General features: G+C 41.9%; 144 protein-coding genes, 4 pseudogenes and 2 riboswitches. Of the genes and pseudogenes, 64 read left to right on the top strand and 84 right to left on the bottom strand.

What is annotated here, in order from left to right; translation table 11 throughout:
* Window positions 1–512: 512 nt before the first annotated feature.
* From B5D06_RS09100 to B5D06_RS02215, 10 genes are all read left to right on the top strand, one after another.
* Complete coding sequence (locus tag B5D06_RS09100; protein WP_262502500.1) at window positions 513–644, top strand: hypothetical protein; 132 nt, start codon at window positions 513–515, stop codon at window positions 642–644.
* Between the two features lie 68 nt (window positions 645–712).
* Window positions 713–1,654, top strand: coding sequence for a toprim domain-containing protein (locus B5D06_RS02255; protein ID WP_078736399.1), 942 nt, complete (start codon window positions 713–715; stop codon window positions 1,652–1,654).
* 46 nt (window positions 1,655–1,700) lie between these two features.
* On the top strand, window positions 1,701–1,922 hold the full coding sequence (locus B5D06_RS02250) for a hypothetical protein (protein WP_227977413.1): 222 nt from the start codon (window positions 1,701–1,703) through the stop codon (window positions 1,920–1,922).
* A 63-nt stretch (window positions 1,923–1,985) separates the two neighbouring features.
* Entirely contained in the window at window positions 1,986–3,242 is a 1,257-nt protein-coding gene (gene mobV, locus B5D06_RS02245) for a MobV family relaxase (RefSeq protein ID WP_078736398.1), read from the top strand.
* Window positions 3,243–3,659: 417 nt separating this feature from the next.
* Window positions 3,660–4,574, top strand: a complete 915-nt coding sequence (locus B5D06_RS02240) for a ribonuclease Z (RefSeq protein WP_078736397.1) — start codon at window positions 3,660–3,662, stop codon at window positions 4,572–4,574.
* A 6-nt stretch (window positions 4,575–4,580) separates the two neighbouring features.
* A complete protein-coding gene (locus tag B5D06_RS02235; RefSeq protein ID WP_078736396.1) occupies window positions 4,581–5,345 on the top strand; it encodes a C40 family peptidase in 765 nt (254 codons plus the stop codon).
* Between the two features lie 151 nt (window positions 5,346–5,496).
* On the top strand, window positions 5,497–6,438 hold the full coding sequence (locus B5D06_RS02230) for a ribose-phosphate pyrophosphokinase (RefSeq protein ID WP_078736414.1): 942 nt from the start codon (window positions 5,497–5,499) through the stop codon (window positions 6,436–6,438).
* A 193-nt stretch (window positions 6,439–6,631) separates the two neighbouring features.
* The gene (locus B5D06_RS09150; RefSeq protein ID WP_078736395.1) at window positions 6,632–7,033 is read left to right on the top strand and encodes a VanZ family protein; all 402 of its coding nucleotides are present in this window, start codon (window positions 6,632–6,634) and stop codon (window positions 7,031–7,033) included.
* A gap of 13 nt (window positions 7,034–7,046) precedes the next feature.
* The gene (locus B5D06_RS02220; protein ID WP_078736394.1) at window positions 7,047–7,643 is read left to right on the top strand and encodes an NAD(P)H-dependent oxidoreductase; all 597 of its coding nucleotides are present in this window, start codon (window positions 7,047–7,049) and stop codon (window positions 7,641–7,643) included.
* Between the two features lie 57 nt (window positions 7,644–7,700).
* Complete coding sequence (locus B5D06_RS02215) at window positions 7,701–8,903, top strand: hypothetical protein (RefSeq protein WP_078736393.1); 1,203 nt, start codon at window positions 7,701–7,703, stop codon at window positions 8,901–8,903.
* A 152-nt stretch (window positions 8,904–9,055) separates the two neighbouring features.
* On the opposite strand, the gene B5D06_RS02210 is transcribed toward B5D06_RS02215, so the two are convergent.
* From B5D06_RS02210 to B5D06_RS09145, 4 genes and pseudogenes are all read right to left on the bottom strand, one after another.
* Window positions 9,056–9,322, bottom strand: a complete 267-nt coding sequence (locus B5D06_RS02210; RefSeq protein ID WP_078736392.1) for an HU family DNA-binding protein — start codon at window positions 9,320–9,322, stop codon at window positions 9,056–9,058.
* 354 nt (window positions 9,323–9,676) lie between these two features.
* On the bottom strand, window positions 9,677–10,420 hold the full coding sequence (locus B5D06_RS02205) for a lysophospholipid acyltransferase family protein (protein ID WP_078736391.1): 744 nt from the start codon (window positions 10,418–10,420) through the stop codon (window positions 9,677–9,679).
* 108 nt (window positions 10,421–10,528) lie between these two features.
* Window positions 10,529–11,575 (bottom strand): transcription antitermination factor NusB, encoded by a 1,047-nt coding sequence (nusB, locus tag B5D06_RS02200; protein WP_159442666.1) that lies wholly within the window; start codon window positions 11,573–11,575, stop codon window positions 10,529–10,531.
* Window positions 11,576–11,698: 123 nt separating this feature from the next.
* Window positions 11,699–12,074 (bottom strand): annotated as a pseudogene (locus B5D06_RS09145) (IS30 family transposase); the annotation flags it as partial.
* A 208-nt stretch (window positions 12,075–12,282) separates the two neighbouring features.
* Between B5D06_RS09145 and B5D06_RS02190 the strand changes: the two are divergent.
* Complete coding sequence (locus tag B5D06_RS02190; protein ID WP_078736413.1) at window positions 12,283–12,693, top strand: A1S_2505 family phage non-structural protein; 411 nt, start codon at window positions 12,283–12,285, stop codon at window positions 12,691–12,693.
* 186 nt (window positions 12,694–12,879) lie between these two features.
* Here B5D06_RS02190 and B5D06_RS02185 read toward each other — a convergent pair whose 3' ends face one another.
* The 4 genes from B5D06_RS02185 to topA all read right to left on the bottom strand — a co-directional run bounded on the left by B5D06_RS02185 (window position 12,880) and on the right by topA (window position 17,326).
* Complete coding sequence (locus B5D06_RS02185; RefSeq protein ID WP_078736388.1) at window positions 12,880–13,431, bottom strand: nitroreductase family protein; 552 nt, start codon at window positions 13,429–13,431, stop codon at window positions 12,880–12,882.
* Window positions 13,432–13,435: 4 nt separating this feature from the next.
* A complete protein-coding gene (locus B5D06_RS02180; RefSeq protein ID WP_078736387.1) occupies window positions 13,436–14,038 on the bottom strand; it encodes a riboflavin synthase in 603 nt (200 codons plus the stop codon).
* A 111-nt stretch (window positions 14,039–14,149) separates the two neighbouring features.
* Entirely contained in the window at window positions 14,150–14,917 is a 768-nt protein-coding gene (truA, locus tag B5D06_RS02175; RefSeq protein ID WP_078736386.1) for a tRNA pseudouridine(38-40) synthase TruA, read from the bottom strand.
* A gap of 30 nt (window positions 14,918–14,947) precedes the next feature.
* Window positions 14,948–17,326, bottom strand: coding sequence for a type I DNA topoisomerase (gene topA / locus B5D06_RS02170; protein ID WP_078736385.1), 2,379 nt, complete (start codon window positions 17,324–17,326; stop codon window positions 14,948–14,950).
* A gap of 233 nt (window positions 17,327–17,559) precedes the next feature.
* Here topA and B5D06_RS02165 point away from each other — a divergent pair, with 233 nt between their 5' ends.
* The 4 genes from B5D06_RS02165 to B5D06_RS02150 all read left to right on the top strand — a co-directional run bounded on the left by B5D06_RS02165 (window position 17,560) and on the right by B5D06_RS02150 (window position 25,941).
* Window positions 17,560–20,340: a TonB-dependent receptor gene (locus B5D06_RS02165; protein WP_078736384.1), complete on the top strand. Its 2,781-nt coding sequence runs from the start codon at window positions 17,560–17,562 to the stop codon at window positions 20,338–20,340.
* A 99-nt stretch (window positions 20,341–20,439) separates the two neighbouring features.
* Window positions 20,440–21,648, top strand: a complete 1,209-nt coding sequence (locus tag B5D06_RS02160) for a saccharopine dehydrogenase family protein (protein WP_078736383.1) — start codon at window positions 20,440–20,442, stop codon at window positions 21,646–21,648.
* A 99-nt stretch (window positions 21,649–21,747) separates the two neighbouring features.
* The gene (locus B5D06_RS02155) at window positions 21,748–23,436 is read left to right on the top strand and encodes a diphosphate--fructose-6-phosphate 1-phosphotransferase (protein ID WP_078736382.1); all 1,689 of its coding nucleotides are present in this window, start codon (window positions 21,748–21,750) and stop codon (window positions 23,434–23,436) included.
* Between the two features lie 1,050 nt (window positions 23,437–24,486).
* Window positions 24,487–25,941 carry a C69 family dipeptidase gene (locus tag B5D06_RS02150; protein ID WP_078736381.1) on the top strand — a complete coding sequence of 485 codons (1,455 nt, stop codon included), beginning with the start codon at window positions 24,487–24,489 and terminating at the stop codon, window positions 25,939–25,941.
* A 35-nt stretch (window positions 25,942–25,976) separates the two neighbouring features.
* Here B5D06_RS02150 and miaA (B5D06_RS02145) read toward each other — a convergent pair whose 3' ends face one another.
* From miaA (B5D06_RS02145) to thiS, 15 genes are all read right to left on the bottom strand, one after another.
* Window positions 25,977–26,933, bottom strand: coding sequence for a tRNA (adenosine(37)-N6)-dimethylallyltransferase MiaA (gene miaA, locus B5D06_RS02145; RefSeq protein ID WP_078736380.1), 957 nt, complete (start codon window positions 26,931–26,933; stop codon window positions 25,977–25,979).
* 30 nt (window positions 26,934–26,963) lie between these two features.
* The gene (locus tag B5D06_RS02140; RefSeq protein WP_078736379.1) at window positions 26,964–28,466 is read right to left on the bottom strand and encodes an IMP dehydrogenase; all 1,503 of its coding nucleotides are present in this window, start codon (window positions 28,464–28,466) and stop codon (window positions 26,964–26,966) included.
* A gap of 90 nt (window positions 28,467–28,556) precedes the next feature.
* The gene (locus B5D06_RS02135; protein ID WP_078736378.1) at window positions 28,557–29,024 is read right to left on the bottom strand and encodes a DUF4293 domain-containing protein; all 468 of its coding nucleotides are present in this window, start codon (window positions 29,022–29,024) and stop codon (window positions 28,557–28,559) included.
* A gap of 36 nt (window positions 29,025–29,060) precedes the next feature.
* The gene (locus B5D06_RS02130) at window positions 29,061–29,393 is read right to left on the bottom strand and encodes a DNA-directed RNA polymerase subunit omega (RefSeq protein ID WP_078736377.1); all 333 of its coding nucleotides are present in this window, start codon (window positions 29,391–29,393) and stop codon (window positions 29,061–29,063) included.
* A gap of 62 nt (window positions 29,394–29,455) precedes the next feature.
* Window positions 29,456–30,280: an outer membrane protein assembly factor BamD gene (locus tag B5D06_RS02125; RefSeq protein WP_078736376.1), complete on the bottom strand. Its 825-nt coding sequence runs from the start codon at window positions 30,278–30,280 to the stop codon at window positions 29,456–29,458.
* A 118-nt stretch (window positions 30,281–30,398) separates the two neighbouring features.
* A complete protein-coding gene (gene fmt, locus B5D06_RS02120; RefSeq protein WP_078736375.1) occupies window positions 30,399–31,388 on the bottom strand; it encodes a methionyl-tRNA formyltransferase in 990 nt (329 codons plus the stop codon).
* Between the two features lie 12 nt (window positions 31,389–31,400).
* Window positions 31,401–33,200: a chloride channel protein gene (locus B5D06_RS02115; RefSeq protein WP_078736374.1), complete on the bottom strand. Its 1,800-nt coding sequence runs from the start codon at window positions 33,198–33,200 to the stop codon at window positions 31,401–31,403.
* Entirely contained in the window at window positions 33,200–34,603 is a 1,404-nt protein-coding gene (locus tag B5D06_RS02110; protein WP_078736373.1) for a sugar transferase, read from the bottom strand. The genes B5D06_RS02115 and B5D06_RS02110 overlap by 1 nt, the downstream gene beginning before the upstream one ends.
* On the bottom strand, window positions 34,600–35,193 hold the full coding sequence (locus tag B5D06_RS02105; protein WP_078736372.1) for an L-threonylcarbamoyladenylate synthase: 594 nt from the start codon (window positions 35,191–35,193) through the stop codon (window positions 34,600–34,602). The genes B5D06_RS02110 and B5D06_RS02105 overlap by 4 nt, the downstream gene beginning before the upstream one ends.
* Before the next feature lie 166 nt (window positions 35,194–35,359).
* Window positions 35,360–36,520 carry a dicarboxylate/amino acid:cation symporter gene (locus tag B5D06_RS02100; protein ID WP_078736371.1) on the bottom strand — a complete coding sequence of 387 codons (1,161 nt, stop codon included), beginning with the start codon at window positions 36,518–36,520 and terminating at the stop codon, window positions 35,360–35,362.
* A 29-nt stretch (window positions 36,521–36,549) separates the two neighbouring features.
* Window positions 36,550–37,659 (bottom strand): 2-iminoacetate synthase ThiH, encoded by a 1,110-nt coding sequence (thiH, locus tag B5D06_RS02095; protein ID WP_078736370.1) that lies wholly within the window; start codon window positions 37,657–37,659, stop codon window positions 36,550–36,552.
* A gap of 36 nt (window positions 37,660–37,695) precedes the next feature.
* Window positions 37,696–38,466 (bottom strand): thiazole synthase, encoded by a 771-nt coding sequence (locus B5D06_RS02090; RefSeq protein ID WP_078736369.1) that lies wholly within the window; start codon window positions 38,464–38,466, stop codon window positions 37,696–37,698.
* Between the two features lie 11 nt (window positions 38,467–38,477).
* Window positions 38,478–40,478 (bottom strand): thiamine phosphate synthase, encoded by a 2,001-nt coding sequence (locus B5D06_RS02085; RefSeq protein WP_078736368.1) that lies wholly within the window; start codon window positions 40,476–40,478, stop codon window positions 38,478–38,480.
* 20 nt (window positions 40,479–40,498) lie between these two features.
* On the bottom strand, window positions 40,499–42,271 hold the full coding sequence (gene thiC / locus B5D06_RS02080) for a phosphomethylpyrimidine synthase ThiC (RefSeq protein WP_078736367.1): 1,773 nt from the start codon (window positions 42,269–42,271) through the stop codon (window positions 40,499–40,501).
* 67 nt (window positions 42,272–42,338) lie between these two features.
* Window positions 42,339–42,539 (bottom strand): sulfur carrier protein ThiS, encoded by a 201-nt coding sequence (gene thiS / locus B5D06_RS02075; RefSeq protein ID WP_078736366.1) that lies wholly within the window; start codon window positions 42,537–42,539, stop codon window positions 42,339–42,341.
* 110 nt (window positions 42,540–42,649) lie between these two features.
* A riboswitch (TPP riboswitch) is annotated at window positions 42,650–42,761 on the bottom strand.
* A 305-nt stretch (window positions 42,762–43,066) separates the two neighbouring features.
* On the opposite strand from thiS, the gene B5D06_RS02070 reads away from it, so the two are divergent.
* The gene (locus tag B5D06_RS02070; RefSeq protein WP_078736412.1) at window positions 43,067–44,023 is read left to right on the top strand and encodes an ROK family protein; all 957 of its coding nucleotides are present in this window, start codon (window positions 43,067–43,069) and stop codon (window positions 44,021–44,023) included.
* 37 nt (window positions 44,024–44,060) lie between these two features.
* Window positions 44,061–44,831 carry an SDR family oxidoreductase gene (locus B5D06_RS02065; protein ID WP_078736411.1) on the top strand — a complete coding sequence of 257 codons (771 nt, stop codon included), beginning with the start codon at window positions 44,061–44,063 and terminating at the stop codon, window positions 44,829–44,831.
* A 195-nt stretch (window positions 44,832–45,026) separates the two neighbouring features.
* Here B5D06_RS02065 and B5D06_RS02060 read toward each other — a convergent pair whose 3' ends face one another.
* The 4 genes from B5D06_RS02060 to B5D06_RS02045 form a co-directional block, all read right to left on the bottom strand.
* A complete protein-coding gene (locus B5D06_RS02060) occupies window positions 45,027–46,358 on the bottom strand; it encodes a T9SS type B sorting domain-containing protein (protein ID WP_078736365.1) in 1,332 nt (443 codons plus the stop codon).
* Window positions 46,359–46,388: 30 nt separating this feature from the next.
* Window positions 46,389–46,889 (bottom strand): threonine/serine exporter family protein, encoded by a 501-nt coding sequence (locus B5D06_RS02055; RefSeq protein WP_317041730.1) that lies wholly within the window; start codon window positions 46,887–46,889, stop codon window positions 46,389–46,391.
* 18 nt (window positions 46,890–46,907) lie between these two features.
* The gene (locus tag B5D06_RS02050; RefSeq protein ID WP_078736363.1) at window positions 46,908–47,681 is read right to left on the bottom strand and encodes a threonine/serine exporter family protein; all 774 of its coding nucleotides are present in this window, start codon (window positions 47,679–47,681) and stop codon (window positions 46,908–46,910) included.
* Between the two features lie 70 nt (window positions 47,682–47,751).
* Window positions 47,752–48,837 (bottom strand): LptF/LptG family permease, encoded by a 1,086-nt coding sequence (locus B5D06_RS02045; RefSeq protein WP_078736362.1) that lies wholly within the window; start codon window positions 48,835–48,837, stop codon window positions 47,752–47,754.
* A 1,085-nt stretch (window positions 48,838–49,922) separates the two neighbouring features.
* Here B5D06_RS02045 and B5D06_RS02040 point away from each other — a divergent pair.
* The 13 genes from B5D06_RS02040 (at window position 49,923) to B5D06_RS01980 (ending at window position 62,526) form a co-directional block, all read left to right on the top strand.
* Window positions 49,923–50,408, top strand: coding sequence for a helix-turn-helix transcriptional regulator (locus B5D06_RS02040; RefSeq protein ID WP_078736361.1), 486 nt, complete (start codon window positions 49,923–49,925; stop codon window positions 50,406–50,408).
* Between the two features lie 57 nt (window positions 50,409–50,465).
* Complete coding sequence (locus tag B5D06_RS02035) at window positions 50,466–51,248, top strand: dihydroorotate dehydrogenase electron transfer subunit (RefSeq protein WP_078736360.1); 783 nt, start codon at window positions 50,466–50,468, stop codon at window positions 51,246–51,248.
* Window positions 51,239–52,159 (top strand): dihydroorotate dehydrogenase, encoded by a 921-nt coding sequence (locus tag B5D06_RS02030; RefSeq protein WP_078736359.1) that lies wholly within the window; start codon window positions 51,239–51,241, stop codon window positions 52,157–52,159. Before B5D06_RS02035 ends, B5D06_RS02030 begins: the two co-directional genes overlap by 10 nt.
* A gap of 164 nt (window positions 52,160–52,323) precedes the next feature.
* Window positions 52,324–53,319 (top strand): AAA family ATPase, encoded by a 996-nt coding sequence (locus tag B5D06_RS02025; RefSeq protein WP_078736358.1) that lies wholly within the window; start codon window positions 52,324–52,326, stop codon window positions 53,317–53,319.
* Window positions 53,320–53,352: 33 nt separating this feature from the next.
* Complete coding sequence (locus B5D06_RS02020; RefSeq protein WP_078736357.1) at window positions 53,353–54,234, top strand: DUF58 domain-containing protein; 882 nt, start codon at window positions 53,353–53,355, stop codon at window positions 54,232–54,234.
* 4 nt (window positions 54,235–54,238) lie between these two features.
* Entirely contained in the window at window positions 54,239–55,216 is a 978-nt protein-coding gene (locus B5D06_RS02015) for a hypothetical protein (protein ID WP_078736356.1), read from the top strand.
* Window positions 55,213–56,190 (top strand): vWA domain-containing protein, encoded by a 978-nt coding sequence (locus B5D06_RS02010; protein ID WP_078736355.1) that lies wholly within the window; start codon window positions 55,213–55,215, stop codon window positions 56,188–56,190. Before B5D06_RS02015 ends, B5D06_RS02010 begins: the two co-directional genes overlap by 4 nt.
* An 18-nt stretch (window positions 56,191–56,208) precedes the next feature.
* Window positions 56,209–57,225, top strand: a complete 1,017-nt coding sequence (locus B5D06_RS02005; protein WP_078736354.1) for a VWA domain-containing protein — start codon at window positions 56,209–56,211, stop codon at window positions 57,223–57,225.
* Complete coding sequence (locus B5D06_RS02000; RefSeq protein ID WP_078736353.1) at window positions 57,225–57,911, top strand: tetratricopeptide repeat protein; 687 nt, start codon at window positions 57,225–57,227, stop codon at window positions 57,909–57,911. The genes B5D06_RS02005 and B5D06_RS02000 overlap by 1 nt, the downstream gene beginning before the upstream one ends.
* Before the next feature lie 38 nt (window positions 57,912–57,949).
* Window positions 57,950–59,758 carry a BatD family protein gene (locus B5D06_RS01995; protein WP_143742571.1) on the top strand — a complete coding sequence of 603 codons (1,809 nt, stop codon included), beginning with the start codon at window positions 57,950–57,952 and terminating at the stop codon, window positions 59,756–59,758.
* Window positions 59,755–60,537, top strand: coding sequence for a tetratricopeptide repeat protein (locus B5D06_RS01990; protein ID WP_078736351.1), 783 nt, complete (start codon window positions 59,755–59,757; stop codon window positions 60,535–60,537). Before B5D06_RS01995 ends, B5D06_RS01990 begins: the two co-directional genes overlap by 4 nt.
* 7 nt (window positions 60,538–60,544) lie before the next feature.
* The gene (locus B5D06_RS01985; protein WP_078736350.1) at window positions 60,545–61,252 is read left to right on the top strand and encodes a phosphatase PAP2 family protein; all 708 of its coding nucleotides are present in this window, start codon (window positions 60,545–60,547) and stop codon (window positions 61,250–61,252) included.
* Between the two features lie 110 nt (window positions 61,253–61,362).
* Window positions 61,363–62,526: a glycerate kinase gene (locus tag B5D06_RS01980; protein WP_078736349.1), complete on the top strand. Its 1,164-nt coding sequence runs from the start codon at window positions 61,363–61,365 to the stop codon at window positions 62,524–62,526.
* A 90-nt stretch (window positions 62,527–62,616) separates the two neighbouring features.
* Here the strand turns inward: B5D06_RS01980 and metK are convergent, their stop codons facing one another.
* Window positions 62,617–63,909 carry a methionine adenosyltransferase gene (gene metK / locus B5D06_RS01975; protein WP_078736348.1) on the bottom strand — a complete coding sequence of 431 codons (1,293 nt, stop codon included), beginning with the start codon at window positions 63,907–63,909 and terminating at the stop codon, window positions 62,617–62,619.
* Between the two features lie 736 nt (window positions 63,910–64,645).
* On the opposite strand from metK, the gene aspS reads away from it, so the two are divergent.
* The 14 genes from aspS (at window position 64,646) to B5D06_RS01905 (ending at window position 82,058) form a co-directional block, all read left to right on the top strand.
* Window positions 64,646–66,400: an aspartate--tRNA ligase gene (gene aspS, locus B5D06_RS01970; RefSeq protein ID WP_078736410.1), complete on the top strand. Its 1,755-nt coding sequence runs from the start codon at window positions 64,646–64,648 to the stop codon at window positions 66,398–66,400.
* Between the two features lie 10 nt (window positions 66,401–66,410).
* Window positions 66,411–67,508 (top strand): Nif3-like dinuclear metal center hexameric protein, encoded by a 1,098-nt coding sequence (locus tag B5D06_RS01965; protein ID WP_078736347.1) that lies wholly within the window; start codon window positions 66,411–66,413, stop codon window positions 67,506–67,508.
* A 10-nt stretch (window positions 67,509–67,518) separates the two neighbouring features.
* Window positions 67,519–68,286, top strand: a complete 768-nt coding sequence (locus tag B5D06_RS01960) for a zinc ribbon domain-containing protein (RefSeq protein ID WP_078736346.1) — start codon at window positions 67,519–67,521, stop codon at window positions 68,284–68,286.
* 104 nt (window positions 68,287–68,390) lie between these two features.
* Window positions 68,391–69,782, top strand: a complete 1,392-nt coding sequence (gene tilS / locus B5D06_RS01955) for a tRNA lysidine(34) synthetase TilS (RefSeq protein ID WP_078736345.1) — start codon at window positions 68,391–68,393, stop codon at window positions 69,780–69,782.
* Window positions 69,783–69,878: 96 nt separating this feature from the next.
* The gene (locus B5D06_RS01950; protein WP_078736344.1) at window positions 69,879–70,952 is read left to right on the top strand and encodes a DUF4837 family protein; all 1,074 of its coding nucleotides are present in this window, start codon (window positions 69,879–69,881) and stop codon (window positions 70,950–70,952) included.
* A 16-nt stretch (window positions 70,953–70,968) separates the two neighbouring features.
* On the top strand, window positions 70,969–72,078 hold the full coding sequence (gene pdxA / locus B5D06_RS01945; RefSeq protein WP_078736343.1) for a 4-hydroxythreonine-4-phosphate dehydrogenase PdxA: 1,110 nt from the start codon (window positions 70,969–70,971) through the stop codon (window positions 72,076–72,078).
* A 13-nt stretch (window positions 72,079–72,091) separates the two neighbouring features.
* Window positions 72,092–75,337, top strand: coding sequence for a UvrD-helicase domain-containing protein (locus tag B5D06_RS01940; protein ID WP_078736342.1), 3,246 nt, complete (start codon window positions 72,092–72,094; stop codon window positions 75,335–75,337).
* A 59-nt stretch (window positions 75,338–75,396) separates the two neighbouring features.
* On the top strand, window positions 75,397–76,752 hold the full coding sequence (locus B5D06_RS01935; RefSeq protein ID WP_078736341.1) for a dipeptidase: 1,356 nt from the start codon (window positions 75,397–75,399) through the stop codon (window positions 76,750–76,752).
* A gap of 4 nt (window positions 76,753–76,756) precedes the next feature.
* Entirely contained in the window at window positions 76,757–78,037 is a 1,281-nt protein-coding gene (locus tag B5D06_RS01930) for an amidohydrolase (RefSeq protein ID WP_078736340.1), read from the top strand.
* Window positions 78,038–78,047: 10 nt separating this feature from the next.
* Entirely contained in the window at window positions 78,048–78,860 is an 813-nt protein-coding gene (locus tag B5D06_RS01925; RefSeq protein WP_394364843.1) for a purine nucleoside phosphorylase I, inosine and guanosine-specific, read from the top strand.
* Window positions 78,861–78,884: 24 nt separating this feature from the next.
* Window positions 78,885–79,598: a DNA alkylation repair protein gene (locus B5D06_RS01920; RefSeq protein WP_078736338.1), complete on the top strand. Its 714-nt coding sequence runs from the start codon at window positions 78,885–78,887 to the stop codon at window positions 79,596–79,598.
* 71 nt (window positions 79,599–79,669) lie between these two features.
* Window positions 79,670–80,029, top strand: coding sequence for a single-stranded DNA-binding protein (locus tag B5D06_RS01915; protein ID WP_159442664.1), 360 nt, complete (start codon window positions 79,670–79,672; stop codon window positions 80,027–80,029).
* 20 nt (window positions 80,030–80,049) lie between these two features.
* The gene (gldE, locus tag B5D06_RS01910; RefSeq protein ID WP_078736336.1) at window positions 80,050–81,399 is read left to right on the top strand and encodes a gliding motility-associated protein GldE; all 1,350 of its coding nucleotides are present in this window, start codon (window positions 80,050–80,052) and stop codon (window positions 81,397–81,399) included.
* Window positions 81,400–81,410: 11 nt separating this feature from the next.
* Complete coding sequence (locus B5D06_RS01905) at window positions 81,411–82,058, top strand: 4'-phosphopantetheinyl transferase family protein (RefSeq protein ID WP_078736335.1); 648 nt, start codon at window positions 81,411–81,413, stop codon at window positions 82,056–82,058.
* Here B5D06_RS01905 and B5D06_RS01900 read toward each other — a convergent pair.
* From B5D06_RS01900 to B5D06_RS01800, 20 genes are all read right to left on the bottom strand, one after another.
* A complete protein-coding gene (locus B5D06_RS01900; RefSeq protein WP_078736334.1) occupies window positions 82,000–84,366 on the bottom strand; it encodes an ATP-dependent helicase in 2,367 nt (788 codons plus the stop codon). The two genes, B5D06_RS01905 and B5D06_RS01900, sit on opposite strands and share 59 nt — an antisense overlap.
* A 401-nt stretch (window positions 84,367–84,767) precedes the next feature.
* Window positions 84,768–85,895, bottom strand: a complete 1,128-nt coding sequence (gene tgt / locus B5D06_RS01895; protein ID WP_078736333.1) for a tRNA guanosine(34) transglycosylase Tgt — start codon at window positions 85,893–85,895, stop codon at window positions 84,768–84,770.
* Window positions 85,896–85,940: 45 nt separating this feature from the next.
* Window positions 85,941–86,120 carry a hypothetical protein gene (locus B5D06_RS01890; protein ID WP_078736332.1) on the bottom strand — a complete coding sequence of 60 codons (180 nt, stop codon included), beginning with the start codon at window positions 86,118–86,120 and terminating at the stop codon, window positions 85,941–85,943.
* A 22-nt stretch (window positions 86,121–86,142) separates the two neighbouring features.
* Window positions 86,143–86,781, bottom strand: a complete 639-nt coding sequence (gene nadD / locus B5D06_RS01885) for a nicotinate (nicotinamide) nucleotide adenylyltransferase (RefSeq protein ID WP_234989540.1) — start codon at window positions 86,779–86,781, stop codon at window positions 86,143–86,145.
* A gap of 1 nt (window position 86,782) precedes the next feature.
* Window positions 86,783–87,964 (bottom strand): nicotinate phosphoribosyltransferase, encoded by a 1,182-nt coding sequence (gene pncB / locus B5D06_RS01880; protein WP_078736331.1) that lies wholly within the window; start codon window positions 87,962–87,964, stop codon window positions 86,783–86,785.
* Window positions 87,965–87,978: 14 nt separating this feature from the next.
* On the bottom strand, window positions 87,979–89,688 hold the full coding sequence (locus B5D06_RS01875) for a hypothetical protein (protein WP_078736330.1): 1,710 nt from the start codon (window positions 89,686–89,688) through the stop codon (window positions 87,979–87,981).
* A 39-nt stretch (window positions 89,689–89,727) separates the two neighbouring features.
* Window positions 89,728–91,026: an L-cysteine desulfidase family protein gene (locus B5D06_RS01870; RefSeq protein ID WP_078736329.1), complete on the bottom strand. Its 1,299-nt coding sequence runs from the start codon at window positions 91,024–91,026 to the stop codon at window positions 89,728–89,730.
* A gap of 45 nt (window positions 91,027–91,071) precedes the next feature.
* Window positions 91,072–92,160 (bottom strand): GDP-L-fucose synthase family protein, encoded by a 1,089-nt coding sequence (locus B5D06_RS01865; RefSeq protein ID WP_078736328.1) that lies wholly within the window; start codon window positions 92,158–92,160, stop codon window positions 91,072–91,074.
* A 21-nt stretch (window positions 92,161–92,181) separates the two neighbouring features.
* Entirely contained in the window at window positions 92,182–93,342 is a 1,161-nt protein-coding gene (gene gmd / locus B5D06_RS01860; protein WP_078736327.1) for a GDP-mannose 4,6-dehydratase, read from the bottom strand.
* Window positions 93,335–93,889, bottom strand: a complete 555-nt coding sequence (locus tag B5D06_RS01855) for an FHA domain-containing protein (protein ID WP_143742568.1) — start codon at window positions 93,887–93,889, stop codon at window positions 93,335–93,337. The genes gmd and B5D06_RS01855 overlap by 8 nt, the downstream gene beginning before the upstream one ends.
* A 113-nt stretch (window positions 93,890–94,002) precedes the next feature.
* Window positions 94,003–94,623: a dephospho-CoA kinase gene (gene coaE / locus B5D06_RS01850; protein ID WP_078736325.1), complete on the bottom strand. Its 621-nt coding sequence runs from the start codon at window positions 94,621–94,623 to the stop codon at window positions 94,003–94,005.
* An 11-nt stretch (window positions 94,624–94,634) separates the two neighbouring features.
* A complete protein-coding gene (locus B5D06_RS01845) occupies window positions 94,635–95,660 on the bottom strand; it encodes a CdaR family protein (protein WP_078736324.1) in 1,026 nt (341 codons plus the stop codon).
* Window positions 95,661–95,744: 84 nt separating this feature from the next.
* The gene (yajC, locus tag B5D06_RS01840; RefSeq protein ID WP_078736323.1) at window positions 95,745–96,074 is read right to left on the bottom strand and encodes a preprotein translocase subunit YajC; all 330 of its coding nucleotides are present in this window, start codon (window positions 96,072–96,074) and stop codon (window positions 95,745–95,747) included.
* A 172-nt stretch (window positions 96,075–96,246) separates the two neighbouring features.
* Window positions 96,247–96,765, bottom strand: a complete 519-nt coding sequence (locus B5D06_RS01835; RefSeq protein ID WP_078736322.1) for an isoprenylcysteine carboxyl methyltransferase family protein — start codon at window positions 96,763–96,765, stop codon at window positions 96,247–96,249.
* A 321-nt stretch (window positions 96,766–97,086) separates the two neighbouring features.
* Window positions 97,087–99,153 carry a dipeptidyl-peptidase Dpp5 gene (locus tag B5D06_RS01830; RefSeq protein ID WP_078736321.1) on the bottom strand — a complete coding sequence of 689 codons (2,067 nt, stop codon included), beginning with the start codon at window positions 99,151–99,153 and terminating at the stop codon, window positions 97,087–97,089.
* Window positions 99,154–99,155: 2 nt separating this feature from the next.
* Window positions 99,156–100,772 (bottom strand): ABC-F family ATP-binding cassette domain-containing protein, encoded by a 1,617-nt coding sequence (locus tag B5D06_RS01825; RefSeq protein ID WP_078736320.1) that lies wholly within the window; start codon window positions 100,770–100,772, stop codon window positions 99,156–99,158.
* Window positions 100,773–100,801: 29 nt separating this feature from the next.
* Window positions 100,802–101,731: a magnesium transporter CorA family protein gene (locus B5D06_RS01820; protein WP_078736319.1), complete on the bottom strand. Its 930-nt coding sequence runs from the start codon at window positions 101,729–101,731 to the stop codon at window positions 100,802–100,804.
* Between the two features lie 539 nt (window positions 101,732–102,270).
* Window positions 102,271–102,909 carry a 3,4-dihydroxy-2-butanone-4-phosphate synthase gene (ribB, locus tag B5D06_RS01815; RefSeq protein WP_078736318.1) on the bottom strand — a complete coding sequence of 213 codons (639 nt, stop codon included), beginning with the start codon at window positions 102,907–102,909 and terminating at the stop codon, window positions 102,271–102,273.
* A gap of 119 nt (window positions 102,910–103,028) precedes the next feature.
* Window positions 103,029–103,155, bottom strand: a riboswitch (FMN riboswitch).
* 297 nt (window positions 103,156–103,452) lie between these two features.
* The gene (locus tag B5D06_RS01810) at window positions 103,453–104,223 is read right to left on the bottom strand and encodes a DNA alkylation repair protein (RefSeq protein ID WP_078736317.1); all 771 of its coding nucleotides are present in this window, start codon (window positions 104,221–104,223) and stop codon (window positions 103,453–103,455) included.
* Window positions 104,224–104,480: 257 nt separating this feature from the next.
* Window positions 104,481–105,272 (bottom strand): TrmH family RNA methyltransferase, encoded by a 792-nt coding sequence (locus tag B5D06_RS01800; RefSeq protein WP_078736315.1) that lies wholly within the window; start codon window positions 105,270–105,272, stop codon window positions 104,481–104,483.
* A gap of 634 nt (window positions 105,273–105,906) precedes the next feature.
* Here B5D06_RS01800 and B5D06_RS01790 point away from each other — a divergent pair.
* The 5 genes from B5D06_RS01790 (at window position 105,907) to B5D06_RS01770 (ending at window position 113,024) form a co-directional block, all read left to right on the top strand.
* Window positions 105,907–107,439, top strand: a complete 1,533-nt coding sequence (locus B5D06_RS01790; RefSeq protein ID WP_078736313.1) for a LysM peptidoglycan-binding domain-containing protein — start codon at window positions 105,907–105,909, stop codon at window positions 107,437–107,439.
* Window positions 107,440–107,472: 33 nt separating this feature from the next.
* The gene (locus B5D06_RS01785; protein ID WP_078736312.1) at window positions 107,473–108,150 is read left to right on the top strand and encodes a porin family protein; all 678 of its coding nucleotides are present in this window, start codon (window positions 107,473–107,475) and stop codon (window positions 108,148–108,150) included.
* A gap of 46 nt (window positions 108,151–108,196) precedes the next feature.
* The gene (locus tag B5D06_RS01780) at window positions 108,197–110,011 is read left to right on the top strand and encodes an AMP-dependent synthetase/ligase (protein WP_184227864.1); all 1,815 of its coding nucleotides are present in this window, start codon (window positions 108,197–108,199) and stop codon (window positions 110,009–110,011) included.
* Window positions 110,012–110,067: 56 nt separating this feature from the next.
* Window positions 110,068–111,184 (top strand): peptide chain release factor 2 gene (prfB, locus tag B5D06_RS01775; protein WP_143742565.1). Its coding sequence is split into 2 segments (ribosomal slippage): window positions 110,068–110,130 and window positions 110,132–111,184, totalling 1,116 coding nucleotides; the frame shifts between segments, so codons are not numbered across the junction.
* A 13-nt stretch (window positions 111,185–111,197) separates the two neighbouring features.
* Window positions 111,198–113,024, top strand: coding sequence for a DNA topoisomerase 3 (locus tag B5D06_RS01770; RefSeq protein ID WP_078736311.1), 1,827 nt, complete (start codon window positions 111,198–111,200; stop codon window positions 113,022–113,024).
* A 67-nt stretch (window positions 113,025–113,091) separates the two neighbouring features.
* Here B5D06_RS01770 and B5D06_RS01765 read toward each other — a convergent pair whose 3' ends face one another.
* The 30 genes and pseudogenes from B5D06_RS01765 to B5D06_RS01620 form a co-directional block, all read right to left on the bottom strand.
* The gene (locus B5D06_RS01765) at window positions 113,092–114,084 is read right to left on the bottom strand and encodes a GNAT family N-acetyltransferase (protein ID WP_078736310.1); all 993 of its coding nucleotides are present in this window, start codon (window positions 114,082–114,084) and stop codon (window positions 113,092–113,094) included.
* 14 nt (window positions 114,085–114,098) lie between these two features.
* Entirely contained in the window at window positions 114,099–115,001 is a 903-nt protein-coding gene (locus tag B5D06_RS01760; RefSeq protein ID WP_078736309.1) for a DUF2156 domain-containing protein, read from the bottom strand.
* Between the two features lie 3 nt (window positions 115,002–115,004).
* Entirely contained in the window at window positions 115,005–115,436 is a 432-nt protein-coding gene (locus tag B5D06_RS01755; RefSeq protein WP_078736308.1) for a SufE family protein, read from the bottom strand.
* Between the two features lie 2 nt (window positions 115,437–115,438).
* The gene (locus B5D06_RS01750; protein WP_078736307.1) at window positions 115,439–116,452 is read right to left on the bottom strand and encodes a M28 family peptidase; all 1,014 of its coding nucleotides are present in this window, start codon (window positions 116,450–116,452) and stop codon (window positions 115,439–115,441) included.
* A 174-nt stretch (window positions 116,453–116,626) separates the two neighbouring features.
* On the bottom strand, window positions 116,627–117,133 hold the full coding sequence (gene tpx / locus B5D06_RS01745) for a thiol peroxidase (RefSeq protein WP_078736407.1): 507 nt from the start codon (window positions 117,131–117,133) through the stop codon (window positions 116,627–116,629).
* A 74-nt stretch (window positions 117,134–117,207) separates the two neighbouring features.
* The gene (locus B5D06_RS01740) at window positions 117,208–117,696 is read right to left on the bottom strand and encodes a thioredoxin family protein (protein ID WP_078736306.1); all 489 of its coding nucleotides are present in this window, start codon (window positions 117,694–117,696) and stop codon (window positions 117,208–117,210) included.
* An 85-nt stretch (window positions 117,697–117,781) separates the two neighbouring features.
* Window positions 117,782–118,447: a proline and serine-rich protein 1 family protein gene (locus B5D06_RS01735; protein ID WP_078736305.1), complete on the bottom strand. Its 666-nt coding sequence runs from the start codon at window positions 118,445–118,447 to the stop codon at window positions 117,782–117,784.
* Between the two features lie 38 nt (window positions 118,448–118,485).
* Window positions 118,486–119,619, bottom strand: coding sequence for a radical SAM family heme chaperone HemW (gene hemW, locus B5D06_RS01730; RefSeq protein WP_078736304.1), 1,134 nt, complete (start codon window positions 119,617–119,619; stop codon window positions 118,486–118,488).
* Between the two features lie 15 nt (window positions 119,620–119,634).
* Window positions 119,635–121,059, bottom strand: a complete 1,425-nt coding sequence (locus B5D06_RS01725; protein WP_159442663.1) for a glycoside hydrolase family 10-like protein — start codon at window positions 121,057–121,059, stop codon at window positions 119,635–119,637.
* Window positions 121,060–121,208: 149 nt separating this feature from the next.
* Window positions 121,209–122,057 (bottom strand): pantoate--beta-alanine ligase, encoded by an 849-nt coding sequence (gene panC, locus B5D06_RS01720; RefSeq protein WP_078736302.1) that lies wholly within the window; start codon window positions 122,055–122,057, stop codon window positions 121,209–121,211.
* A gap of 5 nt (window positions 122,058–122,062) precedes the next feature.
* Entirely contained in the window at window positions 122,063–122,275 is a 213-nt protein-coding gene (locus B5D06_RS01715; RefSeq protein ID WP_078736301.1) for a heavy-metal-associated domain-containing protein, read from the bottom strand.
* Between the two features lie 24 nt (window positions 122,276–122,299).
* Window positions 122,300–123,517 (bottom strand): S-adenosylmethionine:tRNA ribosyltransferase-isomerase, encoded by a 1,218-nt coding sequence (locus tag B5D06_RS01710; protein WP_078736406.1) that lies wholly within the window; start codon window positions 123,515–123,517, stop codon window positions 122,300–122,302.
* 588 nt (window positions 123,518–124,105) lie between these two features.
* Window positions 124,106–125,011, bottom strand: a complete 906-nt coding sequence (miaA, locus tag B5D06_RS01705; RefSeq protein ID WP_078736300.1) for a tRNA (adenosine(37)-N6)-dimethylallyltransferase MiaA — start codon at window positions 125,009–125,011, stop codon at window positions 124,106–124,108.
* A 105-nt stretch (window positions 125,012–125,116) separates the two neighbouring features.
* The gene (locus B5D06_RS01700) at window positions 125,117–125,632 is read right to left on the bottom strand and encodes a hypothetical protein (protein WP_078736299.1); all 516 of its coding nucleotides are present in this window, start codon (window positions 125,630–125,632) and stop codon (window positions 125,117–125,119) included.
* A 22-nt stretch (window positions 125,633–125,654) separates the two neighbouring features.
* The gene (gene folE, locus B5D06_RS01695; RefSeq protein WP_143742576.1) at window positions 125,655–126,212 is read right to left on the bottom strand and encodes a GTP cyclohydrolase I FolE; all 558 of its coding nucleotides are present in this window, start codon (window positions 126,210–126,212) and stop codon (window positions 125,655–125,657) included.
* A gap of 45 nt (window positions 126,213–126,257) precedes the next feature.
* Window positions 126,258–126,773: an SPOR domain-containing protein gene (locus tag B5D06_RS01690; RefSeq protein WP_078736297.1), complete on the bottom strand. Its 516-nt coding sequence runs from the start codon at window positions 126,771–126,773 to the stop codon at window positions 126,258–126,260.
* Window positions 126,774–126,859: 86 nt separating this feature from the next.
* Complete coding sequence (gene tpiA / locus B5D06_RS01685; protein WP_078736296.1) at window positions 126,860–127,621, bottom strand: triose-phosphate isomerase; 762 nt, start codon at window positions 127,619–127,621, stop codon at window positions 126,860–126,862.
* 7 nt (window positions 127,622–127,628) lie between these two features.
* On the bottom strand, window positions 127,629–128,915 hold the full coding sequence (locus tag B5D06_RS01680) for a BT_3928 family protein (protein ID WP_078736295.1): 1,287 nt from the start codon (window positions 128,913–128,915) through the stop codon (window positions 127,629–127,631).
* Entirely contained in the window at window positions 128,912–129,460 is a 549-nt protein-coding gene (locus B5D06_RS01675) for a DUF1599 domain-containing protein (protein ID WP_078736294.1), read from the bottom strand. The genes B5D06_RS01680 and B5D06_RS01675 overlap by 4 nt, the downstream gene beginning before the upstream one ends.
* A 39-nt stretch (window positions 129,461–129,499) precedes the next feature.
* Window positions 129,500–131,980 (bottom strand): endopeptidase La, encoded by a 2,481-nt coding sequence (gene lon, locus B5D06_RS01670; RefSeq protein ID WP_078736293.1) that lies wholly within the window; start codon window positions 131,978–131,980, stop codon window positions 129,500–129,502.
* A 247-nt stretch (window positions 131,981–132,227) separates the two neighbouring features.
* Window positions 132,228–132,553, bottom strand: a pseudogene (locus B5D06_RS01665) (ISAs1-like element ISPg6 family transposase); the annotation flags it as partial.
* 99 nt (window positions 132,554–132,652) lie between these two features.
* Window positions 132,653–133,054 carry an SRPBCC family protein gene (locus B5D06_RS01660; RefSeq protein ID WP_078736405.1) on the bottom strand — a complete coding sequence of 134 codons (402 nt, stop codon included), beginning with the start codon at window positions 133,052–133,054 and terminating at the stop codon, window positions 132,653–132,655.
* Window positions 133,055–133,168: 114 nt separating this feature from the next.
* Window positions 133,169–133,768 (bottom strand): annotated as a pseudogene (locus B5D06_RS01655) (ATP-binding protein); the annotation flags it as partial.
* A gap of 43 nt (window positions 133,769–133,811) precedes the next feature.
* Entirely contained in the window at window positions 133,812–135,809 is a 1,998-nt protein-coding gene (locus B5D06_RS01650) for an AAA family ATPase (RefSeq protein WP_078736292.1), read from the bottom strand.
* Between the two features lie 338 nt (window positions 135,810–136,147).
* Window positions 136,148–136,870 carry a hypothetical protein gene (locus B5D06_RS01645; protein WP_184227868.1) on the bottom strand — a complete coding sequence of 241 codons (723 nt, stop codon included), beginning with the start codon at window positions 136,868–136,870 and terminating at the stop codon, window positions 136,148–136,150.
* Between the two features lie 25 nt (window positions 136,871–136,895).
* Window positions 136,896–137,837, bottom strand: a complete 942-nt coding sequence (locus tag B5D06_RS01640; RefSeq protein WP_078736291.1) for a relaxase/mobilization nuclease domain-containing protein — start codon at window positions 137,835–137,837, stop codon at window positions 136,896–136,898.
* Window positions 137,827–138,189 (bottom strand): MobC family plasmid mobilization relaxosome protein, encoded by a 363-nt coding sequence (locus B5D06_RS01635; RefSeq protein WP_039417173.1) that lies wholly within the window; start codon window positions 138,187–138,189, stop codon window positions 137,827–137,829. Before B5D06_RS01635 ends, B5D06_RS01640 begins: the two co-directional genes overlap by 11 nt.
* Window positions 138,190–138,317: 128 nt before the next feature.
* A complete protein-coding gene (locus B5D06_RS01630) occupies window positions 138,318–139,208 on the bottom strand; it encodes a toprim domain-containing protein (RefSeq protein ID WP_234989538.1) in 891 nt (296 codons plus the stop codon).
* 228 nt (window positions 139,209–139,436) lie between these two features.
* Window positions 139,437–140,642 (bottom strand): virulence-associated E family protein, encoded by a 1,206-nt coding sequence (locus tag B5D06_RS01625; protein WP_394364842.1) that lies wholly within the window; start codon window positions 140,640–140,642, stop codon window positions 139,437–139,439.
* Window positions 140,643–140,655: 13 nt separating this feature from the next.
* Window positions 140,656–141,012: a helix-turn-helix domain-containing protein gene (locus tag B5D06_RS01620; protein WP_078736290.1), complete on the bottom strand. Its 357-nt coding sequence runs from the start codon at window positions 141,010–141,012 to the stop codon at window positions 140,656–140,658.
* 410 nt (window positions 141,013–141,422) lie between these two features.
* Between B5D06_RS01620 and B5D06_RS01615 the strand changes: the two genes are divergently transcribed.
* The gene (locus B5D06_RS01615; protein ID WP_078736289.1) at window positions 141,423–141,893 is read left to right on the top strand and encodes an HU family DNA-binding protein; all 471 of its coding nucleotides are present in this window, start codon (window positions 141,423–141,425) and stop codon (window positions 141,891–141,893) included.
* 82 nt (window positions 141,894–141,975) lie between these two features.
* Here B5D06_RS01615 and B5D06_RS09035 read toward each other — a convergent pair whose 3' ends face one another.
* The 4 genes from B5D06_RS09035 to dnaK form a co-directional block, all read right to left on the bottom strand.
* Window positions 141,976–142,599: a mobilization protein gene (locus tag B5D06_RS09035; protein ID WP_234989537.1), complete on the bottom strand. Its 624-nt coding sequence runs from the start codon at window positions 142,597–142,599 to the stop codon at window positions 141,976–141,978.
* A gap of 95 nt (window positions 142,600–142,694) precedes the next feature.
* Window positions 142,695–143,957 (bottom strand): site-specific integrase, encoded by a 1,263-nt coding sequence (locus B5D06_RS01605; protein WP_078736288.1) that lies wholly within the window; start codon window positions 143,955–143,957, stop codon window positions 142,695–142,697.
* A 12-nt stretch (window positions 143,958–143,969) separates the two neighbouring features.
* Window positions 143,970–144,524 carry a helix-turn-helix domain-containing protein gene (locus B5D06_RS01600; protein ID WP_078736287.1) on the bottom strand — a complete coding sequence of 185 codons (555 nt, stop codon included), beginning with the start codon at window positions 144,522–144,524 and terminating at the stop codon, window positions 143,970–143,972.
* Window positions 144,525–144,734: 210 nt separating this feature from the next.
* Entirely contained in the window at window positions 144,735–146,639 is a 1,905-nt protein-coding gene (gene dnaK, locus B5D06_RS01595) for a molecular chaperone DnaK (protein WP_078736286.1), read from the bottom strand.
* Between the two features lie 881 nt (window positions 146,640–147,520).
* Here dnaK and B5D06_RS01590 point away from each other — a divergent pair.
* The 6 genes from B5D06_RS01590 to B5D06_RS01565 all read left to right on the top strand — a co-directional run bounded on the left by B5D06_RS01590 (window position 147,521) and on the right by B5D06_RS01565 (window position 154,790).
* Entirely contained in the window at window positions 147,521–148,606 is a 1,086-nt protein-coding gene (locus tag B5D06_RS01590; protein WP_078736285.1) for a mannose-1-phosphate guanylyltransferase, read from the top strand.
* A gap of 51 nt (window positions 148,607–148,657) precedes the next feature.
* Window positions 148,658–149,962, top strand: coding sequence for a DUF2851 family protein (locus B5D06_RS01585; RefSeq protein WP_078736284.1), 1,305 nt, complete (start codon window positions 148,658–148,660; stop codon window positions 149,960–149,962).
* Between the two features lie 176 nt (window positions 149,963–150,138).
* Window positions 150,139–151,644 carry a hypothetical protein gene (locus B5D06_RS01580; RefSeq protein ID WP_078736283.1) on the top strand — a complete coding sequence of 502 codons (1,506 nt, stop codon included), beginning with the start codon at window positions 150,139–150,141 and terminating at the stop codon, window positions 151,642–151,644.
* Window positions 151,645–151,650: 6 nt separating this feature from the next.
* The gene (mnmD, locus tag B5D06_RS01575; RefSeq protein ID WP_078736282.1) at window positions 151,651–152,340 is read left to right on the top strand and encodes a tRNA (5-methylaminomethyl-2-thiouridine)(34)-methyltransferase MnmC2; all 690 of its coding nucleotides are present in this window, start codon (window positions 151,651–151,653) and stop codon (window positions 152,338–152,340) included.
* A gap of 55 nt (window positions 152,341–152,395) precedes the next feature.
* The gene (xseB, locus tag B5D06_RS01570; RefSeq protein WP_078736281.1) at window positions 152,396–152,638 is read left to right on the top strand and encodes an exodeoxyribonuclease VII small subunit; all 243 of its coding nucleotides are present in this window, start codon (window positions 152,396–152,398) and stop codon (window positions 152,636–152,638) included.
* A 22-nt stretch (window positions 152,639–152,660) separates the two neighbouring features.
* Window positions 152,661–154,790, top strand: coding sequence for a M3 family metallopeptidase (locus B5D06_RS01565; RefSeq protein WP_234989536.1), 2,130 nt, complete (start codon window positions 152,661–152,663; stop codon window positions 154,788–154,790).
* Between the two features lie 227 nt (window positions 154,791–155,017).
* On the opposite strand, the gene htpG is transcribed toward B5D06_RS01565, so the two are convergent.
* Window positions 155,018–157,072 (bottom strand): molecular chaperone HtpG, encoded by a 2,055-nt coding sequence (gene htpG, locus B5D06_RS01560; protein ID WP_078736280.1) that lies wholly within the window; start codon window positions 157,070–157,072, stop codon window positions 155,018–155,020.
* A 29-nt stretch (window positions 157,073–157,101) separates the two neighbouring features.
* Window positions 157,102–159,300 (bottom strand): ATP-dependent Clp protease ATP-binding subunit, encoded by a 2,199-nt coding sequence (locus B5D06_RS01555; protein WP_078736279.1) that lies wholly within the window; start codon window positions 159,298–159,300, stop codon window positions 157,102–157,104.
* A 786-nt stretch (window positions 159,301–160,086) separates the two neighbouring features.
* Between B5D06_RS01555 and rimP the strand changes: the two genes are divergently transcribed.
* From rimP to B5D06_RS01515, 8 genes and pseudogenes are all read left to right on the top strand, one after another.
* Complete coding sequence (rimP, locus tag B5D06_RS01550) at window positions 160,087–160,554, top strand: ribosome assembly cofactor RimP (protein ID WP_078736278.1); 468 nt, start codon at window positions 160,087–160,089, stop codon at window positions 160,552–160,554.
* Window positions 160,555–160,603: 49 nt separating this feature from the next.
* A complete protein-coding gene (nusA, locus tag B5D06_RS01545; protein WP_078736277.1) occupies window positions 160,604–161,956 on the top strand; it encodes a transcription termination factor NusA in 1,353 nt (450 codons plus the stop codon).
* 85 nt (window positions 161,957–162,041) lie between these two features.
* Window positions 162,042–164,888, top strand: a complete 2,847-nt coding sequence (gene infB, locus B5D06_RS01540) for a translation initiation factor IF-2 (protein ID WP_078736276.1) — start codon at window positions 162,042–162,044, stop codon at window positions 164,886–164,888.
* A gap of 100 nt (window positions 164,889–164,988) precedes the next feature.
* Window positions 164,989–165,582: a CvpA family protein gene (locus B5D06_RS01535; RefSeq protein ID WP_078736275.1), complete on the top strand. Its 594-nt coding sequence runs from the start codon at window positions 164,989–164,991 to the stop codon at window positions 165,580–165,582.
* Window positions 165,539–167,014: a Fe-S cluster assembly protein SufB gene (sufB, locus tag B5D06_RS01530; protein ID WP_078736274.1), complete on the top strand. Its 1,476-nt coding sequence runs from the start codon at window positions 165,539–165,541 to the stop codon at window positions 167,012–167,014. The genes B5D06_RS01535 and sufB overlap by 44 nt, the downstream gene beginning before the upstream one ends.
* Before the next feature lie 39 nt (window positions 167,015–167,053).
* Window positions 167,054–167,815 carry a Fe-S cluster assembly ATPase SufC gene (gene sufC, locus B5D06_RS01525; protein ID WP_078736273.1) on the top strand — a complete coding sequence of 254 codons (762 nt, stop codon included), beginning with the start codon at window positions 167,054–167,056 and terminating at the stop codon, window positions 167,813–167,815.
* Between the two features lie 6 nt (window positions 167,816–167,821).
* Complete coding sequence (gene sufD, locus B5D06_RS01520; protein WP_078736272.1) at window positions 167,822–169,186, top strand: Fe-S cluster assembly protein SufD; 1,365 nt, start codon at window positions 167,822–167,824, stop codon at window positions 169,184–169,186.
* 316 nt (window positions 169,187–169,502) lie between these two features.
* A pseudogene (locus B5D06_RS01515) lies at window positions 169,503–169,733 on the top strand (IS256 family transposase); the annotation flags it as partial.

The raw sequence follows: 169,733 nt of genomic DNA, 5'->3' as shown, positions 1-169,733 counted from the left end.
AGCGAAATCCTTGTCCCAAGAACCGATGAAATCAAGGGAAACAGCAGGAAATCGCAGGCAAATGTACAAGCACAAACCGCCTGTTTCACCCCCTTTTCTCTAAGTGCGTACTTGTGGCTTCGATATGATGTGAAATGTCCACACGACACAACGGGAAAAAGATACCGAGCGACCGTGAGATTGCTCGGTATCTTTTCTTTGATTACTCGGCATCTTTTGGATGCTCTCTCACCAATGATAATTCTCGCTTGCCTATCCCTCGAAGAAAAAGGGTGCAGACGTTGGCAATCCGATGAAGTCGTTTGCAGAGCCGTTCTCCTCTCTGTTCTCTTCTTTTGAGCCTTTTCGTTCTGTTTTCTCCCATTTTTACTACTCATTTTCGGAGCATTTCTCTGTACCTCGAAGCAACAGACACACCAGCCTTGGGACTCTGTGTTCGCCTCTGTAACTTGGTTTCAGCATCCGTTTTCGGATGAAAGTTCAAAATCAAGCAAACAGAAGAAGTACGAACAATGAAAAGAAACAAGCAAACGAGAAATGCCATAGATACTTTCTTCTTTCACTGTGAAAGGGTATATACGGTGAAAGGGAAAAAGCAGGGAATGGCTTTTTGTTTTGCGTGCGACAAGGTGCGTCCTCCGTGAGCCGACAGCCTTTCCCTTTCACCGTTTGAATCACCTTTTTATCCACACAGTAATCATCGAATCAACTTATGAAATCAAGATATTACGATTTACAACATATCAAAGAGATACCGATAGGCGACTACCTGCACGCCTGTGGTATTGAACCTGCCAAACGGTACAACGGCTATGCTCTTTATCACGCACCTTACCGAGAAGACCCCAACGCCAGCCTGAAAGTGGACTTTCGGCAAAACTTGTGGCACGACTACGGCACAGGTCAAGGCGGAAGTATCATAGACCTTGTGATGCGTATGCAAGGGTGTAGTGCTTATGAAGCGATGAAGCATCTTGCTGGAAAGCGAGAGACAATCGTTGCACCCTCTTCCTTTCATCGTGAAGATCACATAGAGCACAGAAGAGATGAGCAGAGAGCAAATAATAGAAGGCATATTCTTTCCATCAGCGATGAGTTGCCCTCACATCTGCAACGCTATCTTCGAGAGGTTCGCAAGATAGATCTTGCAGTGGCAAGTGGGTATCTCCGTCACATCCACTACGAGGTAGGAGGACGAGAATACTCCGCCATCGGATTTCCCAATCGTTCTGGTGGATATGAGCTTCGGGATGACAACGCATTCAAGGGAACTATTGCTCCAAAGGATATATCTGTGATTGCAGGACGAGAGGACATCGCCCCTCTCTGCATCTTTGAAGGCTTTATGGATTTCCTTTCCCTTCTTACGATAAACGGAAAAGAAACGGCGCCTTGCCTTGTATTGAACTCGGTCAGCAACATTTCACGAGCCATCGCCTATCTCTACGAGAACGGCATCGACTTCGTTCGGGCATTCCTCGACAACGATGAAGCAGGACGAAAAGCCCTACATTCTTTACAATCGGCAGGTATCAACGTGGAGGATATGAGCCGACACTATTCCCGATACAAAGACCTCAATGAGTACCACGTTGCCCAAAGAACAGGGCAAAAACAGGTGATACCACCTCGTAAACGAGGACTTAGACGATAAGGCAAAAGAGAGCAAACAACATTATTCTATCATCAGGTATTCAAAGATGCAGGAAATAAAATGTATGCGAATAAACGGCTTTGTTTCGATAGCTACGGCAGTTCCTCAGAACAGCAAGTTTGCAGAGCCAAACTTAGAAACAAAGCGTGCAGGCATTCACAGAATGCAACGTAACAAGAAAGAAGTACGAGCAGGGCGGAGCGGACATTTCAAGAAATGCCATAGCTCATTAGGGTATTTTCTTCACGCTGCACTCCGTTATCGCTAAAAATACCCTCCTGAGCCAAGGGAGTCCGCCCCTTTGGATACCCCTTAAAACAAACTTCAAACAATGGGCTACGCCGTATTACATATAGACAAGGCGAGAAGCAACGACTCGGGAAATACCGCTCATATAGCGCGGACATATACCCCGAGTAATGTCGATCCTTCTCGCACACACCTGAACAGGGAATTGGTGCAATTCCCTGCAAATGTGACCAACCGTAGCGAAGCGATAGAGCATCGCATCGCCACAGCCGGTATCTACCGAAAGGTAGCAAAGAACCAAGTCAAAGCCCTGTGCTTTATTCTGTCGAGTTCTCCTGAGGACATGGCTCGTATAGAGCAGGAAGGACGCCTGTACGAGTGGTGTGATGAATCGATGGATTGGCTTCGCTCCACTTTCGGGGCGGACAACGTGGTCGCTGCCACGCTACACGCAGATGAGGAAACGCCCCATATTCACGCCACGGTCGTCCCCATTGTTACGGGTGAAAGACGGAAAGCCAAGGAGGAAGCCGAGAACGGCAAGCGGAAGTATAAGACGAAGAAGAGCAAGGTACGGCTTTGTGCCGATGATGTGCTTACGCCAAAGAAACTGGAGCAGTATCAGACGGACTATGCCAAGCGAGTGCAACGGTTCGGGTTGGAACGGGGCGTACACGGCTCGGTAGCCAAGCACCGCACCACGATGGAGTATTACAAGGAAATTCTCAAAGCCACGAAAGAGAAGGAAGCTCAAAAGGCGGAACTCACAGCCAAGATAAAGGAGCTGGAGAAGCAGGCAGGCAAGCTCCGAATGAAAGGCACGCTGTACTCCCTCTTTGGGAACCCCGAACTCGACAAGGCAGAGAAGCGTATTGCAGACTTGGAGCAAGAGGCCGAACGGCAACGATATCTTTCTCAAAAGGAGAAGAATGAAATCCGAAAGGAGGTGGTACTCTTGCAGGACACGGTCAAGGGAAGAGACAGAGCCATTGCCGAATTGAAAGAAACCGTGCAGGTTTATGAGGAAGAGCGGAATTGGGTAAAACGTTTTTTCAATGGCTTCTATCAATTGCTGAACATTCGTCTGATGCTCCGAAAGATGGATTTCTCTGACGACAGAATAGCGGAGATGTATCGCACGGAAACTCCCCAGCGAGGAACGGCTAAAACCTATTCGGGGCTGTACAAGAGAGAGTTTACGGAAGAGGATAGCGAAATCCGTATCATCAAGGATGAGAAGAAACGACCGCTCCTCACCATCAACGGACTTCCCATAACTGATTGGTGCGAGCAGAAATGGAAACAACTCATCAATCGCAACCGCTCGCAACGGCTGTAATTGCTTTTTTCTTTCACTGACAAGAAGAAAAACAAGAAAAGACGCTCACTTTCCCTCGCAAATATGTACCTTTGCAAGTAGTAAAAGTGAGCGTTCTTTGGCTATTCAAAACAATGTGCCTCAATGCACTCCGCTCATTTCTAAATCGTTACCTGTGCATCTACTCCAAAACGGTAACACTCTATTATCCAACGAGATAGTTCGCTGACGAAAAATCCTGGTGGAAAAAAATCACGCTGTATATAGAACATGTTCTATTCGTATATAAGAAAAATAAACTCCTTAGATAGATTTTGCTTCCGAATGTCCATGAAATTTGTTGATGTACATTTGCAACAACGTTGCACTTGATACTGGAATCTGCAAATAATGGTGTAACCGATAGATTTTATAGCTTAAGTATTATCTTTGCGCAGGATGGAGAATTTTGATTTACACATATTGGGTTGTGGTTCGGCTCTTCCAACAATGAGGCATAATCCTACATCTCAGGCATTGCAACTCAGAGGTAAAACTTATCTCATAGATTGCGGTGAGGGTACTCAGCTCTCCATTCGTCGCGCCCAACTTCAGTTCTCCAAAATCCACAGTATTTACATCTCCCATCTTCATGGCGATCACTGTTTCGGACTGCCAGGATTACTCTCCACGATGTCTCTGTTAGGACGTGCATCTACACTCCCCATCTACGGACCATGGGGGATAAAGGACTATGTGCAAGAGATAAAGCAACGCTTTTTGGCAGATTCCTCTTTCGAGATAGAGGTGCGAGAGTGTGACTGTCGCATCCATACCTTGGTTCATGAAGACAGTTCTCTACGTGTTTTTTCCATTCCTTTAAGCCATCGTATCCCTACGATAGGATATCTTTTTGAGGAGAAGTGTGCCGAGTTGCATCTCGATAAGCCTTCGGTCGATTTCTATAAAGTGCCTATTGCTTACTACCAACATCTTTTGGCAGGAGAAGATTACGTTACCGAGGAGGGAGAGCAGATTCCCAACCATCGCCTAACGAAAAAGGGGCGTTCGCCTCGTCGTTATGCTTTTTGCTCAGATACGAAATACCATCCTCCAATCATTGATTGCGTTAGAGGGGTAGATCTTTTATATCATGAGGCAACTTTTGGAGATGAGCTTTCCGAACGTGCCGAAGCTACCGCCCATAGCACTTCACGACAAGCGGCTGTAATAGCTCGTGAGGCCGAGGTGAAAAGATTGCTGATAGGGCATTACTCCAGTAGATACGAATCTTATGACACCCTCCTACAACAAGCGAGAGAGGAGTTCCCCAATACAGAAGCTGCCTTTGAAGGGCTTTGCATAAAAATATGAATAGCTATGACAAATACAGCAAATACCACTAAACATCGATTCTTTCATCTTTTATCGATACTTTTTTTAGTATTCACTTTTTCTCTTTCGAGTTGTAGGGTACAACAGGCAAAAGCTTCGCGTTCTTCTTACTTCTCTGCAGGAGAAGGGGTATATACTTCATCGGGCATTTATCTTCCCTCTCCTGACTGCAAGGCGTACACTTATCATAGTATCCCCCCCTCAGGTTCGATAATAGATGATGCAATAGCATTGGGGAAAAAGTTTTTGGGCAAACCCTATCGTTATAGGGGGCCGTTTGCTTGGCCTATGGATTGCTCGGGGTATGTGCGTTACATATTCTCCTGCTTTGGTATCCATATGTCTGGCTCTTCGCACGATTTAGCCCAAATCATAAACCGAATAGATACCCCCCGTCCTGGCGATTTGCTCTTTTTCAAGGGGCGCAACAAGAGAAGTAGTCGAGTGGGGCATGTGGCTCTGGTTATTGAAGTAAAAGGGAATAGCATCACCATGATACATAGTACAAACAGTAGGGGAGTAGTGATAGAAAAGCTGGAGGCGAGTCCCTATTTTTCATCTCGTTTTCTCTTTGCAGGGCGTATACCTCAACTTAGAAGTACCATAGAGGCCTTGGAGAAATTGAATGGAAAGTCTCCTTTCGATTTAATAGCGATTGCTCCTCTTTTCCCACAAGGGCATACATTTCCCGCTGTACTAAGTACACCTTTGAGATTGCCCACTCTTGAGAGAGTTGCGAGTCAAAGTTAATAAAGAGATTTATCGAAAGATTAAATAAAGAGCTTTTTCTCAAACAGGCTTCTCGGTTTCAATAGGAAAAGTTACTTTTGCAGGAGCAAATAGATTACTCACTTTCTGATAGGAATATAATAGGAGATTTACTTTATAATACTCATAAATGATGGAGAACGAAAAATCTTATTCCGTTTTTGCAGGGACAAAATCGAAATATCTCGCAGAGAAGATATGTAAAAGCCTTGGATGTCCATTGGGGCGTATGACCACTCAGCATTTTGCCGATGGAGAGTTTGCCGTTTCTTACGAAGAAACCATCAGAGGAAAAGATATATTTTTGGTACAATCTACCTTTCCCTCGGCGGACAATATTATGGAGCTTCTCCTCATGATAGATGCAGCTAAAAGAGCATCAGCACACTATATTACAGCTGTTATTCCCTATTTTGGTTGGGCTCGTCAAGATAGAAAGGATAAACCTCGTGTATCTATCGCTGCTAAATTGATGGCAGATTTATTAAGCACTGCAGGGGTAACTCGACTTATTACGATGGACCTCCACGCAGATCAAATACAGGGATTCTTCGATGTGCCTGTAGATCATCTTTATGCCTCCTCTGTATTTATGGATTACATCAAAGAGAATTTCTCTCTCGATAAACTGGTAATCGCAACCCCAGACGTGGGGGGCACGAAGAGAGCAAGTAGTTATGCTCGACACCTTGGAGTACCTATGGTTATTTGCCACAAGACCCGCTTAAAAGCCAATGAAGTGGCAGAGATGCGTCTTATCGGTAACGTAGAGGGTAAAGACGTGCTTCTCATTGACGATATCGTAGATACGGCTGGCACAATCACGAAAGCGGCAGAGTTGATGATTAAGGAGGGAGCTCGCAGTGTACGCGCTTTGGCAAGCCATCCTGTAATGAGTGATCCTGCTACGGAGAACATAGAGAAGTCTTCTCTTACAGAAATGATTTTTACAGACTCGATTCCTTACAACAAAACTTCATCAAAGGTAAAAGTACTTTCAGTGGCAGATCTTTTCGCATTGGCGATTAAACGAGTATCAAGCCACGAGTCTATAAGTTCTCTCTATACTCTTTAGTTTTATATCCTTATAAAGAAGAGGATATTTCCATCTATAGATTGTAATTTCCGCATTCGGAAAAAACTACTCAAAGGAATTGTAGAGAGTATTATCCTCTACAGTTCCTTTCTCTTTTTCAGAATATTGGTTCTACTATAGAGTTTTTTCATCCTAAAAACATACGAGAAATACGATCCAATAACAGGCAATAATGAATTTTATTCTCCGATATATTAGGAACTATTATCTCACGATCATCTATACGTTGATGGTGTTGTTTCTTTGTTTGATGCCCTCCTCGGGTATGCAAGTAGATGTCAAAATCTCAGATAAGGTAGTACATTTCTTGATGTTTTTCGTACTTACTCTATTGTTGTGGGGAGAGTACACATTCCATTACATATACAAAAGAAGGGAGAATAAAATACGCTGGAATGGGCAACTATTATACCCCCTCTCTATAGGAATATTGACCGAACTTTTACAGCACTATGCCACTTCTTACAGAACGGGAGATTTTTACGATCTCTTGGCAGATATAGGGGGCACTTTATCCGCCTTCTTGATAGGATATATAATTTGCCATTACATAAAAAAGGACATACAAAAATAAAAACCGTTACGATATGAAGACGTTTCTTCCTTTTCTACAAAAACGCTATACAACTAAATCTTATGATCCTTCTTATTGCTTAGATACAGAGATGATAGAAGAACTTTTAGAGATATTACGCTTATCTCCCTCTTCGATTAATTCACAGCCGTGGCATTTTACGGTAGTGGAGTCAGAGACTATAAAGCAAGAGTTGGCAAAAGTGTCTCAACACAATACCGAGAAGGTACTAAACTGTAGTCATTTGATCGTGTTCTCCATTTATAATAAAATGGCAGATTTTGAGGCAGATAGAGTAAATGGACTTACCGTAGAGGCCTATTACAGAGAGCGACTGGCTCCTTTGGGTGAGGAGGCTGTAAAGAACTGGATGTCTCGTCAAGCTTATATCTCTTTAGGAGTGCTTTTGAGTGCATGTGCTTATATGGATATAGACTCCACCCCCATGGAGGGAATAGATAAAGAGGCATATACAGAGATTTTAGGGAATGATAAATTCAGTGTCCTTTTTGCCGTAGCATTGGGTAAGAGAGACAAAGAGGATAAAAATCAGTTGGAGTTTACTCCTAAGAAGAGAAAAGACTTGTCAGAGCTTTCCTCTCTATTATAGTACATAGTCTGTCGTGTAGTTCTGAAAGTGATGTGCATCTTTAATTGACCGATCTCTATGATACGAGTTTATGTCGCCTTAAATAAGCGTGATGTCTTTATTCTTTTAGCTTTTTTGCTACTCATTTTCATTGGGTATCTCTTTTTTAGAAGTCAGAAAACTTCTGGAGATTTTGAAATTACAGATGAATTGGGGGGAAATCTTTTTCCCTCCTCAATTATATCACTTGCCACTACAGACGAACTTATAATAACCCCCTCACATACGACCTATGTAGGTAATCCCAAAGCGGGTATCAGCATCAAAATGGAGGCGAGAAGAAACAATGCCCAAATTCGTATTGAAATAGCCGAAACTCCTTTTTCGTACCACTCTGTTTCTGAATTTGTCCTACCTCAAAAAGGACTTACCTACACTATTTATCCCGAAATAGTGTGGAAGTACGATGTTTTAAGAGGAACCCAGCAACCAACACCTATGAGTATCGTGGCGACGGTGATTACAGACAATTTAGCCTCGACGCTTAAAGTGCGCACTTTTTCGATGAGAAGTATTAACGAGTGTATGTACGGCTATTACAGAATAAATGAAAAACGCCAACGCCAGTTTGTTAATACTCCCATCTTCTTTGCCGCTTATGTAAATGAGGATAGTCCTCTGATCGATAAAGTGCTTAGAGAGGCATTAAATACACGTATCGTAAACCGCTTTTCGGGCTATCAAAGTGATTCTTCTGCTGTGGTACGGCAGGTATATGCTCTCTGGAATGTATTGCAAAGGCGTCAGTTTCGCTATAGCTCTATCTCTAATAGTAGTTTAGGAAGTAATGTGGTATATGCCCAAAGGGTAAGGTCGTTAGAAGATGCACTTTCTACATCTCAAATCAATTGTGTAGATGGCTCTGTACTTTTTGCCTCTCTCTTGAGGGCTATTAATATAGATCCTATTTTGGTATTAAAACCAGGGCATATGTTTGTCGGTTTTTATACGGATAAACGCCATGAAAACAAACTCTTTTTGGAAACCTCTATGATAGGAAACATCGACTTTGACGATTATTTTCCCGACGAAGCCATAGACTCTCTTGTTACTGGAAAGTCTCAAAATGAGATGTCAAAGATTACTTTTCACAAGTCGATACAATATGCCTCCAGTAAGTATGCTGCGGATAGCTTGATGATAATGGAAGAGCAACCTGGGTATATGTTTCTGGAACTATCCGATAAGGTGCGTAGTAAAATACAGTCGATTGGGAGATAACCTTTAAGGCTTTGTCTACCGTCTCCTTTTCGAGACATGAGCTCTGTATATTTTCTTTCTCATCATAAAGAAGAGACTCCTTGATATTTACCAAGGAGCCTCTTTTTTTGTTTAGCGAAAATCTTTCCCTAAATCAGTGTTTCTGCAAGAAATTAGTCCAAAGACAATTCTGTGCCTGGTTTGAACTTGACGCTCTTGCGTGCAGGAATTTTGATAGCTTTCTTGGTTTGAGGATTGATACCTGTACGAGCTTGACGTTCTGTTACAGAGAATGTACCAAAACCTAAGATTGCAACTTTTTCTCCCTTTTGCATTTGCTCCTTAACTACTTCTGCGTAAGCAGCAACAACTTTCTGAGCTTCTACTTTTGTGATACCCGCTTTTTCTGCGATAGCAGCAATAAATTCTGTTTTATTCATATTACAAGTCTTTTATGTTTAGATAATTCTTTGTCAATAGTTTATTTGCTCTTTTTACTCTCAAAAAACACATCCATAAATATGGAAACATATAGAGCTCAACTCCTTGTCCCCAAAAGTAGTCATATTTCTAAAAATAACAACAATTATTTTGATATGAAACGTAAAAAGGTCAATCTTTCTTAGATATTTAGTCTTCTAAGCTCGTTTAGAAGGGCTTTTGGCTCTCTTTTAGACTATCGATCAATCTTTTTGTGAGGTTTTTGAGGAAGAAACTTTTCTGAGCAAAAGAAATATCCAATGGTAAATAGAAAGCAGGGTAGAGAATAAGTTCTTCCCTCCCGTAATGAAATATTAAGAAGGCTGTAAAGAAGATGAGATAATTTCGTGTACTTTTTGAACGGTACCAAGCATATTTTGAGGGAACGGTTCCTCTTTATCGATCTCAACGGGAGGGTGTATCGTTAATTTTAGTCGAGTGGGGCGAACAAAGAAAGTACCTCGAGGTAAAGCTTTAAAGGCTCCGTTTATCGTTACGGGTATGATAGGCACATTCAATTCATACGCCATCATAAACCCTCCTTTTTTGAAGCGGCGCATCTTTCCATCTTTAGTTCTACTACCCTCTGGGAATATAAATATAGAAGTGCCCTCTGAGAGAACTTTTCTTGCAGAGCTCATCGTCCCTTTTATAGAAGAGGGCGTTTTTTCGTCAACAAATATGAACCCTGCCATGGCACATGCCTTTCCCATAAAGGGCACCGATCTGAGTTCTTGCTTCATAACCCATCTAAAAGGGATGGAAAGGTAGCCATACATCATGAGGATATCAAAGGCACCCTGATGATTGGCCATAACTACAAAAGGGCCAGATTTGTAGGGGATGTTTTCCCTCCCTTCTACTTTAATGGGGCATAGAAAGAGAGTTAAGCCGATGCGCGACCATAGAGTGCCTGGCCAATAGCCTGCCCATTTTTGAAAGCCAAGATAACAAGCTACTACCGTGACAGAAGAAAGAATAATAGTAGAAATGATAAAAAGAGGGCAAGCCACCAACCAATAGTATATAGCGTATAAAAAGCGTCCCAGAACTTTCATGTTATAACTAAATAAATCTTCTTCAATGAGGTACGGGCTATCCCCAAAAGAATTGAGTGCCAGTGGAGTTACTTGACACTTTCGTCCGATCGAGATATATGCTCAAGTTTATATTTTCGTTACGCGTCCCTCTTTTTTGAGTTGTTTCAAAGCGGAGTCCAATACTCCATTCACGAATTTACCGCTATCGGAGGTAGAGTAAATCTTGGCAAGTTCGATGTATTCGTTCAACGTTACCGTAGCAGGAATGTTTGAGAAGGTGAGTAACTCGGCCAATGCCATCTGCAAGATAATCATATCGACGTCGGTAACTCTATCCATCTCCCAGTTGTGTAGGTTGGCATCAATGATACCTTTTAACTCCTCTGCATGGAGCACGGTGGCACGCATAAGGGCAAGGGGAAGAGTGGCATCTTCTTCATCCTTAAAGAGCGGTAAGAGAGTCTCATCAAGAGGGGTGTCTTCAGATGCTTTACGCAGGGTTTTTACGGCAAATTCTTTCTCTATCTCTACGGCAGAGATAGAGAGGCGATTGGCTTTGTACCCTTCGCTTTTCAAAAGAGAGTGTACCACCTCCTCTACGGTTTCTATGTCTGGCTTCTCTTCCACTTCTATTTTCTCTACTGTAGCATAGGGGCTATCCCAGTATATAGAGGTAGATTCCAGAAACTCATCCAAAAGCGAATTCTTAAAGGTATAAGTATTCAATGCCGATATCCAAAAACGAACATCGGTTTGGAAGTTGTCTTCTTCATTTTGACAGTAAGAGCGGTAGAGCTCACTGCTTTCTATCTCGTCGAGTAATAATCCCAAAAGGCGAGTATCCGTACTCCAGATATTTCCTTTTTCCTGAATGTGTTTAGCAATTTCTTCACTGGCCGAGATATGAGCCGCAAGACGGTTATTTACCAAACGCATATTGGGGGAGGCCTCCTCTTTACTTTTGAAGAACTTGTTTTTGCGTCGTTCCAGACGCTCTGCATGCAGGCGAGTAAGAGTAGGTATCAGATCTATAAGGTATAGGTATAAGTCGTGGGTTTTGCCAATAGATAGGGTAAGTTGTACTTCGGCTTGTTGTAGCTTTTTTCCCTCCGTATGGTAATAGGAAAATAGCTCTTGGAGCACACGAATGCGAATGAGCGTACGGTTGATCATCTTTGATATAATATAATCTCTACAAGGTCTTCCACCAGAAAACCTTGGGACTGCAAAGTTAATAGTTTTATCATGATAAACCACTCTTTCCATTCTTCTCTTTTGTGAGTGCAGATTCCAGTCTCAAGAGCAGCGTTTTTGCAAATATATATCAAGCAGTTCTATAGGGGATTGAAAGTTTATCTTTTTTCTGGGTCTGTTGTTTAGCAGGCTCTGTATTGTTTTGATTTGTAGTTTCGATATTTCGGAGAAAGAGGTTCCTTTCGGGATATATTGTCTGATTTGTTTGTTTAGATGTTCTATGTGAGGTTTGTCCGTTGAACAATAAGGCTTTGCAAAAAAAAACAGAATTTTGAGTGCTCTTTCGATAGAAGAAAAAGCCATAAATTCAGTACCATTGTCCGTTGTGATGGAATGTAGCACCCCCCATTCTCTTGAAATAATTTAGTTTTTGATTGACCACTCTGGCCAACGCCTTGGCATTCATATAAATGCCTTTATGTACTGTGGTGGTGATCGGCTCTACACTCGAAATCTTATGGGAGATACTGCGTAAAGTTATGACCTATGGAAACTTTAGTTATGACCTGTGCAAACTTCAGTTATGACCTGTGCAAACTTTACTTATTATACGAGGGAACTTTGTTTGAGTTTCCTTTATATTTGTTCCCATGAAAGTTTTCAAATCTTTATAGTGTATGGAAAGGATAAAAAAGCAAATAACTCCAGATAATATCAAAACACTTTCCGAGGGCGAAATCTTTGTCTTTGGAAGCAATCTTCATGGTCAACATGTGGGAGGAGCAGCTCGCAGGGCGCATAGTCAGTTTGGTGCGGAGTGGGGTGTTGGCGATGGTCCTACGGGAAGATGTTACGCTATTCCCACTATGCACGGTGGGGTAGAGGATATCAAACCCTATGTCGATAGGTTTTGCCAGTATGTGCAGGAGCATCCCGAAAAATATTTTTGGGTAACTCGTATCGGTTGTGGCATAGCAGGCTTTAAGGATCGTGAAATGGCCCCTCTTTTTGCCAAGTGCTGGTCGCTGGAAAATGTAGCCCTCCCATCAGAATGGATTGCTATACTTACTCCTTTTCAAGAGGTGGAGCAGGGATGACTGGGCAAGGTAAAATCTCCCCTCTCCTCTTATTGATTTTTATCTTCTGATTGTGTGGAGAGAGAGAATCCGCCCCCATGAGATATTCCTAATTGTCGTATAAAACAAATTACCCTCAGAGGCTGTATATTGTACGTCTCTGAGGGTAAGAGTTTAAGTGCGACCGCCTTTTACGCAGTCATAAGCTCACCATTTTTCGAAGTGGAGCAGTTGGTTCTTGGGTTTTCTTTTCTTAGTCCGAACGGGATCTAATGAATAGCCAAGTACAATATCCAAGAAGACTTTCTTGTTTTTGGGAATACCCAATACTTCGGCTATAGCACCTCCATTGAGCCATCCTATAATGCAACTGCCAATCCCCTCGGCTGCTGCTGCGAGGGTAATGTAGGCGGCGAATATCCCTAAATCGTTTTGTACATAGTCTACGCCACGTACTTTTGAACCTAATCTGGCAAGTATAAAGGGAGGGTCGGCTACAAGTATGAGGTGCACAGGAGCTTGTTCGATAAACTTATTCTGTCCTAAGGAGCCTTTGCGAGCTGCTTTTGCTACTTCTTTTACTCGTTCTGGGTCTGTTACCACGATCGTTTGCCAGGGTTGCTCGTTACAAGCCGAGGGAGCCAATAAAGAGTTTTCCAAGATGCGGGTAAGGATTTCGTTGGGAATAGGTCGGTTGGCATCGAAGCGACGATCGCTCTGTCGCTGAGCAAATAGTTTGTAGAGCTCCTGTACGTCCATAGCTTTAGTCGAAATTCTTTAGTTTAGCCAAGTATTTACCTATGATGTCGAACTCAAGGTTAACGATGGACCCCTCTTCAATACGGCAAAAGTTGGTATGCTCAAGTGTATAGGGAATGATGGCTACCTCAAAACTGTCGTCTGTGGAGTTGCATACCGTGAGGCTGACCCCATTGACACAAACAGAGCCTTTCTCCACTGTTGTGTAGCCCATACGAGCCATAGCCTTGTCTACGCTATATTGAAATTTGAAGTAACGACTACCATCTACATCTTTTATCGCAACGCATCGAGCTGTACAGTCTACATGTCCCTGTACAATGTGCCCATCCAAGCGTCCGTCCATTTTCATACTTCGCTCTACATTGACCAAATCTCCCACTTTCAAACCTCCCAAATTGGAGCGGTCAAGTGTCTCCTGAATGGCTGTAACCACGTACTCACAGCCCTCTAACTCTACAACGGTAAGGCAAACGCCGTTGTGTGCAACGCTTTGGTCTATTTTGAGTTCGTGAGTAAAAGGAGATGTCAATCTGATGTGGAGATTACCTCCTTCTTTTTCAAGGGCAACCACGCGAGCTGCAGCTTCTACAATACCTGAAAACATAGGATATACTACTTATATACTGTTTATTTACCAACACAAAAGTAGTAATTACCTCGTGGAATTAAAATTTTCGAGGAAAATATCTCAAAAAGAAAAGAGAGAGGGGGGACTTTAGAGATAAATATCGTCTGGATAGGTTACGTTGGCTAAAAAAAGAGCTTCGCCACGTACAGAGGCTCCTGCTTGCGAACGGTTTTTTGCCTCCAAAATATCTATAATGGATTCGGGAGATATACCCTCCTCCTTACCAATCTCCAAAAGCGTACCTACTACGGCACGTACCATATTGCGCAAGAAACGATTGGCTTTAATCGAGAACTGCCAAGTACCTGGATAGGCAGAAGGAGCCCAAAAAGCTTCGGTTACCGTACAGATGTTGGTATAAGTATCGGTATGCAGACGGCTGAAACTTGTAAAGTCATGTGTCCCCAAAAGATATTGGGCTGCACGATTCATTTTATCAACGTCGGGGAAAGGACGTATTGGGATTACATACGAACGGTTGAAAGGGTCTCGCTCCTCTGCTATGAAGTAGAGGTAGTGTCTTTGGGTGGCGGAAAAGCGAGCATGTGCCTCCTCTCGTACGGGTCTGATTGAGCGCACATATATATCGTGGGGGAGGATGCCGTTCAAACTTTTAGTCCATCGGTAGGGATTGGGTTCTTGGTTTTTAGGAAGGTCAAAGTGGGCGGGTAGCGAGTAAGCATTGACGCTAGCATCGGTACGTCCTGCCCCGACTATGGGAACGGGTTCTTTGAAAAGTACCGAGAGAGCCTCTTCTACTACTTGTTGTACCGATATGCCATTGGGTTGGCGTTGCCATCCACAGTAAGCTGCTCCTTGAAATGCAATGTCTAAGAAAAAACGTTGGAACTCCATCGGGGTATAGTATTACTCGAGGGGGTTGGGTTATTTCTTGGTGGTTGTTTTTTTCTTGGAAGAAGTCTTTTTAGCTGCTTTCTTCTTGGGGCTTATTTCTTGTCCCTTGATAATCTCTAAGCACTCCTCATAAGAAAGAGTGGCAACACGCTCTTTTTGCTCTTTTGAGAGCTTATAGTTGGCACCGCCGTGCTTGATGTAAGGGCCGAAACGCCCGTCCCTAACCGAGAGAGTAGCATCTTCCGAGAATTGCTTGAGAAGAGACTTTTGTTCGGCTTCTCTTTTGTTCTGGATCAGTTGTATTACCTCTTCCAACGATATTTCCAATGGGTTGGCCTCCTTAGGAATGGAAACAAAAGCTCCAGCATGCTGTGCATAGGGACCAAATTTACCAATGGCAACCTTAATGGGACTGCCCTCAAAATTTCCTAATATGCGAGGTAACTTGAAAAGATTTAGTGCTTGCTCCAGAGTTATAGTCGATAGGGATAGCCCTGGGGTCAATGAAGCATATTGAGGTTTTTCCTCTCCTTCATCGTTTTTACCTATTTGTACGAGAGCTCCAAAACGCCCGATACGCACAAATACGGGTTTCCCTGTTTGAGGGTCTTCACCTAAGTATCGTTCTCCTCGGTCTGTACTGGCGTGAGACCCAAGGGCCTGCTCTACCAATGGGTGGAAAAGAAGATAAAAGTGCTTGAGTGCCTCTGTCCAAACTAACTTGCCCTCTGCAATCAGGTCAAACTGCTCCTCGATAAGAGCCGTGAAGTTATAGTCAATAACTTTGGGGAAGTACTCTACCAAATAATCATTAACGACCTCTCCAATATCAGTGGGTATGAGTTTGCCTTTGTTGCTTCCTGTTCTTTCCAAACGTTTTTGTAAACGAGGTTCTTGAGAAAGTCCGTCAGTTGCCTCCCAAATGTAATCCATATGAATACGCTTTTCACCCAATTCAGAACCCCGCGTAACATACTCTCTATTCTGAATTGTTTGGATAGTAGGCGCATAGGTAGAAGGACGGCCGATGCCCAGCTCTTCCATCTTGCGCACTAAGGAGGCCTCTGAGTAGCGTGCAGGGGCGTGAGAGTAGTGTTCGCGAGCTACGATAGCTGTTAAATCGAGCTGCTCTCCCTCTTTTAGGTGGGGTAGTTGATGGGTTTTCTCTGTTTCCTCCTCGTCTCCCTCTGAAACATAATTGTAAAGACGGAGAAATCCATCGAAAGTCAGTACTTCGCCCTCGGCAGTAAAGAGATCGTGTGTCTTTTCAGACTCTAATGAAACAATCGTTCGCTCAAGACAAGCTTCTGCCATTTGAGAGGCTAAGGTGCGTTTGCGTATAAGATCGTACAATTTCTCTTCCTGTGCTGTACCCTTTATAGCTTCTCTTTCTATATAGGTAGGGCGAATAGCTTCGTGTGCTTCCTGCGCTCCTTTACTCTTTGTCTTATAGGTGCGGTACTGATAGTATTCCTCGCCCCACTGCGATTTTATCACTTTGGCGGCTGTATTCAAAGCCAGAGAGGAAAGATTTACAGAGTCGGTTCTCATGTAGGTAATATGCCCCTCTTCGTAGAGCTTTTGCGCTACGCGCATGGTAACGGAAACGGGAAATCCTAACTTCCTTGCTGCTTCCTGCTGTAATGTTGAGGTAGTAAAGGGTGCAGATGGCGTTCTACGGGCGGGCTTACTCTCAATCCTTCGCACCACAATGTGTCCCCCTACGTTTCTTTTAATAAAATCGATCGCTTCGGAACTATGAGAGAAAGTATCTTTCGCCTCTATACTAAAGCTGTGCGCACTCCCGTTGGCTACATTTGCCGATATCTTATAGGAGGATACACTTTTGAAAGCTCGTATCTCTCGCTCTCGGTCTACTATAAGGCGTACGGCAACGGATTGTACGCGCCCCGCCGACAGAGAAGGCTTAATACGTTTCCAGAGCAATGGCGATAGCTCAAAGCCTACCACGCGGTCCAAAACACGTCGCGCCTGCTGCGCATCGACAAGATTGATATCTATGTCTCTTGGGTTTTGAATCGCCTTTTCGATGGCTTGAAGGGTTATTTCGTGAAATACGATACGTTTTGTCGGTTTCCCCTCTCTTTTGAGCACTTCATATAGGTGCCATGCAATAGCTTCTCCCTCTCGGTCTTCATCGGAAGCCAACCATACCATATCGGCATTATCAGCTACTTTCTTTAGTTCGCGTACTACACTCTCTTTATCTTCAGATACTTCGTAGTCTGGGCGGAAATCGTTTTCAATATCGACACCGAAAGATTTTTTTTTCAAGTCTCGTATATGTCCGTAACTGGAGAGCACTTTGTACTCTTTTCCAAGGAATTTCTCGATTGTTTTTGCTTTAGCAGGCGACTCTACAATCACCAAATTGGGAGTTTTTTGCATCGTTATTGCATCTTTTACAGTTGCAAAGTTAAGGGAATAGTTTCCAAAAATCTCTTTTTTACACAGTTGGGCTGATTTTTTATTGTGCTTTCACCTCTTTTGTAAAGGTACATTTCATTTAATGCATGCTCTATAGAATTGCCGTTTCCCTATCAAGAAGTGCGATGGGGGTGTATTAAACATCGCCCCTCAAAAGCAGTCCAACGTTTAGAATAAAGGAAAATAAATTGAGTATGAACGTAACCAGAGTACCCCATAGGGGCTTCTTCTCCCGTGCTTTGGCATTGCTTTTGCTTTTGGGCTTATCTTTTGTGGAATTGTTGTATGCTCAGACTTCTTACTCTCTGAAGGGTAAAGTGCTTGATGAGCATACGGGCGAGGCTTTAATTGGGGCTAATGTACGCCTGCTTTCAGCTTCTGGAAGGCAATTAGCGGGGGTATCCACTGATTTGACTGGAGGTTTTTCCCTGTACCAACTACCTGCGGGTAATCATAGCTTGCACGTAAGTTACATAGGCTATCAAGTCTATAATCTAAGTATAACGTTGCCTCTACAGGACAAGGAGATTAGTATACGCCTTTTGGAAGATAGCAAACAGCTCTCTACTGTTGTAGTGCAGTCTCGAGCTGCTGATATGGGCATGAAAGGAGATACGGTTGTTTTCAATGCCAATGCCTATCGCATGGGGTCGGGCTCTTCATTAGAAGATTTGATTAAGCGACTTCCAGGGGCTCAAATAGATGAGTCTGGGAGCATTGTTATCAATGGGAAAACGATTCAGAAGATAATGGTAGATGGGAAAGAGTTTTTTTCTGGCGACACAAAGACCGCAACAAAAAATCTCCCTGCCGAAGTTATAGAGAAAATAGAGATGTTGGACCGCAGAAGTGATGCCTCTCGTATGGCAGGCTTTGACGATGGCGAGGAGGAGACACTACTAAATTTATCTTTCAAACCTCAATACAAGGAAGGTTTTTTTGGCAATGCCTTTGGCGGATATGGTACGAATCGTCGTTTTGAAGCCAATGCAACGCTCAATAATTTCTCGGGTGCAAATAGATTGACCCTCGTAGCTGGAGCGAACAATACTAACAATAAAGGTATTAGTGATATCTCCAATAGCAGAGGGCAGGGAGGGCCACCCCGACGAAGTGCTCCTGTGGGGATAACGACCTCAGCTACTGCTGCGATAGATATAGCGCATACACTCCACAAAAAAGTGGAGGTAGAGGGAAATGTACGCTATGGTTACTCAGACAAAGTGATAGAGGTGGAAAACGCCATCGAGTATATCCGTTCGGGAAGAGCTAATACTTTTGCATCGGAACAGTCACACAATCGTAAGCGAGAGCATGGAGTGGGTAGCAATCTGCATTTTGCCTACAAGCCCAATAGTTTAACGGAGATACTTTTTCAGCCTGATTTTCTATGGGGAAAATATCTGGAGGAGGGCCGTGAAGCGACGCAAACATTCGATAGCTTCTATAAAGAGCAAACACAGTCTGATAAATCCTACCTTACAATGGGTAATAATCTGCAAACAGCAGGAGTACTGAACATCAGCCGAAAACTATCGACAGAGGGTAGAGTTGTGAGCCTAAAAGTGTCAACGAACTATACAAAAGACGACAGAGAGGGTGAGCATGCAACCGCATTTCTCCATCGACTTGACGACACGCGTAACGAGTCCCTCCGATTATTACAAAAAGACCTAACACAGCGGATTTCTGTTCTCACCCATCTTTCTTACGTAGAACCTTTGGGAAAAGGCTTTCTCTTACAGGGAGAGGTAGCGTGGAGAAACGACAGGAGAGTAGGTTTGCGAGATGTTTACACACCTGATGTCAATGGTAACTACACCTTTTATGAGGAGCGTTATGCCACCTCTTTTGTAAACCAACTATCGGGCTATAATTTTGCTCTTAATCTGCAAAGAAGAAGCGACCTCTATGATGTTACGTTAGGAATAGGCGGAGAACCCATTGAGATGCAAACCAGTTTTCCTTTCGGTACTATGGAGAGTATTTTAAAGCATAAGTTTAACATCTCACCTCGTGTAACCCTCAACTTACGCCCCAATAAACAAACTACCTGGAGGCTGGACTATCGGGGAGACTCTGATATGCCCGATGTGTACGCGATGATACCCGTTGTAGACCCTACCAATCCGCTACAAATCACCATAGGTAATAGTGAGTTGGCTCCATCTTTTACTCATCGACTACGTTCTTCTTTCCGTACTTATAATCCCGAAACAAGAGTGTCGATCAATCTTTTTACCCGAGCCACTTATACGTTGAATGACATTGCTCCCTCCGTAACTTACGACGGTGTATCGGGACGACAGACTATTTGCTATCGCAACGTCGATGGCAACGCCATGTGGCGTATGTTCGGTATCTCTTCTATGCCTCTTTTTACTCCACTTCTAACGCTCAATGCGGGGGGAAGAGTATTATTTACGCATCAAAAAGGCTTTGTAGAGGAGCGTGAGAATGTAGCAAATACTTGGGTTTTTACCCCCCTTGTGCAGTTATCCTACATCAAAGGGAGCGTCTATACCCGTTTTAATGCCTCTTTGGAGTATAGAGGTACGACCAACAGCTTAGACGGCCTAACAAGATGTGCATGGCGATTTCAAACAGGTCTTGAGGGGGCATTGGATTTACCCATTGGTATAAAATTGGAGTCTGACGTCACTTTCCGTAATCGCGCAGGGTATGGAGAACGTTATAATTCAACAGAGTGGATTTGGAATGCAGCCCTTTCCTATACGTTCTGGAATAAGCAGGCTACTTTGCGCCTAAAATCGTACGACTTATTGGGGAGTGAAACAGGGATTTCCAGAGCTGCAACAGCCCTTGACCTTACAGACAGTCGCACCAATGTGCTCGGGCGATACGTTATGCTTCACCTCATTTACAACTTTGGTAGCTTTAGCAAAGGGGCTTCGCAAAGTGATTTTCAGTCCTTTGGTCGCATAGGAGGACGCCCTTCATCCTCCGTTATGTAAGGCGAAGTGAGCATTTTTGCCGAAAGTGTTTATTAGCTGAGTATCTTATCGTACCTTTGTCCGAGAAGAATATAGTTAGCAAATTAAATCTACCATACTATGGCAAGAGTATTAATAATAGGAGCTGGGGGTGTCGGCACAGTAGTAGCCAAAAAGGTGGCTATGAACCATGATACCTTTACAGACATAATGCTGGCAAGTCGTACTAAATCAAAGTGCGATAAAATTGCAAAGGAAATAGAGGAGTCTCTGGGGGTAAAAATCCAAACAGCCTCTATAGATGCCGATAAAGTACCCGAGCTTGTGGCTCTCTTTAAGGAGTTCAAGCCAGAGTTGGTTATCAATGTGGCTCTTCCTTACCAAGACTTAACCATTATGGATGCTTGTCTTGAAACAGGTGTCAATTACCTTGATACCGCCAACTACGAACCCATCGACGAGGCTAAGTACCAGTATAGCTGGCAGTGGGCTTATCAAGATCGCTTTAAGCAGGCGGGTTTGACGGCTATTTTGGGTTGTGGTTTCGACCCTGGAGTAACGAGTGTATTTACGGCCTATGCTGCGAAACATCATTTTGATGAGATTCACTACTTAGACATCGTAGACTGTAACGGCGGAGACCATCACAAGGCTTTTGCCACCAACTTTAATCCAGAGATTAATATCCGTGAGATAACCCAGAAAGGGAAATACTACGAAAATGGTGAGTGGATAGAGACAGAGCCTCAAGAGATACACCGTCCGCTACACTACCCAGGCATTGGAGTGAGAGAAAGCTACTTGCTGTACCACGAGGAGTTGGAGTCTTTGGTGAAAAACTTCCCAACTCTCAAAAGAGCTCGCTTCTGGATGACTTTCGGCGAGGAGTATCTTACCCACTTGAGAGTGATACAGAACATCGGTATGGACAGTATAGAGCCTATCAACTACAACGGTATGGAGATAGTGCCTATTCAGTTCCTAAAGGCCGTTTTGCCTAACCCTCAAGATTTGGGGAACGACTATACGGGGGAAACCTCTATCGGTTGCCGCATACGAGGAGTAAAGAATGGCGAGGAACACACCTATTACATCTGGAACAACTGTAGCCACCAAGCGGCTTTCCGTGAGACGGGTACACAGGGTGTTAGCTACACCACAGGAGTACCTGCTACTGTAGGAGCAATGATGTTCTTCAAGGGCTTGTGGCGCAAGCCTGGAGTGTTCAATGTAGAAGAGTTTGATCCCGATCCTTTCCTCGAAGAACTTGCCAAGCAAGGGCTTCCATGGCACGAACATTTAGATGTAGACATCGAGTTTGAAAAGTAACACGCTAAATACTCAATAGATGCAGTTTTAATAATCCCTCTGTCCTATCCACTACGGAGTTATGGGCAGGGGGATATTTCTTTTTATCTTTACGCCATTATGAGTTACATACGTTTAGACAATCTAAGAAAGCACTATACACCGCAAATACCCAAAGTGCTCGAGAGTCTACCTCGGGTAGAGGTCTCTACAAATTACGCACCGATAGAAGAGTCTGTCTCGGCCTTCTTTCCTGCCACCTTTGGGCTACCTCTTTTGGAGCTCAAGGAGAATTTCTCTTCGGAAGAGCTCTCCGCTCCCTCTCCGCTCAATGTAGGGGTACTTCTCTCGGGAGGGCAAGCTCCTGGTGGGCATAATGTAATTGCTGGTATTTTTGATGCTTTGAAGAGTTATCACCCTGCTTCCTCTCTTTTTGGCTTCCTCATGGGGCCTGGTGGGCTGCTTAAAAATCAGGTAAGAGAGCTTACGGCCGATGTTATCAATGCGTACCGCAATTCGGGAGGGTTTGATATGATTGGTTCAGACCGTACGAAGTTGGAGAAAAAGGAGGACTTCGATACCGCACTTAAGGTAGCACACGGACTTAAATTGCACGCTCTTATTATCATCGGTGGGGACGACTCAAATACCAATGCGGCACTTCTTGCCGAGTATTGTAAAGCAATCGGAGACCCATTGCGCGTAATAGGATGCCCCAAGACGATCGACGGAGACTTAAAAAATGCTTGGATAGAGGCCTCTTTTGGGTTTGACACTTGTGCCAAAGTATATGGTGAGCTTATCGGTAATATCCAAAGAGACTGCTACTCTTCCAGAAAGTATTGGCACTTTATAAAGCTTATGGGGCGTTCTGCCTCGCATCTCACTTTGGAGTGTGCCCTGATGACCCAGCCTAATGTGGCTATTATCAGTGAGGAGATTGCTGCACACAACCGCTCTTTGGGTGATATTGTGAGTCAGTTGGCAGACGTGGTAGTGATGCGCTCTGAGCGAGGCATGGACTTTGGCTCGGTGCTAATTCCCGAGGGGCTTGTAGAATTTGTGCCGAAAATGCGTTTACTCATTGCAGAGTTGAATAAAGTTTTGGCTGAGAACGCTCATAAGTTGCATCTGGTCAAACGCACACAAATACTCAATTATTTAGCTGGTAAGTTGAGTGAAGAGAGTGCCTCTTTCTTCCTTTCATTACCCAAAGAGATGGCGTATCAGCTCTCTATGGAGCGAGACCCTCACGGCAATGTGCAGGTATCTCGTATAGAAATAGAAGAGCTTATTGTTACTATGCTCAAAAAAGAGTTGGAAAAACGCCGTAAGAAAGGAGAATATAAGGGTAATTTTTCTGCTCTAACGCATTTCTTTGGCTATGAGGGACGTTGCTCAATGCCCTCTAACTTTGATGCCTCTTACTGTTACTCCTTGGGCCGCACCGCATCTTACCTTGCCATTGCGGGACACTCGGGCTATATGGCTGCTGTGCGTAACTTGGTAAACCACCCCTCTGAATGGCAACCTGCAGGCATACCTCTTACCCTTATGATGCACTTAGAGGAGAGAAAGGGAGCACTTAAAGCCGTTATTAAGAAGTCTTTGGTCGATATTGAGGGGGCACCGTTCCGCTACTTTCGTAAGCACAGGCACGAGTGGGCAGAGGGGATCTCGTATCACTATCCAGGCCCCATACAGTACTTTGGTCCATCGGCGGTTTGTGATAATACGACCATTACCCTAAGGTTGGAGAATCATCTCGACCCAGAGGACGAAGAGTACGGTAGCGAAACCCTCTTCTAAACTTCTCTAAAAAGGAATAATCTCTTTTTATCACGCTCTTTAGGAGTGTTTTTAGTCGTAGAAAACCCCTCGGACAACGTATGTTCGAGGGGATTTTTTTATTCTTTAGAGCCAGTGTAAATTTTTTCCCTATCTGTGGACTATCTTTCAACAAACGACACAAAAGACATCGCCATACGAGGGCTCGGGAGAGCCCACAGCCAGCTTTTTGCCTTTTCCTTTCGCTTTTTTTATGCATACATTATCATAAACAGAGCTTTATACGGTAGTGTCCCTATAAATGCCATCAATAGCAGAAGTCTATTGGGCAAGTAAAATAGGTAAAAAAGAGCTTCTATCTACGCCCTAAAAACTTTTGGCATACAAAAAAAACTGTTTTGCACCCACAAATAAATCCCTTGAGATAGAAGTTATTCTATATTTACAGATTACGTATATATATATTCAACCTGCAAATACATATATTTAGATTGAATATATGTATATTCAATCTAAATATAAAGAAGAGCCTGTAAGAAAAAGAGTTTTGATAGGGAGAGTTACAACTTTTTCACTAAGAGGAACAGATTAGTAGGAGTAGCCTTTACTTAGTTATTAGCAAGTCTCTCATTTTTTACCCAAAAGAAGATAAAGTAAGAAGACACTATCCTATCTCGTATTCCCCTCACACAATCACACATTCTATACAAAGGAATATTAAGACGTGCAGGTCAAAATCGTACCGCAACAGAAGCAGTCGAATGATTTCTTTTTGCATTTGCCGCCAAAGTTGCGTAAGAGGTCCATTCACATAGACCTTTTACAACTCCCAACAACGCCCTGTTTTCACAAAACTATACTATTAGAAAAGAAAAAATCTTCCGTAACTCTCCATTAGGTATAAGTCGTTACTTATTAATAGGGATTTTGTTATTCTTTTTTAAGGCATACCTTTGCCGTAGTTGATTTTAGCAACCCCGCACTTCGATTGGAGCTATTCGCTCCGTTTAACTATAAAGAAGAGTTTGAGGGTAACCTTAGAATAACCTAATAACAAAGAAATAATAAGGTATGAAACATCAAGACTACAAAAACAAAAAAGAAAGAGGGCACTACCCTTCTGAATGTACTACAATTATCGTAGGACGAAGAATGACCTGCGACGGCTCTATGATCGTGGCACGCTCAGAGGACTGGAATGCCATGTTTGCCAAAAACTGGGAAGTTTATCCCGATAAGAAGGAGGGGCCCAAAGAGTTTGTTGCCTTAGATAGCCCATTCCGATGCGAACTCCCCACCGAGTCGTTGGGCTATACGGCATTGGCTCCCTATCATCTGCCTGGACATTGGGGAAGTGCAGGCTTTAATTCAGTAGGTGTGGGAATGAGTGCCACGGAAAGTATCTTTAGCAACGATAAGGCACTACAAGCCGATCCTTTGGTAGAAAACGGAGTAGCAGAGAACTCGGTTTTCAATATCGTATTACCCTACATCCGCTCGGCACGTGAGGGGGTAAAACGATTGGGCGAACTGATCGAAAAGCACGGTATAGCCGAGGGCTTCGGAGTAGGCTTTGTCGATGAACAGGAAATATGGTACTTAGAGACCGCTTGCGGGCATCGTTGGCTGGCTTGTCGCATACCCGAGGAGCAATACTTTGTAACGGGCAATCAGAGCCGCTTCCGTGCCTACAATCCCGAAGATAAAGAGAACTATATGGCCTCTGCCGATCTTATCGATTTTGCCATAAAGCATGGACTATATGACCCCTCTCATGATGGCAAATTTGACTTTCACGAAGCCTATGCCCGAGATATAGAACTCGACACTACCTACAACTATCCGAGAGTGTGGGGATTGCAGGCGATGTTTAGTCCCGATATAACCAACGATGTAACGCGCAACGATTTTCCCGTTTACGCACGCGCCAATCACCCCATTACGATGAACGATTTGCGCAAGGCATTCCGCTTCCACTACCAAGGTACGGAGCACGACCCCTACTTACACGAAAATCCGCAGGAAAAATACCGTCCTGTCTCTATATTCCGTACTACGCAAACACACATCTTACAGGTACGTTCGGAGCTTCCTGCCGCTATCGGATGTGTAAACTATGTAGCTATGGGGATGGCGGCTCTGGGCGTATTCCTACCACTATATCAAGGCGTATCTTCCTATCCAGAGGCCTATCTTAAGGGAACAAACCACTCCAGCAAAGACTCTGCCTATTGGAAGTTCCGCAAGGTACAAACCCTCGGGATGGTCAACTTTAACCGCTATGCGCCCATTATACAAGAGACTTACGCTCGTTTTGAACAGGAAACTGCACAACGCCAGCGGGAAATGGAAGAGCAATATATGGCAGTGTACAAAACGCAACCCATCCATGCTCGAGAACTGTTGCAGGCTTTCTCTGACCGTATGCTAAAGTTGGCACTGGAAGTTACCGATGCTCTTATCGAAGAGCTATTCACTCGCTTGACAGAAGATATACAAGCCGAGTATCGCTTTGCAGGAGCTTAAGGAAGTCCTTCGAAAGAGTTATTGTGTCACCTCTTCTATTGTTGTGCAAACTCTTTTGTGGGAAGTAGAGCGCATATTTTATCTAAGATAGCCTCTTGCGGTAGGGTTGCATCGATGAATATGGGATTGAGCCCTCTACGTTTCATCCCTCTAAACCACGTCATTTGGCGTTTGGCAAACTGACGAATAGCTACCTCTAACTCGGTAATCATAGTATCTAAATCAAGTTTTCCTAAGAGGTAGAGGGTAATGTATTTGTACTCCAAACCATATTGAATTAAAGTTTCAGCAGGTACCCCCTCATTGAGTAAAGAACGAGTCTCTTCGATCATACCCTCGTCAATTCTACGACGCAGTCGCTTACCAATGCGTTCCCAACGTTCGGGAGCTTCTAACGAAAGGCAGAAAAGGTAGTGGGGGAGGGTTAACTCATTTTTTTGTGAGAGGATTTGAGATTGTTTGCCAGTATGACGTTCGTAGTAAGAGGCTATCTCTATGGCTCGAATAGTGCGACGTACAGATGAAGTATCGGTTTGAGGTACGCCCTTAAAGCGTTGTAAAATATCCAATAAATCTTTGTGAGAGAGGTGTAGTAGCTCTTGGCGCAAGGCATCATTCTTAGGAGCCTCTGTTAAGGAACGACCGCCCAAAGCCGTCTCGGCATAAAGCCCAGAGCCTCCTACCAAAATAGGTGTTTTGCCCCGCTCTTCAATAGAAAGGAGGGCTTTGTTGAAAGCCTTTTTCCATCGGTACAAGTCGTACACTTCGCCTGGCTCTACAATATCTATCAAATGATAGCGTATAGAAGTGCCATCGGGTAGGGTGTACTCACTGAGATCCTTTCCTGTACCGATATTCATCCTACGATAGACTTGTCTGCTATCGGCACTCAGTATCTCTCCCGATAAAAGAGAGGCAAGACCTACCCCAAGGGAAGTCTTGCCTGATGCTGTTGGACCAACAATTGCTATTAATGGAGGCTTATTAGTCATTGTAGGTTATTTTACAATAAATAGAGAGGGTTAGTTGTGTTCCTTGAGGATAACATCGTGCGCGCCACCCTCTACGATGCTTGTTGCCGATACGAGTGTAATCTTGGCATTGGATCGTAGTTCTTCCAAATTGGCCGTTCCGCAACTGGACATTGTAGCTTTGATCTTCATTAAAGTCTGGTCTAAGTTGTCCTTCATAGGTCCAGCATAGGTTACGTAGCTATCTACGCCCTCCTCAAACTTCATACCCTTAGTATCATCTCCGCCCGTATCGTAGCGTTGCCAGTTTTGGGCACGATTGGATCCTTCTCCCCAGTACTCTTTTACAATGTTGGGACCGATCTTAAGTTTGCGCGTAGGAGACTCGTCAAAACGAGCAAAGTAGCGTCCCATCATCAAGAAGTCAGCTCCCATAGCCAAAGCTAAAACCATGTGATAATCATGCACGATACCTCCATCGCTACAAATAGGAATGTAGATGCCCGTCTCTTTGTAGTACAAATCGCGCTCACGAGCTACGTCGATAACAGCTGTTGCCTGACCTCTACCGATACCCTTTTGCTCACGGGTAATACAGATAGAACCACCACCGATACCTACCTTAATGAAGTCCGCCCCTGCTTCTACCAAGTAACGGAATCCCTCGCCATCTACCACGTTTCCTGCTCCTACCACGATGCGATCTCCATACTGTTGCTTAATCCATTGCAAGGTCTCTGCTTGCCATATAGAGTAACCATCGGAAGAGTCTATACAGAGTGCATCTGCCCCTGCTTCTACCAGTGCTGGTACTCGCTCTTTATAATCTCGAGAGTTGATACCAGCCCCTACGAGCAGTGTTTTACTTATAGGGTCCAAGAGTTCATAGGGATTTTCTTTATGACTATCGTAATCTTTGCGGAATACGAAAGAGAGCAAACGTCCCTCTTCGTCGATGATAGGAAGCGTATTCAACTTATATTTCCATATGAGGTCATTGGCCTCGCTAAGCGTCAAACCCTTAGTTCCTACATGGAGCTTTTCCAATGGAGTCATAAACTCCGAAATCTTTCTATCCAAAGGATCGGTACTCAAACGGTAGTCACGCCCTGTAACGATTCCTTTTAGAAAACCATTGGAGGTGCCGTCATGCGTTATACCTATGGTAGAGTGCCCTGTTCTCTTGGTTAGAGCGATAACATCGCTAAGAGTTTGGTCGGGACTGAGGTTAGAGTCACTCGTTACGAAACCTGCTTTGAACTTCTTTACTCTACGTACCATCTCTGCTTCTTCCTCGATAGGTTGAGAGCCGTAGATAAAGGAAAGCCCCCCGTTACGTGCCAACTCTATCGCCAACGTGTCATTAGATACGGACTGCATTATGGCAGAAACAAAGGGTATATTAAGGCTAATCTTTGGCTTTTCTCCCTGTTTAAAGCGAGAGAGAGGTGTACGCAACACTATCTTATCTGGGGTCGTTGTGTGGGTTGTTAAGCCAGGTACAAGGAGATACTCTCCGAAAGTATGCGAAGTTTCTTTTAGAAAAATAGCCATAGATATATAAGAATGCTTTATAAATAGTCAATGGATACGGTGAAGAGTAGAAGTTGGGTAGATAATGCAACTACCTACTTCTTTCTTCTTTTATCTGATACGATTACTAATGCGTACTAAAATGTAGTCTTTGCGAATACCTTGATGCGCCAAGAAAAGTAAAATAGGCGTTATAATCGGAAGGGCTATGGCAAACTTAAAACTAAAGTTTGCTTCCAAGCTCTTTACAAAGCCAAATGCCAAAAACGCAGCATACACAATGAATCCAATGGATAGCAGTAGGGTAAACATACATACTCTCATCTGTAGCTTTCTATTCTTGAAAAGGAAAATGGTTAGGAAGGAGAGGAGTACTATGATCACATCCAGAGAGAATAAACCCCAAAGAATAGAGTGCTTCTCTCCTGTAAACATATTCCGCAACCAAATACTTGTCATTTCAAAGTTTTCGCTTCCTAAAAGGCCACTTTTGGTAAAAAGAGCCATAGGGTAAATCAGAACTAAAGTCATAGCGACTCCTGCCAAAAGTAACCATAGGGTTTGTATTCTCTGCCACATAATTCTCGGGGAATAAATAGGGAAACTTACTGTAAATTACTTCTCTTTCTTTTCTTCTTGCAAGCGGTGATAAATCTCGCCATGCTCATACTCATAAGTGGCAACCAAGGTAGGTTTAGGCAAGCGCTCGTAGTAGCTGGAGAGCTCAATCTGTTCTTTATTTTCTTGTCGCTCTTCAAGATTATCCACTCCAACACTAACTTCTTCCAGTTTAGCCTTTAGTTCCTCTTGCTGCTCACGTGCTATTTGGTTGGCCCGCTTGGCTATAACTACCACTGTTTCGTATAGGTTACCTGTAGCTTCTGACATTTGAGATGTAGAACGTGTTATAGCCTCTGTAGGAATGGCATTTTTCTTTTTGCTATTCATTGTATGTATAATCTTAGTGTTATCGATAGAATTAAATAAGAGGGGGGGAAAGAGAATAATCTCTATAAATCGTTATTTATGAGACTCGAAACTTTTTTGTAAATCTGCTCGGCCTCTTTCTTATATTTTCCCTCTGGGAACTCGTTTATATAGGTAAAATAACGATCGGATACGTTGCGCAAGCGTGATTGTACGCGAGACTCTACGCTATTCAAAGCCTCTTTATAGGAGGCTCTGAGTATCAGTATCTGAAACTCCTCTCTATACTTTGTATAAGGGAAGTCTTTTAGAGCATTGTTGGCAGTTACGATGGCTGATTGATAGTTATTGCCAAGGTACATCCCCATGTCGTAGTACAACTTTGCTGCGAGGTACTCCTTGTAAGAGAGTTTGTCTTGGAGTTCAAAAAGCATCATTTCAACCTCTTTTCTGTATTCGCTTTGAGGGTAATACTCAATGAAGTTTTGCAACTCCTGCAATGCCATATAGGTGGCATTCTGGTCGAGTTTGGCTTCTGGAGAAATCATATACATAGCGACCCCTGCTTTATAGCGAGCTTCCTCAGCCTGAGGCCCCTTGGGGTAGGTGTTGTAATAGCGGCGGAAACACTCTGCAGCTGTTTCTCCTTGAGCTTGTTGCAAAGAAGACTCTCCCAACATAAAAAGAGCTTGAGCCCCTTCGTTAGTGCCATCGTAAGCAGAAACCACATCGACTAAAAGATCTGCAGCTTTTGACCATTTCTTTTGATTGTAGTATTTCTTGGCATAATCATACTTCAATGCCGTATTGGTAGATTTCTGTACTCGCGTAAACTCTCCGCAACTTGAGAAGGAAAGTATCATCAGAGGGACAAATACTCCCAAACACAATTTATTAAGTCTTTTCATACTTCGTACATCAAATTCCTAAAAACAGATTACCTGCCAATATTGGTTTACAAAGGTAGAGAAATTTAGATTAATACCCATAGGGAGTTCTTTTGTATATGCCACACATTCAAAGGTATTATTCAAAATAGCTTCCTTCTGGTATATGAAACCCATTCAAAAAAGCAGAAATATCTAATCTCTTCTTGCCTGGAGCTTGTAGGGAGCGTATCGATAATACTCCCTCTTGGGTTACCACATATAAACATCCTTTGGGCGCAGGTAAAAAGGAGCCAACTCGGGGGCGTTTTTTCAGAGAGGCAGAAGAGTAGTCCACAATAACCTCTGTCTCAAAAATCTTGTAAACGGCAGGTGTATCCGTTTGCCCTTTTTCTACCAATGTGGTCCAGGCAGAGGGGATTGGTGATAATCCCCGAACAAGATTATGAATAGCAACGGCTGGTTGATTCCAAGAGATACGAGTATTTTCTTTGGTTAGTTTATGTGCGTAGAGCGGTTCACCCTCTACCAGTTGTTGAATACCTCGGGGTAATAGACCTTGGTTAATAGTTTCTGATAAAGTCTCTTTGAGTAGAAGTACTCCTTCCTGTGCCAATAAGTCGTGGGTTGCTCCGAAATAGTCTTTTTCAGAAAGAGATATAGTACGCATGGCTATAACATCGCCTTGGTCCAATTTGTCTGTCAATGAAAATAGAGACACCCCCGTCTCTTTATCGCCAGCGATTAGGGCGTGATTAATAGGGGCAGCTCCTCTCCATCTGGGCAGAAGGGAAGCATGCACATTAATAGTCCCCATAGAGGGCAACCGCCATACTTCTTTGGGTAGCATCCTGAAAGCAATAACAATACCCAATGTCGGGTTTAAAGCTCGGATGGACTCCAAAAAAGATTCTTCTCGCAGTTTCTCGGGCTGAAAGATGGGAATCCCCAAGTCTACAGCAAACTCTTTTACGGGAGACCCTTTTAGTTTATGACCTCTCCCCGCAGGTTTGTCGGGGGTGGTTACAATCCCTACAACGTTATAACATTCTTCTATGAGAAAACGAAGGTGTTCAACAGCAAAAGATGTAGTTCCTAAAAAAAGTATACGTAAATCCTCTTTTTTCATATCAATTCTATTTTAGTCTCCTTGAGATAGTTGCGAGAGTACTTCTCGATAGGTGTTGAATATTTTTGACTTGGACACAAACCCCAGATAGCATCCGTTTTCATCAACAAGGGGGAGGTTCCAGGCTTTTGTTTCATCAAACAGTTGCATAATGACATCCATAGTCATCGTTGATACAATCTTCCCTGGAGGAGAAACCATAAACTTGTTCACATGCAGCCTGTCGTATAAATCGGGGCGGAACATTATGTTCCTGATGTTGTCCAGTAGTACAATCCCTTGAAGATGATTATTACTGTCTACAACGGGGAATACATTACGTCTACTATTACCAATCACTTGAACTACATCTCCCAAGCTCATTTCTGGACTTACCAACTTGAATTCTGTCTCGATTACACTGTTTAGGTTCATCAAAGTCAATACAGCTTTGTCTTTTTGATGGGTTACCAGTTTCCCCTGTTCGGCAAGGCGTAAAGAGTAAATACTATGGGGCATGAAGATACGAATAGTAAGGTAGGAGCTCAAAGAGACTAGCATGAAAGGAAGGAATAGGTTATACCCTCCCGTCAATTCGGCGATTAGAAAAACCCCCGTTAGAGGGGCATGCATTACAGCAGACATCATACCCGCCATACCCATAAGGGTAAAATTCTTTTGAGGTAAGTATTCCTTTACAAAAGAGAAATAATTAAGCACATAAGAGAAGACAAAGCCGCTCAATGCCCCAACAAATAGCGTAGGAGCAAACAAGCCCCCACACCCTCCTCCTGAGTTGGTGGCCACAGAAGCAAAAACCTTGAAGAAGAGTATTAAAGCAAGAAAACCGAAAACCGCCCAATAAGAATCGCTCCATGAGGAGAAGAAAGAGCCGTCAAGCACCGAAGGGTATTGTCCCGAAAGAAGAGCATTTATGGTATTATATCCTTCTCCATAAAGCGGGGGGAAAAGAATAATGAGAATACTCAATATGATGGCCGAAACGAGGAAGCGATAGCCGTATAGCTTTATGTGTTTAAGACGTCGCTCCAAAAAGAACATAATCTTGGAAAAGTAGAGAGCGATAAGACCACAAAAAATGCCAAGTAAAATGGCATAGGGTATGCGAGACGACACAAAAGGATCACTTTGATAGAAGCTGAACATCGCTTTAGAGCCTGTCATGATGTAAGCTAAAGAAGCAGAGGTTACAGAAGCCGTTAGCAAAGGAAGTACACTTGTAAGCGTAAGATCCAAAAGTAAAACTTCTACCACGAAGACCAAGCCTGTAATAGGGGCTTTGAAAATCCCTGCGATAGCTCCAGCTGCACCACAACCTATTAAAAGCATTAGATTGCGTTGCTCCAAACGGAACAGGCGACCTAAATTGGACTCTATGGCTGCTCCCGTTAGAACGATGGGAGATTCTGCTCCGACAGATCCCCCCAATCCAATAGTTATGGAGCTCGAAAGGATAGAAGACCACATATTATGAGGCTTAATCCTGCTTTTCCGTTGCGATATGGCAATTAGTATCTTGGTTACTCCGTGGCTGATATCATCACGTACTACGTAGCGTACAATCATGGCGGTAACAAAAATTCCTATAGGAGGGAATATTAATAGGAGATAGTTACGCTCAATAGCCGCATTAGTGACTTGATGCTGTAAAAAGTGTACCAACTCTTTTAGAAGAGTAGCTGCAAGAGCAGTGGCAACTCCTACCATAAAGCTGACTATGAGTATAAAGTAGCGTTCTTTTATAGTGCGTTCTCGCCAAAAGATGAAACGCATTAGAAGGGAAGAGAGTTTCTGTGTAATCTCTGTTTTCATTATTTACCTGCTCCTTTTACCAAAACACTTATTGTGTGAAAAAGCACTGTTAAATCCATTTTCAGCGACATATTACCGTAGTATAGCCAATCATATTTTAGTCTCTCGGTCATCTCATCGAGATTGGAGGCATATCCATAGCGTACCATTCCCCATGAGGTTATACCTGGTAGTACATTGTGCAGTAGATAATAGTAGGGGGCTCTATCCACGAGTAAATCTATGTAAAATTGTCTTTCGGGACGAGGTCCTACAAAACTCATGTCTCCTTTCAGTACATTGAATAGTTGAGGGAGTTCGTCCAAGCGATACTTCCTGAGTATTCGCCCTATGGGAGTTATCCGTGTGTCTCCATCATGGCTTAGCTGTGGTCCGTTCCTTTCACTATTCTTATACATGGTACGAAACTTATAAATCATAAAGGGTTTTCCTCGCTTACCGATGCGCTCTTGGGAAAAGAAAATTTCTCCTCGGGATGATTTTCGAACTAAAATAGATAAGATTAAAAAAAGAGGGCTCAAGAGCACCAAAAGAGAGAAAGAGGCGAGACGATCAAAGCACCATTTTACGTTTTTTGCCCCCTCACTCATCTTGGTCTCTGTTACATCTACAAGAGGTATCCCATGTAAAAATGTGGTTTTTATAGAGGGGAGAGGCATCATACCTTCTGCGGTAATTCTGATGGGGCAGCGATAGTGATAGAGTTTATATAAAAGATGTCCCACATTGGAGCTTTCCTCTTGTGTTGAGGCCAAATATATTTCTGTAGGGGGCGTATTATCAAAAATCGTACTAACCTCTCGAGTAATTGCTTCGATGGCTAGATCTGAAGAGCCTTTTTTATAGAAATCTTCAAAGAAAAGTTTCTGCTGAGGGGTAAAACGCATTTCATAAGCTGCAGCAGCTAACTCTTCTACCTGTTTTTTTGTTCCAATCAAAAGGATTTTAGGCCAAAACTCTTTCCTATTTCGTTGTTGAATAGCATACCACGTCACAATAAATCGGAACGAGTAGACTAATAAGAAAGAGGTAAACATCAAGGAGAAGAAAAGTTTGAGGTAACCCTTGGTATCGTGTACAGGATCGTCCACAATAAGCAATAAAAACTCAATTCCTGTACCCAAAACAACCGTCGAAAAGGTTGTCCAAATATCCTCTATTCTACTCTTGTTAAGAGGCTTGTTGTAGTATCCCGAGAGAGCAAATAACAGTAGCCAAAAAGCCCACAAAGAGAGGTACACGAAATAACTTTTTGTGTTAAACAAATAATTATCCAATGTAGCCCAAATGCCATTGGGTGCTTCCCAATAGAAACGGATCGTATTAAGAAGCAGGGAGCTTATTAAGACAGAACAGCTATCTGCTACAAGGTAAAAAAGACGGTACTTAGTCTCGCGTGTCATGAACGAATGATTTTAACTTCGCCATGTATTCCTAATGCTATAATTTGGCTCGCTTTTGCTGGAGTAGTTTCCTTCTGACGTACAGGTACAATGTAATCGACCGCCTCTTTGATTTCGGATGATATTTCTGAAAATATGCTGGGAGAAGAATCGCCCGATAGATTGGCCGAAGTAGAAACCAAGGGGACTCGTATCGCCTTGCATAGTGCTTGAGAGAAAGCCTCTTTTGTAATACGGATACCGATAGTGCGTTCCTCAGATAAAAGAGAGGGGGCCACATTACGCCCCTTAGGATAAATAATGGTTAAGGGGCTTACTGACGCGTCAATCAAATCATAGGCTATAGAAGGCACCTCTTCCATGAGTCCAGATAGTTTGGCATCAGTATCTATCAAAATAAGCATGGACTTACTTTCGGCCCGCTTTTTTATTTTGTAAATCCTTTGTACAGCTTGCTCATTGGTAGCATCGCAACCTAAACCCCAGATTGTGTCTGTTGGATAAAGAATTATGCCACCTTTTTTTACTACCTCGGCAGCCTCTCGTACCGCCTGTTTATAGTCGTTAGTCAAAGGTTCTATCTGTTTCATTGATTTGGAAAGTCTTTGCTCGCAAAAATACTCTTTTTGTAGGCTATAGTGAAATCTCTTTTAAGAAAAAGTTAGAACATTTTTCCGTTCTCTAAAAAGAGTTGTTACCTGTTGGATTAGGAGTCCCTCTCTTTTTAATATGAGTTTGTAGAGCTATAAAGCCATTTTAGAGCTTAACTAACTTGTTTACAATTAGTGCTATAGCCCCATCGCCTGTTACGTTACAAGCCGTTCCAAAACTGTCCATGGCGATATAGAGAGCGATCATGAGAGCTTGAGTTGCTTCATCAAAACCCAATATAGAGTTAAGAATACCGAGGCATGCCATTATTGCTCCTCCTGGAACACCTGGAGCTGCTACCATAGTCACCCCCAACATAAGGATAAAACCTACAAATTGAAGGGGGTCAATGGGCATACCCAACATCATCATCAGGGCAACAGCACAAGAAACTATTTTCAACGTACTACCAGATAGATGGATAGTAGCACATAGTGGTACAACAAAACCTGCAACATGGGGAGCTACTCCGTTTCGTTGTGTCTGTTCCAAAGTAACGGGAATAGTTGCCGCCGAAGACTGAGTACCTAAAGCCGTAAAATAAGCGGGTAACATGGTCCATAAAAGACGGAATGGATTACGACGTGCAATAAGTCCTGCTATGGTATATTGTAACCCCAAAAGTCCTATGTGTAAAATGAAGATTACACCTATGATTTTAATGAAGACCATCATGATATTCCAAGCCTTTCCCGTGAACGTCATCTCTAAGAAAATCCCAAATATGTAGAAAGGTAATAGGGGTACAATTACGGAGGTAATAACTTTGGTGATAATCTGCTCAAAGTCTTCACAAGCTTTTTTTAGGGCATTGGAGGTCAAAGAAGCCATTCCGAGCCCTAGGAGAAAAGCCAGTACCAAAGCCGTCATTACATTGAGCAGTGGGGGAATCTCTATTGAAAAGTAAGGGAGAGGGGTAGTGCCCGTTTCCGTTATGCTCTGCAAAGACTGAGACCCATCTATAAGAGAAGGAAAGGTAAACATACTTGTTACATAAGCCAATCCGCCCGAAAAAATCGTCGCACCATAGGCAATGGCTACGGTTAAAAAAAGCATTCTTCCTGCTCCTTTGCCTATCCCAGCAATGGCTACACTAACTAGACCAAGTATAATAAGGGGAATACAGAAAGTCAAAAACTCCCCAAAAAGTCCATTAAAGGTTTTGAAAATACGCACTACTGATAGGGGGAGTATTTGTCCGAATAAAACCCCTAATACAATTGCAATTATGATACGAGGCAATAGGCCTATGCGAAAACTTTTCATCTACTATCTCTATCTCTAAACATCCTAATTTATAGCCACTCATCCCAATCCTTCCAGACGGGTTCATATCCATTAGCCCGAATGGCCTCTGCCATCTCCTCAACAGTGCGGGCATCATTGATCTCGAATTGCTCTAACTCTTCGTGCTTTGTGGCATACCCTCCTGGTTCTGTGCTTGATGCGGCACTCATCGTGGTTGCCCCAATGCGCATAGCCATGTCTCTAAAAGCAGAACTCTCACGTGTAGAGAGAGATATATCGACCTCTGGATCGAACAATCTATAGGCACAAATTAGTTGTGCCATCTGTTTGTCATTTATGGGATCCTCTGGCGTAAAATCACCCACATGAGGACGCAGGCGGGGAAGGGAAATAGAGTATTTTGTCTTCCAGTGTGTGCGTTCAAGATAATTTAGGTGAAGAGCTGTAAAGAATGAATCAGTGCGCCAGTTTTGAAGTCCCAGTAGGGCTCCTATGCCTATCTTCTGTATACCCGCGGTTCCGCATCTATCGGGGGTTTCCAAACGGTAGCGAAAGTTCGCCTTCTCGCCTCTGGGATGAAACTCGGGATATTTCTTCTCATTATAAGTTTCTTGATACACACAGACATAACTAATACCCGCGTTATACATGCGTCGGTACTCATCGGTAGTTAGGGGCTGTACCTCAAGGGATATTTGAGCAAAGTGTGGCCGTACTGCATTTATAACCTCTTCGTAGTAGGAGGCGTCTGTCAGTTTGGCAGACTCTCCCGAAACGAGGAGAAGATGACGAAATCCCCACTTCTTTAGAACGGCTATTTCTTCTAAGATTTGAGGAATATCAAGTTTTACACGGTGTATTTGATTATGGCAACTAAACCCGCAGTATACGCACGAGTTTGTGCAGTAGTTTGATACATAGAGGGGAACATACATTTGTATGGTACGTCCATAGCGTTTGATGGTAAGCTGCTCGGCTTTGATTGCCATTTCTCTCAGAAATGGTTCTGCTGCTGGAGAGATAAAGGCCTTGAAGTCCTCTAAGTTACATCGATCTTTTTGGAGAGCACGCTGTACATCGAGGGTAGTTTTTTTGAATATAGACTCCTCTTCTGCTTCCCAATTGAGTTTCCTTAATTCGTCATAAAACGTCGTCATTGTATTACAAAGAGTGGTGTATGTTTTGTCTTAAAATTATAGCCCAAAGAATGTATCCACGGGAGAGGTAGCAGCGGCAGAGTGTCCCACCGAGGGTAATCCTGCTTCATAGGCTCTTCTCCCCGCAACAACAGCTTCCTTAAAAGCCAGAGCCATCGCTACAGGATCTCCCGCAGAAGCAACAGCTGTGTTAACCAAAACAGCATCTGCCCCCATCTCCATTGCCTCCGCTGCATGAGAAGGAGCTCCTAATCCCGCGTCGATAACAACAGGCACTCGGCTCTGCTCTATAATAATTTGTAGTAAGTCCTTAGTCTTTAATCCCTTATTTGTGCCAATGGGAGCTCCCAAGGGCATTACAGCTGCAGCCCCTGCATCTTCAAGATATTTGCAAAGTATAGGGTCTGCTTGGATGTAAGGCATTACAATAAAGCCCTCTTTGGCGAGTACTTCAGTTGCCTTCAGCGTCTCAAAAGGATCTGGAAGGAGGTATTTAGGGTCGGGGTGTATTTCGATTTTTACAATCTTAGAGCCAAAAGCTTCGTAGGCCAAACGAGAGGCGAAAATTGCCTCCTCGGCATTGTGAGTACCCGAAGTATTGGGCATAAGTCTTACACCCGATTGAGATATAGAGGCAATTAGTGTATCATGTTCGTTATTCATTTCTACCCTCTTTAATGCTACTGTTACCAATTCGCTTTCAGAGGCTATAATGGCATTGCACATCAATTCATTAGAAGCAAATTTGCCTGTTCCTAAGAAGAGACGAGATGAGAACTTCTCTCCAGATAAAATAAGAGGTTGCATAGATTAAACTATTAAATAGGTCTTTTTTTACTTTGTGTAAATAGTTGCTGTATGGTCTGCGTGATAGACTTAGCTGTTTCTGTAATATCTCCCGAGCGGTTAATAGCCCCAGATAAAGCTATCCCTTGTAGGTCTAAGGAAGATAGATCGATAAAATCGGAGGTTTCGATACCCCCAATAGCAAATAAAGGAATAGGTACTGGCAACTGCTGATTGTAGGCAGAAAGAGCCTTTATTCCCTCTATTCCCAAGACAGGACTAAGGACTTTTTTAGTAGTGGTTGATCTATAGGGGCCTATTCCGATGTAGTCTACTCCCTCAAGAGCTCTTTGAGCGATGTCAGCTACGGTATTGCAGGTCCCCCCGATTATTTTGCCTAAACCCAAAACCTTTCGTGCAGTTGCTGGGGATACATCTTCCAATCCAAGGTGTACCCCATGTGCATCGCAGGCTAAGGCTGTTTCTAAATCATCATTAATAATTAGAGTACTCCCAATGTATTTTTGCATCAATTCTTTTAGAGCAAAAGCCGCTTCAAGTCTCTTCTGAGAGGAGACTCCTTTCATGCGTAACTGAATCCAGCGTACACCTCCTTCCAAAACTTGTTGCGTCTTAAAAAGGAGCTCAGGTAGCTCAAGTGAATCTGTAATATACTGCAGATGGCAAGAATGCAGTCGGAGTTGTTTTTCTATACTTTCGACTCTTTTGTGTGTTCCTAATAGGGCTTTACTCGAGCGTCGATAGGTGTCTGTTTTCCATTGTGCCCCTCTGCAAGCCGAGGGTAAATCGTAACCATGAGATAATAGGGTGGCTATCACTGCCGAGAGCACACACCCAGTACCGTGCTTATCGAAAGGGGTTCGAGGTACCGTATATCTTGCCATTTCCCCATCGGGAGAAAATAGTAGATCGGTCGAAACATTTTGAAGAGAACTGTTATGTCCCCCTTTGAGTAATATATATACCCGATACTCCGATGCAAAAAGAGATAATTCTATCGGATCTGTTGTTCCGAATAAAGTCATCGACTCTGGATAATTGGGAGTTATTAGGGTAACTAATGAAAGGAGTTCTTTGATTCTTTCTTTAGGGAAAGAATCATGAAGACTCTTCTCCGATGCCGAGGTCTTTAGTATTGGGTCCCAAATGATATAGCGTACTTTTTTGTCTCTCAGTTTTTTGGCAATCTCGATACCCTGATCTAAGCAAGAAATCAATCCTATTTTACAAACCATAGGATGGTGATTTTTCAAAAGAATATCAAGAGGTTCTTTCACATCAACAGGAAATAAAGCCTTGAAGTCTTTTTCGTTTTGTGCCGTAAGAGAAGAACATACCGATAGAGGATAGGCATCGTTACTTTCTATTGCTCGTATGTCTGCCGTAAGACCTGCTCCCGAAGTAGGGTCGTGACCTGCTATGGTCAATACTTCTGGTTGGGAATAGTGTAGGAAAGCCTCCTCGAGGTACTCTCCTGCCAGAGCCAAATCTCCCAAAATAGCTACCCCTGAGAAACCATAATTCAAAGCCTCACTCTGTCTTTCGGGTGTGATTCCTCCTAACGCTACCACAGGAAAGGGTAGAAGAGGGAGATTTTTTTTGCACTCACTTCTATCTAAGTTTCCTGGATAGTCGAGTTTGGATATACTCTCAAATAGGGGACTAAGTAAAGCATAAGTAGGTATGAAAGGAAGTTGTTGTAGCTCTTCAATCGAGTGAGCCGAGACGGAAACTCTTCCTCTATTGATGCCTTGCCACTGTCGCCACAGAGATATTTGATCTTTTCGCAAGTGAACACCTCCCGTGCCCGTTACCTCCCCCAAATCGAAATGGTCGCACAAAACTACTCGATGTCGAAACTCGGGGTGGATAGCTTGGATGCAAGCCTTGTATTCTTCTCGAGTAGCACTCGGTATGCGAAGATGTAACGTGTGCAACCCCAACTGGAACAGACGATTATAACGTACAATTTCTCTTGGAGTTGCCTCTGGGGGAGTAATAACGACCAACATAGGTATTCTACTGCAAAAAATTATTCTTCCGATTTGATACGGTTATGAAGTTTCTTAGATGCCCTCATAGAACAAAAGTGCTCTCCACACATAGAGCAGAAGTGCGCTGTCTTGTGTCCCTCTGATGGGAGCGTCTCATCATGAAATTTAAGAGCTGTTTCGCTATCCAATGCCAGATGAAATTGATCTCTCCAACGGAACTCATAGCGTGCCTTACTCATAGCAAAGTCTCTAAAGTAGGCTGCGGGGTGTCCTTTTGCCAAGTCTGCCGCGTGGGCTGCCAACTTATAGGTTATAACCCCTTCCTTAACATCGTCTCTGTTGGGAAGCCCAAGGTGCTCTTTGCGTGTTACGTAGCAAAGCATAGAAGTACCGTACCACCCTATTAAAGTGGCTCCGATCGCAGAGGTAATATGGTCGTAGCCAGGAGCAATATCTGTAACCAGAGGACCCAATGTGTAGAAAGGAGCTTCATTGCACAGGCTAAGTTGTAGATCCATGTTCTCTTTAATCTTGTGCATAGGAACGTGTCCTGGTCCTTCTATTATCACCTGTACATTATGCTTGTCGGCAATACTTGCCAACTCTCCCAAGGTGCGCAGTTCGGCAAATTGAGCTTCGTCGTTTGCATCGGCTATAGAACCAGGGCGTAGTCCATCGCCTATGGAAACTGCTACGTCGTATCGAGCTAAGATCTCACAAATCTCTTCGAAATGTTCGTAGAGGAAGCTCTCTCTCTTATGCGTTGTACACCAGCTCGCCATGATAGCACCACCTCGAGATACGATGCCAGTGAGTCGGTTCATAGTAAGAGGGATAAACTCCCAGCGAAGTCCTGCATGGATGGTGAAATAATCCACTCCTTGTTCTGCCTGCTCTATGAGAGTGTCTTTGTAGATTTCCCAAGTAAGCTCTTCAACCTTACCCTTAACCTTTTCTAAAGCCTGATACAGAGGCACTGTACCCACTGGAACGGGAGAGTTACGTACAATCCACTCTCTGGTCTCATGGATATTACGTCCTGTCGAAAGGTCCATGATTGTGTCGGCTCCCCACCGTGTTGCCCAAACGGCTTTTTCTACCTCCTCTTGGATAGAGCTTGTTACGGGAGAGTTACCAATGTTGGCATTAATCTTTACAAGGAAGTTGCGCCCGATAATCATTGGTTCACACTCGGGGTGATTGATATTGGCAGGCAGAATGGCTCTACCTGCTGCGATCTCGGAACGAACGAACTCGGGGGTTATAAGCTCTGGGAGATGAGCACCGAAAGCCTCTCCCTTTTCTTTTTTATAGTTCTCTTTTATTTGATTACAAAGCTGGTTCTCGCGTATGGCTACGTATTCCATTTCTGGCGTAATGATGCCTGCTCTTGCATAAGCCAACTGAGTAACACATTTACCCTCAGCGGCTACGAGAGGATGATCTTCGATATGTTCGAAACGAAGGTGGTCCAAAGATGTATCTGCACGACGTATCCGTCCATACTCCGAAGAGAGCTGGTCTAAGCGTTCCGTATCTTCGCGGGCTTCTATCCAAGCCTGACGAAGTTTGGGTAGCCCTTTGTGTAAATTGGTTGTGTACTCAGGATCGGTATAAGGTCCCGATGTATCATATACCACTACAGACTCATTCTCTCTTTTTACACCATTTTCATCAATAGTAGGGGAGAGATCTATACGCCTCATCGCCACTTTTATATCATACATTTCTCCGGGGACATATATTTTCACACTCCCTGGTAGGGGACCTGTAGATATTGAAAGATTTTCTGTTTGATCTTTTGCTCTCATATTGTTTTTTATAGTTGTTTTTATTGCTCTTTGGGGATAGAGACCGATGAAAGAGAATAAAGTAGGGTTAGCCCCCTCTCACTGCTCCTATAACGAGTATTTTGTCTCCATCTTTAAGATATGTGCTTTCCCAATTATCTCTCTTTATAACCTCCTGATTCACCGCTACCGCTACATATCCTCCCTCTATTTGCTCCAAAGAGAGAAGGGACGATACCGTGCACCCGTCGGGGATCTTTTTTATTTTCTGATTAAGCTCTATCTGCATAATAGATAAGTATTCAGTCTCTCCACCTTATTTATTGTCGGACAAGAATTTCAAAAACAACCCAATCGTACATGGGGATAAGTAGAGGTAACCGCGACAGCAAATAGCCACTTCAAAGATTGTTCTTTGCCTACGCCAGTATTATCTGGATCAGGTCACGGGTATCCTCTCAGCCGAAAGGGAGATTTGTCAAAATCTCTATCGGCACCCCCAAGAAAGATTAGATGTTTTATTCCAATCCGTCGCAAAGTTATCATTATAATATGTAGAAAACAATATTTCTTCCCCGCTTCTTGTTTCTTTTCGCTCTTATTAAAGCAATCAAAGAGCGAAAAACATTGTGCCAAAGGGAGGCTTTTACTTAATAAAACATATTGAATACTCGCCACCCCCCCTTTTCAAATATATGTTTTATTATAGGTATTTCATTCCTCTTTCTCGATTATTATCGCCATAAAGAGAAAAATATCTAATAATCGCCATTAATACTTACCTTTGTCCTCCATCTTGATATGTAAATGTTAGATATGACTAAATCATACGTTGTAGGAGTAGATGTGGGCGGTACAAACACTGTCTTTGGAATAGTGGATGCAAGAGGTACTATCGTAGCGGTCAATTCCTTGAAAACGCAGGAATATGGAGACAATGCGGAAGCTTTTGTAAATCATTTAGCAGAAAAAATATCTCTGTTGATTGAGGAGAATAGTCTGAAAGAGTCGGTGCGCTCTGTAGGCATTGGAGCTCCTAATGGGAATTACTATACGGGAACAATAGACTTTGCCACCAATCTTTCTTGGAAAAAAACTTTACCCATAGTAGAGATGCTCTCGACACGACTACAACTCCCAACCATACTCACCAACGATGCCAAAGCTGCAGCAATAGGAGAAATGATGTACGGTGTAGCTAAAGGCTTGAAGAATTTTATTATGATAACTTTAGGTACGGGAGTGGGAAGTGGTATTGTTGTCAATGAAAAGATACTGTACGGTTCCGATAGTTTAGCTGGGGAGTTGGGGCACTTCATCGTACGACGCAACGGTCGTAAGTGTGGATGTGGCAGAAATGGATGTTTAGAAACTTACTGCTCGGCATCTGGGATTGTTCGCACAGCACATGAGTTTTTAGATGCGCGCTCAGAGCCAACTCTCTTACGAAATATAGAGCGAGAAAAACTAACCTCTAAAGATATTTTTGAAGCCGCATCAAGGGGAGATGTTACGGCTATCGATATCTTTAACTTTACGGGTAAAATCTTGGGAGAAACGTTGGCCGATTTTGTAACCTTTTCCAGTCCTGAGGCCTTTGTTCTCTTTGGAGGTCTTGCTGCTGCAGGAGATCTTTTAATGAACCCGTTAAAGGGAGCTTTCTATGCCAATTTGTTGAAGGTGTACACGCCTCCTAAGTTACTTTTCTCTTCGCTACCAGCTGCCGACTCTGCCATATTGGGGGCAGCTGCAATTGCTTGGGAAGCAAAATAATACCAAAGCCAAAATCAATATTAGCATACTATTTTTTATGAGTACTACAAAAGGTCCTATAGCTCTTGTAACAGGGGCTACGTCGGGTATAGGAAAGGCCACAGCCTGCAAACTGGCAAAAATGGGGTATAGAGTAATCATAACAGGACGTAGAAAAGAACGTTTGGATGAGATTGCCCAAGAGCTCCGAAAAGAGTGTAATACAGAAGTCCTTTCTTTGAATTTCGATGTGCGCAAGAATGACGAAGTAGAGAAGAATTTGCTTCATCTTCCCGAGGAGTGGCAAGCCATAGAAGTATTGATAAATAACGCAGGTTTAGCTGCAGGTTTAGAGCCTATCCAAGAGGGTTTGTTGGAGGACTGGGAGCAGATGATAGATACCAATATCAAGGGACTACTCTATGTAACTCGGGTAGTCGCTCCTTCTATGATAGAGCGCAAAAAGGGGCATATTTTTAATATCGGTTCGATTGCTGGAAGAGAAGTTTACCCCAATGGCAATGTTTATTGTGCTACTAAGCATGCCGTAGATGCTCTTTCTAAAGCTATGCGAATAGATATGCATCAGTACGGTATAAAGGTTACTCAGATAGCTCCAGGGGCGGTAGAAACAGAGTTCTCTTTAGTACGTTTTCACCAAGATGCAGGTCGTGCAGAAAACGTATATAAAGGCTATACTCCGCTAACGGGAGAAGATATTGCAGATTGTATTGCAGCAGCTTTGAATCTACCCGATCATGTGTGCTTAGCAGACATGTTGGTACTACCCAAAGCACAAGGCTCAAGCAGAGACTTCTTTAAGCAGTAATACTTTCGGGAGATAGTTGGGCTTTCAATTCCCAACATAAAGATTTAGCCCATAAGGAGGATGTACAAGAAGACGTACACATTCCTTATGGGCTAATTGTATTGTGAATCTACGCTGTAAGGGGGGAAATGCTTATAACCTCCTGCCTCTTCTATGAGTTTAGGATTCGTTACACTCAAATTATAAAGGTCTTAGTTATAGAGGTGTTATTTGCTCTTGCAAATCGGTCTGCAAAATATTTATATGTCCTTTGAGGTCATACTTTTTGCCATCTGCTCCTTCGGCTCGAATAACATAGTAATAAACGCCTCCTTCTACCCAACGGCCATTGTAAGTGCCATCCCAACCGCCATTGGGATCGTTCCAGCGATACAAAAGATTGCCCCATTCATTAAAAATGCTTGCTTCAAACTTTACAATAGATTTGTGTACCACACGGAAAACATCGTTTATCCCAGGAGAAGAGTTGGGACTGAAAGCATTGGGAACTTCCAGCTGAGAGGTCTGTATGTAAAGAGTTACAGGCTCTGCCGATACTCTACATGTGCCTGTTTGAGAAGAGGCTTCGAGAATAATAGTATACCCTCCAGCCTGTTCGAAACGGAATGTCGTCCCCGTACCGTTATACTGCATAATGATAGGTGCGGCCTCTGTTACTTGATTGCCAGAAATAATTCGCCAAGAAACCAAAGTAGTCGATGGGTTATTTACGATGGCTTCCATCTGTACTTCGGCAGGGGCAGAGAGTTCCTTACCAAAGCTCTGTACTTCCTCTCCATTCAGCTTGTAGCGTGGGTGTACTTCCAAACGGTTAGGCACGAGCACATTTGTGGCTACCTCTTTTTGCTGTATGGAAAGAGGGGTAGTGTACTCATCGCCTACCACCTTATAATCAGTAGTTTTGAGAGACGAGGTAAATAGCAATTCTCCGTTTTTAGGCTCTACTTGAAGGGTGGTTTCCTTAGGGATAAACTCTTGCTTAGCAGCATCGTAAAAAAGATCGTCAAAGCGAACGGTAAATTTACGAGCTATAGGAAGTAATTCCCCCTCGGGAGAAAAACAGTGAAAGGTTTGGAAAGGCGTAGAAGCTGTTATCTGCACTTGCTGGCAAGGAGCTTCGGGAGCATGAAAAACGGAAAGTCCCTCTTTAGGAATAGGGTAGCGACGGTAATCCACCAACCAATAGAACGAGGATTCAGCGAGAGAACCACCCTCTACAATATACCCTCTATCCAATGGGGCATTGGGAATAACCCAAACTCCATTGTTGTAGACCGCATTTGTTACAAACTCCCATTCGCTTGCTTGCTGTTTATAAGTTTTAATTTTATCCGTCTGCTTTCCCTCAATACGAAGTGTAAAATTCTCCCCCTTAGGATGCACCATATAGACTTTCAAAGCCAGAGGTGAGGTTAACTCTACTTTGGCAAAAGAAGCCCCTTCGAATGCTACTTGGGCATAGCTATGCCCTTCACATAAAAGAGCAACAAGGGCTATAAAGATCAATTTTTTACTCCATTTTTTCATCGGTTTACAGAGAGATTAAAAACGGTGATACTAATACTTTTTCCTACGAGAGAGGGTATAAGAAGATTTATGTAGAAGAAAAACGGGAAGTATAGAACCAATCCCCAAAACTAATAGTACTGTAAGGGCTATTGTAAAGTTTGTGAGATAGGCCTGCATATATTGTACAGAAAGCGTGGGGTTCTTATGATGAATCACAAAGCGCACCAGGCTAAGTACCGCATTATAGGCATACATACCTGGTATCATGGGGAGAAGGGCAGGAATATAAAGTACAGTCATAGGGCAATGCACCCACCATCGACCGAAAATATAACTCCCAAAACCAATCAGAAGAGCTGCTATGAGAGAGGCTCCTACTATATCTACATTCAGGTGGTGCATCATGTACCAACGTATAGCATGTCCCAAGGCAGCCAATACTACAATAGGAGGGAAAGCTCTACGGGGAGGTACCGAAACAGCAGCAAACCCCACAGCGGCCATTCCTGCAAAAAAGGCATCCGAAAGAAATCCAGTCAAAATATCCATAGTAATCATCGCATCAAATTAAGAAACAGACCCTGTCGTTAATAAAAGCGTTATAGCCATTCCAGAAGATATACTCAAGATGATAAGAGCTGCTTGTATGAGACGAGATAAGCCAGAGAGCATATGCCCCTCTACAATATCAATAATCCCATTGATTAGAGGTACGCCAGGAATGAGATAAAGCACAGACGTCGCAACCGCCGTTGCACTGGTTAGAGTAGGGAGTAAGTGCCCCCCTAAAACGGCCATGCCCGAAGAAACCGTAGCCGCCAATGTGATAGCGATGTAAAGGTTAATCTGATTTTTGACTACAAAATGACGAGTATAAAAACCCATTGCCGTAGCTATCGCCACGATTAACATCGAGATATAGTCTCCCTCAAAGAGACGGCAAAAACAGGCATTCGATAGAGAGATAAGCAACCAAGCCACCCAAAAAGGTTGTCGATTAGATCTTAAGAGAATCTCTTCATAGCGTTGTTTAGTTTCATCTATGGTCAAAGCACGGTCGTGTACTTCCCAACTTAAAGCACTTAGCTCAGAATTTAAGAAAAACTTAATAGGTTTATGAGGCACATCTATAACTTCGGTCATAGACTCTCCTGTTTCTATATTACGTACTGTTAGGGTCATCGTTTTCATCGATAGATTGAGGTAAACATCCGTTCCTAAAGAGTGGCCTATACGCTTGGTATTCCTCTCCGTTCGAGATGTATGCACACCAGAACCCAAAAGACAAGCTGCATATTCTGCAAGAAAACTACTGACATCTTTTAATTCTCTGTATTTCATAAATGTTTTGTGATAAATGTTTGTGGGAGTATCTGTAATTAAAGGTGTAAATCTATTTCTCTCCAACGTTTTACCTTGGAGCTTTTGTATATAAATAAAGAGCAATCAAAGCATAAATTGCGTTGGGCAATTGGGCGGCAACCACGGGGGGAAGCGACCCAGAAGCCGAAAAGGTAGATGCAATGGTCATAAAGAGAATGTAAGAAACACTCAAGGCTATTCCCAATGCTAAAGAGAGCCCCATCCCCCCTCTTCGTTTACGAGAAGAGAGTGATACCCCTATCAAGGTCAGTATAAAAGCGGCAGGAATTGTTGCATAGCGTTTGTGCAGCTCTATCTCCAATAGTTTTATATTAGAAGCTCCTCTTTGTTTCAACTCTTTAATGTGGCTGTGTAGCTCGGGAGTAGTGTAGGTTTCTGCTCCGATGGAGGATATAAGAAAGTCCCTTGGTTGCAGATGTATCATCGTATCAATAGTTTCTCCACGCTCTAAAGTGTCTCGCACTTTGCCATAATGAGTAATGGTATAGTCTCTCAAACGCCATTGATAAAGGGTATCGTACTCTATCTCTTTTGCCGTAAGTCTACTTCGTAGAGTATTATCTTGGAAATGGTCTAAAACAAGATTATTTCCCCTCTTTCGGTCATTGTTATAGTAGTGGATATAGGCGTAAATATCGGGCTCTACTTCCAATTGGATGCTCGATGCCTCCTTTACCAACTTGTTTTTTATGTATTTGTCTTGAAACTTAGTTCTTATCGCATTGCCAGGTGGAATGATAAAGCTACTTAGGAGAAAAGAAAAAACGGCTATAACAGCAGCCGAAAACATATAGGGCCTGAGTAGTCGATTAAAACTTACTCCACTCGAAAGAATAGCAATAATCTCTGTTTTCTCTGCCAGCTTGGTCGTAAAGAATATGACAGCCAAAAAGACAAAAAGAGAGCTGAACAGATTAGCGTAGTAGGGAACGAAATTGATATAGTAATGAAATATTATCTCGTATAGGGTACAATCTGGTTTCAGAAAGTGAGAAATCTTTTCGTTTATATCAAAGACGACGGCAATAGAAAGAATTAGTAAAATCGAGAAGAAGAATGTCCCCAAAAACTGTTTGATTATGTAACGATCTAAAGTGTTAAATACGGGTTTCATTATTGTTTACTAAACCTCTATTTCTTATTGAGGCAAAGATAGCAGTTTTCACACGTATAGCTTTCATCTTCCAAGTGGGGAAGTTTGTTTGTCAGATATCGCCAGAGCGATGGGCAAACATATCATCTAAGAGAATGATTTAGTATGCGAAAGTCTTGCACAGGCTTGAGTTAGCAAGTTTGCAGGTAGGCAACAAGCCTTTTCAGGTAATTTCTCTATTCAGGCGCAGAAGAAGATTGATCTACCTAATCTCTTAACCCTTTGAGTAATAGTTCTAAATCTCCCTGCAAAAAGTAGTTTTCTCTTATATAATTCTCTATTTGCAGATTGGAGATATATATATGCAATCTAAATATATATATCTTCAAGTTGAATATACATATATTCAATCTGCAAATAGAGAATTATATCTTATATTTTAAACTTCTGGTAGAGAGAAAACTATTTTTTCTATACATACCTCAATTCTTTTCCATCATTCCCATCTTTTTTAGCGAGTAATCTAACAGATCATCTTTCATTTCTTTTTAGCAGTGACAAAATGTCTTTTTTGCAAAATCAACGAAAACAAATCAATTCTAATTCATGAACCACAAATGAAAGAGGTCGAAGAAAAGGCTCTGTTTTGATTCGCGAATAAAAATATTTCTCTTTAAAAATACTGCTCCAGAGTTTTTGTTTTGCTAAAATTCAGGTAGGAGAATTGCTAAAAACAGACATTCATAGATAAGAATAGTATGGCATCAATACATATTATAATCCCATAATACTATCTCTAAAACAGATATTTATAAACATATTCTATATAAGAATAAAGATGTAGGGTAGTGTATATCGAGAAAAAACCTCTTTTTTGTAGGCAAGAACCTCATTATAAATATATAAATAGCTTATAAATAGATAGATACATATAAGTATAGAAAATCGCTACAGATTTAAAAGGCGCATTTACACAATTGTCAAAAAGAAATCTGATGCATGGAAGAGGGTCTGTTTGTTTTGGAAACACAAATCAAAATCGTTTGTGTTTCTGATTTAGAATTGTATATTTGCAATCAATAAACACTCTTTCTATAAAGGACATTATGGCAGAATCTATAACTCAATTCGATCAAATTATTGCTCGAATAAAACAGATGATTGAAAAGCTTGATATTCCTTCAGCCGCCTTTGCAGACAAAGCAAATATTCAAAGAAGTACTTTGAGTCAAATTTTATCGGGCAAGACAAATCCATCTCTGGAAATACTTAATCGCATATATGAAGCATTTCCAGAGTGGGATAGAAATTGGCTTTTTTTCGGAGAAACTATTTCTTCGGGTCAAAAAAACGATTTTTCAGGCAGTTTATTCTCATCTGACTCTTTTGCAATAAACGATCAAGAGGTAAGAAGAGAAGACACAGAACAAGAATTTTCCTCTCGAAACTACTCTCTAATAACCCCAGAACAGATATCCTCTATTGTAGAAGAGGCTTTGAAATGCTCTAAGGAAAAAGAGCAGAAAAGAATTGAAGAAATAAAGATTTTCTACACGGACGGAAGTTTCGAATCTTTTGTGCGAAAAGAATAATCTTACACAAAGCTTGTTGTACCTTTGTACCATACGAAAAGGGAATTTGTTATTCAGATGAAAAAGTTTATTCTAAAAGGGACTGTCGTAGAAAATAGAATCCTCAATGATAGCTATTATCTTCTGCGAGTTGCTATAGAGAGAGAGGTAATAAACCAAGGGTTTTTACCCCTACCAGGGCAATTTGTTCAAGTGGACTCCAATATTTCGGGGGCTTTTCTTAGAAGACCTATTTCTGTATGTGATTTCGATGAGGAAACAGGTATTTTAGACCTCCTTGTCCAAAAGGTGGGGTTAGCTACTAATAAATGGGCTTTTTATACAAAAGGAGAGCTTATAGATCTCATAGCCCCCTTAGGGAGGGGATTTTGCTTAGAGCCTTCGTGGATCGGCACCTCTCCTCTGTTGGTCGGTGGTGGAGTTGGAGTAGCCCCCTTATTATACCTTTCTAAAAGGCTTTCTCAGTTGAATATCACTCCTAATATATTATTAGGTGCAAGAAATAGTTCTTTACTTGTTTTGGAGGAACACTTTTCGCAGTATGGCAATCTTTTCTATACCACCGAAGACGGTTCTCAGGGAGAAAAAGGCTTCGTTACAGAGCATTCTATTTGGCAGAAAACACCCTCTTCTGTTTTTACATGTGGTCCCCTCCCTATGATGAAAGCTGTAGTTCACTTGGCGCGAAAGGCTAATTGTCCATGCGAGGTCTCTTTAGAGAATAAAATGGCTTGTGGTATAGGAGCTTGTCTCTGCTGTGTGGAGAAAACAACAGAGGGCAATGTGTGCACTTGTACAGAGGGGCCTGTTTTTAATATGGAAAAACTATTATGGAATTAAAGTTATCTGTTGATTTAGGAAAAGGATTATTCCTTAATAATCCCATAATGACGGCCTCTGGTACTTTTGGCTATGGAGAGGAGTACGCAGACTTTTTAGACATTAATTCGTTAGGAGGAATCGTTGTTAAAGGCACGACGATTCATCATCGAGAGGGTAATCCTTATCCTCGTATGGCAGAGACACCCTCGGGTATGCTTAATGCTGTTGGATTGCAAAATAAAGGAGTAGATTATTTTATTTCGCACATTTACCCTCGAATAAAAAATTACCAAACAGCTATATTGGTAAATGTGAGTGGCTCTCAGATTGAAGACTACAAGGAAACAGCCCGTAAAGTAGCAGAACTTGATGCAATACCAGGGATTGAATTAAATATATCTTGTCCCAATGTAAAGGAAGGAGGAATGTCTTTTGGAGTGACAGCAAAAGGTGCTTATGAGGTAGTAAAACATGTCAGAGAAGTCTATCCCAAACACTTAATGGTAAAGCTTTCTCCCAATGTTACAGATATAACGGAAATAGCCCTTGCCGTACAAGAAGCGGGAGCAGACAGCATCTCTTTGATAAATACACTGTTAGGAATGGCTATTGATGCCGAAAAACGCCGTCCCATCTTGTCTACTATAACAGGAGGCTTATCGGGACCATGTATCAAACCGATAGCTCTTCGTATGGTTTGGCAGGTAGCTCAAAAAGTAAATATTCCCGTAGTAGGTATGGGAGGCATAGCAACCATATCAGATGTCATAGAATTTCTACTTGCAGGAGCTTCGGCTATACAAGTTGGATGCTACAATTTCATAGATCCTTCCATATCGGGTTCTTTAGTTAAAGGGCTGCAAACATATATGACCTCTCGCAATATAAACTCTATAGACGATATTATCGGAGCTCTCGAAACGACCTAATCAACACACATTAATACCCATAATGGATATTATGTTTAATTTGAGTAAAAAAAGTGTTTCAAGGTTTTTGACTCCTGACCTTAGTGTACAACTTTTTTCTACGTTTAATGTCAATCGGTGATTATTCGTACTTTTGTGGGAGGTAGAAGAATATTAAAAGAAAAATGGAACAGCATAAAGACCTTAGGGAACTTAATGCCGAGATTACTCAGGAGAGTGAGTTCGTTCAAAAGATACTCTCTGGCATGGGGCATGCTATTATAGGTCAAGAGCATTTAATCCGCTCCTTATTAATTGGATTACTTGCAGATGGACATATACTTTTAGAGGGAGTACCTGGCTTGGCCAAGACACTTGCCATTAAAACGCTTTCCCAGCTAATCAAATCGGATTATAGTCGTATACAGTTTACTCCCGACCTTCTCCCTGCCGATGTCATCGGGACTCTCATCTACAGCCTAAAGACTGAGGAGTTTATAGTTAAGAAAGGACCTATTTTTGCAAACTTTATTCTGGCAGACGAAATAAATCGAGCTCCAGCAAAAGTACAGAGTGCCCTTCTTGAGGCTATGCAAGAACATCAGGTTACGATAGGAGATACGACTTATACTCTCCCCTCTCCATTCTTGGTGATGGCAACCCAAAATCCTATTGAACAGGAGGGAACCTATCCATTACCCGAGGCTCAAGTAGACCGCTTCATGCTAAAAGTGCGCATTGGGTATCCCTCAAAAGAGGAGGAGTGTGATATCATTACCCTCAATATGAAGGGCTCTCTGCCCTCTCCTACTCCCGTTACTTCTATCGAAGAGATACAAAAAGCGAGAGAGATTGTTCAAAAGATTTATGTTGATAAAAAGATTCTTCAGTACGCTGTGGATATCGTTCATGCCACCAGATTTCCTGAAGGAATCGGATTGGAGAATCTCAAACCGATGATTCAATGTGGCGCATCGCCGAGAGCCTCTATCAATTTGACTTTAGCAGCTCGTGCCTACGCTTTTATAGAAGGAAGGGGCTATGTATTACCCGAGGATATCCGAGCTGTGTGCTACGATGTCTTACGCCATCGTATCAGTCTGAGCTATGAAGCAGAGGCAAATGATTTGACCACAGACCAAATTATCACCGAAATTCTCAATAAGGTATTCGTTCCTTAGCAATAATTGCTAACCTAAAAGTATTATTATTCGATGCTTCTTAATACAAGTGGTATACTTTCTCAAGTACGACGCATAGAGATAAAAGCTCGTGGTTTGAGCCAAGAACTCTTTGCGGGAGAATACCATACCGCTTTTAAGGGGAAAGGAATGACCTTTAGTGAAGTACGTAGCTATGCCATAGGAGATGATGTCAGAGATATTGATTGGAATGTAACAGCTCGCTACAACACTCCCTACGTAAAGATTTTTGAGGAAGAAAGAGAACTTACCGTTATGCTTGCCATTGACATGTCCGGCAGCATTGGCTTCGGTACTATCGGAGAAACAAAAAAAGAATTAGTTGCTGAGATCGCTGCCACACTGGCATTCTCTGCTATCGAAAATAATGACAAGGTTGGTGTATTGCTTTTTACAGATACCGTAGAAAAATATATCCCCCCAGGAAAGGGAAAGAAGCATATCCTTTATATAATAAGGGAGATACTACACTTTACACCGACAGGTAGTACAACAAAGATAGAAGAGGCTCTATCTGTACTCAACAAGCTATTAAAAAAAAGAGCTACCACATTTTTTATAAGTGACTTTATGACCAATGGAGACAGCGAATTGTATCGTAATGAATTACGTCTAACAGCTCGCCGACATGACCTCATAGCTATAGTTGTTACAGACAGAAGAGAGCAAACACTTCCCCGAATGGGATTGGTACAGTTTAGAGACACAGAAACAGCCCAAAAGATATGGGTAAATACTTCTTCTCGTAAGGTTAGACAATCCTACGAAGAGCAATATATAAAAGTGCGTGAAGAACGTCGTAATATGATGAAGCTCTATGGTATAACTTATGCAGAGGTCTTTACGGGAGAAGATTTTGTTAAGCCTCTTCTTAGAATATTTTCGCATCGTTAGAGATATGCAAACATATTGCCAATTTGTATTGTCAATTGCTTTTTTTCTCTCTGCTTGTGTTCTTCATGGGCAAAACATCGGTATAACAACTCGTATCGAACCAGCCGAAATTCAAATTGGAGAGCAGGCTTTGGTACGATTGAAAATCCGAACAGACGATATAGACAACACCTATCTCATTATTCCTCCAGACAGCGCTATTCACAGGGCAGAAGCTCTTTCGTTTAGAGTTATCGATACAGTTCATTTAGAAGGAACACTTAAAGAGTTGTCGGCAGAGATGGTGCTTACCTCCTTTGACTCAACCCTCATTGCTCTTCCTACCTTTGGGGTACGTGTCGGCGAGCAAGAAATCTACTCCACTCCACTCTACCTAAAAGTCAATTTGCCAGAAGTGGATATGGAGCATCCTGAAGAATTTTTCGGACTAAAAAAAGAGTGGTCACGCTCCTATACATTGTGGGATATTTTTATTTTACTACGTTTTTGGATATTAGCAATCGCCATTTTAGGGCTGCTTGTAACCAGCTTTTTCCTATACCGATATTATATCCAACGGCGTAATATTCAAAAGAAAAAAGAGCCTCTTCCTGCCGTAACTATTATAGAGCATTTCCGTAAAAAGATGGAAGTACTCAAAGAAAAGGAGTTGCCCAGCAAGGGTTTTATAGAGCGTTATTACACAGAGTTGAATATGCTACTGAGAGCTTTCCTATTTGACTTACTACAGATAAATTCTATGGAAATGACCTCTCAGCTTCTCTTAAAGACACTTCAAGAGAAGCCTTATGACACTTTACTAAAAGAATATGAATTGTATAAGTTCATAGAACATAGTAACTTGGGAAAGTTTGCCAACGAGAGCATAGAACTTACAGAGTGTTATGATGATTATGAAAGAGTATTACATTTTATGGAGGCTCTTTATAGTCAAGAAGAGAGAAGAAAAGAGACTGAAAAGAAAAGGGGGGCTGATCAATGAACTTTCTCTATCCACGTTTACTATGGTTACTCCTTCTTATACCTGTACTCATCCTTTTTTATGTTTTAACTCATAAAAAGCGGTACCCCAGTTTAAGACTATCGGCATATTACAGATTGGAGGGAGGAGGTTTGATTTCCTATTTAAGACATCTCCCTTTTGCTCTCAACATGCTTGCTTTACTATTTTTGGTTATAGCCTTTGCTCGTCCACAAAACACGAATAATTGGCAAAAAGACTCCATAGAGGGGATAGATATAGTTCTCTCTATAGATGCATCTGGCAGTATGCTTGCAATGGATTTGCAACCGAATCGATTTACGGCAGCCATAGAGGTGGCCAAAAAATTCATTGCCAATCGTCCCAACGACAATATAGGATTGGTCGTATTTGCGGGGGAGAGTTTTACTCAATGCCCTCTTACTACGGATCATGCAACCCTATTGAAAAGGTTAGAAAGTGTACGCATGGGGATATTAGAGGATGGTACGGCAATAGGATTGGGGATATCCACAGCTTGTAATCGCCTCAAAGCAAGCCCCACAAAAAGTCAAATTATAGTTCTTCTTACAGATGGAACGAATAACCGAGGAGGGATTGCACCTCAAATGGCAGCATCGATTGCTAAAACTTTGGGTATACGTATATACACCGTTGCTGTCGGGACAAAAGGAGAAGCTCCCTATCCTCGACAAACGAACTTTGGCGTCGTCACCGACTATGTAAAAGTCGATATTGATGAAAATTCTCTCAAAGAGATTGCAGAAATCACAGGAGGAAACTTTTTTAGAGCTCAGGATAACGAGGGGCTTGAGAATATCTATAAAGAGATTGATCGTCTCGAAAAAAGTCGGTTGATGACAATGAATTTCAAAGCTTATGAGGAGCTATATCAAATCTGGGGTATACTGGCTCTCATAACCCTTATAATCTCACTTGTACTGCGCAATACGCTTTTAAGAATTAATCCATAATCTCTGTTGTAATAAAGTATGTACTTCGCTGCTCCAGAATATCTTTGGCTTTTGCTGCTCTTTCTACTTCTTTTGGGAGTTGAGGTTATGGATAAATATATCCGTAAGAGGCAGCAACAACGCTATGCCGAGAGAGCCTTTTGGGCTCTTGTTAAGCCAGACGCTTCTGTTAAAAGGATATGGGTACGCCACCTATTATTGTTGCTCTCCATAACCTCCACAATCATGATGTTGGCTCGTCCGCAACAGATAGAGAAGAGTGAAAAGCCTTTAGAGGAAAGAGGTATAGAAGCGATTATTGCTCTCGACATATCAAACTCTATGCTTGCAGAAGATATTGCCCCCAATCGTCTCTCTTTTGCCAAAACAAGTTGTGTAAAACTTGCCGACAAACTAAATAAAAGCAAAATAGGATTGATTGTTTTTGCGGGCTCGGCATATACTCAACTCCCTCTGACCTCTGATTTGAGCATGATCAAATCTTTCATTCAAGATGCAGATACAGAAATAATCTCCAATCAAGGTACCGCCATAGGCTCCGCTATAGATATAGCAATACCCTCTTTCTCAAGTCGCAAAGATGTTGGTAAAGCTATTATTATCCTTACAGATGGAGAAACTCATGATACTAATGCTCTTGAAATGGCTCAAAAGGCAGCATCTCAGGGAATAAAAGTATATGTATCAGCCATAGGATCGTCTGAAGGGGCTTCCATCCCCCTCCCTAAAGCCAATGAATACATACTGGATGAAACGGGAGAACAGGTAATAACAAAAGCAAACTTCAAAATGTGTCAAGAGTTAGCAACCGCAGGAGAGGGAGCTTTTGTACAGGGTAGTAATGCTTCGGCACTTGCGTCGAAAATACACGAAGAGCTTAAGAAACTACCTCAAGCAGTGGTTACGAATTATACAGAAAACAAACACGAACTTTTCGGGTGGTTTGCTTTTGCCGCCCTACTCTTCTTGGTTATTATGGAGGTTATATTACCTCGTAAAAATCGTTTCTTTGGACGAATCAAGTTATTTAACTGATGCATATTAAATCGTTCTTCTTAGTAATTCTTTTGCTTGTTCCTTTTCTCCTCCATGGACAAGAGACCTCTCGTATACTTCTTAGAAAAGGGTATAAGGCTATGGAAAGAAAGGAATATGCACAAGCAGAGAGTTTTTTTCGAAAGGCCTTTATACAAGATTCTTCCGAAGTCGCTATTCGATACGGATTGGGTAATGCTCTATATGAACAGGGAAAATATAAAGATGCTTTGGAAGTATATGGATCCATTAATCCTAAAAATATTGAAAGTCAACTGGAAACCTCTCAGTTATTCCACAACATTGGTAATGCTCAATTAAAACTCAAACAATATGCCCCAGCGGTAGAGAGCTACAAACAATCCCTTCGATTAAATCCTACCGATAACGAGACACGTTACAATCTTACTTTAGCTCTTAAACAGCTACCGAAAAATCAGTCGCAAAGCACCCAAAACGATGTTTTGCAATCCAGTAATCAGTCTAATAGTGAGCAGAAAAACAAGCAAGAAGAAAAGAAAAACTCCGAAGAAAAACCCAAGAAAAGAGAGACAATAGATGCTGAAACCGCGAAGAAAATATTAGATTCGTACCAAAGTGACGAGGAGAATACGCGCCGGAAATATGAAGAACTTCAACGCTCTCAGCAAGAATCAGAAGACGATAAGGATAAAAAGCGTTGGTGATATTTTTTACCTCGTTGGGAAAAAGCTTCAAGTATAGTATGAGTAAAAAGTCTGTTATGTATGTTTTTACCTCTCCGTCCGTTTGTAAAAAGATGAGATTACAAATACTCCTTATCGTACTCTTCTCTATGTTTCTCTTACACTCCTTGCCCTCTTTTTCTTGGGGGCAAATAGCTTTCAAAATAGAGGCTCCAAACAGTGTAACCCTCTCTGATAAGATAACCGTACGATTCGTACTAACCAATGCTAAAGGGAGTAACTTCAAAGATCCAGAAGTCGAGGGAGTGTCCACTCTATACCCTCCGTCAAAAGCAATGACAGAGAGAGAGTTCAATGGCAAACCCTCTACCATCTATACAGGCACCTATCTTGCAGAGAAAGTCGGCACTATTCATATAGGTAGCGCACAAGTACAGGCAAAAGGGAAAGTCTATAAAACCTCTCCCCTTTTTATTAAAGTCTTACCTCAAGAGAAGGAGTTAAAGAAGCAGTCCCGCTCCTCATCTTCTTTTTTTATTAGAACTATTCCTGGCCATACAACAGTTTATCTACAAGAGGGCATATTGGTTTCTTATAAAATATATGCTCGAAGCAATCGCTTTGAGTTTGAGCAGTCTAAGTTTCCCGAGTATGATGGTTTTGTAGAGGAAGAGATAAAAACTCCACTTCAAAGCCAACTTGCTATGGAGCATTATAATGGTCAAAACTACTATACAGCTATCATTAGACAGTCTGTGATTATGCCTCAACGTTCAGGCGAGCTAACCATTCCAGAGGGAGAGATAAATTTGATAGTAGCTTTAGAAAAGAGTATTGAAAACGAAGATGAGTTCTTTGATACCTCCTCTACCCCTACCGACCGTAAGAAGATGTTAACTCCAAAGGTCAAAATCAAGGTACTTGATTTACCACAACCTACACCAGAAAACTTTGGTGGAGGTGTTGGCTCTTTCTCTATCAAAGCAGAACTTCCCGATGGAGATAAGGTAAAAACAGATGAACCCTTTAGAATGAGAGTAACAATAGCGGGAAAAGGTAATTTGAAGCTATTAACCCCTCCTACGCTAAAGCTCCCCGAAAGTTTTGAAATCTTAGACCAATCTTCTCAGTACGATATTGCGGCCTCAACTGATGGAATAAAAGGGCAAAGAGTTATAGAGTACCAAATAAACCCTCGTAATACGGGTAACTACTCTATCCCATCCCTTTCATTGGTTTATTTTGACCCTGCGAAAAAGAGATATGTTACAGAACAAACCCAAGAAATATCTTTTTCCGTGAAAAAAGGCTCTGCCCTTGCCTACGAAGAAAAAGAAAGCTCTCTCTCTCTCTCTTTGGAAAAAGATATTGCTCCTCTCCAGAAGAAGCCTTTTTACAATAAGAGCTTGACACAATTTCTCTACTCTCCATTCTACTGGCTTTTCTATTTGATACCACTCTCCATAGCTTTTATAGGGGGTTGGGGCTACAAGCGGTATCGTAAATCGCTTGAAGACGTCGCAGGCACAAAATGTAGAAAAGCTGCAAAAAGTACGATGCAACGCCTGAGAAACTTGGAAAAAGAGATAGGAAAAGAAGAGAATAGTAGCTTCTATGCTTCTTTATTATCGAGCGTACACACCTATCTCTCCGACAAATTTCAGATCCCCACCAGTCATTTGAGTACCATAAACATCCGAGAGAAGCTTAAGGCGACCAATTGTTCCGAAGAGGTTATTGAAGAATTTTTAGAGGTTATACAACAGGTGGAATACAGTCGCTATGCTCCCACAGGGATAGACCTCTCACCCTCTTCGCTACTTGAGCGTACGAAGACTGTGATAGAAACCATAGAGTCAAAGAAATGAAACAGACCTTTTTAATTACTGCCCTTCTTTTTTTCTTGCCTTTTTACGGAGTAAAGGGAACGGAAAATTTAATGCAAAAGGCACAGCAGCATTACGATAACAAAGAGTATACTTTGGCTATGGAGTGCTATAAAAAGATCCTTTCGAGCGAGCCATCGATAAGTGATGCCACTCTTTTTTACAACATTGCCAATACGTATTATCGCCAAGGAGAGCTGGGACGTGCCATACTTAACTACGAAAGAGCAGTACGGATTGCTCCCCAAAACAAAGAGACAAGGCATAGCCTGAAAGTAGCCAATAACCAAGTCGTAAAATCTATAGACTACTCCACTCCCTACCTCCAGTCCATAAGGGACAATATATTTCAAGTCTTTCCGGTACAATTATTCATCATACTATCTTTCCTTCTTGCGACTTTGTGTTTGGCGGGCGGAGCTTTTTTCCTATTAGCTCCCCAACGCCTCCATCGACAAATCGGATTCTATACAGCACTTGTCTCTTTATGCCTTTTTATTACTGCTCAGACTTTGCTGTATACTATATACAAGCAGTATAAAGACCCTTATGAGGCAATTGTATTAGAGGGGAAGGTGGCTGTAAAAACTTCTCCGAATGAAGAAAGCCCCTTGTTGAATACCCTTTATGAGGGAACTAAAATAAATATTGTAGATACTTCTTCTGACCAAAAGTGGATAGCTATACTACTGCCCGATGATAAATTGGGATGGCTTAAAAGAGCGTCTATCGAAACGGTTTATCCTTTTACCATTAAATAGTTTCTATATGTTGGATCAATTAATCTTGTGGGAAAGAGAACTCTTTTTGTCCCTAAACAACTTTCACACTCCTTTTTTGGATGCCTTCATGTACCTCATTTCTGCTCGATGGACATGGACAGCGGTGGTTATAGCACTCATATTGTGGGTATTCTATAAGCGATCTCCCAAAGAAGCTATTTTATTCATTATTGTTGCGGTATTGATGCACATAGTTTGTGACCAAATGGTCTCCTCCTTTATCAAGCCTCTATTTGGGCGTCTTCGTCCAGCCTATCATCCTTACACAAAAGAGGCTGTTATGAATGTTTATAAAGATTTAGGATGGGGATTCAGCTTTGTGTCGGGGCACGCCGCCAATTTCTTTGCTATTGCGCTATTTACGGCACTTTCTTTTAGGGATAGATGGTACACGCTTATAGTATTCCTATTGGCAACATTGGTGGCTTACAGTCGTGTTTATTTAGGAGTTCACTTCCTATCGGACATTATACCAGGGGCTATAATCGGCCTGCTATTGGGCTATCTCTTTTATCGTCTTTATATCTTCTCTCGCTCTAAAGTTTTGGGCAAGTCAAAGGCAAGTCTACCCCACAAAGTTTTTCAAAATAACATTGCTGTTTGGCGCACCATTGTATTGGGGTACCTATTTTTTATGGTCGCCTTTTCATTGGAGATGAGCAAGGCACTTATTCGGATTGGGTATTATGGGTGAGGAGGATAAAATTGTGAATGCAGCTCCCTCTTTATTACATTAAGAGTCTGCTTTATCACTTGCAGCATTGTTGCTTTCTCGGCTATCTGCCATAAATAATTAGAAATGGTATGAAGAAAGTGGTTATAGCTATTGACTCTTTCAAGGGTTGTCTCTCTTCCATAGATGCAGGAGAGGCGGTGGCAGCGGGCGTTCGTAACTTCCTACCGAACGCAGAAATCGTTGTAATGCCCATTGCCGATGGGGGTGAAGGTATGCAAGATGTACTCATAACCGCTACTCACGGGCAACGTATCGTTTTGAAAGCTTACTCTCCTTTAATGGAACTGCAAGAAACGTCTTATGGTATATCGGGAGATGGAGAGACAGCTTTCATCGAAATGGCAAGTATCAGTGGGCTTCCCTTAGTGCCTGAGGGGAGAAGAAACCCGATGCAAACGACTTCTTTCGGCACAGGAGAGCTGATTAAAGACGCCTTGACGCAAGGATGTCGGAAGTTTATCATCGGGCTTGGCGGAAGTGCTACCAACGATGCAGGTTTAGGAATGCTACAAGCATTGGGCTTTCGGTTCTATAATCGGGAGGGAAAAGAAGTTGGAGGCTCCTCGCCTTTATGCGGAGCTTTGCTCTCTGAGGTTTATCATATCGACTGTTCTTTGGTACACTCAGCTCTAAGTAATTCGCGTTTTACCGTTGCTTGCGATGTGCGCAATCCTTTCTGCGGTCCAGAAGGTGCTACACATGCCTTTGCCCCTCAGAAAGGAGCAAATCAAGATATGGTAACTCAATTAGAGGCTTCTATGCAACATCTGGTTAAGGTAATACGCCAATATAGCGGCAAGGATATTGCTTCGGTTCCTGGTGCTGGTGCTGCAGGGGGAATGGGTGGAGCACTACTGGCATTTCTCAAAGCAGAACTTAAACCAGGTATAGATCTCCTATTAGATGCATTGCACTTCTCGGAAAAGATACAAGATGCCGACTTAATTCTCACGGGTGAGGGAAAGGCCGATCGGCAAACTCTCATGGGCAAGGTTCCCTTGGGGGTACTCTATGAAAGTATGAAGCAGCAAATCCCCGTGGTACTATTGGCGGGAAGTATAGAAGCGACAGAAGAACTAAACAGAGCTGGATTTCTCGGAGTTTTTTCGATACTTCCCTCTCCTGTTGACTTAAAGCAGGCGATAAATCCCATCTACACACGAGATAATCTCCGACGTACAGCAGAGCAAGTATGCCGTCTATTAAGTTTTAACACCACCCAAAAGCATTAAAAGAGATTATTTCACAAAACCACTTTATACGAAAGAACCTCCCCTAACGCAATAGGAGAGGTTCTTTTTTGATACTCTATTAGGGGGCTATTATAAGCCAAAAGCCTCTTTCACTCGCTCTACATAGTCGAGCTTTTCCCAAGTAAAGAGTTCCACCTCTACTTCTACAGTTTTGTTATGGAAATAGTCAAATCGCTTGGTTACTTTCTCTGGCGTACGCCCAAAGTGTCCATACGAAGCAGTCTCTTGATAGATGGGTTGTCGTAAACCTAATCGTTGCTCGATAGCATAGGGGCGCAGGTCAAAAATCTCTGCTACCTTTTGTGCAATTTCTCCATCGGGAAGGGATACATGAGAAGTTCCGTTGGTATCTATATTGACACTAACAGGCTCTGCCACCCCGATAGCATAAGCAATTTGTACTTTCACCTCTTCTGCCACTCCTGCTGCGACTAAGTTCTTTGCGATATGGCGAGCAGCATAGGCTGCGGAACGGTCTACCTTTGAAGGGTCTTTACCCGAGAAAGCTCCTCCCCCATGACTACTACGTCCCCCGTAGGTGTCTACTATAATCTTGCGTCCCGTTAGTCCTGTATCTCCTGCAGGCCCTCCGATAACAAATTTTCCAGTCGGATTCACAAAAAGACGATAGCCATCGGCAAAGAGAGATTTATATTGCTCTCCATACATTGCCTCTATACGTGGCAAAACAATGGTGCGGATATCCTGCTCTATCTTGCTTCTCATCGCCTCGTCGGCCTCTTCTTGAGTAGCAAAAGAGCCTGTAGATGGCGTAATAAATTCGTCGTGTTGCGTAGATACGACTATTGTATGCACCTTGAGGGGTTTGTGGTCATCGCTATACTCGACTGTTACTTGGCTCTTGGCATCAGGACGCAAATAAGGCATCAAAGAGGGAGTGCTCTTCCGTATATTGGACAACTCTTTCAAAATAGAGTGCGAAAGAGCTACGGGAAGAGGCATATAATCAGGTGTTTCATTGGTAGCATAACCAAACATCATACCTTGATCTCCCGCCCCCTGCTCCTCGGGAGAGGTACGATCTACTCCTCGGTTAATATCCTGACTTTGATCGTGAATAGCAGATAAAACACCGCAACTCTCGGCATCAAATCCATAGTTCGACTTTGTATATCCTATACGACGTACTACATCGCGCACTACAGAATCAATATCGACGAATGCATTACTTCTTACCTCCCCTGCAACTACAACTTGCCCACGAGTTGCAAGAGACTCACAAGCTACCTTTGAGTGGGGGTCTGCAGCTAAAAGATAGTCTACTACTGCATCCGAAATTTGATCGCACACTTTGTCTGGGTGCCCTTCTGAAACAGATTCAGATGTAAATAAATAACTCATAAATAACTTCTATCAATCTAATGTTTATAAGGAACAGTAGACTCCACTTTCTTTCAAAGAAGAGGAGGCAACATCAGAGAGAACATTTGTAGAAGTTGTAAAGAACAAGCTCGGGTTAACGAGAGCACCGTTTCAAGAATAAGCCTTTAATGGAAGAAAGGCAAGTGCATTGCTTTCTGCTGTTAGGGAGAAAGTTTTAGCATTTTTTCTTGTGGTTGCAAGCTTTACAAATCCGTCCACAGTAACAATTCTTCTCTGAACTGTTCACCGCAAAGGTAGCTATTATTCTGTAAAATGCAATATGCTTCTTGCAAAAACATTCTTTGTAGAAGCAGTATCCTCGTTTTAAGCACTCTTTTCATCCCCTCTTAATAGAAATGATCTTCTCTCGCTGTAGCTTCATACTCTCGAAGTTGAATAGAACTTCCGAAAAGAGCAGATGAAAATATATCACAAGGGCGTATAGAATAGCTAATTACATTTTATATGGAGACAAAGGTTTGACAAAGGTCTAAAAAGGTCCTGTCTAAACTTTCATTCCCTCCTATGCAAACTCAACTTTCCTTCTGTGTAAACTTCCATCTGCTTATATGCAAACTTTTCTCCTTTCAAAAGCCCAAGATACACCCGATAGTACAAGATGAAAAGAAATAATAAATACTTTGAGGGTATGCCTCCCTTGCGTAACCATTCTTTGTGTACTTTTGTAACTATAAATATCAAAAACAAATTGACAATGTACAGAACAAATACATGCGGAGAACTCCGAATTAAGGATATTGACAAAAAGGTCACTCTTGCAGGATGGGTGAGTAAAATTCGTCGTATGGGGGCTATGACTTTCATCGATCTTCGTGACAGGTATGGTATTACCCAACTTGTTTTCGACTCCAACCACCCCGAGTTGGATAAGGTTGTGGATCAATTGGGACGAGAGTGCGTATTGCAGGCTACTGGCGTTGTACGTGAGCGATCCTCCAAAAACAATCGTATCCCTACGGGTGATATCGAAATAGAAGTAACCGATTGCTCTTTATTGAACCCATCAGAGACCCCTCCTTTTACCATAGAAGATGTTTCTGATGGAGGAGATGAGCTTCGCATGAAATATCGTTATCTCGACCTGCGTCGTACCCCTGTAAGAAGCAATATAGAGTTGCGCCATCGTATGGCTCTCATAACTCGTAACTATCTCGATAGTTTGAACTTCTTAGAGATAGAAACTCCCATGCTCATAAAGTCTACCCCTGAGGGTGCGAGAGACTTTGTGGTCCCCTCTCGTATGAATCAAGGAGAGTTTTATGCCCTCCCTCAGTCTCCTCAAACATTCAAACAGCTCCTTATGGTAGCAGGCATGGATCGATACTTTCAGATTGTGAAATGCTTTCGCGACGAAGACTTGAGAGCCGACAGACAACCCGAGTTTACTCAGATAGACTGCGAAATGAGCTTCGTCAAACAAAATGACGTACTTGAGGTTTTCGAGGGGCTTGCCGTGGAGCTTTTCAGTAAAATCAGAAACATATCTATTCCCACTCCCTTTAGACGCATGACTTGGCATGAGGCCATGAGCAAATACGGATGCGATAAGCCAGACATTCGCTTCGGGATGGAAATCAATGAAATAACAGACCTTTGCCACGGTAAGGGTATGTCTTTGATGGAAGAAGCTCCTTACGTGGGAGCGATTGTTGTACCCCAAGCAAGCGAATATACTCGTAAGCAAATCGATGCCCTTACGGATTTTGTTAAGCGTCCGCAAGTCGGTGCCAAAGGGTTGGTATGGATAAAGTACAATGCCGATGGCTCTTTCAAGAGTAGTATTGACAAGTTTTTTACACCCGAAGATTTGAAAGCGATAGCCCTCTCTACAAAGGCAGAAGCCGGAGATATGCTACTTGTGCTAATGGGAGAGCGAGAAACTACTCAAAAGCAGCTCGGTACACTGCGTCTACATATGGGAGACGAGCTGAATTTGAGAGACCCTAATCGATTTGAGTGTCTATGGGTGGTGGACTTCCCTCTCTTGGAGTGGGACGAAGAGACCCAACGTTTTTACGCTATGCACCACCCTTTCACTTCTCCCAAGGAAGAGGATATTGCCCTCTTGGATAAAGATCCCAAGTCGGTTCGTGCCAATGCTTACGATATGGTTATCAATGGTGTGGAAGTCGGCGGCGGCTCTATTCGTATTCACGATTCGGAGCTACAACACAAAATGTTTGAAGTCTTGGGCTTTACCCCAGAGAAAGCCGAGGAACAATTTGGCTTCCTTATGAATGCCTTTAAGTACGGAGCTCCCCCTCATGGAGGTGTTGCTTTCGGACTGGACAGGTGGGTCGCTATTATGGCAGGGTTAGACTCCATTAGAGACTGTATTGCCTTCCCTAAAAACAACGCAGGGCGTGATGTTATGATAGAGGCACCTTCTAAGATTGACCAAGAGCAATTGGACGAGCTTAGCATTCAAATTAAACCTATTACTCAATAATCCTTTTCGGATGCCTTTACATAGAGATATCATTGCCTCTATTGAGCGTGTAGCCCCTCTTTCCTTACAAGAGAGGTGGGACAATAGTGGTTGGCAGGTAGGAGACCCCGAGAAGGAGTGTCAAGGAGTCTTGTTGGCGGTAGAAACAACAGAGAGTACGGTCCAAGAGGCAATAGCCTGCGGGGCTAATCTTTTGATTACGCATCATCCTATTCTGTTTCATCCACTAAAGAGAGTATCTACACACACCTATCAAGAGCGGGTAGTAGCCTTGGCCATCAAGCATGATATTGCCATTTACGCCGCTCATACCAGTGTGGATAACGCCTCCTTGGGTATCAACCGACTTTTAGCCGATCGATTAGGGTTACAACACACACGTTCTTTGGTCCCTTTGTCAGGACAGTTGTATAAATTGGTTGTGATGCTTCCTCCAGAGGCTTTGGAGGGGGTAGAAAGAGCACTTTCGCTCTCGGGAGCGGGTCGTTTGGGGGCCTATGACCACTGTTCTTTCAGGACCTCGGGAATTGGAAGTTTTCGCCCCTTAGAGGGAGCCAACCCCTATTCGGGAATAGTAGGCGAAATTCATCGAAGCGATGAATTTGCCCTCCAAGTACTTGTGCCTCAAGAGCATCTATCTGCCGTTCTCAAGGCACTATACGAGGCTCATCCCTACGAAGAGCCTGCTTTTGACATCATACCTCTTGCTAATAAAAATCCACACGTGGGTACGGGTATCGTAGGAGAACTTATTGAACCCATCAGTGAAAAGGATTTACTGGCTTGCTTGAAAGATTTTGAAAAAGTAGAGCGTGTTGCTTATTCCCAACCTTTATGCAAAAAGATAAAAAGAATAGCCCTGTGTGGGGGAAGCGGCGGTAGTTTCCTCTCCAATGCCATAGCCTCTGGAGCAGATGCCTATATTACGGGAGAGGCTAAGTATAACGATTTTCTCGATGCTCAAGGGCAGATTCTACTGGCCACCATAGGGCATTTTGAGAGTGAATCCATATTTTGTTCTTTTTGTGAAGAGAACATATTGGCGAATTTTGCTAACTTTGTAGTTCGGATAGCAAAGAGTGATTTTAATCCGGTTAACTACTTATAACCATTTAGATATGCCTAATAAACAGACGACACCTCAAAACGAAGAGCAACAGATTGCAGAAAGACTGAAAGCAGTAGCCCGTTTACAAATGACCCTCTCCCGTATAGATAAGATAGAAACCTTGCGAGGGGAGCTTCCTATAGAGGTACAACACATAGAAGATGAACTGGTAGGTATTCATACAAGACTTGAAAACTATACAGCTTCTGCTAAAAGTTTAACACAATCTGTTACGGCAGAAAAAACAAAGATTGCTCAATCTCGAGAGCTTTTAGAGAAGTATCGTGCGCAGTTGGATAGAGTACGTAACAATAGAGAGTACGACAACTTATCAAAAGAGATCGAGTATCAAGAGTTGGAGGTTGAGTATTCCGAAAAGAAAATACGTGAGTATACAGCTGAGTTACAAACACGCAAGGCAGATATAAACGCATTGAAGGAGTTGTATGATTTGCGTTCGGAAGACTTAAAAGCAAAGAAAGCCGAGCTTGACGATATCATCAAAGAAACACATGAGGAGGAGGAAAGACTTCGCGCCCAAGCTGCAGAGCTTGAAAAGGATATTGACGACCCTCGCTTGCTTTCTGGTTTTATGCGTATTCGTAGTGGAGCTCGCAATGGTCTTGCCGTAGTACCTATTGACAGAGATGCCTGTGGTGGTTGCTTTAACCGTATTCCTCCCCAGCACCAATTAGAGATAAAGCTCTGTAAAAAGATTACTATCTGCGAGTATTGTGGTCGCATTATTATTGATCCAGATTTGATGGAAAACGCTTAATAGATTCGTTGCAGTTTATTACTATCTACATAAAATTCTTTGTATGCTGGGAGGTCCCAACTGCAAAGAATTTTTCTTTTTAGGCAGAATATTATTCCTGAGTAATGATACGAAGAGTAGACACTACTGTTTATCACCACCCTCTTATTAAGAAGGTAAAAGAGACCATAGAAAAACACTCTTTACTTACACCCAACGAAAAGGTGCTTGTTGGGCTAAGTGGAGGAGCCGACTCGGTCGCTCTATTAATCTCCCTATCTATATGTGGCTACCCATGTGTGGCCTTGCATTGTAACTTTCACTTACGTGGAGAAGATAGCAATCAAGATGCCTCTTTTTGTAAAGCTCTTTGTGCGCGCTACTCTATCCCGCTCTCTGTGTGTAGTTTCGACACTAAGCTCCATGCAGAGCGAGAAAAAATCTCCATAGAGATGGCCGCTCGTAATCTTCGGTATACTGCTTTCCAAGAGGAGATAAAAAAGCATTCCATTAAGAAAATTGCCGTAGCACATCACTTACAGGATAATGTAGAGACATTACTGGGCAATATAGCCCTTGGGTCGGGCATCAAAGGATTAAAAGGGATTCCAATTAGAAGAGACAATATCATCAGACCTTTTTTGGAAATTGATCCCAAACACATATACAGCTTCCTCGAAGTATTGGGAGAAAAGTATTGCATAGATCACACCAATCAAGATACCTCTATTCGTCGCAACTATATAAGGCACTCTATCCTACCCCACTTTGACCATCTAAACCCCAACTTTTTAGAGGCGACTCAACGCCTTTTTGAAAATCTGCGAGAGGTACAAGAGCTATATATTCAGAGAGTAGAGAGCATCCTACAAGAGGCGTACATAGCGAGCAAAGATGAGACTACAGAAGTATATTTGTGCGAACCTATAGCCACCTCTCAAGCTCCTCTTGCTATTTTACACGAAATACTCTCCTCAAAGGGATTTACCCGTAACGAATTAGAGAAATTTGCCTATCGACTTACAGAAAAAGAGTCGGCAACGATCTACTCGCCTACTCATCAGGTAACCCGCTCCTATGGAAGGATCTTTATATCCTCAAGAGAGGATACTTTTCAAAGCATTCCTCCTTTAACACTGGAACTGACAGAGCGTTCTGGAGAGTGCAATACACCCTATGGAACAATACGATACACTTTTTGTGAGCAAGCTCCTGTTCAAAAAGGTAAAAACATAGCCCTAATTGACGTTAGTGCGTATAGCTTTCCTCCGCAGGGTACACTCTCTTTGCACTTGGCTCTTCCCGAGTTGAGTAGTAAGATAAGACCCTTAGGACTGCGAGGACAGAAAGAGATAAAAAAAATACTCCGAGAGCAGAAACTAACCGAGAGAGAAAGAAAGAGAGTTCCTCTTTTGACACTCGAGGCTATTCCTCTATGGCTAATGCCCTATACTCGTACAGATGCTCTGCTAGTTAAGGAAACAACAACTCAGATATTAGTGCTTGAGGTCGTTTAGAGTTCGACATTTTAGAGTTCCAAAGCGTATAGTACAATAGATAAAAGTGCTAACTTTGGAGGAAAAGGATAAATCTTTTGTATAAATCTATATCGTATGAATGTGAAATTACATATAACAAAAAGAAACACAGTGCTCTACGCCCTATTTCTTGGGCTCTTCTCATCACTTTTCTTTTCTTGTAAGGGGGGGAGTAATACCTTTAACTCTGCAAGTGGAAGTCCTGGGGAGTTGCTTCTCGTTATGGACGAAGATTTGCTCTCCTCTATATCGGGCGAAATAGTAAAAGAAATGCTACAGGAAGAGGTTACTGCCCTACCCCAGATAGAGCCGTGGATGAAAGTACAAACCGTTGCCACGCACAATTTTGAAGATTTTCTGCGCAATACTCGCAATATTGTAATTGTACAAAATGATGGGGCAATATATTCTCACAATGCCGTGAAATACAGTTATGACGAGTGGGCCAAAGGGCAATTGGTAATCGTTATACAAGTGCCCTCTAAGGACTCCTTAAAAACATTAGCAGAGCATAAGGGCGGTATGGTACGCAACTTACTACTGCGTCATGAACTATATAGGTATGCCGAGCTTTGGAAAAAATCTTTCAGTACCAAAGCAGACTCTTACAGCAAGGAATTATTTGGTTACCATATCAACTTGCCCGAGGATATTCAATCTTACAAAAAGGGAGAGAATTTCTTGTGGCTTTCCAATAATGCCTATTCTAAGCGTACAGATGTAGTCATATATAAGCATCCTTATAATGGAGGGGAAGATTTTTCAAAGGAGAGACTGCTACAAATACGAGACAGTGTATTAGGCAAAAACATCCCAGGAGCAACCCCAGACAGCTATATGACCACCACAGAGGGGAGCACCAAGCATCGTCTCATAAAAATGCCTAATGGCACCATCATTAGAGAGCTAAAGGGATTATGGGAAACAAGCGGTTCTTCGGCTATGGCGGGTCCTTTCGTCGCTCATGTACTAACGGTACCAGAGGAAAAAGCTATGTATTACATCGAGGGATTTGTATATCATCCCAACGAAAACAAACGGGAGTTGATACGCCGTATACAAGCTACGCTTTTCTCTTTTAGACCTGTAAGTCAGGAAGCGTTTGATATAGAAGCTATCAAGGGTATTTGGTGGTCAGAAGCAGAGTAAAGAGACTTTAGATAAAATGGAAAAAAAGACATATAGACCTCGCATTGGTATTACCCATGGGGATATCAATGGTATTAACTACGAATTATTACTCCGCATTTTTGCCAATAGCGATATGTGCGAGTTTTATACTCCCATCATATACGGCTCTCCGAAAGTAGCAAGCTACTGGCGTAAAGTATTAAAGATGGACACTACTCCCTGGAATAGAATATCTCTACCCGAGGAGGCCGTGGAGGGAGAGGTTAACATACTTTCGTGCGTTTCGGACGAAGTTAAGGTAGATATTGGAGTGCCCTCCGAGGTGGCTGGAAATTCCGCCTATCAGGCTTTAGATCTGGCTACAAAACATGCATTGGAGAAAAGGATTGATGCTCTTGTAACAGCCCCCATTAATAAGTCTGTCATGCCTCAAGAACTCTTCCCTTATAAAGGACATACGGACTTTTTGGGAGACCGTTGTGGGCTTGAAGAGGGAAAAAAGCCTCTCATGATTTTAATGAAAGACGAGGTGCGAGTTGCCTTAGCTACCACGCATTTGCCCATTAAAGAGGTCCCCGAGAATATTAATCAAGATTTGATTATTTCCAAACTAAAAGATATAGAGCAATCTTTGCAGAGAGATTTCAATATCTCTAAACCGAGGATTGCTGTTTTGGGATTAAACCCTCACTGTGGCGATAATGGACTTATTGGAAAAGAGGAGGAAGAGATAATAGCCCCCGCTATCAGGAGAGCTCTGGAAGAAGAGAGATTATTGGCCTTTGGTCCCTTTGCTGCAGATGGTTTTTGGGGTTCAGCGGAGCTTTCTAAGTACGATGCCATCCTCTCTTTGTACCATGACCAGGGATTGGCTCCTTTCAAAGCTCTATTTATGGATGAAGGCGTGAATTTTACGGCTGGTCTTCCCATTGTTCGCACTTCTCCCGACCATGGCACTGGATTTGACATTGCGGGTCAGGGGAAAGCCTCTGAAGAATCTTTACGCCAAGCCATTTATGTAGCTATCGACACAATACGCAACCGACATAGATTTGACTATGCTCGTCGTAATCCTCTGCGCAAACTCTATTCAGAGCGAGGACAAGACAATGAAAGCATAGAGGCAATCGAACATCAAGATTAGAAGGTATATCAAAGTGTCTAAAGAGTTCCCTCTTTTAAATGTGTATACAGCTTCTGCTGGAGCTGGCAAAACCTACACACTGACACGTGAGTATCTCGCCTTTGCTCTTGTAGCTCCCGAGGAAGAGTTTAAGCGCATTGTCGCTATGACTTTTACCAATAAAGCTACCAACGAAATGAAAGAACGCATCGTAGAGGCTCTCTTTCAACTTTGTTTTGGAAATCAAGAGCAGGGGTTGTTGGTCGAATTATCGGCCGAATTAGAGCTTAGCGAGGAGGATATACGTGCGAAGTCTTGGAAAATGCTTTTAGCCTTATTGGGAGATTATTCTTCTTTTAAGGTGAAAACAATCGATTCTTTTTTTCAAGAGATAATCCGCACATTTGCCTACGAACTCAACTACTCAGGCAATTACAAGATAGAGATGGACGCAGAGTTGTGGCTCTATCAATCTATACTACTCCTATTACATAGCCTCCATGCAGCAGGATATGAAGACCTAAGGCATTGGATAACCGAACTCTCCGAAGAGACAATCGAAGAAGGGCAGGGGCACGATTTGACCAAAACCTTGATGCGTTTGGGAAGGGAACTTTTTAAGGAGATGCCCCTCAGAGCAATAAATACAGAAGGCTTTCCGACGAAAGCACAGATACGAGAGGCTCGAAAAGCTCTATCCCTCTTCCTATCTCTGTGCGATCAAAAACGGCTACACATCGCCCAAGAAGCGATCGCTATTATGCAACAAGAGGGTCTCGACCCTACTTCTTTTAAGGGAAAAGGTCGCTCCCCACTCTCTATATATACCAAGATTGTAAGCCGTCCCGACGTAGTCCCTTCTCTAACCGACACTTTTCTTAGAATAGATACTTCGGAAGATTATGCCGAATACATAACAGATGCGATTCGTAAAAATGAAGCCCTTTATGCATCCTACTGTCGTATTATCGAGGGAGGATTGAGAGAGTGCAACCAATCCCTCATAAGGCTTCATGTACAGCGACGAACAGCAAGTATTATTCTAAAACATCTCTCTAAACTCGGTACGCTGAGTGATATAAATCAGACTATGTACCAGTTGGGACAAGAGCAAAATACAATGCTATTGGGCAACTCCCAGCACTTTATTCATCGTATCATAGAGGGAGCTTCTGCGCCTTTTATCTATGAAAGATTGGGTAATGCCTTGCACCACCTTATGCTTGATGAGTTTCAAGATACGGCTCGCTTGCAATACGAAAATTTGCGCCCTCTACTCGAGAATACTCTCGCTTCGGGCAAAGACAACCTTATCGTTGGGGATATAAAGCAGAGTATTTACAAGTTTCGCAACTGCGATCGTTCCATTTTAGGGCAAGATCTGCAAAGAGACTTCCCTTCCTACTTCAAAAGTCACGTACTCGAGTACAATTGGCGTAGTTGTCAAGAGATCGTCCTTTTTAATAATAGACTATTTGACCTACTACCTAAAATTGTTTCAAACTTCTTAAAAGAAAAAGTAGAGCACAGTAAATTGATCTTTGAGAAGTCAGACTATGAAAACTATGCTCCTGCCGATGATGTAACGACCAATATAACGGATTGTTATGCTACTACCCAACAATTAATTCCTCCCAAAAACTGCTCTTTTCAGGGGGGAGTAGAGGTGCTTTTTTATAACAAAAAAGAAGAGACTCCAACTGATTGTGAAGACAAACGAAGTATCCCCGAAGTAGTGCTCTCCCTCATAGAGGAGAAAGGGTATGCCCCCAAAGATATTGCTATTCTTGCCAACAAGAATGACGAGATCGCCCAAGTAGCCGAATGCTTATTAAAGTATATAGACCAACATCCAGAAAAGGAGCAAAAACTCAAATTTATTTCTGCCAGGGCTTTATTAACGACCAATTCAAGTTCCGTTCGGCTTGTTGTCAATCTTCTTCGCTCTCTTGCCAATTCTAAAAATTTACAGCAGTACAAGTTGACAAGAGAGCACTATTACTCTCTCTGTTTTTCTTCTAAGGGAGAAGTTGCAGAGGAGGATTATAGAAACATGGTACAAGAGCTACTTAATCGCATGCCCTACTTGACTATATACGATCTTGTAGTAACAATTATTGATTTCTTAGAGGGTATCACAACGCCCGAAGAGGCCCCCTACATCACTCACTTTTTAGACCTTGTATATAATTTCCATTGTGAAGAACCAACGGATATATCGGGATTTATAACTTGGTGGGATACTAAAGGATGTAAAAGCCAGTTGCCCGAAGAGCAAGGTGTAGAGGCAATAACGCTTCTTACAATTCACCAATCCAAGGGGCTTGGTTTCCCCATCGTTTTACTACCCTATCCTACTTGGTCTCTATCGGGTATGCGCAACTCTTTTTCTTTCATTTGGGCATCCATTCCCGAGGATATTCGTAACGAATTAGGCATTAACTTATCATTAGTCCCGCTAGAGAAAAGCTCTACTCAATTGTCTGACAGCCTATTTGCTAGAAACTATTTTCAAGAGCTAACAGATGAGATAATTGATAAACTCAACCTCTTTTATGTAGCAATGACTCGTGCTAAAAAAGGTCTTCTACTATGGTTGCCCGAAGAAAAAGAGGATAAAAAAGAGATTGTTTCAGACTCTTTAGATAGTTTACTCAATCATGTTTTTAAGCATTACGACTTAAAAGAGTTTTTGATGCCTATACCAGTACAAGAAAAAAAAGAGGAACATTCTTTCAATGAAAAACAGTTATCTTATCCGCATAGAAGCACAGAGACGGGGCAAGCTAATTACATAACAGTTCGCCTAAAGGCAAAAAATACTTTTAGAGAGACAGAAGCAATTCGACACGGAGCCATTATGCACGAAGTGCTAAGTAGTATAGAAACAATAGACAATATTGACAAAGCTCTAAAGAAAATGCTTAATGAGGGTAAACTGTTGGATAAAGAACTCAACGAGTTGGAGTGTCGCTTAAAAGAAGAGCTCTCTAAACCCGAGGTTTCTCAATGGTTTTCTCCCGAGACTACTATTCTTAATGAACAGGATATACTACTTCCACAAAAGATTAATTTCTATCGTCCTGACCGTATTATCATACTCCCCAATGAAGAGGTTATAGTTGTAGACTACAAATTTGGAGAACAACAGAAGAAGTACAATAGGCAAGTATCCCGATATATATCCTTATTGGAAAATATGGGATATAAAAATGTAAAAGGGTACTTATGGTATTTCGAAGAAAAAAGCTCTTTCATATCTTTTGTAAAAAGAGATTAATAGCCAATATAATGTGTTATCTTTGACAAGCAAGCAATACAAAAACATCTATATACAAAATGACAATTAAAGAATATATCCAGACCAACGAGCAAAGATTCTTAGAAGATCTTTTCGAGATTATTCGCATCCCCAGCATCAGTTCTAAGACCGAGCATAAACCCGATATGGAGCGGATGGCTCAGCATTGGTGCCAATACTTTAAAAAAATAGGTATGGATCGTTCGGAGGTCTATCCCACTGCAGGTAATCCTGTTGTATATGCAGAGCGAATGATCAGTCCTACAGCTAAAACAATTCTCATCTACGGACATTATGATGTAATGCCAGCTGAGCCTCTTGAGCTGTGGAATAGCGAGCCTTTTGATCCTGTTATTCGTGACGGTCATATCTGGGCGCGCGGAGCTGATGACGATAAGGGACAAACAATGATACAGGTGGCTGGTTTGCAAACGGCGTTGGCACTTGATTTAGTGAAGTGTAATGTGAAGATTATCTTCGAGGGAGAAGAAGAAATTGGCTCTACTCACTTGGGCACTTTTTGCGAAAAGTACAAAGATATGCTCAAGGCCGATGCTATATTAGTATCTGACACCAGTATGGTAAGTAGAGAAACTCCCACATTGACAACTGGATTGAGAGGGTTGGCTTACTGGGAAATAGAAATTACAGGACCTAATAGAGACCTTCACTCGGGACATTTTGGAGGAGCCGTTGCTAACCCTATCAACGAACTCTCAAAAATTATAGCTCAAATGGTCGATCAAGAGGGACGTATTACGATACCCCACTTCTACGATGATATAGTACCCTTAAGTACAGAGGAACGAGAAATGATTGCTCAGATTCCTTTCTCGGAAGAGAAATATAAAGAGGCAATCGATGTAGATGCTCTGTTTGGAGAGACAGGGTATAGTACGTTGGAGCGGAACAGTTGTCGCCCCAGCTTTGACGTTTGTGGCATTTGGGGTGGTTATACAGGAGAAGGTGCCAAAACCGTACTACCATCAAAAGCGTATGCCAAGGTGTCTACACGTTTGGTAGCCAACCAAGATCACTCTAAAATATCACAGCTATTTGTCGATTATGTAAAGCAGATAGCCCCCCCCTATGTACGAGTTAAAGTTACTCCTATGCACGGCGGAGAAGCCTATCTCTGTCCTATAGATCTTCCCGCATACAAGGCAGCTGAGCAGGCTTGTGAGGTCGCTTTTGGAAAACGCCCTTTGGCAATTCGTCGAGGAGGAAGTATCCCTATCATTGCACAATTTGAGAAGATATTGGGAGTAAAGAGTGTTTTAATGGGCTTCGGGTTGGAGAGTAACGCTATCCATTCACCCAACGAAAACTTTCCATTAGACTTATTCCGCATTGGTATAGAAGCTGTGGCAGAATTCTATCGTTTCTATAGATAAGTACATGAAGCCGATTTTAATATCTGGAGCACAAATAAATGGAATTACCCAAGATCTTCTCATTAAGGGTAACAGAATTGAACGCATAGCTCCCTTTATTCCTCAGAAAGAGGGATACGATGTCTTAGAGGGGGCTAATCGTGTAGTAGTACCAGGCATGGCTAATACGCATACCCATGCTGCTATGACCCTATTCAGAGGCTATGGAGACGATTTACCTCTCATGCCTTGGTTAGAAGATTATATTTGGCCTGTAGAAGCACATCTAACTGACGAGGATATTTATTGGGGTGTGCGTTTGGCTTGTCTCGAAATGATCCGTACAGGGACTACGGTTTTTCTCGATATGTATGCCTCCCCCTTAGCTACAGCTCAAGCCGTAGAAGACTCTGGGATAAGAGCCGTAGTCGGTTGTACCCTATTTGATAGAGGAGATGAAACTCGAGCTAAAATTGATCGAGAGAACTGCTATAAATATCTCAAAGATTTTGAGCAATTCTCCGATAGAGTTATTTACTCTGTTGCGCCTCATGCCATCTATACAGTTAGTGGGGAGCAATTGCAGTTTTGCCGCAAATTTGCCGATGAAACGGGTGTCTTCGTACACCTTCATCTTTCAGAAACCCAGAAAGAAGTAGAGGATGCTATCAAACAGTATGGGCTACGCCCCGCTCACTATCTCGAAAAGATAGGAGCTATAAGCGACCGTTTCATATTGGCTCACAGCCTCTGGTTAGAGGACGATGAACTCGACATTATTGCAAAATCAGGAGCTGCCACAGTTCATAACCCGGCTTCTAATATGAAGTTAGCCTCAGGGTACTCTTTCCGATTTGAAGAGATGAAGAAACGAGGTATTCCCATAGGTATCGGTACAGATGGATGCTCTTCCTCCAACAATTTAGATATGTTTATAGCCATGCGCTTAGCTGCACTATTGGGTAAGGTTTGGAGGTATGATCCAACAGCAACATCGGCAAAAGATATTTACCAAGCGGCTACAGAAGCGGGCTATAACATTTTAGGATTAGAGGGAGGCGTATTGAAAGAGGGTGCACTGGCGGACTTGTGTCTGCTAAAAACAAAGATACCAACAATGGTGCCGATGCACAATTTAGTATCCAATCTTGTGTACTCAGCAGATGGCTCTGTTGTAGACACGACAATTGTAAACGGATGCATTCTAATGCGAGAAGGGACCATACCAGGAGAGGAAGAGGTTATTATGAAAGCAGCACAAAGAGCCTATAACTTAATAGCTAATTATGGTATAAAACAAAAGTAAAACTATGGAAATGAAAATGTACAGAGAGTCTGCCGACTTTCTTCAAAAGAAACTTCCGTTTCGGGCTAAAATAGGAATTATATTAGGTAGTGGTCTGGGAGCTTTAGCCGACAAGATTGAAGAGGCTACCATTATTCCTTATAGTGAGATACCGCACTTTGCGCACTCTACGGCTATTGGGCATAAAGGTAATTTCATTTGCGGTAAACTGGCCAACATACCTGTAATAGCTATGCAAGGGCGTTTCCATTACTACGAAGGGTACTCTATGGAACAGGTGACATTTCCTGTACGTGTGATGAAACTCATCGGGGTAGAAACTCTTTTTGTTTCCAACGCAGCTGGAGGCATCAATAACAATTTTAGAGTGGGAGATTTGATGATAATTCGAGATCATATAAATAACCTACCCAATCCTCTCATAGGGCCCAATAAAGAGGAGTTTGGAGTACGTTTTCCCGATATGACACGTGCTTATGATAGAGCACTGATTGCTTCCGCAGAGCGCATAGCTCAAGAGGAAAACATAGAGGTAAAAAAAGGGGTTTATGTAGGCCTTACGGGCCCTTCTTACGAAACGCCAGCCGAGTACCGATTTTATCAACTGGGCGGAGGAGATGCTATCGGTATGAGCACTGTACCCGAAGTGTTGGTTGCACGTCATGCAGGTATTAGGGTCTTTGGGATGTCTGTTATTACCAATGAAGGATGGCATTTCGAAGGCGATTATACCAACGATGCCCAAGAGGTTATAGACGCGGCCAATAAAGCTTCAGAGAGAATGGGTAAAATATTTACTCGTTTGATACAAGAAATAATATAAAACGAATAGAAAAAAGGATTTGTTATGGATGACATAACCCTTTCCAGTAGCTCTTCTCTATCGGAAGAGGAAAGAGAAATACTCCTCCAATTAAGAAAGAGAATTCGCTCTCGTATGGATGGGGTTATGGCATCCTCTATGAGAGAAAAGGGAGTAAATTATCCCTACAACTTTGGACTCTCGATTCCTCAAATAAGAGAATTATCGCAAGGATTACCTACTACCCTCTCTTTTGCAGAATACCTTCTTGCTACTCGCTCGAGAGAGTTAAACATATTGGGACTTATACTATACCCCATCAAGAAACTAACGGCAGAAAGGGCCATTAGTTTGCGACAGCAACTCTCTACACAGGAGCTGAGGGATATATACGCTCACCATTTTCTTAGTTATTTAGAGGCCGACTCTCCCGTCTGGGCTACTGTTTGGGAGGAGGGAACTGCTCGTGAAGAGGTTATTGCAGCTTTAACTCGCAAGCTCTTGCTACAACTACCTTTGGATAGTGTTTTTACTCATAGAGTATTAGAAAAGGTCTTAGTAAATGCACAACAGCAAAAAAAAATCACTCCCATAGAAATTTCTTTCTTAGAACGCCTTGCTCTTCACCCCGACTTTACAGATTTGTTTCGCGCTTGCCTCTCGGAGTGGCAGACTTGTTCCAACGAAGTGCTACGAGAACTTTCCTCTTATATACGAGATGCAATAGAGTTGTCTTCGAACTCCAACGGCACTGAATAAAAGGTTTATTTTATCGTTATTTTAATCCAGAACACTACCTTTGCTGGGGCTATTAGATTAAATCGATGTTTTTGAATAAAGTTATTCTGATAGGATACGTAGGGATGGATCCCGAGGTGCGCTACATCAGAGAGAATATGGCTACAGCTACTTTTTCTCTGGCTACGACCCAACCAAGTTACCGTCTGCGTAACGGCAGCATGAGTCCCGAGCATACAGATTGGCACCGCGTAGTTTCTTATGGCGAACAGGCTCTTTTTTGTGAAAAGTTCGTACGCAAAGGACACCTGATTATGGTTGAGGGGAGGATTAGTTATAGAAAATACTCCGATAAAAACAGTGTGATGCACTCTATCACAGAGATAGTTACCGAGCGTGTGGGCTATGTGGGTAATCACCCGCAAGAGCAGAATAATAATCTGAGAAGTTAAATTATAAAGACTTTATCTTGATGGATACCACAGTATCATCTTTTTTTTCTTCATTTCTCTCCTTACGCTTTCCCGAAATAGAGGTACTTCCTTTCACCATAGGAGCAGTCGTAACCCTTATTCTCATAATTATATTACTTGTTTTGTCGGGTTATATGTCTTCTTCGGAGGTAGCTTTTTTTTCTCTCTCTCCACAGGACATACACGAAGTTCGTAATGGGAATACTCCCAATGACCAAAAACTTCTATCTCTCTTAAGTGAGTCGGAAAAGCTATTGGCAACAATATTGATAGGTAATAATATCGTCAACATCAGCATTGTCCTATTGAGTAACTATTGGGTACGCTTGACTTTTAACTTCGGCGAGGCAGAGTCGGTACGTTTTATAATCCAAACCATTGCCTTGACTTTTATCCTTCTGCTGTTTGGAGAGATTATACCCAAGGTTTATGCACAGAACAACCCTTTGGCATTTAGCCGATTTTCTTCGCGCATAATGTATCCTATACACCGCTTTCTCTCTCCATTATCAAGACTTTTAATAAAGCTCTCTTCTACTCTCGATAGGAGGACGAATAAGCCCTACAGTCTCTCGGTAGACGACCTCTCTAAAGCTGTAGAACTCACGATTGACCAAACAGAAGAGGAGAGCAAACTTATTGGTGAGATTATCAAGTTCCATGCCAAGACTGCCAGTGAAATAATGATCCCTCGAGTAGATATGGTAAGCGTGGATTATAGCTGGAATTTTACCGAAGTATTAGCCTTTATATTGGAGGCTGGCTACTCTCGCATACCCGTTTTTCAAGGAACGCAAGACGATATAAAGGGGATTCTCTACATTAAAGACTGTATCCCTTATGCGCATGAAACCGAAGATTTTAACTGGCACCGCCTCATTAGAGAGGCCTATTTCGTACCCGAAAACAAGAAAATAGACGATTTGTTGGAAGAGTTTCGCTCTCAACACATCCATATATCTATCGTAGTAGATGAGTATGGAGGTACCTCGGGATTGATAACGTTGGAAGATATTTTGGAGGAAATAGTAGGCGAAATTACCGATGAATACGACGAGGAAGAGCTTCTCTACACACGTCTACCAGATGGCTCTCTACTCTTTGAGGGGAAAACTCCCATAAATGATTTCTGTAGATTGCTTGACATAGACCCTAAAATATTTGAAGAGATTTCTCAAGAAGTGGATACCCTAAGTGGGATATATTTAGAGGTAAAACAGGAGTTACCCCGTATGGGTTCTTTTGCAGAGTATGCAGGATTTCGATTTGAGGTTACGAAGTTGGAAAAATATCGTATCATGCAGATGCGCATAACCCTGCCTAAAGAGTACGCAGCCCCTCCTCAATAATAAATACTTCTATGGAGGGTATTTTCGTTGCTCGAATAGTAGATTTCGTCCCAGAGGTATTACCTCTTTCTCAAAGGGAGAGGGAAAAAAAAGCCGTCGAACACCTCCTCGCACATTTCCTTCCCGATACGTTCCTAACACATTCCTTAGAGGGAGCTCCTATTTTAGAGGGTTATGGTGGAGCCATTAGCATTAGCCATTCTACAGATCTTTTTGCTCTCTATCTCTCCCCTACGGCAAGTCGTATTGGGCTTGATTTAGAAACAAAATTTGCTAAAGTTTTGCGTGTTGCACCCCGATTTATGGATGCAGATGAATTGCAGGCATTGTCTGCTATCTCTTCTCTCTCTGAGCGAGAGCGTTTTGCTACCCTTCTTTGGTGTGCCAAAGAGGCAACATTCAAATATTTTAGAACAGCCCATCCCGATTTTCGGGCTTATTATCACCTCCTCCACCCTACTACGATTCTACCTTTCACTCACGAACCTCTAACTCAGGTACTACAGCTTAGTTATTTGCATCCATCACATATAGAATCTCTCCACATAACCGTGGAGCAACATCCACTCTATACACTCGCATACGTAGCAGATAGCGGACTTAAAGAAACTTCTTCAAAGCAGCAAAACGGAGGAATATCTGTTTTTCTCCAGCCTTAACAAAGTCTATCGTCGCAATTGCATTTCCTGCTACCCCCTCGATACTTTTTACAACCCCCTCTCCAAAGAGGTTATGAAAAACTCTATCCCCCAAAGAGATTTCTTCGGCACTTTTCACTGCTATGGTAGGACGGGCCTCGCTATTTTCTTGCTCTTGTGAGGGGCAAGGGTGTAACTTCTCGGCAACACCTCTTTTAGATGGAAAAGTTAAAGAGGGCTGTCTTTTTACGGTTGCTTTTTGTGAATTCGAAGGTGGTGTAAAGGTTTTAAAGGGTTGCTTAGAAAGCACAGAGAGAAAACTGTACTCTTCGGGGCGAATACCCTCTTTGGAAAGCAATGCAGCATCTAATTCTTTTAAAAATCGGCTCGGCAACATAGGGGTTCCACTGCCATTGATGATGCGATAGCGAGAGAAGTAGAGATTACAATGTTCTTTGGCTCGGGTAATAGCCACGTACAGCAATCGACGCTCCTCTTCAATATTATCGTCCATTTCACTGCGTAATGAGGGGAAAAGCCCCTCTTCCAACCCCACGATGTAGATGTAGTCATACTCCAACCCCTTGGAGGCATGAACCGTCATCAAATGCACGGCATCTCTATCCTCATCTTGCTCTTCATCATCTCTATCAGAAGCAAGAGAGATACCTTGTAAAAAAAGAGCCAACAAATCTTGAGGAGTAGAATGATTAGGGTCAAAAAGCAGTTCGCTCTGCAACGTAGCGGTTAAGAACTCTTCTACGCTGCTAATAAACTCTTCTACATTGTCAAGACGAGCTTCACTCTCCTCGGTATGCTCCATTTTAAGAGCTTCGACAATGCCCGAACGCTCTACAACTCGTTTAATCCAATCTGCAAAATTGCCGTCGGGAGGCGTAGAAATGGCCTCTAATGTTTCGAGATAGAGAGCCAAATGTTTAGCCCCAGCCTTGGGTAGCTTGGTATTCTCTTCCAACAACTTACGGGCAGCTCTATAGAGAGATATGCCCTCCCAGTGCGCTCTATCATAGATGGCTTGCAAGGTTTTATCCCCAATACCCTTTTTGGGATATTTGGCGGCACGCTCAAAAGCCTCGTTATTGTCTTTATTGAGAATTAACTGCAGGTAGGCAAGGATATTTTTAATCTCTGCTCTCCCATAGAAAGCTAATCCTCCATAGATCTTATAGGGAATACCAGCTAAACGCAGTTGCTCCTCGAAAAGACGGCTCTGTGCGTTGGTTCTGTAGAGTATGGCAAAAGAGCTGTACGAAAGATGCGGATTTTGCTTCTTATAGTGTTGTATCGAAGTTGCCACATTTTGTGCCTCTTCATAGCCACTATCTACGCCACTTAGTAGGGTTTTTGTCCCCTTAGGGCGACGAGAAAATACCTTTTTGGGGATACGCTCTCTGTTATGCTCTATAAGGCTATTGGCAAGATCGACTATATTTTGAGAGGAGCGATAATTCTCTTCCAACTTGAAAAGCCGTGCTCGGGGGAAAAGTTGAGTAAAAGAGAGTATATTTTGCATACTTGCTCCTCGGAAAGAATAAATACTTTGCGCATCATCCCCTACGGCAAATACCCGCTGTTTTCCCTCTACCAAGCGTCGCACGATAAGGTACTGAGAGGGATTAGTGTCTTGAAACTCATCGATTAGTAAGTAGTCGATGCTCTCTTGTATCTCTCGCAACACCTCGGGAAAGTCTCGTAGTAACACATTAAAAAGAAAGAGCAAATCGTCAAAGTCCATGGCATTAGCCTCTTTGCACCGCCGTGTATACAAGTCATAGATAGAGTTTATCAGCGTAATACCATTAGAGCGGTCGTAAGCAACCATATCTACCTGCGAATTGTAAGCCTGAGGTGTTATAAGTCGGTTCTTGGAGGTCGATATGCGATTAAGAATCAATTTGGGCGTATAGAGGCGGTTATCAAGATTGAGCTCCTTGACTATCTTTTTGACCAAACTCTTCGAATCCGAAGTGTCATAGATAGAAAAATTGGGCGTAAAACCCAACAACGGGGCAAAGCGTCTGAGAATACGGGCAAAAACAGAGTGAAAAGTACCTACTCTCATCTTTGCAGCCTCTCGGGCAGAGACCATCTGGGCAACCCTATGTTGCATCTCTTGGGCTGCTTTATTGGTAAAAGTCAGTGCCATTAACTTTTCGGGGGCATAGCCACACTCGATCAAATGAGCCAATTTGTAGGTTAGGACACGGGTTTTGCCCGAGCCTGCCCCCGCAATGACCAAGGCAGGTCCCTCGTCGTAGAGAACGGCTTCGGCTTGGGCGGGGTTAAGTTCTTGTGTATAGTCAATCATCTTCGATTATGGTGCTATGCCAATAAAGCAAATGGCATCACAAAGATACAGATAGCTGTACGCTTAACGTACATCGTGAAGTATTTTGTCGCTGGAGAAAAGAAACCGTGTGATTATAAGGCGATTGTAGCTACTCTCAAAAAGGAATAAAAACTGCTGAAAGTTTCCATAGGTCCAAACTCAAGTTCCCTCCCGAGAGAACTTTAGTTCCCTCCTATGATAACCCAAGTTTGTACATATGAATACTAACAATGGTAGTGTGCGAAAAAGTGTGTATTTCTCCCTCAAATGAGAGACTATATTGATACACTTTTTCCCTTATTGCCTTTTACAAAAGGGAAGAAGAATCGGGAATCCTCTTTTGTGGAACTTGCACTCCTTGTGCAAGAAGATATGTCCTTTTATAAACGTTTTTGTAGCTGAGGTAGAATAGAGGCTTTCCACTGGGTAAAACGTTCCTCTCTTATAGCCTTGCGAGCCTCTTCCATTAACCAGAGGTAGAAAGACACATTATGTATAGAGGCTAAAGTTAATCCCGTTAACTCCTCCGCCTTAAAGAGGTGGTGGAGGTAGGCAAGCGTATAGCGTTCGTCAATGGGAGAAGCACCGCCTGCATCAATGGGTTCAAAGCAATCTTTCCACTTTGCATTCTTGATGTTTATAACCCCATTGCGGGTAAATAGCTGTCCATTACGTCCATTGCGAGTAGGCATAATGCAGTCAAACATGTCGACTCCCCTCTCAATAGCTTCCAATAAATTGGCTGGTGTGCCCACTCCCATCAAGTAGCGAGGTTTATTTTTGGGTAAGATTTCATTGGTAACCTCAATCATTTCGTACATCTTTTCAGTTGGTTCTCCTACTGCCAAGCCTCCTATAGCATTGCCATCTGCACCCAATGAGGCTATGTTTTCTGCGGCTCTGCGACGAAGCTCGGGATATACACACCCCTGTACTATTGGGAATAGAGATTGATGGTAGCCATAAAGCGGCTTCGATTGGGAAAAATAATCCCAACAACGCTTTAACCATCGTTCTGTGATATTCAAGGAGTTTAGAGCATATTTATACGAGGCATCGCCTGGACAGCACTCATCAAAAGCCATTATAATATCCGCTCCAATAATACGCTCTATCTCCATCACCCTCTCGGGGGTAAATAGATGTCGAGAGCCATCTATGTGCGAGGCAAAGAGTACCCCTTCTTCCGTAATCTTACGGCGGTGTGCCAGTGAATACACCTGAAATCCGCCACTATCGGTGAGAATAGGCTTTTTCCAAGTACCAAACTTGTGCAGCCCTCCTGCTTGGTGCAAAATGTCAAGCCCTGGGCGTAAGTATAGATGGTAAGTATTTCCCAAAATGATTTGTGCTTGGGTTGCTTCTACCTGCTCCATTGTGAGAGCTTTTACTGCCCCAGCCGTACCAACGGGCATAAATATGGGCGTTTCTACAGTACCATGGTCTGTAGTAATGATACCTGTACGTGCAGAAGATAGAGGATCTTGGGAGAGTATTTCGTATTTCATGAGCGCAAAGTTACCGCTTTTCGCATGAAATAGATATAGCCCAAGTTAAGGCTTTCGGCGTTGTTTATAGATGGGTACAAAGACAAGAATGCCCGAGGCAATAATAGAAAAAATGGAAAAGAAGTCAATCTTTGCGTAAAGAAGCACCAAAACGACAAGTATAGCCCAGCAGAAAGAGAGGGCTACGATTTGAGAGGTAGAGAGTTTTTTTCGGGGAGGGCGCATAAAATAATAGCAATAAGAGGGGTTACTTTTTGATCATATTTTGTTTGAGTTCGTCAAAAAGCTCTGGACGAGACATCCAATAACGAAGATCCTTACCACTCAGAAGAGCCTCTCTAATTTGAGTAGAAGAAATCTCTATAATAGGAGCATGAGAGGCGTAAGTTACTTTTTCAGACAGAGAGTGGTCAAAAGTAAATCCCTGACGTGGATAGACAACTATTGGGAGTAAATCTAAGAGAGCTTCCCAGCGGTACCACCGATTAAAACAAGCCCAATTATCGGCTCCTATCAAAAGAGTAAAGCGTTGGTCTGGATATTGCTTTTGAAGGGCTACAATAGTGTGTATCGTGTAGAAAGGAGGAGGTAGTGTTTCCTCTATTGGACAACAACGGAAGCGGGTATCTCCTTTTATAGTCGCTTGTATCAGACGACAACGGGTGTCAAAATCCAATAACGAGTGATGTTCTTTCAGGGGATTTTGCATGGCGGGAACAAACCAAAGTTCATCAAAGCCATAATCTTCGGTCAGGAGATAGTTGGCCAGTGCCATATGACCTATATGAATAGGGTCGAAAGTACCAGCAAAAACAGCTACAGAAGTAAGATTCTCTTGCGCATACATCCCCCGTGTCGAAGCATTATTTATAGTACTAACTCCCATCTTATCGATTGTTTGTGTTAATCCCTAGTGTACGACATGCTAAGTCTATCTCACTAACATCTCCCGTGTATTTACCCATTGCATCACTCAGTTTAACACACGCTCTCCAAGGTTCTTTTTCCGTCATTTTACAACGCCATAGTTTCATGACGATATTAGCAGGCTCAGCCCCCGTATCGTTGGTAAGATTAGTACCTATTCCAAAGGAACAACGAATACGATCGGAGCAATAATTCTTTATTTCTATAGCTCTCTCTACATCCAAACCATCAGAGAAAATAATGTACTTAATCTTAGGGTCTACTTTTAGTTCCTTATAACGTGTGATAGCCTTTTCTACAAACTCAAAAGGGCTTCCACTATCATGGCGCAAACTGGTATACAAAAGGGCATACTTCTTACTAAAATTGCTAAAGAAAACATCGGTAGTATAGGTGTCGGTAAGCACGGTACCCAAGTCTCCATCGTAAACATTGATCCAATTTTCCATTGCCATATAGTTAGCCATTTTGTAGCCATAAGTGGCTCCATGAAACTGAATCCATTCATGGGGATGTGTGCCCGAAACATTTAACCCATACTTATGTGCAAAATGCACATTGCTCGTACCAAAAAAGTGTTGAGGAGCATACTCTTGCATGATGCGTGTTATCTCGTCTTCTACATCGTAACTGAAGCGACGTCTCATACCAAAAAGCGAGAAGTTTAGCCCCTCTGCTTCAAGCCTCTTAGCCTTTTCAATAGCTCTTTGTCGTGTTTCACCGTCTGGTTGTATGCCCTGCTGGTTATAATACAACTGGCTAACCAACGCAAGAATAGGCGTCTCCCAAAGTGTTACTCTATAAAGAGGCCCTATGGCATCTATTTCTAAATGCCCCTCCTCGTCTAATCTGATGGATAGTTCGTCGGGATGAAAGCGAAAACCTCTCAACATATCTATATGTGTTGGAGGAATATAGGGCATTCGCGAAGAAATGAAAGAAGCCTCATCTTCTGAAAGAGTAATTTGAGACATACTCTCAATCTCTCGGCGCAACAATACATCAAAGCCCTCAGGATAGACACGTCTGTTACGATCTATAAACTTGAAGTGCCCAAAAGCATAAGGAAATAGCTTGGCATAAGCGTATCCCGTGGTAAACTTATAGAGATCTGTATCCAGAAGACTATTGATGATAGGCATAAGAAGTAGCGGGTCTAAAAAAACAGACCTCTCTCAATCCACAATGTGTGTACTGTATTTAGAGAGGTTGATGTATGGGTCAAGCCTTCTTCTACTGTAGTAAGATCTTCTACCCTTGTTTTTTCTGGTAGTAATAGTACAACGGTAGAGGTAACTTCGTTTTGTAGAATAGCGAGCTTATCTGCAGGAACTATAAATATGGATATTACATTTTGAGATGCTTCCTCGGCAGAAAGAGCCATATCTTTGGCAAAAGCTTCAGAAAGTAGGTAGCCTGTCTTTAATTTGACAACATGGCTTTCAGAGTATATCTTGTCTGCCGACGAATTTTGTAATTCCACTACTCGTATTGTGTGCCCTGCCTTTTTGAAAGCTTCTATAATTTGTCTTATCCAATAGTTCGCTTCTTTTGTAGAGGTGGGTGTTGTTAAAAGAATGCTTTTAGCGGGCAGACGTTGCGCCTTAGAGTCCTGTTGTTGAGGCCCAAAATCTCCTTTGATGCGATGTAAAAGAGCATCGAAAGATGAAGAGGGAAGAGTTTTTTTTCTCCCTTTTATCTTCAATGGAGATGTGCTTTGCCAGAACTCTGATAGCTGTTTTCTCTCCAAAATAGCCCCTTTATAGAACCAAATGATGTACACAATGCCCATGGGAATGACAATTGCCAAAAGAAGGAGAATTAGTCGTACATAAAGACTTCCCGAGGGTGCAGGTTGTATCATAGGAGGGTCTGTTATCTCTATCATACGTTTATACATAGAGATTCCGCTATTGGTTATATTTTGAGCTAAATATTGCTCCAAGAATTTTAATTGCTCTCTCTTAACTTCGGGAGAAAGGGAAGTTAGCGTTGGTGAAGAAATAGAGTCTATAGAGGCCTGTAACAGTTCTCGCTCTTTAGCCAAGTCTTCTAAAACATGATAACGAACCACTTCATTACACTCTTCTAACATCGCGTTCAACACCTGAAGAGATCTACGAGACGAACCAGATGTTTTTACCTTAAGCGTAAAAACGGTACCTTGGTTAAGGGATAAATTCATATCCCAGTCGTATTTGGCCCTTATATCAATTCCTTTTAACCTGCGAATATTGATTTTTTTATTTAAGTCAAGAGGTGTTTTTTCATATTCGTCCCATCCAGGATTATCCGCCATTAGTACTCGTCCAAAAGGCGTCTCAACAGATTGTCCTACTCCCTCTATCGTGTATTCTTGCTGTTTCTCTATCTCTTCTCCTCTAAATGTTCCCCTAAAGTTTGATAGATAGGCTTTTCCTTCTGAGTAGAAGCAGTCTAAAGTGAAGGTATCCATCTCTTTGGCATCGAGAAAAAAGAGACGAATCGGCATATTGTTGTATACATCAAATTTTCCCCAAATGTTGTCTTGGTAGTATTCGACATCAAAACCCTCTCTCATTCCACAACGATATATGATATCTGCAGATACTAACCATCCGTATAGTTGAGACGGAGTATAAGCTGGAGCCATACGCCAAATAAGAAGAGGTTCGTTTTTCTCCGTCAAGACACTTTCTTTAGATCCTTCAAAGAAACGGGTCATAAGACCGATCTTGTACTCCGAATCTCCAACAACGGCCCTCTTCTTTAAAACGAAGATAACTCCCAAAAAGAAGATTATAGAACATAAAAACAGGGGCCATTTGTGGAGCATAAGTCGCACAAAAGCCATCAAAGACATCTGGGGTGTTGTGTTTTGTTTCATTGATTTTCTTTTTAGAGCAAAACGTGGTTAAGGCCTTTATTATTGTTGTTTTTTGGTCATGATATCCAAAACGAGCTTATCCGTTTCGTTCATGCCAACTCTTCCTATACCTGTAAGATTATCTACAGTACGGTCTACATCGTCATCTACAATACCTTCATTGCTTGTTACGACCTTATGTTCCATAGCCAAAAGGGCAGAAAACATTGCCGTGGATACTCCACTCGAAACTTTCATACTGCAGCTGGGTTTGGCTCCATCACAGAGCATTCCCGTTATATTTCCGACCATATTTTTAATAGCAAATCCCACCTGATCTCTGGTTCCCCCCATTAAATAGGTAAGTCCACAGCTAGACCCCGTTGCAGCGACAACGCATCCACATAGTGCCGATAGACGTCCCAGTTTTTGCTTTACATAGATGACCATTAAATTGCTCAGTACCAAAGCTCTGACTGTTTCTTCGTGAGATTTATTCTCTTTTCGAGCAAAAGTCAATACAGGCAAAGTCGCCGTTATACCCTGGTTACCACTACCAGAGTTACTCATTACGGTAACGGGAGCTCCGTCCATACGAGCATCACAAGCCGCACTCGTGTAAGTTAACATCTCTGTAAGCGAGGAAGTTCCCAGATATTTCTTTCCTAACTCCCCTTGTATCATTCTTCCCACAGCGTGTCCATAGGTGCTTTTAAGCGAGTACTCGCTTGCAGCTTGATTAAGACGAGCCGCCTCCATTATAAACTCTATTTTTTCTAATGGAGTGGTTGTGGCAAAATCGTAAACAATGCCGAAAGTTAGTTGTAATTGTTCTTTCTCTTCTTCTTTATTGGAAGCAGAGGGTACGGTAGCTCTTTGGCCAAAAAGCACCTTGTTATCTCTCTCCACAAAAATGATGTTTCGGTGATTAGATAGGATAATCACAGAAGAGGTGTGATCCTCTCCCCTCAAATTAACTTCTATATAGAGCTTATCAACCTCTCCTTCCTTTAGTTTGATTGAGATAATTTTTTTCTCCACGAGCAGCTTCGCTGCATTCAGGTGTTCTTCGGAAAAGTCTTCTAATACAGTTAACTCTTTTTCTGGTTGAGCAATTACAATACCAAGTGCTATTGCAATGGGTAGTCCGATCATACCCGTTCCTGGAATTCCTACTCCCATTGCATTCTTTAGCATATTAGCACTAAGCAACACCTCTATTTCTTTGGGTTCTTCTCCCAAAACATGTGAAGCCTTAGCTGCAGCCAGGGCTACTGCAACGGGCTCTGTACATCCTGTTGCTGGTATCACTTCACTCTTTATTAAATTAATGCACTGTTGTTCTATTGATATGTCCATTATTTTTCTCTAAATCGATTTTATTCCTAACGTGTCAAATACAATTCAAGTTGTTGTTTCTCTATACCATTTGTATAGTTGAGGTATTCCCTCTTGTAAAGAGGTTTTATAAGACCACCCAAAATTGTTTATTCGGGTTGTATCCACCAGTTTTCTTAAGGTTCCATCGGGATGTATACTATCAAACTGAATAATTCCTGTGAAACCTATAGTATTGGCGATAATTTGGGCAATATCTCTAATAGAATATTCCACACCTGTTGCCACATTTATGTGAGTATTGCGGATAATACCAGAGGAATTTTTGGGAATTAGGTCTTGAAAAGATATTTTGTCCATAATAAACAATGAAGCTTCGGCTAAGTCTTCGCTCCACATAAAGTCTCGAAGAGGTTTACCTGTTCCCCAGAGAACTACTTTATTAGGCCCAATGCCAAACAGAGAAAGTATTTTCTCAAAATCTTCGATGGAATAGCTTTTTCCCTTACAAAATCCAGACACAGGGCGATTGTTTAAGTCCTTTTGCAGACTTTCTATATCTTTTTTATAGAGAAGATGTGCCAAATAGATTTTGCGCATAATAGCGGGCAATACATGACTATTTTCCAGATCAAAATTATCCCCCCTGCCATAGAGGTTCGTGGGCATAATAGCTATGTAGTTGCATCCATGCTGTATATTGAAGCTCTCGCACATCTTTAGACCTGCTATCTTAGCTATCGCGTAGGGTTCATTGGTGTATTCCAAACTATCTGTAAGCAGATACTCCTCCTTAATGGGCTGAGGAGCCTCCCTCGGATAAATACAAGTACTCCCCAAAAACAGAAGCTTTTTTACTCCATAACGATAACTCTCTCCAATTACATTCTGCTGTATACCAAGATTGTTATAGATAAAGTCAGCTCTATAGCGATTGTTTGCGCCAATCCCTCCCACGAAAGCTGCCGCTAAGAAAACATATTCAGGACGCTCTTCTTCAAAGAAACAACGTACTGCAAGGGCATCCAATAAGTCCAGTTCGCCGTGGGTACGGGTGATGAGATGAGTATATCCCCTCTTCTTTAGTAGTCTATATATGGCACCGCCTACAAGGCCTGTATGTCCTGCTATATATATCCGAGCATCTAAATTCATAGTTTTGGTCTCTGAGGCACCCTATTCAAAGAAGTTACATATCCTAAAGCCCCCTTGATGCAGGTAAGCTTCTCTTTTCATTAATTGGATGTCATGAACCATCATATCTGATACTATGTCTTCCAATGTATATTGCGGTTGCCACGAAAGTTTTTCTCTGGCTTTAGTTGCATCTCCGAGAAGAAGTTCTACCTCTGTGGGGCGGAAATAGGCTGGGTCAACAAAAACCAAGGCTTTTCCAATCAAGAGGTTTACTATAGGAAGATATTCCTCTCCTACTTTCTTAATAAAAATGGACGGATCACAAGCCGTAAGTACTCCTTGCTCTTCTATTCCTTTACCCTTAAACTCTATTGTTAGACCAATCTCTGCAAAAGAAAGGCGAACAAACTCCCGAACCTCTGTAGTTTTACCCGTAGCAATAACATAGTCATCGGGTTGCTCCTGCTGCAAAATTAGATGCATTGAACGCACATAATCCTTGGCATGTCCCCAATCTCTTTGTGCCGAGAGGTTTCCCAAGAAGAGTTTATCCTGAAGCCCCGTTACGATACGACTTACAGAGCGTGTCACTTTACGAGTTACAAACGTTTCGCCTCTCAAAGGGGACTCATGGTTAAAAAGAATGCCATTGCTGGCATGGATTCCATAAGCCTCTCGATAGTTTACTGTAATCCAATAGGCAAAAAGTTTAGCACAGGCATAAGGGCTACGGGGATAAAAAGGAGTAGTCTCCTTTTGAGGAATCTCTTGAACCAAACCATATAATTCGCTTGTAGAGGCTTGGTAGTAACGTACAGACTTTTCCATGCCTAACAGATGAATAGCTTCGAGCAAACGCAAAGCCCCCAATCCCACAACATCCGCTGTATACTCTGGCAGTTCAAAACTAACCTTTACGTGGCTTTGAGCTCCTAAATTGTAAACCTCCTGAGGTTTGATTTGATCCATCAAACGCACAAGACATGAAGAGTCGGTGAGATCTGCATAGTGCAAATAATAGTTTTGATGCTCTACATGTGGGTCTTGGTAGAGATGATCAATGCGCTCGGTATTGAATAGCGAAGAGCGACGCTTCAGTCCGTGCACCTCATATCCCTTTTTCAGGAGATATTCACTTAAATAGGCACCGTCTTGCCCCGTAACTCCCGTTATTAGGGCTACTTTCCGCTGATTATTCATCTCTTCTTTTATTCTGCTTTTGATGGTAAATAACAGTCGTCGCACCCAAAGTTATAACATCTCCGTTTTCCAAAGAATAGCGTTCTCCAGGATCTAACTCTCTGGTGTTGATGAATGTTCCCGTCATACTGTCATTATCCATAATAATAGCGGTGACACCATTTGGAGTAACGCTCATTGTTATGAGTGTGTGATTGCGGTCTAAACTTGGGTCAAATGAACGAATAGCTACCTCTAAATCGGTGTGTCTGTCATTGTACCTCCCGACACGATTCAACCCCTCATATAAGGGGAAAATAGCGGCATAACCAAAGATATTTTCTATAACCTGTAGTTCCGCCAAAACTTCTCGGGAAGAGGAGAGGGCCTCTCTAGCGGAAAAATCATCCTCTTTTTGCTTTTCTTGTGTTGACGTTAGAGAAAAAGCCAATCGCCTTTTACATCCAGGACAAGGCATATCTACATGCCCCTTTTTATCCATCACTGAACGAATTACTCCATACTCTACTTTTTTCTTACAGTAGGGACAAACTATGTACTTTGCCAATTAGAAATCCTCCTTATTTTTGCTTGTAGAAACCTCTAGACTACATCAAAAGTAGCTATTTTAGACGACATACCTTTACAAAAGCCTTTTCATAACAGGTTTATATGGCTTATTTAGCAGGTTTTTCTCTCAAGCTCTTCTATTATCGCTCGTACTTGAGGCAGTAGTGGAACAAAAAAAGAATTATTTACTCGAAAGAGTGGTACTTCCATCTCTTTTGGGTATATCTCTTTTTGAGCTTCTATACGCCTTGTAATCTCTTCTTGCGTGGCATTATCTCTTTTGGCTATCCGCATCAATCTTTCTTCTAAAGGGGCTTCTATCCAGACCACAGCATCGCAAAAAAGGTAAAAATCACTTGGAAATAGAATTGCACTCTCCAGAGCGACCCAGTTTGTTTCTTGACGGATACACCAATGTTCAAAACGTTCTTTTAGTAGAGGATGTATAAGACGCTCTACCAAAGAGAGGGCTTCTTGATTGGAAAAAAGAATCTTTGCCAATGCCTTACGGTTCAATGAGCTATCTGGAGTGTTGTACAAATCTTTACCGAAATGCTCACATATAAAACTTTTTACCTCTTTACTCTCCTCATATAAAAGTTTTGCTTCGCTATCGGAATCAAAAACAGGTATGGCCAAAGAAGATAAGATGCGAGAAAAAACAGATTTACCACTTCCCATACCTCCACTAATCCCCAATACCCGAGGTCGTGTATGATTCTTTGTAACCATAGTCAATCTCTCTACTCTTTTTCTAATATGTACTGTACACGCGCTGGCGTCAGAGAATATTTTGTTACCCCCACGGGAGATTCTTCTACACCGATGGGAAGTAACTGTTCTTTTGTTTCTCTACTGCCATTGTGTATTTGAGAGTAATCTACAAGGAGCTTAAAGTCCTTTTCTGAGATAGAGGTATAAAGAGATTTGGGAAGCGTAATACGTAAATTGGCTTTCGAAGGAAGTAATCGTAAGCGATACCCTACGGGAAGATTTTTGACATTTATATCCAAATCAAAGTTCTTTTCCGTAAGCTCTTCAAAGGTTATAGATGCGTCAATCTCATTTCGGGAAAAGCGAACATTAGGGATCTCTTTTAACGAGACAACTGTGGAAATATGATTTTTTCCCTCAAGTTGTCTTACTTCAACTGCTTCAGTGTGTACAAGATTGATTGTATCTATACACATCTTGCTGCCATATAGCTTAATCTTAGAAGGTTTTAAGTCCACTTTTGTGATAAGGAATCCATCTTGGTGCAATATCTGCAATTCCGACTTTATAGGTACTTCTTTTGTATGTAGTTTTGCCAACTCTACGGATATTTCTCTGGGGTATATGGCTTGTATTTTAGTCCCCTGCTCCAACTGTTTCTGTACCCATTGTTCCAGTGTGGCATAGGATATATAGAAATGATTTTTGGAAGTTCCAGAGAGGGAGAAGGCCTTTATTTCAATGGGTTGTATAGCTCGAAAGGTATAGTTAAAAAGCAAATCAAAACCAGTTCCCTCAATTTCCACTTCAAGAAATTCTGGGAGTACTCCTTGTATAGAATATTCTTTCAAAGAGGTGTAATTCAGTGGCATTTTTAGACTTTTGGTGTAAGTCATCTGCAAGCTGGTTATAGCCCACCAGATAGAAGAAACCAATAAAAAGAAGAGAAAGGTTACGAATTTTTTCCCTTTTTTCGATTGAGGTTTTAAGGAGAAAGGCACATTCTCTTTTTTTCTTTTCGTCGTAGTCTTTTGAGTGAATAACTGAAGTTTCATAGGGAGCTTTCTAAAACATCCTAACAAAAAAGAGCCTAAAATACTCCAATGTACTTTAGACTCCCTTTTCTTGCTTTGTGTTTATTACTGCTTTGCTACATCTTCAACAGCGGCATAAACCGAAGTTTTTTCTACTCGTATACGTACGTCTCTTGCTACTTCTATAAGGAAATCACGTTCGTTTACCTCGCAGATTTTACCATGTATTCCTCCTGCTGTAACCACTTTATCTCCTGCCTGCATAGCGTCGCGCTTTCTTTGAAGCTCTTTTTGACGTTTACTTTGAGGACGGATAAAAAACAACCAGAAGATAAGAATGAGCACTACCATCATGATGATAGTGCCTATAGAACCTCCGAACAAACCTCCTTGTGGAGCTGCTGCCGCTGCTGCGTCTAAGAAAAATAAATTCATCTCGTGTATGTATTAATATAGTTTCTTTTGCAAACTTACGGAAAAACTCCAAAAGAGTATCGATTTTCAAAGAAAAACATCTTTTCTTGCAACTCGAATACTTTATACCAGTTTGAATTATGGTATGGAAGTATGGAAAGAGTGCTATAAGCCTCTCTTGGGAAAAAGAGCGTTACGATGCTAACCACAGCCCTTTCATCGCCTTCTCTTCTTGGCGAACACGAATAACCAACAAGACGATATAAACAGGAAGCCCTACACTAAGCGTAATCCATGCATTGCAAAGCATGGCTACGCCAATAAGCTCTGGGATAATATTTAGATAATAGTTAGGATGACGTACTGTCCTAAAAAGAAAACTCTTTTCGATACGGTGGTTAGGAACAATGTAGACTTTTAGTGTCCATACATCTTTTAGTTTATAAATCACATAGAATAAGATAAGGTAAGCAAAAGACATAAGAGCAAACCCCCAACCAGAGAAAGTGTTAAACTCTTTATCCAAAGCATAGGCTTCGTACAGAGAGGAAAAATAGAAGGCTATATGTGCCAATGCAAGAAAGAGAGAATTTAACTTACCATACTGTACCGCTCCTTTTTTCTGTATACGCTTTTCATTACGAATAGAATAAGCAAGGGAAACTAAACGAAGAAAAAAGAAAATGAAAAATGTAATAATAATGTACTGCATATTGGTCTATTAGGTTATTGGTTTTACAGTGGTAGAACTCTCTCTTTTCGAGTATAAATCTAAAGGAAAAAGCCATTTTAAATCTGCCCCACCTACATACTCATACTCAAACCCTCTAAAGAGAGCTTTCTTTAAGTGCAAAGTAAATTAAATCTCTTGAAAAGCAGAGTATATCTGCGCTTTCAAAGAGAATATACAAGAGAAGTAAACGAAAACTATTTCAACCATTAAGGTTCTGGTGCAGGTTTCTTCTACAATTACAAATCCTGTCGTAAAGGCAAAAAAGTAGTGTGTAAGACTCTCTTACACACTACTTTATTTTTACTTCTTGAGCCATTTGTCAAGCCAAGAGAAGAACGTTCTCTGCCATAGAATCGCGTTTTGTGGCTTCACTACCCAGTGTGTCTCATCTGGGTAAAGCAACATTTCGGTAGGGATACCTCGCATACGGGCCGCATCAAAAGCCATCATGCCTTGAGAGGCAAGAATTCTGAAATCGTACTCACCGTGAATAACCAAAATAGGAGTATCCCACTTATCGACAAACTTATGAGGAGAGTTGGCAAACGTACGTTGAGCTATGGCATTATCCTTTTCCCAGGGAGCACCTCCCATATCCCAGTTGGCAAACCATTTTTCCTCTGTTTCGAAATATTGAGATTCTATATTGAAAATACCTGCGTGAGCTATAAAGCAGTTAAAACGCTTTTCGTGATGTCCTGCCAGCCAGTACACAGAAAAACCGCCATAGCTTGCTCCCACACACCCCATACCATTGGGATCTATAAAAGGCTCTTTTTTCATTTCATCGGCAGCTGTCAAATAATCTTGCATATTTTGACCGCCGTAATCTTTACTAATCTGTTCATTCCAAGCTTTCCCGAAACTGGGTACTCCATGACGATTAGGTAAGATTACAATATACCCATGCTCTGCCATAATACGTGGATTCCATCTGTAAGACCAGAATTGACTGATGGTACTCTGAGGTCCTCCCTGACAGTAAAGAATAGAGGGGTATTTTTTTGTCGGATCAAAATTGGCTGGATAAACAACCCATACTAACATTTGCTCATTGGAGGTAGTTGTCATCCAACGTTTTTCACAGCGAACGTCTCCCAATCTATCCAAGAGTGATTTGTTTTCTGCCGTAATCGCTTGTGCTTTCCCGTTTTTCAAATCTACATTGTACAGATCTGTGGGAACGAGCATTGATTGCCGAGCAGCAATGAGAGTTCCTTTTTTCAGGTCAAAGGCTTTATAGTCTACCTGTCCCTCTGTTATACGACGAATCTTTCTTGTCTTTAGTGGGATTTCAAAAAGATGTGTTTCGGCCTTTACACAAGAAATGAAGTAGATAGAACGACTATCTTCTGACCAAACAGGGCTCTCGACATCGCACTCAAAACCTTCTGTTAAATATGTTTTCTTGCCTGTTTTTACATCCATAATGAACAAACGCTTCAAGTCAGACTCGTAGCCATCTCTCTCCATACTCACCCAAGCTATGTATTTTCCATCTGGAGAGAATGTTGGGTGCGTATCGTATCCCAACATTCCTTCTGTGAGGTTACGAGTTTTACCCGAAACAATGTCGTAATAGTAAATATCGGAGTTTGTTGAGATACTGTACTCTAAACCTGTTTTTTTACGACAAGCATAGGCTATTCCCTTACCATCGGGGGTAAAAGCGATATCTGTAACATCACTATGGGGTTTCATAGGAGCTTCATAGGGTTCTCCCTCAAGCAGGTCTTTTCCTTGCGTTATGGGAGTATTGCCTACGAGAGCAATAAAGGGATGAGGTATTGTGGTTACCCACTCGTCCCAGTGTTTATACATCAAATCAGTGATAATAACACCTGTAGCCTTATCTAAATCGGGATGGCGTTTTTCTCTCTCTGGTTGAATCTTTATGTCTGCCGTATAGAGAAGTTGTTTCTCATCGGGCGAATAGAGATACCCAGTAATTCCTCCCTCAATGTTAGTAACGGCCTTTATCTCTTTTCCCTCTGGAGTCATCGTATATAGTTGCATGGCTCCTTCCTTTGTACTCATAAAAGCAATGCGCTTGTCTCCATCCATCCATTTGGGAGCATATCCCTCCCCTATCTCTTGGCGTTGCTGACCATCACTGCTCATGACAAAGATTTTACTCTTTGCCTTGTTCTCTTTTATGTCGGGGAAACTAACAGCATAAACGACTCTTGCTCCGTTGGACGAGAGAGAAAAATCTCCTACTCGTGCCATGGTGAGAAGTTTCTCGGGAGTTAGCTGTTGTTTATCAGATTGTATCATTTCTAAATTATTCTTCTGTGCTATAGCCACATGTGATGCACCTGTAAAACAGGGAAGAAGCATCAGTAGAGATAAAAATGTCTTTTTCATAATTATTCATAGATAGCATTACGACGATCTATCAAAGAGGCATCGCTGATGTAGTCGTCATAGTTTATAATCTTATCTACTATACCCTTAGTTCCCAGCTCGATAACTCGGTTGGCAACGGTACGGATAAACTCGTGGTCGTGACTACTGAATAGAACATTGCCCTTAAAGCCAATCAGCGTATTGTTGAATGCCTGGATAGACTCCAAGTCAAGATGGTTGGTGGGAGTATCCAATACCAAAAGATTAGCCCCAGGAGGCAACATCATCTTGGAGATCATACAACGCATCTTTTCACCCCCAGAAAGGACAGATGCACTCTTATTGACCTCTTCTCCGCTAAAGAGCATACGTCCTAAAAATCCTTTGATATAAACATCATTGGTATCTTGGGCAAACTGGCTCAACCACTCTATCAAAGTCATATCCGTATTGAAATACTCTGTGTTATCAAGCGGTAGATAAGCCTTGGTAATGGTTTGCCCCCACTCAAACGTACCCGCATCTGCTTTTCGTTTATCGTTTATGATTTCAAATAGAGCTGTCATGGCTCTTGGATCTCGACTTATAAAGACGATCTTATCGCCCTGCTCTACATTGAAGTTCAGATCTTGGAAAAGCACTTGCCCCTCGATAGAAGCTGTAAGGCCTTTTACCTCGAGAATACGATTACCTGGTTCTCTCTCTGGCTGGAAGATAATACCAGGATAGCGACGAGAGGAAGCAACGATTTCGTCGATATTAAGCTTCTCAAGCATCTTTTTACGGCTTGTCGTTTGCTTACTCTTTGCTACATTGGCACTAAAACGACGGATAAACTCTTCCAATTCTTTACGTTTTTCCTCGTTCTTTTTATTCTGTTGTTGCTGTTGGCGAAGTGCTAATTGACTTGACTCATACCAGAAAGAATAGTTACCTGCAAACTGACGCACCTTACCGAAGTCAATATCTATTGTGTGGGTAGACACAGAGTCTAAGAAGTGGCGGTCGTGACTTACCACCAAAACAGTGCTTTCAGTCTCTGCCAAATAGTCTTCCAACCAAGCTACTGTATCCAAATCAAGGTCGTTGGTAGGCTCATCGAGAAGCAAGTTATCGGGTTTACCAAAGAGAGCTCGTGCTAAAAGAACGCGCACTTTCTGCTTACCGCTAATATCTTTCATTAGCTGGTAGTGAAGGTCTTCTTTAATACCCAATCCACTAAGAAGAGTGGCAGCGTCGCTCTCTGCATTCCAACCATCAAGATTGGCAAACTGCTCTTCTAACTCTGCTACTCGATTACCATCTTCGTCTGAAAAGTCTTCTTTGGCATAAATGGCATTTTTCTCTTCCATTATATTCCAAAGGGTAGTATGCCCCATGAGAACAGTATTGAGTACTGTAAACTCATCGAAAGCAAAGTGATCCTGACTAAGTACAGAAAGACGTTCTCCAGGTCCTAAAGAGATAGTTCCTCTTGTGGGTTCTATCTCCCCACTAATAGCCCTTAGAAGCGTGGACTTACCAGCTCCATTTGCTCCGATAATACCATAACAGTTACCAGGTGTAAACTTAAGGTTTACATCCTGAAACAGTACCCGTTTTCCAAACTGTATACAAAGGTCATTGATTGCTATCATATATATCTATGTAAAAATAAAGTATCTCACTAAAACCATTTTATCCGTTTCAATAAAACAAAGGCTCCTGCCGAAAGTCCGATGGCGACCACGAAGATAAGCCAGAAAGCCCACCCTTTGGCTTCCCAACCATTGGGGACGTTCATTCCATACATACTTGCGATTAGAGTGGGCAACATGAGGATAATGGAGATGCTTGTCATGCGTTTCATTATAGTGTTCACATTGTTAGAAATAACGCTTGCAAATGCATCCATCGTTCCCGTTAAAATTTCACTGTGAATCGTTACCGTATTATAGGCCTGGCTAAGCTCGATCCTCACATCTTCTGCCAAATCTTCATCGTATGGTATAGAGCGTCGTATAGCCTGCAGTTTGTTAATTACAGCTTCGTTGCCTCGAATGGAGGTACTAAAATAGACAAAGCACTTCTGCAACTTCATCAATTGCAAAAGGTCTTCGTTACGGATGCTGCTTTCTAAAGCCTCTTCCGCTTCCATAATCAAAGAACTGATCTGTTTTAGATATTTAAGAAACCACACGGCCGAACTATGCACCAAACGAAATATAAAATCGACTTCATTGGTAACACAAACTTTTTTCCTCTTACAGTGATCTATAAAATCGGGCATAAGCTGCGTTCTTCTATAACACACGGTAACTGTTATATGACGTTCTGGAGAGTAGATAACCCCGACAGGGATCGTAGTATAGGGTGTGGGCGAGTCTGAAACGGCCACAGGTATGCGGATTATGGTTAGCTCCCAACCATCCTCCTCCTCAATACGAGGACGCTCGTCCGTATCGGCAATATCGGCCAAAAAAGAATCTGGAATAGCAATTTCATCTACAAGGAAATCTAAATCTTCCGTCGTTGGACAAACTACTTTTATCCAGCAACCTGCTTCCACTTTATTAGACTCAATAAAACCTTTCTCTGGATAAATAAATCTACGCATAACTTGCTTCTCTTTGCACAGTTAAAACTGTTTTTTTTAGTTCTTTCTTAAATAAGGAGAGAAGCCACAAGGCTGGGGAAAAGCCTCTACGTAGTACAACACCAAGGGACACAATACCCCCAAGTGTCGACGTTGTAAGGTAGAGCCCTATGCTCTCTCTGCAACACACTCTGGCACCTACTCGGAGGTAAAGAATCGTCCACCATAGTTCTTGTTAATTAGAATTATTTGATTGAAACAGTTACAAAGATAGCACTTTTGTTCCTACTCTAACAACTTTCGACACTATTACATCAGAAATATAGCGCGTTGTAACGATACAGACAGAGGGTAATATTATAACTCTTTGCAATAGATAACAAACTAAAAAAGAGACCGAAAAAAGATTACTCCCTACATAAGCATAAAAACTCACACCTCTTTTGGGATAATACTCCCTCCAGAGATGTGATTTCTGCGGTATTACTTTCTTCCTCTAACGCCTGAGCAATTACTTTCTGCGACAACTCGCAGGAGAGAGAAAAGAAGATATTTGGGTTTTAGATAGAATGTATCTTTCTGTACGATGCGATATCCTCGATGGAAAGGATAGGCATATTGTGCTTTGCACTGAATACCTCTATTTCGGGCATGCGGGCCATGGTGCCATCTTCATTGGTTAACTCGCAGAGCACCGCTGTATCACCCAGTCCTGCAATAGAAACGATGTCAATACTTCCTTCCGTATGACCACGACGCTCAAGTACTCCCCCATTTCTTGCTCTCAAAGGAAAAACGTGCCCAGGGTGTACCAAGTCTTCGGCTTTTGCACCCTCTCTTGCTGCAGTCTGTATAGTACAGAGGCGGTCTGCAGCAGAAACACCTGTTGTAACTCCCTCTCTTGCCTCGATAGATATAGTAAAGGCTGTTTGATTTTTACAAGTGTTATTCTGCACCATAGGGGGGAGATTCAACTCCTCACACTTGTAGTCTTTGAGACAGAGACATATAATACCGCTACATTCTCTAATCATCAAAGCTATATTTTGGGTAGTAAGATTGGAGGTAGGATATATAATATCTCCTTCATTTTCTCGGTTCTCATCATCGACCAAAAGGATACCTCTACCCTCTTTCAGGGCTGTAACAGCCTGTTGAATACGCTCTTCTAAAAGTGTTGCTGGAGTTTGTGTTGCCATCGTTATATCCTAATTACTATGTTTAATCTCTACAAACAAAAGTTTTTAGCCAGTAGAGGTAAGATAAGGAGGGCATCGCGCAACATCCCCCATAGATACAAGGGGAAGAAACGAAAAAACCGATTCATATCTCATCCGGACTATACCGTCGGTTAAGGAGTTACACCTTATCAGTCTCTACTCTTACGTAGAGAGTTGTGGACTATTACCACCGGTAGGGAGTTACACCCTGCCTCTACAAATCGCTGTGCAAAGGTAACCATATCCTTTGATATAATCATCAAAAGGATATGAAATAAAATATTTAGAGTCAATGTGGTCCTAAACATTTTGGAGGTCATAAGAAAAAAGAAGCAGAGCTAAAGAAGAAAATGTCACCTTAGTAAAGAGAACCCAACTCCTCCGCTTCCTTTATGACAAATATAACACTCGCCCTTCCCCAATCACTCTCTCGGGGTGACTAAAGGGGAGATAAAAAATCGTTAAGATCGAAAAAAATCATCTTAACGACCTTTTTAATGTATCTATTCTTGTATCAACGCCTTATTGAGTACTGATATTGGAATCACCCGAGTCGATGCTTATTTTTCTCGTAGCCCTCTTGACGATCCACTGCGTATGAGGATTGTGAGAAGTTTGCCACCTCCAGAGCAGAGGGATCACAGCATCTTTATTGACCTTGAGCCAATCGGTGAGGTGATTGGCAACCGACTTCTTGACGAACATTATTTCGTCCTCTTTCAAAATCTCCAGGACTTGAAAAACGGGCTCTGGATCATCGACAAATGTGTCCAACTTGGGAGCCCAAGGAAGTTTAGGACGCAACCCTTCACTCGCCAACCGTCTCAGGTGAAAGTCTGGCGATACTGCCCACTGTTTCATCACCTGCAAAGTCTCCGTCGGATATTTTCGGAGGTACGGGCGAATGGCATACTCACCTGTGTTCCTCTTTGTGATCTCGGAGATCGCTGCTATCGAAGCCTCAAAGTGTTCGAGCCCATACTCTTGGACAAATTTTCCAATGGGCATGACCCAATAATAATTGGTAAACATCCCTGTCTGATTCGGGTTTTCGTCACCCAGGATAGAGAGCAATATAGACAAAGCCTCTTCGTACCGTTCGGGGAGAAATTTCCTAAGCAGTTCGGCAAGGACGGCAATGCGCTGCGTATAGGTCTTCCCGACGACTTCATGCTCCGCATCATAGATAAATCCTCCTGCATCAAAGTCCTTGTAAACCGTCATGATCTTGTCTGTCAAGAGTTCGGCCAACTCCCTGCCAAACATATCTGTAATACTATAACTTGTACCCATATCTTTACGTAAGTATATCAGTCATCTGTCAATGTGGTCCTAAACATTTTGGAGGTCATAAGAAAAAAGAAGCAGAGCTAAAGAACAAAATGTCACCTTAGTAAAGAGAGTCCCACTCCTCCACTTCCTTTATGACAAATATAACACTCTTTGCGCAAGCCATCGGTAAACTACCGAAAGAAAGAATTAGAAAGATTATTCGCCAGTCAGGTACAGACAAACTTTGCAAGGGTTACGAAACATATAGTTTATCTTGTCTAAGAAAGAAAGCAGCGTGCTATAACAATAGCCGTTGCAACCGCTACATTGAGCGATTCTGAGTGTACACCATCTGGGCTTTGTGGGGGAATTGTTACCAAGTTTGTAACGTATTTTGCCACTTGCTCACTTATCCCCTTACCCTCGTTTCCCATAACCCACAAGGAGGGTTCACAAGGGTGTGGTAATGAAGATTGCAGATCTAACAGATTTTCGCCTTCCAGAAAAGTGCCCCAAATAGGGATATTTTCTCTCTCTACCCTCTGCATAAAGGCATCAATATCGGCAATCGGATAAACTTTAACACGAGCCAAGCCTCCCATTGTAGCCTGCACGACTTTAGGGGAGAAAACATCTGCCGTACCCTGCGTTACAAATACTTGACGGATACCAAACCAGTCGCAAGTGCGGAGAATAGAACCAACGTTTCCAGGGTCTTGTACATTATCAAGCAAAAGAGCCATTTGAGCAATCGTTGGTATCTCCTCTTCGATTTCTGGCAATTTGAAAATCCCAATCATCGGACGAGGGGTTTGTAAAGAACTGATGGGCGAGAAATCGTACGATTCGGGGAGTAATATCACCTTTTCTATAGTATAAGGTTTCGGCAATGAATGCCAAAGAGAGGGAATGGTAATAAGAAAACGACAGGAGAAAGCCACCAAAAGCTCTTTTACCAACTTAGGCCCTTCTGCCACGAATAAATTATGTTCCTTTCTTCCCTTTGCTTTATGCAAACTAAGGATTAGTTTTCTCTCTTGGTGCGATAGAGAGGTCTGCTCTTGTATCATAAAAGCCCGATAAAACTGTAATCGAATATCCGTATTCTTCCCGCAAAGGTAGGAGAAAAAGAGATACGTAAGAGGGATGGCTATCTCCCCTAAAAAGAGCTAAAAGGGGTAAAAAAAGAGAGTAACCCATAAAGTATAAACTCTTTCCTCTGGAACTAAAACCTCAAAGAGCCCACGTATAAAATCAAAAACCATGGAGTAAAAGTTTATATTCAACTTGAAGATATATATATTCAGATTAAATATACATATATTCAACTTGAAAATATGTATATTTAGATTGAATATAAAGATTGTCTTATAAGCAATTTGTTTTTAGCACGTTAATCAACAAGTTTTATCACGCAAGGGAATAGCTTTCTCTTTGGGACGAAACGCTCCCTATCCTTTAGAAAAAAATCTCAAGAGTATTGTTCTCGCTCCTCTTTTACTTGGTTGTATTGTTTGCAACAAGGTGTTGATGCTTAAACTTGAAAACCCTCAAAAGGAGACTTGGGAAAGGCGAAAGTCAGAAACTCTCTGGGAGTACAGAACTGTTTCTATACAGGTTATAGCTCTTTTTGTAGTACCTTTGTCGCCATAGCTATAATATAGCTATATTTTTAGGCGTATTCACAACAAAGCAAATGTATAAATGGAACGAATACTAAAAACCAACAGACTGCTAATACTCCTTTATATTCTTCTAAGTTTTGCTTTGAGAGCAGAAGCATCTACAATACTTCAATCTCCTCCTTACAAGATACACGTAGTACAACCCCAAGAGACAGTCTACTCGATAGCACGAAGGAATGGCGTTTCTGAGGAGGATATATACAAATTAAACCCAGGTTCGGAAATGGGCATCCGCATAGGACAGGAGTTGCGCATACCTACAACCAAGAGTGTGCAAAAACCTCGTTTTACTCCTTCGAGCAAAGAAGGGTTTCACATAGTACAGCATGGAGAAACTCTCTACTCCATAGCGAAACAATATGGTGTAACGGTAGCTATCTTGCTACAATACAACCCCGACATAACACCAGAATACTTACAAGCTGGGGCAGAGTTAAGAGTATCGCTCTCGGGAAGCAATAGTAACTCTTCCTCGGGCAATAAGATTGTGGTCGTTTCTCCCGATGGTATAAACAAAGTAGATGTAGCTCTTTTGTTACCCGTAGGAGCCAATGGTCCCTCTCGATATATTCAATTTTATGAGGGCTTCCTTCTTGGTCTTTATCAACTTAAAAGGAATGGAATATCCGTTAATTTAAACGTCTACCAAGCTCAGAACGAAAAAGAAATAGAGAGTTTGATTAGGGACAAAAAGCTCCAGTCTTCCAATCTTATAGTAGGGGGGCATACAGAGCAAACGGTTAATCTTCTGTCTCGGTATTCTTCTCGCGAAGGAATACCTTACGTATCTCCTTTCATCGCCCAGAACGATATAAAAGACTCATCTCAGTCTATATTTCGCATCAATACTCCCCAAAAGGAGCTATATCCCTACGTGGCCCAAAATTTTACGGCTCGTTATGGGAACAAAAAAGTGCTCTTCATAGAAGATGCACAGGGCAACCACAAAGAGTTGGTGGCGGCTCTAAAAAAACAGCTACGAACTATGGGCAGAAACTACGAGACTTGCACCTATGCAGCGTTTATCTCTGGTGCCGCCTCCTCCACTCTTAGCCCCAACACCGTTTTGGTACCCAATCATAGTGCACAAAAATATCTACAAGGTATTTTAACGGCTCTAGAGAGTCACTACTCTTTAACTCATGGCCTTACTATCTTTGGTTATCCCGAGTGGCAGTCGTTCCACAAAGGAACTCTCGCCCTTTTGGGTGCCTATAATGGTACTATATACTCCTCTTTCTTCTTTGATCGTGCGATGAAAGAGAGTGTCAGCTTCTTGAAAAACTACAACCAATGGTTTAATCGCAAGGCTAATGAGAGTTTCCCTAAATATAATGTCTTGGGGTACGATATTTCTCGATATTTTATCCGTGCGTTGGCTATCTATGGAGCCAATTTTGCCGACTCTTTCCCTCAACTACCCTCAGATGGTTTACAAATGAATTTTGTATTCAAACGCCACGAGGGAGATGAGCATTACACCAGTGTAGGTCTATTTTTTATTACGTTTGATGCTACAGGCAAGGCTAATCGTGAGGGAGTAACCTACTAATCCGTGCGATGTACTTTACAATAGGCTCTATTTATGCTCCATAAAAATATAATCCTACTCCTCTTTTTATGCTTCCCCTCTCTGGTTAGGGCGCAGTATAAAGAACAAGTCCCTTCCCTCTCCCACCCCTCTCTGCAAATAGGAGCTTCTGTGGGTGCTACAGCTTCCCAAGTTCTCTTTATGCCCTCGGTGGCACAATCTATGGCACAAGGGATAAGAGTGGGGTTGGTAACCACCTTGGCCAATAGCGAATACACCGCTTTTTCGTTGGAGATTGCGTACAGTCAGAGAGGATGGAAAGAAAGTTTTGCCAAAAGTCGGGGAGAAGAGCTTGCCTACTTCCGAAAAATGAGTTTTATAGATTTGCCTCTGTTGTGCCATCTATACTACCCTATCAATAAAGTAAAAATGGGGGTTAAACTGGGACCTCAGATAGGACTCTTTTTAGGTGAGAGTATAACTGCCAAGGGCGAAGCCTTTACTCCCAAGGAACAGGTAAGACATGCCCTCAAGGTTGTTAATCGATTTTCTTGGGGACTAACAGGAGGGCCATCACTTAGCTACACCTTTGGCGGACACAGTATAGAGCTGGACTTTCTCGTTTACTATGGATTTAATGATATATTCTCGACAACCGTACGAGACCCTTACAGTAAATCCAGCGAACTGTTCGGTTTGCTCAAACTGAATTATCTCTTCCGCCTACTCTAAAAGACAAGGTAACATTAATAAGCTACAGAACAACTACGATACGACTATGCAGATTCGTCATACATCCGATATTATCAACTTACTTCAAACGAAATATCAAAACAACCAGATTATTAAACAGCTTAATCCCGAGACTAAAGAGTGGGAAAATCTGACGGGAGAGACTGTTGCCGCCAACTGTATTGCTGCGGCCAAAGGCTTGGCACAACTGGGGGTAGAGCCTGGCGACAGGATTGGAGTCTATTCGCCCAATAAAAGCGAGTTCATATATACCGAGATGGGAATGTTTGCCATGAGAGCAGTATCTGTTCCTTTATATGCCACTTCTTCCCCAGATCAAGTATTTCAGATTGCTACTAACGCCTCCGTTTCAATCATCTTTGTAGGCGAGCAGTATCAGTATAACAATGCCTTTCAAGTACAAAAAGAGTTAGGACAGATTGAGAAGATTATTATCTTTGATCGGGCTGTAGTGCGTCAATTTGATGACCATACCTCTATCTATTACGACGAGTTTGTACGTATGGGGGACTCTATGGCTTGTGAAACAGCCGTAAAGGTGCGCATGGGAGAGGCTAAAATGGACGATTTAGCTCTTCTCATATACACAAGTGGAACAACGGGGCAACCCAAAGGCGTGCAAGTCTTGCACAAAGCAATTGCGCTACAAATAGACAAACATAGTGAGGTATACTCCTCCATTGGCACGAGAGATACCTCTGTTAACTTTTTGCCCTTAAGCCATATTTTTGAGAAAGTATGGGTGTACTTCTGTATGGCATTGGGTGTACGTACAGCCATTGTAACCAATCCCAAACGGATTCAGGAACTAATGCCTCAGATTAAGCCTACTCTTATGTGCAACGTCCCTCGCTATTGGGAAAAAGTCTATCAGGGGGTTGAAACACATATTAGTCAGTCGCCTAAGTTCTTGGCAAAAATCTACCGACACGCCATAAAGGTGGGGCATCGCTACCGCTTGGAGTATTGGAACCAATTCAAAAAGCCTCCTTTCTTTTTGTCCTTGGGGTACTGGTTTTATTCCAATACGATTTTCTTTTTATTACGGAGAGCTATCGGGCTTCAATATGGTAGATTTTTCCCAACTGCAGGGTCTCTATTGAGCGATGAAATAAATGTCTTCCTGCAATCGGTAGGTATCCCTATTATTGTTGGATATGGACTTTCTGAAAGCTGTGCTACTGTGTCTGCTTATATGGAAAGAGGTTTCACCATCTCGTCAATAGGCGAAGTCTTCAAAGACGTAGAAGTGCGAATAGACCCAGAAACGAGTGAAATACAATTGCGTGGAGAGACAATTACCCCTAGGTATTACAAAAACGAAGAGGCCAATGCGGAGGCATTCACCTCGGATGGATGGTTCAAAACAGGAGACGCAGGTAGACTTGAGGGTAATACACTTTACTTTACAGAGAGAATAAAAGACTTATTCAAAACTGCCAACGGTAAATACATTGCACCACAGCAGATCGAAAATCTTCTTAGTTCAAATCCATTATTCGAGCAGGTAGCTGTAATTGCCGATGAACGTAAGTTCGTTTCAGCACTCATTTACCCTAATTGGGAGCTGCTCAATAACATTTGTAAAGAAAGAGGAGTGTTGAAGGAGAATATGTCCAAAGAGGAAATGACAAAAGATTCTTCGGTACTAAATATTGTAATGGGCACTATAGAACAGTTGCAGTTGAGCCTCGCTACATTTGAAAAGATTAAACGAATAACACTCATTACAGAGCCTTTCTCTGCAGAAAAGAAAGAACTAACGCCTACACTTAAGCTTAGGCGCAAAGTAATTCAGGAAAACTTTGCAAAAGAGATTGATAAAATGTACATTGATTAGGTCTTTTTGAAGCGACCTTATCATCATATATTTAGAGATAATAAACAGGAAATAAAATGATTACAACAGACCAACTTAACAACTTGTTGGAGCGCACCGAAGCGCTGAGGGGGTATCTTTGACGTCGACAATAGACGTATTCAATTAGAAGAAGAAGAATTAAAGACCCAAGCTCCCGACTTTTGGGAAGATAATAAAAGGGCTGAAGCCCAGATGCGTAAGGTAAAAGAAATACGCAAATGGATTGAAGCCTACGAAGCCGTATCTTCTGCTGTAGAAGAGCTGCGCCTCTCTTTTGAGTTTTTCAAAGAGGGAGTAGCAGAAGAGGAGGAAGTAGAGCAAGCCTATGCTACTGCTCTTTCTTTGATTGAAGATACAGAGCTACGCAATATGCTTAGAGCCGAGGAAGATCACTTAGGTGCCGTACTAAAGGTTAATGCAGGTGCGGGAGGTACAGAGAGCCAAGATTGGGCTTCTATGCTTGTGCGTCTTTACCAGCGTTGGGGTGAAAAACATGACTATAAAGTTACAATTACCAACTGGCAGGACGGAGACGAAGCTGGTATTAAAACCGTTACAATGCAAATAGAAGGCGATCTTGCCTATGGATTTCTCAAGAGTGAAAACGGGGTACACCGATTGGTACGTGTCTCTCCTTATAATGCACAGGGTAAACGTATGACCTCTTTTGCCTCTGTCTTTGTAGTGCCTCTTGTTGATGATACCATAGAGATCGATGTAAACCCCGCTAACCTGAGTTGGGATACATTCCGCTCAAGTGGAGCTGGAGGACAGAACGTAAATAAGGTAGAGACAGGTGTACGCCTTCACTATCAGTTTAAAGACCCCGATACAGGAGAAGAAAGAGAGATTGTTATTGAAAATACCGAAAGTCGTTCTCAATTGGACAATAGAGAGAACGCTCTGCGCCTGCTACGCTCTCAGCTATATGATATAGAGTTAGAAAAACGTAGAGCTGCTCAGGCCAAGGTCGAAGCTGGAAAGAAAAAGATCGAATGGGGTTCACAAATCCGCAGTTACGTTTTTGACGATAGACGTGTAAAAGACCACAGAACCAATTATCAGACATCCAACGTTAACGCCGTTATGGATGGTGATATAGATGAGTTTATCAAGGCTTATCTGATGGAGTTTGGTGGAGAAAACATGTGATACTGTTTCGCTCATGATAGTTTGTATTGCAGAAAAGCCCTCTGTCGCTCGAGAAATAGCTCGTGTTTTGGGAGCTACTACACAGCGACAGGGGTATATAGAGGGTAATGGGTATTGGGTAACGTGGACCTTGGGGCATCTCTGTACCCTAAAGGAACCAGACGATTATACCCCCCTATGGAAAAGATGGAGCTTAGGAGAACTTCCACTTATACCTCCTCGCTTCGGTATAAAGCTCATTGAAGATCCTGGATATCAACGTCAGTTTGAAACGATCAAACAATTGGTAGAAAAGGCCTCTATGGTTATCAACTGTGGAGATGCTGGGCAGGAAGGGGAGCTTATACAGCAGTGGGTACTCTCAAAGGCTTTATGCAAGTGCCCTGTAAAGAGATTGTGGGTCTCTTCTCTCACAGACGAAGCTCTGAAAGAGGGCTTCGAATCTCTCAAAAGCAACGAAGATATGCGTCCACTCTATGAGGCTGGATTAGCTCGTGCTATTGGAGATTGGCTTTTGGGGATTAACGGTACCCGACTCTACACCCTGCGCTACGGACAGCGTGGACAGGTACTTTCGATCGGAAGAGTACAAACGCCAACCTTGGCACTATTGGTAGAGCGTCAGCAACAAATAGAGAATTTCCAGTCTTCTACCAGTTTTGAGATACAGACCATCTATCGCGGATGCACTTTCCGACAAACGGAAGAAGCCTTTCCAGATAGAGATAAGGCAGAGATCATATTGCATCAAATCAAAGAGGCTACTTTAGAAATCACGGATATCTCTAAAGCAGTAGGAAAAGAACTGCCCCCAAGACTTTTTGACCTTACAAGTCTACAGGTGGAAGCCAATAAAAGGTTTGGAATGACTGCAGAGGTTACTCTCCAAGTCATCCAAGCTCTTTATGAAAAGAAAGTTACCTCCTATCCTCGTGTAGATACCACCTATCTACCCGAGGACATATATCCCAAAGTGCCCAAAATACTTTCTAATCTTAAGGAATATAGCCTCTTTACGGCTCCTCTCTTAGAACAAAAAACTCTCAAGAAAAGCAAGAAGGTTTTTGACAACAAAAAGATAACCGATCACCATGCTATAATCCCAACAGGTGCTCCATGTCCTCAATTGACCGACCTTGAGAAGAGGATTTTTGATCTTATCGTTCGGCGTTTTATTGCGGCCTTTTATCCCGATGCTAGGAGTACTACCACTACAGTACTTGCCAAAGTAGAAGAGATGGAGTTTAAGTCTACCGAGAAAACGCTTATCGAACCTGGTTGGCGCGTTGTAGTACACCCTCCGAAAGAAGAAAATGCAGAAGAGCCCAAAGAGAGTATTCCCCCTTTATCTACAGAGGAGGAAAAGACGATTACTCTTCTCGACTTAAAAAAGGGAGAGAAAGGGACCCACACGCCCTCGATACGAGAGAAAACCACAGAACCTCCCAAATATTTTACCGAGGCTACTCTCCTCAGAGCTATGGAAACAGCGGGGAAATTTGTCGAAGACGAAAACTTGCGAGAGGCTCTCAAGCAAAATGGTATTGGCAGACCTTCCACAAGAGCCGCCATAATAGAAACGCTTTTCAAACGCAACTATATACGCCGAGAAAAAAACTCTTTGCGTGCCACGGATACAGGGGTACAATTGATAAAGACCATAGAAGATCCGCTACTCAAGAGTGCCGAACTAACGGGTATTTGGGAAAATAAGTTAAGACAGATAGAGCGTAAGGAATATGAGGCTGCTATTTTTTTGGAGGAACTAAAGGAACAAGTAAAGAATCTGGTAACCTCTGTTCGCTCTTACCATCCCCCCTCCACTCCCACAAATTCCTAAGAGAATTAATATTCAAAGAGTTAGACGGAGCATTTCTCTCATACAGAGATTACTATCCACGCGGATATTAGTCCAACATCAAGTCTATATAGAGAGGATCTTCAGAAAAAATCTCTTCTGCAAGTTGAGAGGGGGTAAGGGCTTGTCGACTTAACTTATCCGATGGTAAGGATTGAAAGAGTACCTTGCCCGAAAAGACACGATAACGTCCCGTATTTTTGGGTATTTCGGCATCCATTAAATCCCAAGTTTGTTTCTTTTTAGGATGGGCTTTAGCATAGAGCTGCAAAGCATCTTCTACGCGAATAATTCGAAGCATTCCGTGCTTCTCCAAATGGCTATCGGGAAAGAAAAAATACGGTGTAACTATTTGAGTCTTTGTATCCTCAGGAAAAGAGAGCTTCTCTCCAAACTTTTCGGCAGTAAACACCCTTTGAGTAACAGATCCTAAGTAGCGAACTATAAAACTATCTCTTTCGCCCCCTCCTGATAGAACCGCGTCTTTAACAATAGCCCTCCATTGTCTATAGGAATGTTCTATGTGGGGAAATCTCCATCCCTGCTTACGAGAACGGATAAATTTTTTGTATCGTTCTACAGAACAATCTGAAGAGATATTCTCCACTACTCTATTATTATTCCCAGAAGTAGCAGAGAAGAGTGCTCGTTTGGCTACAGAGGCATACCCTGCTTTGACTCTATAATAGGAGTAAAGCCATTCTTCTGCTGGGATCAAAAAAGAGAATATATCTCCCCTCTGATACATATAAACAAGAGCTCGCCTCATTAGTTTGGGCATAAGCCCTGAAGCTCTATGTTCGGGCATTGTGGCTGCTCCCGATATATAGCCCGCCTTACACGAAGCTCCTGCAAATGCTATTTGATACGGTAATATCTGTACGTGGGCAATTCCTTTATTATTTTTATAATCAACAAAGAGAAGAGTGTCTTCATCCCTATAAACCTCTTGAAAGTAAAGACTCATAAAAGTGTCTGAATCTTGAAATACTTCTTTCCAAATAGAGAAGGCTATTTCTTTTCGAAGACTATAATAAGACATTCCCCAAACAGTGATTAGTTGTTTTTCAAAAGAGCCATCCCCTTTAGAAGACGCTTTTCTGGCTGATAAGACTCTTTGGCAAAACGAAGTCCAGGAATACCTAAATCTTCCTCTCTATTGATGTAGAGATAGTTTTCTGGTATTACTTTGGCAAATTCATTGTTGATTACCGTATAAGCTCCTTCAAAATCTGTATCTGCCTTTTCTACGTGTACATCAAAGGTATCGTAATTGATAGGAGAACCTAATGTTATGGCAACAAGCTGCTCGCCTACCAACAAAGCACCTCCGCTAAGTTCCAACTCCTCATGAGCATCTAAAATACGGTGAATCATTTTATTCTCTGCCTCTACTCCGTCTCTTGATTGTTCCTTTTGAAGCCATTTATCGGCAAAATCTTTATATAAGGGTATATCGGAAGAAGTTAATTGACGGAAAGAATAATCTGGATAGAGTTTCTTAAAACGATTGATATGATTACGCTTGGACTGGAGTTTTTTACCACTAAGCGTTACCATTCGTTCACGCAAATAGACATAATCTGCCAAGTTTTCATTCCAAGAGAAAGAAAAAGAGTTGGGGAAAAGAGCCTCTAAGTTTTCTGCACAAAGAGGAGTAACCCCCATAAAAACGAGAGGAGTGGCACTCTTTGTAGTGGTCTCTTTTATTTGTAAAATGGTAGTTTCCCAAACGTGCATGTCCGGGCAGTAGGGCAATAAAAATACGGGATGAGAATACAAAGGCGATTGAAAACGTATCACCAATACCCCCTCCTCTGTCACTGCCCAAGAAGTACTATAATGAGTAGCCCATCCATAAAGATTGGTAAAGGAAAGGTCACAAATAGCTTTTTCTGCCTTATAGAGATCTGGATATATCTTAGCTCTATCCCCTAATTCGATTTGCTTAAAACGCATCACTTACTTCTTTGCTGTAAACTCTCGTGCATACTGAAGAATGCGCCCAATCATAGCAAGTAATCCATTACTTCTGGTCGGAGATAAATGCTCTTTCAGACCCAACTCCTCTAAGAAAAAAAGACGGGTAGAGAGAATCTCTTGAGGCTCTTGATTGTTAAAGACTCTAAGCAGTAAGGCTGCAATACCTTTTACAATAAGAGCATCACTATCTGCCAATAAATGAAGTTTTCCATCCTCAGTCAAAGAACCCTTAATCCATACCCTACTCTGACATCCCTCAATTAGATTCTGAGGAATCTTGTACTCCTCAGGTAAGGGCTCTAAAGAGTTCCCCATCTCTATCAATAGGGCATAACGATCCATCCAATCGTCAAAAGGAGCAAACTCTTCTAAAATTTCATTTTGAACAGTCTGTAATAAGTTTTGGCTCATAGTTATTTCGTCTCTTGTTGTTTTAAAAAGGTCATTAAAGTGTGTCCGACTGCCTGCAAAACAGCAGGATCTATATTTTCTAAATCATCTTTGTGCGTATGCCAATGTCCGCCAAAACCATTCAGTCTATTAGGATCATAGTTGACTATATTGATGGTGGGTATACCTAAGTTCTTAATTACAGGCACATGGTCGTCTGTTAAAGCGGCTCCATCTGCTTGTATAAAAAGATGGCTATACCCAAGACGAGAGGCAATATCCCAAATAGTTGTTAAGAGATAAGGGGCATGGATTTTAGAAAAGGTTTCCCATCTAAATTTTGCCTCCTTAGCTCCCACCATATCAAGGAGAATTCCTAAATCTGCTTTATAATTGGGTATGTGAGGATTTTTACTCCAGTAAGTCGATCCCAAACACCAGGAGTCTTCGTCATTAGATACTCCATAGTCTTCTGCATCGGCAAAAAGAAAGTCAATTCCTAATGAGGTATTAGCCATTTGTAACTGACGGGCCACCTCTAAAAGTACTGCTACCCCACTACCGCCATCGTCTGCCCCCAATATAGGTTTATTACGCAAACTCTCATTAGGGTCGTAATCGGCAATCGGGCGAGTATCCCAATGCGCCAAAAGCAATATACGGTCTTCACGCTCTGGATTGAAAGAGCCTATTATATTGGTTATATCCAACTTCTTTCCATCGTGAGCTGTAACTGTTGTCTCTTGAGGAATAACACGCAAGCCTAAAGAAGCCATTTTGTCAATTAACCACTGTTTACAAGCTTTATGCCCCTCTGTATTGGGAACTCTTGGCCCAAAAGAGACTTGACGGGCGATATAACTGTAAGCACTATCTGCAGAAAAGTATTTGTTGGCCTCTTCTGTATTTTTTTGAGTCGTTTCCACCTCTGAAGATGCGCTGGAACTCCCTTCCTCTGACGAACAAGAAGAAAACAGAAGTGCAGCAGAAAGAAGAGAAACAAAGCCTGTTATTTGGGCTGCCTTAAGAAATGTCATAGATGGCTTGATTTTAGTAAGTAAAAATAATTTTGTCTGAACTTGCGAAAAGGCCACTGTGTACCTAAATCAGTAACAACAGTGGCCCAACACACCAACACATGAAACATGTATCCCTCAAGGAGGGAAAGGAAAGAGTTAAATCATTTCCTTTATATCTCTATGAAAAGGGCTTTACCCCTTTATGGCTACAATTGCTTTTTCGTAATCTGGTTCTTGAGTAACCTCTGGCACCAACTCCGTGTGTATCACCTTGCCCTCTTCGTTTACCACAATTACAGCACGAGCTAAAAGCCCCTTCAATGGACCTGTCTCCATAAGAAGTCCATATCCCTTCTCGAAACAGTCACATCGGAACATAGAAACGGTCTCTACGCCAGAGATGCCTTCGGCACCACAGAAGCGTCCTAATGCAAAAGGTAAATCCTTTGATACACAAAGAACAACGCTATTGTCCAACTTAGCTGCCTCTTCATTGAATCGACGTACACTTGCAGCACACACTGCTGTGTCAACGCTTGGGAAAACGTTGATGATAACTTTCTTTCCCTTATAATCGCTTAGCTTAACCTCGCTAAGATCTTGTTTAACCGCAGTAAAGTCTGGTGCTAAAGCTCCCACCTCAGGCAATTTACCTGAGAGATTTATATCTATAGTTCCTTTTAATTTGATTGTTGTCATTTTATTCTGTAAAAATTCTGGTTCGTTCATTTTACACAGCTAAGTTAGTGATAACTGCTGTATTGTGCAAATCATTAATTCTTCTTGGGAAGGATTTTCTCTATGTATTCCTTTATAGTAGCCTCGGGTAGATTGCCCATAGTTTGATAGGGGGTATCTCCAATAGGAATAAACAATACCATGGGAATACTTTCTACAGCAAATCGGGCTGCCAGCTCTCGGTTGTTATCAACATTCACTTTGTAGAGAATAATCTCTCCGTTGTATGAGTTGATTACTCGCTCTAACTTAGGAGCTAACTGACGGCAAGGTCCGCACCAATTAGCGTAAAAATCGATAACAGCAGGTTTGTTACCTTTATAAACAAATTGCGTAGGATTCTTTTCATAATCGAAGATATGCTCTTTCATAAAAGCAGCATCTATCTCCTTTATGTAAGAAACATCTTCCTGATTAGAAACAGCCTCCTTGCTATTCTTGCTTTTATTCTGACAAGAAACCTGCAGAACACTACCTGTGAGCAATAATCCCATGGAGAACAAGTTTATCAATAATCGTTTCATATATGTAATAGTTACTTTATACAGTCAACAGTAGAATAGCCTGACAATAGAAAAGGTTCATATTGGAAGTGATAATTATTACTATTTACCATCTTTCCTCCTCTTCCATGTTTTTTAATTTCTCGTACATCTCTTCCCTATCGGAATAAAAACTCAACTCCTCGACTACTTGATAGAAGTTTTCTTCGTCTATTATGTATGGATAAACTTTTTCTATCATCTTCTTCTTATCGCTCTCAAAAGTGCAGACTTTCACCAAACGACGCGCCTGTGAAGAATAGAGCCCTGAGTTGGAGAGTACGTAGTCTAATAGTTTTTCCTTTTCGGAGTTAAAAGTGGCCTTCTGATACCTTTCATAGAAATCTTCAAACTGCTCTGAAGACATTCCCTTACCCCAGTTCCACCTATGACGATCACGCTCTTTCTTCCTTGGAGGTTTTTCATAAAAACCGTGGGAGTTTATGAATATATCAATTGTTTTCGTCCCATTATAGTGTACATTACGACCGTACACGCGTCCCAACCTTGTTCCAATGCTGCTAATACGGTAAACCTCTACGTAATAGGTACCTCTATCCAAATTAGCCACAAAACAGCTGTGAGAGGGTAAAGAGATTTCTCTTCCATCGATACAAACAACAATAGGAAACTCCTCTGATGTAATACGTAATCCCGATAATCTTTGTGCGAAGGAATAGGAAAAAAGAACTTGTACCAGAATAGCAAAAGCAATAACGAACGACCTTTTCATACAATAAGTTCCTTAAAAGATTTATAATCCACCTAAAACTATAGGCTAAAGATATCTCTAATGATACCATCTACAAATATAAATCCTTGTGGCGTAGGTTGCAAATATTCTCCCCTCCAAATCAACAATCCTTTTTCGCAATAAGGTTGCGACCTCTCTTTTAGAAGATTGTAAAAGTCTGCCCCGAGAGCATCTTTCAACTGTTGGGCATTCACTCCTTCTTGGGTACGTAGGCCAAGCATTACCCTCTCGTTGTACTGATCATTGGGGGAGAGAGTTTCTTCAAAACCTATGGGGAGCTGATGAGTAGAAATGATCTTTGTATAGGAAGCGATATCGGGCACATTAGCCCATCTCTTCTCGGGTTCATAACTATGTGCAGAGGGACCCAAGCCGTAATAAGGGATACGCTGCCAATAAGAAGAGTTATGTCGAGAGATATAACCCTCTAAAGCAAAATTTGAAATCTCATAATGACAAAACCCATTTCGCTCTAATTCCTCCACCAAATAATAGTATGCTTCAATACCTTGCTCCTCTTTGGGCAATACTATTCTATTCCGTTCTACAGATTTATAAAGAGGTGTTCCCTCCTCACAAATCAGATGGTAGGAAGAGATATGAGGAACTTGTAACCCGATGGCAGACTGCACATTGCGCCTCCACTGCTCTGGAGTTTGATTGGGTAGAGCATAAATAAGGTCTATACTTATGTTGTCAATACTTGCTTTTCGTAGAGCCTCTATAGCAGCATAGACCTGTTGAGACGAGTGTCGCCTTCGCAGAAACGAAAGTTCTTGATCTGAAAAACTCTGTACGCCTAAACTAACTCGATTAAATCCCAAGCTTTTCAATCCATTGGCGTAGTCAACGGAGATATCATCTGGATTAGCTTCCAGCGTCCACTCTGCATCTGAAACGATGGGAAAATATTTACGAAATTGCTCTGTGACCGATGCTAACTCAGCAACAGAAAGCAGGGAAGGAGTACCTCCTCCAAAGTAAACCGTACGGATAATCTCTGTTTGCCCCAAAAGCTCCTTTAAAAGTTCTATCTCTCGACAGAGGGAAAAAAGGAAATCCTTTTTTAGCTGTACATTGGTTTGCGAGTAAAAATCGCAATAGATGCAACGTGAGGCACAAAAAGGAACGTGAACATAAATTCCCGCCATTTACAGAATCCTTATTTACAGATATAATGGTTGAGAAACTCCACCCATATTAAAAACTCTGTTCAGAGCTTCAACTCGAATAAAATCTGCATCCTGTAGAAGTTCGGCAGGCAATATGACTTTTGTATCGTAAATCAAAGGGAGTAATAAAACATCCTCTTCGGCAGTAGAGGTCGTACCTTTTTTACGTAAAAAGAGATTATAAATACTCTTCTCTTGCCACGTTCCTGCCATTTTCCAAGAGATTTGTACTTCCTTACCATTGATTTTTTTCAACCGTAAATTCGTCGGTGCAGGGGGGACATCGAGAGCCTTGTTCTTGAAAGGATACATACGTACAGGAGAGGAGAAGTGGCGTGCAATAATTTGGTCTACACCTTTTCGACGAGGGCGTATATTCTCTTCTCGATAGAAGCAAACTCCTGCCATTTTTTGTCGGTTGGAAAGTTCCATCTGTTGGGCAATAGTCGACGGATTCCATCGGCTATTATCATCGACTCTGTACACTCCTAATCCAGCGACAATCGGCAGAGAAGGAATTTGCTTCTTCCAATCAAAAAGGAACGGATCGAAAAGATGATCTTTATAGTACATCATCGGAACTATAAAGTCTACACTCCCCTCCTTATGCCAACGTAGGGGGTCTTGAAAAACACTCTCTCGACAAGTCCATCCCACCTTAGGATAGTCTGGGAGAGTACGGAATTTTCCCAGAGTTGCTGCGCTGATGAGTACATGAGGTTTTACAGAGCGCACACTTTGGGCTGTCTCTTTCAGCAGAGAAGATATATTCTCTTGCCTCCAACTATTCTTGTCCTTACCCTTTCCATACTTCAAGTAAGAGGCGTGATCTCTAAAGGATGCAACATGTTCTGGATAACGGATGTAGTCAAAATGGATACCGTCTACATCGTAACGCTTTACCAAATCGGTAGAAAGCGAAGCAATATATTTGCGTACTTCGGGTAATCCTGGGTCTAAATACCACTCCCCCCTATGGGCAATACACCAAGAGCGATGGCGCGCCCATACTCCCTTGGGGGCAAGATTTCTCACATGCTTATCGGTGCCGATAGGTAGGGTGACGATCCACGCATGCAGCGTCAAGCCTCTTTTATGACATTCCTCTATGGCAAAAGAGAGAGGGTCATAGTCCAAATGGGCATTCCTTCTACCCGTTAATACAGAGGCCATCGGCTCTATATCTGAAGTATAAAGCAAATCTCCTCTAAGGCGCACCTGTAAAAAAACCGTATTAAAATTGGATAAGGCTAAGCGGTCTAAAATATGACAGAGTTCCTCTCTCTGCCTTTTCATTGCTTCGGGCGTCTGTGCATGAGTGCGAGGCCAGTCTAAACCGTAGATGGTAGTAAGCCAAACAGCTCGTATTTCGGGCTCTTTTGTGTACTTAAAAGGAATAACCACACTCTTCTGCACCATAGATGGAACGATCTCTACTGGAGTAGAGACCTTCTGCGGAGTGTTCGCCTTGGGTTTACGAGTAGCACATCCCTGCAACAACACAAACGAACACAGCAGAGCACAGAAAGAATTCCTAAGAAGCTTTCTTCTGCCAAGCCTTATCATAATCATGGATAACTTATATTATCAATCAGGCGTACCTCTCCACAATAGCAAGCAATACAGCCGATAGTTGCAGGGGCATCGCTCCAAGAAGTTATTGGTTGTAATGTAGTGGCATCGACTATCATATAGTACTCAACATCTAAACAGGGGTGCGCATTGAGCTCTTCGGTAACCTTTTGTTCTATCTCCCGAGGAGTTTTTCCTCCTTTTTTCCAGTCTAAACTCTCGCGAAGTTTTTGATAAATCATAGGAGCATAAGGACGCGTCTCCTCTGTTAAGCGTTGGTTGCGACTGCTCAATGCTAAGCCCGTGCTTTCTCTTACGATAGGCATAGCTATAATATCAAGGTCAAAAGCACACTGCTGTACCATGGAGCGGATGATAGCAATCTGCTGATAATCTTTTTCACCAAAGAAAGCTCCATGAGGTCTTACCAACTCAAAGAGTTTACTTACAATCAAAGCCACTCCTTCAAAGTGGCCAGGGCGTTGTACGCCCTCCATAACGTTTGCAATGGAACCGAAGTGAAACACTTTTTCAACAGCCCCCTCCTCATATACTTCCTCTTCGGTAGGCATAAAAAGATAGTGGCATCCTGCCTTTTCCAAGAGTGCTATGTCCTGTTCGGGTTGACGAGGATAAGTAATTAAATCCTGAGGATTGTTGAATTGCTTGGGATTAACAAAAATACTAACGACACATATATCGTATCTCTTTACAGCCTCTTTTACCAGACTTAAGTGTCCTTCGTGAAGGGCACCCATCGTGGGTACCAATCCGATACTTTTCCCCAGCTCTCTCTCTGTATCAAGAAGGGAGATAAGCTCCTTTTTAGTTGCGATAGTTTTCATTTATTTTATTTGCGGATAGTCTTAAATCCTTCTTCTCCAATAGATTCTATTAAAAGGGACTCGTCGAATAGAGAGTCATCTACCTCCAAATCAAGAGTTTTTTCTTCTAAAGATACCACGGCTTTTAGTACACCCTTGGTAGACTCTGCAGCATTCTGAACTGTCTGAAGGCAATGGGGGCAGTGCATACCCTCCACAGTATAATGTTTTGTTGTCATACTGTTTTTAGTTATTGAAAATATTTAGGGGAGCAACAGAGAGGCATCTCCATAACTCAAAAAACGATATCCATTAGCTAAAGCATACTCATACATATCTTTCCATTTGTGCCCCAATAAGGCTGCTATCATTAATAATAGAGTGCTCTTAGGTTGATGGAAGTTAGTAATAAGCCCCTTGATAATGCGAAAGCGATACCCAGGTATGATAAGTAAAGAGGTGGAGAAGACCAATGAAGATAGCCCTTTCTCCTCCATTGTCAGGAGCAACTTTTGCAAAAGCTCTTTCGTATCCACTTCTTCAGTAGTCTCATAGGGTTCCCACTGAGACACTGAGGGAAGTACCCCCTCTAAAGAAGCCCCTAACTCCTCCAAGTGATTTCGTGCAATATAATACAAACTCTCTAAAGTGCGCACACTCGTAGTACCTATTGCAATGACAGTCTCTATTCGGCCGAGCAGTTGCTCAATTGTATCACGAGTTACGATGCACAACTCTTGGTGCATAAGGTGCTCTTTTATATCGTCCGATTTTACGGGGAGAAAAGTTCCCGCTCCAACGTGTAGTGTAACATCAAGCACGGGTATACCTCGCTGGGCAATTTCCTCAAACTCTTTGTCTGTGAAGTGTAATCCTGCCGTGGGGGCAGCTACTGAGCCTTTATTTACCGCATAGACCGTTTGGTAATCTCTATTATCGCGCTCTTCGGTATCTCTGTTTAGATAGGGAGGTATAGGCAGTATCCCCACCTGATCAAGTATCTGTCCGAAAGTGAAGGAAGCATTCTGCCAAGAGAAACGAATAAGGTCTTTTTCGATACGCTCTGCAGAGAAAATAAAACTCTCTCTTCCCTCTATTGAGACTTCTCGCTCAAGCACTCCCTCCTTCCACTTACGTGCATTGCCTACCATACAACGCCACACGCAGCTTTGGGTAGCCGTTAAAGACTGCTCATACTGCGAGGGGATTACTGGTTCCAAACAAAGAAGTTCTATCTGCGCCCCCGTACGCTTTTGTAAATAGATACGAGCCCGAATAACCCTCGTATTATTTCTAACCAGTAAACTATTCGAGGGTAAGAGAGAGGCTATAGAAGAGAAAAAGTATGTAGATATATCCCCATGGTTATAGTACAACAACTTACAAGAGGAACGATCCTCTAAAGGATAGCACGCAATAGCCTTGTCGGGGAGCATATAATCATACTCCTTCATGGATATAGTTTCAGTCTCTCTCTTCATCGTATTCGTGAACTGCTTTAAGCGTTCGTCCATAAACCAACTACAAAAGTAGCTTATTTAGCATTTGTAAGCAAGCCTTCTTTTCTTGTAATAAAAACCCAACCTTTTCTGTAAGAGAACACTATACAAAATCCTCGGTACGAGTATGGTAACCAAAGACCCAAGGGTGTAGGTCAAATTATTGTACGCCACTTCTTCAAAAGGACTGATTCGGGAGCCAAACATACTGTAAGTGTAGGCCAAATTATTGTACGCGACTCATCCTCTCCCTCGGGAAAGACTGCAACCGATAGGCAAGAATAATCTTTAATCTTCTATTCAAAAATTCAAAGGCTATACCTAAAAACTATTTTACCTGTAAGATATTCTTTATATTCAATCTAAATATACATATACTCAGATTAAATATATATATTTATAGATTGAGAATATATATATTCAGATTAAATATAAACTAATAGACATAGCTTTGTACATTTATAGCGGTGGGGTAAGGGATTTTTTGACCTGAGAAACAAAAAAATCCCCTCTATCTTTTGAGAAAAATAGAGGGAGAGAACTTCAAAAAAGAATCTAAAACAGGGAGTTTTATCGAGGAGGTAAATAGGAAGATAGCTCCTCGCAGCTGATAGTCGCAGGCACACGAATATAAAAATCAGACTTCTTGAACCAAGTCATCTGTTTACGGGCATAAATGCGAGTGTTACGAGCTATTTGCTGTACAGCTTCATCCAACGAACAATGCCCTCCGATATAATTAAAGAGTTCCTTATACCCTATTGTGTTGAGGGCATTCAGATGACGAAAAGGATAAAGAGCCCTTGCCTCCTCTAACCACCCTGCCTCTAACATTTGATGTACTCGGCCATTGATACGTTCGTAAAGTTCCTCTCTCGGACGGGTTAGCTCGAAACAAATCATATCAAAAGAACGCTCCTTGACTTGGTGAGTGCGAAACGAAGAAAATGGCTTACCCGAGGAATAAAAGATCTCTAACCCATGAATAACTCGCTTGTGATTTTTCTTATCAACGGTATTGTAGTAGAGAGGGTCTACCTCTTTCAACTCTTTCAAAATAGGCTCCAATCCCTCTTGTTGCCAACGTTGGTACAAAGTCTGGCGCACATCCTCTGCCACATCTGGCACATCATCGATTCCTTTTATTATAGCATCTATATACAGCATAGAGCCTCCGACCAACAAAACGTAGCGATGCTTTTGCAAAAGACTTTCTATGAGAGGAATTACCTCCGCTTCATAACGAGCAGCACTGTAGTGTTCCGAAATAGAAGCTACCCCTACCATATAGTGGGGTACTCGGCACAGCTCTTCTTTAGATGGAGCTGCCGTTCCTATTGACAATTCCCTATACAACTGGCGCGAATCGGCAGAAATAATAGGAGCATCAAGAGCCTCTGCCCAATCAAGAGAGAGGGACGTCTTTCCGATCCCCGTAGGACCAACCAGCACGATAAGAGTACCTTTCTTTGCCATACTATGAAAAAATTAGTATATAAAAAAGAAGCTAAATCTCTCTATTCCTACGAGGAAACAGCAGAGAAATAACTTCTTTGATTTTAGTAATTAGAAAAAGAGAGTTTAGTAATCAAATCCATCCTCTTCTTCAAAAGAGGGATACTCCATCTCTTCGTCAAAATCATCGTCCAAAAGGAAGGAATCTTCATTCATCTCAAAGGGTGTGTTCTCTTCAAGAAGGAAGTTTTCGATCTCTTCATTGCTCAACTGAGGTTTAGGAGCTTCTCCTTTCTTTCGTACCAATTGATAGCCATCTATCGAAGATTGATTCTTTTCGACCACCTTTACGTAAAAACAACGCTCCAATAACGTGTCAAAAACATACAGGAAGTCTCTCTCTTCATTCTCAAAGGCGGTAGCTACTGTTATTTGGCTCTCACGAGCTTCCTCTAAAGTAATCTCATCCTGCACATTGAAGCAGGCGTCGGAGTGCATAAAAGAGGTAAACAAATCTTGGGGATAGTCCAAGAGTTTTAATATCGCAAAGTGCAGATCTTCAAGCGTAGCATTTGCGTCAATATCAAGAACGCATTCAAAATCTTCTTTCTCGGGAGAGAGTAAAATCAGACGATAAGTCATACAGAACTTATTTATAGAGAGGTTAATAACGACGGATACCGATGAGATTCATGAACTCTTCTCGGGTAGATGCTTCCTCAAAAGCCCCCGTAAAATCACTCGTTGTGGTAAGAGAGTTCTGCTTTTCAACTCCTCTCATCTGCATACACATATGCTGTGCTTCTATAACTACAATAGTTCCCAAGGGATTAAGAGTCTGTTGGATACAATCCTTTATCTGCGTAGTAAGTCGCTCTTGTACTTGTAGTCTGCGAGCAAAGACATCGACCACTCTCGGAATTTTACTCAATCCCGTAACGTATTTATTCGGAATATAACCGATATGAGCCTTGCCGAAGAAGGGCAACATATGGTGTTCGCAAAGAGAGAAGAAATCTATATCCTTAACAATAACCATCTGGCGGTACTCTTCGCGAAACATCGCCGAGCGTAGTATTTCCTCGGGATCTTCTCTGTAGCCTTTGGTAAGAAAGCGAAGAGACTTAGTTACTCGCTCGGGAGTCTTTATAAGCCCCTCTCTATTGGGGTCTTCGCCTAATATTTCTATGATACGACGGTTTAAATCAATCATCTCTCTCATTTCTTCGGGAGAGAGTTGAGGGTCAAAGGTTGATTGCTTATTCATTTAGTATAAAGCACGTATTTTATCTCGAACAATATATAATTCTCCCGCTACTTGCGGAAGTAAACGTTTCATCTCCTGCAGTGCTGTTTGTGCCTCTTCATGTGTACGGAAATCCCCAACTAACAAACGCCAAAAAGGAGCCTTGTAACTAACATAACAAGTAATATCGGGAAAGTTTTTATTCACAATCTGTGCTCGGTGATAAGCTTCCTGTTTGGAAGAAGGCAAATTACCATTAAACACCTGAATGCGAAAGCCCTGAACAATCGTAGCTGTAAATTCTCCATCTTCCAAAAGAGTTCTTTTTTGAGAGGGACGGGCCACCTGACGTCTAATCACCTCGGGCTGATGCACAATCACCGTTCCCAAGCCATCCTCAGAAAGAGCCAGTACTTCAAAAATATTATTGGAAGACTTGGAGTGTAGATTAGCCTCCTGCTGGGCAAAAACGGGCTTCATAGCAACTATCGCCAAACAGAGAGTTAATAAGCTACAGTATAACAGACTACGTTTCATGGAATAGTATGTATTAAAAGTATATTTATGGGAAGCTACTCTTGGTGGTTATATCAAAGAGAGATGCACAAAAGAGAGATGAGAAATTACCCTTCGAAAGCCTCAATGATAGGCAAGAACTTGGCCACTTCTAAAGAAGCACCTCCAATCAAACCTCCATCCACATCAGGATTAGCAAAAAGTTCTTTTGCATTCGAAGCATTGCAACTACCTCCATAAAGAATTGAGCAGTTATTGGCAATTTCTGTACCATACTTGTTGGATATAGTTTTACGAATATGAGCATGCATATCTTGTGCCTGCTGAGGAGTAGCTGTTCTGCCCGTTCCAATGGCCCAAACGGGTTCATAAGCAATAATAACACGACTAAACTCTTCTGAAGAAAGAGATAGTACTGATTCATTTAATTGTTTCTCTACAACAGAAAAATGCTGCTCTTTATCTCTATCTTCCAAGAGTTCTCCTACACAAAATATGGGGGTTAAGCCATGACCTAAAGCCACTTTTACCTTTCGAGCTAACATTGCTCCATCTTCATGATAATAAGCTCTGCGCTCAGAGTGTCCTATAATAACGTGGCTAACTCCAGCCGAAGACAACATCGCTGCCGAAACCTCTCCCGTATATGCTCCACTCTCTTGATCGGCACAATTCTGAGCACTAAGAGCAATGATTCCTTTATCCAACACTGATGCTACAGAAGCTAAATGTAAAAAAGGAGGAGCTACAATCACTTTGCAGAGAGTTTTTTTGTCTTTTAAAGCCTCTTGTAATTCCTTACATAAAGCAACTCCCTCGGCAAGGGTTTTATTCATCTTCCAGTTACCTGCAACAATTTTTGTTCTCATAGTAGTTCTATATCTCGTCTAAGTTCATTTGTCGTTGATTATTAATACTGGATGGTAGATAGGGTTTCTTTGTAGACAAAATCAAAGAAACAATTGTGTATATAAACCAAACAAAAAGAGGGAGAAGACGTAGTAAATAGGGCTCTCGACGCTCTCCCAGTGTATAAATGTTATCAACTTGCTCTCTTAATGGTTCTTCTCTACGCTCCAAATCTCTTGCATTCATTTTCGCTATGATAACCCCATCCTTGATAAAAAGGACAGAGGGTACAGCTCTTGCAATAGTTTTTACCGTTGTTGCATCTAAAAAAAGCAAGGGGTACTCTGTTCCTGTACTATTACGCCATCTCCCCTCTTCCGATTTAGTAGAACTTGATATGCCGTATAAGAGTATTCCTTGGCTTTGGGCAACGGAGTAAAGGGTATTCAATGTCGGGGCTAAGGATTTACTAACCTCTTCCCAATTGGGTGTCAAAATCCAAATCATCATACCTGGAGTTTCAATAATCTCCTCTGTAACATCCGAAGAGCCTACAAAGAGAGAGAAATCTGTAATAGGGGGGGTATATCCTTTTGAAACCAATTTCTCATAGCGATCTACGTAGGTCCAAGTTTCATCGGGTAAGTTATCCATATCAAAGCTTCTCCTCTCCCCATTACGTTCATACACAAACTCATATGTGTACTCATCACTGGGAGCTCCATCTGGAGTCAAAATCAGTTCCGCAAGTGAACTCCCAACTTTGTAAGGGCGGAAGTCCAACATAGGCAAGTGGCGATAATTCATGTAAGCAAAAAACAAAAAGCCACCAATAGCGACGACGAAAGCTACTACCCCTTGTGAGCAGGAGAAAGCAGAAACGACCTTTCTCCCATTTGCCAAAAAGTTATAGGAAAGAAGTATAAGGAATATGTTTTTATAAAAAGACTCCCAATTGGTTAACTTAACAGCCTCGCCAAAGCAACCGCAATCTGAAATAGAATTGTAAAGAGCCAAATAAAGAGTCAAAGAGGTCATAAAGAGCATAGTAACAAACGTTATCCACGCTGTCCACTTACGCCAAATCCCCATCAGTAGAAGAGCTCCTATAGAAAACTCAAAAGCCGCCATGGAGATCCCCAAAATCATAGACCAAAAACTGTCTACAGGCATTTGGAAAGTATGTAAATACTCCGCCATTTTTAACCCTGCCCCAACAGGATCTATAGCTTTTATTCCTCCAGAAAACAGGAAGACAGTAGAAAGAATAAATCGAGAACTCTCTACTAAAAATCCGCGAAAAGAAGGTTTCATTCCGAAAGTCTTATGAGTGCGAAGATAGCATAATTTACCATATCCATATAATTGGCCTCTATGCCTTCTGAAACAATCGTAGCTCCTTTCTGACTTTCTATATTTTTAGTTCGCAATACCTTGGTTAGGATTAGATCTGTAAAAGAAGATATGCGCATCCCCCTCCAAACTTCGTCATAGTCATGATTTTTATCCATCATGAGGTTAAAAGTCCTCTCGGCCATGGCATCATAATGTTCTAATGCCTGCTCTACAGAAAGATCTACTACATCAGAAAAGCCTAAAGCAAGTTGTATCTGACCTATAATGGCATAGTTTACAATGCCTATGAATTCAGATTGTATCCCCTCCTGAATACGAGAATTGCCCTTTGTTTCCAAATTGCGAATGCGCATAGCCTTAATGTATATTTGGTCTGTTAAGGACTCGGGACGTAAAATACGCCATGCAGCTCCATAATCTGCCAGTTTCATCTCAAACAAAGTGCGACACTCTTTGACCACTTCTTTATACTGCATGGTGGTCAACTCTTTATCGTATTCCATAAGTACCCTTCAGAATATTGGTTTATCTATGATTCTCTACTACTTAGAAGCCTCTTCTCGAGGTAAAAGAGCCAAATTAAGTACTTCACTAACATCCTTTACATAGTGGAATGTAAGACCTTTGGTGTATAGTTTGTTGATATCTTCAACGTCTTTTTTGTTTTCCTCGGAAAGGATAATATCTGTTATCTTCGAGCGTTTAGCTGCTAATATCTTCTCCTTAATTCCTCCAACAGGAAGCACTTTTCCTCTGAGGGTTATTTCTCCTGTCATGGCAATGCTCAATTTAACCTTACGCTTCGTAAGGGAGGAAACAAAAGAAGTTAGCATAGTAATACCAGCCGATGGCCCGTCCTTGGGGATAGCTCCTTCTGGAACATGTAAATGCATATCGTAGTCTGTCAACTTTTCAGGTTGTATCCCCAATTCTTCGGCATGTGCCTTGATATAGTTCAAGGCTATGGTTGCCGACTCTTTCATTACATCCCCTAAGTTACCCGTTAGAGTTAGTTTACAATCTTTTCCTTTGTGTAAACTGGACTCTATAAATAAGATTTCTCCTCCTACACTAGTCCAGGCAAGTCCCGTAACCACACCATAATAATCATTCCCCTGATAAAGATCTCGAGTATAGGTGGGCACTCCCAGATATTCCTTCAAATCAGATGGTTTCAAAGTCTCCGAGTAAGACGTACTGTCGCCTATACGACGAGCAAACTTTCTCATTATACGAGCAATCTGTTTTTCTAAACCACGTACACCGCTCTCTCGAGTATAAGACTCTATTATGATTTCCATCACAGACTTAGGAATCTTTAATGTGTAACAATCTTGGTCTATACCGTGCTCTTTTAATTGTTTAGGCACCAAATGACGACGAGCTATTTCCAACTTCTCCTCTGTTATGTACCCATTTACGGGAATTAACTCCATACGATCCAAAAGAGGACGAGATATTGTGCTTAGAGAGTTGGCTGTCGCAACAAACATCACGTTGCTCAAATCGTAATCAATATCTATATAGTTGTCGTGAAAACTCTTGTTTTGCTCTGGATCCAAGACCTCCAGTAGAGCTGCAGAAGGATCCCCTTTGTGAGTTGAATCTATTTTGTCTATCTCATCCAATACGATTACAGGGTTAGATGTTCCTGCTTTCTTTATCGCCTGAATAATGCGACCAGGCATAGCTCCAATATAGGTACGTCTATGCCCTCTAATTTCGGCTTCGTCATGCAATCCTCCTAAGGATATGCGAATATATTTTCTACCCAAACTATCCGCAATACTTTTACCCAAAGAGGTTTTTCCCACCCCAGGAGGACCCCATAAACAGAGTATGGGAGACTTCATGTCACGACGGAGACGTATTACAGCCATATGCTCCAAAATACGATCTTTGACCTTGTCAAGTCCGAAATGATCTTTGTTCAAAACCTTTTCTGCATGGGAAAGGCTGAAGTTATCCTTAGAGTAAACTGACCAAGGAAGTTCTAACAAGGTTTCCAAATATTGAAACTGTACTGCAAAGTCTGGACTATGAGGATTCAAATTGTCCAAGCGTCTCAGCTCTTTACTAAAAGTCTCTGCAACAGACACTGGCCACTCTTTGTGAAGAGCTTTTTCTCGCAACTCATCACTGGGGAGCTCCATCCCCCCTCCACCAAGTTCCTCTTGCATAACCCGTATTTGTTGCTGCAAAAAATACTCCTTCTGCTGCTTGTCCATATCCTCTCTGGCCTGAGAACGAATCTCTTCTCTCATGGCAATTAGCTCTTGCTCTTGGTAGAGATAGCTCAGCACCTCTGTCATTCTTTCCGAAAGGGTGTTAACCTCCAAGAGCTTTTGCTGCAGGGGAGTTTTAAGAGCACAACATACTGCGGCAAAATTGGTTATATAGTAGGGATCTTCGCAACTCTTTATAGAAGAAAACACCTCACTGGGTACTCGATCGTAGCGTCTTGACAGATTCTTTACGAGTAGTTCTTTTACCTCTGCAAGTTTGAGTACCGATTCGGCGGAAGCATCTTTCTCTCGTCTCTTTATTCCCATTTTTTCCTCACGAGGCACAACAGTCACCTCGGGATAAATACCATCCATGGAAACTTTAGAAATAGCTACACGCAATACCCCAATCACAAGAGCAGAAGACAAATCCTCCTCTACAGAGATAACTCTTGCTACTTGACATAGTACCGCCATCCTCCCCTCCAGATATTTAGTAAGGGCTCCTCCCTCCAAATTGGACGGAGAATAGATTGCCACAAAATAGGCTCCATCATCTTGTACCCTTTTAAGTAATGCTTTCTCTTCAGTCGTAGTGAAGTCCATTGGAAGAGCAACCTTTGGAAAAGTAACCTTATCCCTAAGCAATAATAACGGCAATTTTTGTTCTAAAGCATCGGGGATATTGGTATTTTCCACGTACTCATTAACAATAACCGAAGGTAAAGGAAATGGTACTGTTATATTAGCAGAAAGATCAAAGTAGTTTGACCATAAGTTATTTTTACTGTTGCTCATCTTATATTTTGTCTCTTTATATTGAGAGGGTGCTTCCTTGCAAAATAATTTTCAAAAAGCACTCAACCTTTTCATTGTATTTCCTCTTAGTGCAAACACTTACGCCCTAAAAAGGTTCAGTAACTAACAATATAGATTACATCAGTGTGACAAAAAGGAAATACCTACTCGTGTGATGACAAGTAGGTTAACTCCGCACAAAGGTACTATTTATTAGAGAAAAAGCTATACCTCCAAGGCAACCGCATCAAATCTTTAGTAGCTTTTTGAGATAGTCTATATTCAGAACAGCTTTGAACAACCTCTTCCGCAAGGATAGTTTGTCTTTGTGGCCAGATACAATGGCTAAAGCAAACTTTCTCAACGTGTTTAAATTCGTAGCAAAGTAGTCCTTGCGGGCTCGGCAAGCATCTTTCCTAAAGGTTACATCCAGATGCCAATGAAGCCGACTCTCAAGCCCCAATACCCTCGAATATATTGTCCAATTAACTGACCCTCTTCAGAAGGTAAACTGCTGATACAATACCGCTTATCTAAGCGTGTTTCTCCGTCTGAGCGACTAATCTCACGCTTCTTCTTCAAAACAAACCCATATTGATTTACAGTAGGTTGTAATTGTATGGTACAAATATGATTGCTGAAATCGATTACAAACAATCGGTTATATTGTCTTTATTGCTCTGCTTTTTCAAGTTGTATTCGAGCTGTGAGTTCTTCTTGGTATGTGGTCATAAACTTGTTTAAGTCCATAAAAGCATACCCAACCAAACGATAGAACAGATTCTTGTATTCTATCTTTTCTGTTGCAGTGAATAGAGTTTTACCTCCTTCCATTGGTCCGAATGTTGCCTGCCATTCTCCTGTAAACATTTTACTATCCATCTCAAAACTGTAGAAAGAGTGTGGTCTCTTCTCAAGTGTCTTGAATCGGATAGTTACGCCATTGGCAGTCTCTTCCCATTCTTCAATACCCCCTTGGGTACGGATGATATCCAAATCATCCAAAGAACTTCTGTAATGCCATTCTTGATTGTTGGTCACGATAGCAAAAACGACATCAACAGGAGCATTCAAAATACACTGCTTTGTCTCCGTTCTGATTCTTGGAAGGAGTGCTCCTATGAGCACGATAACCAATACAAGCAACAAAAGACTGCTCAATGTTATGTACAACACATTCTTCACGTTCTATTTGATTATTACCCACTTTCCAGCCTTTGTAGAGCCTTCGTGCTTGATGATTCCCAATTTGGTCATATTCTTAATATGATATTTAATTCCGTCAAGAGTAATACCGATAGATTGAGCCAACTCCTTTTGAGTAATTTCAGGCTTTGCCTGAATAGCTGCTAAAATCCTTTCTTGGGTAGTTTCTTGGGTAGTTTCTTGGGTAGTTTCTTGGGCTTTTCTTGGATGTTTCTTGGATGTATCTCCTCCAAAGCCTTCTTCAAAATACTTTTGAGAGACGTTCTCAACTACTCGAAAAGCTGTAATCAATGAAAAATCAAAAGAGGCTTGCCCGTTACCGTTTTCTTCCAACTCCTTCTGAACTCGGTAGACTCCACGGCTGAATCGGTTTACATAGCCCAAGAGTTTCATTGCTTCGGCAATAAAGGGATTCCGATAATCACTCACATTGGGGAAATTATCGGGACTGACCTTGCCGTACAATCCGCCTGGGTTTTGAATCTCGATGCGGTCGTCGTACTCATAAAACTGAATAGGTGCATTCCCTTCGTAATCCCTGTGCATAATGGCATTCATCAACAACTCTCGAGTACCCCAGTATACGAGAGAAAAGCATTTTAAGAAAAAATGATTTTAAAATCTTCTACAAGGCCATTGGCTGATCATAAACCTCTTTGAGTTTGTCAAACACACCTTTAAATCCTTCAAAACAAACGTGGTCAAAGGGAGGCATTTTGCCTAAAACATTCATAGCAAATTCATTTTTTGTCAAGGCGATGTTGCTGGAGCCATCTGTTACCCCAGAATCTATAATCTTATTATTATCATTACTCAAGTATTTTCTTACTTTATCTGCGTTTTCAATACTGATATCCATGTTAGAGATTAAACGTCCTCTTTCATTAAATTCAGACGTTAAGTATAATCTTCGATTATTAGAATCTAACTTACATATGTCTGAATCCTGATACAATAATTCCACGGAGATGCCTGAATGTGTAGATCTGTGCGTCGGCTTGGGTATAGATAAGGCGTATACATTGTTTTTTAAATGCAGGAAACTCTCTTTTGAATACTTCTTACCATTTGCTTCATCACAATCAAAAATTCCTATTATTTTCCTGCTATGTCTTACTTTTGACATATTTCTAAGTAGTGATTCCAAATGGGAATCACTCATCTCTATCTCATCTTCATATTCCCAAAAAGAGATATCTAAATCAAGGTATTCACCTGAATTTTGAAAGTATTGTAGTGCAGACTTAAAATGCTTCCAGTCTGTTTTTCCTTCAGTAATTATTAAAGGCTTTGTGTCCTCTTTAACTTTATCCTCCAGAGTTTTTAAATTAGCATTTAATTCATCAAACCCTTTTGTAAAGATATTATATGCTGACACTATTTCAGAGAAATCATTCTCAACAATACATTCTCCTGATGGAAGATTTATCAACTGGTAATCTTCTTTATAGACCTCTTTCATTCCTAGAAGAAAGAATGGAGAATGACTTGTAACTATAAATTGTACATTGGGGAATAACTTCATTAATTGGGGGAGTACATTTTTTGCATAGTCAATATGTAAATTCAAATCAACCTCATCAATTATAACAATCCCTTTTACTTGGTTCAAATCGGTCGTGCCGTCTCTGTTGATAGAATCAAAATCTTTCAATAAGGCTCCAAAAATTGATAGCAGCAAAGCCTCTCCTGACGATAAATGGTTAAAAGTAGGAGCCACTTCAATTTCTTCTGAACTATCGGCAAATTTTATCAAAACAGATATTTTTCGTCCTCTTTCTTTACTTGAGACCCCAATTCGTGCATCTTTTATTTTATTGTCCTTACTTCTATAGATTATGGATATAATTCGATTTAATAAACCTAAAATTACGTTATTTTTTCCTTGATATCCTAGAGGAATAGGAAGCGGGAAAGGAATATATTCCCCTTTTTCATTTTTTAAAAACAGATTACCAGCAGTTTGATTGTTTTGTTCGTACAAGAGCTGATCAAGCACAACATCTAGTATCCAAGACTCTATTTCATTTAAAATATTAGTCTTTATTGTGTTCTTACTGCTTTTTCCAACATAACCATCTTCCTTTTCAAAGGAAATTGTTATGTTCTGGTTTAACCAAGCCGGCTCATAATATCTGTGTACAGGAAAATACATCAGAATATTACTATCGAATTCCTTCTCAAATGATGGGCTAACTTTTTTATAAAAACCAGTTTCTTTAAACCTATCCTGATCTATTTCCAAATCAATATGTTTTGATGGGTCATATTGATCGGTTTTAAAATAATCATGATTAATTGTCATACAGTCAGCATAGGAATAAAGTTTTCCATCATTATTGTAGCGAATTTTGGCATAAGCATAGTTTGAACCGCTTTTTATATATGTCTTACTTCCTAATTTATAGTATTTGTTTTGTGAAACCTCTTTTAACTCGGTGTATTTATCTCTCTTAAATTCAACAATAGAATCGACAATATTTGACAACAGAAGAGTTTTGCCACTTCCATTTTTACCAACTAAAACAATAGGTTTAGGCTGACCTTGTAAATTTAATTCTGGTTTAACAATTAAACTATTAATGCAACCATAATTCTCAATAAAAATTTCTTCTATATGCATACTAAATTTATTTTAATCCACAATCACATTTCTTATCTATTTTTAAAAACTGAATAGACACAAGATTAAAAAAGGAGCATGTTCGAATAGTCTTTTACCAAACAACCATGTACTTTTATTATCAGATAAAGTACACTGAAAAACACTAATCATTTTCTCAAATATCCCCATACAAGCTTTATTATGAGTATAAATAATGTGTTGATTTAATAGGTTTATCCATCGCGTTCAATGTTCTTTTGATAGCGCAAAGATATGAAATGAAATAGCATAGAAAAAGGGAATGAGAATTTTTTTTCATCCCCTTAAACCTTTTAATGGGTGTAGAAGAGAAGCATTTATTTTCGTTGTTTTATGGATTCTGCTTGCTTATGAAGTTCATTTGCTTGCGATGTGTTCAGGCGGGCTTGCTCTGTCTTTTCTGCCTGTTCTTTAACTAATCGTTCGTAAGTTTCCACTTCTTCTCGGATAAGTGCAATTTGCTGTTCGTCTCTCTGATAGGTGAAGAGCGTTTCCAAATTCATTAGCTTTTCCTGATTAACTTCCCCATACATTTTGATGTAGCGATACTTCAAATCATTATCCGATAGTTGACCGTTTTGTCGCATTTGCCTGAAGTTTCCAACCAGAGAAAACAAAAGAACAAGCCCCATACTGCAAAGAGTGATAACCGTTTTACTGTTCTTAAAGTCAAGACTAAGAATATGTTCTTTACGGATGACAGTACGACTCTCTTTGCCTATCTCATCAATTTTCGCCTCGATGGCTTGTAGAGTCTCTCTTTTCTCTGAATTCCATCCATCCAGCTTCTCAAAGACTGTTTCCAGTCCTGCCACTACACTCTTGGTAAGTATTTCTTCCAAGACCCTGATTTGTTCGGGAGAAAATACCTCTTGCTTTGAAAGTGTATTCATCCTCTCAAAAAGTTCTTCGATTCTACTCAAATCGATTGTTTGTTGTTCAGATCTTCCCTTTAAGAAGGAAGCGATTTCCGTAAGACTTTGCTTCAATTCCTCAAACAGAGCATATACGGCCGAAGTATCCATTCTATCTGTATTCATATACTTTTTATTTTTTGATTAAACATTAGTGCAGCACCCTGTGGATTCTAATTTTGCTTTTAGCTGCCAACTTTCTGGCTTTCAAAGCCTGAATGTATTCGGCAAGCGTTGCATCATAATGAGGGCTATTAAAAAGTGAGAAAATGCTGAGTTGCCCGATAAGAGAATCAAGAGCATCCATCACACCTCCTGTTTCCAATGTTTTGAATTCTTGTTTTTCTGCCACTTGCAGTGCTTGATAGGCATTATCTTTAATCTGCCTGTCAATCTTTGAGAAGCTACATTCTCTATCTATATGGGAGCCTGAAATCCGATTACCATCTTTCTCAAAAATGATGCCTTGAATCTTATCTGTATTGCCATTCATTTTGAATTCCAAGCCTATACCTGATTGCTTTAGGGTTGCTTGCAACTGTCTCCACGTCAAACTTTGAGGAATAGCTTTTTTGAGAGCATCGTAAATCTCATATTTGGTTTTGTCGTTCCCTTTCAGCCGTTCACGCTTGACATTCTCTTTCCCAGAAGCAATATATAATCCGTATTTCTTGGTCAGTTCCATGCAGACCTTTGTGCTACGTAGCTTTTCATTTTGATCCGAAACTCTTCGACCATCGTTATCAATACGATTGATTACCATGTGTATGTGTGGATGGTCTGTATCGTGATGACGAGCAATAAGATACTGTGTATTGGAATATCCCATTTTCTGTAAATATTCCTGTGCCACCTTGACCATAAAAGCATCCGTTAAACGCCCTTTATCTTGGGCTGAGAAATCCAAAGAGATGTGGGCTACAGGTTTCGTAATCTTGGGATTGAGTTTACTTTGAGTAACAAAGCTTCGGATTATAGCTTCTCTATCTTTTAGACGAATACCTTCTGCCTGCAAAAGCTGGGCACGCTCTTTCCCTAAAACATAGTTTATCACCCCTCGAAATCCTCTCCCCTGAACAATCTTAGCAATCATCTTCGATTCGTTTTATGATGTTGTCCAATCTCTCAGTCATCGCAAGGTTGTCTTGATAGACTCGTGTGTATCCCATAGCATTGGCTTTGTGAGCAATCTGATTAACATTATTGGCCATTCCACTTAGCTGACGAAGGTGATTCATCAATTCGGGAGATAGCCTCTGCCTGACGATACTCGCAGCGATACAACGACGGATGTATTCACTTCGAGTAATCCCAGCAAGCCGCGCTTTAGCTTTGAGAGAGTAGAACTCCTCGGTTGCCATTTTCAGTGTAACCTTATATTTCTTCTTTTCTACTGGTCGTTTGGGTGGGCGACCATTCGTATTGCGATTTTCTATTGTTTTCATTGCCGTATTTGTTTTTTGATTTATGAATAGACCAACGGGATGAGTCAATCCTCGAAGAGCAAGGTTTTGGTCTGACCAAAACACAAACTTGCTCCTCTAATAAGCAAAGGGCTTGACTCCATACCCATTCATCGTTTGAGTCCCCGACTTTTCATTCTCGGAGGAGAAATGAGTTCTTGATTTTTTCGACAGAGAAAATCATTCAAGTCTTTATGCTCCCCATAGAGGCTGGAGCAATCATTAATACGAAGATTCATTCTCCAAAGCACTTCAAGCGTTTTCTTTCCTGCTGCATCGTTATCGAGATAAGCGTTAACAATGGCATATTTCGAGAGTAAGGAATGAACCTTTTGGAGATTGTTTACAGAGTTCAGTACAATCGCAGATTCAGTATTTCTGTCAGGATAAAGGGTACAAAAACTCAAGTAATCTATAAATCCTTCAAAGAGATTTACAGTGTCCGTATTTCGATCAAAGGAGGAGACACTGGAAGGAGGTAAACAGCCTTTGAAATAGAGATTACGAATAGCATAACCTCCCAAGTCGTTGGGCATTCCGATAGCGTAATAAGTACGCCCTTTTACTTGATAGTGAACCTCACGACAGTACCGTTTCGCCACAGAACAATCAATCTTACGGTCTTGCAGATATCTCAGCAAATTAGGATGATGCAAAGAGACGGCTTCGATTATTTTCATCTCTTCGCGCCCCTCTACCTGTCGGTCAAAGTCGTTCTGCGTAAGAGGGCTAATCTCTACACGGTTTTCTAACAGTCCAATTGTTTGAGACAGTGTGCAGCCATGTAGTTTCATTACCAAATCAATTATGCTGCCACCTTCTCTTCCTCCAAAGTCATACCAGAGGTTTGTCCTATAATCAACCTTGAAACTTGGGCAACTCTCTTCTCGAAAAGGACTTCTATACATTCCATAACTTGTATATTCCTTCACTGGGTAATGGCCTTTATTAGCCAAATAATCCTTCAGAGATAAGGATTTTATATGTTCAATATTCATCATGTTTTTCTAAGTTTTGGAGATTCTCCTTACTACATGAATATGGATGGATAACTCATTCACGGTGAAAAGAAAAAGAGTCGTAACCTGTTTTCTTGTAGTAGTATCATCTGGTGTGAGTAGTAACTCTGTCGTAAGACAGATTATAAGACCATACTACACGATCAATCGTTTTTCTTTCACTGGATTAAATCCTCTTGTAGTAAGTAGTAACTGTAATTTATCAATAGGTCAAAAGGAACTCACGAACGGATTCGGAAAGACTTTCCTGATATGATAGACATACATAGGGTTACCTCCTATCCGTCGGGACTTTCGTTCAAATCCTGCTTTGCGCAGAGCTTCTCCCATTCGTTTTTCGGAGAGGTTCAGCGTAGTATATCCACGCAAATAATTCAGGACTTCCGAAGTGGTCATATAAGACTCTTCCGTAGGACTTGGTTTCTCAAAGCCTTTGAGCAACATTTCGTATTCGACTGTCTGCACATGAAAGCCTTCGCTCTCTCGGTGCAACTCTGCAATCTCAGCATCATCAAACCAGTACCGATACCCACTTTTCCAATACCACCAAGCCTCCGAATAAACCTTATTGATATCAACCTGTTTAGCAGCTTCTATGTCAATAGCTTCTACCTCAAAAGGAAGAAATCGGCGGCTACCCGTCGGATCTGTAAGAAAGTCATTACCGTTTACCGAAGCCATAAAACTGGCTAAGTGAGGATACTCTTCGATGTACGTATCGTATGGTCTGCGATACTTAACCCGTGGAGTTGTGATGAGATTCTTCAACTCATTTTCGTCTCTTTTGTTGAGGGCTTTGAGTTGGTCGTCGATATTGATAAACAGGTATTCGGCTATAAGGGTCTGCATATCCTTGTTTTGAGGGTCAATAGTACCTGTAAACAAATATGCTTTCAGCTCTACGGGACAAAGCAAGTCTAAGAAAGTTGTCTTGAACTTACCCTGCTCTCCCGTCAAAACCAGACAGGTGTGATTGCGACAGAACAAATCATCCATCGCATTCGCCACCACTGCAATAAGCCATTTGGTCAAGTAGGTTTGCCACTTCTCAGGATTCCGAACCGTTACGCACGAAGCCAAGTGAATAATCTCCGAATCCTCTCCCTCGTTCCACTTCGATAGTTTTTGGAAATACTCCTGTACAGGATTGATACGCGGGCAGAAATCACTTTCCAATATCGCTCGTATATTCTCTGCCGAGGTACTGATACCTTGTGAAGAATCCAATAGCCGTCGCATGGAGTTGATGTCGAATTTACCGAGTGGGTAGAAAGGTTCATCTTTATTCGAGCGTCGAAACTCCGTGCGACTTTTTACAGTATTGAATCGAAATTCATAGTGTTCCCTTAGAAAGGACTCTATCCGTTCATTCTTGGATTTCTTCCCTTCTGGTCGTTCATCCATTTCTTCTTTCATCGTTGAATAGATATTAGAAATGAGAGAGCTTGTCCTTCTTTTCAGAGATAAAGAGCTTTGAGTCTTCGGCAAGTTCTCGCACCGTTTTTCTACGACCATTGGCTATCCATTCGAGCAACTCGTCCTCGAAGAAGTAGAGTTGCTTTCCATTCTTGTAGCAAGGGAGTAAACGCTTACGCACAAGCGTATAAATTGTAGGCTTGGCCTTCCCGATGATTTTACACGCTTCATCTATCCCGATAGGAATACGTTTTGGAGAAATAACTGCATCTTGCCCTTTCTCGACCAATGCTTTGATCTCAGCTACTTCGTTCACTAAGTGAGCTACCGCCTTGGGTAGATTCTCAAAAGAAATTTCGTTGTTGTCCATGTCTATACTATTTTGAGTTTAACATGGCACAAATGAATAAAGTGTTTTCTCTGTGATTCAAAACACGGAGAAAACACTACAAAAACACTATGATTGGTGCGTTTTAATAACTTTCTTAAACTAACAAAACAATAAAATCATCTAATGAGCAATTGAACGAGGATACGAGATTATGAATAAGAGGGAGATATTCATTTCTGCTTTAAGCCAACGCTTATCAAGGAAAGGTATAAAGCTTTTAATTTAAAGCTTAGGAGTTTTTCTCTAAAACCGACAAAGCTTTTTTGTAAAATTCCAATGTTTTATTTTATAAATTAAATATCTTTGCAGCGGAGAACTAAAAAGCCTTTGACTGAAGCTAACACCTCCAGCTCTGACAGAGGAAATATAAGGAGGAGAATGTAGGAATTATGACAAATAAACCGTTACAATTCATTCTTGTAGAGCGTAAACTAAATGTTGGTAAGAATGCAGGAAAGATAGTTCAAATCGCTCAACCTACAGGTAGGAGTCGTGTAAGTTTCCGCAATTTCTGTGAGCGTGTAGCTAAGTCTACAACTTTTAATCGTCAGGAAGTGGAGGCTGTATTAAACTATGCTACCGAGATAGCAAAAGACATAGTATCTAATGGTGATATTGTGGATTTTGGCGATTTGGGAACATTGAAACCTTCATTCAAGAGTAGAGCTGTTCCACAAGGTGAAAAATTTAACGCGAATGTACACATTGAGAAGCCTGTTGTTCGCCTCAGCCCTTCAAAAAAGTACTTTACGCTCACCGATGTAAGCTATGAACAGACAACTGCCAAGCCAAAGAAGGGAGCAAAACCTGCCCCAAAGCCTGATGCAGGGAGTGGAGAGGATAGCGGTGAGGGCATATAATGGTTAAACAAGGGTACACCCAACTGCAGAAATTTTTGCAATAGAGTAGAGAGTTTGCTTTTTGTTTGAGCAAACTCTTTTTTTATAGATTTTTCTGAATCTTGATTAGCCCTTTTTGTTCATCGTCTTTGAGGTGGCTTTTGATGGTGTCGGGCTCAACGTCTTTTAATGCATCGGCAAAAACAAGCTTGAGGAAAAGAGCAACCTCGTCTTGTTTGCCGATACTAAAATGTTTCCAAATATTCCAGCCGAAATGATATAGGTCTAAAGAAGCAAGCTTTGCTACCCTGACGGGTTGAGGGTTTTGTAAGATATTTCCTTCTGAATAAGCTGTAATGTGTTGACAAAGTTGTATCAAATCGTCATCAGAGACATAAGGGGCAAATTCATGCTGTGTATAGGAGATGGCTATCTCCAACTTCTCTTTTGATTTATCGCTTTGTTTACGCTGTTGGCTAACTCGTATCTCCTGAATAAATTCAGTCTCTATACTCTTTTTGTCCCAATTCTGCTCAACTTCTCTCTTTTTTCGAAGTGATGATGGAGAATACTTGTGAGGGAAAAACTTCTTCACAATAGCGGTGAGCAAGCCGTCAATCAGAAGCATCAGGGCTGAATAGAGAATGATACCTACACCTGTAACAATCCAGAAAATTACGGTTGCAGTAAATTCGTCAACTTCAGCCGAGACAAAAACAAATCTCACAATTATACCAATTAAGGCACACGCCAGCAAGACGGATAAATAAACAATTATATATTCAAAGTACTTAGACTGCATCTTTATTCATTTTTGTGAGGTTATTCCTGAGTCTTTGTCTCTATCGTATCCAATTTTATGGCTTGTGCCGCCTTGTTTTTCTTTTCATCGACCACCTTTGCATAGATTTGCGTTGTCTTCACATTCGTATGTCCCAGCATCTTGCTTACGGTATAAATGTCTGTACCGCTGGCAAGTTGTAGAGTCGCGTAGGAGTGGCGGAAGCAATGAAAGCTTATGGACTTTTTGATGCCTGCAGCCTCTATCCAACGCTTTAGGGGTTTAGAAATCCATGACGGATTAGGCAGGTCTTCAAAAACCAATTGTTCTGGCAATCTTCGTTCTCCACATAGTTGTAAGGCTTGTTCCGAAATAGGCATATACTCCACCCCCTTGGTCTTCTTTTGAGTGAAATGTAACCTCGGCTGTTCTCCATCCATGTTAATCTCTTTCCACTTTAGTTTCTGAATATCACAGTGGCGTAATCCTGTCAGAGCAGAGAAAAGAGCTGCCCGTTTCATCACCTCACGATCACAAGGGGTTGAAGCAAGCGTATTTAACTCCTCTACGGTAAGGTATTCACGGCGAGACTCCTGTTCCTGAATACCTTTTATTTTGGCGGATATATCAACGATTAGGTAACCATCTATAAATGCCTGTTTAAGAGCTGCCTTGAAAATAGAAAAATAAGTGGATGCCGTATTGTGAGAAATAGTACCACATTTATTCCCTCCACGAGGAGCTGTCAAAAGGAAACGTTTGTACTCTTCGGCAAAAGCATTGTCGATTTTGAAAAACGGCAAATTTTCTCCCGCATACATTTTAAGAAAATCCAGAGCTCTCTTCCAATTGACAAGAATAGAAGTGGAGCTATTTTTGTGTCGTTTATACATCGCCTCTCGAAAATAAGCAATGAAATTTTGTTGTAAACGTTCCTTTTGCTCCGCCTGTGCCGTATCTGCATCGCTGTACAAATCGGCATTATCGTATTCTCTTTGACGGAGCTTTCGCACCTCATCGGCATAAATACAAGCTTCTTGATCGACCTCGCTTTTGCACTGTATCACTCCATTCAAATCTCGCTTGGGTTTGTACGATTTGCTCGAAGATGTTGTCCGTGCAGTCCGAGTTTTATCCCAGACTACCGTAGTTACTATGCGGTTGAGATACTCACGGACACGTTGTGGCTCGGATTTACCCGCAGTGTAGACTGGGTAACTCTCAATGTAGAGATACCACTCATTACGATATGCACTCTTGCGAAGTCGCACAGTTACTTTCGTGTTATGTAATTCTTTTCTCATGTGTATCTAAGGTTATTTGTACAGTTGGTCTATCTCTGACTTTGGGGCATAGACATAATTGCCAATCTGCCTTATAGGAATGGAAAATTTCCTAATATGCTTATATACCGTGCCTTCCGTAACACCAAACTTGGCTGTTATTTCACCGATCGTGTAACAATACTCTGGCTCAAGATTGTAAAGTTTAGACTCATTTCTTGTTCTCTGCTTTTGTTCATCAACAGGCCTCAGATTAAAGTTGCGTTCTAAATCCTCTCTACAGATGCGAGTCATCCTTTTTCCCAAGTTATAACTTCGGAGAGCCTTACTTCTGACGAGTCGATATAGTGTATCTCTGCAAACGTCGTATAGAGCAATAGCATCGGAGATAGAGAGGTAGGGTTGATCCTTGGGAACCTTTGCAGCCCTCTCTCGTCGTAGCTCTTCCAACTTTTCCTCTCGCTTCTTTTCTGAATACGCAGACCTTGAGCATTGTATAGAACAATATCTCGATGTGATTGTCTTGGCAAGAAAGGTCTTCCCACACAATTCACACTTTCGCTCAATCTGAAATTTTGCAGCTGGCATACGATTTTCGTATCTATCTGATAATCAAATTATGTTTTTATTTAAGTCGCACTTTATACACTAATAAGTCGCGGCACAAATATGGTACAAATATACGACTAAAATCGATAGAAAACGAAGAAATACGAGAAGCTACAGAAAATAAAAATAGCAGTAAGTTGTTATCTTACTGCTATTTACTATTTATTTGATGCTCTTTTATGAGCGTAATTACTTCACTTCTTCAAAGTCTGCATCCGAGATATCTTCGCCCTTATTAGCGGAGGTGTTGGCTCCTGGGTTAGGACCTGCGGCACCTGCTTCGGGACCTGCACCAGTGTTCTTGTACATCTCTTCGCTGGCAGCATGGAAAGCTGTGTTCAACTCTTCCATAGCTTTGTCGATAGCTGCAATATCCTCGCTCTTATGAGCATCTTTGAGCTTCTGAAGAGCCGCTTCGATAGGCGCTTTCTTGTCGGCTGGGAGCTTATCACCAAGGTCGTTGAGCTGTTTTTCGGTTTGGAAAATCATGCTATCGGCTTGGTTTATCTTCTCGATGCGCTCTTTGGTCTGCTTGTCGGCATCGGCATTGGCCTGAGCATCGGCTTTCATACGAGCAATTTCTTCTTCGCTCAAACCGCTGGAAGCCTCAATACGGATCTTCTGCTCCTTACCCGTAGCCTTATCGACTGCCGAAACGTTGAGAATACCATTGGCATCGATATCGAATGTTACTTCGATTTGAGGTACTCCACGAGGCGCAGGAGTAATACCATCGAGGTTGAAGCGGCCGATACTCTTATTATCCTTAGCCATAGAACGCTCTCCCTGCAATACGTGGATTTCTACCGAAGGCTGATTGTCTGCCGCTGTACTAAACACCTGACTCTTCTTGGTAGGAATAGTTGTATTTGCTTCGATGAGGTGTGTCATGACACCACCCAAAGTTTCCAAACCAAGAGATAGAGGAGTAACGTCGAGGAGCAATACGTCCTTCACTTCACCTGTCAATACCCCACCTTGGATAGCAGCACCGATAGCCACAACTTCGTCAGGGTTAACGCCCTTAGAAGGAGCCTTGCCGAATATCTTTTGTACCTTCTCTTGGATGGCAGGGATACGGGTAGAACCACCTACAAGAATTACTTCATCGATTTGAGAAGCCGAAAGACCTGCATCTTTGAGAGCTTGCATACAAGGAGCCTCACACGCTTGGATGAGGCGGTCTGCCAACTGCTCAAACTTAGCCTTTGTAAGGGTCTTCACCAAGTGCTTAGGAATACCGTTAACAGGCATAATATAAGGCAAGTTGATATCTGTGCTGTTAGAGCTTGAAAGCTCAATCTTTGCCTTTTCGGCAGCCTCTTTCAAACGTTGGAGAGCCATTGGGTCTTGGCGGAGGTCTATACCCTCATCAGCCTTGAACTCTTCTGCCAACCAGTCGATAATTACGTGGTCGAAATCATCACCTCCCAAGTGGGTATCTCCATTGGTAGACTTTACTTCAAAAACTCCATCGCCCAACTCCAAGATTGAGATATCGAAAGTACCTCCCCCTAAGTCGAACACGGCAATCTTCATATCCTTGTTAGCCTTATCAAGACCATAAGCCAATGAGGCAGCTGTAGGTTCGTTTACGATACGACGCACCTTGAGACCTGCAATCTCCCCTGCTTCTTTTGTTGCCTGACGTTGAGAGTCGTTAAAGTAAGCAGGTACGGTAATAACTGCTTCGGTTACTTCTTGACCTAAATAATCTTCGGCTGTTTTCTTCATCTTTTGGAGAATCATTGCCGAGATTTCCTGTGGTGTGTAGAGGCGACCATCGATGTCTACACGAGGAGTATTGTTGTCTCCCTTTGCAATTTTGAAGGGCACACGGTCTATCTCCTTGGCAGCTTGGTCATAGGTCTCTCCCATGAAACGCTTAATAGAGTAGATGGTCTTAGTTGGATTGGTAATAGCTTGACGCTTGGCTGGGTCGCCCACCTTACGCTCTCCACCCTCTACAAAAGCGACAATCGAGGGAGTGGTTCGTTTTCCTTCACTGTTTGCGATAACAATAGGTTCATTTCCCTCAAGTACAGATACGCATGAGTTCGTTGTTCCTAAATCGATTCCGATAATCTTTGACATAATATATTTTCCTTTCTTTTATTTTCCTATTTAATTCCTTACTCTAAAAAAGAGTTCAGAAAAACTTACATCTGAGAAAATACAACTACCGTGCCAAAGTAGACCTACTCCATCCTCTAAAAGGATTTGAGAAAAAAAGATGTACCCTTGTCGCAAAGCGAAGCAATAACAAGGAGAAGAAAATTGAACAGAGAAAAAGAAAGCCCTACCTTAATGTATAGATCGTGCAAAAAAATCCTTCTATTTTCGAGACTACTGGCTTGATGTAACAACCACTACACAATTATCGAAAGGCTAATTGGGTTACACACTCAAACATCAAGGATAATCGGGAAACTCTTCTCTACACTTCTCTCTTAGCTGCTATCCTCCTATCTAAAAGTTCTAAGAGTTCTTGTCCAAACTTCTTTTTCACCTTAGCAAATCTCTATATTCAGATTGCGTATATATATTTTCAGATTGCATATACATATATTTAGATTGAATATATATATTTGCAATCTGCATATAGAGTTTTTTTTCGAAGCTTATCAAGTTTATAGTACGGAGTAAAAACTTTTTTCTACAATACCTAATCAATTAGTTTATAGCACATTTCAGACTCTCCATGAAGAATTAACCATGCTCTTATACCTTTCTATACTGTAATACTCAGAAGAAAAATCGAAAAAATCTCTCCAATTAGCTCTTTTCTTCCCTAAAGTTTCATCAAACAATCGCAACAACTCAACTTTTGGAAAGACGAGGAGAGAGGTCATTTTGTCCGATACCAAAGAAAGCTCTTTACAGAAGCTATCTTCTCTCTTTGGCAAAGTGTAGCTAAGCTCAATTATTCATGTATCTTTGCAGCATATGAAATATTAACCTAAAGAACAGAGACAATGATTAACAAGTTTTTCTGCATTATCATGGGGGGAGGCATAGGAAGTCGTTTCTGGCCTGTTAGTAGAAAGGATAAGCCCAAACAGTTTTTAGATTTCTTTGGAACAGGGAAAACCCTTTTACAACAAACGTATCAGCGTGTAGCCTCTTTCGTGCCGAAAGAGAACATATATATAGTAACCAACGAGGTGTATATCGAGGAGACTTTGCGCCAACTGCCCGATTTGAAAGAGGAACAGGTTTTAGCCGAACCTATGCGTCGCAACACAGCCCCTTGTATTGCTTATGCCCTTTACCGCATTCGTTCTCGTTGTGCAGATGCCAACGTATTCGTTACCCCCTCAGATCATGTAATCCTCAACAACGCTCGTTTTAAGGAGTTAGCCCTAAAGTCGCTCCACTATGTACAAGATCATAATGCCCTTGTTACGCTGGGTATCATGCCACACAGAGCCGAGACAGGCTACGGTTATATCCAGATGGACGGCGATAATCAAGACGAGGGTTTTATAAAGGTTAAACTCTTTACCGAGAAACCGAACTTAGAAATGGCGGAAATCTTTGTAAAGAGCGGAGACTTTCTCTGGAACAGCGGTATGTTTGCTTGGAATATGCAGACAATTCTCTCCGCTTTCGCAACTCATGCGCCCGAGATAACCGAGATTTTATCTTCGAGAGAAGAGGTGTATGGAACCGAACTGGAAAAAGACTTTATAAAAGAGAACTTTGCCAACTGCCCCAACATATCGATAGACTATGCCATCATGGAAAAGGCCAAAAACGTGCGTGTGCTCCCTGGAGACTTCGGATGGGCAGACTTGGGTACGTGGGGGGCTGTACATGAGTTGGCAGAAAAGGATAACAACGGAAATGCTGCCCTTAACACGCGCTGTATCTTCTCCAAGGCAAGCGACAACGTGGTAAGCCTTTTCAACAAAGACCGTATAGTGGTAGTGCATGGCGTATCGAACTGTATCATAGCAGAGCACGACAATGTGCTCATGGTGTGTGATAAAGATGATGAGCAACGGGTCAAAGCTCTCATGACTTCTGCACAGCTACAATTTGGAGAGGAATATATCTAAATACCGAAAGAAGAGAGTCTTTGATACTCACATAAGCGAAAGTTACTATCGATGAAACAAAATGAACATCTACTTCAATTCATTTGGCATCAAAGGCTCTACCAATCTCTTTCTTTCTTCAACACAGAGGAGTATGAACGTCCCCACCCGATTGAGGTCTTGAACCCTGGAACGCCCAACCCTAACGCTGGACCTGATTTCTTCAATGCCAAAATAAGAATAGGTGCTATCGTATGGGCTGGAAATGTAGAGATACATCGTTACGCCTCTGAGTGGTACAAGCATCGGCATCATGAGGACCCTCTTTATGACAATACTATTTTACATGTAATCCTTGAGAATGATAAGCCTGTATATAGCAGAGTCAACGGCTTACCCATATTCTCTTGTATCATGACGTTATCAGAAAATCAGGTTAAACAAGCGACTTCTTTACAGGAAGAAAAAAGCTCTCGACTTCGTTGTGCTGGACAGCTACAGCTATTACCTCTGGCGGTCGAAAAGGATTGGAAAGAATATCTTTTCCATGAACGTATGCACCAAAAAGCAGAGAGAATAGAGCAAATATATGCTTCTACGGGAGAGGATATATCGGAGACCCTGCATATACTCATCATGCGTTATTGGGGCACCAAAGTAAATAACGATGCTTTTGAGGCAATAGCCCGCTCTCTTCCGATGCGTATTCTTCGCAAACATACCAATCGTTTAGATCAGTTGGAGGCTCTCTATCTGGGACAAGCAGGACTTTTAGAGGAATCCCCTGCCGACGAATACAATGCTCACTTGCAAGAGGAATACAGCTTTTTACGTGCTAAATATCAGCTAACCCCTATTTCTGCGCATCGATTGCGTTTATTACGCCTGCGCCCGAGCGTATTTCCTCACAGGCGTTTGGCACAAATGGCTAATCTACGCCATCGTTACCCTCTCTTAGAGAGTGTTTTTTCAGAACTCAAAGAGAGTAAGAGGGCTTTGGAGATTTTGTCTATACCCCCCTCTGAATACTGGCAAAAACACTATCGATTTGGAGAAAAAACCTCTCGCTCTATCGGTAAGACCTCTCGCTCTTCGAGTGATATTATGCTTATCAACGTGCTACTGCCCTATCGTCTATTCTTGGCTAAACAGCAAACTCTCTCTTGCTACACAGATGTCAAAAGGTGGGCAGAGCAGATACGTCCAGAAGAGAATAACATAACCAAGCTCTTTACAACGGAGGGAATAGATATTGCAAATGCTTTTGAGGGGCAAGCTATAATAGAGCTTTGGGAAAAGTATTGTTCTCTGCAGAAATGCAGCTCGTGTGCCTGGGGTAAACACCTAATCGCTTCCAATACTTGCACCTCTATCTAACACTTCTTTTTAGCTGACCCTCTATGGACAAATGCAACAAAAGCGAGAGCCACGTCGTTATCTACACGGGAGGTTATTATATTTTTGTCAGTAGTAGTTTTAGCCTCTTCATACTGTAATAAGAGGACTTTTTACTCCTTCGAGCTGTTCTCCTTTATAATTAAGTTATCAGGAAAATGATATTAGAACAAGAAATAACGGCAAAAAGAAAAAGAGGGCTAAGAAAATATCTTTTTTGCCTGCTAAGCATAGCATGCTCTGCTCTCTTTCTTTTAGTGAATCTACAGTGCACAGACCACTATAACCAATTTGCCACAGGGCCTTCTGTACAACTATACTTCTCGGCAGACACGGTGCGTTTAGACACGCTCTTCTCTCGCTTGTCTTCCTCCACTTTCGGAGTAATGGTATATAACCGCAATCCTTTGGCGGTAAAGCTACAAGAGATACGTCTAAAAGGAAGCCCCGAAAGTGGTTTTCGCATCAATGTAGATGGTCGTAGTGGTAGCCATTTTCAAAACATCACCCTACCAGGTAAGGATAGCATCTTTATTTTCCTCGAAGCAACTTTTCCCGAGGGAGCCTCTAATCTGCCAGAGCTGCAGGAGGATGACATTATTTTTAAGTTAGAGCAGAAAGAGCAAAAAATACATTTGGAGGCTTATCGTCAGAACATATACCAATACTCTGAGCTACTGATTCAAAAAGATACAACCCTGACTGCCGAGCGACCAATATATATAGTTGACAGTCTCGTCGTTGCCGAGGGTGCCACTCTTACAATGGAATCTGGGACCCATATTCTCATGGGAGACAAAGCTCATATTTCTGTATACGGTTCTTTACGGGCATTGGGCACAGCAGAACAGCGCATAATGTTTGAAGGACTCAGAAGAGACAATCTGATCCCCAAGGTTAATTACCGCCTAATCCCAGGTCAGTGGGAGTATCTTCTTTTTGCCACCACAAGCAGTAATAACCTTCTACACTACACTACCCTACGCAATGGACGTGGCGGTGTAAAGCTCTATGCAACTCCCCATCAAGAGGGAAGTTCTCTCTCGATGAAAGGCACCATTATTACAAATATGAAGGGCAATGCTCTTTATGCACACTATGGCACTATCGAGATGGAGAATTGCGAATGCTCCAACACGCTCTTGAGTACACTCGATTTTAATGGAGGAAAATACGTTTTGAACCACTGCTCTATAATCAATCTATACCCTTGGGATAATAGACAGGGAGGAGCTCTTCATTACAATGTCGAGGACAACGCATCAAGTTCATCACTCGAAATAAGCAATACGGTTGTAGATGGTTCCTATTCTGTACAACGCTTGGCTGGAAAAACACCCTCAGGAGGAGAGCTTCAATTCGGGGACAACTTACTTCGCTTTATCCAAATTAGAAACAGTTACTTGCGCACGCCTATCGACCTTTGGAATATATTTCACAATTGCATAGAGGCGACTCTTCCATTGGACAAAGTGTACCACAACACAGGAAGAGACAGGAAGAAGAATACCTATAATTTCATCTACGATTACCGCCCTCTACCAGAAGCTCCTTTTGTAGAAAAAGCAGTAGGCGCACTTGCGACTGATTTGCTCGGACGCTCTCGCGCCAGTGCTCCAACCATAGGGGCCTATGAACCAGCAGAAGCACCTAAAGAGGAGTAAATACCAATGGAACGGAAAGTGTTACAAACAGAAGACGGCTCATTTACAGTACAAGACAATAGAACGGGAGAGACCTATCACTCCCTGCATGGGGCAGTAAATGAGAGTCGCCATATTTATATCCAATATGGATTACACCGTTGGCAGGAACTACATCCCGAGAGTAAAGAACTAACCATTGTTGAGATGGGGTTTGGCACAGGACTAAACGCATTGCTTACTCACGGGGAAGCGCAACGGATAGGAATCCATGTACACTATCACACTTACGAACTGTATCCGTTAGACGAGAGCGAGTACTCCTCCCTAAGCTACCCCTCTTTAGATACCTATTATGGTAAGTCTACACAGGGAGTGCTACAATATCTGCATGCTCTCCCTTGGAATGAGCCCCAGCCCATAGACGTTTCCTTTCTATTATATAAACATCAAGTGGATTTTATTGAAGCTAAGCTTCCCGATGCAATAGATGTGGTCTATTTCGACGCTTTTTCGCCTAATGTAGAACCCCTCCTATGGACTCCAGAGATCTTTACAAAGCTCTACAACAAACAATCCGAAAAGGGCGTTCTCACAACCTATTGCGCGAAAGGCTCTGTACGCAGAGCTTTACAAAAGGCGGGATACATCGTAGAGCGATTATCGGGTCCTATCGGTAAACGCGAGGTTTTGCGTGCGACGAAAGAAATGGGCTAAAGACCTGTCTCTTGGAAAAGTGCCATAGCTTACTTATTGATTGTACATTTGCAATATGGAAAATGAGAAAAAGACTCAAATAGAAAATTATTCGCAGGCTATAGCTCGCCTGACAGCAATCCTAAATACGATAGAACATGATAGTCCCGACGTGGACGACCTCATGATACTCACCGACGAAGCCGTGGAGCTCATCACCTTTTGTAGAGAAAAATTGAAAACTACCGACAAGCAGATAGAAGCTCTCTTGGCTAAACTCTCTAACGAAGAACCAGCAGCAGAAACGTCTGAGCAATAAGTGTAATAATGAGAATAATTTTATGTTTAAAAGATTCATTCCAGCAATTGTAGCAGTAACTACTATGATGACAGCTTGTAATGGAGGAAAAGATACTTCTCAACAGGATCTTTCTTCTAATCCTTTTATCAATCCTTCGGAAACCTATATGCATACCCCAGACTTTTCGAAGATCAAGGTAGAGCACTTCCGCCCTGCATTCGAGGAGGGTATGCGCATCCACACAGAAGAAATCGAGGCTATTAGTAACAATCCAGAAGCTCCAACATTTGAAAACACTCTGGTAGCCTTAGAAAAAAGTGGACAGGTACTAAGCCGTGTATCAAGTGTGTTCTTTGCCCTCTCTTCGGCAGATACCAACGATGATTTGATAGCTATCGAAGAGGAAATAGCTCCTAAGCTGGCAGAGCATAGCGATGCGATGTACCTTAACGACAAGCTTTTTGGTCGCATAAAAGTAATCTACGAAGGAGATCAGTCTACACTCGACACAGAGGATAAGCGTCTCATCAAGTTCTACTACGATCAATTCGTTCAAAAAGGAGCTTTACTAAATCCAGAACAAAAAGAGACTCTCAAGAAAATCAATCAAGAAGAGGCTTCTCTCTTGACCGACTTTGGGAACAAATTGACCAAAGCTACCAATGCTCTCCTGTTCATCAAGGACAAAGAGCAACTTCAAGGCTTATCGGAAGAGGAACTAAATGCTGCAGCGGCAAAAGCGACCGATGCAAAACATCCTGGAGAATATGCTTTTAGTTTGGATAATACGACACAACAAAGTATTATGGCCAAGCTCGATGTAAGAGAGACACGTAAGTTCTTCTTTGAAGCAAGTATTAATCGCTGTATGAAGGGAGATGAGTTTGACACACAAGCAATAGTAAAACGCCTTGCCGAACTTCGTGCCGAAAAAGCCGCTCTTCTGGGATTCAACTCTTACGCTGCCTGGAAACTACAAGATCAGTTAGCCGCAACACCTGAAAAAGTAACAGAATTCCTCTCCAATCTGGCCAAGTTGGCTATGCCTCGCGCCCTTGCAGAAGAAAAAGAATTAGAAGATTTTGCTCGCCAAACAGAGGGAGCGAACTTTGATTTGGAAGCGTGGGATTGGAGTTACTTTGCCGAAAAGCTACGTCGCGAAAAGTATGGTATTGACGAAGCGACTATACGTCGTTACTTCGTTTTAGACAACGTGCTCTACAATGGCGTATTCTACTCTGCCAACCAACTCTATGGAATATCTTTCAAGCCCCGTACAGACGTTTCTGTTTACCACGAAGATGTACGCGTTTGGGATGTGTTGGATAAGGAAGGTAATGTCTTTGCTCTCTTCTATTTCGACCCCTATGCACGGGCTTCAAAGAGTGGTGGAGCTTGGATGAGTAACTTTGTAGATCAGTCTTATCTTTTAGAGAGGAAGCCTGTTATCTATAATGTATGCAACTATACTAAGCCTGCTCAAGGAGAGCCTTGCTTATTATCTTGGGACGAGGTAACAACACTTTTCCACGAGTTTGGTCATGCTTTGCACGGGTTGTTTGCCTCTCAAAAGTACCCTTCTCTATCGGGAACGAGCGTTCCTCGCGACTTTGTAGAGATGCCCTCACAATTCAATGAGCACTGGGCAGCAGAACCCAGCGTTTTTGCTAACTATGCTAAACACTACAAAACGGGTGAAGCAATGCCTAAAGAGTTGGTAGAAAAACTCCAGAAGGCTCAAACATTCAACCAATCGTATCCTATGATTGAGAATGTAGCCGCTTGTCTCTTAGACCAAGCTTGGCACAGCCTAACCGTGGAGAATGCTAAGGTTACAGATGTAAAAGCTTTCCAAGAAGAGCAATTATCTAAGGTAGGTTTGCTCAACAAGTGTATTCCTCCTCGCTATGGCTCTTCCTATTTCCGCCATATTTGGAGCAACGGTTACTCCGCTGGCTACTATGCTTACCTCTGGTCAGAAGCTTTGGATAACGACATTTATGCATGGTTTGAGAAGAATGGGGGCTTGACCTTCGAGAATGGAAGTCGCTTGCGTTCGATGATTCTTTCTAAGGGAAACACCGAAGATTTAATGAGCCTCTTCACCGAATTCACAGGTCATAAAGAGGTAGACCTTAAGCCCTTGTTAAAGGCACGCGGATTACTGTAAAAAATAAGGTACAACGAACGGAACGAAAAAAGTTTCAATATAACTGTGTTCATAAAAGAACCGCTGTACACCCTCAAAGGGTTTGTTCAGCGGTTTTCTTTACCCGATTAACTGCTTATTTCGATACTGTCCTACAAAAATTAGGCATGCACAAAAAAAAGAGAAAGGATTAATAAAATCCTTTCTCCCTAAAATCTATAAAAGATTTTTATAGCTTACACTCTCTTTTACATGAGAAGATCGCAAGATCTCTTCAAAAAGAGGTTAAGTCGTTCGCCAGTAAGCAAACCTCTACTTAGCAAGGCCAAATCCCATAGTTGGTCCAATTTAGGAGTTTGCTCGATGAAACTGTGTAGAAGTGCCGACAGCTGTTTCTCCTGTTGCTCTATGCCCGAAGTCGTTTCTGCTCTCTTGGACTTCAACTCTTCGCTAAGGTTCTCTTCTGAAGTATCTCCGATTTCCTTGACAATATCGGATTGCTGCTGCTTCAAGCTCTTTATCTTTTCTTGGAGTTCTTCAAGCTTGGCTCCATCCTTATCCTTCAACTGATCAAAAATGCTCTTTATAATGACATGATTGGCATTGACCACTAAATTGAAACTATCAGGCAATGTGTCATAGAATCCCATACCCGACTGGAAACGACTCATATCTTTCATACGGCGCATCCACTCCCCTTGTATCATTTCCACGGGTGTATTTGCCTCTGTATGCTCTATCTGTACATGGAACATCTTGCCCTCTTCTTGAGGAGCAGAAAGAGAGAAGAGTTGACGCAATAGATCCTCATCGGCAGCCTCCATTGAGGACTCATTCTTCTGCTCCTTTTCGATAAGGCGGTCTATCGTATCACTGTCTACACGGGCAAAGTGGAGTTTCTCCTGCTTCTGTTCCAACATATTCATCAAAGGCAATCCTAAAGGACCATCCATGATGAGTACATTATAGCCTCTGTCAGTAGCTTGTTTGAGCGATACATATTGCTCTTTTTTGTCCGTAGCATATAGTACCACCATGTTACCCTCTTTATTCGTCTGCTCGCTACCGATAAGTTTGCGATACTCTTCCATGGTAAAGTACTTACCGTCGGTATCTTTCAAGAGCATTGTGGGTAGTAAGCGTTCATAAGTCTTCTCGTCAGTTAGCATTCCGTAGTGTACAAAAAGACCTATCGAATCCCATTTGCCCTCATAGTTAGAGCGGTCTGCATGGAAGAGTTCACTCAATTTGTCAGATACCTTTTTGCTAATATGTCGAGCTATCTTCTGTGCATTCGTATCGTTTTGCAGGTAAGAGCGGCTTACGTTCAGCGGAATATCGGGAGAGTCTATTACTCCTTCTAAAAGAGTTAGCCACTCGGGAACGATATCCTCTACATGATCGGTTACAAACACCTGATTACAGAAGAGTTTTATACGGTTTTTCTGAAGCTCGACATTGGGCTTAATCTTTGGGAAGAAGAGTACCCCTTTGAGCGTAAAAGGATAGTCTACATTGAGATGTATCCAGAAAAGAGGCTCATCGGAGCCAGGGTAAAGCTGGCTATGAAACGCTTTATAATCCTCTTCTTTGAGATCATTGGGCGTTCTTACCCATAGAGGATTGGTTTCATTGATTTGATTATCCTCGTCGGTATCGACCATTTTACCCTCTTTCCACTCCTGTTTCTTGCCAAAAATTACAGGAACGGGCAAGAAGCGACAGTACTTATCTAAAAGTGCTCCCAAGCGTTCACGAGAAAGAAACTCAGTGCTATCGTCATCCACATGAAGTGTAATAGTCGTTCCTCGCTCTTTTCTTTCCGAAGGTGTCAAGGTGTACTCAGGCGACCCATCGCAAGCCCAATGTACCGCCTCTGCTCCCTCCCTATAAGAGAGCGTATCAATTTCGACCATCTTAGCCACCATAAACGCTGAATAGAAACCCAGCCCAAAATGGCCTATGATAGGAGTATTGCTCCCCTCATACTTCTTTAAGAAATCTTCTGCTCCACTGAAAGCTATTTGATTGATGTAAGACTCGACCTCCTCTTGAGTCATTCCCACACCTTGGTCTGATATCTTTATTGTTTTTGCTTCTGTATCAAGCTCCACACGTACAACTGGAGTCCCCAATTCTCCTACACTTTGATCGTTGCGTGCTATTGTTTGCAACTTCATGGTTGCATCTACAGCGTTAGAAACTAACTCACGGAGAAATATGTCATGATCACTGTAGAGAAATTTTTTGATTATGGGGAATATATTCTCACTTGTAACCCCAATTTTTCCTGTTATCGCCATAAATAATGGATATTATTAAGAGTACTGTTTTACTGTAAATGTTTTTCTTCCTTGGGAAGTATTACGGGGATTTGTACCGTTGCGTTTAGGTGATCTTCCTCTAAAGAGAAGTGTATCATGCCCCCTTCTGAGATTTCGCCATCGAGGATAAGATCTGCAAAACGATCTTCTATCTCTGTTTGCAACAAACGTTTGAGAGGCCGCACCCCAAACTTAGGATCAAATCCCTTTTTGGCTAACCACTTGCGAGCCTCTTCGGTAATCGTAAACGAATAGCCTTGGCGAGCAAATCTCCTCTGTAACGTATCCAACTCATTGGCAACAATACGCAATAAATCTTCTTCTCTAAGATGAGCAAAATGGATAACGGCATCCAAACGATTTAGGAACTCTGGGCTGAATGTACGTTGCAACTCCTTATCTATTATAGAGCGAGCCAGAGTGTCTGCCTCTTGTGCCGTATCTCTTTCAGAGCGGAAGCCTAAACCAGAGCCGTATTCACTAACGCGACGGCTACCCACATTACCCGTCATAATAATAACGGTATTCTTAAAGTCTATTCTACGCCCAAAGCTATCGGTCAGAGCCCCCTCGTCCAAAACGGTGAGCAACATATTGAATACTTCTGGATGCGCCTTCTCTATTTCGTCCAGTAAGATTACAGAATAGGGTTGACGGCGCACTTTCTCGGTCAACTGTCCGCCCTCTTCGTAACCGACATATCCAGGAGGAGCTCCTATCAAGCGAGACACTGTGAATTTCTCTGAAAACTCACTCATATCTACGCGTATCAAAGCATCTTCATCGCCGAAAAGCTGCTCTGCTAACTTTTTGGCCAAAAAGGTCTTTCCTACCCCAGTAGAGCCTAAAAAGAGGAAACTACCAATCGGCTTCTTTTCGTTTCGCAGTCCCAAACGATTACGTTGAATAGCCTTACTTACCTTTTCGATGGCTTCGTCTTGCCCTATAACAATCTCCTTCAACGTCTGGCTTAAGGCTTTCAGACGGGCAGTCTCGGCTTTAGCAATACGCTCTACAGGCACTCCCGTAATCAAAGCAACAACGCGTGCTATGTGGCTCTCATTCACCTCCACATAAGCCTCTTCTTTATTAAGCCGCTCTTCTGTTTCTTCTATTTCTTTAGTAATGCTTCGTTCCTTATCTCTCCACGCAGCTGCCAACTCGTAATTGGTAGACAAAACGGCGGACTTACGCTTCTCACGATAATCCTCTCTGAGGGCTTCCAGGCGTTGCAACTCTGCATTCTGCGCCTTCTCACCGATGTGCATTCTTGCACCAGCTTCATCCAAAGCGTCTATGGCTTTGTCTGGAAAAAAACGATCCGACACATAGCGGTCTGTAAGATCCACCGCCGCCTTAAGAGCCCCATCGGAGTACGTTACCTTGTGAAACTGTTCATAGAAAGGCTTTATCTCCTTAAGTATCTGTAAGGTCTCTTCGATGGTCGTAGGAGGAACAATTACCTTTTGAAAACGACGCTCCAACGCCCCATCCTTTTCAATACTCTTGCTGTACTCCGAGAGAGTGGTAGCTCCAATACAACGTATCTCCCCTCTCGAGAGAGCTGGCTTGAGCATATTGGCCATGTCCATCGACCCTTCTGTCCCCCCTGTTCCTATAATTGTATGTATCTCATCAATAAAGAGAAGAATATTGGGGTTCTTTTTCAACTCTTGCGTTACGGCTTTGAGACGCTCCTCAAACTGCCCTCTATATTTAGTACCTGCGACAAGAAGTCCAGTATCCAGACTTATAATGCGTTTTCCAAAAAGGAAACGAGGTGTCTTTCTCTGTACGATACGTTGCGCCAAACCTTCTACAATGGCACTTTTCCCCACCCCAGGGTCTCCTATTAAAACGGGATTGTTTTTTTTGCGACGACAAAGTATTTGTATAAGCCTTTCGAGCTCTTTCTCACGGCCAATCATCGGGTCTAATTTCCCTTGTGTAGCCAACAGAGTGAGATCTGTTCCAAACGAGTCTAAGGCTGGTGTCTTGGCCATTTTCTCCTTTTCGCCCTCTCTGGAAGCAACATCTTTAGATTGACCCGAATCCTCTTTATCATCGGCATCGGACTGCTCACTATCGGGATCGAAGTCTTGATTCAAGCCATTAGAAAGCTCGAAATAAGATAGAGAGTCGTTTGGCTCTCCGTACATAACATCATATTCTTTAGGGAGTGAACTCTCCATATATTTTCCTTTCATAATATCTCATTTGCGCACTGAGCTTTGGTGTTATATGGAACAGTGCACGCTTACACTTAATACAATAAATATGCCAAGACTATGAACAAGAGTACTTCTCTCTTGCAGAGGCGTATTACGAAGGCTTTCGATAAGAAACGTGCCTCCTCATTATCAAAAAGAATAGGATCCCCCCCCCTTTAATGCCGCTCAATCTTATCTCTGCAACGTCCGTTTGCTCTATTTTAAGCCATCTACCAGAATACTCCTCTTTTCAGCTCTCAAAAAAATCTCTCTATCTTCCTGTAAGAAAGTCCAAAAGGTCATTACTATAAAGTAGTTTTCTCCTTTACCATTCTTTATATTCAATTTGAATATACATATATTTAGATTGAATATATATATTCTTAGATTGCGTATATATATTTGCAGATTGCAAATAAAGAATTACACAGAAGGTTATGGATTTACAGAGCGGAGGAAACTACTTATCCTATAGATTGAAAAAAGTTTTTCTAACTCCTTTTCAGACAAGAAACTATCACAAACAGGATACAAAAGGCCGCACAAAGGGGGCTGAAGGAAGATGAAAAAGAGGCACTAAAAACAAAAATCGTTATCGGTTATTACTTTATTACATTATTTTGTTATACCTTTGTCCTGCGCCGGTGGAATTTACACTAATTCCCAATCACATACGGTACGTGGGTAGAGGCAACCATGCGTAAAGCGGGTTCCTCTTTTTTATTATATGAGATATCCCAATAGATATCCGAAAAAACGCCACACCTATTATTAGTAAACAGGATGAGTTTAGACATACTTAAAATAGAGCAATGTATTCAGGAACTTCTTACCCCTGAAGAGTTTATCGTAAAGATTTCTCTCTCTCACTCTAATGATATCGATGTAGTTGTCGATGGAGAAAAAGGAATCTCTATAGAGCGATGTATAGCTATAAGCAAGGGTTTTGAGAAGTGTTTCAACAGAGACGAAACGGACTATTCTCTCGAAGTAGGCTCTGCTTGTCTAACCACTCCTTTTGCCCACCTAAGGCAGTATCAAAAACATATAGGTAATCCCGTACGAGTGATAACAAAAGAGGGGAACAAATTTGACGGAGTATTAAAATCGTCTGATGACCAATCTTTTTCTATCGTATGTTCCGAACTGGTAAAATCTCCCGACGGAAGACATCGCAAACGCCACTATGAAGAGGTAGAGCACACTTTTTTGTACGAAGAAGTAAAGTCTACCACATATAGGTTTGAATAAATAACAGTGTAACTAAAAACATATACCCGCTATACATAGAACATTAATTATGGCCCAGAAACAATCAAAGTCGCCGCTACGGATGGCAGAAACACTTGCAGAGTTTAAGGAACTTAAAAACATAGACAAGGCTACTCTGGTAAGTGTACTGACAGATTCTTTTATGAGTGTGTTAGCTAAAATGTTTGGAACCTCTGAAAACTTCACAGTCATTGTAAATGAAGATACAGGAGACTTGGAGATTTGGAGGGCTCTGCGTATCGTCGAGGACGGTATGGTTACGAATCCGGCTTTGGAGATTGGGCTAACTCAAGCAAAAGAACGGGATCAATATGCAGATTTAGGAGATGAAATCAACGAAGAGATTGACTTCCTCTCTTTCGGGCGTAGAGCTATTCTGAACTTAGGACAGATTGTTTCCAGCAAACTTAAGGAGTTGGAAAAAGAGACCCTCTATAACAAGTTTCTTGAAAAAACAGGGCACCTTATATCTGCCGAAGTTTATCAGGTATGGAAACGTGAGACATTGCTTGTAGATGACGAAGGGAACGAACTCTTACTCCCCAAGTCGGAACAAATCCCTGGAGATTATTTTCACAAAGGAGACACAGTACAGGCTGTTATAGACCGTGTAGAGATGGTTAATAACCAAGTAAAAATCTATGTGTCTCGTACGAGCGATAACTTCCTTAAACGCCTCTTTGAACTTAACGTCCCAGAGATTGCAGATGGTCTGATTACTATAAAGAGAGTAGCTCGCATCCCAGGAGAGCGCGCCAAAATGGCGGTCGAATCTTATGATGACCGTATCGACCCCGTGGGAGCATGCGTTGGTATGAATGGTAGTCGCATACGCAGTATCGTTAGAGAATTAAAGGGAGAGAACATAGACGTTACTACCTATACAACCAATACAGTACTGTTTATTCAGCGTGCACTCAGCCCCGCTAAAGTTACCTCTATAGATATCATTCCAGAGGGTTCCAAAGCCGAGGTATATCTTCGTCCCGAAGAGGTGCCTATGGCTATCGGGAAAAATGCTTCAAATATCAAATTGGCCTCTGTGTTGACTGGGTATCAGATAGAAGTATTCCGTGACATTGAAGAGGCAAGCGAAGAAGATATCTACTTGGATGAGTTTAACGACGAAATCGAAGACTGGGTATTAGAGGCCTTTAAGAACGCAGGCTGGATTACTGCAAAGACTGTCTTGTCTACTCCAAGATCGGAACTGATCAGTAAAACCGATTTGGAAGAAGCAACTGTCGACTCTGTGCTATCCATATTGGCGGAAGAGTTTGAGCAAGATGAACTCCACGAAATAGGATATAAAACAGAAGCCTCACACGCTACAGAGAGCACTCAAGAGGAAACTGAAACCGAAAAGGGAGAAGAGCAATAAGGCTCTCTGACCTAAAGTAAAAACGACAGTACGACCTTTTTACAAATAAACATTGGCTATAAAAGAAGGATTATAAATAACAAGTATGGCGGCAAAGGCGATAAAATACATTGAATTGGCAAAAAAATTAAACGTTGGGGTTAATACCCTGAAAGATTATCTAAAGGAAAAAGAGATAGAGGTTCCCTCTCCCAATGCTCCTGTAGATGACAAGACTCTGGCAATCGTTCTAAAAGGATTCTCGCCTAACGAGTCTGTAGAAGAGTTCAAAAAGAAATTAGAAGTAGCAGTTACTCCACCCACTCCCTCTCCCGAGAAAAAGAAAGAAGTAGTAGCTCCCAAGGAGTTAGAAGTTATGGGAGAGAAAAAAGAGGTGCCCGTTGCTGTTAAAGAGGAAAAAACCGAAGAAGTTAAAACTGTTTCTAAGGTAGAAGTACGTGGTCGTATAGATCTTTCTCAAACTCAGCAGCCCAAAACGGCAAAGAGCTCTGACAAGAAAGAAAAGAAAGCAACGAGCACAACTACCACCTCCTCAAATCCTAAAAAGAAAGAGGATAAAGTCGCTCCAGAAAAAAGTGCGGAAAAAGCTCCAATAGCCCCCGTACCCACAGAAAAGCAAGTTGCTGCGAAAGAGCAAGAGCCTATAGCTAAAGAGGAGACTTCTGTAGATGTTTTGCCCGCTACAGAAAGTAGTTCTAATGACCAACAACAAGAAGTTTATCGCCCTTCTACTCCCAAAGCTATTCAACTCACTGTCGTTAGCAAGATTGACTTAGATAGTATAAATCCTCCCAAAAAGACAGAAAACGCCAATAGCAAGAACAAACGCCGCAAACGTATCGGTTCTCAAGCCGTAGATATTAAATCAGAAGCAGCCAAAGGGATCGACCCAGTAGCAGGAAAAAGAGGTCAAAATCAAAATGCTTCTAAAGCTAATGCGGGTAAGCAACAACATGCTCCCGGAGAAGGCAAGGGCAAAAAGAAAAACAACCGTAATGTAGCACCTCCTAAACCTGAGATTACAGAGGAGGATGTACAGAAGCAGGTAAAAGAAACCTTAGCTCGCCTACAAGGTAAAAAGACCGTTTTCGAGAAGAAAGCTCGCTTTAGAAAGGATAGACGTGATGCTGCAAGACAAGCCGCGGAAGATGCATTCGAAGCAGACGAACGCGAAAGCCGCATCTTGAAGCTCACCGAATACGTTACAGTGAGCGACTTGGCAAACATGATGAATATCCCAGTAAACGAAGTCATCGCTACATGTATGAGCATAGACATGATGGTCTCCATCAATATGCGCTTAGATGCAGAGACTATAAAGCTGGTTGCCGAGGAGTTTGGCTTCGAAACAGAGTTCGTTAGTACAGACGTTGTTGCAGCTATACAGGAAAGCACCGAAGAAGACAAAGAAGAAGATCTCGTGGAACGCGCTCCTATTGTTACGGTCATGGGGCACGTAGACCATGGTAAAACCTCTCTTCTCGACAACATTCGTAAAACCAATGTAATTGCTGGTGAAGCAGGAGGTATCACCCAGCACATTGGTTCTTACAATGTGAAACTTCCTTCTGGACGTCACATCACATTCCTTGACACTCCAGGTCACGAAGCCTTTACCGCAATGCGCGCCCGTGGAGCTAAAGCAACAGACATTGCAATTATTATCATCGCCAGTGACGATAAGGTGATGCCCCAGACTGTGGAGGCTATCAACCACGCGACTGCTGCAGGCGTACCTATGGTATTTGCATTCAACAAGATTGATGTAGCAGGAGCTGACCCCGCCAAAATTAGAGAGCAGCTTGCCGCTATGAACTATTTGGTCGAGGACTGGGGCGGTAAATATCAATGCCAAGAGATATCTGCCAAAAAGGGAATCGGAGTAAATGAACTTCTCGAAAAGGTTCTTTTAGAAGCCGATCTACTGGAACTCAAGGCAAACCCCAAGCGCAGAGCTTCAGGACTAATCATAGAGTCTTCACTGGATAAAGGACGTGGTTATGTTTCTAACATCTTGGTACAAAATGGGACATTGAAAGTTGGAGATGTCATTTTGGCAGGGAAGTACTACGGTCGTGTCAAAGCTATGACCAATGAACGCAACCAACCTCTTAAGGAGGCTGGCCCCTCCGTTCCTGCTACTATTTTAGGGTTCAATGGAGCTCCATCGGCAGGTGATACCTTCAATGTATTAGAAACAGAACACGAAGCTCGAGATATTGCCAACAAGCGCACACAGTTGGAGCGTGAGCAAGGTCTACGTACCCAAAAAATGCTTACACTGGACGATATCGGTCGCCGTATTGCTATCGGTAACTTCCAAGAGTTGAACCTTATTATTAAGGGAGACGTGGACGGATCTGTTGAGGCACTTTCAGATACACTTATCGGTCTTTCTACCGAAGAAATTGTTGTGAGAGTAATACACAAAGGCGTAGGACAAATATCAGAGTCTGACGTTGTATTGGCAGAAGCATCTCAAGCTATTATTATCGGCTTCCAAGTGCGCCCAAGTGCCGTAGCTCGCAAGAGTGCAGAACAAGCTGGAGTAGAGATCCGCTCCTACTCTATCATCTACGATGCTATAGAGGACGTACGTAGTGCCATGGAGGGTATGCTATCGCCAGAAATCAAGGAACAAGTTACTGCTCTATTGGAGATCCAACAGACCTTTACAATTGGAAAAGTGGGTACCATTGCAGGTTGTATGGTGAAAGAGGGCAAGATACATAGAACAGATAAAGTTCGCGTCATACGTGACGGTATCGTAATCCATACTGGAGCCTTAGAGTCTCTCAAACGATTTAAAGACGATGTGAAAGAAGTAGCAATGGGGCTTGATTGCGGTCTCAACTTGAAAGGCTTCAATGACATTAAAGAGGGCGACTTAATAGAGGCATACCAAGAAATAGAAATCAAAAAGAAGCTTTAACGCTCTCAATCTTTGTCTATAAAAGAAAAACAACCACAGAAACAGGCTATTGAGTAGTTCCTCTTTTATATAGGGTCTATTCAGTAGCCTTTACTTACCTATGAATTGGATAGATATTATAATACTAATCATTGTTGGGCTATCTGTCATCAAAGGATTAAGAGAAGGTCTAATCAAACAATTATTCTTCTTCGTAGGGATATACATTGCCATCTTCGCTTCGGGGCACTTGACCCCTTTCTTAGAGAATAAACTTATACATCTATTGGATGTCTCTCCCAAAATGGCACATACCATCGGCATGGCTCTCTCTTTCATTGTCATACTTGTGCTTGTTAGTTGGTTAGGTCGTCTGATAAGTAAATCTGTTTCTCATACACCACTGGCTATCTTCAATCGCTTAGGAGGTGCTTTTTTGGGCTTTATTATTCCTATTACGATCTTGAGTTATATCTTTTTATTCATAGACAGTATTGTTTTCCCAAGTTTTACGCCTTTTCAAAAGGGAAAAACAGAAAAAGAACAAATAGATATACGGCAAGAATCTCGCTTTTACTACCCAATAAAGAAGGTTGTGCCAACTTTTATAGCACCTTATTTGTTAGAAAAAGAAAGAGAGCTAATAGAAAAGAATACTGACAACGCTATAAATGGAAACAAACAATACACCTCCCTTACCAACAGAACAAGATGATATCTTGCAAGAGGTAACTCAGGGAGATTATAAATACGGTTTTGTAACTGACATCCATACCGATACTATCGGTCGGGGATTGAACGAAGCAACCATTCGCTTAATCTCTGAAAAAAAGGGAGAACCAGAGTGGCTTCTGGAGTTTCGATTGAAAGCCTATCGTCACTGGCTTACAATGAAACAACCCAAATGGGCGCATCTGTATATTCCCCCCATCGATTACCAAGATATTATTTATTACGCTGCTCCCAAACAAAAAGTATCGCCACAATCTTCCGATGAAATAGACCCAGAGTTGCTGGAGACGTTTAACAAATTGGGGATTCCTCTTCATGAGCGTCAAGCTTTAGCGGGCAACATGGCTGTGGATGCCGTTATGGATAGTGTATCTGTTAAGACCACTTTCCGAGAAAAACTGGCAGATTTAGGCATCATCTTTTGCTCTTTTAGCGAAGCTGTAAAGGAGCATCCCGATTTAGTAAAGAAGTATCTCGGCAAAGTAGTTAGCTACAGAGATAATTATTTTGCAGCTCTGAACTCCGCAGTTTTCAGCGACGGTTCTTTTGCTTATATCCCTAAGGGCATACGTTGTCCTATGGAGCTATCTACCTACTTTAGAATCAATGCACGCAATACGGGGCAATTTGAGCGTACTCTCATAGTGGCAGATGAAGATGCCTATGTAAGTTACCTCGAAGGCTGTACTGCTCCCATGCGAGACGAGAACCAACTTCACGCGGCTATTGTGGAGATTATTGCAGAAACGAGAGCCGAAGTTAAATACTCCACGGTACAAAACTGGTACCCTGGCGATAAAAACGGTAAAGGTGGTATATACAACTTTGTAACGAAACGTGGACTCTGTCGTGGAGACTTCTCCAAAATCTCGTGGACGCAGGTAGAAACAGGTTCTGCAATAACATGGAAATACCCCAGTTGTTTACTTGTCGGGGACAATTCCATCGGAGAGTTCTATTCGGTTGCCGTGACAAATAATTACCAACAAGCAGACACTGGAACCAAGATGATACATGTGGGCAAAAATACTCGTAGTACCATTGTTTCCAAGGGTATATCGGCAGGCTCAAGTCATAACAGTTACAGAGGCTTGGTAAAAATATCGCCAACAGCAGAAAATAGTAGAAATCACTCTCAATGCGACAGTCTTTTGTTGAGTAATCATTGCGGAGCACACACGTTTCCTTATGCAGAGGTTATGAACGACACAGCCATTATTGAGCACGAAGCTACGACTTCAAAAATCAATGAAGACCAATTGTTCTACTGTCAACAAAGGGGTATCTCCACAGAAGAGGCTGTGGGCTTAATCGTAAACGGGTATGCCCGCGAAGTAATGAATAAGCTCCCCATGGAGTTTGCTGTAGAAGCACAAAAACTACTAACAGTAACCTTGGAGGGATCTGTTGGATAGGCATCATTATAAACATAACTACTACACCGAAAAGATTATATGAGCAAAAAGCTTTTAGAAATAAACAATCTTCATGCCTCTGTAAATGGTAAAGAGATTTTAAGAGGTATAAATCTCTCTGTCAACGAAGGCGAAATCCATGCGATAATGGGGCCTAACGGAAGTGGAAAAAGTACGTTGTCTTCTGTACTGGTAGGGCATCCCGCTTTTGAGGTAACAGAGGGAGAAGCGATATTCAGAGGAGAAAATATCTTAGAACTCTCTCCCGAGGAGCGTGCCCATAGAGGTTTGTTTTTGAGTTTTCAGTACCCCGTGGAGATACCAGGGGTAAGCATGGCCAACTTTATGCGTGCAGCCATCAACGAGCGACGTAAGTTCGAGGGACTTCCTCCTATGCCTGCGGCAGAATTCCTCAAACTAATGACCGAGAAGCGCAACGTGGTGCAGTTGGACTCCAAATTAGCCAGCCGCTCCGTTAACGAAGGCTTCTCTGGGGGAGAAAAGAAGCGTAACGAAATCTTCCAAATGGCTATGTTAGAGCCTCGTCTCTCTATCCTCGACGAAACGGATAGCGGCTTAGACATCGACGCACTACGCATCGTGGCAGAGGGTGTAAACCAATTGCAATCCCCGACCACAAGCTCTATTGTTATCACCCACTACCAAAGGCTATTAGAGTATATTAAACCCCACTTTGTTCACGTGCTTTATCAAGGACGCATCGTGAAGAGCGGTGGTCCCGAACTGGCTCTCGATTTGGAAGAGCGTGGGTATGATTGGATCAAAGAAGCCAATAAATAACCTACTATGCAGCCTGTAGAAAAAATATATTTAGACCTTTACGACGAAAATAAGGAGATTATTCACGATAACTCCCCTGCTCTCCTCAACGAGATGCGTTCTTTGGCGCGTGAAGAGTTTGTACAGCACGGTTTTCCGACTACTTCTTCGGAGTACTATACACGTACAGATATTAAAGAGGCTTTCGACTTTGACTACGGAATTAACGTGCAAAATGTACACTTTCCTATCAAAGATGCTAAAGGTTTCTCTTGTGGGTTGGAGAATATGCCTCATACTCAAATAACTGTACTCAACGAACGTTTTGAGCCGTCCCTTTCGAAGGGTTTGGAACTGCTACCCAAGGAAGTATTCATAGGCAACTTGAGTACATTTTTAGAGCAATATCCTGATAAGAAAGAGCAACTTGCCAAAATCTACGGACGATATGCCGAGGTCGATATAGATGCTCTTGTCTCGCTCAACACAATGTTTGTACAAGAGGTGCTTATCTTCTATGTACCCAAAGGAGTAAAAGTACCTGACCCAGTGCGTGTGATACAGCTGGTGCGCTCCGATGTTCCGATGTTGCTCTTCCGACGCATCATGATGATCGTAGAAGAGGGGGCTTCTTTGGAAGTTTTGATTTGTAATCACACATTAGATAAAGATCGCTTCCTAATCAACCAAGTAACTGAAATCGATGTTGCCGAGAGAGGTGTGCTCAAACTCTACGACTTGGAAGAGTCGAGCAAAAAGACCTATTCGATGACAACCACCATTCTTCGCCAAAAAGAGGAAAGCAATGTACTTATCAATGCTCTAACCCTTAACAATGGGGTTACACGCAACAACTTTTGGACTCGCTTCTTAGGGACAAACGCCAAATTAACGTTAGCTGGATTGGCTATTGGTACAGAGCAACAGCATATCGATAACTTTACGCACATAGGTCACCTTCGCCCCGAATGCGAGACTCATGAGCTGTTCAAATATATCATGAACGATGATTCTGTTGGAGCGTTTGCAGGTCGTATTTATGTCGCAACAGATGCACAAAAGACCAATGCAATACAGAGCAATAGAAATCTACTTCTTTCTCCCAAGGCACGTGTCTTTTCTAAACCTCAACTCGAGATTTATGCCGACGATGTAAAATGTAGCCATGGTATGACTACAGGGCAACTTAGCGAAGATGCTCTCTTCTACCTGCGGCAAAGAGGAATTACAGAAAAGGAAGCTCGCACAATGCTCAGTATAGCCTTTACAGATGATGTGGTACAACTCGTAGAACTCCCCTCTCTAAGAGAGTCTATTGTGGATGTTATCACGGCACGATTTGATGGAAAAGACTCGGTACACTGCAACAAGTGTGGCAAGGTATGCTTCTAACCAACGGTTGAGATAGACGTCTGTTTTTATAGATCTCTTCAAAAAATAAGCACACGGGGTTATTCCGTTGAGAGTGCCCCGTATCCTTTTCATTTTTTTGTAATTCTCTTCTCACAATATTTATAATCCAGTAAGCTTAGGGACAATCTATTCTCCCAAAGGGTTACTGGATTTTTTATTTAGTCAGCCCTTAAAAGTCATCTAATTACTGATATTCAACATATTATATTGAGAATCTCTTGATACTGTCCTACAAAAGTGTGTAAGCCCCGTAGCTCTTAACTTTGTGGTAACAACAAAAAACAAATTAAGAATAATGGAGCTTACAGCATCACAAAAGTCGGCATTTATTTCGGAAATGCTATCATCAGAGTCAGGAATTAACGAGATTATTCGAGTGTTATTGAACACCTTCTCCAAACAAGAACGTGCTCTTTTTGTAGAGGAGCATAAAGGGGAACAGTGCAATGGTTTCCGTCCTCGTCGATGGCGAGGCTATGGATGCAGCTTTGAGCTTCGGATTCCACGTACTCGTTCAGGGAATTTT

The sequence above is a fragment of the Porphyromonas circumdentaria genome (assembly GCF_900167105.1).
Taxonomy (GTDB): domain Bacteria; phylum Bacteroidota; class Bacteroidia; order Bacteroidales; family Porphyromonadaceae; genus Porphyromonas; species Porphyromonas circumdentaria.
This window is presented reverse-complemented; position numbering and strand designations above follow the sequence as displayed.

What these genes read in the sequence shown, in the direction of transcription:
- B5D06_RS01750 (WP_078736307.1), bottom strand. Translation starts at nt 116,452, where the DNA reads ATGACATTTCTTAAGGCAGCCCAAATAACAGGCTTTGTTTCTCTTCTT.
- B5D06_RS02050 (WP_078736363.1), bottom strand. Translation starts at nt 47,681, where the DNA reads ATGAAATACAGAGAATTAAAAGATGTCAGTAGTTTTCTTGCAGAATAT.
- B5D06_RS01555 (WP_078736279.1), bottom strand. Translation starts at nt 159,300, where the DNA reads ATGAAAGGAAAATATATGGAGAGTTCACTCCCTAAAGAATATGATGTT.
- nadD (WP_234989540.1), bottom strand. Translation starts at nt 86,781, where the DNA reads ATGGGAGTTAGTACTATAAATAATGCTTCGACACGGGGGATGTATGCG.
- B5D06_RS01870 (WP_078736329.1), bottom strand. Translation starts at nt 91,026, where the DNA reads ATGGACATATCAATAGAACAACAGTGCATTAATTTAATAAAGAGTGAA.
- B5D06_RS02140 (WP_078736379.1), bottom strand. Translation starts at nt 28,466, where the DNA reads ATGGCTATTTTTCTAAAAGAAACTTCGCATACTTTCGGAGAGTATCTC.
- B5D06_RS02210 (WP_078736392.1), bottom strand. Translation starts at nt 9,322, where the DNA reads ATGAATAAAACAGAATTTATTGCTGCTATCGCAGAAAAAGCGGGTATC.
- nusA (WP_078736277.1), top strand. Translation starts at nt 160,604, where the DNA reads ATGGCCCAGAAACAATCAAAGTCGCCGCTACGGATGGCAGAAACACTT.
- B5D06_RS02055 (WP_317041730.1), bottom strand. Translation starts at nt 46,889, where the DNA reads ATGGATATTTTGACTGGATTTCTTTCGGATGCCTTTTTTGCAGGAATG.
- B5D06_RS01920 (WP_078736338.1), top strand. Translation starts at nt 78,885, where the DNA reads ATGGATGACATAACCCTTTCCAGTAGCTCTTCTCTATCGGAAGAGGAA.
- B5D06_RS01930 (WP_078736340.1), top strand. Translation starts at nt 76,757, where the DNA reads ATGAAGCCGATTTTAATATCTGGAGCACAAATAAATGGAATTACCCAA.
- folE (WP_143742576.1), bottom strand. Translation starts at nt 126,212, where the DNA reads ATGAGAGAGATGATTGATTTAAACCGTCGTATCATAGAAATATTAGGC.
- B5D06_RS02010 (WP_078736355.1), top strand. Translation starts at nt 55,213, where the DNA reads ATGAACTTTCTCTATCCACGTTTACTATGGTTACTCCTTCTTATACCT.
- sufC (WP_078736273.1), top strand. Translation starts at nt 167,054, where the DNA reads ATGAGCAAAAAGCTTTTAGAAATAAACAATCTTCATGCCTCTGTAAAT.
- B5D06_RS01625 (WP_394364842.1), bottom strand. Translation starts at nt 140,642, where the DNA reads ATGAAAGAAGAAATGGATGAACGACCAGAAGGGAAGAAATCCAAGAAT.
- xseB (WP_078736281.1), top strand. Translation starts at nt 152,396, where the DNA reads ATGGAAAATGAGAAAAAGACTCAAATAGAAAATTATTCGCAGGCTATA.
- B5D06_RS02020 (WP_078736357.1), top strand. Translation starts at nt 53,353, where the DNA reads ATGCTTCTTAATACAAGTGGTATACTTTCTCAAGTACGACGCATAGAG.
- nusB (WP_159442666.1), bottom strand. Translation starts at nt 11,575, where the DNA reads ATGATCAACCGTACGCTCATTCGCATTCGTGTGCTCCAAGAGCTATTT.
- B5D06_RS02135 (WP_078736378.1), bottom strand. Translation starts at nt 29,024, where the DNA reads ATGTGGCAGAGAATACAAACCCTATGGTTACTTTTGGCAGGAGTCGCT.
- B5D06_RS01635 (WP_039417173.1), bottom strand. Translation starts at nt 138,189, where the DNA reads ATGAAAACAATAGAAAATCGCAATACGAATGGTCGCCCACCCAAACGA.
- B5D06_RS01755 (WP_078736308.1), bottom strand. Translation starts at nt 115,436, where the DNA reads ATGAGCCAAAACTTATTACAGACTGTTCAAAATGAAATTTTAGAAGAG.
- B5D06_RS01865 (WP_078736328.1), bottom strand. Translation starts at nt 92,160, where the DNA reads ATGAATTTAGATGCTCGGATATATATAGCAGGACATACAGGCCTTGTA.
- B5D06_RS02045 (WP_078736362.1), bottom strand. Translation starts at nt 48,837, where the DNA reads ATGAAACCCGTATTTAACACTTTAGATCGTTACATAATCAAACAGTTT.
- miaA (WP_078736380.1), bottom strand. Translation starts at nt 26,933, where the DNA reads ATGACTAATAAGCCTCCATTAATAGCAATTGTTGGTCCAACAGCATCA.
- B5D06_RS02130 (WP_078736377.1), bottom strand. Translation starts at nt 29,393, where the DNA reads ATGAATAGCAAAAAGAAAAATGCCATTCCTACAGAGGCTATAACACGT.
- metK (WP_078736348.1), bottom strand. Translation starts at nt 63,909, where the DNA reads ATGAGTTATTTATTTACATCTGAATCTGTTTCAGAAGGGCACCCAGAC.
- B5D06_RS02030 (WP_078736359.1), top strand. Translation starts at nt 51,239, where the DNA reads ATGGAATTAAAGTTATCTGTTGATTTAGGAAAAGGATTATTCCTTAAT.
- B5D06_RS01890 (WP_078736332.1), bottom strand. Translation starts at nt 86,120, where the DNA reads ATGCGCCCTCCCCGAAAAAAACTCTCTACCTCTCAAATCGTAGCCCTC.
- dnaK (WP_078736286.1), bottom strand. Translation starts at nt 146,639, where the DNA reads ATGTCAAAGATTATCGGAATCGATTTAGGAACAACGAACTCATGCGTA.
- B5D06_RS01935 (WP_078736341.1), top strand. Translation starts at nt 75,397, where the DNA reads ATGACAATTAAAGAATATATCCAGACCAACGAGCAAAGATTCTTAGAA.
- infB (WP_078736276.1), top strand. Translation starts at nt 162,042, where the DNA reads ATGGCGGCAAAGGCGATAAAATACATTGAATTGGCAAAAAAATTAAAC.
- thiC (WP_078736367.1), bottom strand. Translation starts at nt 42,271, where the DNA reads ATGAGAGCAAAAGATCAAACAGAAAATCTTTCAATATCTACAGGTCCC.
- B5D06_RS01960 (WP_078736346.1), top strand. Translation starts at nt 67,519, where the DNA reads ATGCCTAATAAACAGACGACACCTCAAAACGAAGAGCAACAGATTGCA.
- B5D06_RS01565 (WP_234989536.1), top strand. Translation starts at nt 152,661, where the DNA reads ATGTTTAAAAGATTCATTCCAGCAATTGTAGCAGTAACTACTATGATG.
- B5D06_RS01710 (WP_078736406.1), bottom strand. Translation starts at nt 123,517, where the DNA reads ATGAAGAGAGAGACTGAAACTATATCCATGAAGGAGTATGATTATATG.
- sufB (WP_078736274.1), top strand. Translation starts at nt 165,539, where the DNA reads ATGGAAACAAACAATACACCTCCCTTACCAACAGAACAAGATGATATC.
- B5D06_RS02220 (WP_078736394.1), top strand. Translation starts at nt 7,047, where the DNA reads ATGAAGACGTTTCTTCCTTTTCTACAAAAACGCTATACAACTAAATCT.
- B5D06_RS02090 (WP_078736369.1), bottom strand. Translation starts at nt 38,466, where the DNA reads ATGCAACCTCTTATTTTATCTGGAGAGAAGTTCTCATCTCGTCTCTTC.
- B5D06_RS02185 (WP_078736388.1), bottom strand. Translation starts at nt 13,431, where the DNA reads ATGGACGTACAGGAGCTCTACAAACTATTTGCTCAGCGACAGAGCGAT.
- B5D06_RS01810 (WP_078736317.1), bottom strand. Translation starts at nt 104,223, where the DNA reads ATGGGTACAAGTTATAGTATTACAGATATGTTTGGCAGGGAGTTGGCC.
- B5D06_RS09100 (WP_262502500.1), top strand. Translation starts at nt 513, where the DNA reads ATGAAAAGAAACAAGCAAACGAGAAATGCCATAGATACTTTCTTCTTT.
- B5D06_RS02155 (WP_078736382.1), top strand. Translation starts at nt 21,748, where the DNA reads ATGAGTTACATACGTTTAGACAATCTAAGAAAGCACTATACACCGCAA.
- thiS (WP_078736366.1), bottom strand. Translation starts at nt 42,539, where the DNA reads ATGCAGATAGAGCTTAATCAGAAAATAAAAAAGATCCCCGACGGGTGC.
- B5D06_RS01830 (WP_078736321.1), bottom strand. Translation starts at nt 99,153, where the DNA reads ATGAAAAAGACATTTTTATCTCTACTGATGCTTCTTCCCTGTTTTACA.
- B5D06_RS01965 (WP_078736347.1), top strand. Translation starts at nt 66,411, where the DNA reads ATGCCTTTACATAGAGATATCATTGCCTCTATTGAGCGTGTAGCCCCT.
- lon (WP_078736293.1), bottom strand. Translation starts at nt 131,980, where the DNA reads ATGAGCAACAGTAAAAATAACTTATGGTCAAACTACTTTGATCTTTCT.
- B5D06_RS01835 (WP_078736322.1), bottom strand. Translation starts at nt 96,765, where the DNA reads ATGCAGTACATTATTATTACATTTTTCATTTTCTTTTTTCTTCGTTTA.
- B5D06_RS02165 (WP_078736384.1), top strand. Translation starts at nt 17,560, where the DNA reads ATGAACGTAACCAGAGTACCCCATAGGGGCTTCTTCTCCCGTGCTTTG.
- B5D06_RS01765 (WP_078736310.1), bottom strand. Translation starts at nt 114,084, where the DNA reads ATGTCTTATTATAGTCTTCGAAAAGAAATAGCCTTCTCTATTTGGAAA.
- B5D06_RS02150 (WP_078736381.1), top strand. Translation starts at nt 24,487, where the DNA reads ATGAAACATCAAGACTACAAAAACAAAAAAGAAAGAGGGCACTACCCT.
- B5D06_RS01780 (WP_184227864.1), top strand. Translation starts at nt 108,197, where the DNA reads ATGCAGATTCGTCATACATCCGATATTATCAACTTACTTCAAACGAAA.
- tpiA (WP_078736296.1), bottom strand. Translation starts at nt 127,621, where the DNA reads ATGAGAACAAAAATTGTTGCAGGTAACTGGAAGATGAATAAAACCCTT.
- B5D06_RS02180 (WP_078736387.1), bottom strand. Translation starts at nt 14,038, where the DNA reads ATGTTTTCAGGTATTGTAGAAGCTGCAGCTCGCGTGGTTGCCCTTGAA.
- B5D06_RS01785 (WP_078736312.1), top strand. Translation starts at nt 107,473, where the DNA reads ATGCTCCATAAAAATATAATCCTACTCCTCTTTTTATGCTTCCCCTCT.
- B5D06_RS02215 (WP_078736393.1), top strand. Translation starts at nt 7,701, where the DNA reads ATGATACGAGTTTATGTCGCCTTAAATAAGCGTGATGTCTTTATTCTT.
- ribB (WP_078736318.1), bottom strand. Translation starts at nt 102,909, where the DNA reads ATGGCAACACAAACTCCAGCAACACTTTTAGAAGAGCGTATTCAACAG.
- mobV (WP_078736398.1), top strand. Translation starts at nt 1,986, where the DNA reads ATGGGCTACGCCGTATTACATATAGACAAGGCGAGAAGCAACGACTCG.
- truA (WP_078736386.1), bottom strand. Translation starts at nt 14,917, where the DNA reads ATGGAGTTCCAACGTTTTTTCTTAGACATTGCATTTCAAGGAGCAGCT.
- B5D06_RS01580 (WP_078736283.1), top strand. Translation starts at nt 150,139, where the DNA reads ATGATATTAGAACAAGAAATAACGGCAAAAAGAAAAAGAGGGCTAAGA.
- thiH (WP_078736370.1), bottom strand. Translation starts at nt 37,659, where the DNA reads ATGACGACGTTTTATGACGAATTAAGGAAACTCAATTGGGAAGCAGAA.
- B5D06_RS02160 (WP_078736383.1), top strand. Translation starts at nt 20,440, where the DNA reads ATGGCAAGAGTATTAATAATAGGAGCTGGGGGTGTCGGCACAGTAGTA.
- B5D06_RS01875 (WP_078736330.1), bottom strand. Translation starts at nt 89,688, where the DNA reads ATGAAACAAAACACAACACCCCAGATGTCTTTGATGGCTTTTGTGCGA.
- B5D06_RS01980 (WP_078736349.1), top strand. Translation starts at nt 61,363, where the DNA reads ATGAAGAAAGTGGTTATAGCTATTGACTCTTTCAAGGGTTGTCTCTCT.
- B5D06_RS02240 (WP_078736397.1), top strand. Translation starts at nt 3,660, where the DNA reads ATGGAGAATTTTGATTTACACATATTGGGTTGTGGTTCGGCTCTTCCA.
- B5D06_RS01800 (WP_078736315.1), bottom strand. Translation starts at nt 105,272, where the DNA reads ATGATACAAGAGCAGACCTCTCTATCGCACCAAGAGAGAAAACTAATC.
- B5D06_RS01690 (WP_078736297.1), bottom strand. Translation starts at nt 126,773, where the DNA reads ATGAAACGTAGTCTGTTATACTGTAGCTTATTAACTCTCTGTTTGGCG.
- B5D06_RS01675 (WP_078736294.1), bottom strand. Translation starts at nt 129,460, where the DNA reads ATGGAATACGATAAAGAGTTGACCACCATGCAGTATAAAGAAGTGGTC.
- B5D06_RS02230 (WP_078736414.1), top strand. Translation starts at nt 5,497, where the DNA reads ATGGAGAACGAAAAATCTTATTCCGTTTTTGCAGGGACAAAATCGAAA.
- B5D06_RS02125 (WP_078736376.1), bottom strand. Translation starts at nt 30,280, where the DNA reads ATGAAAAGACTTAATAAATTGTGTTTGGGAGTATTTGTCCCTCTGATG.
- B5D06_RS02250 (WP_227977413.1), top strand. Translation starts at nt 1,701, where the DNA reads ATGCAGGAAATAAAATGTATGCGAATAAACGGCTTTGTTTCGATAGCT.
- B5D06_RS01630 (WP_234989538.1), bottom strand. Translation starts at nt 139,208, where the DNA reads ATGATGAATATTGAACATATAAAATCCTTATCTCTGAAGGATTATTTG.
- B5D06_RS01740 (WP_078736306.1), bottom strand. Translation starts at nt 117,696, where the DNA reads ATGAAACGATTATTGATAAACTTGTTCTCCATGGGATTATTGCTCACA.
- tilS (WP_078736345.1), top strand. Translation starts at nt 68,391, where the DNA reads ATGATACGAAGAGTAGACACTACTGTTTATCACCACCCTCTTATTAAG.
- B5D06_RS01680 (WP_078736295.1), bottom strand. Translation starts at nt 128,915, where the DNA reads ATGAAACCTTCTTTTCGCGGATTTTTAGTAGAGAGTTCTCGATTTATT.
- B5D06_RS01535 (WP_078736275.1), top strand. Translation starts at nt 164,989, where the DNA reads ATGAATTGGATAGATATTATAATACTAATCATTGTTGGGCTATCTGTC.
- coaE (WP_078736325.1), bottom strand. Translation starts at nt 94,623, where the DNA reads ATGGTTACAAAGAATCATACACGACCTCGGGTATTGGGGATTAGTGGA.
- topA (WP_078736385.1), bottom strand. Translation starts at nt 17,326, where the DNA reads ATGCAAAAAACTCCCAATTTGGTGATTGTAGAGTCGCCTGCTAAAGCA.
- B5D06_RS01990 (WP_078736351.1), top strand. Translation starts at nt 59,755, where the DNA reads ATGAAACAGACCTTTTTAATTACTGCCCTTCTTTTTTTCTTGCCTTTT.
- B5D06_RS02065 (WP_078736411.1), top strand. Translation starts at nt 44,061, where the DNA reads ATGAGTACTACAAAAGGTCCTATAGCTCTTGTAACAGGGGCTACGTCG.
- B5D06_RS02005 (WP_078736354.1), top strand. Translation starts at nt 56,209, where the DNA reads ATGTACTTCGCTGCTCCAGAATATCTTTGGCTTTTGCTGCTCTTTCTA.
- B5D06_RS02235 (WP_078736396.1), top strand. Translation starts at nt 4,581, where the DNA reads ATGACAAATACAGCAAATACCACTAAACATCGATTCTTTCATCTTTTA.
- B5D06_RS01725 (WP_159442663.1), bottom strand. Translation starts at nt 121,059, where the DNA reads ATGGTGCAGAAGAGTGTGGTTATTCCTTTTAAGTACACAAAAGAGCCC.
- B5D06_RS01820 (WP_078736319.1), bottom strand. Translation starts at nt 101,731, where the DNA reads ATGCGTAGATTTATTTATCCAGAGAAAGGTTTTATTGAGTCTAATAAA.
- B5D06_RS02060 (WP_078736365.1), bottom strand. Translation starts at nt 46,358, where the DNA reads ATGAAAAAATGGAGTAAAAAATTGATCTTTATAGCCCTTGTTGCTCTT.
- B5D06_RS01620 (WP_078736290.1), bottom strand. Translation starts at nt 141,012, where the DNA reads ATGGACAACAACGAAATTTCTTTTGAGAATCTACCCAAGGCGGTAGCT.
- B5D06_RS01985 (WP_078736350.1), top strand. Translation starts at nt 60,545, where the DNA reads ATGTTGGATCAATTAATCTTGTGGGAAAGAGAACTCTTTTTGTCCCTA.
- miaA (WP_078736300.1), bottom strand. Translation starts at nt 125,011, where the DNA reads ATGGCAAAGAAAGGTACTCTTATCGTGCTGGTTGGTCCTACGGGGATC.
- B5D06_RS01645 (WP_184227868.1), bottom strand. Translation starts at nt 136,870, where the DNA reads ATGAATACAGATAGAATGGATACTTCGGCCGTATATGCTCTGTTTGAG.
- B5D06_RS02110 (WP_078736373.1), bottom strand. Translation starts at nt 34,603, where the DNA reads ATGACACGCGAGACTAAGTACCGTCTTTTTTACCTTGTAGCAGATAGC.
- B5D06_RS01845 (WP_078736324.1), bottom strand. Translation starts at nt 95,660, where the DNA reads ATGAAACTTCAGTTATTCACTCAAAAGACTACGACGAAAAGAAAAAAA.
- B5D06_RS02040 (WP_078736361.1), top strand. Translation starts at nt 49,923, where the DNA reads ATGGCAGAATCTATAACTCAATTCGATCAAATTATTGCTCGAATAAAA.
- B5D06_RS01590 (WP_078736285.1), top strand. Translation starts at nt 147,521, where the DNA reads ATGATTAACAAGTTTTTCTGCATTATCATGGGGGGAGGCATAGGAAGT.
- B5D06_RS01770 (WP_078736311.1), top strand. Translation starts at nt 111,198, where the DNA reads ATGATAGTTTGTATTGCAGAAAAGCCCTCTGTCGCTCGAGAAATAGCT.
- B5D06_RS02035 (WP_078736360.1), top strand. Translation starts at nt 50,466, where the DNA reads ATGAAAAAGTTTATTCTAAAAGGGACTGTCGTAGAAAATAGAATCCTC.
- tgt (WP_078736333.1), bottom strand. Translation starts at nt 85,895, where the DNA reads ATGAAATACGAAATACTCTCCCAAGATCCTCTATCTTCTGCACGTACA.
- B5D06_RS01760 (WP_078736309.1), bottom strand. Translation starts at nt 115,001, where the DNA reads ATGCGTTTTAAGCAAATCGAATTAGGGGATAGAGCTAAGATATATCCA.
- rimP (WP_078736278.1), top strand. Translation starts at nt 160,087, where the DNA reads ATGAGTTTAGACATACTTAAAATAGAGCAATGTATTCAGGAACTTCTT.
- B5D06_RS02015 (WP_078736356.1), top strand. Translation starts at nt 54,239, where the DNA reads ATGCAAACATATTGCCAATTTGTATTGTCAATTGCTTTTTTTCTCTCT.
- mnmD (WP_078736282.1), top strand. Translation starts at nt 151,651, where the DNA reads ATGGAACGGAAAGTGTTACAAACAGAAGACGGCTCATTTACAGTACAA.
- B5D06_RS02105 (WP_078736372.1), bottom strand. Translation starts at nt 35,193, where the DNA reads ATGAAACAGATAGAACCTTTGACTAACGACTATAAACAGGCGGTACGA.
- B5D06_RS01905 (WP_078736335.1), top strand. Translation starts at nt 81,411, where the DNA reads ATGGAGGGTATTTTCGTTGCTCGAATAGTAGATTTCGTCCCAGAGGTA.
- aspS (WP_078736410.1), top strand. Translation starts at nt 64,646, where the DNA reads ATGTACAGAACAAATACATGCGGAGAACTCCGAATTAAGGATATTGAC.
- B5D06_RS01585 (WP_078736284.1), top strand. Translation starts at nt 148,658, where the DNA reads ATGAAACAAAATGAACATCTACTTCAATTCATTTGGCATCAAAGGCTC.
- hemW (WP_078736304.1), bottom strand. Translation starts at nt 119,619, where the DNA reads ATGGCGGGAATTTATGTTCACGTTCCTTTTTGTGCCTCACGTTGCATC.
- B5D06_RS02255 (WP_078736399.1), top strand. Translation starts at nt 713, where the DNA reads ATGAAATCAAGATATTACGATTTACAACATATCAAAGAGATACCGATA.
- B5D06_RS01640 (WP_078736291.1), bottom strand. Translation starts at nt 137,837, where the DNA reads ATGATTGCTAAGATTGTTCAGGGGAGAGGATTTCGAGGGGTGATAAAC.
- htpG (WP_078736280.1), bottom strand. Translation starts at nt 157,072, where the DNA reads ATGGCGATAACAGGAAAAATTGGGGTTACAAGTGAGAATATATTCCCC.
- B5D06_RS02070 (WP_078736412.1), top strand. Translation starts at nt 43,067, where the DNA reads ATGACTAAATCATACGTTGTAGGAGTAGATGTGGGCGGTACAAACACT.
- B5D06_RS02100 (WP_078736371.1), bottom strand. Translation starts at nt 36,520, where the DNA reads ATGAAAAGTTTTCGCATAGGCCTATTGCCTCGTATCATAATTGCAATT.
- B5D06_RS02205 (WP_078736391.1), bottom strand. Translation starts at nt 10,420, where the DNA reads ATGAAAGTTCTGGGACGCTTTTTATACGCTATATACTATTGGTTGGTG.
- B5D06_RS01615 (WP_078736289.1), top strand. Translation starts at nt 141,423, where the DNA reads ATGACAAATAAACCGTTACAATTCATTCTTGTAGAGCGTAAACTAAAT.
- B5D06_RS09150 (WP_078736395.1), top strand. Translation starts at nt 6,632, where the DNA reads ATGAATTTTATTCTCCGATATATTAGGAACTATTATCTCACGATCATC.
- B5D06_RS01605 (WP_078736288.1), bottom strand. Translation starts at nt 143,957, where the DNA reads ATGAGAAAAGAATTACATAACACGAAAGTAACTGTGCGACTTCGCAAG.
- tpx (WP_078736407.1), bottom strand. Translation starts at nt 117,133, where the DNA reads ATGACAACAATCAAATTAAAAGGAACTATAGATATAAATCTCTCAGGT.
- B5D06_RS01700 (WP_078736299.1), bottom strand. Translation starts at nt 125,632, where the DNA reads ATGACTTATCGTCTGATTTTACTCTCTCCCGAGAAAGAAGATTTTGAA.
- B5D06_RS01650 (WP_078736292.1), bottom strand. Translation starts at nt 135,809, where the DNA reads ATGCATATAGAAGAAATTTTTATTGAGAATTATGGTTGCATTAATAGT.
- sufD (WP_078736272.1), top strand. Translation starts at nt 167,822, where the DNA reads ATGCAGCCTGTAGAAAAAATATATTTAGACCTTTACGACGAAAATAAG.
- panC (WP_078736302.1), bottom strand. Translation starts at nt 122,057, where the DNA reads ATGAAAACTATCGCAACTAAAAAGGAGCTTATCTCCCTTCTTGATACA.
- B5D06_RS01715 (WP_078736301.1), bottom strand. Translation starts at nt 122,275, where the DNA reads ATGACAACAAAACATTATACTGTGGAGGGTATGCACTGCCCCCATTGC.
- B5D06_RS01790 (WP_078736313.1), top strand. Translation starts at nt 105,907, where the DNA reads ATGGAACGAATACTAAAAACCAACAGACTGCTAATACTCCTTTATATT.
- B5D06_RS01825 (WP_078736320.1), bottom strand. Translation starts at nt 100,772, where the DNA reads ATGATAGCAATCAATGACCTTTGTATACAGTTTGGAAAACGGGTACTG.
- B5D06_RS01600 (WP_078736287.1), bottom strand. Translation starts at nt 144,524, where the DNA reads ATGCCAGCTGCAAAATTTCAGATTGAGCGAAAGTGTGAATTGTGTGGG.
- B5D06_RS01950 (WP_078736344.1), top strand. Translation starts at nt 69,879, where the DNA reads ATGAATGTGAAATTACATATAACAAAAAGAAACACAGTGCTCTACGCC.
- B5D06_RS01900 (WP_078736334.1), bottom strand. Translation starts at nt 84,366, where the DNA reads ATGATTGACTATACACAAGAACTTAACCCCGCCCAAGCCGAAGCCGTT.
- B5D06_RS01735 (WP_078736305.1), bottom strand. Translation starts at nt 118,447, where the DNA reads ATGAAAAGGTCGTTCGTTATTGCTTTTGCTATTCTGGTACAAGTTCTT.
- B5D06_RS02115 (WP_078736374.1), bottom strand. Translation starts at nt 33,200, where the DNA reads ATGAAAACAGAGATTACACAGAAACTCTCTTCCCTTCTAATGCGTTTC.
- B5D06_RS01925 (WP_394364843.1), top strand. Translation starts at nt 78,048, where the DNA reads ATGAAAATGTACAGAGAGTCTGCCGACTTTCTTCAAAAGAAACTTCCG.
- B5D06_RS02085 (WP_078736368.1), bottom strand. Translation starts at nt 40,478, where the DNA reads ATGTTGGTCGTTATTACTCCCCCAGAGGCAACTCCAAGAGAAATTGTA.
- fmt (WP_078736375.1), bottom strand. Translation starts at nt 31,388, where the DNA reads ATGAAAAAAGAGGATTTACGTATACTTTTTTTAGGAACTACATCTTTT.
- B5D06_RS02000 (WP_078736353.1), top strand. Translation starts at nt 57,225, where the DNA reads ATGCATATTAAATCGTTCTTCTTAGTAATTCTTTTGCTTGTTCCTTTT.
- pncB (WP_078736331.1), bottom strand. Translation starts at nt 87,964, where the DNA reads ATGCCTATCATCAATAGTCTTCTGGATACAGATCTCTATAAGTTTACC.
- yajC (WP_078736323.1), bottom strand. Translation starts at nt 96,074, where the DNA reads ATGAATTTATTTTTCTTAGACGCAGCAGCGGCAGCAGCTCCACAAGGA.
- gmd (WP_078736327.1), bottom strand. Translation starts at nt 93,342, where the DNA reads ATGAATAATCAGCGGAAAGTAGCCCTAATAACGGGAGTTACGGGGCAA.
- B5D06_RS01995 (WP_143742571.1), top strand. Translation starts at nt 57,950, where the DNA reads ATGAGTAAAAAGTCTGTTATGTATGTTTTTACCTCTCCGTCCGTTTGT.
- B5D06_RS02025 (WP_078736358.1), top strand. Translation starts at nt 52,324, where the DNA reads ATGGAACAGCATAAAGACCTTAGGGAACTTAATGCCGAGATTACTCAG.
- gldE (WP_078736336.1), top strand. Translation starts at nt 80,050, where the DNA reads ATGGATACCACAGTATCATCTTTTTTTTCTTCATTTCTCTCCTTACGC.
- pdxA (WP_078736343.1), top strand. Translation starts at nt 70,969, where the DNA reads ATGGAAAAAAAGACATATAGACCTCGCATTGGTATTACCCATGGGGAT.